General features: G+C 31.3%; 205 protein-coding genes, 16 tRNA genes, 2 pseudogenes, 2 riboswitches and 1 other annotated feature (1 of these 226 cut by a window edge). Of the genes and pseudogenes, 30 read left to right on the forward strand and 193 right to left on the reverse strand.

Features of this window, described 5'->3' with window-relative positions; translation table 11 throughout:
* Positions 1 to 441: 441 nt before the first annotated feature.
* From BUA82_RS09925 to BUA82_RS09935, 4 genes are all read right to left on the reverse strand, one after another.
* Positions 442 to 927: a dihydrofolate reductase gene (locus BUA82_RS09925; protein WP_073007237.1), complete on the reverse strand. Its 486-nt coding sequence runs from the start codon at positions 925 to 927 to the stop codon at positions 442 to 444.
* 1 nt (position 928) lies between these two features.
* Positions 929 to 1,723: a thymidylate synthase gene (locus tag BUA82_RS09930; protein ID WP_073007242.1), complete on the reverse strand. Its 795-nt coding sequence runs from the start codon at positions 1,721 to 1,723 to the stop codon at positions 929 to 931.
* Positions 1,724 to 1,884: 161 nt separating this feature from the next.
* Complete coding sequence (locus tag BUA82_RS21125) at positions 1,885 to 2,013, reverse strand: clostri-philic family protein (RefSeq protein WP_278321578.1); 129 nt, start codon at positions 2,011 to 2,013, stop codon at positions 1,885 to 1,887.
* Positions 2,014 to 2,070: 57 nt separating this feature from the next.
* The gene (locus BUA82_RS09935) at positions 2,071 to 2,703 is read right to left on the reverse strand and encodes a histidine phosphatase family protein (RefSeq protein WP_083599885.1); all 633 of its coding nucleotides are present in this window, start codon (positions 2,701 to 2,703) and stop codon (positions 2,071 to 2,073) included.
* A 208-nt stretch (positions 2,704 to 2,911) separates the two neighbouring features.
* On the opposite strand from BUA82_RS09935, the gene BUA82_RS09940 reads away from it, so the two are divergent.
* Entirely contained in the window at positions 2,912 to 3,466 is a 555-nt protein-coding gene (locus tag BUA82_RS09940; RefSeq protein ID WP_423230453.1) for a DUF6143 family protein, read from the forward strand.
* Between the two features lie 173 nt (positions 3,467 to 3,639).
* Here the strand turns inward: BUA82_RS09940 and BUA82_RS09945 are convergent, their stop codons facing one another.
* From BUA82_RS09945 to BUA82_RS21130, 4 genes are all read right to left on the reverse strand, one after another.
* Entirely contained in the window at positions 3,640 to 3,834 is a 195-nt protein-coding gene (locus BUA82_RS09945; RefSeq protein ID WP_073007254.1) for a hypothetical protein, read from the reverse strand.
* Positions 3,835 to 3,849: 15 nt separating this feature from the next.
* Positions 3,850 to 5,388, reverse strand: coding sequence for an Mbeg1-like protein (locus BUA82_RS09950; protein WP_073007258.1), 1,539 nt, complete (start codon positions 5,386 to 5,388; stop codon positions 3,850 to 3,852).
* Positions 5,389 to 5,396: 8 nt separating this feature from the next.
* The gene (locus BUA82_RS09955) at positions 5,397 to 6,098 is read right to left on the reverse strand and encodes a hypothetical protein (protein ID WP_143148611.1); all 702 of its coding nucleotides are present in this window, start codon (positions 6,096 to 6,098) and stop codon (positions 5,397 to 5,399) included.
* 262 nt (positions 6,099 to 6,360) lie between these two features.
* Positions 6,361 to 11,301, reverse strand: coding sequence for a S8 family serine peptidase (locus BUA82_RS21130; protein ID WP_073007266.1), 4,941 nt, complete (start codon positions 11,299 to 11,301; stop codon positions 6,361 to 6,363).
* 173 nt (positions 11,302 to 11,474) lie between these two features.
* Here BUA82_RS21130 and BUA82_RS09965 point away from each other — a divergent pair, with 173 nt between their 5' ends.
* On the forward strand, positions 11,475 to 11,879 hold the full coding sequence (locus BUA82_RS09965) for a (deoxy)nucleoside triphosphate pyrophosphohydrolase (RefSeq protein WP_073007269.1): 405 nt from the start codon (positions 11,475 to 11,477) through the stop codon (positions 11,877 to 11,879).
* A 12-nt stretch (positions 11,880 to 11,891) separates the two neighbouring features.
* On the opposite strand, the gene BUA82_RS09970 is transcribed toward BUA82_RS09965, so the two are convergent.
* On the reverse strand, positions 11,892 to 14,789 hold the full coding sequence (locus BUA82_RS09970; RefSeq protein WP_073007272.1) for a DEAD/DEAH box helicase: 2,898 nt from the start codon (positions 14,787 to 14,789) through the stop codon (positions 11,892 to 11,894).
* A 27-nt stretch (positions 14,790 to 14,816) separates the two neighbouring features.
* A complete protein-coding gene (locus BUA82_RS09975; RefSeq protein WP_073007275.1) occupies positions 14,817 to 15,101 on the reverse strand; it encodes a hypothetical protein in 285 nt (94 codons plus the stop codon).
* Positions 15,102 to 15,229: 128 nt separating this feature from the next.
* On the opposite strand from BUA82_RS09975, the gene BUA82_RS09980 reads away from it, so the two are divergent.
* The 3 genes from BUA82_RS09980 to BUA82_RS09990 all read left to right on the forward strand — a co-directional run bounded on the left by BUA82_RS09980 (position 15,230) and on the right by BUA82_RS09990 (position 17,451).
* Positions 15,230 to 15,520 (forward strand): hypothetical protein, encoded by a 291-nt coding sequence (locus BUA82_RS09980; RefSeq protein ID WP_073007279.1) that lies wholly within the window; start codon positions 15,230 to 15,232, stop codon positions 15,518 to 15,520.
* Between the two features lie 246 nt (positions 15,521 to 15,766).
* Entirely contained in the window at positions 15,767 to 16,258 is a 492-nt protein-coding gene (locus tag BUA82_RS09985) for an RNA polymerase sigma factor (protein WP_073007283.1), read from the forward strand.
* The gene (locus BUA82_RS09990; RefSeq protein ID WP_073007287.1) at positions 16,255 to 17,451 is read left to right on the forward strand and encodes an anti sigma factor C-terminal domain-containing protein; all 1,197 of its coding nucleotides are present in this window, start codon (positions 16,255 to 16,257) and stop codon (positions 17,449 to 17,451) included. The genes BUA82_RS09985 and BUA82_RS09990 overlap by 4 nt, the downstream gene beginning before the upstream one ends.
* A 46-nt stretch (positions 17,452 to 17,497) precedes the next feature.
* Here the strand turns inward: BUA82_RS09990 and htpG are convergent, their stop codons facing one another.
* From htpG to BUA82_RS10090, 20 genes are all read right to left on the reverse strand, one after another.
* The gene (gene htpG / locus BUA82_RS09995) at positions 17,498 to 19,378 is read right to left on the reverse strand and encodes a molecular chaperone HtpG (RefSeq protein ID WP_073007290.1); all 1,881 of its coding nucleotides are present in this window, start codon (positions 19,376 to 19,378) and stop codon (positions 17,498 to 17,500) included.
* Positions 19,379 to 19,653: 275 nt separating this feature from the next.
* Entirely contained in the window at positions 19,654 to 20,358 is a 705-nt protein-coding gene (locus BUA82_RS10000; protein ID WP_073007294.1) for an ABC transporter ATP-binding protein, read from the reverse strand.
* Positions 20,352 to 21,134, reverse strand: coding sequence for an ABC transporter ATP-binding protein (locus tag BUA82_RS10005; protein WP_073007297.1), 783 nt, complete (start codon positions 21,132 to 21,134; stop codon positions 20,352 to 20,354). The genes BUA82_RS10000 and BUA82_RS10005 overlap by 7 nt, the downstream gene beginning before the upstream one ends.
* Positions 21,112 to 22,062: a branched-chain amino acid ABC transporter permease gene (locus BUA82_RS10010; protein ID WP_073007300.1), complete on the reverse strand. Its 951-nt coding sequence runs from the start codon at positions 22,060 to 22,062 to the stop codon at positions 21,112 to 21,114. The genes BUA82_RS10005 and BUA82_RS10010 overlap by 23 nt, the downstream gene beginning before the upstream one ends.
* An 11-nt stretch (positions 22,063 to 22,073) precedes the next feature.
* Positions 22,074 to 22,958 (reverse strand): branched-chain amino acid ABC transporter permease, encoded by an 885-nt coding sequence (locus BUA82_RS10015; RefSeq protein ID WP_073007303.1) that lies wholly within the window; start codon positions 22,956 to 22,958, stop codon positions 22,074 to 22,076.
* Positions 22,959 to 23,107: 149 nt separating this feature from the next.
* Positions 23,108 to 24,274 carry an ABC transporter substrate-binding protein gene (locus tag BUA82_RS10020; RefSeq protein ID WP_083599886.1) on the reverse strand — a complete coding sequence of 389 codons (1,167 nt, stop codon included), beginning with the start codon at positions 24,272 to 24,274 and terminating at the stop codon, positions 23,108 to 23,110.
* A gap of 711 nt (positions 24,275 to 24,985) precedes the next feature.
* A complete protein-coding gene (locus tag BUA82_RS10025; protein ID WP_073007309.1) occupies positions 24,986 to 25,408 on the reverse strand; it encodes a GNAT family N-acetyltransferase in 423 nt (140 codons plus the stop codon).
* 2 nt (positions 25,409 to 25,410) lie between these two features.
* Positions 25,411 to 26,613, reverse strand: a complete 1,203-nt coding sequence (locus tag BUA82_RS10030; RefSeq protein WP_073007312.1) for an SDR family oxidoreductase — start codon at positions 26,611 to 26,613, stop codon at positions 25,411 to 25,413.
* Between the two features lie 172 nt (positions 26,614 to 26,785).
* Positions 26,786 to 27,052 carry a hypothetical protein gene (locus BUA82_RS10035; RefSeq protein ID WP_073007315.1) on the reverse strand — a complete coding sequence of 89 codons (267 nt, stop codon included), beginning with the start codon at positions 27,050 to 27,052 and terminating at the stop codon, positions 26,786 to 26,788.
* 25 nt (positions 27,053 to 27,077) lie between these two features.
* Entirely contained in the window at positions 27,078 to 27,371 is a 294-nt protein-coding gene (locus BUA82_RS10040) for a ribosomal protein L7/L12 (protein ID WP_073007318.1), read from the reverse strand.
* Between the two features lie 101 nt (positions 27,372 to 27,472).
* Positions 27,473 to 28,372: a GNAT family N-acetyltransferase gene (locus tag BUA82_RS10045; protein ID WP_073007321.1), complete on the reverse strand. Its 900-nt coding sequence runs from the start codon at positions 28,370 to 28,372 to the stop codon at positions 27,473 to 27,475.
* Positions 28,373 to 28,432: 60 nt separating this feature from the next.
* Entirely contained in the window at positions 28,433 to 28,645 is a 213-nt protein-coding gene (locus BUA82_RS10050; protein WP_242948956.1) for a cysteine-rich CWC family protein, read from the reverse strand.
* Positions 28,646 to 28,904: 259 nt separating this feature from the next.
* The gene (locus BUA82_RS10055) at positions 28,905 to 29,462 is read right to left on the reverse strand and encodes a helix-turn-helix domain-containing protein (protein WP_073007328.1); all 558 of its coding nucleotides are present in this window, start codon (positions 29,460 to 29,462) and stop codon (positions 28,905 to 28,907) included.
* A 121-nt stretch (positions 29,463 to 29,583) separates the two neighbouring features.
* Positions 29,584 to 30,750 carry a zinc metalloprotease gene (locus BUA82_RS10060; RefSeq protein WP_073007332.1) on the reverse strand — a complete coding sequence of 389 codons (1,167 nt, stop codon included), beginning with the start codon at positions 30,748 to 30,750 and terminating at the stop codon, positions 29,584 to 29,586.
* A gap of 24 nt (positions 30,751 to 30,774) precedes the next feature.
* Positions 30,775 to 31,302 carry a GNAT family N-acetyltransferase gene (locus BUA82_RS10065; protein WP_073007335.1) on the reverse strand — a complete coding sequence of 176 codons (528 nt, stop codon included), beginning with the start codon at positions 31,300 to 31,302 and terminating at the stop codon, positions 30,775 to 30,777.
* Positions 31,303 to 31,351: 49 nt separating this feature from the next.
* Complete coding sequence (locus BUA82_RS10070) at positions 31,352 to 31,891, reverse strand: GNAT family N-acetyltransferase (RefSeq protein ID WP_242948957.1); 540 nt, start codon at positions 31,889 to 31,891, stop codon at positions 31,352 to 31,354.
* A 70-nt stretch (positions 31,892 to 31,961) separates the two neighbouring features.
* Complete coding sequence (locus BUA82_RS10075) at positions 31,962 to 32,528, reverse strand: GNAT family N-acetyltransferase (RefSeq protein ID WP_073007341.1); 567 nt, start codon at positions 32,526 to 32,528, stop codon at positions 31,962 to 31,964.
* 57 nt (positions 32,529 to 32,585) lie between these two features.
* A complete protein-coding gene (locus tag BUA82_RS10080) occupies positions 32,586 to 33,788 on the reverse strand; it encodes a winged helix-turn-helix domain-containing protein (RefSeq protein ID WP_207650300.1) in 1,203 nt (400 codons plus the stop codon).
* A 251-nt stretch (positions 33,789 to 34,039) separates the two neighbouring features.
* On the reverse strand, positions 34,040 to 34,762 hold the full coding sequence (locus BUA82_RS10085) for an HAD family hydrolase (RefSeq protein ID WP_073007344.1): 723 nt from the start codon (positions 34,760 to 34,762) through the stop codon (positions 34,040 to 34,042).
* Between the two features lie 71 nt (positions 34,763 to 34,833).
* Positions 34,834 to 35,022: a hypothetical protein gene (locus tag BUA82_RS10090; protein ID WP_073007347.1), complete on the reverse strand. Its 189-nt coding sequence runs from the start codon at positions 35,020 to 35,022 to the stop codon at positions 34,834 to 34,836.
* A 91-nt stretch (positions 35,023 to 35,113) separates the two neighbouring features.
* On the opposite strand from BUA82_RS10090, the gene ytaF reads away from it, so the two are divergent.
* Complete coding sequence (gene ytaF, locus BUA82_RS10095; RefSeq protein WP_073007351.1) at positions 35,114 to 35,728, forward strand: sporulation membrane protein YtaF; 615 nt, start codon at positions 35,114 to 35,116, stop codon at positions 35,726 to 35,728.
* A gap of 57 nt (positions 35,729 to 35,785) precedes the next feature.
* Here the strand turns inward: ytaF and BUA82_RS10100 are convergent, their stop codons facing one another.
* The 27 genes from BUA82_RS10100 to BUA82_RS10220 form a co-directional block, all read right to left on the reverse strand.
* On the reverse strand, positions 35,786 to 36,049 hold the full coding sequence (locus BUA82_RS10100) for a late competence development ComFB family protein (protein WP_073007354.1): 264 nt from the start codon (positions 36,047 to 36,049) through the stop codon (positions 35,786 to 35,788).
* A gap of 58 nt (positions 36,050 to 36,107) precedes the next feature.
* Positions 36,108 to 36,995 (reverse strand): GNAT family N-acetyltransferase, encoded by an 888-nt coding sequence (locus BUA82_RS10105; RefSeq protein ID WP_073008188.1) that lies wholly within the window; start codon positions 36,993 to 36,995, stop codon positions 36,108 to 36,110.
* A gap of 38 nt (positions 36,996 to 37,033) precedes the next feature.
* On the reverse strand, positions 37,034 to 37,594 hold the full coding sequence (locus BUA82_RS10110; RefSeq protein WP_073007357.1) for a hypothetical protein: 561 nt from the start codon (positions 37,592 to 37,594) through the stop codon (positions 37,034 to 37,036).
* A gap of 1 nt (position 37,595) precedes the next feature.
* Entirely contained in the window at positions 37,596 to 38,423 is an 828-nt protein-coding gene (locus tag BUA82_RS10115) for a hypothetical protein (RefSeq protein ID WP_073007360.1), read from the reverse strand.
* A 163-nt stretch (positions 38,424 to 38,586) separates the two neighbouring features.
* Entirely contained in the window at positions 38,587 to 39,456 is an 870-nt protein-coding gene (locus BUA82_RS20990) for an N-acetylmuramoyl-L-alanine amidase (RefSeq protein ID WP_073007364.1), read from the reverse strand.
* Positions 39,449 to 39,604, reverse strand: a complete 156-nt coding sequence (locus BUA82_RS20680) for a hypothetical protein (protein WP_178140720.1) — start codon at positions 39,602 to 39,604, stop codon at positions 39,449 to 39,451. Before BUA82_RS20680 ends, BUA82_RS20990 begins: the two co-directional genes overlap by 8 nt.
* A gap of 134 nt (positions 39,605 to 39,738) precedes the next feature.
* The gene (locus BUA82_RS10125; protein WP_073007367.1) at positions 39,739 to 40,554 is read right to left on the reverse strand and encodes an alpha/beta fold hydrolase; all 816 of its coding nucleotides are present in this window, start codon (positions 40,552 to 40,554) and stop codon (positions 39,739 to 39,741) included.
* A gap of 170 nt (positions 40,555 to 40,724) precedes the next feature.
* Positions 40,725 to 41,321 (reverse strand): DUF3862 domain-containing protein, encoded by a 597-nt coding sequence (locus tag BUA82_RS10130; RefSeq protein WP_143148612.1) that lies wholly within the window; start codon positions 41,319 to 41,321, stop codon positions 40,725 to 40,727.
* A gap of 235 nt (positions 41,322 to 41,556) precedes the next feature.
* Positions 41,557 to 41,718 (reverse strand): hypothetical protein, encoded by a 162-nt coding sequence (locus tag BUA82_RS20685; protein ID WP_178140721.1) that lies wholly within the window; start codon positions 41,716 to 41,718, stop codon positions 41,557 to 41,559.
* 106 nt (positions 41,719 to 41,824) lie between these two features.
* The gene (locus tag BUA82_RS10135; protein ID WP_073007374.1) at positions 41,825 to 42,757 is read right to left on the reverse strand and encodes a DUF2935 domain-containing protein; all 933 of its coding nucleotides are present in this window, start codon (positions 42,755 to 42,757) and stop codon (positions 41,825 to 41,827) included.
* A gap of 62 nt (positions 42,758 to 42,819) precedes the next feature.
* On the reverse strand, positions 42,820 to 43,089 hold the full coding sequence (locus BUA82_RS10140; RefSeq protein ID WP_073007377.1) for a hypothetical protein: 270 nt from the start codon (positions 43,087 to 43,089) through the stop codon (positions 42,820 to 42,822).
* Positions 43,090 to 43,360: 271 nt separating this feature from the next.
* The gene (locus tag BUA82_RS10145; RefSeq protein ID WP_073007382.1) at positions 43,361 to 43,906 is read right to left on the reverse strand and encodes a GNAT family N-acetyltransferase; all 546 of its coding nucleotides are present in this window, start codon (positions 43,904 to 43,906) and stop codon (positions 43,361 to 43,363) included.
* A 143-nt stretch (positions 43,907 to 44,049) separates the two neighbouring features.
* A tRNA-Arg gene (locus tag BUA82_RS10150) sits at positions 44,050 to 44,126 on the reverse strand.
* A 77-nt stretch (positions 44,127 to 44,203) separates the two neighbouring features.
* Positions 44,204 to 44,277 (reverse strand) — tRNA-Gly (locus tag BUA82_RS10155).
* Positions 44,278 to 44,297: 20 nt separating this feature from the next.
* Positions 44,298 to 44,372: transfer RNA gene (locus BUA82_RS10160), tRNA-Gly, on the reverse strand.
* Positions 44,373 to 44,377: 5 nt separating this feature from the next.
* Positions 44,378 to 44,461, reverse strand: a tRNA-Leu gene (locus BUA82_RS10165).
* Positions 44,462 to 44,498: 37 nt separating this feature from the next.
* Positions 44,499 to 44,574 (reverse strand) — tRNA-Lys (locus BUA82_RS10170).
* A gap of 2 nt (positions 44,575 to 44,576) precedes the next feature.
* Positions 44,577 to 44,651, reverse strand: a tRNA-Gln gene (locus BUA82_RS10175).
* Positions 44,652 to 44,654: 3 nt separating this feature from the next.
* A tRNA-His gene (locus tag BUA82_RS10180) sits at positions 44,655 to 44,730 on the reverse strand.
* A gap of 4 nt (positions 44,731 to 44,734) precedes the next feature.
* A tRNA-Lys gene (locus BUA82_RS10185) sits at positions 44,735 to 44,810 on the reverse strand.
* 7 nt (positions 44,811 to 44,817) lie between these two features.
* Positions 44,818 to 44,894, reverse strand: a tRNA-Arg gene (locus BUA82_RS10190).
* 3 nt (positions 44,895 to 44,897) lie between these two features.
* Positions 44,898 to 44,971: transfer RNA gene (locus BUA82_RS10195), tRNA-Gly, on the reverse strand.
* Positions 44,972 to 44,976: 5 nt separating this feature from the next.
* A tRNA-Pro gene (locus tag BUA82_RS10200) sits at positions 44,977 to 45,052 on the reverse strand.
* A gap of 118 nt (positions 45,053 to 45,170) precedes the next feature.
* Positions 45,171 to 45,644, reverse strand: a complete 474-nt coding sequence (locus BUA82_RS10205) for a metallophosphoesterase (RefSeq protein WP_073007387.1) — start codon at positions 45,642 to 45,644, stop codon at positions 45,171 to 45,173.
* A 28-nt stretch (positions 45,645 to 45,672) separates the two neighbouring features.
* Positions 45,673 to 46,281: an XTP/dITP diphosphatase gene (locus BUA82_RS10210; protein ID WP_073007391.1), complete on the reverse strand. Its 609-nt coding sequence runs from the start codon at positions 46,279 to 46,281 to the stop codon at positions 45,673 to 45,675.
* A 1-nt stretch (position 46,282) separates the two neighbouring features.
* Complete coding sequence (rph, locus tag BUA82_RS10215; RefSeq protein ID WP_073007394.1) at positions 46,283 to 47,032, reverse strand: ribonuclease PH; 750 nt, start codon at positions 47,030 to 47,032, stop codon at positions 46,283 to 46,285.
* A 31-nt stretch (positions 47,033 to 47,063) separates the two neighbouring features.
* Positions 47,064 to 48,038, reverse strand: coding sequence for an AIR synthase family protein (locus BUA82_RS10220; protein WP_073007398.1), 975 nt, complete (start codon positions 48,036 to 48,038; stop codon positions 47,064 to 47,066).
* Between the two features lie 91 nt (positions 48,039 to 48,129).
* Here BUA82_RS10220 and BUA82_RS10225 point away from each other — a divergent pair, with 91 nt between their 5' ends.
* Complete coding sequence (locus BUA82_RS10225) at positions 48,130 to 49,524, forward strand: hypothetical protein (RefSeq protein ID WP_073007401.1); 1,395 nt, start codon at positions 48,130 to 48,132, stop codon at positions 49,522 to 49,524.
* 23 nt (positions 49,525 to 49,547) lie between these two features.
* Here BUA82_RS10225 and BUA82_RS10230 read toward each other — a convergent pair whose 3' ends face one another.
* Positions 49,548 to 51,218, reverse strand: a complete 1,671-nt coding sequence (locus BUA82_RS10230; protein ID WP_073007405.1) for an ABC transporter substrate-binding protein — start codon at positions 51,216 to 51,218, stop codon at positions 49,548 to 49,550.
* A gap of 72 nt (positions 51,219 to 51,290) precedes the next feature.
* On the reverse strand, positions 51,291 to 51,773 hold the full coding sequence (locus tag BUA82_RS10235) for a hypothetical protein (protein ID WP_073007409.1): 483 nt from the start codon (positions 51,771 to 51,773) through the stop codon (positions 51,291 to 51,293).
* A gap of 145 nt (positions 51,774 to 51,918) precedes the next feature.
* Here BUA82_RS10235 and BUA82_RS10240 point away from each other — a divergent pair, with 145 nt between their 5' ends.
* On the forward strand, positions 51,919 to 52,152 hold the full coding sequence (locus BUA82_RS10240) for a hypothetical protein (protein WP_083599889.1): 234 nt from the start codon (positions 51,919 to 51,921) through the stop codon (positions 52,150 to 52,152).
* A 180-nt stretch (positions 52,153 to 52,332) separates the two neighbouring features.
* Here the strand turns inward: BUA82_RS10240 and gatB are convergent, their stop codons facing one another.
* The 10 genes from gatB to BUA82_RS10295 all read right to left on the reverse strand — a co-directional run bounded on the left by gatB (position 52,333) and on the right by BUA82_RS10295 (position 65,254).
* Complete coding sequence (gene gatB / locus BUA82_RS10245; protein ID WP_073007416.1) at positions 52,333 to 53,769, reverse strand: Asp-tRNA(Asn)/Glu-tRNA(Gln) amidotransferase subunit GatB; 1,437 nt, start codon at positions 53,767 to 53,769, stop codon at positions 52,333 to 52,335.
* Positions 53,759 to 55,189 carry an Asp-tRNA(Asn)/Glu-tRNA(Gln) amidotransferase subunit GatA gene (gene gatA, locus BUA82_RS10250; protein WP_073007419.1) on the reverse strand — a complete coding sequence of 477 codons (1,431 nt, stop codon included), beginning with the start codon at positions 55,187 to 55,189 and terminating at the stop codon, positions 53,759 to 53,761. The genes gatB and gatA overlap by 11 nt, the downstream gene beginning before the upstream one ends.
* Positions 55,176 to 55,484, reverse strand: coding sequence for an Asp-tRNA(Asn)/Glu-tRNA(Gln) amidotransferase subunit GatC (locus BUA82_RS10255; protein WP_073007422.1), 309 nt, complete (start codon positions 55,482 to 55,484; stop codon positions 55,176 to 55,178). The genes gatA and BUA82_RS10255 overlap by 14 nt, the downstream gene beginning before the upstream one ends.
* A 319-nt stretch (positions 55,485 to 55,803) precedes the next feature.
* Positions 55,804 to 57,810, reverse strand: a complete 2,007-nt coding sequence (ligA, locus tag BUA82_RS10265) for an NAD-dependent DNA ligase LigA (RefSeq protein WP_073007428.1) — start codon at positions 57,808 to 57,810, stop codon at positions 55,804 to 55,806.
* Between the two features lie 30 nt (positions 57,811 to 57,840).
* Positions 57,841 to 60,102 carry a DNA helicase PcrA gene (gene pcrA, locus BUA82_RS10270; RefSeq protein ID WP_073007431.1) on the reverse strand — a complete coding sequence of 754 codons (2,262 nt, stop codon included), beginning with the start codon at positions 60,100 to 60,102 and terminating at the stop codon, positions 57,841 to 57,843.
* Positions 60,103 to 60,247: 145 nt separating this feature from the next.
* On the reverse strand, positions 60,248 to 60,559 hold the full coding sequence (locus BUA82_RS10275; protein WP_073007435.1) for a YerC/YecD family TrpR-related protein: 312 nt from the start codon (positions 60,557 to 60,559) through the stop codon (positions 60,248 to 60,250).
* 363 nt (positions 60,560 to 60,922) lie between these two features.
* Positions 60,923 to 61,639: a pseudouridine synthase gene (locus BUA82_RS10280; RefSeq protein WP_073007439.1), complete on the reverse strand. Its 717-nt coding sequence runs from the start codon at positions 61,637 to 61,639 to the stop codon at positions 60,923 to 60,925.
* 38 nt (positions 61,640 to 61,677) lie between these two features.
* Positions 61,678 to 62,379, reverse strand: coding sequence for a purine-nucleoside phosphorylase (deoD, locus tag BUA82_RS10285; protein WP_073007442.1), 702 nt, complete (start codon positions 62,377 to 62,379; stop codon positions 61,678 to 61,680).
* 131 nt (positions 62,380 to 62,510) lie between these two features.
* Complete coding sequence (locus BUA82_RS10290) at positions 62,511 to 63,203, reverse strand: lytic transglycosylase domain-containing protein (protein WP_073007445.1); 693 nt, start codon at positions 63,201 to 63,203, stop codon at positions 62,511 to 62,513.
* 50 nt (positions 63,204 to 63,253) lie between these two features.
* Entirely contained in the window at positions 63,254 to 65,254 is a 2,001-nt protein-coding gene (locus BUA82_RS10295) for a triple tyrosine motif-containing protein (RefSeq protein WP_073007450.1), read from the reverse strand.
* A gap of 150 nt (positions 65,255 to 65,404) precedes the next feature.
* Here BUA82_RS10295 and BUA82_RS10300 point away from each other — a divergent pair, with 150 nt between their 5' ends.
* Positions 65,405 to 65,596: a hypothetical protein gene (locus BUA82_RS10300; RefSeq protein WP_073007452.1), complete on the forward strand. Its 192-nt coding sequence runs from the start codon at positions 65,405 to 65,407 to the stop codon at positions 65,594 to 65,596.
* Positions 65,597 to 65,695: 99 nt separating this feature from the next.
* Here BUA82_RS10300 and BUA82_RS10305 read toward each other — a convergent pair whose 3' ends face one another.
* The 22 genes from BUA82_RS10305 to groES form a co-directional block, all read right to left on the reverse strand.
* Positions 65,696 to 66,136, reverse strand: a complete 441-nt coding sequence (locus BUA82_RS10305) for a YaiI/YqxD family protein (RefSeq protein WP_073007455.1) — start codon at positions 66,134 to 66,136, stop codon at positions 65,696 to 65,698.
* 1 nt (position 66,137) lies between these two features.
* Entirely contained in the window at positions 66,138 to 67,487 is a 1,350-nt protein-coding gene (locus tag BUA82_RS10310; protein WP_073007458.1) for a glucose-6-phosphate isomerase, read from the reverse strand.
* 145 nt (positions 67,488 to 67,632) lie between these two features.
* Positions 67,633 to 67,833: a hypothetical protein gene (locus BUA82_RS10315; RefSeq protein ID WP_073007460.1), complete on the reverse strand. Its 201-nt coding sequence runs from the start codon at positions 67,831 to 67,833 to the stop codon at positions 67,633 to 67,635.
* 125 nt (positions 67,834 to 67,958) lie between these two features.
* The gene (locus BUA82_RS10320; RefSeq protein ID WP_073007462.1) at positions 67,959 to 68,933 is read right to left on the reverse strand and encodes an ABC transporter ATP-binding protein; all 975 of its coding nucleotides are present in this window, start codon (positions 68,931 to 68,933) and stop codon (positions 67,959 to 67,961) included.
* 3 nt (positions 68,934 to 68,936) lie between these two features.
* On the reverse strand, positions 68,937 to 69,917 hold the full coding sequence (locus BUA82_RS10325; RefSeq protein WP_073007464.1) for an ABC transporter ATP-binding protein: 981 nt from the start codon (positions 69,915 to 69,917) through the stop codon (positions 68,937 to 68,939).
* A 12-nt stretch (positions 69,918 to 69,929) separates the two neighbouring features.
* Complete coding sequence (gene opp4C / locus BUA82_RS10330) at positions 69,930 to 70,841, reverse strand: oligopeptide ABC transporter permease (protein WP_073007467.1); 912 nt, start codon at positions 70,839 to 70,841, stop codon at positions 69,930 to 69,932.
* A gap of 11 nt (positions 70,842 to 70,852) precedes the next feature.
* Complete coding sequence (locus BUA82_RS10335) at positions 70,853 to 71,815, reverse strand: ABC transporter permease (protein ID WP_073007469.1); 963 nt, start codon at positions 71,813 to 71,815, stop codon at positions 70,853 to 70,855.
* 752 nt (positions 71,816 to 72,567) lie between these two features.
* Positions 72,568 to 74,100, reverse strand: a complete 1,533-nt coding sequence (guaA, locus tag BUA82_RS10340) for a glutamine-hydrolyzing GMP synthase (RefSeq protein WP_073007472.1) — start codon at positions 74,098 to 74,100, stop codon at positions 72,568 to 72,570.
* A gap of 42 nt (positions 74,101 to 74,142) precedes the next feature.
* The gene (gene guaB, locus BUA82_RS10345; RefSeq protein WP_073007474.1) at positions 74,143 to 75,600 is read right to left on the reverse strand and encodes an IMP dehydrogenase; all 1,458 of its coding nucleotides are present in this window, start codon (positions 75,598 to 75,600) and stop codon (positions 74,143 to 74,145) included.
* 143 nt (positions 75,601 to 75,743) lie between these two features.
* Positions 75,744 to 75,841: riboswitch (purine riboswitch) on the reverse strand.
* A gap of 97 nt (positions 75,842 to 75,938) precedes the next feature.
* Positions 75,939 to 78,878, reverse strand: coding sequence for a vWA domain-containing protein (locus BUA82_RS10350; RefSeq protein WP_073007477.1), 2,940 nt, complete (start codon positions 78,876 to 78,878; stop codon positions 75,939 to 75,941).
* An 18-nt stretch (positions 78,879 to 78,896) separates the two neighbouring features.
* Positions 78,897 to 79,427, reverse strand: coding sequence for a type II secretion system protein (locus BUA82_RS10355; protein ID WP_178140722.1), 531 nt, complete (start codon positions 79,425 to 79,427; stop codon positions 78,897 to 78,899).
* Between the two features lie 11 nt (positions 79,428 to 79,438).
* Positions 79,439 to 81,436, reverse strand: a complete 1,998-nt coding sequence (locus tag BUA82_RS10360) for a hypothetical protein (protein ID WP_073007483.1) — start codon at positions 81,434 to 81,436, stop codon at positions 79,439 to 79,441.
* An 11-nt stretch (positions 81,437 to 81,447) separates the two neighbouring features.
* Complete coding sequence (locus tag BUA82_RS10365; RefSeq protein ID WP_178140723.1) at positions 81,448 to 82,284, reverse strand: type IV pilus modification PilV family protein; 837 nt, start codon at positions 82,282 to 82,284, stop codon at positions 81,448 to 81,450.
* A 13-nt stretch (positions 82,285 to 82,297) separates the two neighbouring features.
* Positions 82,298 to 83,524, reverse strand: coding sequence for a GspMb/PilO family protein (locus BUA82_RS10370; protein WP_073007489.1), 1,227 nt, complete (start codon positions 83,522 to 83,524; stop codon positions 82,298 to 82,300).
* Positions 83,511 to 84,089 (reverse strand): PilN domain-containing protein, encoded by a 579-nt coding sequence (locus BUA82_RS10375; protein WP_073007492.1) that lies wholly within the window; start codon positions 84,087 to 84,089, stop codon positions 83,511 to 83,513. The genes BUA82_RS10370 and BUA82_RS10375 overlap by 14 nt, the downstream gene beginning before the upstream one ends.
* A 12-nt stretch (positions 84,090 to 84,101) precedes the next feature.
* Positions 84,102 to 85,268: a type IV pilus assembly protein PilM gene (gene pilM, locus BUA82_RS10380; RefSeq protein WP_073007495.1), complete on the reverse strand. Its 1,167-nt coding sequence runs from the start codon at positions 85,266 to 85,268 to the stop codon at positions 84,102 to 84,104.
* Between the two features lie 88 nt (positions 85,269 to 85,356).
* Positions 85,357 to 85,815, reverse strand: a complete 459-nt coding sequence (locus BUA82_RS10385; RefSeq protein ID WP_073007498.1) for a type II secretion system protein — start codon at positions 85,813 to 85,815, stop codon at positions 85,357 to 85,359.
* 51 nt (positions 85,816 to 85,866) lie between these two features.
* A complete protein-coding gene (locus BUA82_RS10390) occupies positions 85,867 to 87,069 on the reverse strand; it encodes a type II secretion system F family protein (protein ID WP_073007501.1) in 1,203 nt (400 codons plus the stop codon).
* 20 nt (positions 87,070 to 87,089) lie between these two features.
* Positions 87,090 to 88,775 (reverse strand): GspE/PulE family protein, encoded by a 1,686-nt coding sequence (locus BUA82_RS10395; protein ID WP_073007504.1) that lies wholly within the window; start codon positions 88,773 to 88,775, stop codon positions 87,090 to 87,092.
* A gap of 186 nt (positions 88,776 to 88,961) precedes the next feature.
* Complete coding sequence (locus tag BUA82_RS10400; protein WP_073007507.1) at positions 88,962 to 89,708, reverse strand: prepilin peptidase; 747 nt, start codon at positions 89,706 to 89,708, stop codon at positions 88,962 to 88,964.
* A gap of 287 nt (positions 89,709 to 89,995) precedes the next feature.
* On the reverse strand, positions 89,996 to 91,624 hold the full coding sequence (gene groL, locus BUA82_RS10405) for a chaperonin GroEL (protein ID WP_073007509.1): 1,629 nt from the start codon (positions 91,622 to 91,624) through the stop codon (positions 89,996 to 89,998).
* A 36-nt stretch (positions 91,625 to 91,660) separates the two neighbouring features.
* Positions 91,661 to 91,945 (reverse strand): co-chaperone GroES, encoded by a 285-nt coding sequence (groES, locus tag BUA82_RS10410; RefSeq protein ID WP_073007512.1) that lies wholly within the window; start codon positions 91,943 to 91,945, stop codon positions 91,661 to 91,663.
* A 321-nt stretch (positions 91,946 to 92,266) separates the two neighbouring features.
* Here groES and BUA82_RS10415 point away from each other — a divergent pair, with 321 nt between their 5' ends.
* The gene (locus BUA82_RS10415; RefSeq protein ID WP_073007516.1) at positions 92,267 to 92,917 is read left to right on the forward strand and encodes a TIGR01906 family membrane protein; all 651 of its coding nucleotides are present in this window, start codon (positions 92,267 to 92,269) and stop codon (positions 92,915 to 92,917) included.
* A 225-nt stretch (positions 92,918 to 93,142) separates the two neighbouring features.
* Here BUA82_RS10415 and BUA82_RS10420 read toward each other — a convergent pair whose 3' ends face one another.
* From BUA82_RS10420 to BUA82_RS10535, 25 genes and pseudogenes are all read right to left on the reverse strand, one after another.
* Positions 93,143 to 93,856 (reverse strand): TVP38/TMEM64 family protein, encoded by a 714-nt coding sequence (locus BUA82_RS10420; protein WP_073007519.1) that lies wholly within the window; start codon positions 93,854 to 93,856, stop codon positions 93,143 to 93,145.
* Positions 93,857 to 93,978: 122 nt separating this feature from the next.
* On the reverse strand, positions 93,979 to 95,469 hold the full coding sequence (locus tag BUA82_RS10425; RefSeq protein ID WP_073007523.1) for a 4Fe-4S dicluster domain-containing protein: 1,491 nt from the start codon (positions 95,467 to 95,469) through the stop codon (positions 93,979 to 93,981).
* Between the two features lie 229 nt (positions 95,470 to 95,698).
* Complete coding sequence (locus BUA82_RS10430) at positions 95,699 to 96,670, reverse strand: DNA-3-methyladenine glycosylase family protein (RefSeq protein ID WP_073007527.1); 972 nt, start codon at positions 96,668 to 96,670, stop codon at positions 95,699 to 95,701.
* A 9-nt stretch (positions 96,671 to 96,679) separates the two neighbouring features.
* Complete coding sequence (locus BUA82_RS10435; RefSeq protein ID WP_073007531.1) at positions 96,680 to 97,087, reverse strand: C-GCAxxG-C-C family (seleno)protein; 408 nt, start codon at positions 97,085 to 97,087, stop codon at positions 96,680 to 96,682.
* Between the two features lie 379 nt (positions 97,088 to 97,466).
* Entirely contained in the window at positions 97,467 to 98,861 is a 1,395-nt protein-coding gene (gene gltA, locus BUA82_RS10440) for an NADPH-dependent glutamate synthase (RefSeq protein ID WP_143148613.1), read from the reverse strand.
* A complete protein-coding gene (locus tag BUA82_RS10445) occupies positions 98,861 to 99,751 on the reverse strand; it encodes a sulfide/dihydroorotate dehydrogenase-like FAD/NAD-binding protein (RefSeq protein WP_073007534.1) in 891 nt (296 codons plus the stop codon). Before BUA82_RS10445 ends, gltA begins: the two co-directional genes overlap by 1 nt.
* Before the next feature lie 244 nt (positions 99,752 to 99,995).
* Complete coding sequence (locus BUA82_RS10450; RefSeq protein WP_073007537.1) at positions 99,996 to 101,162, reverse strand: iron-containing alcohol dehydrogenase; 1,167 nt, start codon at positions 101,160 to 101,162, stop codon at positions 99,996 to 99,998.
* A 280-nt stretch (positions 101,163 to 101,442) separates the two neighbouring features.
* On the reverse strand, positions 101,443 to 101,901 hold the full coding sequence (locus tag BUA82_RS10455) for a hypothetical protein (RefSeq protein ID WP_073007540.1): 459 nt from the start codon (positions 101,899 to 101,901) through the stop codon (positions 101,443 to 101,445).
* A gap of 18 nt (positions 101,902 to 101,919) precedes the next feature.
* The gene (locus BUA82_RS10460) at positions 101,920 to 103,806 is read right to left on the reverse strand and encodes a sigma-54-dependent Fis family transcriptional regulator (RefSeq protein WP_073008193.1); all 1,887 of its coding nucleotides are present in this window, start codon (positions 103,804 to 103,806) and stop codon (positions 101,920 to 101,922) included.
* A gap of 373 nt (positions 103,807 to 104,179) precedes the next feature.
* Positions 104,180 to 104,674, reverse strand: a complete 495-nt coding sequence (locus tag BUA82_RS10465) for a GNAT family N-acetyltransferase (protein WP_073007543.1) — start codon at positions 104,672 to 104,674, stop codon at positions 104,180 to 104,182.
* A 268-nt stretch (positions 104,675 to 104,942) separates the two neighbouring features.
* Positions 104,943 to 105,791, reverse strand: coding sequence for a 3-hydroxybutyryl-CoA dehydrogenase (locus tag BUA82_RS10470; protein ID WP_073007545.1), 849 nt, complete (start codon positions 105,789 to 105,791; stop codon positions 104,943 to 104,945).
* A gap of 59 nt (positions 105,792 to 105,850) precedes the next feature.
* Positions 105,851 to 106,861: an electron transfer flavoprotein subunit alpha/FixB family protein gene (locus tag BUA82_RS10475; RefSeq protein ID WP_073007548.1), complete on the reverse strand. Its 1,011-nt coding sequence runs from the start codon at positions 106,859 to 106,861 to the stop codon at positions 105,851 to 105,853.
* A gap of 19 nt (positions 106,862 to 106,880) precedes the next feature.
* The gene (locus BUA82_RS10480) at positions 106,881 to 107,663 is read right to left on the reverse strand and encodes an electron transfer flavoprotein subunit beta/FixA family protein (protein WP_073007551.1); all 783 of its coding nucleotides are present in this window, start codon (positions 107,661 to 107,663) and stop codon (positions 106,881 to 106,883) included.
* A gap of 12 nt (positions 107,664 to 107,675) precedes the next feature.
* A complete protein-coding gene (locus BUA82_RS10485; protein WP_073007554.1) occupies positions 107,676 to 108,815 on the reverse strand; it encodes an acyl-CoA dehydrogenase in 1,140 nt (379 codons plus the stop codon).
* Between the two features lie 21 nt (positions 108,816 to 108,836).
* Entirely contained in the window at positions 108,837 to 109,622 is a 786-nt protein-coding gene (locus BUA82_RS10490) for a short-chain-enoyl-CoA hydratase (RefSeq protein WP_073007557.1), read from the reverse strand.
* A gap of 237 nt (positions 109,623 to 109,859) precedes the next feature.
* Positions 109,860 to 110,492 carry a redox-sensing transcriptional repressor Rex gene (locus tag BUA82_RS10495; protein ID WP_073007561.1) on the reverse strand — a complete coding sequence of 211 codons (633 nt, stop codon included), beginning with the start codon at positions 110,490 to 110,492 and terminating at the stop codon, positions 109,860 to 109,862.
* Between the two features lie 437 nt (positions 110,493 to 110,929).
* On the reverse strand, positions 110,930 to 111,520 hold the full coding sequence (locus BUA82_RS10500) for a manganese efflux pump MntP (protein WP_073007564.1): 591 nt from the start codon (positions 111,518 to 111,520) through the stop codon (positions 110,930 to 110,932).
* Positions 111,521 to 111,867: 347 nt separating this feature from the next.
* Positions 111,868 to 112,713: pseudogene (locus BUA82_RS10505) on the reverse strand (mannose-1-phosphate guanylyltransferase); the annotation flags it as partial.
* 178 nt (positions 112,714 to 112,891) lie between these two features.
* Entirely contained in the window at positions 112,892 to 113,248 is a 357-nt protein-coding gene (locus BUA82_RS10510) for a four helix bundle protein (protein WP_073007570.1), read from the reverse strand.
* A 186-nt stretch (positions 113,249 to 113,434) separates the two neighbouring features.
* Positions 113,435 to 114,985, reverse strand: a complete 1,551-nt coding sequence (locus BUA82_RS10515; RefSeq protein ID WP_073007573.1) for a recombinase family protein — start codon at positions 114,983 to 114,985, stop codon at positions 113,435 to 113,437.
* Complete coding sequence (locus tag BUA82_RS10520) at positions 114,982 to 115,173, reverse strand: hypothetical protein (RefSeq protein ID WP_073007577.1); 192 nt, start codon at positions 115,171 to 115,173, stop codon at positions 114,982 to 114,984. The genes BUA82_RS10515 and BUA82_RS10520 overlap by 4 nt, the downstream gene beginning before the upstream one ends.
* Positions 115,174 to 115,327: 154 nt before the next feature.
* On the reverse strand, positions 115,328 to 116,905 hold the full coding sequence (locus BUA82_RS10525; protein WP_073007581.1) for a recombinase family protein: 1,578 nt from the start codon (positions 116,903 to 116,905) through the stop codon (positions 115,328 to 115,330).
* A gap of 12 nt (positions 116,906 to 116,917) precedes the next feature.
* Positions 116,918 to 117,058 carry a hypothetical protein gene (locus BUA82_RS20690; protein WP_178140724.1) on the reverse strand — a complete coding sequence of 47 codons (141 nt, stop codon included), beginning with the start codon at positions 117,056 to 117,058 and terminating at the stop codon, positions 116,918 to 116,920.
* A gap of 191 nt (positions 117,059 to 117,249) precedes the next feature.
* On the reverse strand, positions 117,250 to 118,773 hold the full coding sequence (locus BUA82_RS10530; RefSeq protein WP_073007583.1) for a UvrD-helicase domain-containing protein: 1,524 nt from the start codon (positions 118,771 to 118,773) through the stop codon (positions 117,250 to 117,252).
* A 5-nt stretch (positions 118,774 to 118,778) separates the two neighbouring features.
* The gene (locus BUA82_RS10535; RefSeq protein ID WP_073007586.1) at positions 118,779 to 120,653 is read right to left on the reverse strand and encodes an ATP-dependent nuclease; all 1,875 of its coding nucleotides are present in this window, start codon (positions 120,651 to 120,653) and stop codon (positions 118,779 to 118,781) included.
* Positions 120,654 to 120,927: 274 nt separating this feature from the next.
* Here BUA82_RS10535 and BUA82_RS10540 point away from each other — a divergent pair, with 274 nt between their 5' ends.
* Positions 120,928 to 121,815 (forward strand): tyrosine-type recombinase/integrase, encoded by an 888-nt coding sequence (locus BUA82_RS10540; protein WP_073007590.1) that lies wholly within the window; start codon positions 120,928 to 120,930, stop codon positions 121,813 to 121,815.
* Between the two features lie 60 nt (positions 121,816 to 121,875).
* Here BUA82_RS10540 and BUA82_RS10545 read toward each other — a convergent pair whose 3' ends face one another.
* Positions 121,876 to 122,667, reverse strand: coding sequence for a hypothetical protein (locus BUA82_RS10545; protein ID WP_073007593.1), 792 nt, complete (start codon positions 122,665 to 122,667; stop codon positions 121,876 to 121,878).
* Positions 122,668 to 122,829: 162 nt separating this feature from the next.
* Between BUA82_RS10545 and BUA82_RS10550 the strand changes: the two genes are divergently transcribed.
* Together BUA82_RS10550 and BUA82_RS10555 are read left to right on the forward strand one after the other, a co-directional pair.
* Positions 122,830 to 125,409 (forward strand): DEAD/DEAH box helicase, encoded by a 2,580-nt coding sequence (locus BUA82_RS10550; RefSeq protein ID WP_073007596.1) that lies wholly within the window; start codon positions 122,830 to 122,832, stop codon positions 125,407 to 125,409.
* Between the two features lie 376 nt (positions 125,410 to 125,785).
* The gene (locus BUA82_RS10555) at positions 125,786 to 126,514 is read left to right on the forward strand and encodes a hypothetical protein (RefSeq protein WP_073007598.1); all 729 of its coding nucleotides are present in this window, start codon (positions 125,786 to 125,788) and stop codon (positions 126,512 to 126,514) included.
* 47 nt (positions 126,515 to 126,561) lie between these two features.
* Here BUA82_RS10555 and BUA82_RS10560 read toward each other — a convergent pair whose 3' ends face one another.
* The 4 genes from BUA82_RS10560 to BUA82_RS10575 form a co-directional block, all read right to left on the reverse strand.
* Positions 126,562 to 127,041, reverse strand: coding sequence for a hypothetical protein (locus BUA82_RS10560; RefSeq protein WP_073007603.1), 480 nt, complete (start codon positions 127,039 to 127,041; stop codon positions 126,562 to 126,564).
* 119 nt (positions 127,042 to 127,160) lie between these two features.
* Positions 127,161 to 127,706: a hypothetical protein gene (locus BUA82_RS10565; protein ID WP_073007606.1), complete on the reverse strand. Its 546-nt coding sequence runs from the start codon at positions 127,704 to 127,706 to the stop codon at positions 127,161 to 127,163.
* A gap of 135 nt (positions 127,707 to 127,841) precedes the next feature.
* Entirely contained in the window at positions 127,842 to 128,552 is a 711-nt protein-coding gene (locus BUA82_RS10570; RefSeq protein ID WP_073007608.1) for a M48 family metallopeptidase, read from the reverse strand.
* Between the two features lie 9 nt (positions 128,553 to 128,561).
* Positions 128,562 to 131,708 carry a type I restriction endonuclease subunit R gene (locus BUA82_RS10575; RefSeq protein ID WP_073007611.1) on the reverse strand — a complete coding sequence of 1,049 codons (3,147 nt, stop codon included), beginning with the start codon at positions 131,706 to 131,708 and terminating at the stop codon, positions 128,562 to 128,564.
* 168 nt (positions 131,709 to 131,876) lie between these two features.
* On the opposite strand from BUA82_RS10575, the gene BUA82_RS10580 reads away from it, so the two are divergent.
* Entirely contained in the window at positions 131,877 to 132,152 is a 276-nt protein-coding gene (locus BUA82_RS10580; protein WP_073007615.1) for a DUF3892 domain-containing protein, read from the forward strand.
* Between the two features lie 71 nt (positions 132,153 to 132,223).
* On the opposite strand, the gene BUA82_RS10585 is transcribed toward BUA82_RS10580, so the two are convergent.
* The 4 genes from BUA82_RS10585 to BUA82_RS10600 all read right to left on the reverse strand — a co-directional run bounded on the left by BUA82_RS10585 (position 132,224) and on the right by BUA82_RS10600 (position 137,502).
* Positions 132,224 to 133,288 carry a YecA family protein gene (locus BUA82_RS10585; protein WP_073007618.1) on the reverse strand — a complete coding sequence of 355 codons (1,065 nt, stop codon included), beginning with the start codon at positions 133,286 to 133,288 and terminating at the stop codon, positions 132,224 to 132,226.
* Positions 133,289 to 133,324: 36 nt separating this feature from the next.
* Entirely contained in the window at positions 133,325 to 134,557 is a 1,233-nt protein-coding gene (locus BUA82_RS10590; RefSeq protein ID WP_073007621.1) for a hypothetical protein, read from the reverse strand.
* A 15-nt stretch (positions 134,558 to 134,572) separates the two neighbouring features.
* The gene (locus tag BUA82_RS10595; RefSeq protein WP_073007624.1) at positions 134,573 to 135,841 is read right to left on the reverse strand and encodes a restriction endonuclease subunit S; all 1,269 of its coding nucleotides are present in this window, start codon (positions 135,839 to 135,841) and stop codon (positions 134,573 to 134,575) included.
* 134 nt (positions 135,842 to 135,975) lie between these two features.
* Entirely contained in the window at positions 135,976 to 137,502 is a 1,527-nt protein-coding gene (locus tag BUA82_RS10600; RefSeq protein WP_242948959.1) for a type I restriction-modification system subunit M, read from the reverse strand.
* A 478-nt stretch (positions 137,503 to 137,980) separates the two neighbouring features.
* Here BUA82_RS10600 and BUA82_RS10605 point away from each other — a divergent pair, with 478 nt between their 5' ends.
* Positions 137,981 to 139,828 (forward strand): hypothetical protein, encoded by a 1,848-nt coding sequence (locus BUA82_RS10605; protein ID WP_073007630.1) that lies wholly within the window; start codon positions 137,981 to 137,983, stop codon positions 139,826 to 139,828.
* A 287-nt stretch (positions 139,829 to 140,115) separates the two neighbouring features.
* Positions 140,116 to 140,583, forward strand: coding sequence for a hypothetical protein (locus BUA82_RS10610; protein ID WP_073007633.1), 468 nt, complete (start codon positions 140,116 to 140,118; stop codon positions 140,581 to 140,583).
* Between the two features lie 326 nt (positions 140,584 to 140,909).
* Here the strand turns inward: BUA82_RS10610 and BUA82_RS10615 are convergent, their stop codons facing one another.
* From BUA82_RS10615 to BUA82_RS10755, 28 genes and pseudogenes are all read right to left on the reverse strand, one after another.
* Positions 140,910 to 142,610 carry a hypothetical protein gene (locus tag BUA82_RS10615; protein WP_073007636.1) on the reverse strand — a complete coding sequence of 567 codons (1,701 nt, stop codon included), beginning with the start codon at positions 142,608 to 142,610 and terminating at the stop codon, positions 140,910 to 140,912.
* 35 nt (positions 142,611 to 142,645) lie between these two features.
* Entirely contained in the window at positions 142,646 to 143,566 is a 921-nt protein-coding gene (locus BUA82_RS10620; protein WP_073007639.1) for a DUF7014 domain-containing protein, read from the reverse strand.
* A 343-nt stretch (positions 143,567 to 143,909) separates the two neighbouring features.
* Positions 143,910 to 144,167, reverse strand: a pseudogene (locus tag BUA82_RS10625) (sugar phosphate nucleotidyltransferase); the annotation flags it as partial.
* Positions 144,168 to 144,371: 204 nt separating this feature from the next.
* Positions 144,372 to 144,488 (reverse strand): hypothetical protein, encoded by a 117-nt coding sequence (locus tag BUA82_RS21235; protein ID WP_479723164.1) that lies wholly within the window; start codon positions 144,486 to 144,488, stop codon positions 144,372 to 144,374.
* A gap of 98 nt (positions 144,489 to 144,586) precedes the next feature.
* Positions 144,587 to 144,973: a DUF6773 family protein gene (locus BUA82_RS21180; protein WP_341430356.1), complete on the reverse strand. Its 387-nt coding sequence runs from the start codon at positions 144,971 to 144,973 to the stop codon at positions 144,587 to 144,589.
* A 266-nt stretch (positions 144,974 to 145,239) separates the two neighbouring features.
* On the reverse strand, positions 145,240 to 146,052 hold the full coding sequence (locus BUA82_RS10635; RefSeq protein WP_073007647.1) for a hypothetical protein: 813 nt from the start codon (positions 146,050 to 146,052) through the stop codon (positions 145,240 to 145,242).
* 786 nt (positions 146,053 to 146,838) lie between these two features.
* Positions 146,839 to 147,843 carry a phosphotransferase enzyme family protein gene (locus BUA82_RS10645; protein WP_073007655.1) on the reverse strand — a complete coding sequence of 335 codons (1,005 nt, stop codon included), beginning with the start codon at positions 147,841 to 147,843 and terminating at the stop codon, positions 146,839 to 146,841.
* 76 nt (positions 147,844 to 147,919) lie between these two features.
* The gene (locus BUA82_RS10650; protein ID WP_073007659.1) at positions 147,920 to 148,561 is read right to left on the reverse strand and encodes an HAD family hydrolase; all 642 of its coding nucleotides are present in this window, start codon (positions 148,559 to 148,561) and stop codon (positions 147,920 to 147,922) included.
* 469 nt (positions 148,562 to 149,030) lie between these two features.
* Positions 149,031 to 152,417 carry a fibronectin type III domain-containing protein gene (locus tag BUA82_RS10655; RefSeq protein ID WP_073007668.1) on the reverse strand — a complete coding sequence of 1,129 codons (3,387 nt, stop codon included), beginning with the start codon at positions 152,415 to 152,417 and terminating at the stop codon, positions 149,031 to 149,033.
* Positions 152,418 to 152,517: 100 nt separating this feature from the next.
* Positions 152,518 to 153,825 (reverse strand): ABC transporter substrate-binding protein, encoded by a 1,308-nt coding sequence (locus BUA82_RS10660; RefSeq protein WP_073007671.1) that lies wholly within the window; start codon positions 153,823 to 153,825, stop codon positions 152,518 to 152,520.
* Positions 153,826 to 154,125: 300 nt separating this feature from the next.
* Positions 154,126 to 155,952 (reverse strand): sensor histidine kinase, encoded by a 1,827-nt coding sequence (locus tag BUA82_RS10665; protein WP_073007674.1) that lies wholly within the window; start codon positions 155,950 to 155,952, stop codon positions 154,126 to 154,128.
* A 45-nt stretch (positions 155,953 to 155,997) separates the two neighbouring features.
* Positions 155,998 to 157,578 carry a response regulator transcription factor gene (locus tag BUA82_RS10670; protein WP_073007680.1) on the reverse strand — a complete coding sequence of 527 codons (1,581 nt, stop codon included), beginning with the start codon at positions 157,576 to 157,578 and terminating at the stop codon, positions 155,998 to 156,000.
* Between the two features lie 176 nt (positions 157,579 to 157,754).
* Positions 157,755 to 159,980: a glycoside hydrolase family 65 protein gene (locus BUA82_RS10675; protein ID WP_073007683.1), complete on the reverse strand. Its 2,226-nt coding sequence runs from the start codon at positions 159,978 to 159,980 to the stop codon at positions 157,755 to 157,757.
* Between the two features lie 17 nt (positions 159,981 to 159,997).
* Positions 159,998 to 160,819: a carbohydrate ABC transporter permease gene (locus BUA82_RS10680; protein WP_083599894.1), complete on the reverse strand. Its 822-nt coding sequence runs from the start codon at positions 160,817 to 160,819 to the stop codon at positions 159,998 to 160,000.
* Between the two features lie 16 nt (positions 160,820 to 160,835).
* Complete coding sequence (locus BUA82_RS10685) at positions 160,836 to 161,702, reverse strand: carbohydrate ABC transporter permease (RefSeq protein WP_073007686.1); 867 nt, start codon at positions 161,700 to 161,702, stop codon at positions 160,836 to 160,838.
* 385 nt (positions 161,703 to 162,087) lie between these two features.
* Positions 162,088 to 163,734 carry a SulP family inorganic anion transporter gene (locus tag BUA82_RS10690; RefSeq protein WP_073007693.1) on the reverse strand — a complete coding sequence of 549 codons (1,647 nt, stop codon included), beginning with the start codon at positions 163,732 to 163,734 and terminating at the stop codon, positions 162,088 to 162,090.
* Between the two features lie 296 nt (positions 163,735 to 164,030).
* Positions 164,031 to 164,705 carry a CPBP family intramembrane glutamic endopeptidase gene (locus BUA82_RS10695; protein ID WP_073007695.1) on the reverse strand — a complete coding sequence of 225 codons (675 nt, stop codon included), beginning with the start codon at positions 164,703 to 164,705 and terminating at the stop codon, positions 164,031 to 164,033.
* Between the two features lie 86 nt (positions 164,706 to 164,791).
* On the reverse strand, positions 164,792 to 165,106 hold the full coding sequence (locus BUA82_RS10700) for a nucleotide pyrophosphohydrolase (RefSeq protein WP_073007697.1): 315 nt from the start codon (positions 165,104 to 165,106) through the stop codon (positions 164,792 to 164,794).
* Between the two features lie 108 nt (positions 165,107 to 165,214).
* Entirely contained in the window at positions 165,215 to 167,206 is a 1,992-nt protein-coding gene (locus tag BUA82_RS10705; protein WP_073007699.1) for a methionine--tRNA ligase, read from the reverse strand.
* Between the two features lie 299 nt (positions 167,207 to 167,505).
* Positions 167,506 to 167,751 (reverse strand) — a binding site (T-box leader).
* 411 nt (positions 167,752 to 168,162) lie between these two features.
* A complete protein-coding gene (locus BUA82_RS10710) occupies positions 168,163 to 170,829 on the reverse strand; it encodes a translation factor GTPase family protein (RefSeq protein ID WP_073007701.1) in 2,667 nt (888 codons plus the stop codon).
* A gap of 187 nt (positions 170,830 to 171,016) precedes the next feature.
* Positions 171,017 to 171,202: a MerR family transcriptional regulator gene (locus BUA82_RS21135; protein WP_073007703.1), complete on the reverse strand. Its 186-nt coding sequence runs from the start codon at positions 171,200 to 171,202 to the stop codon at positions 171,017 to 171,019.
* Between the two features lie 159 nt (positions 171,203 to 171,361).
* Positions 171,362 to 171,838 (reverse strand): pyridoxamine 5'-phosphate oxidase family protein, encoded by a 477-nt coding sequence (locus BUA82_RS10720; protein ID WP_073007705.1) that lies wholly within the window; start codon positions 171,836 to 171,838, stop codon positions 171,362 to 171,364.
* A gap of 76 nt (positions 171,839 to 171,914) precedes the next feature.
* On the reverse strand, positions 171,915 to 172,532 hold the full coding sequence (locus BUA82_RS10725; protein ID WP_073007708.1) for a DUF6273 domain-containing protein: 618 nt from the start codon (positions 172,530 to 172,532) through the stop codon (positions 171,915 to 171,917).
* A gap of 335 nt (positions 172,533 to 172,867) precedes the next feature.
* Positions 172,868 to 173,311, reverse strand: a complete 444-nt coding sequence (locus BUA82_RS10730; RefSeq protein ID WP_073007711.1) for a GNAT family N-acetyltransferase — start codon at positions 173,309 to 173,311, stop codon at positions 172,868 to 172,870.
* Positions 173,312 to 173,571: 260 nt separating this feature from the next.
* Entirely contained in the window at positions 173,572 to 174,162 is a 591-nt protein-coding gene (locus BUA82_RS10735) for a GNAT family N-acetyltransferase (RefSeq protein WP_073007713.1), read from the reverse strand.
* A 298-nt stretch (positions 174,163 to 174,460) separates the two neighbouring features.
* A complete protein-coding gene (locus BUA82_RS10745; RefSeq protein WP_073007715.1) occupies positions 174,461 to 174,970 on the reverse strand; it encodes a GNAT family N-acetyltransferase in 510 nt (169 codons plus the stop codon).
* Positions 174,971 to 175,365: 395 nt separating this feature from the next.
* On the reverse strand, positions 175,366 to 176,223 hold the full coding sequence (locus BUA82_RS10750) for an EFR1 family ferrodoxin (RefSeq protein ID WP_073007716.1): 858 nt from the start codon (positions 176,221 to 176,223) through the stop codon (positions 175,366 to 175,368).
* Between the two features lie 133 nt (positions 176,224 to 176,356).
* Positions 176,357 to 176,734 carry a PH domain-containing protein gene (locus BUA82_RS10755; RefSeq protein WP_073007717.1) on the reverse strand — a complete coding sequence of 126 codons (378 nt, stop codon included), beginning with the start codon at positions 176,732 to 176,734 and terminating at the stop codon, positions 176,357 to 176,359.
* Positions 176,735 to 176,879: 145 nt separating this feature from the next.
* Between BUA82_RS10755 and BUA82_RS10760 the strand changes: the two genes are divergently transcribed.
* Positions 176,880 to 177,395 carry a DUF2628 domain-containing protein gene (locus tag BUA82_RS10760; protein WP_073007719.1) on the forward strand — a complete coding sequence of 172 codons (516 nt, stop codon included), beginning with the start codon at positions 176,880 to 176,882 and terminating at the stop codon, positions 177,393 to 177,395.
* Between the two features lie 319 nt (positions 177,396 to 177,714).
* Here the strand turns inward: BUA82_RS10760 and BUA82_RS10765 are convergent, their stop codons facing one another.
* From BUA82_RS10765 to BUA82_RS10780, 4 genes are all read right to left on the reverse strand, one after another.
* Complete coding sequence (locus BUA82_RS10765; RefSeq protein ID WP_073007721.1) at positions 177,715 to 178,971, reverse strand: ABC transporter permease subunit; 1,257 nt, start codon at positions 178,969 to 178,971, stop codon at positions 177,715 to 177,717.
* Positions 178,968 to 180,011, reverse strand: a complete 1,044-nt coding sequence (locus BUA82_RS10770) for an ABC transporter permease subunit (protein ID WP_073007725.1) — start codon at positions 180,009 to 180,011, stop codon at positions 178,968 to 178,970. The genes BUA82_RS10765 and BUA82_RS10770 overlap by 4 nt, the downstream gene beginning before the upstream one ends.
* Positions 180,008 to 181,744: a sugar ABC transporter ATP-binding protein gene (locus BUA82_RS10775; RefSeq protein WP_073007729.1), complete on the reverse strand. Its 1,737-nt coding sequence runs from the start codon at positions 181,742 to 181,744 to the stop codon at positions 180,008 to 180,010. The genes BUA82_RS10770 and BUA82_RS10775 overlap by 4 nt, the downstream gene beginning before the upstream one ends.
* 90 nt (positions 181,745 to 181,834) lie before the next feature.
* Positions 181,835 to 182,974 carry a DUF3798 domain-containing protein gene (locus BUA82_RS10780; protein WP_073007732.1) on the reverse strand — a complete coding sequence of 380 codons (1,140 nt, stop codon included), beginning with the start codon at positions 182,972 to 182,974 and terminating at the stop codon, positions 181,835 to 181,837.
* A 306-nt stretch (positions 182,975 to 183,280) separates the two neighbouring features.
* Here BUA82_RS10780 and BUA82_RS10785 point away from each other — a divergent pair, with 306 nt between their 5' ends.
* A complete protein-coding gene (locus tag BUA82_RS10785) occupies positions 183,281 to 184,213 on the forward strand; it encodes a transposase (protein ID WP_083599896.1) in 933 nt (310 codons plus the stop codon).
* 273 nt (positions 184,214 to 184,486) lie between these two features.
* On the opposite strand, the gene BUA82_RS10790 is transcribed toward BUA82_RS10785, so the two are convergent.
* Complete coding sequence (locus tag BUA82_RS10790; RefSeq protein WP_073007738.1) at positions 184,487 to 186,616, reverse strand: methyl-accepting chemotaxis protein; 2,130 nt, start codon at positions 186,614 to 186,616, stop codon at positions 184,487 to 184,489.
* Between the two features lie 163 nt (positions 186,617 to 186,779).
* On the opposite strand from BUA82_RS10790, the gene BUA82_RS20330 reads away from it, so the two are divergent.
* A complete protein-coding gene (locus BUA82_RS20330) occupies positions 186,780 to 189,731 on the forward strand; it encodes an ATP-binding protein (RefSeq protein ID WP_083599897.1) in 2,952 nt (983 codons plus the stop codon).
* 187 nt (positions 189,732 to 189,918) lie between these two features.
* Here the strand turns inward: BUA82_RS20330 and BUA82_RS10815 are convergent, their stop codons facing one another.
* Positions 189,919 to 191,292, reverse strand: a complete 1,374-nt coding sequence (locus BUA82_RS10815; protein ID WP_073007741.1) for an aldehyde dehydrogenase — start codon at positions 191,290 to 191,292, stop codon at positions 189,919 to 189,921.
* Between the two features lie 278 nt (positions 191,293 to 191,570).
* A complete protein-coding gene (locus BUA82_RS10820; RefSeq protein ID WP_073007744.1) occupies positions 191,571 to 192,302 on the reverse strand; it encodes a DUF3298 and DUF4163 domain-containing protein in 732 nt (243 codons plus the stop codon).
* Between the two features lie 123 nt (positions 192,303 to 192,425).
* On the opposite strand from BUA82_RS10820, the gene BUA82_RS10825 reads away from it, so the two are divergent.
* Together BUA82_RS10825 and rluF are read left to right on the forward strand one after the other, a co-directional pair.
* Positions 192,426 to 193,430, forward strand: coding sequence for an anti-sigma factor domain-containing protein (locus BUA82_RS10825; RefSeq protein WP_073007747.1), 1,005 nt, complete (start codon positions 192,426 to 192,428; stop codon positions 193,428 to 193,430).
* A gap of 30 nt (positions 193,431 to 193,460) precedes the next feature.
* On the forward strand, positions 193,461 to 194,225 hold the full coding sequence (rluF, locus tag BUA82_RS10830) for a 23S rRNA pseudouridine(2604) synthase RluF (protein WP_073007750.1): 765 nt from the start codon (positions 193,461 to 193,463) through the stop codon (positions 194,223 to 194,225).
* A 6-nt stretch (positions 194,226 to 194,231) separates the two neighbouring features.
* On the opposite strand, the gene BUA82_RS10835 is transcribed toward rluF, so the two are convergent.
* A complete protein-coding gene (locus BUA82_RS10835; RefSeq protein WP_073007753.1) occupies positions 194,232 to 195,125 on the reverse strand; it encodes a polysaccharide deacetylase family protein in 894 nt (297 codons plus the stop codon).
* A 447-nt stretch (positions 195,126 to 195,572) separates the two neighbouring features.
* Here BUA82_RS10835 and ispF point away from each other — a divergent pair, with 447 nt between their 5' ends.
* Entirely contained in the window at positions 195,573 to 196,040 is a 468-nt protein-coding gene (gene ispF / locus BUA82_RS10840; RefSeq protein WP_073007756.1) for a 2-C-methyl-D-erythritol 2,4-cyclodiphosphate synthase, read from the forward strand.
* 57 nt (positions 196,041 to 196,097) lie between these two features.
* Here ispF and BUA82_RS10845 read toward each other — a convergent pair whose 3' ends face one another.
* The 13 genes from BUA82_RS10845 to yhfZ form a co-directional block, all read right to left on the reverse strand.
* Positions 196,098 to 196,472: a response regulator gene (locus tag BUA82_RS10845; protein ID WP_073007759.1), complete on the reverse strand. Its 375-nt coding sequence runs from the start codon at positions 196,470 to 196,472 to the stop codon at positions 196,098 to 196,100.
* A gap of 4 nt (positions 196,473 to 196,476) precedes the next feature.
* Complete coding sequence (locus BUA82_RS10850) at positions 196,477 to 197,409, reverse strand: sensor histidine kinase (protein ID WP_073007762.1); 933 nt, start codon at positions 197,407 to 197,409, stop codon at positions 196,477 to 196,479.
* 144 nt (positions 197,410 to 197,553) lie between these two features.
* Positions 197,554 to 198,819 (reverse strand): CapA family protein, encoded by a 1,266-nt coding sequence (locus BUA82_RS10855; RefSeq protein ID WP_073007765.1) that lies wholly within the window; start codon positions 198,817 to 198,819, stop codon positions 197,554 to 197,556.
* A gap of 28 nt (positions 198,820 to 198,847) precedes the next feature.
* Positions 198,848 to 200,155, reverse strand: coding sequence for a Na+/H+ antiporter NhaC family protein (locus tag BUA82_RS10860; protein ID WP_073007768.1), 1,308 nt, complete (start codon positions 200,153 to 200,155; stop codon positions 198,848 to 198,850).
* A gap of 68 nt (positions 200,156 to 200,223) precedes the next feature.
* Positions 200,224 to 200,324, reverse strand: a riboswitch (SAM riboswitch).
* 348 nt (positions 200,325 to 200,672) lie between these two features.
* Entirely contained in the window at positions 200,673 to 201,836 is a 1,164-nt protein-coding gene (locus tag BUA82_RS10865) for an iron-containing alcohol dehydrogenase (protein ID WP_073007771.1), read from the reverse strand.
* Positions 201,837 to 201,954: 118 nt separating this feature from the next.
* Complete coding sequence (locus tag BUA82_RS10870) at positions 201,955 to 203,166, reverse strand: phosphopentomutase (RefSeq protein ID WP_073007774.1); 1,212 nt, start codon at positions 203,164 to 203,166, stop codon at positions 201,955 to 201,957.
* Positions 203,167 to 203,248: 82 nt separating this feature from the next.
* Positions 203,249 to 204,409 (reverse strand): YhfX family PLP-dependent enzyme, encoded by a 1,161-nt coding sequence (locus BUA82_RS10875; protein ID WP_073007777.1) that lies wholly within the window; start codon positions 204,407 to 204,409, stop codon positions 203,249 to 203,251.
* A 16-nt stretch (positions 204,410 to 204,425) separates the two neighbouring features.
* Positions 204,426 to 205,532, reverse strand: a complete 1,107-nt coding sequence (locus tag BUA82_RS10880) for an aminotransferase class V-fold PLP-dependent enzyme (RefSeq protein ID WP_083599899.1) — start codon at positions 205,530 to 205,532, stop codon at positions 204,426 to 204,428.
* 37 nt (positions 205,533 to 205,569) lie between these two features.
* The gene (locus tag BUA82_RS10885) at positions 205,570 to 206,445 is read right to left on the reverse strand and encodes a phosphotriesterase family protein (protein ID WP_073007780.1); all 876 of its coding nucleotides are present in this window, start codon (positions 206,443 to 206,445) and stop codon (positions 205,570 to 205,572) included.
* A gap of 59 nt (positions 206,446 to 206,504) precedes the next feature.
* Positions 206,505 to 207,800, reverse strand: a complete 1,296-nt coding sequence (locus tag BUA82_RS10890) for a YhfT family protein (protein ID WP_073007782.1) — start codon at positions 207,798 to 207,800, stop codon at positions 206,505 to 206,507.
* A 37-nt stretch (positions 207,801 to 207,837) separates the two neighbouring features.
* On the reverse strand, positions 207,838 to 208,200 hold the full coding sequence (locus BUA82_RS10895) for a DUF2620 domain-containing protein (protein WP_073007785.1): 363 nt from the start codon (positions 208,198 to 208,200) through the stop codon (positions 207,838 to 207,840).
* Between the two features lie 20 nt (positions 208,201 to 208,220).
* Positions 208,221 to 208,574, reverse strand: coding sequence for a PRD domain-containing protein (locus BUA82_RS10900; RefSeq protein ID WP_073007788.1), 354 nt, complete (start codon positions 208,572 to 208,574; stop codon positions 208,221 to 208,223).
* Between the two features lie 52 nt (positions 208,575 to 208,626).
* Entirely contained in the window at positions 208,627 to 209,553 is a 927-nt protein-coding gene (yhfZ, locus tag BUA82_RS10905) for a GntR family transcriptional regulator YhfZ (RefSeq protein ID WP_073007791.1), read from the reverse strand.
* Between the two features lie 335 nt (positions 209,554 to 209,888).
* Between yhfZ and BUA82_RS10910 the strand changes: the two genes are divergently transcribed.
* Positions 209,889 to 210,545: an HAD family hydrolase gene (locus BUA82_RS10910; protein WP_073007794.1), complete on the forward strand. Its 657-nt coding sequence runs from the start codon at positions 209,889 to 209,891 to the stop codon at positions 210,543 to 210,545.
* Positions 210,546 to 210,666: 121 nt separating this feature from the next.
* Here the strand turns inward: BUA82_RS10910 and BUA82_RS10915 are convergent, their stop codons facing one another.
* From BUA82_RS10915 to BUA82_RS10940, 6 genes are all read right to left on the reverse strand, one after another.
* On the reverse strand, positions 210,667 to 211,848 hold the full coding sequence (locus BUA82_RS10915) for an ABC transporter permease (RefSeq protein WP_073007797.1): 1,182 nt from the start codon (positions 211,846 to 211,848) through the stop codon (positions 210,667 to 210,669).
* The gene (locus BUA82_RS10920; protein WP_073007800.1) at positions 211,841 to 212,569 is read right to left on the reverse strand and encodes an ABC transporter ATP-binding protein; all 729 of its coding nucleotides are present in this window, start codon (positions 212,567 to 212,569) and stop codon (positions 211,841 to 211,843) included. Before BUA82_RS10920 ends, BUA82_RS10915 begins: the two co-directional genes overlap by 8 nt.
* A gap of 98 nt (positions 212,570 to 212,667) precedes the next feature.
* Positions 212,668 to 212,743, reverse strand: a tRNA-Lys gene (locus BUA82_RS10925).
* A 9-nt stretch (positions 212,744 to 212,752) separates the two neighbouring features.
* Positions 212,753 to 212,826, reverse strand: a tRNA-Gly gene (locus BUA82_RS10930).
* A gap of 288 nt (positions 212,827 to 213,114) precedes the next feature.
* A tRNA-Gln gene (locus BUA82_RS10935) sits at positions 213,115 to 213,189 on the reverse strand.
* Positions 213,190 to 213,256: 67 nt separating this feature from the next.
* Positions 213,257 to 213,934, reverse strand: coding sequence for a hypothetical protein (locus BUA82_RS10940; protein WP_083599900.1), 678 nt, complete (start codon positions 213,932 to 213,934; stop codon positions 213,257 to 213,259).
* Between the two features lie 272 nt (positions 213,935 to 214,206).
* Here BUA82_RS10940 and BUA82_RS10945 point away from each other — a divergent pair, with 272 nt between their 5' ends.
* Entirely contained in the window at positions 214,207 to 214,608 is a 402-nt protein-coding gene (locus BUA82_RS10945; protein WP_073007803.1) for an HNH endonuclease, read from the forward strand.
* 209 nt (positions 214,609 to 214,817) lie between these two features.
* On the opposite strand, the gene BUA82_RS10950 is transcribed toward BUA82_RS10945, so the two are convergent.
* From BUA82_RS10950 to BUA82_RS10960, 3 genes are all read right to left on the reverse strand, one after another.
* A tRNA-Gly gene (locus BUA82_RS10950) sits at positions 214,818 to 214,892 on the reverse strand.
* A gap of 5 nt (positions 214,893 to 214,897) precedes the next feature.
* Positions 214,898 to 214,981, reverse strand: a tRNA-Leu gene (locus tag BUA82_RS10955).
* 121 nt (positions 214,982 to 215,102) lie between these two features.
* Positions 215,103 to 215,912: a ZIP family metal transporter gene (locus BUA82_RS10960; RefSeq protein ID WP_073007806.1), complete on the reverse strand. Its 810-nt coding sequence runs from the start codon at positions 215,910 to 215,912 to the stop codon at positions 215,103 to 215,105.
* A 328-nt stretch (positions 215,913 to 216,240) separates the two neighbouring features.
* Between BUA82_RS10960 and sufC the strand changes: the two genes are divergently transcribed.
* The 6 genes from sufC to BUA82_RS10990 are packed head-to-tail and all read left to right on the forward strand — an operon-like array spanning position 216,241 to position 221,357.
* The gene (sufC, locus tag BUA82_RS10965; protein ID WP_073007809.1) at positions 216,241 to 216,993 is read left to right on the forward strand and encodes a Fe-S cluster assembly ATPase SufC; all 753 of its coding nucleotides are present in this window, start codon (positions 216,241 to 216,243) and stop codon (positions 216,991 to 216,993) included.
* Between the two features lie 15 nt (positions 216,994 to 217,008).
* Complete coding sequence (sufB, locus tag BUA82_RS10970) at positions 217,009 to 218,418, forward strand: Fe-S cluster assembly protein SufB (protein WP_073007812.1); 1,410 nt, start codon at positions 217,009 to 217,011, stop codon at positions 218,416 to 218,418.
* A 12-nt stretch (positions 218,419 to 218,430) separates the two neighbouring features.
* Complete coding sequence (gene sufD, locus BUA82_RS10975) at positions 218,431 to 219,537, forward strand: Fe-S cluster assembly protein SufD (RefSeq protein ID WP_073007815.1); 1,107 nt, start codon at positions 218,431 to 218,433, stop codon at positions 219,535 to 219,537.
* The gene (locus BUA82_RS10980) at positions 219,530 to 220,771 is read left to right on the forward strand and encodes a cysteine desulfurase (RefSeq protein ID WP_073007819.1); all 1,242 of its coding nucleotides are present in this window, start codon (positions 219,530 to 219,532) and stop codon (positions 220,769 to 220,771) included. Before sufD ends, BUA82_RS10980 begins: the two co-directional genes overlap by 8 nt.
* Positions 220,761 to 221,186, forward strand: coding sequence for a Fe-S cluster assembly sulfur transfer protein SufU (gene sufU / locus BUA82_RS10985; RefSeq protein ID WP_073007822.1), 426 nt, complete (start codon positions 220,761 to 220,763; stop codon positions 221,184 to 221,186). Before BUA82_RS10980 ends, sufU begins: the two co-directional genes overlap by 11 nt.
* A 12-nt stretch (positions 221,187 to 221,198) precedes the next feature.
* Positions 221,199 to 221,357 (forward strand): rubredoxin, encoded by a 159-nt coding sequence (locus tag BUA82_RS10990; protein ID WP_073007826.1) that lies wholly within the window; start codon positions 221,199 to 221,201, stop codon positions 221,355 to 221,357.
* 191 nt (positions 221,358 to 221,548) lie between these two features.
* Here the strand turns inward: BUA82_RS10990 and BUA82_RS10995 are convergent, their stop codons facing one another.
* The 10 genes from BUA82_RS10995 to BUA82_RS11040 form a co-directional block, all read right to left on the reverse strand.
* Complete coding sequence (locus BUA82_RS10995) at positions 221,549 to 221,812, reverse strand: hypothetical protein (protein ID WP_073007829.1); 264 nt, start codon at positions 221,810 to 221,812, stop codon at positions 221,549 to 221,551.
* A gap of 122 nt (positions 221,813 to 221,934) precedes the next feature.
* Positions 221,935 to 222,246: a hypothetical protein gene (locus tag BUA82_RS11000; RefSeq protein ID WP_073007831.1), complete on the reverse strand. Its 312-nt coding sequence runs from the start codon at positions 222,244 to 222,246 to the stop codon at positions 221,935 to 221,937.
* Between the two features lie 78 nt (positions 222,247 to 222,324).
* Positions 222,325 to 223,227: an N-acetylglucosamine kinase gene (locus tag BUA82_RS11005; protein ID WP_073007833.1), complete on the reverse strand. Its 903-nt coding sequence runs from the start codon at positions 223,225 to 223,227 to the stop codon at positions 222,325 to 222,327.
* 128 nt (positions 223,228 to 223,355) lie between these two features.
* Positions 223,356 to 224,444 carry a DUF871 domain-containing protein gene (locus BUA82_RS11010; RefSeq protein WP_073007835.1) on the reverse strand — a complete coding sequence of 363 codons (1,089 nt, stop codon included), beginning with the start codon at positions 224,442 to 224,444 and terminating at the stop codon, positions 223,356 to 223,358.
* Between the two features lie 13 nt (positions 224,445 to 224,457).
* Complete coding sequence (locus tag BUA82_RS11015) at positions 224,458 to 227,124, reverse strand: sigma-54-dependent transcriptional regulator (RefSeq protein WP_083599901.1); 2,667 nt, start codon at positions 227,122 to 227,124, stop codon at positions 224,458 to 224,460.
* Positions 227,125 to 227,137: 13 nt separating this feature from the next.
* A complete protein-coding gene (locus BUA82_RS11020) occupies positions 227,138 to 227,434 on the reverse strand; it encodes a hypothetical protein (RefSeq protein WP_073007838.1) in 297 nt (98 codons plus the stop codon).
* A gap of 6 nt (positions 227,435 to 227,440) precedes the next feature.
* Positions 227,441 to 227,749 carry a PTS sugar transporter subunit IIA gene (locus tag BUA82_RS11025; protein WP_073007840.1) on the reverse strand — a complete coding sequence of 103 codons (309 nt, stop codon included), beginning with the start codon at positions 227,747 to 227,749 and terminating at the stop codon, positions 227,441 to 227,443.
* Positions 227,750 to 227,775: 26 nt separating this feature from the next.
* The gene (locus BUA82_RS11030) at positions 227,776 to 229,086 is read right to left on the reverse strand and encodes a 6-phospho-beta-glucosidase (protein ID WP_073007842.1); all 1,311 of its coding nucleotides are present in this window, start codon (positions 229,084 to 229,086) and stop codon (positions 227,776 to 227,778) included.
* A gap of 98 nt (positions 229,087 to 229,184) precedes the next feature.
* Positions 229,185 to 230,507 (reverse strand): PTS sugar transporter subunit IIC, encoded by a 1,323-nt coding sequence (locus BUA82_RS11035; protein WP_073007844.1) that lies wholly within the window; start codon positions 230,505 to 230,507, stop codon positions 229,185 to 229,187.
* 111 nt (positions 230,508 to 230,618) lie between these two features.
* A protein-coding gene (locus BUA82_RS11040) for a PTS sugar transporter subunit IIB (protein ID WP_073007846.1) crosses the window boundary here: on the reverse strand, positions 230,619 to 230,686 show its final stretch. It continues 241 nt past the right edge of the window; the window shows 68 of its 309 coding nt (coding positions 242-309); its start codon lies beyond the right edge, outside the window — the gene reads right to left on this strand; it ends in the stop codon at positions 230,619 to 230,621.

The raw sequence follows: 230,686 nt of genomic DNA on the forward strand, positions 1-230,686 counted from the left end.
CCTGAGCCAGGATCAAACTCTCAATTTAAAAAGTTTGTCTGTTACTCATTACTTTAATTCAAAAGAATTGCTGGTTACATAATTATTTAAACTTTATTTCTGTTCAATTTTCAAAGACCAATTTATAAATCGACATGTATGTTGTCGCTTTATTATAATATCATTAACCTTGACCGTTGTCAACAAATTTCTTGTTGCAGTCACCGCTGATGACAAGAGATATCGTACCATGTATGTACCATTATATTATTTTAACTTATTGCTATTTTTTTATATTAAATTATAATATCCTAATTATATCGTTTATATTCTGCTTATTTCATATAATGATACACGTGGTAAGGTATACACTGTATTACTGGCTAAAATATGATTTTTAAGTATCTATATAATAAAAATATTAAAATAAGGAGGCTATTTTACCTCCTTATAAGTTATCATTTATTTTCTTGTCAAAACTTGAAAAGTAAATCCTATATTAGCTTCTTCGTCAAAAATCTCTTCTTCTTCTTTTACTTCCCATTCTTTATCACTGATATGAGGGAAAAATGTATCTCCTTCATATTCCTTATGAATTCTAGAAATATATAACTTTTGAGCATAAGGGAGTAGTAATCTAAATATTTCTCCTCCACCTATAACAAAATATTCATCAGTATCTTCTATATATACTTTTAAGTCTTTTATACTGGTTAATACCACTACATCATTATTTTCTATCTTAAAGTTAGGATCTCTTGTTAAAATAATATGTTTTCTTCCTTTAAGAACTCCCGGCAAGGAACCAAAAGTTTTTCTTCCCATAATTATGGTTCCACCATAAGTTATTTTTTTAAACTTCTCCATGTCTTTTGGTATTTTCCATATTAACTTGTTGTCCTTACCTATCACTCTGTTTTCAGCTACTGCTGCAACAAAACTAATCATTTTATACTGCCACCTCCATTTTAATTCCAGGATGATGCTTATAGTCTACTATCTTTATGTCTTCAATAGTAAAATCATAGAAATCCTTTATTTCCGGATTTATATATAACTTTGGTGCTTCATAGGCTTCATCTTTTCTTGATAGTTGAATTTTCATACCTTCCACTTGGTTTTCATATATATGGGCATTATTTATTACATGGGTGAATAATCCAGGTTTTAGATCAGTTACTTGAGCTATTAAATGAACTAGTACTGCATACTGTGTCATATTAAAAGGAACACCTAAGGGTATATCTCCGCTTCTCTGCACTAGCATACAGTTAAGTTTATCTCCTGTTACATCCCACATAGTCATAAAAGCACAAGGATAAAGCGAACCACCTTCTAAGTACGGTATTTGCCATAAGCTCATTATATGTCTTCTGTTTTGTGGATCTTCTTTTAACCCTTGAATTAAATTATCTATTTGATTATACTTTTTAACAATATAACCGTAGGAAGTACCTATAGTGCCATCTTCCTTCATCCACTCATCCCATATATGTACACCTTGGGCTTGAAGCTTTTTAACATCATTACTTTGTTCTTTATAAATCCATAAAAGTTCCTTGACAGCTGTCTTAAACCCCACCTGCTTAGTGGTTAATATAGGAAATTCTTTTCCAAGGTTAAATCTAAAAATCTGATGAGGTAATTTATAAGTAGGAATTCCTGTTCTGTTTTCTTTTTCATAATATCCGTTTTTTAAAATATCTTCTACTACATTTAAATACTGAAGGTCTGCATTGTTCATTAAAATTCCTCCATCAATCTATATTGTTTTTATATTAATTATACCAAAAAAAAGTTTTTTACCAATAGTTTGTGTATTGCTAATTTATTAATTTTATTTTCTAGATAAATATTTATATAAAAATAAAGCCCTTATCCATCCCATGGACTCAGGCTTTAACTCTATTTTACTGGATCACCCTCTAGGTTTTCAAATTTAGGAGGTATTTCTTTATTTCCTTTATTCTTTGCAAGATTTTTAACACCTATTCTTTTTCTGCCTTTATTATTACCGTTGTTAGTCTTATCCATGCAAATCTCTCCTTTCCTAGAATTATTGTACCCATTATTTCATTTTATATAAACATTCTAAATTATAACTTCTTCTATCTTTTTAAGGCGAATATATTCTGGGCTTTTATGGTGTGTATATTCTAGGCTTTTATGGTGCGTATATTCTAGGCTTTTATGGTGCACATCTTCAAATTCCATACATACAACAAAGGGCATGAATCCCTTTATTCTTTGAAACTCATCATATTTAAAACTTTCACAATAAAAATTTATGATAGTACTTAGGGCAGTGCCATGTGTACCTATCACTAAGTTTTTATCTTTATTTTCCTTTAATATTTCCTGTAAAGCAGCTATATTTCTTTCCTGAACTTCCCTTAAGCACTCCCCATTAGATAGCTTGTACTCAAAATCTTCCCATTGTTGTCTCGCAAAGGAATTAAAATCTTCTATCCAAACATCATCAATTTTTCTTTCTCTAAGATTGTGAACAGTATGAATTTCTAAATTAGATTTTTCAGCAAAATCCTTTACAGTATCCATAGCTCTTTTATAAGGACTTGAAAATACTTTATGAATATCTTTGTCCATTAAAAAATCCGTCACCTTTTTAACATCCGAAAGTCCCTTATCACTCAGAGGACGTGTTAAATCGTCCTGAACAGAAAAATCCGGATGAGCATGTCTTATAAAATATACTTTTGTCATTATAATTCTCCTTCCAAATATATTAGTCTTTCAAAATCATGTACGGCTTCTATAAATAAAAGCATTAACTATAGTATAATCATTAATTGCTAATTAGTATTTAATATTATTTTTCTTTGCTTATTAATCCTTTTGTAGCATGTTGTATGTATAAATAATATTATATATTGTAAGGAAAAATATTTCTTACAATTTTTATATGTAGGTGATGGTTGTGTCGTATTATAACAAAAGAAGCTTAGTGGAAGTATCCATGGAATACCCATTATATCAATCTAGAAAAGGTAATTATTTTATTGGTCAAACGCCCACTTTAACTGGTGAAAATGAACATGCTTTAGTAGCATTACTAAATCCAATTAAATCAAATAGAAATATATATATAAATGCCATGACTATAACAAATATTTCCGCTCTTAATGTATCAGCGGAGTTTTATCTAAGATCCAGCTTTAACAATGGGATTATCAGCGACTTAGTTAGCTGTGTTAATACAGCTGTTTTCCCTGAACCAACTCCCAAAGGTCAAATTAGATATTTAACTACAACTCCCAAACCACCAAGTGATGGTGTCCCTATATTTAGCAGAATAGTTTCTCCATATTCTACTTTAGTAGTTGATGGCGGCCAAATTATTCTTGGCCCAGGACAATCTATTATTATTTTTCTAGGTGGATTTTTACCCGTTGCCTTTGACAGCGCAAAGGTTGCTATGGGATGGTGGGAGGAAGAAATATATCATTCTCCAAATTATTCTTGTTAGTGTATAGTAAGTGGATTACTGATTGAATTATAGGGTGCACAAGCACCCTATTATAATTTTCAAAGCAGTATTATATATATTTGCTTTTATTTTTGTTAAATTTGAATTCTTGGTTTTCGCTCTTGTAATATATATTTATCAACGCCTTAAAGGCTTTGAAGCTTTTGTTTAGTTCATTTAATTTCATATAACTGATTTTTCACTTTGGTATATTTACCTGATAAGGTTTTTATTCCTTTAGAACACTCTAATGTTCCAATTCCTTTAAACTCTCTTGCCATGCCTTCTGATAGATCATCAAGTTCTTTGGTTATAGCATTTAGCTCATAGATTATTTCATCTAACTCTTGCTTTGTTCTTGGATTCACCTTATATTCACCTCACTAAATTGAAGTAGCTTGTCTTAACAAACGACGTTCTGTGTTTTCCAGAAGTTCTGCTGTTTTATTTAAATATTTAATATGCTGCTGAAGTTTATAGTTATATTTCATTAATAAATCAGTTCTAACCAAGGAATAGCTTCTTTCTAATTCACCTTTAAGGTATAATATTTCAAGTCTTCTACTTATATCTGATGTTCTTCTTGCTATATATGATAGTCTTTGTGAGTAATAATAAAGTCTTGGAATATTTACATATATATTAGGCTCATTATCTATGGATTTCCCTCTATTTACAAACTCACTAGTTCTACTTTTAAGATCCTGAAAGAATGACTCCACACTCTGAAAAACAGTGGCTCTAACTTCGAAAACATCCTGTCCTAACTCCTTTAATTTATCCATAAGAACCTGCGCCATATAAAGCAACACTCTTTTTATGTTTCTTAATAAATCATTGGCTTTCTGCAACACTTCATTTCCCAGATAATAACCTCCTAAAAGGAACAATTCCACCAATGCATGAGTAGCAAAAAAAGGCAGTCCACTTAATGCAATATAAATACCTCCTAATTCGTAAAGTGCATATTTTCCATCTAAAATATTGAATACTGCATCTATTAAATAAAGGCCTGTATTATCTGGAAATAACGTAGAAACCCTTATGGTATAACTTTTTATGGCCATACATATGATATCTTTTTTTGTTTCTCCATAAAAATTACCTTGAGCATCTAGGAAGATATTAGGTTTATGATGGCTTAAAAAATCTCTTTGATCTTCTGTATCAATAATTATAATCTTTCCTGCAATGCCAAATAAAAGAGAGGACACAAAATCCATTTTCCCTTCATAGGATATAATTTTATCTCTAGCTTTAAGAATTTTTATAGAATTATTTCTAATAAAATTATCAGAAAATCCAGGTCCATCAAAGGAAACACATTTTTTCACATCATCAGACATTACAGCAACGTACTGGGCACTATTTCCCCCTTTTGAATGTCCTATAGTTATAAAATCCCTGTAATTGTACTTTTTCTTCATCTCATTAAGAAACTTAAGAGCTGCTTCCTGCTGTACAGTTTTATCAGTAAATCCCGTTTTAAAATTATCTTTCCACTCTTCCCTTCCAAGACCTTCTCTTGTTTCACTACACCTATATGCAATTATCGCTTCTTTCTCTGGTGTTTCAAAACAAAATGCACCTAGTCCAGTTTTTATACTTTTTCCTTGGGTATTGTAGTCCATTCCTTTTTCAAAATTCTCGTTAATATATCCTTTAATTTTCAAATTACATAATCCAGGATTGTTGGAGATTTTCATAAAGGTTTTTCTCCATTCCTCAGTATCCATGGCACATCTATTCCCTTGTGCTTTTAGTGAATCCTCATTATTAAGATAAAACCGCACCATATCTCCAATGGTATAATTTGTTTTATCTAGCTTTTTTAAAATATCTTCTGAGCCATGAAAATCAATATATGCTAGCTGACTTAGTAAATTATATTCATTATCATTAATATTAAGCAGTTTAATCACCTACTATCTTAATTCTGAAATTTATAAATAATATCCTTTTCTGAATCATTAATTGTCATATCCTTATTAACCTCTGAGAATGTAGAGTTTTTAACATTCAATTTAGTCTCCACTTCCTCTAATTTCATAAGCGCTAATTTTTCATATTCAAGCTTATTAAATACATCAGATTCAAAGTATAAGAATGTCATAAATCCCCAATACTTATTTTCTTTTATCTTATTCATAAATAAGTAAATTTTTTTAGCCTCTTTATTTTTATCAATTATATCTCTAGAATTTATATAGACTCTAGCGGAAATCATAACCCTTGTTTCCTTATTTAACATTTCATTAAGATTTAAATTTTTATCATAGGAATACTTTGTAAATTCTGGAGCTGTAGTTGTAATGTAAGTAGTTAACATATATTCTTGAAAAAAATCTTTAGCTATTTTATCTATTTCTTTTAAGAACTCTCTTTCTGCAATGCGAAAAGCATATCCATCTGTAAAATAATACCCTTTTCCCTCTTCGTTTTTGCGTCTTTGCACAGTAAACTTTGTTAATTTATCATCTTCTAACCTAACAAAGCCTTGTTCATATGTAGGTCTATTAAATCCATTACCTAAAGGTGTAAAATATTCCATAACAAACTTTTCATTATATTTTTTCTCTAAATAATCTATCATCTCTTTTTTACCTTCATCTTCGTATTTTTTTATAGACATGCATCCACTCACCCCCATAAACAAAATTATAATAGATAAAATTAAAGCATTTTGCTTTAACTTCAAGTTTAATTTCCCTTAATACTCTTCTATTTTTTTACATTAATTCCAATTATATAATCATTATAATATAACATTTAAACTATTTAAAGTTCAAATACCATTTATTTGTAAATAAATTATGGCACCTTAAGGTGCCAGTCACATGACAAGCGAAAAACTTAAATAAACCCCTCAAAATTATGAGGGGTTTATCTTAATATTAGTTTTCTTTTCTTGTTTTTTTTCTGATAGCTAGGAACACGCCTACAACTAGAAGGGTTGCTCCACCAAATACTAACAAGTTCTTGTTAATAGAGGAACCTGTTTTAGCAAGCTTATCATTATTTGTTGTTCCAGTAGAAGGTTTTCCAGTGTTATTGTTATTTGTATTGCTGCCGCCTGTGTTGCCACCACTGTTATTATTGCCACCGTTATTTGAAGCAGCTTTTATTTCAAATTCTACTACTAAATTTGAAGTATTACCTGCTAAGTCTGTAGCGGTTATTTCAATCTTGTGCTTTCCTATTTTAGATATAGGAGATTTTCCATCATATTCTTGTCCATCTAACATGAACTTAACTGCTGCATCTTTTTCATTTACAGATATTATTGGAGTAACTTCTTTATCATAAACCTTTCCAGCTTCTATACCCTTAACTTGTATAATTGGAGCTGTTTTGTCTATAACAAATTTTACTAATACTTCTGTTTTATTATTAGCCTTATCCACTGCGGTTACCACTAATTCATACTTTCCTTCTTCAGATATTTCTTTTCCATCATAAGGTTTTCCATTTAAAGTAGTGGTCACTGTAGCTTCTTTATCATTTACCTTTATTACTGGATTTATGGAAGTATTATAAGCTTTTTCATCTTCTACTCCTGTTAATTCAACCTTTGGAGCTGTCTTATCTATGGAGAATTTCACTAATACTTCTGTTTTATTTCCAGCCTTATCCACTGCACCTATAGCTAATTCATAGTTTCCTTCTTCAGTTATTTCTTTCCCGTCATATTCTTTTCCATTTAAAGTAGTGGTTATTGTAGCTTCTTCATCCACTTTTATAATTGGAGCTATGGAAGTATTATAGGCTTTTCCGTTTTCTGCTCCTGTTACAGTGATCTTTGGCGCTGTCTTATCTATGGAGAATTTAACCACTGCTTCTGCCTTATTTCCTGCCTTATCTACTGCTGTAATAACTAATTCGTATTTACCTTCTTCAGTTATTTCTTTTCCATCATATTCTTTTCCATTTAACACGGCTGTCACTTCAGCTTCAACATCATCTACCTTAATCACTGGTGCTACTGAAGTATTATAAACTTTTTCATTTTCCACCCCTGTTACTGCTACTACTGGAGTCTCTTTGTCCACTATAACTTTTACGGTTTTAACAGTTTTATGTCCAAATAAGTCTATGGCCTTTAGTTCTAGGATATCTCCATTTTTAACACTTATAGTTTTTTCAAAGTTATAAGCTGTGGCTTCATGTCCATAATTAGCTTCAACTTCTACTCTCTTTACTACTTCACCATTAATATAGAAGGTATAGCCCATACCGCTGTCAGAAACAACACCTTTTAAGGTTACTTCATCTTTATTAACAGAAGCTTGTCCACTTTTATTCAATAATGGTGCTGTTAAGTTAATTATAGGAGCTTCAGAGTCATAATATAGCTTTACAGAGTAATTAGCTGGAGATTTTTCACCCTCTACTAAAACATTAGCTACACTGCCATCAGAGTTTTCTGCATATACAGGAATATAGTTTAATCCTTGTTTAAATTCTTTTCCATCTAGTTCTATACTAAAGGTTAGATCTTTATTTATTTTTACATCTTTCTTTGCTATGGTGAACACCTTAGGCTGACTAGTGAGTTTTCCTGTGATAATATATTTTCCTGCTGGGGTTAATCCCTTTTCTGTTAACTCCATACTTGCTGAAGCAAAATCATTATTATCAAAGGTTATAACGCATGGAACTATCTTTCCTGCTTGAACAGTTATTTGTGAATAGCCAAAGTTATTGGCATTGTCTAGTGCAACTACCATAACATCATTAGCTACGCCATCTTTTAAAATTACATCTGCACTATAAATTTTTGTATCCTTGTTATAATTGATCTTGGCATCTCTTATAAAATTACCATTTACAAATATACCTCTTACATCCACTCCTGATAAGTTGTCACTTTCTTTCCACTGAACATTATAAGTTGTTGTTTCACTATTTTTAGGAGAAAGGATCTCTATATTCGGAGCAGTTACGTCAACTTTTACAGGAATTACAAAATCTTGTGATTTAGCTCCTGGTAAGTCCACATAAGATTTTATATTTAATTTATATTCACCTTCTGGTACAACTTCATATTCTCCTTTAGAGCTATTATAAATTTTCCCATTCCATTTTAAGTTTTCTCTTAAAATTGGGGACTTTCCACTGCCATTGGAAGCATTGTAAATTTGCTTTCTTACATTGTTATCTTCACCGGCATTAACCACAACATTTCCATTTTTATCTAAAACCTCTGTTATTATTTTCTTAGAGTTTCTTAACATATATAAATATGGTATTACTTCATCATAATCTCCATCATCATTAGGAGAAATTGCTATGACATCAGGATCTGCTATGGCATATCCATCTCCATTAGCAAGGAATAAAGCTGCTTTAGACACTAAGGCTGGTGCACCTTCAAACTGTCCATTCTTGTCTATATCTGCCATTAAGGTATCAGCATTTTCCCAAGCTGTATAGTTTACTATTTTTTCTTTGCTCCAGTCACCATAATAGCCCATAAAAGGTACTACTAAGGATGGATTTTCTTCGCTATTTGCAGAATTAAATTTAATATAACCTTCTAGGAACTTTTCTGTCTCTAAATCATTTCCTATATTTAGAGTAACATTAACCTTAGCACTACCATTAGCTTTCACGGTTACTGATTCGGCATCAAAACTCATGCTAGCATCCTTTGAATCTAAAATTGTATCACTAGCCATTTCATTAGTCTTACCCATCTGTATAGAAGTTAATACTCCTTTAATAGTTTCCAAAGTATAGGTAACATCTTTATCACCATAGTTATTTAAATCTATGGTAAAGCTTACTTTCTTCTCCTTAATCTCTTTTAATGACACAGCAGCATTACCTTTATAGGTAGCTGTAACTTTATTTTTTATAGCATTTGATATCTGAATTACTCCAGATCCTTGTCTTCTAGGGGAGTATGGAACTCCTTTGCTGTCCATTTTTACACTTGAAGTATTCATAGCTATATTTTTAGCATAGTCTACAAGTCCTCTTCCATTTAAAGTATTATTATAAGCTTTTATGGATTGTAATATTAGTGCCATTCCGCCTGAAACATGAGGTGCTGCCATAGAGGTTCCACTCATATTTTCATATCTGTTATCATTTACTGTGGAGAATATATTTCCTCCTGGACCTGCTATTTGAGGTTTAAACTCTAAATTAGGAGCTGCTCCCCAAGAGGTACTATCGTCATAATCATTAGCTTCTGGATTATCTTGACTCATAGTAGCTCCAGTAAATATAAATTTAACAAGTTCATTTTTATCTAATTTTTCAGCTATACTTTTCCCAACGGTATTACCTATGAATATTGCTGGTATGTTTATAGCCGGATCTGTTGCCATATTTAATAAAGCATCTCCATTAGCACCATTGTTATATATGATGACTCCTATGGCATTTGCCTTTTGAGCATTTAATATTTTTTCTGTAAAGGCAATTTCTCCCCTAATTATAAGGGCAACTTTACCATTTAAATCTTTTCCAGTAAAATTCTCTGGTTTACCAACACCACAATTAACCATTTCGTACTTTTTATTATTTTCAAAGCTAAAAGTATGATTAGTGTAAGGTGTCTTAGATAGTTCTATTTCTGATTCATTTAAAAAGCTTACAGCATATGAAGTCACTTTTGGGTTCTGGTAATTTGCCACCATTAAAGCATCTTTTGAAAGAGCTGGAGCTCCTACTGTGGAAATATCTTTCATAGTTGAATCTCTATATGGTGCTGTAGAGTAACTAGAGTTTCCTGCTGAAACTACTACTGTAACACCTTTATTTGTGGCATTGAATATTGCTTTTTGTTCAATATCATCCTCATCTTGGAATCCTGCTGGAGAACCTAAACTCATATTTATTATATCTGCTCCTAAGGTTACTGAATCTTCTATAGCTGCAACTATATCATCAGTATAAGCAGATTTGCCTCTAGGACCATTGGAAAATACTTTCATAGCAAGTAATTGAGCTTCTGGAGCTACTCCTTGAACTGCTTGTCCATTTTTAACTTCATTTTCGTCTCCATCTGCTCCAACTATACCTGATACGTGCATACCATGTCCGGCATCTGGTCTTTTATCTATAACTTCATTATTTTTGTCTGCATAATTATATCCATAAGGAATCTTATCTGTAAAATAAGTTTCAGTGTCTTTACCAGCTTTCAAAACTCCAGACTTTTTTAACTCATCTATATTAGCCTTAGTTAGCTTAAGTTTTGATGAATCTTTTGGTGCTTTCATATCTTTATGTCTGTAATCTACACCTGTGTCTACTATGGATACAAGCATACCTTCGCCCTTTAAATTGTACTTTTCCCAAGCTTCATAGGCTTGAGTTAAATTTTTAGCTGAAGTCATATCCAATTCATACCTATTTACTTCTTTTACGCTTTTTACCCCAGCCATTTTTTTAAGCTTGTCTATTTCTTTTCTTTTAACATCCATACTAAAACCATTTACTAAGTTGCCATAGCTATGTCTAATGCTTGCTCCTTGTAAAGTTTTAGCTTTATCTTTAACTATTTTCTGTGTTTCCTTAACTGAATTTATTTCCTGCGGTGATGCCTTTAATGACTTACTAAATTTTTCAGCAGCAGGTTTTTCAGTCATTTCAACAATGACTCTTACAAGTTCTTCAGGATTCTGCTTTCCTGCTTCAATCTTGCTAACCTTTTCCCTTGGTAACTTAGAAAGCTCCTCCTTCATCCTTTGTATTTTAGCTTTGTCAAGCTTTTCAGGAGTATTTTCCACTGCACTTACCCTTGTAAATCCCCCAAGTCCTAAGAGTAAGGCTAAAACCAGGCTAAAAAGCTTTAACGTGGTCTTTCTGAAATTTTTGATCATTTAATGACCCCCTTTTTATTAGTACATTAAATTTAAAAATAATAATTACTAAATTATTATTTTTAAATTTCAACACCTTCATTTTACCATCATTGTATATAATTTACAACTATGGTAATCTTTTTTATTGATAAATTGATATTCTGTGATACACTAAAAAAGAGGTGTTTTGGATGAAGAAAGTTATAAAGGTTGTAGGGGCAATTATTGAAAATGATCAAAAGGAAATACTGTGCGCCCTTCGTTCTACAGAAATGAACTTGCCAAATTTCTGGGAATTTCCTGGTGGAAAAATTGAAAAAGATGAGTCCGTTAGTACTGCTATTATAAGAGAAATTAAAGAAGAGCTTAAATGTGATATTGAATTTATTAATGAATTTAATAACAATACCCATGAGTACGAAAACTTTATAGTAAACCTAATTACCGTAAAATGTAAAATTAAAAGTGGTACACCCATTGCCAATGAGCATGATAAGCTAATATGGATGCATAGAAAAAACTTACCATCTTTAAATTGGGCTCCAGCAGATATACCTGCTGTAAAATTATTAGTAAATGAAGAGAAAAAGGTATAGCATATTTAAACGCTATACCTTTTTATTAAACTCTAAATATATACTATTTGGCACTTCATTCTCTAATTCCATTGTAACTGTTATAGGTTTTTCTCCATGATATTTAATAGTGTTTCCTTCTCCTATATAAATATATGGCTGTACTTTTCCATCAATTTGCTTATACTTTCTAATGAATATATGCAAGTTAATCTTTCTCTCTTGGTTAAATATTATATTTTTCCCTCTATGTGATTCTTGGGATATATTATTTGGTGTTTGCCACTGAAAGGCTTTACTGTTTATAAATTTATCTTCATAATTTATACTTTGCTTTATATCCTCTTCTTTATGTAAGTCTATAAATAAGAAAAAATCATTTTCATTAGTTAATAATCCGCTGCCCCTAAAGGAACTGTGTATTTTAGTATAGTTGGATAAAAGAGCTATATCTACCATTTGATACTGCTCATAAAGTTTTAGGAAAGGCACACCATAGTATTGGTTTTCAAATTCCTTTTCATATCTAATTAAACCATAGTTTATAATATCTTCTATGTATATCTTTAAGTTTTCATCCCTAATTACTTTTAAATATTTTGTTGTAGTCTTTAATATTCCATCATTATAATCAAAGGATTTTAGATTGCTTTTAACTTGTCCTGAATCATAGTAATCTTGATTTAAGCACTTAAAGGCATGTTTTACACTATCATCATCCACAAATTCTATGTATTTTAATATCTCTTTCTTTCCTTGCTGTAAGTTTATTTCATCATGTTCCATTAAATATTTAATAATTGCAAATTCATAAACTCTTTTTATTGGAAGCATACCAGATAGTTCTTTACTAATTGTAAAGAAATCATCCTTTGTCAATAAGCTTTTAAGCTCATCATCATTTTCCACTTTGGCTACAAAATTTAAATATATTTTTTCTTTGGATATGAATTTGATAGGATTTGGAGCACCATCATAATTTATATAATCCATTAGCAAATAGGGGGTCTTACCATTTCTTAACTTTTTAAATTCTTGATATTCTTCCTTTAAATATTTCATAGAATTAAAATTTTCTTTGTCTATCTGATTAAGTATTCTCTCTTTAGAAATTCTATCCATCTGAATATTAGTGCAGCCTGGTAAATTTGCAAATTCAGTTGCCACAGCTACTTTCAAACTATCTTTATCATAATATCTAGCTCCATTTAAAGCTATGGCTATTAAAAATGCTTTATTGTAATTGCCTATAAAATCTAATACTGTTAAGAAACTTTTATCCTTATACTTTCTTAAACCCCTGCCTAATTGTTGTATAAATACTATAGGTGAATTTGTGGGCCTAAGCATCAGTACTAGGTTAATAGATGGTATATCTATCCCCTCATTAAAGATATCTACAGTAAAAATCACTTTAAGCTCATCTTCATCACATTCTAACCTTTTTATATATTCTTCTCTTTCACTAGGAGAATTTTTTCCTGTTAAACTTATGCTATTAATACCTCTTCTATTAAATTCTGCTGCCATATACTCTGCATGATCTATACTGGCACAAAAGCCTACACATTTTAATTTATCTCCATCATGTCCGTAAAAGTTCATTTTTTCTATTATAAAATCAACTCTTTCATTGACTTTTAGCCTTTTTGCTATCTCATTGCCATTATTTAAATTAACATCACTTAAATCTATCCCCTCTATATCCGTTATACCAAAATAGTGAAAAGGTATCACTAAATCTAACGCTAAAGCCTCACGAAGCCTCAGCTCTAATGCAACATTATTATCAAATATATTAAATATGTTTCCATCATCACTTCTCTCAGGGGTGGCAGTCATGCCTAATAAAAATTCAGGTTTAAAATAGTCTATAACCCTTTTGTAGGAAGGACTTGAACTGTGATGGGCTTCATCTATTACAATATATTGAAATTCATCTTTATTAAAGTCATATAAATTATTATTCATAGATTGTATGGTGGAAAATAAATAATCTGCATTAATATCTTTTCTCATACCTGTTAGAAGGCCAGTAGTTTTTGTCTTGTTCTTAACTAATTTTTTAAAGGTTTTTTCTGCACTTTTTAAAATTTCTTCTCTGTGCACTATAAATAACATTTTTTTAGCCTTAAACTCAATAACATCAAAGGCTGACATATAGGTTTTTCCTGTTCCAGTAGCCGCTATAACTAGCGCTTTGTCTTCCCCAACGGTTCTTAATCTTTGTAAATTTCTTACGGCCTTCTTTTGCATTTCATTTGGTTTAATTTGCTTATAATTCTCAAATTCCATGCTTTTATATGAATTTACTTTTCTAATTTCTTTAATAAAACTTTCATAGGTATTAAGAAATTTTTCATCTACAATATCTGTACAATCCCAAAGCTTATTATACTCTTTAAATACATCTTTAATAAAGCTGTTTTCCCTCTTAGAAATTACTTGGACATTCCACTCTACATTGCTCTTTAGTGCCCTTTGGGTAATATTTGAAGATCCTATGATAATTTTATATTCATCTCTATTTTCGAATATATATGCTTTGGTATGAAAGCCATTGTCATTATCTGCTACAAAAACCTTTAAATCTATATTACTAAAGGTTTTTATTTTTTCTAATGCCTTGGGTTCAGTAAAATTCAAATAGGTAGAAGTTATTATCTTACCTTTAACGCCTTTTAATTCTAGCTCTTTAAATGTATCTAGTAAAAGTTGCAAACCGCTGAAATTTATAAAAGCTACACTGAAGTAAAACCTTTCACACTCATTTAAGCATCTTTTTAATTCATTTAATAAATTACCTTTTTCTGAGTTAACTATTAACTTGTTATTTATCAAATAAGTAGTATCTTCAATACCCTTAGGATTAATTATCCCTTCATATTCAAGAACTTTATTATCTATTACATTTAAACCTGAATTATTCATTTTATATTTACCTCATTCGTATAATCACTATATTATATGTGCATATCTTTTCTCCAAGTTTCTCCATGAAATATACCCTAAGCATAATCCATAAAGAATTGAAACTACGACAAAAGCACTTACTCTTTCTTTAAAGCTTTCATTTTTTATAAAATCCGAAGTAAAATTACTATTTATAAATGGCACTAAAAATACCCATATTAGAAAAAAATATAAGCCATGGTAAAATAGCCCCATTTTTATAAGGTAAGATATTAATCCTTTGCTTTTAATTTTTTCCCATTTGGCTAAACGTCTTTCTTCTTTATTCATAGCCGTCCTCCTAGATCTTATTATTTATAATATAATAATTTATTTAAAATCTTATTTTTTCTTTTTCTTGTAATTCTATGATAATGATATATAATTATGTTAACATTTACAATAAAAGAGGTGTTTAAATGGACGAAAAAAGAAAATTTAATTTTTACCCTCGCTTTGAAATGTTAGAGGGCAAAAAAGGCATTACCGTTGAAAACAGCCATAAGCTGCTAAACCCAATTGTGAAAGAGCAAGATTTCAGTCTAGGAAATATGCAAATTGGAAACAGAAGTTACCATGTTTTTTACTTTAAAAACCGTAACTTTTCTGTTTACTATCATGGTGGTGGAACTGATTCATTATACTCTTCTGAATCTCTAGATGAGGTTTTAGACTACCTATATAGCCTAGATCCAAAGGATTTCACCTAAAATGTAATACTATTGCCCGCTTTTAGTTCCAGTGATTGTAATGTGCAAAGCACCTTACAAAACTGGAACTATTTTATTTACAACTATATTTTACCATAAATCTGTAAAGCTTTATAATATTGAATTGCAATATATTATTTATTATAAATATTTTGGTTTCCTAGGATAAATTTGCTATATTTTTCTTAATTAAGTGTAACATAATTTAAGTACTATCGTTTATTAAGTGAAAGGGGTGATTGACTTGTGAAAAATGATGAGCTGGAAGCTTTATACAAAAGATACTTTAATGAATTATTCATTTATGCCCTTTCTTTATGCAAGGATCATCACTTAGCCCAAGACCTAGTAAGTGAAACATTTTTTAAAGCATTATTGTCCATTGAATATAATGAACAGTATATTAAATATTGGCTATTTAGGGTATGCAAAAATTTATATCTAGATCACTTAAGAAAAAATAAGTATTTACAAGATTTAGAGTCACATCTAGACAAGCTGTTTGTAGAAGATGACTCATTAAATAAAATTATAATAAGTGAAGAGAAAAAAAGAATTTATTATGAAATTTTAAAATTGCAATCATCCTACAAAGAGGTAATTATCCTATATTACTATTGCGCTTTTCCCCTAAAAGAAATAGCCTCAATAACTGGAATTTCTCAAGGGGCAGCTAGAACCTTATTATTTAGAGCAAGGAAAAAATTAAAGGATTCATTAAAGGAGGATTATTCATGAATTTTAAAGATTTACTGGATAAATATAAAGCTGGTTCGGCTTCTTCTGAGGAAGCTAAGCTAGTGGAAGAAGAGCTGAATAAACATGAGGCCATACAGGATTATTTATCTGAAAACTATAATCTGGACTTTGAAAAAGACATCTTAGAAGAAAGTACTACTAAGGAAACCACCTTTGTTAAAAAAAGTGTAAATAAAAAATTACGTAAAGTAATATTGGCATCTGTGTCCATTGTATTTTTAATCATATTCATTATTTTTTGTGTAATTTCTCCTATAATAAATAATCTTTACTATGATCCCTCTAAGAAAACCGTTGGTAAAGAGCAGCAGGATTTGTATTTCGACTTAAAAGTTATTACTGAGTTAAATTATCCAGGATATCTATTAACAGGGCCTACAACCACAGAAAATCTTGGTTTTGGTACACACAATATATATTTTCAACGTAGAAATTTATTTACTAACGAAATAAAAGAAATCAGTACTAAGATAAAAAGAAATAATAAGATAGGACTATCTCAAGATTTCTTCCCGGGGGATTACTCAGGCTTTACTACTCTTAAATTCTCAAGTCAATCTAAAGGTCAATCTGCTGAGAGAGTAAGAGACAGGCTATTGAATAATATTAAAGAATTAAACCCTATTTCATATATTTCTGCTTATATAATTTTTGAAAAGGATTTATCTATGAATGAATTTTATGAGTTATCAAGAAAATATGAGGATAAAATAGCTTTTAAATGGGTAGCCGTACGTACAGGAAGCGAAACAGTCCGAGGTGGATACAAAGGGCAGCCCGCTCCTTCCATGTCCGGTTTTAATCCTAATGAAATTGGTGGTTCCTTTAGTGACGATAGGGCAGATGAAAATAAATATCCCTACTTACAAATGTCAGATTGGATGACAGATGGAAAAACTATTAAATCTGATTTTGCAGAATATTATACTAAACATTTTACTTCATTATTAAAATATATGGCTGATAGAGAAAAAGCAGTTACTGCATTAGATCACAATGATTCTAAATTCCAATACTATAAAGATTCCTTAAAGTATATAGAGGAAAATGGAGTAAAAACCTATGGTGTACTGGTTTATGCTGAAGCAAAGGATTTATTAGAATTTATAAATAATGAAAATTTAAAGTTTATACAAATTGATAACGTCATTCCTTTTAAAAAAACACCTTAATTAAAAATAAAAAATAAAATGGCTCCCCAACTAGGGAGCCATAATACTATTTCATTATTTTACATATATCGTTGGTAAATTCTACAGGGTCACTAACTGGTAGTCCTTCAATTAATAACGCTTGACTATATAATAAATTAGTGTACAAGTCTAATTTTTCTTTGTCATTTTCGTAAGCATTCTTTAAGGAGTTAAACACCTCATGATTAATGTTTATTTCTAGTATCTTATCTGCCTTTATGTTTTGGCTGTTTGGCATGGCATTTAATATTTTCTCCATTTCTATGGATATTTCACCATCATTGGAGAAGCATACTGGATGATGTTTTAATCTCTTAGAGGCTCTTACATCTTTAACTTTGTCCGCTAAGACCTTTTTCATATATTCAAAGATTTCTTTATTATCTTTTTCTTGTGCCTCTTCTTTGTCATTTTCTTTGGTGTCTTCTATACCTAGATCATTACTAGATACAGACCTAAATTCTTTTTCTTTATAATTCATTAGCATCTTAATGGTAAATTCGTCTATATCTTCAGTAAAGTATAATATCTCATATCCCTTTTCTGAAACTAATTCAGTTTGTGGAAGCTTTTCAATTCTTTCATTAGACTCTCCCACAGCATAATAAATATACTTTTGATCTTCAGGCATTCTAGAAATATATTCATCTAAAGTTACTAGCTTTTTCTCCTTAGATGAATAGAACATTAATAAATCCTGTAACATTTCTTTGTCAGTTCCGAAGTCATTATAAACACCATACTTTAGTTGTCTGCCAAAGGATTTATAGAACCCTTCATATTTATCTCTTTCATTCTTTAATAAGTTTAATAATTCACTTTTTATTTTGTTCTTAATATTTTTTGCAATAAGCTTAAGCTGCCTATCATGCTGAAGCATTTCTCTAGATATATTTAAAGATAAATCTTCAGAATCCACCATACCTTTTACAAAGCTAAAATAGTCTGGCAATAAGTCTGAACACTTATTCATAATAAGCACTCCATTAGAGTAAAGCTCTAACCCCTTTTCATATTCTCTTGTGTAATAATCAAAAGGTATATTTTCTGGTATAAATAGTATGGAATTATATCTTACAGCACCATCTGCAATAATATGAATATGTTTCACAGGTTTGTCATATCCATAATGTTTTTCAGAATAAAACTTCTCATAATCTTCTGCAGTTAGTTCGCTTTTATTTTTTCTCCATATTGGAACCATACTGTTTATGGTTTGTTCCTCAATGTAGCTTTCATATTCATCTTCTGTGCCTTCTTTTAACTTACTGTTAGTTATATTCATTTTAATAGGATATCTTATAAAATCGGAATATTTTTTAATAATTTCTCTTAATTTATATTCTTCTAAATATTCTTCATATTTTTCATCCTGTGTATTTTCTTTAATCTCTAGTATTATTTCAGTACCTACAGAATCTTTTTCCCAAGGTTCTATGGTATAACCCTCTGCTCCTTTAGATTCCCATTTATAAGCTTCATTACTGCCTAAAGCCTTGCTGATAACTGTAACCCTATCTGCTACCATGAAAGCAGCATAAAAACCAACACCAAATTGACCTATAATATCATAACCATCCTTAGCATCATTTTCTTTTTTAAAAGCTAAAGATCCACTTTTTGCAATAACTCCTAGGTTATTTTCTAACTCTTCTTTTGTCATACCAATACCGGTGTCAATAACCTTTAATACCTTATTCTCCTTATCTGAAACTATCTTTATGTAATAACTATCTTTATCAAAAGTAAGGTTCTCATCCGTTAAAGCTTTGTAGTAAATCTTATCAATGGCATCACTGGCATTGGATATAAGCTCTCTTAAAAATATTTCTCTGTGAGTGTAGATTGAATTAATCATTAGGTCCAGCAGTCTTTTAGATTCTGCCTTAAATTCTTTTGTTTCCATGTAATTCGCTCCCTTCATAATAAAAACCACGCATACATAACATAGGCGCAGTGGAAAATATTATAGTGTAGAATAAGCATTTACTAAGTTTAACACCTTAATAAGGTTATTCTCTTATTAGCACTCTATCCGATTGAGTGCTAACCACTAACTTTTATATATCATATTTTAAAAATAATGTCAATATTATTGGAAATTAATTAAATAAAAAATGGAGGATTGGTTACTGTTATCCAATCTTCCATTCCTCTTCTAATTAAACTCAATTATTACCTTTAAGCACCTAAATAAGCGTCTTTTATATTTTCGTCATTTAAAAGTTCTAGGGCATTTCCTTCTATTTCTACCACACCATTTTTTATTACATAAGCCCTATGGGCAATTTTAAGAGCCATAGAGGCATTTTGTTCCACTAATAATACAGTAGTTCCTTTTTCATTTATATCTTTGATTATGGAAAAAATCTGTTTTACTATTAAAGGTGCAAGTCCCATGGAAGGCTCATCTAAAAGAAGTAGCTTAGGTCTTGCCATCAAAGCCCTTCCTATCGCTAACATCTGCTGTTCTCCTCCAGATAAGGTTCCTGCCATTTGCTCCTTACGCTCCAATAACCTTGGAAAGATTTCAAATATTTTCTCATAATCTCTTTTAATCTCCAGTTTATCCTTTCGGGAATATGCACCTATTTCAAGATTCTCCATAACAGACATATTCTTAAAAATCCTTCTTCCTTCTGGAACATGAGCTACCCCTAAGCTTACTATTCTGTGGGTTTTTGCCTTTCCTAAGTCCTCCCCTTGAAACAGCACTTTTCCCTTTTTAGCCTTTAAGGTTCCTGATATGGTTTTTAAAGTAGTGGTCTTACCTGCTCCATTAGCTCCTATCAATGTAACAATTTCACCTTCACATACCTTTATATTTATTCCTTTCAGTGCATGTATACCTCCATAATATACATTTAAATCAACTACTTCTAGCATAGTTCTCCTTCACCCCCTAGATAAGCATTAATAACCTTTGGATTTTTCTTTATTTCTTCTGGTGTTCCTTCTGCAATAACCTCACCATAATCAAGCACAAAAATTTTACTGCATAAAGACATTACAAGTGACATATCATGTTCTATTAAAATAATAGTAATATCAAATTTATCCCTTATCCATTTTATTAAATGCATAAGCTCATTAGTTTCCTTAGGATTCATTCCTGCTGCAGGCTCATCAAGTAATAATATCTTAGGCTCTGAAGCTAGAGCTCGTGCTATTTCTAGTCTTCTTTGATCTCCATAAGGCAGATTTTTAGCCAATTCATCCTTCTTTTCTAGTAAATTAAATATATCTAAAAGCTCCAAAACCTTTTTTTCAAGTATTTCTTCTCCCTTATAATATCTATTAGTTCTAAAAAAAGAAGCTAAAAGTCCATACTTTATTTTATTATGATAACCTGCCTTTACATTTTCTGTTAAGGTCATATTGCCAAAAAGCCTTATATTTTGAAAGGTTCTAGCAACCCCTAGGTTCCCTATCTTATATGGCTTTAATTCTTTTGTGCTTTTTGCTCTTTGAAAGTTATATATTATATCTCCTTCGGTAGGTTTATATATCCCTGTAAGTAAATTGAAAAGGGTAGTTTTTCCTGCGCCATTGGGCCCAATAAGTCCTAAGATTTCTCCTGGAGCAATATCCATATTTACACCAGATACCGCCTTTATGCCTCCGAAAAATCTAGACACATTATTTAGTTGAAGCACTGACATTTTTACTTCCCCCTTTCTTAAATAACTTTAATTTGGTATTACCCAAAAGCCCTTGAGGCCTGTATACCATTATTACAAAAAGTATTAATGAGTAAATAACCATTCTAAGCTCTGGTATATCTTGAAGCAATAAAGATATTAATGATAATGCTATGGCTCCGGCAATAGACCCTAATATACTTCCCATACCTCCAAATACTACTATAACCAATATATCTATAGACTTCATAAAACCAAAAGCGTCTGGTCTTATAAAATAAAAGTAACCGGAATATAATGCCCCAGCTATACCGGCAAAAAAAGCTCCTACTCCAAAAGCTAAAACCTTATAAAAGGTAACATTAATTCCCATGGATTCCGCAGCTATTTCATCTTCTCTAATGGAAATACAAGCTCTTCCACTTTTAGAGTTAATAAAGTTGTTGATAAGTAAAATAGTTATGAAGGTCATGAAATAAAGCCATGTCCAATTTGTTTTTTGCGGTATATCATTAAAGCCGCTGGCACCACCTAAATATTCATTATTTAGCAATAAGATTCTTACTATTTCTCCAAAACCTAAAGTGGCTATGGCTAAATAATCTCCCTTAAGCCTTAAGGTAGGTATGCCTATAACTATTCCTGCTAAGGCCGCCAATACTGCTCCTAATAATATGGCCACTCCAAAAGGCAAATCAAATTTTGCTGTAGCCACCGCTGAAGTATATGCACCAATAGCCATAAAGGCAGCATGTCCCAAAGTAAATTGTCCTGTAAAACCAGTAACTAAATTTAGGCTCACCGCTAGTATTATGTTAATTCCTATAATTACTATATTAAGGACAATATAAGAATCCAGTACACCTGCTTCTATAAGTACCTGTCCTAATGCATATACTATAAGTACTAGGAAGGCTGTTATTATATTTTTTTTATTAAAGATTTTCATAGAATACCTCCCTATACCTTTTCCTTTGTATTTTTTCCTAATAAACCATTAGGTTTCACTAAGAGTATTAAAATTAAGATTGCAAAGGATACTCCGTCCTTATACAAAGAACCACCATATGCACTTACCATAGTTTCAGTCATCCCGAGAAAATATCCACCAAACATGGCTCCAGGTATAACCCCTATTCCTCCTATTACCGCTGCAATAAAAGCCTTAAGTCCAGGTAGTATTCCCATTAAAGGGTTAATGGAATTATAATATACACCTACCAATACTCCAGCAGCTCCTGCTAAAGCAGATCCTATGGCAAAAGTAAAAGATACGGTTTTATTAACGCTTATTCCCATATATTCCGCAGCATCTCTATCCATTGCTACCGCCCTCATAGCCTTACCTACTTTAGTTTTATAAATTATATATTGAAGCAGTAACATAAGAACTATGGTTATTAAAATTATATAAATATCAATTGAATTTAATATTAAAGAACCGCTAAATAGCTTTATACTTTTATTTTCTAGCACTTTTGGAAAAGTTCTTGTTTCTGCTTTTACAAAGTACATAGTGCCATACTCTAAAAATAATGAAACGCTTATAGCCGTAATTAAAGCAGCGATTCTTGTTGAATTTCTTATAGGCTTATAGGCTATTTTCTCCACAATAATTCCAATAATTGCGCATAGAAGCATGGTCATTATCAAAGAAGGCAAAAATCCCAAGTGTAAGTAAGTAGTCACTGCAAAGCCTATATATGCTCCAAGCATATATATATCTCCATGGGCAAAATTTATTAAGTTTATAATTCCATAAACCATAGTATATCCCAAGGCAATTAATGCATATATACTTCCTAAAGAAAGTCCATTAATAAGCTGTTGTAAAAATTGCTCCACTGTTTTCACTTCCTTTCAAATATTTTGTACAATGTACAATTTACATTTAGGTTCTGAAAAAACCATCTGTTTTTTCAAAAACTTTACGCTGATAATATAAATTGTACACTGTATTAAATAAAGTTATTAAAAATCTCAATTACAATATTTTACTGTGGAGACAACTTCTTTAGGAAAACTTGTTCTCCTTCTTTCATTTGAAGTATAGTAATAGCTTTTACCGGGTTGTGCTTTTCATCTATGGAAAGCTTACCTGTAATAGCTTTAAAATCTTTTGTAGCTTCTAAGGCTTTTTTAATTTTTTCAGGGTTTACCTCTCCGCTTCTCTTTATAGCATCGGCTAAGAAATAAGCTAGATCATAACCTAAGGCGTTGAAAGCATCAGGATCTTTTCCATATTTTTTGTTAAATGCTTCTTTAAATTTAACCACCTCCGGAGAATTATCTTTGGAGGAATAATGGTTAGTGTAGTAAACATCATTTAAAGCAGATTTTCCTGCCAGCTCGACAAGCTTTGGAGAATCGTATCCATCTCCTCCAAGTATAGGTACATTTAAGCCTAATTCTTTAGCTTGTTTTATAATTAATCCTACTTCTTCATAATATCCTGGTAAGAACAGTACTTCTGGATTTGTTCCTTTTATCTTAGTAAGAACAGCTTTAAAATCTGTTTCCTTTGCTTGATATGCCTGTTCTGTTACTATTGCTCCTCCTAATTTTGAGTAAGTTTCTTTAAAGTTTTTTGAAAGCCCTTTGCTGTAGTCACTAGTGCTGTCTACTAACACTGCTGCTTTTTTCTTTCCTAAATCTCCATAGGCAAAGTTAGCCATTATTACTCCTTGGAAAGAATCACTAAAACAAGTTTTAAACACATATTCTCTCACTTTGCCATTACTGTCTACAGTAACGTCATCTGCAGTGGCTGAAGCTGATATTAAAGGCACTTTGTTTTGCACCGCAATAGGCGCTGCAGCTTTGGTATTCCCTGAAGTAGCTGGACCTAATATAGCCACTACCTTATCTCTTGTGGTAAGCTTAGTAGCCACATTGGCAGACTCTGCATTATCGGATTTATTATCTGCTTTAACCACCTCTATTTTCTTGCCTAAAACTCCACCATTATTATTTATCTCTTCAAAGGCCAACTCAATTCCACTTACCAAACTTTGCCCATAAGTGGCTACTTGTCCAGATAATTCATAGTTAAGCCCTACTTTAATAGTATCGCCGCTACCAGATTTTGATTTTTGAGCACAGGCAGTTAATGAACCCACAGCAAACATTGCAGCTAAAAGCATGGATATTTTTTTCTTCATCTTCTTTCTCTCCTTAATAACAAATTAAAATTACACTTTACTAAAAAACTATTTTTTATAATACCTTCTTCCTCCGCTTGCGATATAATACCCAAGCCTATCGCCCCCTTTTCTTTTGTAAGAAAGCCCATTTTAGCCCCATTTTCAAAACAACTCTTCTTACAATTCACATGTTTGATTATAAAAACGCCTCTATAGGATTTTTACCCTATAGAGGCGTTTATAACGCTATACCACTCTACTTTACTAGAATATATAATTCCAGCCTTATTACAGGTTCTAACAAACCCTAGCCTTTAACGCAGAATTACGGTGCAAATTACTTAATTGGTTTGCACAACTCTGAAGTGATCATTGCTATCAAGTTAATAGGGTTCTCAGCTTTCCCCTTCTCTGTAATTAACTTTAAAATAGTTTTGTCTTCGTCATAATTGTTAACTTTTTTTAGTTTTAAACCCAAAATAGTTATTTTCCTGTTTATTAGTATATATTGAAAATAATTAATGATTTATTAAGAATAATAACAAGTTTATAATTATATGTCAACTATTTTTGAAAATATATATTAAATTAAAAACTATGTTTTTAAAAAATTATTATTTACTTAGAAATGTGTAGGTTTTAAAATAAAAAAAACTATGAGCTTACCTAAACTCATAGTTTAATCGTTATCTTGATATTATTTTGTATGCTATGGGATCAATACAAGCATCACTCAGTTATACCTTTATCACGCACTTTCTCTGCATTTATAAATAATCCCATGGCTGTTTTCATTTTCTTAAAATTCAATTTTTCATAAAAGGCTTCTTTACCTGGGGAGGCATATAATATAAAGTTGCATGTTGGAATACACTTAATTATATTATTCACTATTTCTTTCCCTATACCTTTACCGTGATATTCAGGCAATACTGCTACATCATAAATTACAGCTTGGTAAACTCCATCTGAAATAGCACGGCCAAAGCCAATTAGCTTATCCTCATGAAAAACAAATACCACAGTATGACTATTCTCAAAGGCTTTCTTATGAACTTCACCTGAAAAGTATGCCATCTCCCCTTTTTTCAATATTTCCGATACCAAATCCCAATTAATATTATTACAATTATATTGAATTTTTAAATCCATATTTATCTCCTTAAGATATCAATTATTATTTGTAGCTCTTCAATCCAGCTTAGAATCACTTGAGAATTATCTTTTAATTTTTTTACATCCTTCTCATAGCCTTGTAACAGTTTATACTGATGTTCATAGTATTTTTTTAGACAGATAAATAGATTTTTCTTTTTTCTTAAGGAATCAAATTCTCCTTGCTCCATGAGATTTTGTATAATTTCAATTTCACGTTTAAACTGATCTGCTGATAATTTTACTTCTTTCTTAAAATCTCTTAGAACCCATTGTCTTTCAAATATATTTCTTTCAAGCCACCCTTGATACTGTTCATTGTATATTTTAATCACATTTGTAATATGCAATTTTAAGGTTTCCTTACTATAATTTGAAGTATTATTGATTACTTCTTCTTTCTCCTGCCTTATGATCCCTGCATCCGTCAAGGCCTGTATTGAGCCTACTTCTTGTCCATTATACTTTTCTGCAAAAGCAATAGAAACTGCAAAACCTACGCCTGCATGTTCAGCATCTAACATATGTGATTCATTCATAAGATAAAATTCCTCGGTGGAAATATTCATTAAGGCAGCTACTTTTTCAATTCCTTGATGCGCTGTTTCTGTTTTTACAAGTCCTGGCGCTATGCAATAAGTATATATGTTTGTATTTTCAAGTTCACCAGCAAGAATATTACATAACTCAACTTGTGATGTTTTAAAGATTTCATATGCTCCCATATAGGGAGCTGCTCCAGAAGAAGATACAAATACAATTGTTCCTTCATTTTTATATTTCATATCAGGTAAAAACTTTTGAACCAATAATATGGGACCTCTTAAATTAACACCATAGCTTTTATCCCAGTCACTTATTTTAACCTTATGAACAGCGCCTAAAGATGTTATTGTAGCATTGTTGAAAATTACATCTAAAAACCCATATTTATTTTTTATAAAAGAATAGAGTTTATTAATTTGTTTCTCATCTTCAATGTTGATTTCATAGAACAATGCCCTATTCGTATTTAATTCTTCATTTATTGCTTTCTCAGCCTTAAACCCTTTATCCTTGTTAATTTCAGCAATGATTACATTTGCCCCAAGCCATACCAGAGCCCGAGCAGCCTCAAAACCAATTCCACCACCGGCACCAGTTAATAATACGGTTTTTCCTTTTAAACAATTTTTCCCGATCTTAGCTTTCTCTATTAGCATACTTATTACCTCTCACTATATAAATTTTGCTTAACTCACACTTTTCAACCATCGCATAATAAACAATAACTATACTTTAGTCTATTATTAGTGTAGTACTAGTTTTTTACAAATTTATTCTTATGCAAAATTTCATCTTAATTATTAAGTTTAGTGAAGATTAAAAGTAAGCTTAAAATAAACTCAATAGGCCTTTAACCATGGATACTTCTAAAATAATAGTTATAATGCATAAAAATATGAACATACCTAATTTAAATTCTGCTAATCTATCTTTAATGTATTCGCCTCTAAAGAGTGAGAATAGATCAGGAATAAACGAGTATTTGACAGACTCACTAAAATCATCTGCATCCTCAAAAAAGAAGTTGAAATAAATCTTGAATAAACGCAAATCAAGCCATACTAATAAAGGTATTATAACTATTAAAAGCCACATAATAATTCCCCCCATAAATATATTATTACTTTAGTTCCCCTTCACTTAGTAAATCAATATATTCCTTAGCTTCCTTTAATCCAATTCCAGTAACCATTCTGTATTTTTTTATTGCTTTAACTTTTTTCCCTTGGGAAATAAGATCTTTTAATTCACCATCTATATTTTGTATCGCAGTGTCAGTTACTCCAACTTGTTTAGCAATTTTATCTAAGGTTATATTTATTCGAGCCACATCGTTTCTTAACTGGCTAATAACGCTTGATAAACTTAATATTGCTCCCATTCCAAAAATAAGCCAAATAATTTTATAATCCATGTTAAAAATTCTCCTCTAACTGTTAATTTTGAAATCATTAGTTTTCTTTAAAATCACTCTCTAATAGTATATGATATATAAAGTTACTTCAATTAATGCCCCTATGCATGAGACAACATAGGAAATATTAATTTATTATTTTGAAATAAGTCCTCTTTATCCTTCATAACAAATAAAGTTGTACCCTCTTCTTTCAATAAATTCACACAATAACTGCCTGAGTCATTAGGTGTAAATCCTAAAACTACTTTTTTTACTTCCTTATTGGTGAGTGATTTAATAATATCGTCTATGTTAGCTTCTGATGAAGAAAATATATCCTGTAAATATAATGTATCACCATCAAGCTCAGCAATTACAATTACATCTTTTTCTCTCAAATAGTAAACATTATCCATCATAAAAGAAGTACAATAAAACATTATAAGCTCCGGATTTTTAAGCATGCTTAGCTTTGCAATTGGCACTGAGCTATTAATTTTTTCCACAACTAATTCTCTATTGCTCACTAAAGACATATCTAATTTTTCTGCTGCTATGTTTTCATTATCATTGGTAATTCTTTTAAAATACTGATATTCCTCCACAGCTGTAAATCCGAATTGAGGATAAAAATTTAATACGCTATCATTGGCAAATAAATATAGCATATGACATTTAACCTTCCATTCTTCTATGACCTTTTCTATAAGATATCGAGATAATCCCTGATTTCTATATGAAGAATCTGTCATTACTGTTCCTAATTGTACATACCCTTTACTTTCTCCTAAAACCAAAAAATCAATAATACTAATGGAAACATTGGCAACAATATTTTCTCCATCCAAAAGTGAATAGGGCACATACCAATCTCCCCAATACCCATCCTGATACCACTGTTCAAAATCAAATCCATAAGTTTTTTTAGTTAATTCATTATAGCTTTTTCTAAACATAGTATTTTCTTTATAGTTTTTAATGAAGGAATACTCCTTACCGTTAATTAATACTTTTTCCATTAAGTGATCCTCTCAAAATATGATTTGCTACATAACTATTGCAGTTTTCAATACTGCTTATTATTTCTGATACTTTTCTAAACAAGACTTACATATACAAGCTTTTCCCTTTTTATCACTAGGCACTAAGTCTAAAATATACTTAGGAAATTTAACTGTATCGCACCAACATCCACCTTGACCATGTTGACAGTTATTATCTTTTCCACAAAGGGGACATATTCTCTTATCTATTTCATCCTTTTTTAATTCTTTATATCTAATAGTTTCCAATGTACATACCCCCATTTGAAAAAATTCTCCACCGTGCAACAATCACTATGGAGAAGAAATAGTTTATAATATTATTAATATATAACCATCATCAAATTTATTTGTCTATATAAAGATTGTATAGTAATTTTAAGGGAATTACCATATACATTAATATATTTATCTATTTCTATAATAACTTCCTTTATAAGCACTCCACATAAAGAATTACTTTAACAACTTCATTAATCTATTGTACTCTTGCAAAGATAATGCTCTCCTATCTTTCTTTCACTTTTTCACCATGCTTCATAATCCTAATTAGAAACAATGCTATCCCCAAAGCAAATAAAATCAAGAACATCCAAAAAAACACCTGAAGCTTATACTGGGAAATAAAAGGCCAAAAGCTATAATCTAAAACATCACTACCACCATAGTACATTTTTGTTCCATCTGGCATAATTCTAGATTTTACTACAGGAACTTTTTTAGTCCTAGATAGCACCAACAAAAAAAGATTTCCAAACACACCGATACCACTAAGCACGATTCCACTCACTAATAGTCTCTTATCACGATTATTCATCTTAATGAGAGTGGAATTTTCTTTCACAGTGGGAATGCTAGTATCACTTTTAATATCATCCTTAAGTAAATAATCAATGGAAACTTCAAAAAAATTACTTAATTGAATAACATTATCCGTATCTGGCATAGATTCGCCTAATTCCCATTTTGAAATTGCCTGTCTTGAAACTGTAATCTGTGACGCAAGATGTTCTTGAGACATACCTTTTGATTTCCTAAGAAATTGCAATTTCTCTCCAAAATTCATTAAGGTCACCCCCTGTTTTTTTGCATATAGTTTAACATTTTTTCTAGTTGCACTCTACCAAAGTTCCGTTGAATTTCCGCAACTAACTATTGCAATGATTATTTTTTGCCATTTATATGTTTTAGATAATTTCATTTTCCAGTAAAGGAGTGTACTTTTGCTTTATAATTTCTATTATTTCTAGTTCGCTCTCAACCTCTGCTTTAGCTGGATATGTTTTTTTAACCACATCAACTTCCTTCAATATCTTATCTGCTTTTTCTGAATTTTTTTCAATTACAAGAGCATAAGCATACATCAACCTTTTTCTTGTTATGTAACAATTGGTTATTTTTATATACTTTTTTAATTCTTTAGTGTATAAATTGTCAATTGTTTCTTTTCTAGCTTCACCTATTATCTCATAGAAAAGCAGCTCGCATTTGATTTCATTTTCATATACCTTAATTAGTTTTGGCACCTCATTTAATAGAGTTTCATAACATTCCTTCGCCTTATGAAATTCTTTTCTATCGTGGTAATAGGTAGCTTCTAGAAGTTTTATACTGCTAATTAACGGATTATTTAAATCAGCTTCATCATGAATCTCAAACCATTGAAGTGGCATGTCCTTTATTCGAATTCCTTGATAAATAAGGCCATTTGCTCTAAGCTGTATATATAATCCATATCTTGCAACTTTATCTTTTCCTAAGGAAAGCATATTATATCCGTCATTGGCTATACCACCTATTTTCATAGGTATACCATTCATAATTAAATCGTAAAATCCTGAAACAGCAGTAAACAATAAAAATGCTGCAAGCATTTTTGGAATAGGAATTAATAAATACACTGCTACACATAAACATGATACTAATGTATTCATTAATATACCGCCTAAATTATAAAGAAAATATGGACAATCATAACCGTTCCCTTCTGGTGGCATCATAAGGCACTGACCACCTGTTCCCATAACTTTAAATTTTTTACGAACTATTTTTCCATTTTCTTTGATAAATGTTAATGATCCAACTCTAAAAGATACAAATTCGTATCCTGACCAAAGTCCAAAAATCAAATGTCCTAATTCATGGAGAATCAATTGAAGTAAAAATGAAAATATAAAAATAACAAAACAAATTACGATTGTAAAAATATCTCCTTCAAATATCCTTGAATTACTAAAAGCAATTATCACACCAATGCCCAAGCCAATTATAGCCCCTACCACAATACTTAATATAAAAGAGCCTGTTTTCTTTACTGACTCTTTAAAATTTCTTCCCTCTACTTCTTTACCCATTTGTGTCTCCTTCTTATATTTATCTCATAGTAATTTTTCATATAGCTTAAACCAATCCAACCCGTAGTTCCCAAGTCCCAAGTCAACTGTATCAATATATTTAAATCCACATTTTTCATACAGCTTGATGGCTGGTATATTTTTTTCGTAAACATCCAACCGAATTGACTTAGCCTGTGACTTAATACCATGTTCAATAGAAAAGTCCATTAATACTTTGCCCACACCACATTTCAAAAAATCTGGGTGAACTACAAATGTATATATAACAAAAACATCTGAATAGTCAGACTCAAATTCCCATTTAGCTTTATAATATGCAGGTTCAGGTTTCTGACTTAAAATAAGGGAACCAACTATTTTTCCATTATGTTTTGCTACATAGAGATTACCATTCTCCACTCCATCAATGGCATTTTCCCTAACAGGATATATCCCCTTTATCCATCCAGGGTAGTTTACTCCTTTTGCTAAATGGTCATTCAAATGGTTATAAAGTTGTTCTAATTCATCAATATCCTTTACTTTTCCTAATTCAATAATAATATCCATATGTATATCCTTCCAATCAACATAAAATTATAGCAAATCATTTTGTTCATTAAAGTAGCCTATACTCCAATTGACAATCACAGGGTTCTTCATCAACTAGTTTAGCATTATATTCCATAGCTTCTACACAACCCATGGCTTTATAAAAGGCCTGTGATTCTTCAGATGAATGAGTAGATATATACAACTTTTTAGCTCCCATATCTTTTGCTTTTTTGCAGGCAAGAGAAAATAAGTTTTTACCTATTCCCATGCCTCGGCTCTCGTAAGAGGAATGAATGCATGAAAGCTGCAGATATTCCTTTTTTGAGCCAAAAAACTGATTTTCCACTGAGGTAAATCCAACAAGCACATTATTATGAAAGGCCCCAATTACTGTGCCACCTGTTTTTATAGTGTTTTTCAGACATTTAACTAGGTATTCATATTCAGCTGGCCCCCACTGTTCCGTAAATGCAATATCTTTTAATACCCATTGTTCATTTTCTTTACGCCAACATTTCTTTACTTCTTGATAGCGATTAAATCTTGCAAATAATGCTACATTTATTTCAGTCATTTTTAATTCTTTATAAATAATAGTTTCCAATATAGTTACCTCCATCTTTTACATAAAATCTTACAACTGTGACACCAAATAAGAATATATTAGAAAAAACTTATTTTGTAATGTCCGACTTTAATAAAGAATATAATATCAAATCAACAACACCTTTACCTTTCCAAACAGTACCTTGACGAATTATTCCTTCTTTAATAAAACCATTTCTTTGTAGTACATTCTGGGATTTAATATTTTCTGGCATCACAAAGGCTTGTATACGGTTAATGCCAATATCATTAAATAGGTAATCTGTCATTGCCTTAACAGCTTTTGTAGCTATTCCTTTACCCCAAGATCTGTCATTCAGTCTATAACCTATTGTTATCATATTTACATCATGAGAGTAGTCAAACATTTCAGCCACACCAACAATATCGTTTGGTTCGCTATTTAAGCAGATTCCAAGAAATATCTCTTTTCTTTTATGAAAATCTCTTTCAAAATGTCCTATCATATTGGCAACGGTATCTTTATTCTTTTTAAGCATTACAGGAGAATATTGAAAGAGCTTTTCATTGCTATATATTTCAAAAAGGTTGTCAAGGTCAGAAGCTACAATTTTTCTTAATGTTATTTCATCTGCCACAATATGTGGAAATTCTTCATATGGACTTTTACTCAAAATTATCATCCCTCTCTAGTAATAAAGTAAATAGTCTTACTTCTCATAGGTTTACGGTTATAAAGTAACTTTATCCTTTTTATACTCTAATTTAATGCTTTCGCAATTATTAAAATTAGAAAATCTCTTAATACAACTATAAATCTCCTCATTGAATTGGAAGTGATTAGTAACAGAATTTTCAAACCAGAAGTTCTTTACTATAAGCTGCTTTAGCTTCCTATCATTCACTATTTCAATTCTACCAATGAAACTGTCTCCACAGAGAACAGGTAAAACATAATATCCGTATTTTCGTTCAGCAGTAGGGGTGTATATCTCCCATTTATATTCAAAATCAAAAATCTTTTTCACTAGCTTTCTATCCCAAAGCATATTGTCCAGGGGAGCAATGAACTCAGTTCTCCTTGGAAATACAGGGTTACTTAATACTATGTCAATTAAATTTATATCTTCTGATAAGCAGTATAAGGAATCAGGTATACCTTCAATTACAATTTCAACAATCCTGCCTTCTTCCACTAACTTATGAAATATGCTCTTCCTATTAGCTGCCTTTAATCCATTAATTCCAAGCCAAGCATCCGATGGTTTGTTCCAAAGTATTCCTACTGCTCCAATGCGCCTTAGAACCCTCCACTGTAAATGCTCTTCCTCTGTGAAATTAGGATCACTGGCATTTAGAATTTCATCAGCTATATGATCAGTAGAAAGGGCATAATGCTTGATGGTTCCCTTTTTATGATAAATAATAAGCTCTCCTCTGAAATACATGGTTTCCAGAGCTGCACGAGACAATGTAGTAGGACTCCAAGTCCAATCAACCTGCTCCTTGAGATTAATATCCTTTGATGAAGCGAAACCTCTTTCTTTAATAATTGACTTTATCTCCTCTGAAACTGCATTAACTTTATCCTTGCTTCTGCCATTTTCACAGTGAGTTGCCCTCTGACGTGAAAAGTATTTCCAATCATCCAAGCTTAATATAGACATGTTCTTATCAAAATAATCCATAAGCTTTCTGTCACTATACAAGAGCTTATCTAACATTTCTTTAGAGAAGCCTTCTACTCTGGATTGCAGTACTAACTCAGCATTCTTGCCACAAACATCAATGGGATCAAACTGAATGCATCCCGCTTGTTTTATATATTTACAAACACCCTTCTCTCCAATGAATTTATAATCACCTAATAGACCTTGCTTTAACAATATGAATTGACGAGCTTGCTTTTTTGTAAGTTTAACTGGACTCATCATTCTGTTTCCCCTCACTATTTATTAATTATGTATCCCTTTACTTAATATTATCTATTTTTATACCTATCATAACTTCCTTTATATATCTCACTCTCAATATTTGTTCTTCTCATTAAAAATAAATTTACTGGTTCATAAAAATTAACCTTTGCACTATTAACTCCATAGTATGAAACTTTGCTATTACTTTTTCTGCATTGTGATCTACAACAACTTTATAAGAATATCTTTCATTTACTTAAACCATATATCTATATGTATTTAAGCAATTCCGAAACACATGATATTTCAATATCCGGTACAATTTCACTATTTATTCTGTTATTTTTATGATTAAGCCAAATTGTTTTCATTCCCAAATCTAATGCCGGTTTAATATCACTTTCTAAATTATCCCCCACCATTACAGCTTCTACTGGTGTAATTTTCATTGTTTCAAAAGCAGTTTTAAAAATTTCTTTATTGGGCTTACCAATCCTTAATGAGTAACTAAATGTAAAACTGTCAATTAAATCATAGATACTTGCTTTTTTAAAACATTCTTTCATAACCTCATCATAATAACAAGTATTTGATATAACTCCTATTTTAAAGCCCTTATCTTTTATTGTTTTTAAAGTATCATATATATCCTTTTCAAAATATACTTGTTCCCTATAATCTGTATAGAATAAATTAATCGCTTCTATGCATTGCTCTAATTTAAGACTAAATTCATATTTGTGAAGAAAATTATTTAGAAAATCTTCTATTGGGTACTCTGTAAGTGTTACTCTTCTCTCTTTTATCCCTTCCATCCAATTTTCATAAAATCCTTGCTTTACTTCATCAAGTTTAATCTTTGTATTAAACTTATTTAGATATTCAGTTAAATATATTAAACCTTGCATATCTTTTTCATCATCTGATTTTCCATAATGAAAATGTAATAAAGTATTACCCATATCAAAAAATATTACCTTAACCACATCCATAATTTCACCTCAATTTATATTAATTTACTTCCATATAATTTACTATTAAAGCTCAATATAAATATTAAGAATTAACAATTTAATTCCTCTTCCAACCCATTATTCCTAATACTTAAATTATATTTTTCTCCTTCCATGGTATTTATATATTCCATAGAATAAAGATTTGTAAAGTCCTGACCTAAATCCATGTGCGCAAGTAAATGATATAAAATATCTATATGGAGTGTAGTTTCAAAATGAAAAGTCTCATTGGACAATATATTCTCCTCCTTATGAATATAACATTCAATCACCATATAAATTACATGCCATATATTAGAAAGTAGGTGATAGGAAAGGAGAACCTATATGGCATTAATTTTGTCTGCTCTGTTGTTTAGCTTGTCCTCTAATTTAGATAATATAGTAGTAGGTATGGCTTATGGCATTAAAAAAATAAAAATAAGTATAATTTCAAATATTATAATAGCTATCATATCTTCTACAGGGACATTTTTATCTATGAATTTAGGGATTTATATATCAGAAATTTTGCCTTACTCCGTAACTAATAGGTTAGGTGCTTCCGCTATTATTATCTTGGGAATATATTTTATAACCCAAAGTATAATAAAGCTTATAAATAATAAAAGTTCCAAGGAGCTTGCTTTAAAAGATATCACAGATATGGTGGAATACGCAGAAAAATCAGATTTAGATCATTCTGGAGATATTAGCATGAAGGAATCTATATTTGTAGCCTTTGGTTTAACTTTTAATAACCTAGGAAACGGAATAGTAGCCAGTATAACTGGAGTTAATATTAAAATCACTGTGATTTCTACATTTATATTAAGTATTGTTACTATTATCTTTGGAGAAGCTGTAGGTAATCATGTATTAGGTAAATTTTTAGGCAAATATTCACCATTATTTTCAGGTATATTACTGATAATACTTGGTATTATTGAGTTTCTTAATTAATATACAGAGGAATGTTTCTATAAACCCATTCCTCTGTATTTTCTTTTCAGTAGAATATTATGCATGTCTTGGATTTTCAGATACAATATTTATTGCTATAACTATCTCTTTTACTATATCCATTTTGAATTGAGTAATAAGCTCATTGGTTTTAATATATAATAATCCTTTTTCACTAACGGAATATTTAGGTGGAATCCTGTTTAATGCTATTGCTTTTATATCTTCCACACACATAGGGCATTTACAAATATCTGTATACTCATTTAAGATTTCTGGTACTAGTCTTTCCACCACATCTTCAATATAGTTTTTAATCATTTATTCCACCTCTTCTAAAAATTGTAGATCTTTATTTAAGTTAATTATCCGTATAGTATTATTTACTTAATTCATAGTAATTCATGGTGCTTGTTTCCTGGAAGCCACAGGATTTATATAGATTCAAAGCCCTTTTATTTGTCACTACTACCTGGAGCATTATGTCTTTTAAATTCTGTTCTTTTAACTTTTCTATAGCGCTAATTAATAAATCTCTTCCATAGCCCTTTCCTCTATATTCTGGTAAAATACCTAGCCCGTATATGCCTCCTACCTGCCCATTTATTCCTAGATGAACTTTTCCTATAATCTTACCCTTTACTTCAGCTATATAAATGGTGGTTCCTAGCTTTTCTTCTTCTTCAGGAATAATAGTAACCTCTTCCTTAAATTCAATATTAAAATATATAGAATTTTGCCATGCGATTTCTTTAGCATCAGCATTGGTGGCTTTTCTTAAGATTAATCTAGGGGTAGAAGTATTTTCTTTTGTATTACTCTTCAAAAACATCTCATATTCTGAATTGCCATAAATGGCACCAGTAGAGTTAATAAACTCCATCCCTGATGTAGAATTATTATCACTTAGTAGCAGCATCTTTTGTGTTTTTCTTTTTTCCCATTCATCTTTTACTAAAGAGAATAGTTTTTTAAATACACCCATCCTTCTATATTTAGGATGCACCATGCCATTTACTTCTAAGGCCTCGCCTCCAAAGTCGCATATACCTATATAACCAATGAGCTTATCTTCCTCATAATACATAAATTCATTAATAGCATCTAATTTATGCTTATCCTCGCCTTTTTTAAGCTTATAATCCAATTCTAATTTTAAAGCAATTTTATACTCTTCTAAACAAAGCTTTTCAAGTGCATTTATATCTTTATAATCCTTTTTATCTATTCTGTCTTTTAATTTTATATAGCAGCTTTTTCTTTCCATAATACCCCTCATCAATCCCCTATCACTCTATTTTTTATTTAAGTATTTAAGTACATCTTCCCTTTTCTAAAAGCCCCAGCAATAAATAACACTGCAAAAAGTCTTATAATCAAAACTACTATCATGAACATGCTGAAGTCTGAAGGAAGATTTATGGAAAAAGGAATATAGAATATTGTTATTAAGGAAACTATAAAATAAAATTTAAAGCGAGACTCTATTGATTTTTCATACTCCCGTAAACCTCTTTCCTTACATAGTTCATATATGCCCTTACTTATTATATATATCAAGTATAAATTAATTACAGAAGCTGCTGCTTCTATAATCATGGGTATCAATCTTATATCATGAATTTCTCCTAATAGAATGTTATTATTAGGATAATGTATTATACTCTTTATAGTTAGCAACACAAGTATAAGGGCCGGCATTTTTCCTTTTTCAAAAAACTTATTTTGAGGTGTTAAAATGCTCAAGCCAGCATAAATAAACATATATCCAATAAAATCTGGAAGTATATTTATAAAGCCTAGATTTAAGTCAAAGATAATAAATAACATGCCAATAAATATTTTATTGTAGCCTGACTCGTACATTTTACTCCCCTCCTTTTGAATTCTTCAATGTTTTAATATCATAATTATGAGGAGAGTAACTATTATATCCTAAATAGCAAGTAGTTACCCCTTTATTGCCCTGGAAATCTTCCGTTAAAATATCCAAGGTAAATAAATAAGCATTGTTTTTTCTTATATCATTTTTATTAAATTTAAATGCATAACTTATATCAAAGGGTTCTCCTTTTTTTAGATTAATAGGAAAAGTAATATCAGAAAGATTCTTTCCTTCAATACTTACTCGAAGTACATCTTTTATCTCTTCATAAATTTTACCCTTTATTCCTATAACCTTAATATCTCTATCAGCATTAAATAATTGACTTCCTGTGTAATCACTGCTGCCTGTAGTACCAAATGTTTTTAAATGGTTCTCTTTAGTTTCATCGCTATGGATATATATTTTTCCTAAATCCACATTAATATTTTTTCCATTAGATAGCATAACCTCTGCTTTTGTAATAAGCTTATTTTGAAATTCCTTTGGAAGGACATTCATATTTTCATTCGGAAAATCAATTTTTATAGTTTTTAATGCATAATATCTTCTGTCGGTATTTTGAGATAATTCACTACAATAGAATTGCCGTCCTATTTCAGGAAACATTATAGATATAACCCTATCCTTTGAATTTATATTATCAATATAAGATAACCTAAACTCCCCCCTACTATTATCAATGTCATAATAATGTTTCATAAACAAAGGTTCTTTTAGAATTTGATTTTTGTAATAGATTATATTCCCTGTCCAAGTTAGTATAAATAATATAAGCCCACAAGTAACAAGCTTTTTATTAAACTTCATTATGTCCCTCCATATTATCGTTATAATCTTAACAAGTTTTAATAATAGATTATAAAGTTACTCATAATCTACCATATTATATTTTCTATATATTTTCTTAAATTCCTCTATTTACAATAAAAGTTGTTAAAATAATAAAGGGTAGCTATTAGCTACCCTAATCTTATAAGCCTAGCAGTTTTCTCCAAGTATTTTTACCTACTATGCCGTCTGCTATTAAATTATTATCCTTTTGAAATTGCATTACAGCTTGTTTAGTTTCTTGTCCAAAAATTCCGTCCGCTCCATAATTTAATGAATAGCCTAAGGATATGAGCTTTTTCTGAATCCATTTAGTTATATTTCCTTTAGCACCTTGTCTTACTGTGGGAGCTGCTGCCAAGGTTTTAGGTCCGGCAATATTGTCTACTACTAGATTTCCAAAGCCCTGCTTGTTTATCTCCTCTTGAAGCTCACTTATGGTAACTTCTACTACTGGTGGAGGCTCAGGTGTTACTATCCCACCATTGCCTATTCCTAAATGATCTACCACAGCCAGGGTAATCTGTTTTATTATACTATCCTTATGCTTATCTAAGAACTCCATATCTGAAGCATTGTCTATAAACCCTAGCTCTACAAGAGACGCTATAGCCACAGTATATTTTAGCACATAAAATCCTGCGGACTTTATGCCTCTATCACTAGTAGCCAATCCATTAGTTACAAGAGAATTTTGAATGGCAGAAGCAAAAGACTTTCCCTTTTCACTATTGTAATAATAGTAGGTCTCTAAGCCTGTTCCCCCTCCACTGTTTATATGAATAGCTAGGAAATAATCACAGTTATTGTTATTGCTTATATTTGCTCTTTCCTCTAGTGATACATCAACATCGCTGGTTCTTGTATATATAACTTCTACCCCATTATAAGCTTGTAAATTAGCCCCTACTCCTAAAGCAAAAGCAAGGGTATAATCCTTTTCTAGTCTACCACTGCCTACAGCTCCTGAATCATTTCCACCATGCCCGGCATCAACACAAATTTTAACCATAGTGGTCAACCTCCTTATATTGGTTTACTTTATTCTTATCTTTAGTAGTATCAAGATATTTTCTTTCAATACCTCTTCCTTTTATAATATTATTTCTAGTCACTTCTAGTGCAATATTTAATGCATATATATTAATTTTACCTCCCATTAATATATATGCATTAAATAACTATTTTCAGTAATAAATAAAAACACCATAAAATCCAATTCTGAATAATACGGTATTTTAAGAATTTACTGCATCTCACTATTTACATTAAGAAATTTTAATTTGCAAAAACTTTATTTCTCAATAAAATTTATCAATTCTTTATTGAATTTATCTCGTTCATCATAAAACAATCCATGACCGCTATATATAAATTGTACAAGCTTTGAATTTTTAATGCATTGATTTTGCACTTGAGCTAGTGGGAATAAAACAATTTTGTCATGAATTCCATGAAGAATTAATGTTGGAACATTTATTTTTTCTAAGTCAGAAAACAGTCTTTCTTCACCTAACCATGTATTTGCAATGGCTGCAGTAGACCAACCTGCTGCCTGTAGTCCTAATTGAAAAAACCAATCTGAGAATGGCTCGCTTATACTCTGAAAGAAAAATGTATCTCCGAAATTGCGTAGCATTTTGGGACGATCACTATATGTCCCTCTAATAATGTCATTTACAGCATCTTTTTCTAAACCATATGGGAAATTATCGCGTTTAATGAGGCTAGGGGCTGCAGCTGCAAAAAGCGCCAGCTTAGATACTCCATACCCATGATGCCTTGCCATGTAGCGAATTGCAATAGCTCCCCCGGTGGAATGGCCAGCAATGGTGAAGTCCTGTAAATTAAATGCCTCAACTACACACCTAACATCATCTGACAATGTATCGTAATCGTAACCTTCCCAAGGCTTATCTGATTTTCCAAATCCTCTAGTGTCTAATCCTATGCATCTAATCCCTCTCCTTGGAAGCTGATCAAACTGATACTCAAAGAGCTTATGACTTCCAGGCCAACCATGCAAAAACAATATAGTATTCTTTCCTTGGGGGTTAATATCCTCCACATAAACTTTAACATTTGATTCTACCTTTATATAATATCCCATGTAGCGCCTCCATTAAAAATATCTATATATAAGTTTATTCCTTTTACATCTAAATAATTAGCAATCTAAACTATTTGTACATTCCTTATTATTTAGTTATAAGAAATATAATTAGAGGTACAATACTTATATATAAACAAGAAAGCCCTGGATTGCATCCAGAGCTATTTTTATTTTAAATTGAATTGGGATTTAAGAGATAACTTTCCACCTGTGAAAGTAGCATTCATGTTTGAACCACCTTTATTGGTCCATGAATACATTATGGATTCAATCTTTCCTATTTTACTATGAGATATAAGTTCTCCTTCTCCTAAAATAGCTTTCACTTGGTCATATGACATACCTTCTTTAACTTGGTTATATTTATCCATATTTACGTCTGCATTACCTTCTTTTAAACCAAGCTGGGTTTTGTTTGTTACGACTTTATTTTGTATTGTAACATTCATGGTAGATAAACCTTTACCTTTCCATGCATACATTGCTGTTTTTGTTCCGCCAATTTCTGATGAGGTTTCTTCTTTACCCTCACCAAGAAGTTTATTTACGTTTTCAAGCGAATCACCCATTTTTATATTTAAGAAGTTCTCATAGGTAATTTTGGTATCTTCTTTTTTTTCTTCCTTTTTAGTGCTTTCTTTTTTAGTAGAATTAGCTGCTAAATCTTTCTCGTCTTTCTTACCACCATTTGTACTTAAGGCAACAATTCCTATAATAACAATAATAGCCCATAACCACCACTTTTTATATATTGGTTTTTTCATAATATTACCTCCTCTGTATGTATGCTTACAGTTATAATTGTAAACCATTTGTTAATTATTTCAAGAGTTTCGATAAAACAATACATAATATTACATATATAAATCTGATAAATATATAAATAATTATAATACCTCTTATATTTAATTTTTATATGATGATTAGTAGGGATTTATGTAGGTTTAAACTTACGGTTTTTTAACTATATTTTGAGAGCTAATGTAAAAGCACTTGAATCTAATCAAGTGCTTTTGAAATCCTATTTTCACATATTTTTTTCTTTAAGATTTCTGAAAACGATCTATCTTTATCATAAGCCTTTTCCTTTTTTATTGTGGGTTCAACTCTTCCTCTTTGATAATAGTATTTATCCACTTCTATCACTTTATTAACTCTCATATTAAAATCCCTCCATATATTCATACGTAAGTCTTTTAATATTTAATGGGGTAACTAAGCTTTAATATCGCTTGTAATTTGGAAAAGTTTTTGTATATTAAATATATTATTCCATATTATATTGTTTAAATCTCTTTAGCATTCTTATATAATGGTTTGCTTCTCTAACTACGTGATCTCCAAGGAGCGGAAAAGCAATGGATTTAATATTGCATTGTATAATCCCTTCAGTGCCCTGCTTTTTAAAATCTCTAATACCAACAGTATTCTTAAGGCTACTATCTGTTACTGATGGTAATAACCCGATATCTTGGGATAATTTTCTAGCCTCTTCTGTAAGCTCATCAAACTTTGCTCCAAAATTATTTGCAGTATCAAATAGTTTAACTTCAGTTGGATCCAATAACCCTCGGATAAACTTTGCATGTTCAGCCATAATTCTGTTCCAGAAGCTTTCTTGGAAAGCAACTTCTCTAGCTATATCAAATTCTTCTCTACTCTGAAGCTTTCTAAGCATTCTTAAATAAAATTTAGCTTCTCTTAAAATATGATCTATGAGTAACGGGTAATTGGTTGTAAACATTCTGCATGATAATACATTTTTAAGCACATTGCTTTTAAACATAGCTATTTGTTCCGCAGCTCTTATGGCTCTATTATTTAAATTTTCTACCATCCTTACGGTACCCATATTAATCTGGCTAGGAGGTTTTATAGCTAGCGCTGCTTCCATCTTTGTTATGTTCCTATCAATCTTAATATTGGTATAAAATTCTGTTTCTCTTTCGGCATCTAATGTTAACTCCGTTACTAATTCTCCTGAACTTAATGTTTCTTGGCTTATTAGCCCCTCAGACATTTGTATAGTTTCTACCAGCAAGCTGCTAAAAATATTCTTAAGCATTTCTGCTTGCTCTATAAATGGATAGTCTCTGGTAGTAAAACCTGCTTCTAAAAATATCGAGTGCTCTTTAGCTATTCTCATAAAGAACAAGTTTAGTTCCAACGATTGTGTTACAAAATCTTTGTTTGAAAGCACTTTAGACTCCTTGAAATTAATTACTATATATAGTATGTCCTATCTCTTTCACTTGCTACTGATTATACTTTTTTCGCTGTTAAAATAAAAAGCCTTGTATAAAAAACTGTGCTAAATATGCTTCGTATAAGGCTTTGTTTATATGGCTTTATCTTAAATTCACGTATGTCTTTTTCATAATTAGATAATATAGATTTAATGCTATTATTCACCTCATCCTTAATATTCATAACTTCAACTTCATTTTTAGATCTTAAGTAAGCTTTAATATGACCTTCAATATTAATATCTACTATTTCATATGAATATACCATGCAGTTTAAAGCTATCATTTTACTTACTGGTAGTCCCCTATAATTTCTGTAAGCTTCATCCAAAGCAGAATCAAGATAATGTTCTTCATATTCTGCTTCTTTTCCCTCCCAAAGTCCAATTGCAATGTAATTAATTCTATATTTTCACAGGATTTCTTCTAATGTAGAAATAGTTACTAATCACAATACTATATTAAGTTATAAAGAGTATGGAGAACTATACTATAGCTTAATGATTTGCTTCTCATATAAGCCATACCTAATTGGTAAACTATTGTAGTATTTCCAGTTAAGAACCGATCCTCCATAGTTTAGGCTTCATGGTACCATTACTATATTTTTTAAAGAACAAGGAAAACTCATTTTCATCAAATTCTCCGTTTTTTATTAGGATTTCCTGTTTTTTCTTTGAAATTTCTACTAAGTATCCAGTCTCTATATATCCGTTATTAACATAAAATTTCTTACGTCTTAATCTTTGCTTAATGTCTTTTGCATCTTTATCGCATCTTTCAATAGATATTATAATTTTACTATAGGGATGTATTGATTGAATTTTGTCTAAAATACGACTGCCATATCCCTTCGAACGAATGTTTTCATTAACTGCCAAGAACATTACAAACGTCAGGTCTTGAACTGTAGCCATATAAGCAAAGCCACATAGGGTATCCTTATCATGAAAAGATATAAATTCAGTGTTCTTCATCTTTGCCATTATAAGCATCAACCAAAAAGGTATACGATCTTCTTTAAGAAAAGAGGATGTATAAATTTCCTTTATTTTTTCTTTCTCTTTACTTCTTCCTGTGACGCATTCAACTCTTAAATCCATTTTTCACCATCCTATTATAGGCTTCGTTAGCCTCATCGCTTTATTGCGAATATTCGAATATATAAACAATCTTTGTTTTAGTATAACATAAAAAGTTAGGACAAAGCAGATGTTTGATTACATCTATTTTGTCCTAACTTTCGTGGTGCACCCAGAGGGAGTCGAACCCCCGACCTTCGGATTCGAAGTCCGCAACTCTATCCAGCTGAGCTATGGGTGCAGGTTACAGGATCACTTATCCAGGAGCGCTAGGCTATAGGATAAAACAAAAGACAACTAAATTAGTTGTCTTTTGTATGGAGCGGGTGATGGGAATCGAACCCACGTAGCCAGCTTGGAAGGCTGGAACTCTACCATTGAGTTACACCCGCAGGTTATGTTTTAAATAAAATGGAGCGGAAGACGGGATTCGAACCCGCAACTTTCACCTTGGCAAGGTGACACTCTACCGTTGAGTCACTTCCGCAAACTTGGTGCAGGTGAAGGGAGTCGAACCCCCACGCCGTAGGCGCTAGATCCTAAGTCTAGTGCGTCTGCCAATTCCGCCACACCTGCATAGTTTTTCTTTTGTTTGGTTTATCTTTTGTATAAATGGTGGCTCACCGGGGAATCGAACCCCGGACACCATGATTAAAAGTCATGTGCTCTACCGACTGAGCTAGTGAACCATTGGCTGGGATGGCAGGATTTGAACCTACGCATGACGGAGTCAAAGTCCGTTGCCTTACCGCTTGGCGACATCCCAATATGGGGTGAACGATGGGACTCGAACCCACGACAACCAGTGCCACAAACTGGCGCTCTACCAACTGAACTACGTTCACCATGTGGTGCTCCGTCAGGGACTCGAACCCTGGGCACCCTGATTAAGAGTCAGGTGCTCTACCAACTGAGCTAACGGAACCTATAAGTGGTGCGTCTTAAGGGATTCGAACCCCTGGCCCACGGCTTAGAAGGCCGTTGCTCTATCCAACTGAGCTAAAGACGCTTATGGAGCGGGTGATGGGAATCGAACCCACGTAGCCAGCTTGGAAGGCTGGAACTCTACCATTGAGTTACACCCGCTTATGTGGTCGGGGTGACAGGGATTGAACCTGCGACCTCATGCTCCCAAAGCACGCGCGCTCCCATCTGCGCCACACCCCGAACTTGTCTGAGAGCTTATTCATCTCTCGGCGACAATGATTATTCTACACGATATACTTTAATACGTCAATAGTTTTTTTATAATTTATTTAACTTCTTTAATAACTTCCAATATCAACTATAATGTGTAAATATATGGGTATATGTTTTTATTCTCCTCTATTTCCATAAACGCTATGCTTTTCTTACTCAATCTAGGCAATGCTGGGCTGCCTGGATTGATTATCCATATGCCCTCCACCTCTTCTATATGAGGCATATGAGTATGTCCATATAAGGCTATATGAGCCCCTAATTCCTCTGCTCTAAATTTTAGCATCAGCGGTCCCATTTTAACCCCATACCTATCCCCATGAGCTGCAAATATCTTCTTACCATTAAACTCCAACATACTTTCAGAAGGCGCTGAATTATAAGGATCACAATTTCCCCTTACATAATAGGTCTCACCTTTAAAATGCTTTTTAATATATTCAGCATCCTCCACATTATCCCCTAAATGAATAAGTACTTCTGCTTTTTCTGTACATTTCAAAATTTTATTTAATGATTCTTTATCGTGATGTGTATCGCTAACTATTGCTATTAACACTTTTTTCCTCCTGATTATAGCTATCTAATTATAGTGAATTTAATTCCTTCTTAAGTTTATTTAGAGCTTTTCCTCTATGGCTAATGGCGTTTTTATCCTCAGAGCTCATTTCAGCAAAAGTCTTTTTAAATTCAGGCACGTAAAATATAGGGTCATATCCAAAACCACCAACTCCTGTAGCATTGTCTATAATATATCCCTCTGCTTCTCCTTGTACTTTTATGATTTTATTTTCACCATCAATTAATACCATGGCACATATGAATCTAGCCTTTCTATCTTCATATGCCACTCCCTTAAGATTATCTAAAAGCTTTTGATTATTTTTCTCTGAATTACCGTGATCACCTGCATATCTTGCAGAATATACCCCTGGTTCACCCTTTAAAATGTCTACGGATAGTCCTGAATCGTCAGACATAACCATATAATCCCCCAGTTTATTTTCCACTATATAATCGTATATCTCTTTAGCTTTTTTATAAGCATTTTCCATAAAGGTATCCCCATCTTCTACTACATCTATATCTATACCTAGATCCTTTAATGAAAACACCTGTATATTATCCTCTTTTAATATCTCTCTTATTTCACCTATCTTGTGTGCGTTATTACTAGCTACTACTAACTTTTTCATATTATTCACTCTCTCCTGTTCCAATCCAAAGACAATCCATTTTTAATGCATCCTTCTGTGCTTGAACTAAGCTCTTAGCACCTTTTTCTCCTAATTGAAGCAATTCATTTAATTCACTTCTGGAAAATGGGTTTTCTTCCCCTGTTCCCTGAATTTCAACAAACTCTAAAGTATCCGTCATCACTATATTCATATCTACCTTTGCCTTAGAATCCTCTTCATAACACAAATCCAATAATTTAACTCCATCTACTATACCTACGCTTACAGCAGCTACAAAGTTTCTTATAGGATATACATTAAAAGGCTGACGCTTATGAATTTTATTTACCGCATCCACCAAAGCAACAAAAGCTCCTGTTATAGAGGCTGTCCTAGTACCCCCATCTGCTTGTATAACATCACAATCAATCCATATAGTCCTCTCGCCAATAACCTTAAGGTCAACCACAGACCTAAGGGCTCTACCTATAAGCCTCTGTATTTCCATAGTTCTTCCATCTATCTTTAACTTTGCTATATCTCTTGGCTTTCTGCTAGCTGTAGATCTAGGAAGCATATTATATTCTGCAGTAATCCACCCTTCTCCAGTGCCTTTTAAAAATGGCGGTACCTTTTCCTCTATACTAGCGTTACATATAACCTTTGTTTCACCCATTTCAATAAGCACAGAGCCCTCTGCGTATTTTGTATAATTCCTAGTTATCTTTACAGGTCTTAAAGCATCAACTTTTCTCCCGTCAAATCTCACAATCATTACCTCCATTACTAATTATTTATTATTAAACTTTAAATAATTCATCCCTTTCCGGTGGATTAACCAAAGTCTTTTTACCATTGTATATAAGATAGCCTTCGGTTTCTGTAATTTTCCCAATTATCTTAGCATTAATTCCTTTTATTTTTAATTCTTCAATAAGTTTTTCTCCATTTTCTGTTGTAATAAACATGCTACCTGAGGATATTAATTTTAAAGGATCTATGCTAAAATATGTGCATACTTTATTAGTTACCTCGCTTATGGGCAACAAATCCCCATATATTAAAAATCCTTTTGAAGATGCTGTAGCCACCTCCCAAGCGGCTCCTAATAATCCTCCTTCGGTGATATCGTGCATAGAATTCACTTGCAACTTTGCTGCTATAGTACCTTCTTCTAACACGCTAATTTCTTCTATATATTTTAGAGCCTCTTCCATCTCTTCTTTAGTAAGAATATGTTTTAACTCTTCCTTATGTTCATTAACTAATATAAAAGTTCCTTCTAAAGCTAGGCTTTTGGTAATTATTATATCATCTCCAACCTTAGCTCCAGAGGTGGATATATGTTTACCTTTTGAAGTTTTTCCTATGACGGTACAAGAAACCACCATTCTATTTACCGCAGAGGTAACCTCGGTATGGCCTCCTATAATCTCTAAATTAAGTTTTTCTGACTCTTCATGAATTTCCTTCATAATAGATTTAATTTCATTAATTTCAGTATCTTCAGGTGCTAATATAGTAACCATTATGCCTAAGGGTTCAGCCCCTGTAGAAGCCATATCATTGCAATTAATATTAACAGCTAGTCTTCCTATGTTTCCTTCAGCCCCTGTAATAGGATCTGTAGAAATAACGCAATTATCCTCTCCAAAGTCTATCACAGCACAATCTTCTCCAATGCCATTTCTCACTTTAACCTCTTCTCTAATGGCACCTTTGTGATTATCAATAATATATTTTAAGTCATCCCAATTCAGTTTCCCTGACTTCATAAAAAAATCTCCTTTATTTACTAAAAGTTGCACTAATTTATCTAATTTATTCATATTATTTATATAAGGATTATTTAATGAGGTGAAAATTTTGAAATATATAGGTCCCTTTTTAAGAATGAATTCTCTTACTTTAGAAAACTTAGAAAATCAGTTATTTTTTTTCGCAAAAGAATCACTAAAGCATATAGTATTAAAGTCCCGTTGTGGCATAACTCAAATGCCAAAAAATTTCAAAAAAATAATTCCTAACAATGATATTAACATAATAAAAGATTTTTCTCCACTTTTATGTATCTATAGAAAAGCTAATCCTAAACTAATAAAAGAGAAAGATTATGCCTACTGGGATAACAGTACCTTTAAGAAGGAAATTTTGCCTACTAGCTGTGCCTTTATGACCCTTTCAATCATGGAACTTATAGATTATTATCAGCAGTTTAAAGACAAGGATAATAGTTTGTACACTTTATCAATTTTGTACAAAAGTATGGCTAAGCATCAACTAGATTTTTATACTTCCTACCTTAGAAACCCAGAAGGTGTATTTATTACCAAAAAGAATGTTTCAGAAGATATATCTGATGATTTAAGATTTGAAGATAAAGAAAATAAATACAAATTTTCAGATCAAGCTTTCATGATGGCTGCCTTTTTAAGATATTCATATATTGATGGAACAAAGGACAGTGAAGCTTATAGAAGTTTTTCAAAGGATATATTAAGGATGCTAATTCATTATAGAGATGCTATATATGATCTTTCTTTTGAAGAGATTAATAGGATTTGCTTTGCATTAAACATCGCTTACTCCTACAGCAAAGATGAAGAAATAAAATATTTTATCATGGATATCACAGATTTATTAGTACATTATTACCATGAAAATTCTAATATTAAAGAAAAAATAGATCATTCAAGTTTGTTTATTATTAACTTAAATCTATCCTATAACATATGTGATATAGAATATCTTAAAGATATGAAAGATGATATTAAAAATTATATGTTTTCACTATATGATAAGGAAAAAGGAATATTGATGAAAAATACTACTAAGAAAGAAATTAAGTACTCCTCTGAGGATTTAATTATGTTTATGGTGAGTGCTCTTATGGAAGAAGAATACGAAGAGGAATTGGGAAGTCTATTAGTAGAAGTATATAAACATCAAATTGTTAATTCAAAGCTAATTACTAATTGGCCTGAAAGTCCATCTTTAGATAATCCAGAGCGATATTTAGGCTTTACCCTGGACTCCGAGGATCTTATGGATGAACAAAACTTTAGGTTATCTACCCTAGACTCTCCTGAAAGTAATGAATATGCTCCAATTTTTTTAAAGTCCTTAGAATACAATGTTAAAAAAGACATATTTACCCCCAGCAAAACTTCTTTTGATAGCTCTAAAAATATGAATTTATTATTCATCATAATATTTATACTTAAAAATTCTGTTTATAAAAATTATAATATTACTAAATAATATAAGGGCTGTTATAACAGCCCTTATCCTATGGGTACAATATCTTTATCATGAATTTCTATTTCCTCTATGCTCTTATTAGGAGTATTATCTCCTTTAAACATTTCTTTTAATATTATATTTCCTTCTCCGTCAAAGGTAATATTTTCCACATTTTCTCCTTTGCATAAAACATCAAAATCAAAGAATAAAGGCATAAATATTTTATTATCTTCTATATGTTTTTGTGCTTCCACTAAATAACTCTTTTTAATTATTTCATTTTTTTCTAAAGCATATTTGTTTATTAAGGTATCATACTTAATATCTAAGAATTTAAATATATTTTTATCGGATTTAGAATACCAGGTGTATATAAAATCTTCATTGCTTTTTGTAGTGATGCCGGTTATAAACACACTAAAATTATTCTCTTTTATAGAGTTATTGACTTGATCCTTTTCCACATAAGTAACATTGCATTTTATAGAAAGTATATCTTTTAATGCTTTGGACACAAAAGCAGCTATAGCTTTATTTTTTTCATTATTTTCAACCACAACATTTAAATACTTCGTATCTTTAAAACTAGAATTATTTAATAGGCTTTCAGCTCTTTCTGATTCTGATGTAAATCTTTCTTTGAGTTTATTATCATCCTTTATGCCATTGGAAGAAACTCTTATATTATCATCATTAGTATTTTTATTATAAAAAGTATCTCCATAGGAATATTGTGTCCATTGTAAGCTTTTGGTATCTTCTTTAATTATGGCAGCATAAAAAGCTGCTTCTAATGCTTTTCTAAAGTTCAAATCTAATTTGTTATCTTTATTATTAAAATATAAACCTATGGTAGTGCCATTAAAACTCTTATTTATATATCCGCTACTCTCTAGCTGCTGAAGCTGACTTAAGGGGGGATTTTTAAATATATGACATTTACTTAAATTAAAATCTGCCAAAGCACTTTCTGAACTGCTCTTTTTTTCCATAATAATATCATTCTTTGATGCATTTTCTAAACTTCTATACTTAGGATTTCTTTTAAGGTAAAGGGTATCTCCATTATAGTTTTCTACTTTAAATGCACCGCTATAAAGGATAGATTTATAATTTTCTTTTAAATTCCTTAAATTATTAAAATCCTTTCTTAAATAATATTCACTTTTGCATAAAGCTTTAATAAAATTGTTATCTTTATTATTTAATCTTATTACAAGCACATGTGGATCTGCTGCCTTTATTGCCACGTCATTAAAGGTACCTTCACCCTTTTTATAATTTGATGCTCCATATATAGATTTTAGCTCTGAAGCAAATTCCTTGGGAGAGCTAGGGCTTAATAGCTCCTTAAAAAGCTCCATAAAGTCTTCTGAAGTAATTTCACTGCCATCGCTCCAATATAAGCTTTCTCTAAGTTTAAATCTATACTCTATGCCATTATCTGTTATGTCATAGCTTTCACATAATGCTGGTACAACTTTTCCTGTTTTGTCCAGCTCAACTAAGCCTTCAAATAAACCGTTAAAAATATCCTTGTTATCATATATATCATTTTTGTTATATGAAAAATCTGAAGGAAGATTATATACTCCATATCTTATATTATTTTCTATTGGTGATGATCTTATATTTTCATTTTTATAAACACATGCAGTAAGTAAATTTAAAAAGAATAACATACTTAGCATAATGGAAATTTTCTTAGTCATATATTCTTTCTCCTTAAAGAGTAATGTATTAAGAATTATTTCCAATAATGCCATAAAGTAATCACTTATAATTTAATCAGGAAGATATCTGTAAAAATCTAGCTTTTTAAATTTAAACACTGAATTATAAGGTTGTTTCAGCCATTGCTGATGAATTAAAAAATCCACATTACTTATAAGCTTTACTCTGGTAGTTCTCCACAATAAATCCTGATGATTTAGTTTTTCTATGTTTCCTTCAAAAACTCCGTTAGTTATATAGTAAGCCTTGCTATAATCAGCATCTTTTACCACACTTTCAAACCTAATATAATCTTCTTTAAAAACCATGTAGGTTTTATGGAATCTTAAATATTTAGTTTGTTTCCTCCCTATTAATATTATTTCTAACACAAAGGGGGTCTTTATCATAAGATGATATTGAATGCCATATTCCCAACAGTTCTTTTCAATTATATTAAACACCGTATCAATGTTTATTTTATTAAATTTCATTATGGCTTTTTCCATGTGTTTTCTTTTAATCCTATAAATTAATCTGCTATAAAGATGCATATTACTCTCCTAGATATTACTCTAATATAGTATATGAAGGTTATAAAAAAATGTATAACTAGAGTTATTTATATTATTTATACACCCAAGTTATGGTATAATTAATATTATTCTTGTAATATATGTTTTTGGAGGTATAAATATTATGGTTTTGGTTTTAGAAATAATAGGTTTATTGTTTATGGTAACCCTTATGTTTGTAGGAATTTGGGGTTTTATATTAGCCAATCAAGCCTACAGTCAATTAAGATACCAAAATTATCTTTTAGAAAAGCTCACTCAAAATATTTATATGCTTACCTGTAGAAAAGAAAGTGCTCCTGCAGAAAATAAAGATGAGGAAACTTTAACCCCTAACTTGGAAGATGAGGAATTATAAGCATCAAGTGATTCTTAGTTTCAGATGGAATTACTTAAAAGAAATACCTACTTCAGCTGAAGCTTAGAAGAACTTATCCAGGAGCTTAGCACCCCTTATAAACCCACTTAAAGAAGTGAGGGTATTAGGGGTGATTAGCTATCGGATAAAAACAAAGCTGCTAGTATAACAGCTTTGTTTTTATACTTCATTAAGTTTTTTAAGTATTATATCTTTAACTAACTCTGGATTGGCTCTGCCTTTAGATTCTTTCATAACCATGCCTATAAGAAAGGTTATAACCTTTCTCTTTCCATAGTTATATTCTTCCACAGCTTTAGGATAAGAATTAAACACCTTCTGTACTATTTCACCTATGGCATCCTTATCGTTATTTTGACTAAGGTTTTCTTCTTCTATTATATCTTTAGCACTTTTTCCCGTTAAAAACATTTTTTCCATAAGCACCTTTGCAGTACTGCTAGATATAACTCCTTCTTTTAAAATCAATATGAGTTCTCCCAAATCATATCCTGTTATATTAAAGCTTTGGATTTCTTTTTGCCTCTCCTTTAATATCCTAAACACTTCACCTAATATCAAATTTGCAGCTTCTTTAGGTTCTCCACTTCTAAGGGCAGCCTTTTCAAAAAAGTTAGATATATTTATATCTTGAGATAAAATATCAGCCTCATAAGAGCTTAATTCATAGTCACTAATAAACCTTTTATACTTACTCCTAGGAAGCTCTGGGATACTTTGTGATATTTTATAAATATAGCTTTCCTCTATTTTATATGCTGTAAGGTCTCCTTCTGGAAAGTATCTATAATCTTCTCCTTCTTCTTTATCCCTCATAGCAATAGTTATTCCCTTATCATTATCCCATCTTCTAGTTTCTAGCTTTATATCCTTATCCATATTCATCAATTGTATTTGCCTGTCAATTTCATAGTTTAACGCCTTTTCTAAGGATTTAAAGGAATTTATATTTTTAAGTTCCACTCTATTTCCTTGTATATTAAGTCTTTTATTTTTAATAGATATGTTGCCGTCTACCCTTAAGGAACCCTCTTCCATCCTGCAGTCAGATACACCACAGGTTGTGAGTATTGCTTTTAATGTCTTAACAAATAACACTGCTTCCTCTGCGCTGCATAAATCTGGATATGTAACTATTTCAATAAGAGGCACTCCTGCTCTATTAAAATCCACTAAGGTCTTGTCTTGAATATGAATAAGTTTTCCTGCATCTTCTTCTACGTGTATTCTTTCTATATTAATGGTTTTAATATTTCCCTTATAGTCTTCAATATCAATATATCCTTTTTCACATATAGGATAATTCTTTTGAGTTATCTGATAATTTTTAGGGTTATCAGGATAAAAATAATTTTTTCTATCCATGGTAAAGAAGGGATTTATAGTACAATTTAATGCTAAACCGGATTTAATGGCGTGCTCTATTACCTTTTTATTAAGAGATGGCAGGGTTCCTGGAAGAGCCAGACATATAGGACAAGTATTCATATTAGGCTTTGCCCCAAAGTTTGTAGAACAGCTGCAAAATGCTTTGCTTTCAGTATTTAGTTCCACATGAACTTCCAGTCCTATAACTACTTTATAATCATCTTTCATAATTAGTCACTCCTTTACTTTCTTCTATAGCCTGTGCAAATTCAAGGAGGATTTCTTCCTGGGATGTAATTATTTGAACCCCTATAGGCATATCCTTTATGTAACCTATTGGGATAGAAATAGCAGGTAAGCCTGCCAGATTAGCTGGCACCGTAAGCTGATCCATACCGTAAAAGTCCGTAACCTTCTTAGGATCATGGATATTAAAAGCAATGTCTGTAGTACAAGGGGATATAAGAGCAGTATTGTACTGTAAAATTTCTTTAAAAGCACTTTTAATATGGTTCTTAACAGCTAAAGCTTTTTCATAATAACCCTCTTTACCTTCCTTAGATAGTACATAATTACCTATTATTATTCTCCTTTTCACCTCATCACCAAAGCCTTTACTTCTAGTGAGTTTATATATACTATCTATGTCCTTTACCTCACGAAGGCTCATACCGTACTTTACCCCATCAAACCTAGCTAAATTAGAGGAGGCCTCTGCGGAAGATATAACATAATATGCAGGCAGGGAGTATTTAATTTCAGGCAAGGATATTTCTTCAATATCCATTCCTTTTTTTGATAAAGCTTTCTTGTACTTAATAAAATTTTCTTTCATATCTATGCTGCAATACTCTAACATTTCTTTAATATAAATAAGTTTTTTATTATCTTTATTAAATTCTAAATAATTATTAGCCTTAGTACTTTTCCATGAGGTTTGATCTTTATCATCTTCTGCAGCAAGACACTGATAAAACAATTTAATATCACTTAAACTTCTCGCAAAGATTCCTATAGTATCTAAGGTTGATGAAAAGGCAGTTAAACCATACCTAGATATTTTCCCATACCCAGGTTTAAAGCCTATAACACCACAAAAGGAGGCAGGCTGTCTAACAGAGCCTCCGGTATCAGAACCTAGGCTTAAAGGCACCATATTGGCAGCTACTGCCACTGCAGAACCGCCTGAAGAGCCTCCAGGAGATTTAGCTATATCTAGAGGGTTTTTTATAGTCTTAAAAGCACTATTCATTCCTGAGGAACCCATGGCAAACTCATCCATATTGGTTTTACCTATTATAATGCCATCTTCTTCTTTAATCTTTTCTATAACAGTAGCATCGTAAGGTGCTATATAGTTTTCTAGTATATGAGAAGCACAGGTCATAGGCATGCCTTTAACAGAAATATTATCCTTTACAGCTATAGGTACCCCTGCCAGCCTTCCAAGTTTTTCACCATTTTTTCTCTTTTTATCTAATGCCTTTGCAGCTTGTATAGCTTCTTCTTTTGCTATATATAGAAAAGCACCATACTTATCCTCATTAATTATTTTATTTATATGTGCTATTACTATATCCTCTGCAGAAATTAATCCCTTTACAAAGCTTTTATTTAATTCTATAGCACTATATTTAAATATGTTCATGGTTTTTCTCCTGAGTTTTTAATATTCCTGGAACTTCTACAAAATCATTATCCCCTTCAGGAGCTAAGGCTATAGCTTCTGCTTCTAGATTTCTTAGCGCCTTATCCTCTCTTAAGCTTTCAAAACTCTTGATACTAGTAAAATGTTTTGTTTCTTCCATATTAAATTCCTTAAGCACCTCAAGGAATTTCTCTATATCTGATATTTCTTTTTCTAATTTAACTATTTCCTCATCCTTCATTTGTAATTTACTTAATTCCAATAATTTTGTTATTTCAATGTGAGTAATGCTCATCTATACTCTCCCCCTTTGTTATTTTTAAAAAGAGAGAGCAACGCTCTCTCTTAATGTACTGAAGAAAATATAAAAAATATACAACCCATAATGAAAAATAAGCATAAGGATACATAAATAGTCCTCTTTCTTCCTCTTTCATAAAAGGCAAATCTCATACCTAGGAAAAGCATGGTCATTAATAAACCTATTTGTATAGAAAAATAGTTTGTAAAAAAGGGTATATATATGAACAAATAAGTAGTAAGTAAGGTAAATATAACCGCAAATATGGTGTATATTACAGTTATCCACCCGAATATATTTAGTAATAACTTCATTACTTACCACTCCCTCCAAGGAGTTTATCAAACTCTTCTTCATTTAAAATATTTATATTAAGCTCTTTTGCTTTGTCATATTTAGAACCTGGATCTTCTCCTACTATTACATAGTGAGTTTTTTTGCTTACACTTCCAGATACCTTGGCACCTAGGCCTTCAAGTTTTTCTTTTATTTCTGTTCTGCTATAGTTTTTAAGTGCCCCCGTTACCACCACAGTTTTATCCTTAAAAGGGTTTTCTACAGTTTTAACTTCCTTGTAGTGAGGTGTAACCCCTAATGCTAAAAGTTCTTCTATAATTTTCAAAACTCTTTCCTCTTTGAAAAATTCCACTATGCTTCTAGCTACTATATCCCCTATGTCAGGTATAGTTATAAGTCTTTCAAACTCTGCACTTTTAATAGCCTCAAGAGTTTTAAATTCTTTTACCAGGTCACTGGCGGTTTTTTCACCTACGTTAGGTATTCCTAGGGCATAAATAAACTTATCCAGTTCACATTGTTTACTCTTTTCAATGGCATTTAACAAATTCTGTGCCTTTTTTTCTCCAAATTTATCTAAGGTAAGAAGTTCTTCTTTCTTTAATCTATATAAATCTGATACAGACTTAATATCTAGTTTTTCAAAGAGTTGCTCTGCGGTTTTTTCACTAAAGCCCTCTATGTTCATAGCTGGCCTGCTGGCAAAGTGCACTATGGTTTTCACCAGTTGCGGCTTACAAGACAGAGTGTTTTCACAAAAATAATGTGCGCCTTGCAGTATAATATGCCCCCCACAAGCAGGACACCTATCTGGTGGTAAGATTTCTATGCTGTTTTCTAAGGATTCTTCTATTACTCCCATTATTTCTGGAATAACATCATTAGATCTCCTTACAAATACATCTGCACCAATCCTTACATTTTTTCTGTTAATGTCCTCCATGTTGTTTAAGGTAGCCCTTTTCACCGTAGCCCCAGCTAGCTCTACAGGCTCTAATAAAGCTGTAGGGCTTACTCTTCCGCTTCTACCTACGTTCCATTCTACCTCTAATAGCTTCGTAGTGGCTTCTTGAGCTTCAAATTTATATGCTATAGCCCATCTTGGAAACTTTACTGTGTTTCCTAAAAGCTCCCTGGTTCTTATATCATCTATGGCGATTACTACTCCATCAATATCATAATTTAAATCAAATCTTATGGCTTCTATGTATTTAATTTCTTCTTCTATTTCTTCTAAAGTTGTGCATAGCTTAATATAATCATCCACAGGAAAGCCTTTATCTTTTATGAAGTTCATCATATCTTCATAGCTTTTAAAGCCTTCTCCTTCATCATAGCCAATATCATAAAAAAATGCAGAAAGGTTTCTTCTGGCGGTTTCTCTTATGTTTAAATTTCTAAGAGCACCTGCAGCACCATTTCTAAGATTTTTTAATGGAATTAAAGCATCTGCATTATAACTTTCAAAGGCCTCTTTAGTCATTATAGCTTCACCATGAATTTCCATAACATGATAATTGTCTATCTTAAGGGGAATGGTATTTATAGTTTTTGCTTGAAGGGTAACATCTTCTCCCACTGTTCCAGTACCCCTGGTAGCTGCTTTAATGAGTATTCCGTTTTCATCATAAGTAAGATTAATGGTTAATCCATCAAATTTTTTTGTTAAAACATATTTAAGGGGTGGGAGTTTTTCAGAATTACTGCCATTATGGGCATTTACAAACTTCACATTTCTTTCATGCCATTCCTTAAGTTCCTGAAAACTCTGAGCTTTATCTAGGCTCCACAGCCTTGCTTTGTGAGTATACTTTGAAAATTCGGGTAGTATTGTATCTCCAACCCTTTGGGTGGGAGAATAGGGCAATATATATCCTGTTTCTTTTTCTAAGTTTGAAAGCTCATCATAAAGTTTGTCGTAATCCTTATCTGTAACGGAAGGATTGGCTAGCACATAATATTCCTTAGCATACCTATTTAGCTGCTCCACTAATTCTTCTATTTTTTTATTTTTATCCTCCATGATAACACCTCTTTTCAAATAGCTAATTCATTACAACATTTCTAGGGGTGCAATAGATAGAAGCAATGTCTTTAACCCTTGATTGTCAAAGGCAATAGTAAGCTTCACATCATCTTTTTCTTCTATAACCTTTATAATAGTACCCACTCCAAATTTGCTATGCTTTACCTTAAGTCCTATAGAGGCATCGCTAGGAGTAAGTTTTTTGCTTTCTCCTCCTTCTAGAATCTCTTCTATGGATCTTAAAGGAGATTTATTATAATTTGAGTGATTATAATTATTTCTAAGGCTATGAGGGTTATTATAATCTCTATAAGAGCTTCCATGTTCTTTTTTTGCTGGCTTTTCAAGTTTTTGTCCACTTTTATTTACATGTTCTTTTAATGTTACAGATATTTCATTTAAAAAATCAGATTGAGCATAGGCTACTGTTCTTCCAAATACCCTTCTCACTTCTGCAGAGGACATATACAGTATTTCTTTGGCCCTGGTTATACCTACATAACAAAGTCTTCTTGACTCCTCCATCTCTTTAGGGTCATTTAAAGAAGCTGTACCTGGGAATATACCATTTTCCATACCTACCATAAATACTACAGGAAACTCCAAGCCCTTGGCGCTATGTACAGTCATCAAAACTACAGAATCAGAAGTTTCATCATAATTATCCACATCAGAAACTAAAGTAACTTTCTCTAAAAATGCCGATAAAGTTTTATCTTCTGAGGACTTTTCAAACTCCACCGCCGCAGATACCAATTCTTTTAAGTTTTCAATTCTACTTTCATCTTCAGGGTTATTGGATTTTTTAAGGTCTTCCATATAACCTGTCTTTTCTAATATATATTCTATAAACATAGAAACGGATAACTGTTCCTTCATCACCATAAAATCTTCTGATATTTCCACAAAATTATTTAGTGACTTTATATTTCTTGAGGTTAACCCTGGTACAGTATTTATATCCAGCATAACATTATAAAGATTATCATCTATAGAATTAGCAAAGTCTTGTACTTTAGCCACCGTGGCATCCCCAATATTTCTTTTGGGAACATTTATTATCCTTCTAAGACTTACTTCATCTAAAGGATTGTTGATAAATTTAAGATAAGCCATTATATCCTTTATTTCTTTTCTGTCATAGAACTTTAGTCCCCCTATTATTCTATAGGGTATATCCTTTTTTATAAAAATATCTTCAAATACTCTAGACTGAGCATTGGTTCTATAAAGGATGGCAAAGTCACTATACTTTTTGTCACTACTTGCTATTAATCTATTTATCTCACAAGCTGCAAAGTCTCCTTCATCCATATCTGAAAAAGCTCTGTAGACCTTTATCTTTTCTCCTGCCACATCTTCTGTTCTTAAAACCTTACTTTTTCTTTCTAAATTGTTTTGAATCACTCCATTGGCAGCATTTAAAATATTAGCTTTAGAACGGTAATTTTGCTCTAATTTAATGACTACAGTATTAGGATAGTCTTTTTCAAAATCCAGAATGTTTCTAAGGTCTGCCCCTCTCCATCCATAAATGGATTGGTCATCGTCCCCCACCACACAGATATTTTTATACTTGTATGCAAGTAATCTTATTAACTCATACTGTGCTTTATTTGTATCTTGATATTCATCTACCATAATATATTTGAATTTCTTTTGGTAAAATTCTAATACCTCTTGTTCCTTCTTAAATAACTCTATAGTTTTGCAGATAATATCATCAAAATCTAAAGCATTATTAGCTTTAAGCTTTTTTTGATATAGTATATAAGCATCTGCTATTTTATCTTCTCTAAAATTAGTTTCATTTTGTTTTTTAAACTGTTCTGGAGTTACAAGATTATCCTTTGATCTTCCTATCTTGCTTAGTATCTCTCCTTCAGCAATATCTTTATCATTGATGTTTAACTCAGCTATAACTTGTTTTATTAAAGCTTTTTGATCATAAGTGTCATAAATAGTAAAGTCTTTTTTGTAACCTATTTTATCGATTTCTCTTCTTAGTATACGCACGCAGCTAGAATGGAAGGTAGAAATCCACATATATTCCGCTTCATCTCCCACTAAAGCACGTACTCTTTCTTTCATTTCTCCCGCTGCCTTATTAGTAAAGGTAATAGCAAGTATCTGGGAAGGATATATGTTAAGGTCTTGAATCATATGCGCCATTCTGTAAGTTAATACTCTAGTTTTTCCTGATCCTGCACCAGCTAATATAAGTAGCGGTCCATCGATGGTGGTAGCTGCTTTATACTGCTCTTCATTAAGTAAATTTTTAAGGTCCATGTAATCACTCCTAAAATTTTAAGGCAATAATATTAATATTTATAAGTCTATATTTATAAATTATAGCATAAAAAAAACTATTTAATCATTTCATTATAATTATTAAAAAAGAAAAGCTTTACATATATATGTAAAGCCTAAAAGTCTATTTCTTGTTTTCTTTCCAGTCTACTCTTTCAAAAATTAGGTTATATCCATCACTACCATAATTTAATGCTCTATTTATCCTTGAAATGGTAGCGGTACTTGCACCCGTTGTACTAGCAATATCGAGATATGTACGTCTTTGTTTAAGCATTTTTGCAACTTGAAGTCTTTGTTCTAATGCTTTTATTTCGTTAATAGTACAGATATCATCAAAAAATCTGTAACATTCCTCACGATCTTTAAGACTTAAAATGGCATCAAACAGGAAATCCATTTCTTCGCTTTCAAGCTTTGACTTATAATCCCCCATAACCTCACTCCCTGATATTTTAATATACTATTATTCTACCACTATAAACCAAATCACGCCATATGTAAAAAACATTTCATTCCAATAATTATATTGAATTAATTTATTCAATAACCATATAATTTGATTTTAGAAAAAACAAAACGCAGCCTTTGGGGCAAAGCTGCGTTTAGCATGTTAATAAATAAAAAGGGGGCTATTATCCTTTTATTTATCCTTGCATCAATATTATAGTTTACCCCTAAAAATTTTGCAAGTATTAAAAGACTAAAAGTGTAATATTTTTATCAAATATGCAATTTTTCCGTTTTTTTTAATATAAATAGATTTTTAACATTCATTTTATAGACTTTATTTAATCATCTATATAGATTTTAATATATTAACTTCTTCTTCTGTCAGCTCTCTATACTCTCCTTCTTGTAAATTTTCATCCAAGTCTAGAGAAGCAAATCTAATTCTCTTTAAGTAAGTAACCTTTTTGCCTAAGCTTTCAAACATCCTTTTAACTTGATGAAATTTACCTTCTTGAAGGGTTACTTCTACCTTAGAACCTTCACTTAAGGCTTCTAATATGCTGAGCTTTGCAGGTAAGCACTTATATTCATCATCTAATATAACCCCTTTATTAAAAGCCTCTACATCTGAAAGCTCCACCATTTTATCTATCTCTGCATAGTAAACCTTATCCACATGCCACTTGGGAGATATAAGCCTATGGTTTAACTCACCATCATTAGTTAGAAGTAAAAGCCCTACTGTGTCTTTATCCAATCTACCTACAGGAAATGGATTAAATACTGAATGGTCTGGATGAAGCAAGTCTACCACAGTTTCATCATAATTATCATAAGTGGCAGACACCACTCCATCAGGTTTATTCATCATCAAATAAATATACCTTTTATAAATTACTTCTTTGCCATTTACATGAATTTTACATTTTTCAGGATCTACCTGCATAGATGAATCTTTAATAGTTTCTCCATCTACTTCCACCATACCTTTTTTAACTATGGTTTTTATTTCTTTTCTTGATCCATATCCAAGATTAGATAATATTTTGTCTATTCTCTCCAAAGCTTTCACTCCTTTTTCTGGGTATGCTCTTTTGTACTTTACTCTGCCACCTCTAAAGCTAATTCAATCATCTTAAGGAAAGTAAGCTGTCTTTCCTCTGCTGTGGTTTCTTCTTGAGTTATTAAAGAATCACTTACAGTTAATATGGATAACGCCTTTGCTCCTTCTCTAGCTGCATTGGTGTAGAGCTCTGCAGTTTCCATCTCTATTCCCATTACTCCATATTTAGCCCAAAGCTTCCAATCTTCAGCATTGTCATTATAAAATAAGTCACTGGTTAGAACGCTTCCACCTTTTATATCTATGCCCATTTCCTGAGCTTTTGAATATGCTTTATGTATTAAATCAAAGCTTGCTGTAGGTGCATAATCCATGCCATTAAATCGCATTTTATTCACTCCAGAGTTTGTAGAAGCACTTAAAGCTAAAAGGGTGTCTCTTACCTTTATATCTTTATTTATAGAGCCACAAGTGCCTACTCTTATTAAATTCTTAACACCATAAAACTTAATAAGTTCGTTTACATATATAGAGATTGAAGGTATTCCCATACCAGTTCCCTGTACAGATACTCTCTTTCCCTTATAATAACCTGTGAAGCCCAGCATACCTCTTACTTCATTATAGCAAGTACAGTTTTCTAAATACTTCTCTGCAATAAATTTTGCCCTTAAAGGATCTCCAGGCAGCAATATACTTTCTGCAATATCCCCAGGTTTTGCTCCAATATGTGTACTCATTATTATTCCTCCTATTAACCTTTAAATGTTTAAAGTTTTCCGTATATGTATTATATCATTGAAGTAGGTATAATAATCAATGTATTTATAAAAAAACAGTTACTTCATTAGAAATAACTGTTAAATGCATATTATATCACTTTTGAATTTTTATTATAATAATTCATTACTTTTTTTACATAGTTTTGTGTTTCCTTAGGCATTTTATATATATCTTGTAAAGAAGTCACCCCTCTTCTTCTTACGGTGCCTGGACCGGCATTATAAGCCATAAGGGACATTTCTATATTCTTATACTTATCTAAAAAGCCTTTTAGCTGCTTAATGCCTCCTCTAATATTGTCTTCTATATCAAAGGGATTCTTTACTCCATCCTCTACGCAGTTTTCCGGCATAAGCTGCATTAAACCCATAGCTCCAGCACTAGATACACACAAAGGATTGTAGTCTGACTCTTGCTTTATAATAGCATGAATTAAATTACTATCCACATCAAACTCCTTAGAGTATTTTTCCACCGCACTATTTATTAAGTTCATTTTTTGTGAGGTGCTTTCTTTTATCTTATTTGTACTTTTATAAGCAGCTTCTTTTATAGCAGTGATGGTTTGTAAGCTGCTATCTTCTTGTAAGGTTAAGCTGTTCAAATTTTCACCTAGAAAGTTAGAACTTAACCCTGAAAGGTCAAAGTCAGGATTTTCTGTTGCTGCTTTCATAAGACTTTCTAAAACTATTTCAAAAGCAGGTCCATCTCCTAAAGTCTTTTTCATAAATGATGATAAAATTTGAAGTCCTAAAACATCTTCAGGCTTATTTATATTCATTTGTACACCACCTTTAGTAAAGCTAAGTTATTTATCGTATAGTTTTTTATTTAATTAACCTCTAATTTAAATATATCATAATCTTCATAAGATACTTTTTTATAAAAGCTTCTGCTTAAGGCTAGCAATCTATATGTCCCGCTTATAAAAGGTATAAAGGTATAATAATTCTTTTTACTATATCTTTGAACCAATTTCCAGTTTTCTTCTTCCATTAGATAAAATTCATAACATACATCCTTACCGCCCTCACTATTTACCACGAAAGTTACTTCTTCATTTCTCTTAGCCTTTACTAAGCTGCTTTTTATCTTGGTATTAGTTACAGGTAAAGCTTCATGGATATAAATTTTGGTTTCCTTCTTTTCATCGTAACCTTCTTTACATTGTATATTTTTAGAATAAATCTCCAAATTATACTTTCCACTTACCTTGGGAGTAAATTTGAATTTCTTAACTTTACTATACTCTGTAGATTCAACAGGATGCCCATTAATGCTAATACAATATTTTAAAAGAGTTTCTTTAGCATTTTGAGTTATCACTTCAATTTCTATGTCATCTTCCACCATATAATATTCCTTAGAGGGTATGAGTATATAGTCTATAATACCTGGTATATAGTCTCTTACATTAAAAAATATAAAGGTATGACTATCATAATCCTTGTGAGAATATTTATCCCTTACCCTTATTTCTAGTTCATACTCTCCTGACTGTTCCGGAGTGAAATTAACCCAATTGGCAATGCCAAAATTTATTTTTTCCACTTCCTCCTTATCTTTATATACTATAAAGGAGTATCTTAATTCATTGCCACCATCTGCAGAAACTGTAATATTAATAGGTTTATTCTTCACATAATTTTTATCCTTGCTAAGGGCCACATCCCTTATCTTTACCGGTTTAAACAGCTTTTCTTCCACTAGGTATTCAAGGCTTGTACACTCTTCATAATCACCTGAATAACTCTCATCCTTTACATATAATGAAAGCTTATATTCACCAGGATATTTAGTTTCCCAAAGAAAGCTGTTATTTCTTATAAAGCCGCTGTCTTCACCATGTTTTCCTTCTATCATGTATCTATATAAAAGGTTACGCCCACCTTCTACCATGGCTTTTAATAGAATCTTGGTTCCTGTGGTTTGAGGGGAGGTAAAATCCGTAGTGAAACTTTTTATCACTATAGGCTTATATGGCTTTATATCATAAACTATAATTGCTCTATCATCAAAATCTTCCGTAGAATACATATCTTTTGCCATGCATAACAATTTATAGCTGCCCGGCTCCCTTTCTGTGAAGGATATCATTCTTTTACTGGAATAATCCTGGATACATAGAGCTTTTCCTTTATTGTCTATTTTAACAAACTTATACAGCACCATTCGGCTATCTTCATGTCTTGCATCCACTTGAAATATTAGTTCCTTATCCGTTAAAAGTTCAGTAGATAAACATTTAAAATCAGTGATTTGTACTTTTTCTATCTCAGATACTATGAAACTTATAGTCCTGAAGTCATCAAAATTATTTTTTGATTCAATGGTTTTGCATTCTACTAATATCTCATGCTTACCAGGCTCATTAGCTGTGAATAGAAATTCATTTTCACTGTTATAATCTCTAATTAGCTCCCACCCATCTTTTCCACTTATCCAATACTTATACATTACTGGCTTAACGGTGGTTTCTACCATGACACTTAGTTTTTCCCCTTGTAACAATTCTCTTCTGTCTATGTTTACGCTTTGTATTATGTCTTCTTCCACGGCACCAATAATATAATCTGCTTTTGCTGCAGCATCAAAGGATTTTTTGCCATCTTTTTTCTTTCCTTGAATCATTAAAGTATATTTACCATCTATTTTTGGCTTCCATATACAAAAGTTTTCTTCACTAAAATCCTGGATAGTTGTCCAAATCCCATCTATTCCAGCATTAAATTTATATAAATAATCTGGCTGAACATCTATAACAGATATTTCTATGGGAGTGTCCTTAACCTGTGGACTCTCTTTACTAAATTTTAAAATAATCTCATTCATCCCTTTTCACCCTTTTCCATAAGTACTTTCCCAAATTAATTATACTATACTCCCATAATTTGTCACTATATATATTGATAATTGGGGAATAATTTTAATAATAATTTAAAATTATTTTTTATTAAACTAAAATGAAGGAGGAACTACATTTTGAAAAACTATGTAGAAGATACCAACAATCCAGATAATACCCCTAATAAAATCACCTTAGGCATCATGAGTAACGCTCAAGGTCCCGGTCTTCCCTTTATAGCTCCAAAAACCTTAGGAGGAAATATCTTTCTACCAGATGGGAGTATTGAAGATAATAAGACACCTAGAGGATTTAAACCTGGTGATTAGAAAAATTAAAGCATAAGGTAAAAACTCATAAGAAACTTCAATTAACCTCATAATAAGTAAAAAGCCCTCAAAGAATATTATTATCCCTTGAGGGTTTTCCTATTTATTTTCTTTTTCTATTAAAAAAATCAAATTCTTGTATAGTCTATAATCATCTTCGGTACTTCTTTTTTTAATAGAAGAGGTTCTTCCACCACCTCTTCTAACCTTTTGGGATAAATGTCTTTCAAAAAGTAACCTATCTATGTTTTCTTCATCATAGATATATCCTTTAGGACCTATAGCAAAGGCTTTCTTACCTAGTGCCATAGCTGCTACCCCAAAGTCTTGAGTTACTACAATATCTTGTTTTTCACAGATATTTATAAGGTGCATATCTACACTTTGAAAACCGCTATCCACATATACCACTTCGCTATAATCACTATGGAGAGAATGGTTTAGGTCACAAATCATAATAACCTTTATATTATTCTCCTTGGCAGCCTTTTCAATGACATCCCTACCTGGACATGCATCTGCATCCACCAGTATTTTCATATTACAATCTCTTTTCTAATTCTGTTTTCATATCTTCATAACCAGGTTTTCCCAAAAGAGCAAACATGTTCTTTTTATAAGCTTCTACTCCCGGCTGATCAAAAGGATTTATTCCAAGCAAATATCCGCTTATTCCACAAGCTTTTTCGAAGAAATATACCATTTGTCCAAAATAATAAGGTGTTAAAGCTGGTACATTGATAACTATATTAGGAACGCCTCCATCATTATGAGCTAAAACTGTTCCTTGGAAAGCTTTTTTATTAACAAAATCCATAGTTTTTCCTGCTAAGAAATTTAATCCATCTATATTTTCTGCGCTTTCTTCTATGATGATTTCTTTTTTAGATTTTTCCACATTTATTACAGTTTCAAATATGTTTCTTATACCTTCTTGGATATACTGTCCCATGGAATGAAGGTCTGTGGAGAAATCTACTGCAGCTGGGAATATACCTTTATTATCCTTGCCTTCACTTTCTCCATAAAGCTGTTTCCACCATTCTCCGAAATAATGAAGGTTCGGTTCATAATTTACTATTATTTCAGTGGTTTTGCCCTTTCTATAAAGAGCATTTCTAGCAGCAGCATATTGATAGCATTGGTTGTCTTTTAAACTGCTGGTAGAATACTCTTCTCTAGCATCTGCTGCCCCTTTCATCAGCTCACCTATGTCTATGCCTGCACAAGCTATAGGTAAAAGCCCTACTGCAGTAAGAACTGAAAATCTTCCTCCCACATCATCAGGTATTACAAAAGTTTCATATCCTTCTGCATCAGCTAAGGTTTTTAATGCTCCCTTCGCTTTGTCTGTGGTAGCAAAAATTCTTTCTTTTGCCCCTTCTTTACCATATTTCTTTTCCAAATACTCTTTAAATATTCTAAAAGCGATGGCTGGTTCTGTGGTGGTTCCAGATTTTGATATAACGTTGACGCTTATGTCTTTTCCTTCTACAGCCTCTAGCAATTCACTCATATATGTAGAGCTTATATTATTCCCTGCAAACAATATTACTGGGGCATCCTTTTTATTATTTGGAAGCAAACCATAAAAGCTATGGTTAAGCATTTCTATAGCTGCTCTTGCTCCTAGGTAAGATCCTCCAATGCCTATAACCACTAAAATTTCTGAGTTTTTTTTAATTTTTTCAGCAGCCTTTTGTATCCTTTGAAATTCAGCTTTATCATAATTTATTGGAAGGTCAATCCAACCTAAAAAATCACTGCCTGAACCTGTTTTATTGTGAAGCATATGATGAGCAGCATCTATCATTTGCTGAAGATTATGGGTTTCATGCTCATTTAAATAAGGTTTTGTTTTGCTTAGATCAAGTGTTATCTTATCTGTCATAATATCCCTCCATAATGTAAATATTTTATATAATTTTTATTTCGTACTACCTGGAATTTTATACTATTAAGCTTAATAAATCAATATTTCTACATTAACCTTGTGAAATATCATAAAAATTAAACTTAATATAAAGGTTTTAAATCTATCTTAGCCAAACCTTAGTAATGAACAGCATCACAAGTATAGCTATAATAACTGCTATAAAGGTCATAGGCAAGATAATAACATATTGAGCTATCACCAGTGCCAGTAAATCTTTAAAGCCTAGTTTTTCCTTTGGTAGGTCTTCTGGAATCTCAGGTTTATTATCCTGCAAATCAGGACGTTGTCTAAAATCAAACAATAAAATCACCTCAAGGATAGTTTAAATTATAATATTATTAATTATACCATAGCATTAATTAAATATATATTAGCACTTATAAAAACAAAACCTAAGCAGTGTAATTTCTCTGCTTAGGTTTTAAATTACTTAACTAGATGACAAGCAACAAAGTGCTCATTTCCAACATTTTTGTATAATGGAACTTCCTTCTTACATATATCCATAGCATAAGGACATCTTGTATGGAACTTACATCCTGATGGAGGATTAGCAGGGCTAGGAATATCTCCACTTAATATAATTCTATCTCTCTTTAGGGTTGGATCTGGTATTGGAACTGCGGAAAGCAGTGCCTTAGTATATGGGTGCAATGGATTATCGTAAAGCTCTTTCTTTGGTGCAAGCTCTACTAAGGATCCTAAGTACATAACTCCAACTCTATGACTTAAGTGTTTAACTACGCTTAGGTCATGGGATATAAATAGATAAGAGAATCCCATCTCTTCTTGAAGCTCACTCATAAGGTTTATAATCTGAGATTGAATAGAAACGTCCAGAGCTGAAACCGGCTCATCCGCTACTATAAAGCTAGGGTTTAATATAAGAGCTCTAGCTATACCTATTCTCTGTCTTTGTCCACCTGAGAACTCATGAGGGTATCTTCTTATATGATAAGGAGCTAGTCCACATCTTTCTAAAGTTGCTAAAACCCTATCTGAAACTTCATTTTTATTGCAAAGATGATGATCTATTAAGGACTCACCTATGATTTCTCCAACGCTCATTCTTGGGTTTAGAGAACTATATGGGTCTTGGAATATCATTTGCATATGAGGTCTCATTCTTCTAAGTTCCTCTTTTTTAAGCTTAAATATATCTTTATCTTCAAAATATACATTTCCAGCAGTTTTGTCAAATAATCTTAAAATGGTTCTTCCAGTAGTGGATTTACCGCAACCTGACTCACCAACTAAGCCTAACGTTTCTCCTCTTTTTAATTCAAAAGAAACATCATCTACAGCTTTTACATTACCAACTACCCTAGAGAACACTCCAGCTTTGATAGGAAAGTATTTTTTTAAGTTTTCAACTTTTAAAATAACATCTGACTGTGCCATAGCTTACTTTCCCTCCTCATATAGCCAACAAGCAACTTTATGTCTTTCATTAACATTTATTAAATGTGGCTGTTTTTCTTTACATACCTTCATGCATTTATCGCATCTTGAGCTAAAGTAGCAATTATCAGGCATACCTATAGGATTAGGAACTTGTCCTGGTATTGAATATAATCTATTTCCTGTTTCTTTATTTAGTACAGGTTTAGATTTTAATAATCCTACAGTGTAAGGATGAAGAGGATTCTTAAATAACTCTTCTACTGGTGCTTCTTCTATAACTTTACCAGCATACATAACTACAACATAGTCAGCCATTTCAGCAACAACACCTAGATCGTGAGTTATTAACAGTATGGATGTATTTAATTTCTTCTTTATATCTCTCATAAGATCAAGGATCTGTGCTTGTATGGTAACGTCAAGAGCTGTAGTAGGCTCATCTGCAATCAATAGTTTTGGGTTACAGGATACAGCCATAGCTATCATAACTCTTTGTCTCATGCCACCACTTAATTCATGAGGATATGCATTCATTATTTCTTCCGCTCTTGGAATACCTATAATTTTAAGTACTTCAATAGCCTTTTTCGCTGCTGCTTCTTTTGAAAGCTTTTGATGTAGTATTATAGCTTCACAAATTTGATCTCCTACCTTAAATACAGGGTTTAAAGAGGTCATGGGCTCTTGGAATATAACAGATACATCATTACCTCTTATATTTCTCATTTCTGCCTCTGTAAGCTTAAGCACATCTTTTCCTTCAAATAATATTTCTCCACCTTCTATTCTTCCAGGAGGCGTAGGGATAAGTCTCATAAGAGACATAGCTGTAACTGATTTACCGCAGCCAGATTCACCAACTACACAAACAGTTTCTCCCTCTTTTATTTTAAAGCTAACGTCGTTAACCGCTTTTACCACTCCATCACTAGTATGGAAGTAGGTTTTAAGATTCTTAAATTCTACTAAGTTCTTTGCCATCTTCTCTACCTCCTACACTTTCAACTTAGGATCCAGAGCATCTCTTAATCCGTCACCAAAAAGATTTATGGACATAACTGTTAAGAATATGCATATTCCTGGTGGCATCCATAACCATGGCATATTCTGAAGTGTATATGAATCATTAACAACTTGTATCATATTACCCCAGGTAGGTGTAGGTGGTGTAACCCCTAGACCTAAGAAGCTTAAGCTTGACTCTGTTAGTATCGCTCCACCAATACCAAGGGTTGCACTAACTATTATAGATGCAAAGGTATTTGGTAAAAGGTGACTAAACATTTTTCTTCTATCTCTTAATCCTAATGCTTCTGCAGCCTGCATAAACTCCTGCTCTCTTAAGGAAAGGATTTGTCCTCTAACCAAACGACATAGTCCTGGCCAGCTAAGTAAGCCTATAATAAACATAACTATAAATATTCTTTTTTCTGGAGTTACTTTAAGGTCTGACATAACAGCCCCAAGCATAATTAGAAGTGGAAGGAATGGGAAGCATAAGAATATATCAACAATTCTCATGATAATAGCATCTACTATTCCACCATAATAACCTGCAAGTACTCCTAATGAAGCTCCTATAATAACTTCTATGGTAACTGCTACAAAGCCAACAGCTAAGGAAATTCTGCCAGCTTGCATCAATCTAGCAAGGACGTCTCTTCCTAAGTTGTCAGTACCTAAAATATGTTGTGCAGATGGTGCTGATTCGATATTTAAGAAATCCAGGTGATTCATATCATAAGGATATATCATAGGTCCAAAAACAGACACTAAAGTTAGGATCATCAATATGATAAGACCTGTCATTGCAAGCTTATTTTTTCTAAGCCTTTTCCAGGCCACACGCCAAGGGCTTTCAATTTTTTCTTTTTTTATAGCTGCTTGTACATTAGCTTCGCTCATCTTGGCACCTCCTACTTAAGTCTTATTCTTGGGTCAACTAATGCATATGCTATGTCAGCTATTAAGTTTCCTAACAGTGTTAAGAATGCTAGCATTATATTAGTTCCCATGAGTAGATAATAGTCTCTTCCATTAACAGCATTTAACTGAACGGGACCTATTCCTGGCCAGTTAAATATAGTCTCAGTAAGTACAGCTCCTGAAAATAATCCAGGGATTGAAAAACCTAATAAGGTTATAACTGGTATTAAAGCATTTCTTAGAGCATGCTTATATATAACAACTTTTTCTTTAAGTCCTTTTGCTCTTGCAGTTCTAATGTAATCTTGTCTTATAACTTCTAACATACTGGAACGGGTATATCTCATCCATCCAGCCACACTTCCAAGAGTCAAAACAGTTAAAGGTAAAAGCATATGTTTTAATTCATCTAAGAACTTTGCAAAGCCTACAAAGTTTGATCCTGGTGTTGATATCCCAGATACCGGCAACAGGTGTAAATCTACCGCCAGCCATTTTATAAGTAAAAGTCCAAAGAAAAAGGACGGCATAGAAATACCAAATAACGCAAATACTGTAAAGAAACTGTCAAAGCCTGAATATTGTTTTGTCGCTGATACTATTCCTATAGGCACCGCTATTATAATTCCTAAAATTAAAGAAGTTATAGCAAGTTTAAATGAGTTAGGTATAAAATCCTTCATTACAGAACTAACGCTTTTCTTGTAATAAAATGATTCTCCTAAATCCCCTTTTATAGCCCCCTGTGCCCAATAATAATATTGAACATATTTAGGTTCATTTAAGTGCATTTTGTCTCTTAATTCTTTTTTTGCTTCAGCACTCATGTGTGGATTAAGGTTTCCTGAAATAGCATCTCCTGGCGCTAATGCAAAGATTAAGAAGATAACTAAAGATATCCCTACTAAAGTAGGAATCAATTGTAGCAATCTTCTAACAAGATATTGTCTCATCGTACCCCCCCTATTTTTTAAGTGTGTTTAAATATCTCTAAACACATATTTTATATATATAAGCTGTCATTGCTGCAATTCATATTTACATTAATATTTCAAAAAAATATCATTGTAAATACTTCAGGCTTTTTTAGATTTAGGAACCACAGCAATTAACTTCTTATTCAAAATAAGTTTACCTATTGTGTGCTTAAATTTGCTACTTCATAGGTAAAAAACTGTAGATAGAATGATTTTTAGATACTAAAGTATTAATTTATTGTAAACACGTATAAACAGTATAGTAATTACATCTTCCATTTATGTCAAGTCCTTTATCACTTTAGCATAATAAAAAAAGCCCGGTATTCACTTAAAAATCATCTCTTTAATTTACCACAGCATTAAGGCGTAAATCCCTGGTTATAATTCACTACATTTTATTCAATTACAGTGTTTACTTTTAATTTTTATATATTTGTATTATATATCTTAACAATTAATTTGTAAATATATTTATTTATTATCAAGTTAGCAATGTATAGCAAAAATGCTAGGGATAAAATTATGAGGTTTTTAATAAAAGTGCTTTAATTAAATGAATTTGCTAATTTTATACCTAGTGTAATTTACAGATTATTCAATTTATTATGAAAATGACAATGCAAACCTTTACTAAAAAAAGTTTTTTGATAATGTAATAAAAAAGATTTTTTTGTATTATTTTATAATAAAAACCATATCTATAAAAGATATGGTTTTTATTAACTTTATTCCCACTCTATAGTGGATGGTGGTTTGGAAGTTATATCATAAACTACTCTATTTACATTTTTAACTTCATTAACAATTCTAGAGGATATCTTTTCTAATATTTCATAAGGAATATGAGCCCAGTTTGAGGTCATACCATCTGAGCTGGTTACTGCTCTTAATGCTATGGTATGGCAATAGGTTCTTTCGTCTCCCATTACGCCTACGGAGCGTATATTAGGGAGTACCGCAAAGTACTGCCATATACTGCTTTCTAGACCAGCTTTTGCTATTTCATCTCTAAAGATGTGATCTGCTTCTCTAGTAATCTCTAATTTGTCTTCTGTGATTTCACCAAGAACCCTAATTGCTAAGCCTGGTCCTGGGAACGGCTGCCTCCACACTAGATTGTGAGGGATTCCAAGTTCTTCTCCCACTGCCCTAACTTCATCTTTAAATAGTTCTCTTAATGGCTCAATAAGAGTGAATTGAAGGTCTTCTGGCAGTCCTCCTACGTTATGATGACTTTTAATCACCGCAGAGGTTCCAGTGCCGCTTTCCACTACGTCTGGATATATAGTTCCCTGTACTAAGAAAGATATCTCTCCAAGTTTATTTGCTTCTTCTTCAAACACTCTAATAAATTCTTCTCCAATGATCTTTCTCTTGGTTTCAGGGTCTTCTACTCCCTTAAGTTTGTTTAAGAATCTATCTTTTGCATTAACCCTTATTAAGTTCATATCAAATTGTTCTTTAAATATCTTTTCTACATTATCTCCTTCATCCTTACGAAGAAGGCCATGATCTACAAAAATACAAGTAAGCTGTTTTCCCACTGCTTTATGTACCATTACAGCTGCTACAGAAGAGTCTACCCCTCCAGATAAAGCACAAATAAGCTTTTTGTCTCCAACTTTTTCTTTTATTTCATTTATTTTTTCTTGTGCAAAGGATGCCATGGTCCAATCTTTATTAAGTCCACACACTTTGTATATAAAGTTTTCTAGCATCTTTTTACCGAAAGGTGTGTGCTCCACCTCTGGGTGGAACTGAACTCCATATAGATTATTTTCTTCATTGGACATAGCTGCTGCAGGGCATTCACTGGTAGAAGCTATTATCTTAAATCCTTCTGGCACCTTTTCCACAAAATCTGTATGGCTCATCCAGCATACTTCCTTTTCATTTAAACCTGTAAAAAGAGGGCTGGTGGTATCTAATTTTATTTCAGCTTTTCCATATTCTCTTATAGACGCTGAAGTTACCTTTCCGCCTAGAGAATGTGCCATTAGTTGATCTCCATAGCATATTCCCAGTACAGGAACGTTCATACTATAAATTTCTTTATCTATTTTAGGAGAATCCTCTCCGTAAACACTGTTAGGACCTCCGGTAAAAATAATACCTTTAGGGTTTCTTTCCATTATTTTTTCAGTTCCATAGGTGTAGGGTATAATTTCGCAATATACTCCCAGCTCTCTTACTCTTCTTGCGATAAGCTGATTGTATTGTCCTCCAAAATCCACAATAAGCACTAAATTTTTGTTCATTTTTTCCTCCCGCGGATATATTTTTATAACTTGTAATATAGTTTAATTCCTGTCTACACTGTAGTTAGGGGATTCTTTTGTAATATAAATGTCATGAGGATGACTTTCCTTTAAACCAGCAGAGGTTTGAACTACGAAAGTAGCATTTTCATATAGGTCTCTTAAGGTTTTCGCACCTAAGTATCCCATACCGGATCTTATTCCGCCTAAAAGCTGATAAATAGTGTCTGCTACATAACCTTTGTAAGCTACTCTTCCTTCTACACCTTCTGGCACAAGCTTCTTGTTTCCTTCTTGGAAGTATCTATCTTTGCTTCCTGCTGCCATAGCTGCTAAAGAGCCCATTCCTCTATACACTTTATAGCTTCTTCCTTGATAAATTTCCATTTCTCCAGGGGATTCTTCGCAACCTGCAAACAATGACCCCATCATTACCACTTTAGCTCCTGCTGCTAGTGCTTTTACCGCGTCTCCTGAGTATTTAACTCCACCATCAGCTATAACAGGTATGCCATACTTTTCTGCCACTTCTACGCAGTCCATTACTGCTGTAAGTTGAGGCACCCCTACTCCAGCTACCACTCTTGTTGTGCATATGGATCCTGGTCCTATTCCAACTTTTATACAATCCGCTCCAGCTTTAATTAAATCTTCTGCTGCTTTTGGTGTTGCAATATTTCCTGCAATAACTTGTAGCTCAGGATATTTTTCTTTTATTTTTTTAACTGCTTCCATAACTCCTTGGGAATGTCCATGAGCTGTATCAATGGTTATTACATCCACCTGAGCTTTCACTAAAGCATCTACTCTATCCATCATATCCATGGTCACGCCCACCGCTGCAGCCACTAGTAGTCTTCCTCTTGAATCTTTAGCTGCATTAGGGAAGGCCTTAACTTTTTCTATGTCTTTAATGGTTATTAATCCTATTAAATTGTAGTCCTTATCTACTAATGGAAGCTTTTCTATCTTATGCTTTTTTAATAATTCCTTAGCTTCTTCCATAGTAGTTCCCTCTGGTGCTGTGATTAGATTTTCACTGGTCATAACTTCAGATATCTTTTTGCTATAGTCTGTTTCAAAAACTATATCCCTGTTAGTAACTATACCTACCAGTTTACCATTTTTAGTTATTGGTACACCGGATATCCTATATTGGCTCATAAGGCTTAAAGCATCTTCCAGCTTATTATCTTCTGAAAGATAAAATGGATCTGTTATAACCCCATTTTCCTGCCTCTTAACCTTATCCACTTCTTTAGCTTGAGCTTCTATGCTCATATTCTTATGTATGGTTCCAATACCACCTTCTCTTGCCATAGCTATAGCCATTTTAGCTTCGGTAACCGTGTCCATACCTGCACTCATTAGTGGAATGTTAAGTTTAATAGTCTTTGTAAGATTTGTAGATAAAACTACATCCTTTGGTAAAACCTCGGATTTGTTTGGAACTAAAAGTACATCATCAAATGTGTATGCATTTTTCAATATGCGTGCCATACCATCACCCTTTCAACTCTTTTGAATTTTTTCTTTCATATTATAGTATAAAAAAAACCTACATTATATATAGTGTTCCCGAAAAAGGAAAAAAATAAAAGACATATGGGTTTTCTACAAGTGAAACCCATATGCCTTAAATAGCATAGTAAAGTTTCACCCATAGTCGGAAATTTACGGTTTCCGGTAGAGACTCCCTGCCATATTCAGGGGATATACGAGTGGTTAAATACCCATATTAAATTAAAAATATTATAATGCTTCAAAATAAACTTGTCAATTAAAGAGTTAACTATTGTAAATTTATCATAATGTAAAGGTTATACTCACCATATTCATTAAAATACATCCGGCAGCATTACAGATTTTAGTATAAAATCATTGCTCCTATTAACTTCTTCAATAACCGCACTACAATTAATATTTCCACCTTCAACGCCTTTATTTGTGGTAGAAAAATTATAATTTATAATAAAGTGATTATATTTTGAAGTATCTCCTGGAGGAAGGCTAACTGTTATCTCTCTATAATTGTCTAAAACTTTATCATTTGTAAAATTAAAATCCTTTATCTCTTCAAGTTCATTTTTTTCTGTTACTTTAAATAATCTTATGGAATCCATATTGATATTCTGAATATTGCTATTTTGATCCTTGTTAATGATTATTTTAACCCTTGTAGGCTGCCCAGAAGTTCTCACATAAGTACCTACCTTAGCGGTAAAATCCTCAGCAATCTCCGATACTTCATTAGAATCATTAAGAAGATAATTCTCTCCAAGGGTTCCAAAGCTAGTAGCTTTATTAGTAAATAGTCCTTGTTTTAAGATGTATTCATCTACAATAGAAAGCTGCAATGGATGAAAGGTAAGACTTCTATTAATCTTTTCAATATCCGTATAGTTAATAGCGGCATCCTCAACTAAATTATAGGTACCAATTTTATTTCCTTTAAGATCTAAAGTCGCTGTAATGCCTTTAGATTCATATTGCTTAGTGGCATTATTATAAATATAAACTAAACTTGGAAGAACTATCTCCATCTTGTTGGCTCCCTGTGAGCTGGTTATTCCTTCTGGAAGGGTTTCAATAAGCTTAGGGTTCTTAATTACAAACTGAGCTCTAACTTCATCTGCTATATCTAGCATAGAATTTTGGAAATCTAATTTATTAGTTCTTCTATGATCTATATACATACCATTAGTTTTTGAAGCTAGTTCGCTAAAAAGATTATTATCACCCTTTTCTCCTAAGGTGATAAAATAAGAGCTAATGCGGTAATTCTGATTTACTATCGCTCCAGCCATAATTCTAGCGTATTCCTCCGAAAGGATCTTATTATCCTCATTAGGAACAGTGCTAGGAGCATACTGTGCTTTAGTGCCTAAAGCTTCATTATTTAATTCAGTATATAAATTATTGGGCTGATCTTTCTCATGGGTATAGTAATCAGTTTTGTCATCTCCAATGACCACGATATGCTTATCCGCATCATTATTGTTGGCTAGAACCCATAAGGCCTTTCTAATGGCATCTCCAGTATTTGAGCCTTCACCTATAGTAAGGTTTTCTATGGCATTTTTAATTTGATCTTTATTATTACTGCTTATAAGATACTGAGATTTTCCAAAATCCTTTACTATAGCTCCAGAATTATAGCTAACTAAAGCTACTTTTACATTAGTGTTTCCATTAAATCTATCTATAACTGCCTTAGCGGTTTCCTTTAATACAGATGTTTTTTCCTCGCCATTAAAACCTTCAAGCATACTCTTTGAAGCATCCAACACAAGCACAACTTCCTTAGGCTTTGATACGAAACTATCAGATGGCTTAATAGGATTTGGAGTTATTTTATATTCCATTTGAAAATCCTTATATAAATTTATCTTATTGTTATTTTCCACTATATTTCTATTCATAATAAAAGTCATATTATACTTAGATATATCAATGTTTACCGAAGGGAATATTTTATTTATTATATTAGAATTAACGCCCTTATAGCTAATATTCCACCCTTCATTGCTTAAATCATAGACTCCACTTTTAGTAGCCTTTAAAGTAATGGAAATATCAAAAGGATCCGCTTCATACCTCTTGGCCTCCTTATTAAGCTTATACTTAATATCAGGTATTCTCTGGGCAAAACTTGTGCCATTTACATCAATATTTTTCATAGAACCAGCATACTCAATTCCTTCCGGCAAATTAAAGTTTATCTTCACATCTTCTGTAGCAAAATCCGCCTTAATCTGATCTGCAATCTGAGAATAAACCTCGTTTATAGCATTAGCATCTGTAGCCCCATAATACAATCCATTCGCGGCATTAGTAATATCCATAAGTTTCTTCTCACTAGCTCCTTCACTAAATCCTATAACAAAGTTTTTAATTCCCATATCTTTCACATTCCTAGCCATTATTTTAGCATATTTAAGAGCAAAACCTTTATCAGCCGGTTCAGAAGTACCACCATACACACCATATTTTATATCATAATCATTTTCATAAATATTATAATAATAGTTCCATCTCTTGTTTTCAGTATTATCTTTTCCCCACATATATTCCTTGGTTCTTCGTCCAGCAAAATTTGTACTCTCTACCACTTGATACCTTAAATCTCCCCACCAATCGTAATAATAATATCCTCCATCACCTGTATAAGTTAATGCTGTTGGTTCTCCATCTGACATAAATACCAAGTATTTTTTAGTTGATGGATTAGTGGAAAATAAACTACTTCCAGTTCTTAGTCCATCACCAATATTAGTTCCTCCATCTGGAGTCATCCCTTTAATTATAGCCTTAAGATTGTTCTTCTCTTTTGAACTAACCATTCCATTTTTTGAGTACTTAGTAGTTTCTATTTTAGATTGGGTAGAATAGGTAACAATACCTACTTTAACATTATCTATTTCTGAAAACTTGTCTATAAAATTATTTGCTGCCGACTTGAGGGCATTCATCCTTATAGTACTGTCATTTTTGCCTATAGGGTCTTTCATACTTCCAGAAGTATCTATAACCAACACTATTTCTTTATCGGTTTGAGGGCTAATAAGCTCCATGGGGATAGGCTGGGGTTCAAAATGGTAATTTATAGTGAATTCTTCGTTAACCCCTGCTTTTATCGAATTTTGAGATACTATAACCTTTATGTCAGGAACGTTAATATTAGAGCTTGCCCTTTGAGAGAAGGCTATGAGGCTTAGGGTGAAAATTACGACTAACATCAAAGTAAACTTTACCTTAAATGGGTGATGTTTTTTCATGTGGTCACCTCCTGTTTACTATTTAGATTTATTTCTAAAATTAATTATATTTTCTATAGAATATTCACGTTTTTCATTTTTAAATTTTATATTTAAAGTTACTCCTTGAGTTTCTTTGAAGGCTTTACCTTCGGATAAAGGTTTTATAAAGATGCTTTCTATATTTCCTCCGGTTGCTTTTCTGCTTGCGGTGGAGTTTTCGATAAATTCTAGTTTGTTGTTTACAAGTTCTAGTTTGTTCTCTTTACGCTCACCATCAAGATAGATTAAATATTTTAGATTAACTTCTAAACTACTATCTATTGCATCTAAATTATGTATGTCCTTAATTTCTTTAATTTCTTTTACTTCCATGAGTTTTTGCGATGTAAGGGAATTTACCGTCTGTGCTTCATGCTGCAGTTCAGACCTGGCACTGGTTTCATCTAAAGACTTATAATTTCCCAGGAAAAAAGGTAATATTATGGCTGAAACCAGCGCCATTATGCCAAGGGCTATAATAAGCTCCAATAATGTAAAAGCCTTTCTTTTTTGGGTGATTTTCTTCAATATGCTCACCTCTATTTAATTATCTTCCAATTTTGTGTGGTTATATAGTTATTTCTAAGGGTGCTGATTACTTTATTATCAGATTTAATATCAGATCTTATCTCCACCATTTGATAATCGCTGGGTGCTGGTTTTTTAAATAGCCCTTCAAACTTATTTAAATTTAATGCTATAAGCTTTTTTAGATATTCAGCATCATAATTAAGTTCTTTCTTACCAACGCCTGTAACTATAAGGTTACCTTCTGTAATAATGGTTCCTGAAAAGTTTATAGGACCATCTAAATAAACATCCCCTTTAGTTATAATTATACCTTTTCCTTTACCATCTTTTAAATAAACCTTCTCTCCACTAGCAGAATTGTAGCCTTCTTTTGTAAGCACTATAGCTTTGTTATCATTTTTTACATAAATAACTTCCGTTTCATCCTTTGAGCTTGTAATGACCTCTATAGGTTGATTTATTTTATTAAAATCTATCTCTTGAGTTATAGCATCAACTTCCCCCACGGCTTGTGAGTAATTATCCTTCTTAGCCTTGATATTAGAAAGTTCATCATTAGTGTAGTTTTCCCCTAGCACCACAGCTTTCCCCTTAGAATCAGTGCTTATTATGCTTCCACTTCTAATAGTTTTATCAGGAAGGGAAATTCCGTTAATCTTTAGCTTATTCTTTTCTGTTTTAGAGTATAATTCAAAATATTTACTTTTATCTTTAAAATTCAATTCAGTATTATCTTTAAACTTTGTTACTAATTGCAAGGGACTTCTATATTCTAGTACTACATTATCTTCATTTAGATTTTTATCAGGGTCAGATTGCAATGGCGCGGAGTATGCCCTATAGTTACCCTTTATGGCTACAGACTCCCCTGTTTGGTAGTTAGGGTCGGTTTTTATATAAGCTGTTCCCATAAGCATGGCCTCTCCGCCTATGGTTATGCTAGAGCCATTGCCTATGTCCCTAGCATTTACTAATATGGAGCTGGAGTTTTTCTCCTTGTTGTCGACTTCTTTTAATCCACTGACATCGTTAAATCCATAAAAACCCTTTTCTATGGTAATATTAGACTGCACGCCATTAAGAACCAAGTCATTATTAGCATACACCCTGCCTTTTATATTAATTTTAGAATCTGAAGCGGATTTTTGTATGGATAAACTTCCTGTATAGAGATTTCCGTTTATATTATTCATATTGAAAGTGTTTGATGGTGAGGATAATAAAGTATCTTTTAAAGTTACTGCATTACCACTTATATTTATAGAATTATTTCCCCCGGAAATAATAATACCTTCATCTCCACCGCTATTGGTGTTACCTCTTACAAAGATATCCCCATTCACAGTTAAGTCACCATTAGCGTTTAAATTTTTCTCCACTACTAAGGCTTTGCTCCATATACTTCTCATGGGTACAGATATCTTTTCAGTTTCCACAGCATACGGATTATTATAGTCAGGAGTTTCTATATTATAAGTGGCTTTAATTATCCTTTGCTGCTTTTTACCCTCAGGAGACTCCGTGGTAAAGCTAGACTGTAACACTAAGGTCAAAATTCCTTTATCATTAAATTTTATATCTTCTTTTAAGGTAATTATCTTAACCTCAGGAGAATTCTCATTATGATTTAAAATAATTCCTGAGTCTTCTTCCATAATCTTATCTATATTGGATTTCACGTTTTCTCTATAAGAAGGTTTAAATACAGAATTTTGTACCTTTACTATGTTGTCTTCTTTTAATACTTCATTAAGGTTAACCATATATTCGTCCACTTTTTTATTGCCTTCATCAACAGCTTCATCTACAATACTTCCTAAAACTCCATAAGCTTCTTCTAATCCTGACTCTGATTCATAAAGGTTTTTTACCCTTTTACTTTCCAAGATCCTAGATTTATAATCAGACACAGATAGGGACATAACAGCAGTTCCCACTGTTATTAATATCCCTAAAGTAACCAGCACAGATACCAAAGAAGAACCTTTTTTAACCTTGTTAATCATAGTATCCCCCCCTACTGCTGCACTGATTTATAATTTGAAACCTCATAGGCTTCTCCTTTTTTGTCAGTGGCTTTAATTAGAATTCTATAAATTCTGCTGGTATTTGTATATGAATTATTGGAGGTGTATAAGTTTTTATATGCCTTTAATATCCCTCCATTATTTTCTACATTTATATTTGCATTACTATTAACATCCTTATAACAAAATATACTTAACTCTTTTTCTAATTGATTTTTTCCCTTCACAGTAAAATCGCTTTTAGTGTTTTTATCCAAGGATATTTTTATCATATTATTAAAGTCATTTGCCTTACTAAAACTTCTTCCGTTTATTACTATTTCATTTTTATTATTTACTATATCAATAGTCTTTGTAGTTATACTTTCAATAAAGTAATTGTCTTTATACTTAACCTTAATATCATGGGATCCTTGTCTACCTACAATATCTATTTCCACATCAAATTTTATGGGTTCCTGTGGATTTTTTGCATCATTAAATAAGTATTCTTCCACAGGGGTTACTTGTCCTTCTATTAAATAACCATCTTTCTTTCCGCTAATACTAAAGCTGTCTTTCTTCCCTTCATCTTTAACTATGTTTAAATCAAGCTTTGAAGCATAGGTAACTAAATTGATAATCTCTTCTTCTGGCACAGCTTTAACCCCTTCCATAACCTTTTGAGCTGCTATCATAGCCTTCTGCTTATTTTCCGCAGCTTGGTTTATGGTAACAGTTTTTATTACCATGGTAGCTATAGGGGTAGCCACTATGGCAAAAATGGCAAGGCTAATGAGGACTTCCAAAAGTGTTATCCCTTTTTTTACTTTATACTTTTTGTTCATCCTCACACCTCCTTTAATTTCTCTTAACATCCACATTACCCGCATCACCAGTGATGGATATCCTAGGTTTATCTTTGTCATCACCTTCAATAAATACAGTGATATTCTTATCTGTTTTATTTATGATTTTAATATTTGCGGAAGCCTTGTCTTCTCCATTGTTTCTTTTAGATGAAAAAGCCTTTATTATGATTTCTGAAGTTAAAGGGGTAAAGCTTGCTCCTTCTCCTTCATAATTTAAAGGATAGCTTCCTTTGCTGGTTTTGTATTTATAGTAATAATTATTATCTTTCTTAGTAAAGACTATCTCTACCTCTTCGGTGTTAGCATTATCCCCATATACATAGGTCTTTTTCCCCTCATCCTTAGCTTTCCCCAGCATGAAGGTAGGAAGATCAGAGTTTATTCCTCTGGCAGAAAGGGCAAAGTCGAAGCTTTCAGCCTTTGGTTTTGATGCTTCTTCTATAGTGTTATTAAAAACTCCAGTGGAACCTCCTGCAAAAGGATTTACTTTCCCATAGGAGTTTTCATATCCCCATTTCATGTACTCTGCATCTTCATCGGTGATTTTTGGCACTGCAAAGACTTCTAGAGCAGCTGTACCAGATATCTCATTTACAGTGTTTTGAGATATAGAAAGGTTTGTTACTGCTATCTTTCTATTATAATTTTCAAAGCTTTCTAAAAGCTTATTAAAGTTTTCATAGGTACCTTTGAAGCTTAAGTTTATCTTTATTTGCTCCGCATTGGCAGCTGTTGTTTCCTTAGCTTTGCTTGGTGCTCCATTAGCAGCTTGTGTTTTTCCCTTAGAAGTTAAGTTATTATATTCATTAACTATAGCTGTTAAGGGGCTAGTTACAGCTTTCTTAACTTCTTCCTTTGGTTTTACTTCCACAGCTTCTAAATTTATTTCTGAGAAGCTTAAGTTTCCATCTATCTTGTTGTCATTTAGTAGCTTGTCTATTTCTATGATTATCTTTTCCTGCTCTATGGAAGGGTATAATAGCATGGTTTTGTTTTCTATCTTGGAGTTTAAAATCTTAATATCGCTTTGCTTTTTATCAATGGAAGCAATTTGAAGCTTCATATTATCTAGTTTAGATTTCATCTGAGTTTTTTCAGCACTTAATTTACTTATCTTATTTCTTTGAGGTGTAGATACAAACTTATAATAGCCCACAAATATAATTAAAGCCCCTAAGAATATTAACATTGCTTTTTCTCTCTTACTTAGATTCATTTACATCAACATCCTTTAATGTACATTTTATACTGAAGCTGTATTCCCCTTGGGCATTTCCTTCAGAGCTAGAGTTTATATTGCTTACATGGGCTTCTTTAATAAAATTTAAATTCTTTACGTTGTGCTGAAACTCTCCTATGTTTATCCTACTTTTAGAAACAGCATTTATGCTTATAGCTTGTCCATCAACCACTAAGTTCTTAAAGTATACATCTTTAGGAAGTGAATCACTTAAGCTTTTAATCATGTTGCTGTTTACTATTTCTCTTCCCTTTATGGCGGTGTATATCACATCAATTTCATTGTTGTATTTAGTTAATAGTTCATGTCTTTTAAAAAGTACTGTGGTTTTATTATAGTTTTCCTGTATTTCTGGGGTTTTAAGTTCAGAGCCTAGTTTAGCTATATCTCCTTTTAGCATGAATATGCTTATACTATTCCAAATAAGGCTTATTAAAATAAAAGAAGACATAAGTATTGCTAGTCCCCAAACATAGTGCTTTTTATTTTTAGATTCTTTTTCAATACCTAAATAAGGCTGAAAAAAGTTAAAATCTCTCATTTTCTCACCTTCCTAAAGCCTTATAATAGTTCCTAAAGTATTTAAATATAAATCTATTTCTTCGGTGTTGCAGGTTTTTGAGTAGGTTATATTTTCTAGGTAGCTTATTTTTTTAATGGGGACGGTTAATGCATTCTCCATATATTTAGCTAGTCCACTTATTCTAGAGGTACCTCCATAAATATATACCTTATTGATATTATTCCCCACATTCTTGTTTCTGTAGAATTGAAATATCCTTTGGAGTTCTTCTAATAAGTCTTGAGAAAATTGTTTTACCAAATCATTTAGTAATATATCCTCTTCCATAGGATATATATTTTCAAGGTTGGCTTTAGTTATTTTTCTTTGTTCCGCTTCTTTTAGGTCTATGTTATAAGATTTGGATATCTCTTGGTCTAAAGCATTTCCACCAAATTTAACTATTCTAGTAAAATCCGGAACATTATTTTTGTATATAGTAACATCTGTAGTATCTGCTCCCATGTCTACTACAGCTATGGTATCTTCTTTTTTATTTTTTTCTCCATTAAATAATATGTTTTTATTCATTAACTTTTTTATAGCATTGTAATTTACATCTAGGGCATTAGGTTTAAGCTTACTATTTAAAGCTAAATCATAATACTGCTTGGCCATCCTTTTGGGATAGGTAACCACCAAAACCTTAAGCTTGTCCACATTTTCACTTTGTAACTCTTCCAGCACATCATACTGAACTATGTAATCATTCATATTTATAGGTAAGTATTGCTGTATTTCATATTGGATTAAAGTACCTAATTCACTTTCCTCTGCCTTAGGAACTACTATTTCTCTGTTTATAATAAGAGTACTATTACCTGTTATGTTCACATCTTTAGCTTTAATACCTGCATTTAATAATGCATTTTGAATCATAGTAGTAAGTCTTATCTTATCAGAAATCTCTCCATCACTAACAGTGTTCCTAGGAGCCTCCAACTTAAAAAGCTTGTCCACCACTAGCCTCTCCCCATTTTCCTTACCCACAGCAAACTTAATATACCTGCTACCCAAATCCATAGCAATAAAAGTCTTAGGAAACAAGGATTTTTTCTTTGAGGTCTTTGTCTTATATGTAGTCTTCTTTCCACCTAATGTGGATAAGTTCGAAGTCAAAATCTTCTTAACCCTAGCAAGCCTTGAAGCCTGAGTCATGGAATCACCCCTTTTGAGAGAATAAATAATAGAAATATTTTTATATTAGATAATTCTCCACCCTAGAAAGATGGAGAATTTAATCAAGTTATTTTGACTTTACGTCTGGATCTGCAGATGTTACATTTACATTTCCTGAACCATCAATTGATACAATATAATTTGTAGTGGTACCTAACTGAGGTTCCTTAACATCCTTTAACGCCTTTGCAACTGCAGTTTGTTCTTTAACATCAGCCCACTCATCAGAAAAAGTTACCCCTGTAACCTTATCTGCTTCAATTACGAATTTATCCCCTGAAACAAATGTTAATTTTTTGCCATTTAATGGTTTAATTGTATCATCAGCTACTAAAGTTAAAACTGTTCTTTTAATAGTTTCACAACTTTGAATATCAGCCTTTTTCTTTGAACTATCTCTTACAGCAGCAAAGTTTGGTATAGCAATAGCAGCTATAATTGCCATTACAGCTAGAACTATGATTAGTTCGATGAGGGTAAATCCTTTCCTCTTTTTCTTTTGATTTTGTTTTTGAATGTTATTCATTTATATGGCCTCCTTCAGGCTAAGAATTTAATAATTTATTGTTAATGTACTTTACATGGTATTGTACATTCCAAACATTGGTTGGATTATGGATATTATCATGATTCCTATGATTATTCCCACTACTGCTATCATTATGGGTTCTAGGAGGGAGGTGAAGGTTTGAATTTCTGCCTCTAGCTCTTCGTCGTAGAAGTCGGCGGTTTTGTTTAGGATTTCGTCTAGGGCGCCGGATTCTTCTCCTATCTTTACCATGGAGGATAGCATGGGTGGAAATATCTTGGTTTCTTTTAGGGGTTCTGACAGGCCTTCTCCTTTTATGAGTTTGTCTTTTACATTGAGAAGACTTTCTTCTGCTACTTTGTTGCCCACTACCCCGGATACTATTTGAAGCCCCTGAACTACGGAAATACCGCTGGTGATTACTGTAGCCAGGGTTCTGGTAAATCTGGATACTATTATTTTTTCATTAAGCTTTTTAATTATGGGGAAGGATAATTTCATTTTATCTTTGGTTAGTTGTCCTTCCTCAGTTTTAAAATAGTATCTTAATCCCATAACCATTAAAATAACTATGAGTAATATAAGTAGCCAATAATTTTTAATGCCCTTGCTTAAGCCTAACATTATCCTGGTGGAAGCAGGGAGATCGACACCGCTGCTTTCAAACATGGAAACGAAGATGGGCATTACGAAAGATAGTATGAAAATTATTACAGATAAAGCCACCACGGACAGCACCGCTGGGTATATCATGGCATTTTTTATTTTGTTGTTTATCTTGCTTTCTTTTTCATAATGAATGGCCATACGGCTCATAATTATATCTAAGGTACCGCTGACTTCTCCTGTTTCTACCAGACTTATTAAAAGATCAGGAAATATCCCTTGTTGATTTCTCATAGCCTGTGACAAGGTTTCCCCTTTTCTAAGTTCTTCTTCAATGTTATTTAAAGCATCTCTCAGCTTTTTATTGGTGTGCTGCTCCGCTAATATATGTATGGAATTATTTATAGTGGATCCGGCATCTAGCATAGTATAAAACTGTCTGCAAAACACCGCTATATCTTTAGTGGTTACCTTTTTAAAACTCTTAAAGTCAAACTTTATCCCTTGCTTTACTTCCTCCACCATAAGAGGGTAGAAATTGTTGCTGCTTATCATTTCTATAACTTCATCTTTTGAATTTGCTATGTAAGTGCTTTCTAAGCGCTCACCTTTGCTGTTCATAGCCTTATATTTATAGTTAGGCATTTATACACCCCATTTCCCACCTAGTCTAGTGAAAATGCTATATTAATTAATTCATCTATAGTAGTAACTCCACTTAAAACCAGTTCTTTACAAGACGTTTCTATGGTTTTCATACCATGGTTTATGGACAAGTCTTTTAAAGCTCCACTGCTATTGCTGCTTAATATAAGCTCCTTATGTTCCCTTGTTACTTCCATTATTTCATATATGCCTGTTCTACCATAATAACCTGTATTATTACAATAAGCGCAACCCTTACCTTTATGCAGAGTTAAAGGCTTATCTTTATCCACGCCCATTATCTTTTTTTCATAACTTATTGCCTCATAAGCTTCACTGCATTTAGGGCATATCTTTTTAACTAATCTTTGTGCGATTACACCACTTATTGCTGTGGACACTAAATATGGTTCTAATCCCATATCCACCAGCCTTAAAATAGAAGAAGGGGCATCGTTGGTATGAAGAGTACTGAACACTAAGTGTCCAGTGATAGCTGCCCTAACAGCTATTTGAGCAGTTTCTCCATCTCTAATTTCTCCAATCATCACCACATCAGGATCTTGTCTTAAAATAGAACGAAGTCCAGTAGCAAAGGTTAATCCTGATTTAGTATTTACATTAACTTGATTTATTCCTTCAATCATATATTCTACAGGGTCTTCAATGGTAACTATGTTTTTGCAGCCCTTATTTATTTCATTTAATATTGTATATAGTGTAGTAGACTTTCCACTACCCGTTGGTCCAGTAATAAGTACAATGCCATGAGGACTATTAATTATCCTATCTAGCTTATTAAGCTCTATTTCGCTCATTCCTAGCTGTTTTTTGTTTATATTGTAGCTATCTCGGCTTAGGACCCTTATAACTACCTTTTCTCCAGTTACTATGGGAAGTATAGAAACCCTTAGGTCTAACTCTTTATTACCTATCTTAGTAATAATTCTTCCATCTTGGGGTAATCTTTTTTCTGCTATATTAAGATTGGCTAATATCTTTATCCTGGTTATTAAAGCTGGTAGAGTATCTATGGTTAATGTAGATACCTCTTGTAGCTGTCCATCTATTCTATACCTTATTCTTATTATTTTTTCATAAGGCTCTATATGTATATCACTGGCCCTAGATTCCACAGCATCTTTAATAAGGTAATCTACCATCTTTACCACAGGAGCATTTTTTATATCATCAAACTCACTTACTTCAATTTCTTTTACTTCCATGAGTTTTTCCTTAGAAAGCTCTTCAGCAGCTTTTAAAACCTGCTCTCCAGAATAATACCTTTCTATGAAGGTTTTAATTTCTTGTCTAATACCAATATAGGACTCCACTTCAAAGCCAGAAGCTATAGAAACATCATCGATAGCAAATATATTTAAAGGATCCCACATGGCCACCATTATTTTGTTGCCATTAAAACCGAAAGGAAAAAGTTCGTGCTTTGAACATATGCTTTCTGGTACTACCTTAAATACTTTTCTATCCACTTCTATATCATTTAAATTTATTCTTTTTATCCCTGTCTGCTTTTCTAGTACTTCTATAATATCTTCTTGACTTACAAGTCCTTCATCTATAAGTACCTCTCCTAGCTTCTTACCTAATACCTTTTGCCGTCTTAAAGCTTCTTGAAGCTGCATCATGGAGATTTTTCCTGACTCTACTAGCATATCTCCTAATCTTTTCTTAGTTATTCCTATCATGCTTATCTCCTTTAAACATTGAAAATTTGCATAATATTAGATAATAGTCTGTAAATTCCAATATGTTAACAAATAATTCAAATTTCTCCTAATATCATTATATAAATAAAGTTTTAATTTTACAATTAGAAATTCTTAAGAGAACACGCAATTTTTCGACATATTACGCATATTATTTTATAATATTTAAAATAATAAAAAATACCATAATATAATATCGTTTCCCCACATTATTGATAGAAAAGTGCCTATAGCTATATAAGGTCCGAAAGCCATATAATCTTTTTTATCTTTTATTTTAAAAACTATAAGCAAACCTCCCACTAATCCCCCTAACACAAAGCTTAAAAGTATCATAAGAATAGATAGTCTAAATCCCAAAAACAAACCACAAAGTGCAGCGATTTCAATATCCCCTTCTCCCATACCTTTAGTGGTAAACACTATTAAGGAAATAACTGCTGCAGGTATTAAGGCTCCTAACAAATTATCCATAATACTATGATTGTATAGAAGTTTTTCTATTAAGATAATTATTACACCAAATATTCCTCCTGTTACAGTAGTAGATAAATATACATCTTGAGTTTTAAAATCTATAATTCCAATAACTATAGCTAAAGATGTGAATATAAGATATTTTATAAGATTAAAACTTAATCCAAATTTTAAATACAGTAAAGCAAATAGAAACCCAGTAATAAGTTCCACAATGGGATATTCTAAAGAAATTTTATTTTTACAATATCTACATCGTCCTTTTAAAAATCCATAGCTAAAAATCGGTACCAAGTCTAAAGGTTTCAATCTTACCTTACAATTAGAACAATGAGATGGAGGATATACAATAGATTCTCCCGAAGGTATTCGTGAGATGCATACATTAAGAAAACTTCCAATAAAAAGTCCAAAGAAAAAAATCATAATTACCATTAATTACTACCTCCACAATATATATTTTCCAATTTATTCAATTCTAAACATAAATTATTAATTTTTCTTGACCTTTTTATAATACTTCAGTAAAAGATATTTTTAAAGTTTATTATAAAATTTAAGCTTATTTTAAGTCTGCATAAGTCCTTTATGTGAGACAAAAAGAATAATACCTTGTAGCGCAAAAATACCTCTAGATTAATCTAGAGGTATTTAAATATTTATATTAAACTGGTAATTTAGCCAAATGACATTTGTAACTTGTCACGTGCCTAGCACATTTTTTAGTACATACCGTCCATGCCCATTCCTGGTGCTCCAGGCATTGGTGCTGGGTTCTTTTCTGGGATGTCTACTACAGCTGCTTCTGTGGTTAAGAAGGTTGCTGCAACAGAGGCTGCATTTTGTAGTGCAGATCTTGTAACCTTAGTTGGGTCTACTATACCTGCTTTTATCATGTTAACATACTCATCACGTAAAGCATCGTATCCCATACCATTTTCGCTGTTTTTAATTTTTTCTATAACTACTGAACCTTCTACCCCAGCATTTATAGCTATTTGTCTCATTGGTTCTTCTAAAGCTTTAACTATGATGTTTATGCCCACTTGAGTATCAGAATCTTGTGATGTTAATGAAGCAACACCTTTAATAACATTTACGTAAGCTACTCCACCACCAGGTACGATTCCTTCTTCTACAGCAGCTTTTGTTGCTGCAAGAGCATCTTCTATTCTTAGCTTTCTTTCTTTAAGTTCTGTTTCAGTAGCAGCTCCAACTTTAATCACTGCAACTCCACCTGCTAGTTTTGCAAGTCTTTCTTGAAGTTTTTCTCTATCAAACTCAGAAGTTGTTTCTTCTATTTGAGATTTTATCATAGATACTCTGTTATGGATTTCGCTCTTATCACCTTTTCCATTAACAACAGTGGTATTTTCTTTGGAAACTTTAATGCTTTCAGCTTGACCTAGCATTTCTAATGTAGTTTCTTTTAAATCATGTCCAAGCTCTTCGGAGATAACTTCTCCACCTGTTAATATTGCGATATCTTGAAGCATTTCTTTTCTTCTGTCACCAAATCCTGGTGCTTTAACTGCTACGCAAGTAAAGGTTCCTCTTAACTTGTTAACAACTAATGTAGCTAATGCTTCTCCTTCAATATCTTCAGCAATTAAAAGAAGCTTTCTTCCTGATTGAACTATTTGCTCTAATACTGGAAGTATTTCTTGAATGTTGGTAATTTTCTTATCAGTGATAAGTATATATGGATTATCTAGCACAGCTTCCATTTTTTCTGTATCTGTAACCATGTAAGGAGATACATATCCTCTGTCGAATTGCATTCCTTCAACAACATCTAATTCAGTACCCATAGATTTGGATTCTTCTACGGTGATTACACCCTCGTTTCCAACCTTCTCCATAGCATCTGCTATAAGCTTACCTATTTCTTCATCTGATGCAGAAATAGCAGCTACTCTTGCTATATCTTCTTTTCCTTCTACAGGTCTTGAAATACCTTTAATTCCTTCTACAGCATTATCTACAGCCATTTTAATACCATTCCTAAGCTGCATTGGATTTGCACCAGCTGTAACGTTCTTTAAGCCTTCTCTTATAATAGCTTGAGCTAATAATGTTGCTGTGGTAGTTCCATCACCTGCTACATCATTGGTTTTAGTAGCAACTTCTTTTACTAGCTGAGCTCCCATATTTTCAAATTGATCTTCTAACTCAATTTCCCTTGCTATAGAAACACCGTCGTTTGTTATTAATGGTGATCCAAATTTCTTATCAAGTACAACATTTCTTCCTTTAGGTCCAAGTGTAACTTTAACTGTATCAGCAAGTTGGTCTACACCACTTTGCATAGCTCTTCTTGCTTCTTCACTGAATTTAATCATCTTAGCCATTTTAATTCCCTCCTGTTAGTAATTTTAAACTTAATATTATTCTACTACTGCTAATATGTCTTCTTGCTTTAAGATAACAAATTCATCGTTATCAATTTTAACTTCTGTTCCAGCATATTTGGAGAATAATACTTTATCTCCAACCTTTACTTCCATTCTTATTTCCTTACCGTCTATTACTCCGCCAGGTCCTACAGCTACAACTTCTGCTTCCTGTGGTCTTTCCTTCGCGGAACCAGTAAGTACTATACCGCTTTTTGTTTTTTCTTCTGCTTCTAATCTTTTAATTACTACTCTGTCACCAAGTGGTCTAATGTTCATTTAAACCCCTCCTTAATTTATTTGAATTATTATTATAAATCACTATACCTTTCCTTGTTAGCACTCCTTAGTAATGAGTGCTAATACAATTATTATAATAATCAATGAAATATTATATTTCAAATCATACATTTTAACTAAATAAGGAATTAACTGATATTATATCTATTTATATCAATTTATTAAGAGAATACTTACTTTTTCTTCAGTTTTCAATTTATTACATATACCTCTATATATTATAGCAAAAATCTCCTATTTAATATATAATTACATTTATAATTATCTTTCAATTATACCCTGATTATGAGGTGTTTATTTATGAAAAACAAAACAATTAATGTAGTACTAGCTATTTTGCTATCCTTCTTTGCTTTGGGCTTTACCATTAAATTCACATTAAACTTTACTCCTCTTTATGCTTTTGATGTAAGCTATTTAAACTTAGATAAAGAATTAGGCATGGATAAAGTTACCTTAGTAAAAAACTATAAAGCCGTTACAGATTACATAGAAAAATCTTCTATTAAAAAACTATCTATGCCAGATTTTAAGATGTCCAAACAGGGAGAAATTCACTTTGAAGAAGTAAAAGCCATCTTCAATAAAATAGACTTTATGTTTTACTTTAGCATTATACTATTTGCCCTAATATTTATAACTTCTAAAAAGAATAAAAAAATAGATTATAAATTTCTTAATATATCCTCAATATTGATTATTATGCTGCCTGCACTACTTTTAATTCCCTTTGCAGTAGATTTTAATAAATCCTTTGTTATCTTCCACAAAATGTTCTTCAACAACGACTACTGGCTCTTCGATCCATCTACCGACCCCATAATAAACGCACTACCAGAGGCTTACTTTTTTCATTGTGCATTGTTGATATTATCTCTATTATGTTTAGAGTTTATAATATTAAGAATAATGAAAAAGGTAGCAAGGAAGCAATTTAAAATTGAGAATTGAGAATTTAAAATGAAGGAAAAAATTCCTACGGAATTTTAATGAATATAGTATTATTTATAAAACTCCTTAAAGGCGTTTTATAAATAAAAAATAAAAGCGCGAAGCTGAAGGCTTCACGCTTTTTCTTTAGCTGAATTCAAAGAAACTCCGTCAGGAGTTTCCTCCATAATTTTAAATTCTCAATTCTAAATTCTAAATTAAATTAAGTGTCCAATTTACAATATATTAATTTTCAATTTCTTCGTCCGACATGGAATGGATAATTTTCTTTCCATAAACTACTCCAATTAAGAACAAAATGCTCATAACCACAGCTATTATTATGAGGAGTGGGATATTGTCTTTGGAGAATTTTTCTCCAAAGTATACGGACACGAACAAAGCTGGGATTCTTCCTATGAGAGAGTAGATAATAAAATCCCTAAAGCTTATTTCAGAAATTCCGCATACATATCCTAGTATATCTTTTGGTACTCCTGGGATAAGGTAAAGTAAAAACACCACCGCATTAATTTTTTTCTTTTGCTTTTTACTGCTACCTAGCTTATCTAGTTTTTCCAAAATCCAAAAATTGTTGCGGGAAAGTATTTTGTGCACAAAGGGTTTGCCGAACCTATGGGCAATCCAATAGGTAATTGTGCTTCCTATGGCTGTGCCTATAAGTGATAAAACCCCTCCCCATAGGGAACCATAAATATATCCTCCTGCAATTTGAAATATTTCACCCGGGATAAAGAATACTACTATTTGAATTATTTGTAAGAGTATATATACCAAAAATCCATAGGATCCATATTGAAGTATAAAATTTCTTATTTCTGATGGGTTTTTGAATATTCCATATTTTCTATATAGATGAATATATATAAGCAAAAAAGCTACCGCACACAGTATATAAATAATCGTTTTAATTTTTTTCTTCTTTGACCACTTTTCCATAAGAAATTCCCCTATTAAATATATATTTAATAAGTATTATACCATTATACGCCAAAATAAAAACATGCAGTCCTTAACTGCATGTTAATATTACATAAAATATCCCTTAAATTTTTCTTAAATTATCTATTTAGGTTAATATTATGAAATTTTTCTATCTTTTCGTTATCTAAAACAGATTTTCTTGAAGCTTGGGCATTATATTTTGCAAATACAGCCTTGGACTTATATGCAGGTGCTATAACAGCAGCTCCATTTATGCATCCACCTTCACACATCATACCTTCAATAAAGTTGCCATCTAATCTTCCAACTTTTGCCATAGTCATAGTTTTCTTTATCTCTGCAGATCCACTTACTCTAACAGGTTTAAATTCTAAATCTAGGCCTTTTCCTTTAACGTAATCTTGAATAGCAGCTGTAAGACCGCCGCCTGCTCCAAAACCTCTTCCATATATAGAAGCATCATCCACTTCAATATCTTCACAGTTTGCAGGGTTTACATCAAAAGCATCCATTAAAGCTATTATTTCTTCAAAGGTTAAAACATAATCTACTGCATCTTTTAAATTTTCTTTTACCGCTTCATTTTTCTTTGCAGTACATGGTCCAACAAATACAACTTTTGCATCTGGATCCATAGCTTTAATATATCTTCCTGTAGCTATCATAGGAGATACTGCTCCAGAAATTCTTTCCACTTGATCAGGGAACTTCTTCTCAATATAGCTTAGGAAACCAGGACAGCAGGAGTTAGTCATATACTTATCTCCATTTTCCATTCTTTCCACAAACTCTTGTGATTCATGCTCTGTTACAGCATCAGCACCACAAGCAGCTTCTATCATATCTTCAAATCCTACCTTTAAAAATGCATCCTTTATCTGTCCATAGGTTACTTTCATTCCAAATTGACCAGCTATGGCAGGCGCTACTACAGCATACATCTTTCTATATCTTACCAAGCCTTTAGCTACTGGCACTATTAAACTCTTGTCAGATATCGCTCCAAACGGACATGCTGCCATACATGCTCCACAATTTACGCAATCTTCTTCATTAATTAATGCTCTTCTATCCTCAGCATTTACAGTTAATGCACCTGTAGGGCATGATACCTTACAAGGTCTTATAACTTCAGATATAGCATTATAAGGACAAACTTTCTTACACATACCGCACTCTTTACAAATCTCTTGATTTATATAAGCTCGTCCATTAATTCTAGTAACAGCTTTAGCAGGACAAACTTCCATACATTTATGTGCAAGGCATCCTCTGCAAGCTTCTGTTACGGTATATTTATTAATAGGGCATCTGTCACAGGCAGCTTCAATAACATATACTATCTGCTCATCAGGTCTTATGTCGATAAATTCTTCATTAATCTTATCTCCATCAGGGAAGTAACCAGCAGCAAGTTTTACTCTCTCTTGCACTATAGCTCTTTCTTTGTATACACAACATCTATATTGTGCCTTGTCTCCTTGAATTATGTCATAAGGAATCTTTTCTAATTCCTCTTTGGTAAGTCTATCTTCTTTTGCTAAAACAGCAACATGCTTTAATACTTCGTGTTTTAATTTTTTTAATTGGGTTTCAAATTGAATCATACATTAAACACTCTCCTATTTAATATAGTACACCCATAATGTTAATTACCCATTAATTATAACACATAGCGTTAATTTTCTAACAAAGTTATAATAATAAAAATTTTCTGACTATAAACATTTACAATCATTGTAAATAGCCATTTGTCTATTTTATACAAAAAAAAATTTTTTATATTTTTTAAGCAAAAAACCCTCACTAAAATTTCAGAGGGTTTAAAGTTTCACTTTAAATATTAATTTGAGGTTTATCATCTATATTAATATGATTTCCCCTAGCATAATAAAATAAATATTGCTGAGCAAAGCCTGATAAATCTCCAAACTTTTCTCTTGCAAAAACTCTTATTTTAGGGAGAGAAACATCTGGTGCTAAATAAAAGAATTGCATAGCTCTCTTAACCCATACATCCACAGGAAATGCAGAATACTTATTCATAGAAAACAGCATAATGCAATCTGCAACCTTAGGTCCTATACCTGAAAACCCTTGAAGAGCAGTGTGGCACTCATCAGCTTCCATGGCTTTTATTCTATTTAAATCATACTTCAATATCTCATTAAGTTCTTCTTCAGATCTTGTAAATTGTCCTTTATCTTCTGCCTTTGTATTGTCTATAACCATATTAATTTTATCCACAGTATCTTTAAGGTATTTACTTCTAAAGGATCCTCCACAAGACTCATAATCCTCTACTTTTAGGTTTCTAAGTTCCTCAGGAGTGGGGAAGGCATAATAGGTTTCGCCTTTATACACTATAGCTTTTCCATATGCTTTGCTTATATTTTTAATAGTTCGCATTATTATAGGAATGCTGTTCCTTGCAGATATTATAAAAGATAGAGTTATCTCAAAAGGATCCTGTTGAAGCAGCCTAATGCCATAACCATATTCCACAGCTTCACTTAAAAGAGGGTCTTTACTCAATTTATCTTTTATACTTCCATAATCCCTGTTTAAATCAAAATAATTTACCCATAAGGAATTAAAATCTTCTATATTGGTGTTATAGATTATAATATCATCATCTTTCTTTTCAAGCTCTATAACCCTTCCATAAACTACCCCTATGTAATTTCCATTTTCTTGTCTTTCCCATCTAAAGCATTGACCGCAGTCAAAGGTATGATTAAGTTCAAAATTTTTAACACCCTTAATTATCACTCCACCATGAAAGCTTTCTATATTTTTAAAATCCATATATATCACCTATTTTCTTTCTCTATTTATTATATCCTCCAATATATCTGCTGAGGTTTCTATCATTTTACCGCATCTAACTTCATCATCTTTTTTATATTGTGCTTTTAATTCTGCACAGTTATTCATATTAAGTTCCTTTTTAAATCTTTCCATAAGCTCTTTTGTAAGTTCTTTTATCTTTGCACTTTCATGAGCTCTCTCCTCAGTAAACATAATACCTAAAACCGCTGCTGCACCTGTAATTGCTCCACAGACCTCTTCTACAGCGAGCCCACCTCCAAAAGCAGACATAGTCTTAAAAACTTCCTTAGGAAGATTTAAATTGTAAGCTTCATTAGCAGCATACATAATGGTTTCCGCACAATTTAAATCATAATTCTTATCATAGTATTTTAACGCATATTCCTTAAGCATAAAAATCCCCCTTATGAATAATTAATTTCCATTAATATAAATTATAATATATCCACAATGAAAATGTAATAATAAAATATAATAAAAACTAAAATAGAACTCTAAAATAATAAAATCTTATAATTTAATATAAAAAAATTTAAATATAAAAGTTTAATATAAAAGCCCAAGCATATAAAAATATAAAATATAAAAATATAAAAAGGTGAAGATTTGAAAATCAAATCCTTCACCTTATAGTATTAAATTATATTCTTACTTTGATCAAGTGATTCTTAGGTTCAGGTGGGGTTTGTTTTTTGACCCCATCTGAACCTTAGAAGAACTTATCTAGGCGCGTAACAGTGCTTATCCCCCACTTTGATAGAAGATGGGGGTATTAGCAATGGTAGCGATCAGATAAAAATTCATCTATAGCCTTGGCTGCTTTTTTACCTGCTCCCATGGCAAGTATTACTGTAGCCGCACCTGTTACAGCATCTCCTCCAGCATATACATTTTCTCTTGAGGTTAGTCCAGTATCTTCTTCTGCTATAATACATCTTCTCTTATTTACTTCTAATCCTTTAGTAGTAGAAGCTATAAGAGGATTTGGAGAAGTACCTAAGGACATGATTACTGTATCCACATCCATTATAAATTCAGACCCTGGAATTTCTACAGGCTTTCTTCTTCCTGAAGCATCCGGTTCTCCTAGCTGCATCTTTATGCATTTCATGCCATTTACCCAACCTCTTTCATCTTGAAGTATTTCTATAGGGTTGGTTAGAGTATCAAAAATTACTCCTTCTTCTTTTGCATGATGAACTTCTTCTAGTCTTGCAGGCAGTTCTGCTTCACTTCTTCTATAGACTATATGAGATTCAGATCCCAGCCTTAAAGCTGTTCTTGCAGCATCCATAGCTACGTTACCGCCGCCTACTACTGCAACTTTTTCCCCTAATCTTATAGGAGTGGAATATCCTTCTTTAAAGGCTTTCATCAGGTTATTTCTAGTTAAAAATTCATTAGCTGAGAATACGCCGTTAGCATTTTCTCCTGGTATCCCCATAAAGTTTGGAAGACCTGCTCCTGAACCTATAAACACCGCTTCAAAGCCTTCTTCTTCAAATAACTGATCTATCGTTACAGTTCTTCCTACTATAACGTTAGTTTCTATGTTCACACCTAATTTTTTAACATTTTCCACTTCATGCTTAACTACGGTATCTTTAGGTAGTCTAAACTCAGGAATTCCATATACTAAAACTCCACCTGGTTCATGAAGAGCTTCAAATATAGTAACATTATAGCCCATTTTTGCTAAGTCTCCTGCACAAGTAAGACCTGCAGGGCCGCTACCGATAACTGCCACCTTTACGCCTTTGCTAGGTGCCACTTCAGATAAATCTATGTTATTTTCTCTAGACCAATCTGCTACAAATCTTTCAAGCTTTCCTATAGCTACTGCCTCACCTTTTATACCAAGGATACATTTACCTTCACATTGCACTTCTTGAGGGCATACCCTTCCGCATACCGCTGGTAAAGCACTAGACTTTGCTATGGTTTTTGCTGCTGCTTCAAACTCACCATTTTTTACATGCTGTATAAATTCAGGGATGCCTATGGTTACTGGACACTCCGTTACACACATAGGTTTTTTACAATTTAAGCATCTTGAAGCTTCGGCCATAGCCTCTTCAGGTGTATAACCTAAACACACTTCTTCAAAGTTTGAAGCTCTCACTTTAGGCTCTTGTTCGCTTATGGGTATCCTTTTCATTCTGTCCACTATTTGTCACCTCCGCATCCGCATCCACCATGATGGTGAGTGTCTCCTTCTTCTTTTTTTAGTATTTTTCTGCCCTCTTGAGATTTATACATAGTCTGTCTTCTCATAGCTTCATCAAAGTTAACTAAGTGTCCATCAAATTCCGGACCATCCACGCAGGCAAATTTAACTTCGCCGCCTACAGTTACTCTACAAGCTCCACACATGCCAGTACCATCTACCATTATTGGGTTTAAGCTAACCACTGTATTAATGCCTAATTCTTTTGTAAGTATAGTTACAAACTTCATCATTATCATGGGTCCTATAGCCACCACTAAATCATAATGTTTTCCTTGATTTTCCACTAAGTCTCTTAGCAAATCAGTTACCAAACCCTTAAAGCCATAAGATCCATCATCTGTAGCTACGTAAACATTTCCTGCTACGCTTTTCATTTCTTCTTCTAATATTAAAAGTTCTTTGGATTTAGAGCCAACTATTACGTCTGCTTTTATCCCTCTTTCATGAAGCCATTTTACTTGAGGGTAAACCGGTGCTGTACCCACCCCCCCAGCAATAAACATTATTTTCTTATTTTTTAATTCTTCTATATCTTCATGTACCATCTCTGAAGGTCTGCCTAAAGGACCTACAAAATCTGCAAAATATTGTCCCTCTTCATATCTTGCCATTTCCTTTGTTGATTCTCCTAAGGTTTGAAACACTATGGTGACACTGCCCTTTTCTTTGTCATAATCACATATAGTAAGCGGTATTCTTTCGCCTTTTTCATCCATCTTTAATATGACGAATTGACCTGGCTCGCAAGATCTAGCTACTCTTGGAGCTTCAATATCCATTAGATAGATGTTGTTAGCTAGTAGCCTCTTACCTAAAATTTTGTACATTATTCATTCCCCCATACAGTTATATTTACTGTGCTTAAAGTCCATATATATTGTAGCATATTTTTTTAAAAATTATAAAGGAAATTATTAAATTTTCAAAGTTTTCAACCTATTAATGTTTTCATTAATTACAATATCCTTGAAAATTTTAAAATAGAGCTTGAACATCTCAAGCTCTATTTTATTATAATTAATACCTATTATTTTACATTACGGTTTCACTGAATTCTAAAAGAATTTTTCATTAGAATGTGCATTTGTCCCCATAATATACACAAGTATATAATTTTTTCATCTCTTCTACGGTAATTTCTCTTGGATTTGACCCTGTACAAGCATCTGCCACAGCGTTAGTAGCTATTTTGTCTAAGTTAGCCTTAAAATCTTCTTCTGATATTCCGTATTCTTTTAAGCTTTGTGGTATGTTCATCTTTTTGTTCATATCTTTTATCATATCAGTTAATGCATCTACCAGCTCATTATCACTGTTTCCTTTTAATCCTAACTTCTTAGCTATTAATGCATATCTATCACCGCTAGCCTTTTTATTAAAGTCTATTACATAGGGTAAGTATACAGCATTAGCGCATCCATGAGGTATATGGAATACAGCGCCGGTTTTATGAGCCATACTATGAGTTATCCCCAGTAAAGCATTGGTAAATGCCATTCCTGCTAAACATTGAGCTATGTGCATCTGTTCTCTTGCCTTCATATCTCCATTATAAGAATCGAATAAATATTCATTGATCATCTCTATAGCCTGCATAGCAAGAGGGTCTGAGAAAGGTGATCTTAACCCTGCTACATAAGCTTCAATAGCATGAGTTAATGCATCCATTCCTGTGTAAGCTGTAAGTTTAGCTGGCATAGTTTCAGCTAAATCTGAATCTACAATAGCTACGTCAGGGGTTAAATTAAAATCTGCTAAGGGATATTTTATACCTAGGCTATAGTCAGTGATAACTGAAAAGGCAGTTACTTCTGTAGCTGTTCCACTAGTAGATGGAATAGCTGCAAATTTAGCCTTGTTTCTTAATTCAGGTACTGTAAATGGATCTTTAACATCATCAAAAGTCACTTCTGGGTGCTCATAGAATATCCACATTGCTTTTGCTGCATCTATAGGAGAGCCTCCGCCAATAGCTACTATCCAGTCTGGACCAAATTCTCTCATGGTTTCTGCGCCCTTCATAACGGTTTCTACAGATGGGTCTGGTTCAACGCCTTCAATTAACTTTACATCCATACCAGCTTCTTTAAGGTAGGCTTTCACCTTATCTAGAAATCCAAATTTCTGCATGGAACTTCCACCAGTTACTATAACGGCCTTTTTGCCCTTTAAATTCTTTAAAACTTCCATACTGCCTTTTCCGAAATAAATGTCTCTTGGTAAAGTAAATCTGTTCATTTTTGTACCTCCTAATTAATATGTTTAGATTTATATATATATTTAAATAGCAAGTGCCATGCCAACTTAGATATTTATTTAACAATATAGTCAATATTTTTATACTCTTAAATAAATTCGAAGGTTATCACCTATTAAATTAAAAGCTTTTTATTTAATTTTTTCCATATATAAATTAAAAATAAATAAAAACGCTCTATAATCGAACACATAATCAAAATTTTTATGTTCTATTATAGAGCACTGTATTTTTTTCGAACAAGTTAAATTATTAACTTTATTATATTATAAACAACACTATCAGAACCAAAATAATACCGGAAAACATACTTTTTTTCTTATAATCTTCCCAATTAGTACTAGTTTTCATAGCATAAATATCTACAAAATAATTAATTACTATAAATGCAAATACCATAATAGCATAATTCTTATTGTTTATAGCATTATACTGTCTAAAACTCATATATAAAAACAATCCAGCTACTATAATATCTGCTATGGGGTCTGATTTAATAAACTTCTTAAATTCTTTGTCCTTTTGTATGTAAATATTGTATTTATCTATATTTATCAGTTTTTGATACTTATCAAAAGCCTCTTTGCTTTTTATTTGTATCAATGCTTTTATAAAATATACTAAAGCGAAGATTATAAAAGCATATTTTACATTGTAAAGGGCTAATAAAGCAGCTAGGGTTCCAAATATTAGTGAGGTTAAAACTCCTCTTAAAGACATTGCTATTCCTCCATATCATTAATTAATGTTGTACTTTCTAATCTTATTATACAATGTATTTCTACCTATACATAGCATTTCTGAAGCTTTAGATATATTACCTTCATACTTGTCAAGGGCATGTATTATAGCGTTTTTTTCTACTTCCCATAAAGGCTTTACACTTTCTTCTTCCTTAAGAGACATATCATGGTGATTAATAACTGTAATAAGTTCACTCTGCTCTTCTTTAATAGAAAATTCAAAATCTATGCTTCCTTCCAGGTTTAACACTTTTTCTATAAAATTCTCCAATTCTCTCACATTGCCTTCCCAAGGACTATTTATCATTTTAAAATAATTTTCTTGAGATATTACAGGTATATCCTTGTTTAGCTTTTGAGATTTAACCTTTAAAAAGTGCTGTATAAGCAATTTTATGTCTTCTTTACGTTCCCTTAAAGGCGGTATGATAATGGGTATGACACTTAATCTATAATAAAGATCCTGCCTAAAAGTGCCTCTTGCCACTTCTTTTCTTAGATCCTTATTGGTAGCGGCTATTATCCTTACATTCACAGGTATGTATTTATTACCGCCTACTCTGGTAACTACCCCCTCCTGCAATACCCTAAGGAGATTCACCTGCATTTCTAATGGCATTTCCCCTATTTCATCTAAAAATAAGGTACCTCCATTAGCTAGCTCAAATTTCCCAGGCTGCCCGCCTTTTTTTGCTCCGGTAAAAGCCCCTTCTTCATAACCAAAAAGTTCACTTTCTATTAGATTTTTAGATATAGCACCACAATTTATAGCTACAAATCCAAAGTTTTTTCTATGGCTATAATTATGTATAGACTGAGCTAAAACTTCCTTACCTGTGCCGCTTTCCCCTTCTATAAGTATAGTGGAGGGGCTGTTAGCTACATTTTTAGCATACTCTTTAATCCTTTTAATCTCATAACTTTCTCCAATAAAATCCTCAAAGGTATATCTAGCGTTCATACCGCTGTATTTATTAACCAGTTTTATAACATTTTCAATATCTTTTAATAATATTACCGCTCCCACCATATTCCCTTCCTCTGATAATATGGGATAAGCATTCATATTATATCGCTTTCTAACACCTTTTATTGCAAAGTATATTTCTTCATCTTGTATCTCTATACCTTCTTCCAGATTTTCAAAAAGTTCTTTCCAACGCTTTATTATACTTTCAATAGAACTGTTTAAAATAGCTTCCTTACTTACATTAAGAGTTTTACAAGCTTCGTCATTTATGCTGTTTATAATTCCTTCTCTATCTATAGCTATTATTAGAGAGGATATGGAGTCCATTATGGTATTCATATAATTATAAGCTTCATTAAGCTTCTTTTGAGCAGCATTTACCTTAAACTGATTTTCAATAAATTTAACCGCCGCTACCACCATGCCTAAAGTGTGAGGATGTACCAAATGGCTTCCCCCGGTTAAATTTAATGTACCTATTATATTACCCTCAGTGTCATGAATAGGTGCTGCAGAGCAGGTCCACCTATGATAAGCAGTTATAAAATGCTCTTTGGCTGAGATTTGTATAGGAGAGTCTTCTTTTATTGCAGTTCCCATGGCGTTGGTACCTATGCTTCCTTCATCCATATAAGCTCCAATAATCATATTTAAAGCCTTAGCAGCCTCTACTATACTATTATCACCTATGATATTTAAAATGCATCCATCTTTATCTGTAAGAAGTAATATAAACCCTGAATCCTGCAATAGGTTATATAACATTTGCATAAAGGGAGCAGCTATATCCATAAGCTTTTTGCTTTTCCTTAATGCTGTGGATACTTCACTGCCTTCTAATATCTTTTTAGGAGTTACCCTTTCTTTTTCTATGCCATAACCCCTGCTTCTTTCATGAGAATTCTTAATCATCTCTTCTCGGTTCTTTTTACTATACAATTTACCACCCCAACTTAAGATCTCAGTATATGCAATTAATTTCCTCTAACCCATTTTATCACAAAGAATCCCCCTAATGCAGAAAATTCAATTTAAAATTGAGAATTTAAAACGAAGGATGTTTTTCTGAAAAAAGAACCAGAAAAACTTTCAATATATTTAAAAAAAGAAACAAACCATTTGATATCTAAAACAGAAAAGAAACAGGTCACATAAAATGTACTATGCCTCTTTGTTTATATATAAACATCGTTAATTTTTATAATTGATAAATTGATTAATCACCTATTACTATTTTATAAATGATTAGCCAAATGAGAAGATTATGCAATAAATAATACAAAGTTTATATATACTTTCTCATATGTAATACTAAAGTTCCATCGTCTTGTAATTCTGGTTTAGAGATAACTTCATAACCAAGACTAACCCAAAAGCTGATTCCTTTAGTATTATTTTCTTGAACAGAAATAAAAACATTTGTAATTCTATATTCCTTATTCAACCATTCCTCAATAATCTTTATAACTGTTTTACCGATATTCTTGTTTCTATATTCCTCTTTTATCATTATTAGGTTTATATAAGCATCACCTCGTTGCTTTTCATACATATCAGGTATAAAATCAATAATTCCTATTACACCGTTATCACAACATATAGTACAGTAACAGCCTCCATTCCTTTTTGAATATTCTATATCACTTAAAACCATTTCTCTTGAGGCATACGGTTCCGGGCCTAAAGATAAGAAATCTTCACTCCTTTTATATACACTATAAACTTTATCAAAACCATGTACATTAAAATCTTCAATTTTAATATTCTCCTTAATAATCATCTCTTTACCATCCCCATGCTATTAATGTTATCTTACATTGATTTTACGACTCATTTTTCTACAATTGTTTATTAATATAATTATACAGAATCTCAATATACAACGGGGTTCCCTTTCTTTACTTTTTTAAACTCCAAAGTAGTTTAATATTATATTCTCCAAAATTCCACCAGGAATTTTCCCCTTCATTCTCAATTAAAAAAGAAGTGCCGCACCCCGTGCAACACTTCTTATCGTAGGTTAATTGCTATTTTATTTAAACTAAATATTATCTAGTATAATCGTGGAATCCTTTTTTAGTCTTTCTTCCAAGCCATCCAGCTCTTACATATTTTCTAAGTAAGCTGTGTGCTCTGTATTTGCTGTCTCCAGTTTCACTATATAGAACATCCATAATAGCAAGACAAACGTCTAATCCTACTAAGTCACCTAAAGCTAAAGGTCCCATAGGATGGTTTGCACCAATCATCATAGCCTTATCTATATCTTCTGCACTAGCAATACCTTCTGCAAGTATTCCCACTGCTTCATTAATCATAGGGATTAATATTCTGTTTACTACAAATCCTGGAGCTTCTGCTACTTCTACAGGATCTTTACCTATAGCCAAGGATAATTCCTTAACTTTATCGAAAGTTTCTTGAGATGTAGCCATTCCTTTAATTATTTCAACAAGCTTCATTACTGGAGCTGGGTTAAAGAAATGCATTCCTATAACCTTATCTGGTCTTTTAGTTGCTGAAGCCACTTCAGTTATGGATAATGAAGAAGTATTAGAAGCTAAAATAGTTTCTGGTTTGCATATGCTATCTAACTCAGCAAATATTCTCTTCTTTATTTCCATGTTTTCTACTGCTGCTTCAATTATAAGATCACAATCTTCAGCTAAGTTCATATCCACAGTTCCGCTAATTCTTGAAAGTATTTCATCTTTAGCTTCTGCAGTGATCTTGCCTTTTTCCACTAATCTGCTTATATTCTTGTTGATACCTGCTAATCCTTTATCAACAAATTCATCTTTTATATCTCTTAGTATTACTTCGTAACCTTTTTGAGCAAAGGCTTGAGCAATACCTGAACCCATGGTGCCCGCACCAAGAACAAATATCTTTTCCATTACTAAACCTCCTATGTTAAGATCATTTTTTAGTAAGCATTACCATATAATTATAACTCTTATGCTTCTTCTTTCATAGCCTTAACTTGAGCTATCATTTCTGGTATTACTTTATTTAAGTCTCCTACTATACCTAGGTCAGCTACCTTCATTATAGGAGCAGTTTCATCTTTATTAATAGCTATGATATAATCTGATTCTTGCATACCAGCTAAGTGCTGTATAGCTCCTGAAATACCACAAGCTATATATATGGTAGGTCTTACAGTCTTACCTGTTTGTCCAACTTGGTAATCTCTATCTAACCATCCATTTTCTACAGCAGCTCTAGAAGCAGCTACAGTTCCTCCCATAACCTCTGCCAAGTCTTGTAAAAGTTTGAAGGTGTCTTTATCACCTACTCCTCTACCTCCGGAAATGATTATGTTAGCTTCTCCGATATCTACTATATCTTTTTTCTGTTTTATAACTTCTACTATTTTAGTTCTTATGTCACTTTCTTCTAGTGAAACAGCAACTTTTTCTATAATAGCATTATTTGCTTCATTTTTGTGCATTTTTTCAAACACACCTGGTCTAACTGTAGCCATTTGTGGTCTATGATCAGCACAAGCTATAGTTGCCATTAGGTTTCCACCAAAAGCTGGTCTTGTAGCAAGAAGATATTTACCTTCTTCATCTATGTCCAAAGAAGTACAGTCTGCAGTTAATCCTGTGGATAATCTTGCAGCTACTCTAGGTCCTAAATCTCTTCCTATAAATGTTGCACCTATGAATAATATTTCTGGCTTTCTTTCATTAACTAAGTCACAGATAACCTTAGTGTATCCATCTGTAGTGAAATGTGATAGTAAAGGATTTTCAGCTACCAATACTTCATCAGCACCATGACTAGCTAAATCTTTTGCTAATTCATCTACTTTGTCTCCTAATAAAAGAGCAGTAAGCTTAACTCCAAGCTTATCAGCCATTTTTCTTCCTTCACCTAAAAGTTCCAATGAAACCTTTTGAAGTTCGCCGTCCCTCTGCTCAGCAAAAACCCAAACGCCTTTGTAATCAGCTATATTCATTATTTTTACCTCCTATAACTTAGATGTAGTGTTTTTCCTTCATTTTTTTAAGTACATAGCTTACCGCTTCTGATACAGGCTTATTAACTACCTCTCCCTGTCCTTTGGCTTCTTTGGTCATGGACTTTTTAACTTTAGTTGGTGATCCTGAAAGTCCTAGTTCTGCCTTATCTACATCTATGTCATCTGCTGTCATGATTTTGATTTCTTTGTTAGCAGATTCAAATATATATCTTGCATGCATATATCTTGGAGCATTTAATTCTTTTATTGCTGTAAGAAGCACTGGTGCTTTAACATTGATTATTTCATATCCATCTTCTAAGGCTCTGTTAATATAAAGGTCTTCACCTTCTATTTTAACTTCTTGAACATAAGTTACTTGAGGAATATCAAGGTGTTCAGCAATTTCTGGTCCAACTTGAGCTGTATCACCATCTATAGCTTGTCTACCACCAAATATTATGTCATATTCACCTATTTTTCTTATAGCTCCAGCTAAAGCTTTAGAAGTTGCTAGTGTATCTGCTCCTGCAAAAGCTCTATCTGTAATAAGAATAGCTTCATCAGCTCCCATAGCAAGAGCTTCTCTTAAAGCATCTTTAGCTTGTGGAGGTCCCATGCTTATAACTGTTACTGTAGCACCATAATTATCTTTTAATACTAGTGCTTCTTCTAAAGCATGTTTATCTTCAGGGTTTATAATTGATGGAACTCCTTCTCTAATAAGTGTTCCAGTTTTAGGATCTATTCTAACTGCAGTAGTATCAGGTACTTGTTTTAAACAAACTATTATCTTCATTAAACTGCCTCCTTATTTTAAAACACTACCAGCGATAACCATTTTTTGAACCTGTGAAGTTCCTTCATAGATTTCAGTTATCTTAGCATCTCTCATCATTCTTTCTACTGGATATTCTTTAGTGTAACCATATCCACCAAAGATTTGAACAGCTTTAGTAGTAACTTCCATAGCTACCTCTGATGCAAATAGTTTTGCCCTAGCTGCATCTAAGGAATATGGCATTTTGTTATCCTTCAGCCAAGCTGCTCTGTAAACTAAATATCTAGCAGCTTCAATCTTAACATCCATATCCGCCATCATCCATTGAAGTCCTTGGAAAGCTGAAAGTGGTCTTCCAAACTGTTTTCTTTCTTTCATATAGTTAGCTGCTTCTTCAAGAGCACCTTCTGCAATTCCTAGTGCCTGTGCTGCTATTCCTATTCTTCCACCATCCAGGGTTTTCATAGCTACACCAAAACCTCTGCCTTCTTGGCCAATAAGGTTTTCCTTTGGTACTATACAATTGTCCATAATAAGTTCAGTAGTGGAGGAAGCTCTTATACCTAACTTATTTTCAACCTTTCCAATGGAGAAACCTGGGAAGTCTTTTTCTACTATAAATGCAGAGATTCCCTTGGTCCCTTTTGATCTATCTGTCATAGCAAATATTATGAACACATCAGCATATCCACCGTTGGTTATAAATATCTTTGAACCATTTAATATATAATTGTCTCCATCAAGACGAGCCACTGTCTGTTGTCCAGCAGCATCAGTACCAGCACCTGGTTCAGTTAATCCAAAGGCACCAAGCTTTTCACCTTTAGCTAGTGGAATAAGATATTTTTGTTTTTGTGCTTCATTACCGAAACTTTCAATTAAAGATGCACATAAGGAAACGTGAGCAGATAATATAACTCCAGTAGTACCGCAAGCTTTAGAAAGCTCTTCTACTGCAAGTATATAAGATAGTGTGTCTCCACCTGCTCCACCATATTCTTTTGAAAAAGGAAGACCCATCATACCATATTGAGCCATCTTTTTAACATTTTCTATAGGAAATCTTTCTGTTTCATCTATTTCAGCTGCAATGGGCTTTACTTCATTAATGGTAAATTCTTTTACCATTTGTTTTACTAATTCTTGTTCTTTAGATAAAGCAAAATTCATCTATTTTACCTCCTTGAGATGCTATTTATTTTGGAAGTTCTTTTCTGATCTTTTTTCAACGAATGCTGTCATGCCTTCTTTTTGGTCATGGGTGGAGAAACATTCCCCAAATACTTCTGCCTCATAGCTTAATGCAGTGTCAATATCCACTTGCATTCCTCTATTTATAGCTATTTTACTAAGTGTTACCGCTACAGGAGCTTGATTTGCTATAGTGTTTGCCATAGCTTTAGCTTCATTCATAAGTTCTTCTAAAGGAACTACCTTATTAACAAGCCCTATTCTATAAGCTTCATCAGCTTTAATGATAGCACCGGTATAGATAAGCTCTTTAGCTTTTCCTAAACCTACTATTCTTGCTAGTCTTTGGGTTCCTCCAAAACCTGGTGTTATTCCAAGTCCGGTTTCAGGTTGTCCAAATTTAGCTTTTTCAGAAGCTATTCTAATATCGCAAGCCATTGAAAGCTCACATCCACCACCAAGAGCGAATCCTGAAATAGCTGCTATTACAGGTTTTTCTAAGTTTTCTAATCTTCTGAAAACTTTGTTTCCAAGTATAGAGAATTTTCTTCCTTGGATGGCATTTAAGTCTTTCATCTCTGTGATGTCTGCACCAGCTACAAAAGCTTTTTCTCCTGCGCCAGTTAGAATAACTGCATAAATGCTGTCATCTTCTTCTAGATTTGCAATAACCAAATCAAGTTCTTTTAAAGTCTCGCTATTGAGAGCATTAAGAGCCTTTGGTCTATTGATTGTTACCATGGCAATATTTCCTTCTTTTTCAAGAAGAACATTGTTTAATTCCATAGCGGCATCCTCCTTAAATTCTATTTTAAAAGAAATAATAATTTAATTGCTGCTTCAAGCAATTGCTTTGAAGGGGAGAAATCACTTGAAACTTACACATTTATATGTGTTTTGAATACCTTTTAGATGCATCTTTGCATCAAAACAAAAAAATAATTGAAGTGAAACACTTCAATTATCATTATATTACTTTGTTAAATTTTTTGCAATAAATTATTCAAATTAATATGAAAAATTTTACTTTCCTTCATTCAATAGATATACTAGAGTAAGTAAACTCTCGCTTAAATGTACATTTTCTATTATTACATCTTCTGGAGCTGTGAGATCAATAGGGGCAAAGTTCCATATACCTTTAACTCCGCCATTTACAAGAATATCACATACCTTTTGAGCACTGGTTTGAGGAACGCATAACATTCCTATATCCACAGGATTGCTCTTAAGGAAATTCTCCATTTCATCAATATCAGCTATCTCTATGTCCCTTATCCTTATGCCCACAAGCTTAGGATTAGCATCAAATATGCCCTTCAAATTAAATCCTAGCTTATCGAATCTAGTATAATTCGCAAGCGCTTGACCTAGGTTACCAGCTCCGATTATCACATAGTTATAATCCTTTTGCAGCCCTAGTATAGCACTGATTTGGTTGTAAAGCTCTTTTACATTGTATCCATAGCCTTGTTGACCAAAGTCTCCAAAGCAGTTTAAATCCTGTCTTATCTGAGAAGCAGTAAATCCAATCTTCTCACTTAATTCCTTAGAAGATATTCTATCTACATCATTTTTTAATAGTTCCATTAAGTATCTATGATACTTAGGCAGCCTTTTAATAACTGCCATAGAAATGTTTTTCTTTCTATCCATCTCCAGAGCACCTCTTTATGTATAATTATTAATCTAAATATATCATTTTTACTGTATATATTATTTATAAAATATATATTACCACAGTTTATAATATTATATCTATATTTACCTATTAATTATACTTAATTGATAAATAATAAGCAATTATTTTTAATATTTTATCCAAAACATTGTTAATAATATAACTATTTTCCTGTAATCTCAGTATAATTTATAGCATTTTTTGTATATTTTTCCTTACACTTTTTGCTGGTAACCGGTTACACATTGTAACCATTATAATGCTTTGCAATGATTATTTATTAATAATTTTCTGTATAAATATAGTCAATAATTTTCTATTTATATCAAATTTTCTAATTTTTTCATCTTTTATTGTAGATAAAAAAACAACTTAATAAATATTTCATTAATATATGTACAATATATTTTCATTATTTAAAAAAGCTTAATAATACTTCCGAAACTCCAAGATGTTCAATTAGTATTTTCACTCCTATAAATATTAATAATAAACCACCTAAAACAGTAGCCTTATTCTTTACTAAGCTTCCTACCTTTTCTCCTGTTATTACCCCTATGAAGCTTAGCACAAAAGTTATACTTGCTATAAAAGTTACAGCGGTTAATATATTTACATTTAAAAATGCAAGGCTTATACCTACGGCTAAAGCATCTATACTTGTAGCAATAGCTAAAGTCAAGTAAAGCTTTGTGCTATAATCCATAATACAAGCTTCCTCTTCTTCTTCCTTAAATGCATCTATTAGCATTTTTCCTCCAATAATGGAAAGAAGTGCAAATGCAATCCAATGGTCTATTGAAGTTATGTACTCAGTGAAATTTTTTCCTAACATCCATCCAATCAATGGCATAAGACCTTGAAAGCCTCCAAAATACAATCCTGCTTTTATGCCTGTGGTAACTTTATTCTCCTTACAAGCCCTTATTCCTAAAGTTAAAGATACTACCGTGGCGTCCATAGCCAAACCTAAAGCAATTAAAAAAATTGATACTACACTCATGATATACCCCCAAGATATATTATTTTTGTATACTTTCAGCTCTTTTAATAGAAGTATTACAAATAGTCAATAACTCATAACTCATGTGGCTGCAACTTTACTTGTTACAATAAAAAAGAGGCTTATGTATAACGCAACCCCTCGTTATACATAAGTCTCACTTTTTAATACAAAGCCAGATGATTATCATCAGTATGTTGACTCTGTAACAGGACACAAACCGTCCTGCATGCTACTCCCTTATGCCTGAAAGTAATCTTAACTTCTCCATTATAGTTAAGTTAAATACTACTGTCAATATAGATTTTTTAACAGTAAACTTTTTCTAACTTCCTTACCTTTTTTATTTAAATATATTTTTTATATTCAGCATATTCGCTTAATTCATTTATTAGATGCTTTATTTCTTGATCTTTAGTTTTGTCCATTATTAGTATGACATCTTTAGCGTTTACAATTACCAGATCCTTTATTCCGAAACCTATAACCAAGTTATCCTTATTACCAAATACAGAACAATTTTCACTTTGATCTAGGAAAACATTATCCCAAACGAAATTTCCACCATATTGTGTTAAAAATCTACTTAAAGCAGAAAAACTGCCTATATCATCCCATATAAAATCACATTTTATCACAAAAGCTTTTCTTGTTTTCTGCATAATTCCAAAATCGATGGATATACCATCAATAACATTGTACTGCTGCTCAATAACCTCATTTTCTTCAGGATTATCCAGTGACTTATAGATTTCCATTAAGCTTTTATACATTTTAGGAAGATACTTATCAAACTCCCTAATGATAACATCTGCTCTAAATATAAACATCCCACTATTCCAAAGATATGACCCTTTTAATAAAAAGTCTTTTGCTACCTCAATATTAGGTTTCTCAGTAAATCTCGCAACTTTATAAGTTGCAATATTACCCTGTGATCTCTCTCCCATTTCAATATATCCATAACCTGTTTCAGGTCTTGTAGGGGCTACACCGATAGTTACTAAGCCTCTCTTCCTATCAGCAATTTCCACCGCCTGTTTCAAAGTTTCTTGAAATGCCTTTTCTCCTTCTATATAATGATCAGAAGGAAGCACCATCATTATGGCATCCTTATCCTTTTTCAGGAGCTTAACCGCAGAAAGACCTATACAGGTAGCAGTCCCCACATTTACGATATTGGACTTTTTTATGATTTTAGACTTGAAAATTCATGTTTATCTTATGAAGATGGTTTATTTAATTTAAAATTTAAAATGCCAAATTTAAAATGAAGGTTGAAATTCCTGCGGAATTTCTTAAATTATATTCTATATTTCAAAAACTCCTTTGGAGTTTTATCCTTAATTCTAAATTCTAAATTTTTAATTTTTAATTCTCAATTGTATTGCACTTCTTTATTATGCTACTTAATATTCTACATATCTCATTGCATTCTTTTAAAGTTACATATGCTTCTTTTTCTGTTAAAATATCTGTTGCTATCATTAATTCCAACCAGTATTCAGTTTCCTTTGCTTCTTTAAGTGCTATGCCTAATTTATTTTTAAAGTCTGCTCTACTAACTCCATTTACACCTTCTCTAGTATTTGCACCTATACTAGTTCCTGATCTTAGTAATTGCTTTGATAGGATATATTCTTTTTTCTCATTGACTAATTTTTTATATAAATTAACTATTTTTATAGCAAAAGAAAATGATTTGTCTAGTATTATATTGGTTGCCATAGTAATCTCCTTTAATTCGTATACTATGAGTATTGACAATATTTATTTAATTTAGAATGTAAAATTTAAAATGCCAAATGAATGTTGAAATTCCTGCGGAATTTCTTCAATTTTATTTTTCTAAACTAGGCTCTGCCTAGTTTATTCCTCCATTTTCAATTTTAAATTTCCAATTTTAAATTGATGTTATTTCTTAAACTTAAAATAAATATCCACACTCTTCTCTTTCGTTTCTTTATCCTCATTGACAATAATTTTATCCACAAGTGCTTCTACAAAATTTCTATCTATTTCATTTAATGATAATAATTTATCTATTTCACATCTATAAATTTTAGTAATATCAATATCACTGCTATTGTTCTGAACTATTTCTTCTAATTCTTTTTTCCTTTTAATGAGACTTTCCTGCTTAGTTTGTATAGTTGTACTCATATTGCTAAAATTACGCTCTGATATTACTTCATTTAATTTATCCTCATAAAGTTTTTGAAACTTTCCATCCAATGTTGATAACTCTTGCTCAACTTTGTATAATTCTTTTTCAAATTCATTTTCTATTACTATTCCATCTACCTTTTTATGATATTTATCTTTATCTATACATTTATCAATAACATTCTTTATATATATGCTTATTTCTTCAACAAGATAATCCTCCTTAATAGAATGTGGGGTACATCTACCTCCTCCCATTTGAGAGTTTGTACATTTATATCCTTTATATTTCTTTCTATAGGACATGCTTCCCCCACACCCACTACACTTTAACACAGTGGTAAATGGATATATTCTATCCTGTTTATATCTATATCCGTGTTTTCTTTGCTCCATATTTTTTTGTACTTTATTGAAGGTCTTCTTATCTATAATCCCATCAAATTCACCGCTCCATATCCATTCCTCTTCTGGTGTCGCTTTTACCTTTTTAATTTTATAACTTACTTTCCTCCATCTTTGTTGAACCATGTATCCACCATATTTAGGATTCTTTAAAATACTCTGAATTGTATTATTAGTCCACATTCCAAATTTTTTACGCTTAAAATTCTTAAGTCTTGCTGATGGTGGGAGAATCCCTTTTTTATTTAGATAAGTAGCAATCCTTCCAAATCCCCACCCCTTCTGATATAAATCAAAGATTTCTTTAACTACTTCCGTAGTTTCCCCACCTTCAGGAACTAATATGATAGTTTTCTGATTCCCTTCATAAAGTTCTTCAAATTTATATCCATAAGGTGGCTTGGACGCTATTGAACTACCTCGTTGCATTCTATCTCCAAGAGCACTTCTAACTCTTTTACTACAGTCTTTTATATACATTTCATTTAGAATATTTTTAAATGGAATTATATCATTAAATTCTGTTTCTGTATCAACATTATCTAATACAGATATAAATCGAACATTATTTACTTTAAAATAATCTTCTAAATAATATCCTGCCATTATATAATCTCTAGAAAAACGAGATAAATCACGAGTTAAAACCATATTTATCTTCTTATCTTCAATATCCTGTTTCATTCTTAAAAAAGCATCTCTATCAAAGTTAGAGCCAGATTGCCCTTGATCCTCATAGATATTTACTAAATTATATACCGCCTCCTTATCTTGAGTTGACTTCTCTATTAACCACTTCTTAAGATTTCCTACCTGCGCAGGAATAGATTCTGATTGTGAATCTTTATCTGTACTTACTCTAGCATATATTGCTACATTCCATATTTTTCTCACTTTTTAACCACCTCTTGCTCCTTTTTGCAATTAGTGGATAGATTTTTGTTTACCTTATTATTATACCGCGCTATTTCTCCCTTTTTTATATCTTGAGTAATTTGAATAATCTTTTTATTGATAATTTCATCAAAAATCCCTTCAATATCTTTTGCTCCGTAGTAAATATTTGATCTTATCTCTTTCATTACACTCTTTCCATTTATATTGCTATAGTACAATCTATTCTGAAATTAACGCTTATATGTAAAAAAGGATTAAGCACAGCATCTTTAAAGCCATACTTAATCCAACTACTAACTATTTAACAAATTTAAATTTCTTAATTATGCATTAATAATATTAAAATCTCCACATAACCTCTATTTTATTATCTTCATATACTTTAATTTCATCAATAAATAATGCTAATAATGAATTTTTACATGTTATATATTTATCTAAATCTAATATAATATTCTCTCCCTTTTCTAATATTGAAAGTTGATAATTTATGATTTCATCTTTTAACTTAATTTGTTCTCTAAGAGAGTGTCTTTCTTGCTTCAACTCTAAAATCTCTTCATTTAACACCTCTACCTCATACTCGTCGACTTTCAAATCAAGTTGTCTTTCTCTACTAAGAATTTCTTTAGTTATATCCTTTACTTCTAATTCTAATCTTGTTTTTTCACTGTTGTGAAATGACTTTTTATTGTTAGCACCTATAATTTTTTCTAAGATCTTATCTATATTTAAGTTATTACATAAATTAATTTTATTTAACAATAGATTTTTAATTAATGTAAATAACTCATCCTCTTTAATTAAATGTGTAGTACATCCTGAACTTCCTTTACTATTACTTAATGCACAAACATATCCTTTAGATTTATTCTTATATACTAATGCTTGTCCACAATCACCACATCTTAATAATCCAGCAAAAGCATGCTTATCACTTGATTTCGTCCTATTATTACCATTAGTTTTTATTAATAGATCTTGCACTAAGTCATAAGTTTTTTCATCAATAATACTTTCAAATTCTGCTGTTGTCATCCAATCGTCCTTTTCTTTTTTAGTTATCCCACTGAATTCTCCACTATTTATAAAACTATTTTTTTCAGTTCTAAACTGACTTAACTTGCCACAATATAGAGGATTCTTTAATATCGCTGAAACAGTTTGTTTACTCCACTTCATCTTTCCCGTTGGTGATACTATTCCTAATTTAGTAATCTTTTCAGCAATATCATTTAATGAAAGCCCCGATATATAATCTTCAAATATTTGTTTAACTATATCCGATCTAATTGATTTTTCTACTCTTAATTCAACGATTCCCCTTGAATTCCTATACTTTTCTAATCCAAATGGTGCTTTAGATCCAATATAACTTCCTTTTCTCGCCATTCCATTTAATCCTCTTTTAGTTTTTACAGAACTTGCTTTTACATAATCTTGAGCAACATTACTTACAGCCTCAATTTCATCATAAGCCCTCATAGAATTTATTATCATGTTATCCATATCAATGTATAGTAAGTTAGCCTCTCCATTATTATATAGCAAGTTCATATTATCATTAGTCAACCTACCTAATCTATCAATATGAGTTGTTATTATGCAATTAATTTCTTTTGATTTCAAAGCCCTTAACATTTCACAATATCCCTCTCTCTTATCACTTGCTGTTCCTGAAACTCCATTATCATAATATTCACTTATTGCTTCTTCAGGTAATTCTAAATCTTCTGTAAAAAATCTAAGATTATCTAATTGTTTAGTAATAGCATTATTATCTTTTTTAGACACCCTCGCATAAATTCCAACTTTAACTTCATTCTCTTTATTGTCCTTATAGAATTTCCAACTTCTATAATTTCCAATCTTAACACCTAATTTTTCTAACCTGTTAACTAATTCTTTTAATTTCATATCTAATTCCCCCTATGCTGTTTTTCTTATATTTTCTTCATCAGTATTTTCTTTAATAACATTTACTATAAATTTTTCTATTAAATTCTCTATATTGAATTTACCTAAGTTTACCTCTTTAACTTCACAGTTTTCTATTTTTATTCTAGCCATAATTTTATCCTCCTCTGTTACTCAACTTTTTTACTTTCCGGAAAGTCTTGCAAACAAAGGCTTTATTACCTTTGTATTTATACTTAACACAGGTAAAATAAAATCCGCCAAAATTTTAGAAACTTTTTTAAATTTTTTTACACAAAAAAAATACTATGAAATTAATCACAGTATTTATATTTATTAATTTATTATGTACACACTATTACGCCTAAATTATTTAATATTTGCTTTGTATCTTCTCCGATAGCATTTTCACACGCAATACATAGAAATTCTTTTGCTCTACTAAATGCTACATATCCTAAATGACATGAATCACTTACTTCATCAATCCTCTTATTCCTATCACATTCCAGCCACTTTCTAAGTTCATCTTCATTTCTTGCTAATACTAAAACTGCATCGGCCTCTAATCCTTTTGCCTTATGAATTGTTAAACAATACTCTCTACACTTGTCTATATTCTCTTTAGTCGAAATAAATATCCCGCTAACTACATTATAATATTTATTAATTATTTCATTATTATCTATAGAACATTCCTTAATTGATTTTTGATAATTATTAAAATCTCCAAATTTAACTTCTACTTCTTTTCCCCAATACTCAATATTATTTATATTTTTTCTAAAATAATCTATTAGTTCTATACATTTCTTTCTAAACTCAATTATAGTTATGTTAAATTCATCCATAATTTCACTTTTACTTTTATTATATAAACTCTTTATTAAATCCATTGTAATACATAAGCACTTAGAATAATCCTCATTCTTTCTAATGTTAGATACACTTCCCTTAAACTTATTATTTTGATACGATAAAAAGAATTTAGTTTTAGGACTACTTGCTAAAAATTTCTTTTCTAAGCATAGCAAATTAAATTTTTCTACTATCTCATCAATATCACTCAAATCTATAAACGTAACCTCATTCATTGATGTAATTTTTTCACATCTATATACCTGTTTTATATTACAATGAAAATTGTTTAAAAAATTCACAATAGTCTTACTAGACCTATAATTATTTTCTAATTTAACCACCTTATAACTTTTTTTCTCCTGTAATGATATGATAGGATGTTGCTTTAGATCGCCCTTCCTATTTCTCTTTTTTTCTTTACTAGCGAAACTCATTATCTTTTGTTCTGGATCTCCTACTAATATAACATTAGTTTTTTTCCCTTTTCTTAAAGTTTCTAAAATGTCAAATTGTTGTTTAGTTGCATCTTGAAATTCATCTACTAATACATAAGATATTCTATTACAAAATCTTTCTTTTACGATAGGATCACTTAGTAATTTATTAGAAACCGTTGCTATTTGATCGTATGTCAATATTCCCTTCTTGGAAAGTGAACTAAGGACTCTATTTTTCATTATATAATAATCTTTTCCTTTAGCATTCAAATTTAAGTTTATATCATTTACTATAATATCATCTTCAATAAGTCCTTTAGATTTCGCGAAAGGCTTAATTAAATAACTTAGCAAAAAACTATGTATAGTACCGATAAAGACATTACTTGGAATACTAACAACTTCTTCTAATCGTTTAATTAATTCTTCAGTAGCAGAATTTGTATATGTTATTACTGCTATTACCCTCGTAGAATTAACACTTTCTATTGCATGCAATACATTTCTTACTAATTCTGTAGTTTTTCCTGATCCTGCCGCAGCAATTATTAATTCTTTTCTTAACTCCATACAACCTACTCCTTAATAAAATTAAAAATATTTAATATATATTGAGGCACTTTAAAATCATAATACTCTTTACCTTCTTCTTTTAACCTTAATTGCTCCTGTATTTTTTCTTCAAGTAAAAAAGCAAACTCTGATTTTTCATCTTTAATTTTCTCAAAATATACACCTGTATCTATTTCTTTATTCCATTTATCTTCATATGTTTTACACAATCTTGGTTTCATTGATTTGAAAATGTCTAATAGTATATTTTTTTCGTCATACTTCTTGTTATTGTAAATAATTTCTTTTTCAAGAGTAAATTGATTATCTTCTATAAGTATTACATTAGAATTATATTCTTCTTTTAAATTGGTAGATCTATTTTCTACCGCTGTACCCTCGTCTTTATCCGTTATTACTCCACACTTAATAAAATACCCATTCTTAACAATCTCTAAAAAATTTTTAAAAGCGACACCATTAACATTTACCACATTACATCCAATGCTCTCCAATGTGATTCCATAAGTATATCTGAAAAATTGTGGCACTAAAATTTGTTCTGCAATTCCTTCAACCAATATTAATTTCCTTGCAAAAAACATCTTAGAATTTGTTGCATCTAAATATTTTCTTAAATATTTTTTATACTTTTCTTTCTCCCCAACTAACCCTTGTCCAATATAATAATTTTTAACTAATCCATTTTCATTGTATAAAACAACTATATTATCTAAATTAGTAGATGATGAAATATGAGTAGAATGTGTTGTTATAATCACTTGTGTATCTTTAATACCCTTTTCTATTTTATCATTTAGATCATTAAATATATTTCTAACTAAATGTGTTTGAATATGTGGATGTAAATGTGCTTCTGGCTCTTCAATACCTATAACCCTAAATACTGTTGGAATATTATTATTCTCATTGTTTAAATGTGACATTAACAGCGATATAAATAATAAGTTATTTTTACCTAATCCATTTCGCTCAATTGAAATTGGATCATCTCCGTACATCAAACTTAATTTCTTTATAATATCCTTTATCTCTGGGGATGAAAATGAAAAATTAATTTTATCATTTTCGTTATATAACGATATCTTCTTTAAGTAATTATTTATTTCATCTTTTAACTCTTTAATTCTTATATTCTCTTTAATTCCCTCATCTAAACTATCTAATATTTTTTTAACCTCTAAATAGTCCTTATTTTCACCATTATCTAAAATTTTAAACAGCAATTTAGAATCTCCATTGGCTATTAATTCCCTTTTAGCATCCCTTAAAGCATCTAAAATTTCAACTTTTAACATTTTCAAATAATAATTATCACATTTATTTGAAGTTAAATCTCCACCAAAAACTATATATTCATATTCACTAATTGGAAAATCTATGTACTTAAATAAATCAATATCACTCCCACTAGATTCTTTTATTTGTTGTAACTTTTCAAGTTGATTTTTTATCCATTCTTTCTTATTAAATCCACTCCTAGGTTTAAAAGTATATGTTAATTTTACTTTTGATAATGTTTCTTCAAAATGCCAATCTCCTACAACCGCCAATTGTTCATCATTCATATCATCTATAATTAAACTTATGTTTACTAAAGGAAATATATCTAAATCTTCATCTTCTATATTTTTATCAATCATACCTAATACTTTTTCTTTAAATTCCATTCTTGTTCTATAATTTATATCTTCTGTCTCTAAAACCCTTTTCTTAAACATAGTTATATCTTGACTAAGAACTAAAGCAATTGAATCTAAAAGATTTGATTTCCCAATATTATTTTCTCCTAACACTAAAGTAAATGGTTTCAACTCTAAGGAAAACACTCCATAAAAACTTCTATAGTTCTCTATCCTTATATTTGAAATATACATAACTCTCTCCCCCTATTCACTAAACCCTAATTAGATACCTTTCTACAATATTATAAATATTGTTTCCAGTTTAGTTATTATAAGTATAATTTTAACATTATAATCATTAAATAAGAATATAAAAATTGGATACAATACTTTTTACACTAAAAAAATACTTGATTGAGTGTTTCATATACAACCTCTTTCTACAATTCATACTAAAATAATTTTGATTTAATAAATAGTTATTATATATAATTCCTGTAAATAAATTAAAAGGAGTTAATATATAATGAAGGATAATATAACTAATACAAATTTATGTGAATTTAATTCCTATTTATTAAATAGGGATTTATCTGAATCTACCATCTCTCTATATATTAGTAACGTTAATCAATTCATTAATTATTTTGAGGAAACTGAAGATATTGAATTTAACTTTTCTAAAGTTACAATTATTGATTTAAGAGATTACCGCTCTTATCTAGTTAATATAAAGAAACTTAATATTAATACTATAAATACTAAGATAATGTGTTTAAAATCTTATTTTAACTTTTTATATAATAGTAGCCTTATCAACACAAATCCATGCAAAGATTTTAAGAAGATAAAAATAGCCACTAATTATAGCGTGAAAAGTTTTAATGAACAAGTTTATAGAAAATTGAGAAGGGAAATTTATAGATCAGCAAATACACTTCATATTGCCATATTTGAAACTTTTACTAAGACCGGCTGTAGGGTTTCAGAACTTTGCAATTTAAAATTGTCATCATTAAATTTAACTGATAGGACTGCTAGTATAAAGTTTTTAGGTAAAGGAAATAAACTTAGGGAACTTAAATTACATTTGGATGCTAAAAAAGCAATTTTAAATTACATTAAAATTAGAAATTCAACTCCAAGCAAATCAGATTATCTATTCTTAAGTGAACGTAATGATAAATTTACTAGAAGTGGTATATGGAAGATATTTAAAAAGTATTCTACTAGAATTAATGAAGATATTACCTTACATTCATTTAGGCACTATGTTCTTAGAAAACTACTTAAAGAAGGGGTAGACCTTAGCACTGTTGCAGCAATCGCTGGCCATTCTAATCCACTTGTAACTGCTAAAATATATACTACAGCATCTAAAGAAGATCAAGATACTGCATTAGACTTACTATAGTTTTATATTAATTATTAAGATATGCTCAATATTTTTAACATACATATTGAGCATATTTTTTTATTTAACACCTATATCCTTACTCTTAATTCTTATTTCTTTTAACCCTCTTTTTAATATTCTTATTCGTTTTGCATAAAATTTACTTTTCTCTATTTCTGTTAATTTATTAATTAAATCTGCATCTATCATTAATACAATATAATCTTTCACGTCATTAACTAACCTACTACACCTTAAGTAATATTGTGAATTATTATATTCCTTTTTATTGAATAGAACTAGATTAGTAAATATATTGACATAATAAAATAGAGTAAAACATACTATCAGTTGAGTTAATATTGTTGTTGTTTTTCCAACAATAAAATCACCTCTATCATCTGTTATTGATATTAAGGCTAATATATTATTATGGGCTATTAGATTTAATGCTGCATAAACTTGATAGTTAAATCCTGTATCCTTCTTTTCAGTAATCTTGCTTCTTATAGACTTAGTCTTATATATCCTTCCTCCTAATGTATATTTATTATTCCTTCTAGTACATTCTTCTTTATAAACATTAATAATGCCTAAGCATGTCTGGTTTAATAAATCTATACTTTTCAAATTTGTATCTCCATAAGCCTCAACTAAATTTTTAAGTATTAATGCTGCTTCTAATTCCAACTTACTATTTATGAGTGTTTTAATTGCTTTTATATCCCCAAGTGCCCTGCTTAACAAATAATTATTTACAACCTCAATAACTTGTGACCCGCTTTTAATAATTATATTTTCTGGTTTTAAATAATACTCTGTTAAACTAATTAATCTATTAAATAATTTATTTGTATATTTTATATCCATACAGCGTCCTCTCTTTTTTCTTTTACTATACCGCGCTATATAAATTAATACAGGACTTAAAATTTAAAACTCCCTATAGAAATTCTATAAGGAGTAACTTGTTAGAAATATTTTAAGAAATATTGGTAAAAGACGATATTTATATATAGAGAGGTGAAACAAATGACAAATACACATCACTTAATAGAATATATAAAACTGAACCTTAAAGATAAACCACAATGTAAAATGATGGTGAAAACAATAGTATCAAAATGCTACTGCAAAAAAAGAAGCACTAATTTAATTAATGATTTAAATGAAGCCTTAGATGAAAATAATATAATTGTTAGTCCAAGTTTAACATCTAATTCACCAGCACTTAACTCATGGGTATATTTCTCTTATGGAGATAATAATAAATTACTTGTAACTCCAAAAGTATCCTTTAATCCGTATCCACATCAAACTTTGGCATGGAATTCTATGACTTCACACTATTCTAAGCACAAGCGTGGAATGATAATAGTTCCAACTGGAGGGGGTAAAACTACAATAGCGGCTAAATGGTTAACAGATAACTATTTATCTAATGGATATAATGTTCTTTGGTTAGCACATAGAATAGAATTACTTGAGCAAGCCCAAGAGACTTTTATAAAATTTGGAGTTTCTAAATCATCAACTTTAATTACATCTTCACAACATAATTCTTGGACGGATATCTCAAACTTCCACAAAATAGTTCTAAGTACAGATAGAAGTTGCTTAAGTAAACTGGACTATGTAAAAAGATTAATTAATCAAGGTGAACGAGGTCTTTATATAGTAGTAGATGAATGTCATCATTCTGTATCTAACAGTTACCTAAATCTTATAAAAAATATATTAGAATTAGATGATACCAAAGATATAAATCTTTTAGGATTAACTGCAACCCCTATAAGAATGAATTATGATGAAACTCAAACTTTATGGAAAATGTATGACGATAAATATAATCTAGATAGGTTACATAATTATTATGTGAATGATGAATCTTTCAATAGTAAAATATTTGAAGTCAGTTTTTCCGAACTAATTAGTCGTGGTATACTAGCAAAACCAATACCATTATCAGTAGTAACTAATGTAACTATAGAAGATAAATTAAGTGAAGAAGAACTAAAATTAATAAATACATTTGGTGATATATCAGAGGCTGCTATTAATAAGTTAGCCAATGATAGTAGCAGAAATAAATTAATAGTTAATCATTATATACAAAATAAAGAAAAATACGGTAAAACTTTAGTATTTGCATTAAATATTGAACACTGTAAAACCCTTAAAAATGAATTTCTTCATAATGGTATTTCTTGTGAATATGTTGCTTATGGTGAAACTAATAATAAAAATATTATAGAAAACTTTAAAACAACAGATACGCCTCAAGTGTTAATAACAGTTATAAAATTGACTGAAGGTTTTGATGCTCCTTGTATCCAATCAGTTTTTTTAACTAGACCAACTAATTCTGAAACTTTATTTAGACAAATGATTGGTAGAGCCTTAAGAGGACCTGCTGCTGGTGGAACTCAAGAAGGCTATTTAGTAGATTTTAAAGATATCTGGAACACATTTACTCCTGTTAATTCAGATTATGCATTAACCCCTGAACTTTCAAATATAAATACAGATGGCTCAAATTCAGGTAATACATCAAAAAAATATATTAATGATAAAATGTTGGATATTGCATACTCCATTCTTCGTGAAAAGTTCAAAGGCGAGATAAGCAATATAATAGAATCCTTACCTGTTGCTTGGTATCAATGGACCGAAATTACAGATGGCGAGGAAACAGAACGAATTATAATTGTGTTTTCTAATTATAGCAATCAATTCACTGATTTAATTAAATATATTGAGACTAACTTTACAAGTAAGGAAATAACTACCCAAGATGCTATTAGTTTACACGAAATGTTCTTTAGAGAATGTCCCGATCCAAGACCAGATATTAATGAAATATATAATGTTATAACTGCCGTGAAGAATAATATTGAAATTAATAAATTTGAATTCGAAGAGTCTGAAAAATTTAATCCAATAACTCTTGCTAAAGAGTTCAAAGATTATAATAGACGTGATTTAAGAACACATTTATCAGTAATATTTAATATGTCTCATTACTGTCAAAAAATTTATAAATATCAATTTGAAAATTTTTATAGTGTAATTAGTAGAGAAATAGATATTCTTCTTTCTAAGGAAGATATGGAAATGGCTATTAAAAATTCGCATAGTCCTTTAGCAATTCCATCTAATATAACTCTTTGTAACCCAGAATTCAATCTATATCAAATTAAAGATGAATTATTAAATATAATTGATGCTGATACTAATAAATCACTATTCCCAGAAAAAGAAATACCTAATTTAAAATTTATATATACTAACGAAATAGTTAAAAATTATTTTTCTAAATATAGACCTAGTGATAATACAATAATAATAAATAGAATTTTTAACTGCACTGCAATACCTGGAATAATAAGAGAATATATAATATATAGCCAAATTTGCTTTAGTCTTATGCCTCATAATACAATTGATCGTAATTATAGAGAACGATTATTTAAATTTATCCCTACTCAAAATTCTATACTAGAAGTAAGTGAATTAGGACTAGATATTAAAGATACTCCAAACTTTTGGTATAACGAGTGTGATAAATACTTATTTAAGTTATCCAAAATTTATAGCATAAATTATTGTTAATAAGAACATCTCCTAAAGTTAGATTTTAGGAGATGCTTTTATTTAAACTCAATATATAACACACCTTTTTGTAAAATCACCATAGTTTTTTAACACTTATATTTTATTTTTCATTCGTATTATTTGTATCATATTTTTTAATGCTAATTTTTAATATTTTAAAAAAACCATAGTTATTCTATTTGTTATTTAATTTAAATACCCTTTAATTTTTACTATTTTATTAATTTATAAGCAACTGTAAAATATAACTGATAATTTTTTTGCTATTTTTCATTAAATCAATGCTATATATAATATTTTTATAAACTTTTCTTGAAAAGTCTCTCTAAGATTTATTATATTTTATTATCAAATCTTAAGGAGGAATTTATTCATGAATAAACAAGAACTTATTAGGATATATAATCTTTATATCCTACAAGAAAATAATAAAAAGGAATTTAATACAAATTATCTAGAACAAGAGTTACCAAAGGAAGATCTTACTGAAATATTAGTTAATAATTTCGATGAACTTCAATACCTAATACTAAGTAATCCTAATTACCCTATTTTTCAGTTGTGTGCTGAAAAATACCCTATGATTTATTCTGGGTACTTTAGTCTAAATTTTAATAAAAGTAACCTTCAATATATTCTTAGCAATTTTTTAGGAACTTTATTCTGTAGGTATAAAACTACAAATTTTAATGAAATCATTGATTATTATATATATGATTCTGATAAAAATCCTTTGAATACTGATATGATGAAATTGAATACTTTAATATCAATGAGACATTTTGACTTGAATTTTCTAAATCAAATTATTGCTATGTCAATTAATATATTTAAAACATATGAAGCAGAAATTGCCCTCTTTGAAGATCTCCAACTTAAGAATAGTCTAGATTTATTTATGGAAGTAACTACCAAACAATGTAAAATTGATATACTTAATACTTTAAGAAATTCATTTAAACTAATAAATTCTGAAAATGATAAGAAACTTATGACTAAGTTATTGGAAGATTTCAAAATTTATTCTGATACAAATGACCCTAAGTTTAAAGATGATATCGATTCATTGATTATTGAATTTAATTACTTATTTAAAAATTAAGGGCAAAAAGAACAAGGATAAATTTCCTTGTTCTTTTTGTATCTATCTTAACCAGTAATATACTTTTTAAATAAATAGTTTGTATCATTCTTCTTTTCTTTAAAAAGATACTCATTTTTTATACTATTATATTCATCTGCCATTAATATTAATGTTAAACATTCAATTTCATCTAATTTTTCAACTTTATCAATTATTCCTACTTCCCCTTCAATAAAATCATCAAGCATCATACTAACCCCTAAAGTTCTTAACATATCTTCCTTTTTTATACTTCTCCACCATTCTGGCATCTTACCAAAATGATAATTAATTATTGTGAAATCATGATCAGTAAAATTTATCCTTTTAATTTTTAATCTAGCCTGTTTCATCATATTAGCCATTTCCATCAACATATATCTAAGAAATAACTTTTCATTACCTTCAATATCATCCTCTTCAACTTGATATAAATCTTCTCCCATATAATTAATTAATAATTCTCCTCTTAAAAATTTTGGAAATTGTTCTCTTACAAAACTCATTCTAATCCTCTCCTTTTTTCTTTAAAATTATTTAGTTAAACAACTATATTTATATCTAACACCGTTCATTAATAATCCGCCAAATTTTTTAAAATTTTTTAATAAATATATCTCTAATATTAAAGATCATATGGCTTCTCGCTTGTTATTGTATCTTCTTCTATTTTATCTAATTCAAATACTAAAGCGTTATTACTCCAAAATTTATTAACTCTATTAAATTCATCAATAGATTTTATATTTTTGTCACCAACTTCTTTTATGTTAACATCTCCTGGAAACATAGTTATGAGATGATATTCATTTTCATTATAATAACTTTGCTTTAATGCAACTACAACCTTATTAGTTAATCTTTTTTCTCTATTTAATTCAAATTTGCTATATAACTCTCTTCCTTTTCTCTTAGCATAAACTATGTTATCAGGATTCTCTATCCTATTAATATTTGAATATCCAACATCTGTATAATGTTGATAACAAAATTCAATAAATTTTTCCCCTCTATGATATTCATTAATTATTGATCTTATATCTCCAATAAAACTCCAATATGGAATAATAAAATCTTTATGGTGTTGCTCCATATGTTTTATAAATCTTTTAGTTTGCTTTACTCTTATCCTTTCTTTCTCAAACTTTTCCATCATCTCTGTTGTTTTCATATTAACATCTCCTCTACTTTCTTTTTAATTCTTATCTTAGTAATTTTTTTAATATATTTATATCTAACATACAAAATTAAAAATCATCCATTTTCACAAAAAAAAATTAGAACATTTTTTTATGTTCTAATTTTTTTATATATCTAGTTTTATTCCATTATTTCTTAACCACTCTTTTCTCACTTCATAATCAGGCATTACTGCTGCCATCCTATCCCAAAACTCCTGTGAGTGGTCTTTATATATCATATGGGTCATTTCATGCAAAACAATATAATCTAATATATTGGCTGGTGCCATAGAACACCTCCAATTAAATAAGAGTTCATTATTAGATGTACAACTAGCCCACCTTTTCTTTTGCTCTTTAACCTTAATGTCCTTAGGTCTAATATTAAAGTATTGTTTATAGTAATTTACTCTTTCATTAACTCTTAATAATGTTTTTTCTCTATACCAATTTTCTAAAGCAAGTTTTATTTTATCTTGATTTCTTGTATATGTAGATATTATAAACTTACCTCTAAATAGTTTGACATTAATATCCTTTGTATTTATATATTCAATTTCTAATGAATAGTTACGACCTAAATATAAATAAGACTCCCCACTTACTACTTCTCTATTAATTTTATTAATATTAATAGATTGTACTTCATATTGCTTTTGAACTATCCAATTTGCTTTTGATTTAACTTTATCTAATATTATATCTTCAGTAACTCCAAGTGGAGAACTAACATTTACTTCTCCACTTGGCTCTACTTCTATACTCATTGTTTTTCTTTCTTTAAATACTACATTAAAATCTATATATTTTGTTCCATATTGAAATCCTAATTTCATTTTATCCCTCTAATCTATGTTAGCATAATGTATTTTAGCGAGTTTAGTTATACTCTCTTTTAACTCTTTTACTTTATTTATCCCATCCTGCCCATAAATTTCTCTTATCTTTTGTGAATTACTTAGTAAGAACATAAATATCTTTTGTTCAATAGCAGATACCTTAGTTGGATTCTCTGCCCAACCTACCATATACCATTCATTAATCATTTTTTCATTAAATGCCTTTGTAATATCTTTAATGATATCAATAGATGTATCTGAAATATATACGGCAGAATCTTCCTTAACTATATCCTCTGTATCCTTTTCACCTTCAAATGTTTTTCTTAATGTAACAAATATAGGAAATTCTCTCTTAGTTAAACCTAATTCTTGTGCTTCATTTTGTTCACCTTTATTCACATCTCTATTGATAAATTCACTAAGTCTTGCTTTCTTTTCAACCCAGTCATTTTTAGTTTCTTCTAATATCTGCTGTAGTTTTTCAAATAAACTTGTATAATAAATTGGGTTCTCATCCATCTTTACATTAATAACATTCTTAATAGCGTGCTCCATAGATGATGCTATTGCTTCATCAGACATATTACTTTCTAACTTCATCTGAAAATCATCTTCAAATAATGTGATTGGCTCTATCCATTGGATAACCCCTGATGATGAAAGATGTTCTGATATTATTTGCTTAACCTTTTCTCCACAATCTCTAATATCTAATTTTTGCTCTGGATTAAATCTCATTTTTGCGGCTGCTCTAATATAAGATAGCCACTTAACATCATTTAATATATCTGTCCCAACATGACCAGGCATTAAAGATTCAACTGTACCTAAAAACTTCTTATATGCTACTTCAAATTCAGCCCTTTTATCCTCTGGCTCTAACACTTTTACTAAATCATCTATACTATCTTTATTTATCCCTGTAAACATCCTCATTACATTTTCCCTATAGGATAACATTTCATTATATAATCCATCCATAGATTCCATTGGAGATCCCAACTCTTCTCTATCGAATATGGCTAATGCTTCTTCCAAGAAGTCTAACACTCCATAATAATCTACTACATAACCACACTTCTTAGTATCACCACTTGTTCTATTAACCCTTGCTATAGCCTGCAGTAGAGTATGCTCTTTAAGTGGTCTATCTAAATACATTACTTGTTCAATTGGGGCATCAAAGCCAGTTAATAGCATATCTTTAACTATAATAAAACATAACTTGCTTTCTGATGTTTTCTTTTTGAAATTAGTAAGTATTGTTTTTTGCTCCTCTTTAGATGTATGATGTTCCCTTAAATAAGGCTCATCATTATTAGATCCAGAGAATATCACCTTACATTCTAATTCTTCTCCCATTATATCCTTCATATACTTATTTAAAGCATTATAGTATTTTACACAAGCATCACGTGATACACATACAATCTGCGCCTTAAAGCCATTAGGATAAATATATTCTTTATAATGGGTAAGAATATCCTTTGCTATTTCTTCAATTCTTTCTTCTGATTCTACAACTGTTCTTTTATTAGCATACTTTTGTTTTATTGCTTCCTTTTCCTCATCAGTTCTATCATCAAAGGCTTGATCAAATAATTCTTCTAAGTTATCTCCACTAATATGAAGTTCAGGCTTTCTTCCTTCATAAACAATCTTTACTGTTGCTCCATCTACAACTGCATCCTTTATAGAATATTGATCTATATAAGATCCAAAGGTCCTTGGTGTAGACTTGTCCTCTTTATCTATTGGAGTACCTGTAAATCCTATAAAAGCAGCATTAGGTAAAGCCGTTCTAAGATTTGCTGCAGTACCCTTATATTGACTTCTATGTGCTTCATCTGTCATTACTATAATATTATTTTTAGTAGATAAAATTTCATATTCCTTCTCTAAGAATAATCCTTCAATATTACTCTCTTCCTTATCACTTTGGAACTTTTGAATAGTTGTAGTAATAATTTGAGCACTAGAATTTCTAAGTAAAGTTTTCATATCCTCAATACTCTCTGCTCTAACAGGTACCGTATTACTTAAAGTATTCTGGAAAGTTTCAAATATTTGCTCATCTAAATCTGTTCTATCAGTAACCACTACAATAGTAGCATCACTTAATTTCTTTAAACTTCTTATTTTCCTTGCTAAGAAAACCATAGTTAATGACTTACCAGACCCTTGAGTATGCCAAACAACTCCACCTTTCGCTAGTGGTGTTTTACCTTCCTCTAATCTTTTAAGGCATTTTTGTACTGCTCTAAATTGCTGATATCTACAAACTTTTTTAACCTTTCTAGAGTTCTCTTTATCTAAATCATAAACTATAAAGTTTTGCATTATATCTAAAAGATTATCCCTTTTAAATACACCTTGCAAAAAAATATTTTGAGGTGTTTCTTTATAATCTTTAACCTCTATATTATTAAGCGGATAAGCATCCTTCCATTCAACATAATGCTTGTACCCACTAGAGATAGTACCAATAAATGCAGTGTATTTATTTAATATACCTGTAATAAAATTAGTATAAAATAACCTTTCAGAACCTTCTATTATGTTACCTTCTCTTCCATTCATATATCTTCTTAACTGTTGGAATCCATCATACTTCCCTACATTTTCATTAGAATCCCCCTCCTTAAAAGGAGATTTACATTCTAACACTACAATAGGCATACCATTAATAAATATAACTATATCTGGTCTAATAGTTTCCTGAGGTCCCTTAACAACAAACTGTCTAGCAACTAAAAATTCATTATTATCTATTTTATCTTTATCAAATTCAATTAATTTAACAGTTTTAGTCTCTTTCCTACCATCAATAACCTGATCCACAGTAAGTTGTAAATTAACTATATAATCATATATCTTTTCATTAATCTCTAATAAGCCTGTCCCCAAAGACTCTGCTCTTGCAATTTTTCTAATAACTTTATTAACATTATCATCTGATATCCAAGGATTAAGTTTCTTTAACGAAGCCTTCATTCTCTTACTTAAAATAACTTCACTTAAAGTATCCCTTTCACCGTAAGCAGGAGTTAACTTGTCCCCTTCAATGAAATTGTAACCATGAATTGTAGTTAGATACTCTATGGCTGGTAGTTCTACTAAGGTTTCTTCATTACCTAAATAATTACCCATTTGATTAAACTCACTTCCTTACTTTATATATTGTTAAAATTTTATTTCTTATATGAATTACAATATCTTTTTAACATTAAATTATTCATTATTTTCCGTTAAACAATTTCCTATTTCTTAAATTATTGTTATAATATGTTTAATAGCAATTTTTAGGAGGTATTTTGTATGAAAGCAACAAAAATTAAAATGAAACCTGGATGTGGAACATCTAACAATCTATTAGAAATTGATTCTATTTACCTTACTGGCTGTACTGAAGATGGATTTTATAAAAAATCTAGTGTACACGATTACGTTAAAGCCAATCCAAAATCAATTCAAGTAAACATATCTCCATATCCTTACTTAATTGATGCGATAAGCACTAATGGTGAAAAATATGTGAAATCCAGCAGCAATAATACAACAAATGACAATCTTTTAAACCTCCCAAGGGAATAAATGTAAATCTAAAAATCAACTAAAGATTTTAGTAAATATATTAATTCTTTAGTTGATTTACTTTTGTTATCTTATAATTCAAATAAATCGTATGATACTGGTTCAAGCATATTATAATATTCATCACTAAATGATGAGTATAAATCAGCCATACCATAAATAAGCATTCCAAACTCTTCTTTTTTATATTTTTCAAGTTTATCCCACGCTTCAGGATTAACCGTAATATTTTCTGTTATTACTGGTAATAAATTATTTATATATATCTTTCTCCCATGAATATCTAACTCGTTAAGTTGTTTCTTATAACCTTCAAATAATGTGTCATTGCTTTTTAACCATGAAATTATACAATAGGATTTTTCCCCCTCTGGAAATATAGTTACAAATATATGTTTCATTCTTGTATCAATATCAGTTAAATCTTGAATTTTATTGCCTTCTAAATCCTCTGCTAAAGCCGTGAATCCAGATGCTGCAAACTTTATAGGCTTATCAAATTCCCATACTACACTGGAGAGAATATCGTATTTTTCATTTAACAATGCATTATCAAATTCTATCCTGCATACTTCTAAATCATCTTTTGCTAATTCAAAGCCACTAAAATTCTCTTGAATACCTTTAATCCTAGATGGTAACTTATCAGTTAATATTAATTCCATATTAATAACTTCCATCTTTTTATGATATTCAATTGCAAAGCATCTATAAATATATAAAAATATATGTAATTCACTTTTATCAAACTCTTCATTTTCGATAGGTTTAAAAACTTCATTGTCATGATATCCACAAAACCCAGTAAAAACAGTTGCTTGTTTTCTCCCCCACTTAGGCATAAACTCAAATGGATTATCATTTTTAGGACAAGGCATATAAACTTCACCTTTAGTTGATATTCTCTTTAAAATCTTATTATTTTGAATAGAATGTGCACCTATTATCCTTTCACTACAACTAGAATTATCAGGATATAAACATTGCTTTATTCTTGAATCTTTTTTAATATTTTTATAATTTTCTAAGAACTTATCCGGTTGTAAAAATTCTTTATCATCAACTTTTTCCAAGCAACACTTCTTATACTTTCTGCCACTTCCACAAGGACATTTCTCATTTCTTCCCAACTTCACCTACTATCCCCTACCCTTTACCTAATAAAATTTATTCTACTCGCCTAAATTCCTTGCTGGTATATTACATAACAACTCCTCTAACCTATAAAAATCCATTCCATTATATTGAACTACATGGCCTTTCATTATCTCAATAAATGCCTTTCCTCTTAACCCTTCTTTATTTATATCAGTTGCCTCCATTTTCATATGATACTTTTGTAAACTTAATCCACTTATACCCAATCCATTTAGTGACATACACATATCTGCATTGGCTGGTGGAGTTAGTTTAAACTTTCCACATAATTTCTTGCTATACTCATTTTTTAATCCATCAATATACTTTTCCTTATTATCCGATATAAAAACATAATTTATATATACAGGATTTGGTTTTACATTTGCACCATACTTACACTTAACAGAAAAATATTTTATTCCATCAAAATGTATCTTATCTGATTCATCCGTAACATTTCTTATTACTTGTAATAATAATTGAGGTAGTACATATTCTGATTTAAATAACCTATTTTTTTCATCTATAATAAATGAACATGCACATATAATAGGCCACGTATATATATACTTTTGTATTATCTCGCTAATCTCTATACCTTCTCCATTACTATATCTTTTTAAATACTCATTTCCGTCCCCTAAATTACCATTTATAATTTCTCTAGGTAATAGTGATAAATCCAATACCTTAAGTTTTTCTTTCACCTCATATCTACTTACATAAAAATTATTAATATTAGGTTTATTTAATTCTAACCAAGAACCATAAATAGAACCACTTAAATATAAACAAGGATATCCCGGAATACTGTATCTCTCTGTTGCAACATATTGCCTTTTATTAAATGGAACATGGAATATTTCCGATAACTCAAATATATCTTCACCTATACGTCCTCTATATAATTGCTTAGTAAAATGATTACTTTCTTCCTTTTCTAGAATGCATGAAAATAAATCATCACCAATATCTTTTTCCTTAAACAACTTTTCAACTGTATTAATTGCTTCTATTGAATTTCCATTAAGTTGACACTTTATAGATTCAATAATTATTTCACAAATTCTTTTAACTCTATTTTTATTAATAATAACATCAATAATACTAAAATCTACTTTATCTAATTCTTCTTGATATTCTTTAAAAATATCTTCTAATACCTTAAGATAATCACTATCTGAAAAAATCTTCTTAGGTAAAATGTTTATACATTTATAAAATTTATCAAACTCACTACTCTCTATAAACTCCCAATACTCCATTCTTATTCCCCCATATTAAATAACTCTAACTTTCCCAGTTAATAATTGCTGCATCAATCCCTTTTTAAGTTCTTCTAACTTTATCTTTTTATCTTCATATTCTTCTATTTGATTATCTATTGATGATAAAATAGAACTTATCCTATTTTGCTCATCCAAAATTGGTAGTTGTATTTTTAACTCTCCATACTCATTGCTATTTATTCCTGGTTGACCACTTCTAGTAGACATAACCTTAATCCAATCCCAATATCTTTTAGTTTGCAATACATACTTTATATAATTCTCATTTACTAACTCCTTATTAATTCTAAATCTAATTAAGAAGCCTGCATAAACTAACTCACCATCATTAGTATTATATACATATGATTTACCCGTTGTATTTCCTGTTCTTGCAAAAACAATATCTCCTTCTTTTAATATAAAACTTTCATAATCGCTTTCTTTAAATCCTCTGACTTCATTATTAAGTAACCTACTGTCTTCTCCTATATCTGTTATCCTTAAATATCTTGGTTTACCTAAAACATATTCTGTGGCAGAAGCACCTATACCATATTCTCCTTTTGTTAAACTTAAACTAAGCAAATTTCTAACTTCCCACTCAACAGGAATCTCCCCAACTTCTGTTTTCTTGAACTCTGTATGTCCAATCCCCTTAGTTAAAAGCCTTTGCATTAATCCTTTTTTCAATTCCTTAGTCTTTTCAATAAGTTTATCAGTATCATCAATTTGAGAATCAACTGTAGAAAGAATATCTGCTATTTTTTCTTGTTCTTTTAATGTAGGATATGCAAATTCTAGTCCTTCGACTATTTTATTATTTAAACTTTGTTGTTTTGTACCTTGTGTGTATCTTAAACCTATAAAATCCCCATATAGCAGATACCAATAATACAGATACTCTGTATTAACTTCTTTAACTTTTCTAAATGCAAGACATGATTGATTAGTTGCTGAATCAATAGCATTTATACCACAACTTCCTCTTGTTCCTTCTGCCTCTAATCCCGTTATTGCAATAAAAAATGTACCTTTAGGATAAATTCTTAAATTTGCACTTTCTAAGCCTTCCTTAGATATTTTTTCATATGTATTATATATAAATTTACTTTTCAATTCTCCACTTGTTATCCAAGGAATATCACCATTAAAATATTCTGGATTACTTCTACTTGGCGTAGCACCTGCCTTTAAGTCTTTATATATTTCTCCTATTCTTTTAACATTCCATTCATTCGGAATATATCCAAATTCATATCTTTTATATCCTTCTTTCACTCATCTTACCTCACTTCTGCACACAATTTAAAATTCCTAATTAAAAATGGAGTTTGAAATTCTTTCAGAATTTCTTTAAATATAATTTTTCAAAACTCCAAAGGAATTTTATCCTTCATTGCACATTTTAAATTCTAAATTGTATCAAATCCTAACTCTTCCAAATACCCATTCAACTTCTCTTCACCATCTACTATCTTCATCTTCAACTCTCTTATATCTTGTAATACTGATTCTATATCAACTTCTTCTTCCTCTTCTGTTGTATCAACATACCTACTTATATTTAAATTAAAATCATTTTCTTCTATAGTCTTTAAATCAACTACTTCTGCATATTTTTCTACTGTTTCAAACTTATCAAAAGTTTCAATTATTTTATTTATATCCTCATCTCTTAACTTATTCTTATTTCCATCCTTAATAAATCTATTAGATGCATCTATAAATAGTATTTTTCCTTTTCTCTCTTCACTCTTATCTTTATTTATAATAAATAACGCTGCTGGTATACCCGTTCCATAGAATATGTTCTGTGGTAATCCTATAACTGCTTCTATTAAATCATCCTTTAACATTCCTTGCCTTATCTTTCCTTCTGATGAACCTCTAAATAAAACACCATGTGGTACTACTGTTCCCATTCTTCCTTTTGAATTTAAAGACGCTATCATATGCTCAACAAATGCTAAATCTCCATAAGACTTTGGTGGTAATCCATATACAAATCTATTGTACCCATCAGTTTTTGCTTCATCTAATCCCCAATTCTTTAATGAGAAGGGAGGATTTGCTAGAACTACATCGAAAGTTTGTAACACTCCACCATTAGTATGTTTAGGCTCTCTTATAGTATCGCCCTTTTTAATAACTGCCCCTGTAGCATCATGGAATAACATATTCATCTTACATATTGCCCATGTTGAAAGGTTTATTTCTTGCCCATTTAAAGATACATTTTTAGGATTTCCACCATGTTCTTCTATATAATGAGTTGAATGAATTAACATACCTCCTGAACCTGTTGTAGGATCATATATTGACTCACCTTCCTTAGGCTTTACTATTCCAACTAATGTTTTAACTACTTGCTCTGGAGTATAGAATTCCCCTCCTTTAGTACCACCTTGGTCAGCAAATTGTTTTATTAAATATTCATATGCATTTCCTAATATATCTTTATTTTCTAAGTTTTCATTTGCAAGTGATATTCCACTAAATAATATTAATAATTGTGCCAACTTCTTATCTGGTACTCTTTCCTTGTCATTATAATTGGCAGTAGTAAGTACCCCTATTAATTCACTATTCTTTGGCTCATCTTCTATTGCTTTAAAAGCCTTATCTAATTCTGGCCCTATATTTAAAGTTAAATCCTTTAATCTACTCCATCTTGCTCTTTCAGGCACAAAGAAATTCTCATAAATACTTGAGTCTTCTATAAGTGTATTTATTTCATTATCACCTAACCCCATTGATTTAAATTCTTCCCTCTTTTGCTGTTGCTCTATTTCAAATTGATCATTCATTCTCTTCAAAAATAATAATCCAAATATATAATCCATATATTGTGCAGCATTTAATTCACCTCTTAAAATATCTGCTGCATCCCATAAAGTTTTCTCTAGTTTTTGCAATGTTAACTTTTCCAATATCTTCACCTCTTATATTATTTTATCCATACTACTATTGTAACAAATATCCCCTTGTTTATATAACATATATTGAAATTATGTAACATTATTATTTATATTTATATAAAACAAAAAGTTATACCTATTCCCATAAGTATAACCTTCTATTAAATATCTATTTTATTATCTTTACTAATATATTATTTTTTTGCATTTGCTCTCCATACTTCATCTACTTCATAACTTCCAAGATTCACTTTAGTTATATTGCCTAATTCAAATACTTTTTTATTGTACGGAAGTTCATCTTGGAAGTATAATAATCACTTTTTTACTCCTTGTCAAATTATTAGAGCATTTTTTTTAATTTTCTGCACTATTTTTTAATTTATGTGTTATCTATTGATATAAAACATATCTAGATTAATAAAAAATATTTTAAGTGCTATATTTTTAAAATCTCATGTTATATAAAAATACAAATTAATCTTAGGAGGATGATACTATGAATAAAAAACTAGAAAATTTAATTGATAACTTAATGAGAGGAAAATGTGGATTATTATATCAGTATTTGAATGAAATTGAGGATTTAATATATGATAACCTAACTCCACAAAAAATAATGCTACATTACAACATTCAAGAAATTCACAAAAATCGTTGTAAATGCATAATTCATAATGGAGATAATAATACATCTTTACAATTTACAAATAAAGGTTTCAAATGCCACTCCTGTAATACCACAGGCACATTATTAGAATTTATTCGTTTGGCTAGTAACTTAAAAACCTTAAATGACGCTAAAATATATGCTGCTAATAATTTTACTAATATAAACTTACCATTTTATGATGTAGAAGATTATAAGTCTAAAACTAAATTAGCCATTATAAATAAGTTTGAAATTACTGGCTCTTATATTACAAAAGATTACTATGATATTTCATTACTACCTAATGGATATTGTAACTTTAAAGATAATAAAATTGAAAAGTCTACTGAAAATATTATTATCAAATCTAATGCCAATAGCAAAGTATCATTAGATCAAGAACTTACTAAAATAGAACAAGAAGAAATAAAAAAATATGGTATGCCTAAATACATTAAATCACTCAATAATGCTTCTAGTAGTAAATTAATATCATTTTGTAAAAATTCATCAAAGTTCATTAACAAAGAACTTCTTTGTAACTTTATGAGTTATCAATATAACTTATCAGAAGTTGATTATGTTGATAATGATTTATTTTTAATAACTAAACCAGATGATCTTCCTAGCAAATCATTTTCTGGAATATTAAACAGAATCTTATTTCCAATAAAAGATCACTTTAGTAATACTGTAGTAGGATACTTATGTAGATCAATAGATAAAAATCATAATACTAAGTGGTTGCTTGTTACTGATTTTAATGATGATGGTACAATAGTAGAATTTAATAAAGGTAACTTCTTATATAACCTTAATAAAGTTAAAGACAAGCAGCCTAAAGAATTATGGATTACAGAATCTATAGTGGATGCTATTAAGTTAGAATCCCTTGGATACTCTGCTATATCTTCTATGGGGGTTAATCTTTCAATTACTCAAATTGGATTAATTAACAAATTTTTTGGAAAAGATATTGCTCTAAATATCTTCTTTGATAATGACTCTAACAATAACTCCAACACTGGAAAAGAAATGTCTTACAAACTATGTCATCAGTTATATGACTATGGATTTAAAAACTTAAATATAATAGAAATAGATTCACTCTATGGTAAAGACTTAACTGAATGGGCAATTAACATAAGAAATAATATACTACTTAAAAATTTAGTAGAAACTTGGTATAAAAATAGATATACATTTAATATAAATGATTTTTCAGAAATTAATATTATTAAAGATAAAACTAAAGCAACTACCAACTCATTGCAGTGTTCATCTCCACTTCAATTAAATAATATTTATAAACTAATAACTATGTTGGAAAATTATCTTGAAAAAGAAGACTTGAAAAATTTAGAACTATCTAAACTAATGAATATTGATATAGAACAATTTAATCTTTTTTCAGAATTACTAAAAAATAATATTATAACTAGGACTAAATGCTTCTCTGAACTTAATATTATAAATTTAACAGAAGGACAATATAATTTATTAGTTAACTATTACAAAACTGAAGAAATACTATCAATTGATAGTCACTGCAACAAAAGACAGATTAGTTCAATAATATTCAATACAAAAAAATATAAAAAATCAATTGATTTGAGTAAATATATTCCTAGTATTTATAACAATATTGAAGACTCACTTTACGAAGTTGTTGTAGATAACAATATTCCTTTTTAATCTTAATGGAAGTTATAATAATTGAAAATTGAAAATTGAAAATTAGAAATGTAAAATGATTGATGAAACTCCTACTGGAGTTTCTAAAGTAATATATTCCTTATTTTTTAAATTTTATATTCTAAATTAATGTGTCTGTATTAAAACTATAAATTGTTTTTATACAGACACTTCTATTTTGTAATAATATTATTTTGTTATTTTAGAAAAAAGTAATAATTAAAATTTGATATTAATACCAATCTTACTTATAATGCTTTCAATAAAACAACAAAGGAGTGATTGTTATGAAAACAATAAATAATTATATACATTTTAATAAAAGTGATTTTACAATTAATATAAATGACGTAGAATTTGAAAAACCAAAATACTTTAATAGGGCCATCAAATGTTTCAGATACAATATTGAAACTCATCTTATAGAAAGGTATTGTAGCAAGTGCAAAAATTGGTATCCTTGCTTAGAGCCAAATCTAGATACCTTATCATTTAATATAATTTCATCTTACTTCCATTTTCATGGTTTAGGCTCTGGATTTAAATCTACCTGTAATAACTGCTTAAATAGTTCTAATTTATTAAAAGAAAATGCCCATAAAACTTGTACCAATTATTCAAATATTAACATTAAAATAAGCCAAGATTTAAAAGACTACTGTTTCATTAAAAGTAGGTTAGAACGAAAAAATCTTACCGAATTTGTTACATGCATTTTGGAAGATTATAAAAATACTAACCCTATCTCATTATAGTAAGAGAAGACTTATGAACCGAAATAATCCTTCAATTCATAAGTCTTCTTTATTATATAATTCTTCAAATAAATTTACTATATAACATTTATACTCTATTTTATTCGTTAAACTTAACTAAATCCATTTAAGTGGTTTCTCCCCCTTCCATGCTGGTTCTATAGCCTATAAAATTGATTCAAGGATATAATCAGGTATTTGTCATATATGCACTGGTAAGTATTACTTCTATAAGGAAATGGCTTCTAAAATCGACTTTTAGTTTAATTAATAATACTATAGTAGTATCGATATATTATATATATCACTAGTAATCTTAAAGTTAACTAATTAGATATATATTCTTGGTGCCAATTAATAACCTCAAACTTACTTTCCTTTAAATTAAAATAAATTTTTTCTATATTTTTATCATTAGATCTTTCTCTATATGCCTTTATAATAAACTTTCTTACTATATCCATTTTCCCTTGAATAAATGCCATATTAGCAACCTCTAGCATATAACATATCTCTAATTTATTAGGTATTCTAATTTTGTTTTGTTTAAATCTATCTCTATCATATTTATCATATATATTATTAAGAATATCTAAGTTCCAAGGAAACCTTAAACCTAAAACTATAAATATCATTGCATTTTCAATATAAGGTTCTTCTACAATATCACCATAATTCCCCTCGAATTTTTCTAAATTTTCACATCTATATTCTTCCCTTAATAAAAAATTATACAATAAATAAAAATCTACTAACGCTATTTTTTTATCATTATTATTTAATCCTTTTATCAATTGTTCAATTTTTTTACAGACATTTTTTAAATCAATGAAACCTGATTCTTTATACTCCCCTTTAGATATATACTCTAATAAACCTTGATAGTATTTAAATGCAGTTTCTATTGAATATCCTTTTTCATTATGAATCCAATATTCTGATGCTACTCTTGCCTGTATCATTCCTGGTAATCTATTCATATAATCTATATCTTCTTTTTCCATTTTTTCTTCTGTATAAATAAACTCCTTTATAACAAATTTTGTAAGTCTAGTTATTCCGTTAAATGTAAAAAATATATTTCCCTTAATATCAGTATACACCTCTGAATCACTACCATATTTAATTAAATCGGGCATACTTTGTAAAGCATGTACATAAGATGATCTTATTTGATAAGAATTCTTAATTGCTTTTTCCAATAAAGACTCCTTACATTTCGGTATATCATCCCATACAATTTCTTCATAATACTTATCTGATATATATTTTAATATAAACATTCTATATCTCATCCCTAATTTAGCATGAGTGTCATCAATAATAATAGTCCTAATATCACTCGCACTATTTTCATCTACATTCTTTAATATATTATCAATATCTTTCCTTCTATTTTTTTGTGATAGGCAATCTTCCCATTTTGTTTTATACGAATCAAATTCTGTGGCTAATGATTCTATCGCTGCTACAAACATAGTATATGATAACTCTAAATTATAATTTATTGTTATAATAGCATCCTTCACTTGTTTTATTGATGCTATTACTTTTATATACTTTTTATTAGGTAAACCTAATAAGTTATTCACGAACTTACTAAACTCTTCTGTTTTATCTTCACCTATATAAATATTCCTCTTAAAAATTTCTGGCAATAATTTTTTAGGGATACTTTTATCAGAAATATTTTTTTGTTCCTCTCGTAATAAATTCTCAATATAATTCCTATCAGTTTCAAATATACCATTAAAATAAAAAGAAAGACATGCTAATAAATCTTCTACAATCTCTCCTTGCCCTACTGCAACTAATTGAAACCTAGGATCTTTTTGATACTCCAAAACATTCTCAAATGTCAATAAATATGACGTTATTCCATCAAATGTTTCAATAGGTTCTAATGTTGCTATATTAGTTTCTAATTTATAAAATAAATTAACATTGGAGTAAATAATAGTTTTTTCTAATGTACTATGATAATTATCGCTTTTAAAAAACTTTTTTGATATTACTTGTAACATCATATAATAACTCCCCCTTATATTTCTATTATATAGATTTAAATAATATATTCTTCTATAAGAAATATAAGTTGTGATGCAACTAAATTTATTTGTAACTGTGCTTGTACCTTAGTCGGAATAATTTCATTAGTTCCTTTCCCATGTGGTCCTAATTTATTTCTTAAAGTTAAAGTCGGGCTTATAATTCCTTCATACCAATTTGGTGATTGACTTTTTTCTATAATATTTTTTATTAATGGTAACCCTGTTGCATTATCACTATACTGCCACTTATTAATTGAACTTATTATTTTCATTACACTTTCCAATGCACAACAGCAACTTGCAATAGATTCTTTATATCTTTTATGTTTATAATGCTCCAGCCCTTCTAAAAATTCATTATTTGCATTTTTAAATCTATCATCCATTAATAATTCTATAGCAGGCTCTATTAACTCTGAATTAATAAAAATATCCTCTTTACATATTATTTTAGGATATGTAGTTGATTCTAATACTTTCCCTCGGCCCTCTTCTCTCCAATACTCCTTATATTTTGTTAATTCAAATTTAATTCCTTCAATAGAAAATATATAATTAATATTTTCTATAAATTCATTCTTTTTATCAATCCAAACCTTTCTGAATTCATTACTTTTAAAGGAATCTTCTATAAAATCTAGAAACATTTCTCCTTCACAATTTAATAAAAATGTTCCGACCCCATTCACAATCCCATCATTTCTATCAATCAAATCAAATTTACCTAATCTCATCATAAATACTCTTAATATTTCATCAAAAAAAACTTCTACATTGAAATTATTTCTACCCCATCCATATTCTCTATCATTATTTGATAAATCAATTAATAGCATAATTACTCTATTTCTAACTTCTACACTTATCTCTATTGGTTTTTCAATTTTATTTCTCTTAGAAAATACCTTAAATACTTCTTTTATCTTTAACACTACTATCAATCTCCCCTTAAACTATTTTAAAATATACCTTAAATATTATTATATAGAAAAAACTACCTATTAACTAGGTAGTCCTTATGTAAAGTTATTATTTAATTTGCAAACTAATCTATCCACCAACTGTTCAATTTAAAATGCCGAGTTTAGAATGTAAAATGAAGGTTGAAATTCTTTCAGAACTTCTTAAATTATATTTTTCTAAACTAGGCTCGCCCTAGTTTATTCCTCAATTTTTAATTTTAAATTTTCAATTCTAAATTCAACTCCTCTCCATTTAAATCTATAATTTCATCTATAATTTTAATACTCCTATAACCAATAACGTCTAATACGGGGTCTCTTTATTAGCAGGCTCTATAAATATATTTTCATGAGGAATATCAGGAAGCTCTTCTTTTATTTTGTCCACATAATCTCTGTTTGTAACCACATAAATATTTGATGTCTCAACTAATGGTTTAATTCTTTCTACTGTATTTACAAGAAAACTCTTATTATTCACTACTTTAAGAAATTGCTTAGGGGTATCGCTTCTTGAAAGGGGATAAAGTCTGGTTCCTTTTCCTCCTGCTAATATAAGCGCATATAGCAAAGGTCTTCACTCCATAAAATAACTATGATTTATAATATGTGTATCCTATAATAGTTGTGATTGAAGTTTTTTGAGAATAACTTTTACAGAAAAAGCTGTTATTATCAATTGGATTTTACCATCCATAAATATCAAAATGTACACCAGATATATAGTTTTCTATCGCTCTTTTTATATATGGTATAGTATTACAAGGAAGATTATCTATCTCAAACCATGATAGGTCATCACACTTTTCTGATTGAGTAGTTTCTTTCTTTTGTTTTGTAACTGCTTGATTTCTTCTTCTGTATTTATGATTTGTTCTTCTATGTTTTTCATTTTTTCTTTTCCTTTCTTCTTGTTTTTGAGCAACAAAAAACAGTAAACCGTTTTTGATTTACTGTTTCAATTACTATGCTTTATCCCTTATTTAACTATTATTCTTCATTTTGGATATTGTTTTTCTTTACTTCTCGTTTTCCAATAAAATAAAAACTTCCCAAACAAATAATAAACATCTGTACAAATATTATTAGAATAGCAATCCAGAAATGAAAATCTAATATTCCTGTATACTTGTTGCCATATAATGTATAGTTATTAATTGCAAATATTACCGTTAATGCGATACTACTCACTATTGTCGACAATAGAATAACTTTTTTATCGATCTTATCAGATATTACAATTAAATTTCCCAACCATAAATTTCTTAAAAAGATTTGTATTATTAACACTGATAAACATATAAGCTCTATATAAAAAGGTGAATTGCAAAGCGAAATTTCCGTTTGTATTACGAGAATCCAGTTTTGAAAATGAATTTATTATTTTGTAAACAAAAATCTCGATTTATAAATGAAAATCACATTTTGTAAGCAAAATTCTCAGTTGCATTTACTTTTTATCTTAATCCTCTCTTATCAAAAAAGCCTGTACATATCATGCACAGACTTTATTTAATCTCAATATTAATAATGAAATAATGTGTATCCCCCACCATCATTGAAGCATAACTAAATATTTTACTTCTCATGCTATTCTCATACTATTGAATAGTAAAATTGCATTGACTTATATAATTCAGATATCATTTTATATTAAAATACTTTATATATTCTTTTTCCAACTCATCTAATTCCTTTCCAAAGGCTCCTTTAAAGTCTAGTTTTTCAGATGAATAGTACAATTTTTTTATCTTTTCTCTCCCATAAACCTTATCTAGAAAAATAAAGAAAGTTCCTGCTTGTATATAAGCATTCTTCCTCTTAATCTTCTTCTCTGCAGTAAGATTTTTATCTAGGCCCTCGTAAAACTCTCCATCATTATCTATTAACTGCTGTAAAGACGTATAGTTAACTTTTATAAGGTCTATGGAATCTTCCACTGAAACTCTTGCAAATTCTTTAGTAGAGCCATCTATAAAGGGTTCAACCGCTTTATCACCATATTTTTCTTGCATCAAAACAGCTATTCCTTCTGTAAAAAATTTACTTCCTGCACTCATGGATGTATTACTATTACATAGTACATGGGTCAACTCGTGAACTATGAGCGCATGATTACTCTCAAGCATCCACTTGTTTAACATTGTAATGTTTCCACTAGAATACCCAATACCGTTTTCTCGAACATGTACGCTATAGTCATCAATTGTATCAAAATCAAAATATTTAACAACATCTAATACCGCTTGTTGAGCTTTTTTTCTAGTTTCGTTAATTAAGTTTTCTGAAAGTTCTACATTAACAGCTGTTATATCAATTTTTATATCTTCACTCTTAAGGGAATTGATTTTTGCATTTTTTTCTTTTGATTCCTTAACTGTTTGTCCACCACTACATCCAAATAAAAATACACAGGTTAACATCGGAGCTATTATTCTTTTAATAATTTTCTCCATAATATTCCTCCTATAACACTTTATTAAAAATAGTAGACCTTAATTCAATTAAATTTTTCCTGCTATAACGCATGACATCATCATGACTGCTGCCACTATCAAAGAATTAATCAATATTGAAAATAAATCCCAAATTTCATTAAACCTGTTATTATTACTTTTGTTAATTCCTCCTTCAGTAAATGAAGTTACAGTTCTTTCACGATAACTATTGACTCTTTTATTAGATGAAAAAACACTGGCAACTCCCATCAGTCCAGTAATGGATCCCACTATAAACAATATATTCCTAAGTGTTGTTGAGTTCCTGACTCCCACTATCCAAGAAATTAAAATTATTAAACAAGATAACATTAATCCTAAGATAAGTAAGTTTATACAAATTTTTAATTGTAAAAACAGGGCTCTTTTTCTTTATTATTGTTTCTAACAATTAAGTAAAGCTCAATTATACTATTCTTTATGTTGAAATCAATTTATTATTAATTTACAATAATAGTAATATATAATAATTTAACATTTATTACTTTATTTAGCAATACAAAAAGTAATCTTAAATGAAAAAACAATACTGTACTTATAATTTCTTATGATATAAACTTTGAAAATCAGTAAAATTGCCAATTTACTTTAATAGGAGGAATATGGAAATGATAAATATTACACATAATAAAAAAATACATAGGAAAATAATTGAGTATATCTTTGTCTCAATCCTATGTATTTTAAATATTATATATTTTATGGAATATGGTAATTATAATATCATCAGTCCATCTCAGATACCTAAACAAATGCTTTAAACTTATTAAAGTCAATATCAATGTACGGCACTCGATGTTGGATATCATATCTCATATTTTCTAAATAGTCTTTCTGATAATCATTAAGCTCACTTTTTTTCCATAATTTTAAAATAAAGCTATATGAACAAATCCTTCTATATTCTAAAAGTAATGGTATTTTAACTATCCATTTTTCTTCAATTTTATTTTCTTCTAAATATCCTTTTAAAAAGCTTTCAATAAATTCAACTCCAAATAAGCTACGCTCTTGTACATTATCTCTAGGAATTGTTTGTAAAGAATGATAAATAGCAATGGCAATATCACAAGCATACCAGTGATATAAGCAATCATTAAAATCAAAAACTGTTATTTCATCATCATAAATAAAAAAATTGTATTGATGAAAATCATTATGTATCAAACCATAAGAGTTCTTATCTTTTGGGAAAGTATTCATTTCGTTTATTATTTTATTCCATATATTGTAAATAACACAATCTCTCTCAGCAAATGAATATTCTTCTTTAAAGTAAATATCTTCATTCCATTGTATCCGTTTAGACATTCGTTCTTTTGGCCTATAATCCTTTGTTATACTATGGATTTTCCCCATTGCCTTTCCCCATTTATAAAATAACACTTCATTCCATTCATTAATGTTATGTACTCTTGGTAGATGACCCTTAGCTTTTTCAAATAATGAAACAAAATAACATTCATTATTATCATATACAACTTCTACAAGCTTATTATTTATAGATGGAATAATTTTAGATACATTTGTTTGCATATGAAATAGGTAGTTTACATAATCCATTTCAGCTTCATATTGTGGCAAATTACAAAAAGATTGTTTTGAGATTCTTAGAATATATTCATGGTTTCCATCTTGTAACTCATAGATTAAATTAGTTGAATTACCAATCTCATTAATATTAAATTGCAATATCTTTAATTGAAAAAGTTTAAAAATATCGTTTAAAATTAAATTATTATTATTCATTTTTCCTCCTAATTTGCAGAAAATAGAAAAATTATTCAGACAAAATAAGAAAATCGCCAAGTATACATACTTTGGATTATCTACAGAATATGTATTTAAGAATATCTGTTAAATCATCTGTATCAACTGCATATATTGCACTTTTTTTAACTTCCGCAGAACTGTTTATAGCTATAGACTTTTCGCAATATTCAAAAAGTGGAATATCCGTTGAACCATCGCCTACAGCAATGCATTCTTCAGGTTTTATACTGTTATTTTCACAAAAATGTTGTAAACATGAAATTTTTTGCTCAGCTCCAATGTAATTAAGAATTTTTCCAGTAAACTCCCCTTCAATAACTTCGTAATCGCTGCCATAATAATCATCAAATCCCCAAATATTACATACAACTTTTGCTACTTGCTTTGGACCCACAGTAATAACAATGCATTTAATATTTTCTTCATGTAACGCTTCAACTACATCCTTGATATTTTTTAAAGGTTTTGCAACCTCAAGAAAATATTGAGCAATTTTGCGTTCTTCAAGACCTAAAAGTAATTCTGCTCGAAGATAATCTGCTGATATGTAGTTAATCATACCTTTTTCTTCCTGTTCTTGAATGAAAGAGTGCTCTTTTTCTTTTCCATTTAAAATGCATGGTACCATAACTGAATGAATTTCTCTAATAAGAGTATCATCCAAATCAAAACAAACGAGTTTCAAACTTTCCATTCTTAAATGTACCTCCACTAAATAAAAAGTATGTTAATTTTCCAGTATATTGCTATTACATAACTTACAACAAGCGTATTTATAATTCAAATATTCAATATGCTTCTATAAATTTCCTACACAAGATGTATTCTACAATTTCACTTATATTCCTTTATTTTCAACTAAACTTAATTATATCTTACAATAAAATGCATATGCTTCCTCTAAAATTAGTAGGTTTAAAACCAATCCTATAGCTTACATTTACTTCAAATAACCTACGTCATGCATAAAGTTGCTTCTTTATTATCAGGCTCCTTGAAAATATTTTCATGAACGATAGCTTTAGTAGAGATAATGTATAAAGTTACTAGGCATGAATAGTGTCTTTCGTAGATATTAACTGTAAAGTATATGATATTAAGAAGCTTTAAGTAGTATTAAGAGCCTCAATAGGTTTGTAAAACCTATTGAGGCTCTTGTATTTTTATTTTAGCTTTTTCTTTCTTTTTGTAGAGCTTAACATCACCGCTCCAGTTAATACTGTCAATATAGCTACTATTAATAAAGCGTTATAAGAACTACTTCCTGTTTTAGGTAAGTTTTCAACTTTATTATTATCTTTGTTGCCGTTATTTTCAGTTTGGTTTCCACCATTGTTTGATGGATTTTCTGGTTTATTTTCTTCAACATTGCCAGGGTTTTCTGGATTGGTTGGTTTTTCTTCTTCAGGAATTATTACAGGGGCTTCTCCTTGAAGGGTAGCTGCTAGCAGTGTATGGTTTCCACTAGTTGCATACTTTTCATCCACATGGCTTTTTACATATAAAGTTTGTCCATCATTTTTAGCCTTGTATCTTATTTCAAAAACCTTATATTGTGATGTAGTTTTATTCTCAATGGCATCTACTTTTATATCTGCGCTGTTATCGCTTAAATATGCCATTATAGATGCTTTACTCTTATAAACGCTGGTATAAATTCTTAATACTCTTTCTTTAGTATCTGCTGGAGCGGTTATAAGCCATCCGTCACCTAATCCATTTAAAGTCTTGTCTTCTCCATTAAATACTAAACCATAGATTGAATTAGAAGATTCCACTTCTTCTGTTCCATCCTGCCATATGAAATTAACTTTTGAATCTTTAAGTACAGCTATAGCATTTTTTTGAAGTACATCGAAGTTTATATAATTTTTAGTATTAGCTTTTCTCTCTACCTTAGTACTTTGAGTTTTACCATATCTTACCCAATCTAAGGTTCCTTCTTTAGTTAAATCCACTATAGCTTCTGGATCATTTATTTTCATGTCTATGCTGCCACCTTCTACCAATTTAGGCAAGGTAACCTTAAAGTTAATAGCATTAGATCTTTTGCTTTCAACATTACCTGAGTAAGCATAAACCTTAAACTCATAATTTACTTCTGGATATAGTTTATCTAAGCTTATAGAAGAGTTTGTAGCATCTTTTACATCTACTTTATTAATTTTGTAATTATCTGTTTTATACTCTACCACATAACCTTCAGCATTTTTAACCCCGCTCCAGGAAACATTCACGCTCTTTTCCTTTTGTTCCACTTTATTTAATACTGGAACTTGTATGGTTTGTGAAGGTTGCTCTTTTGCCGCTTCATTCTTTAATGTAATGGTTACTTCCTTAGTATCCTTAGATATTTCTACTATTCCCTTTTCATTATTTATAGTACCGCTGGTAACTGAAGCTATATTATTCTTTAAAAATGGCATTTCTATGCTTATGGTGTTTTCAGGAGTATCTTGCAGCATGGAAACCTTTATGTTCTTACCTTCAGATACCATGCTAAAGCCTGTGTGTTTATTATTACCTATGCCATAGTTAGATACCTTTATTTCTTCCCCTTTAGCCAGCCACTCTGTAGGAATTCCTCTTCCTAATATGATCTTACCATCTATTTTTTCAGCTATTAGAGAATCAAATAAAACTTTTGTATTTACTGATTGTCCCCACATATGCTGGTTGGAACCACCCCCGCCTGGTGCATGAGGTATATTCCATAATGAGCTCTCTTTAGGATAATTTATTCCTTCCCACCATCCAAAAGGACCGCTCATACTCTTGTTTATCATGAACTCATAAGCTTTTATTCCTGCATCTCTGTATTTTTCTCCTACTAATGCAGCACTTCCATAACCAGCGTTATAAGCACTGCTATATATACCGTGAGGATATCCTCCAAAATTGTATGGCTCTAAAAGATCTTTTAATCTATTAAATCCATAAGCATAAGTGTCATCTATCTTTTCAAAGGATACACCTTCCTGACTTCCATTAAATAGATATCCATCCCAAGCCCATCTTCCAAAAAGGAACATGGAAGCCCAGTTAGCATCTCTTGGATCTTCACAACGGTTAAAGTCATTTGGCTCTACCATAGAAACAGGGATATAGTTTAATGAATATTTCTTCATAGTATCTGATAAAGTGTTATTGACTACCTTTAATAAATCATCATACTGTGCTTTAGCCCATTGAAGTTCTTCTTTTTCCCCTAGCTGCTCACAAATATATCTATAGGATAATAGCCCAAAAAGAGCAGACCAGTTATCTATAGTCCAATGACCAGTAGAGTCTATGGCATAGGTTTGTTTAATTATACCTTTACCATTATCTATTCTATCTTCTTCTATTTTGTGGGTATTAGTTTTTATCACATCAAACTTCTCTTTAATATATTCTATATCTCCTGTTTTACGAAGATATATTGCAAAAGGCCAGCTGTATTTCCACTTAGCATCATCAAATTGAAGCTTTGCAGGAAGCGTTCCTAATAAGTCCTTAGCCTCTGAAAAATCCCCTAAAGTAAATAGGGTAGCAACAATACCTATGGTATCATGGTCATAAATCTTGTCGTAGCCATTTTCTCCAACGTTTACATTTTTACCGTCTTTTACGATATGAGTGTAAATATATCCTGCTTTATATGCATTTATTAAACTTTTATTAGGAAGTTTTTCTATCTGTGCAATGGAACTTAATTTTGTATCCCAATAATTTCTCATGTTAGTAAAATGAGTGTCATAGGATCCAGCAGCAGCTATTTCTGCATCGCTTGGCCAAGCATAGTCTTTACCAAATCTATCTGCAGCTATAGCATAATCTCTTACCACAGTTTCACCAGGGTTTATTACAAATTTATCTGACGCTGCTTCATTTAAAGGAATGAGCTCAGGAGACACCACTGGTAATAGCTTTGCTATATTAGATTTATTGGTAACAGTATATCTTGAGTAAGCAACTTCAAAGTCATTGCCATTTAAGTTTACCTTATCAGCAAAACTTTCAAGTTTAATATCTAATTGATCCTTATTATATTCGTTTACAAAGCATGGAAGATATTCAGAGTGGTTGTACCATTTTATTTTAGTTTCTACATTTGTAACTCCAAATCTTACAATTAAATTACTCCTATCCCTTAGTTTATAACTTCCGTCTATATAAGCTATAGGAGCATGCTTATCTCCGTCCCATCCAAAGCTGGAAACTAACCCTGGAGAGTTTTTATCGCTATAATCACCAGTGATAACTAAGCTCCTAACAGAAGTTTTTAAGGTTTCATAAGCTTTAACTATAGTATCCTCTGATGGGGATGATGCTTTTTGAACTTCCTTAGCATCTGCTAAAGCTTTTTTAAAGTTAGCAATACTTTCTTCAGTATAGCCTTCTACCTTAACAGCTTCTAAATCCTTAATAGTATTAGCTAATACTTCAGAATTAATTACCTTTACACCTGCTTGCGGTTCTACTGCAAAAGCAAGTACAGGAGGCACTTGGGTTAAAGCTATTATAAAACTTATAATTAATGATAATAGTGCTTTCATTTTTCTTTTCATGAAACTACTCCTTTAGAATTAAATGTTTTAATTTCTTCGAGTTATAAATAAATCCCCATTATTCTAATATAAATGGGGATTTATTTTTTAATTTTATTTTTTACTTACTTTTAGCTGCAGCTTCTGTCATCTTTTCTGCCATTTTTTCTGGTGTTATATTACCAAAAGCAAGTTCTGGGTATAGTTTTGCAAACACATCCATAACAGTAGGATTTGAGGTATTATCAAGATTTGAGTATTTGTATTTAGCATCTGCGCTAAGTTTAATTAAATCCACTATAAGAGGATTATTCTTTTTATATTCATCGCTCATTTCAACGTTAGCTGTAAGTGGTAATGCGCCACCTTTTTCCAACATAATCTTTTGAGTAAATGCTCCAGTTTTGAATTTTAAGAATTTCATTGCAGCATCCATCTTAGCTTTATCAGTAGTACATACCATATAACCTATTTCATATTGTGAAACCAATCCATTTTCTGGATATAGAGCCACTCCTACTCTTTCTGCTAATCCTGGCTTAGATTTCTCTTTATCTGCGAAATCTGGAGTCATCCAAGGTCCATTTGCTATAATTGCAGCTTTTTCTTGGTTGAAATTATTTGCTGCATTAGAATACATAGCTCCTATAGCATCCTTTGTAGTGTAATCCTTAAGCATCTTTTGCATCATGGTAAGACCTTTAATTACAGATGGATTATTATAATCAGCAGGTTTCATAGTATTCATGAATTTATTCCCTGCTTCTCCATCAGTACCAATTATTGAAGCCAATAAAAGATTTGATGTCCATGCATTTTCTCCAGTCATCAATGCTAGAGGTGTAAATCCTTTACCCTTAAGCTTTTCATTGTTGCTCATGAATTCATCCCAAGTCTTTGCTGGTGTAATTCCTGCCTTTTGGAACATATCCTTATTGTAGAAATATCCTATAAGCTGACGAGCATTTGCTATGGAGTAAAGCTTTCCATCTCTCATGTTAGCTTTAATAGCTTCTTCGCCTATTTCAGCTTTATACTTTGCATCTTCATTAACCATGGAAAGCAAATCCACAGCTTGGCCATTTTTAATAGCTAAGTCTATTATTCCATTTTTACCTTCTACTATGTCTGGTAATTGTTTTGATGCAGCTAAAACTTTCATTTTTTCCACATAAGCTTGGTCACTTGGTAGCTCTTCCACTACTAGTTCAATTTCATCACCATATTGCTTCTTAAAAGCTTCTATGATTTCTTTTTCAGCAGCAGCTGAAGCATGAGAACCAACTCTATAGGTTGGATATGTTATTTTTACCTTTTCTTTTTTTCCTGAAGCTTGATCTGCAGGTTTTGAACATCCTACTGCTAAACCAGACATTATAACTCCGGTAAGCACTAAAGATAATAACTTTTTATATGATTTTCCTTTCATACTGTACTCCCCCTAATGTTTTTTTGTTTGTTGCAAGTTCATTGTAAACCTTTTAATAACTACCTTGAATACAAAATACTTACCTGTTATTGTATAAATTTTGCTTATTTTCGTAACACAATGAATAGCATAGAACTATAATTGCTATTTCTTTTAATATTTTTTCTTTTCTTGTATTTTTTCTACTTCAAATTGGAATTCTATAAACAAAATCAAGTTCTTCTTAGCTTTAAATGAAGTTTTCTTAAAGGAAATACTTCTCCATGAAAAACTTAGAAGAACTTATACTTTGATGTTTTTCTACTCGTCAATATCTTCAGGTATTATTACCTTAATATTTGTTCCTTTATTAATACAGCTGTTTATAATCAATCCATATTTTTCCCCATAGATTAATTTTAATCTTTGATCAGTATTTTTTAATCCTATCTTGTCTCGCTCTATATTACGTTTAGTAACGTCATCGTGGGTTTCATTTATAACCTTGTTCACATCAAAACCTATGCCATTATCAATTATCTCAATACAAAGATCCCCTTTTACCCTATATACATTAACCTCTAAAGTAAGGTTGTCCACACTATTCTCCACCCCATGTATGATAGCATTTTCTACTATAGGTTCAACCGTAAGCTTTGGAATATATAAATTAAGGATATCCTCCTCTTCAATGTGTATCTTATATTCTAACCTTTCTTCAAATCTTACCTTTTGCAGGTATAAATAAAATTCCACATATTCTAGTTCCTGCTTTAATGAAATTTTTGCCGTGGAATTTGTATATATTCCTGCTCTCAATAAAGTAGTAAGTGCATTTACCATCTTATAGATATCTTCGTCCTGGCACATTTTTGCTTTCATTTGAATGGTAAGCAATACATTAAAAAGGAAATGAGGATTCATTTGATATTGTAAGAACTTAATATTCATCTCCTTTATTAAGAGCTGCTTTTCATAGGTTTCTTTAATAAGATAATTTAACTCCTCCGTCATAGAGTTAACTGCTATGCTAATTTCATCTAAAGATGCATCATTGTATATAGGCATTTTTGTATCATACTTTTTATTTTTAATATTGTTAATGGAAACTAATAAATCTTTAATGAATTTTGTTGAGCTCATCATAAGCATAACCACTACACTGGTTAATACTATTATCAAAAATATTGAAAATACAATGAAATAAGTCATACTTTGAAAAATTTGATTTACTATGTTCTTTCTAGGTATGGTCATAACTAGGGTTAATCCATTGCTTTCAATTTCTTTAAACCCTGCTATGTAGGCTTTACCATCTATTTTAATCTCATTGATTTTTTTCAAGTCTATCTTTTCAATTATTTCACTATTAATCTTTTTGCCTAACATATCTTTATTATTGCTAGATAAAATTACCCCCTCTTTATCATAAAGATATATGTTAGCATTGTTATATCTAACAAGCTCTTGAAATTTATCTGCTATAAGCTTTTCTTTTGTAGCCACAAGAAAGGTAATAGTTTCATTATTATCGTAAGGGTTAATTAACCTTCTCACATGATATATGTTATCGTCATATATTGTAGGTGGCACATCAAACACATAACTTGTTGCCCAATCTTTAGTATTATTAAATACCCTATCAGAATTAACTTTAAATTTTTCTATAGGCATTTCCTTGGTAAATATGTAACTTATACCTTTGTCATTTACATAGGTAGAAACTGTAGATATAAGCTTTAGATTCCATGCGTTATTAAATAAAAGGCTTCTCCTAAGTTCATCGTCAAAGATAGTTATTTTACCATAAGTATCTTCATTATACTCATTAAGATAATTTGCATCAGCAATCCATTCTTTCACCGTGTTGCTAGAAGTTAATCCCAAGGTGGTATACTTAATTATACTAAAGGAATCCTCTAGACTTTTCGAAGTATTACTAATCATCAGGGATATATTAGAATAAGTACTTTCTAACATGGAATTATACATTCTGGCATACATAAAGCTTCCAAAGATTGATAATGATATAATGGTACTAGCAAATATATATATTAGTATTTTATTTCTTACTGACATATCCCTTAAATAGGGTATTTTATTAATGAACTTTCTAATCCTGTATTTAGATTTAGAGTATTTCTTCAAAGGTATCACATCCAAGATTATATTTTATTTTCATTATTAATGTTCTTATTTAGATTTATATTCTTTTGGGCTGCATCCACAATACTTTGTAAAGACATGGGTAAAATAAGCTGGGTCCTCTATACCAACTTCTATACCTACCTCAAATATCTTTGAAGAGGGCCTTTTTAGCAGTTTTTTTGCTATTTCAATCCTATATCTATTTAAAGCTTCCACCAGGGTATCTCCTGTTTCTTTTTTATAGAGTCTACTTAAATAACTATTGTTAACATGCAAATAACCCGCTATGGTATTTAAACTAATATTCTTATTATAATTTTCTCTTATATACTTATTTGCTTCTCTAACTATCAAGCTTTTGCTACTTTCGTTATTTTTTGATATATCTAAAATATGTTCAGCTATAAATAAGCTTACCTCAAAAATACTTTGCAAGGATTTGCTTTCATTAATTTTCTGGTAAATTATTGTTTCTTGTTCTTTTAAATTATGCTGAACTATATTGTAATTTTCAAAAGCAGCCAAAGAAGCTGAAAATAACAGTATCATTTTTGTTTTTACCTGCTCTAGGGATAAACTACTATTACTAAAACTTTTAAATATATTTACTAAGGATTTTTCTATCTCCTCTAAACTTCCATAGTTCATAAGGCTTTTAAGGTCTTCCACGCTCTCAGAGTTATTTGTAAAAATATCATCCTGTTTTTTATAGGTATTCAGATAAAACTTTGCATTACTGGAATAAACCTTTGAAAGAGCCAATAATGCTTCTTTATAAGCTTTTGAAAGATTTTCAACACCTTCATGTTTATCACTTATGGAAAACTTAATACTATAGTTAGTAAATTGATTAACCATATTATTAACATCTTTTAATAACATCTCAACCTTAGATACCTGAAGATTAGTATCATTCCAATATAGAATTATCATCCCTAGGTTTCTGTGCATTTTCACAATATTATATTCATAGTCCTTGAAAACCATATTTATAAAATTATTAATAACCTTTATATCTCTATATTCATGGTTATATTCGCTACTAAAAAAACTGGTAAGAAGAGTGGTTTCATAATTTATTACACAGTAGCTCTTATTATGAAGTTTATATTCCTGCAACTTTTCTTTTATCTCTTCTTTATCTGTTAACATATCTTCTGCTAATTCCGTAAAAAACTTATACTTTAAGTCTTGTTGTTTTTCGTTAAGAATCATTCTTAGGACTTCTACGTTATTCTCCTTTTCTCTTTGCTCAATAATAACTTTTTTTACTTTTTCTATAGCCGAAGGCAATTCATCTATGAACTCCGTCTTCACCACATATTCAGATACATTATGTTTAATTGCCAGTTGTGCATTATTAAAATCAGAGTAGGCAGTAAGCAAAATAACTTTAGTTTTAGGCATGTTTAACTTCACATATTCTGCCACCTCTAGTCCATTCATCCCTGGCATTTTTATATCGCAAATTACTATGTCTACCTCATTATTTTTTAAATATTCTACAGCCTCTAACCCATTGGCACAGTCCTTTATCACTTCACATTCCATAGAGTTCCAATCAATAATAGATATTATGCCATTTCTTATATGCCTCTCATCATCGACAATTAATATCTTAAACATTTCCATGCCTCCCTTAAAAATTACTACAACGTTTACTATATAGATTATTAAACCTGCATTCACTACATAAACTTACGGCACAAATATTATTATGGTTTATAGCAAAACCTCCTACAGTAAAACATTATACTATAGGAGATTATATTTTTTATATCTATATTTTATTAAAATATGTTTTAAATTTCATTTATCCTTGTATAATTTTCCATAGCTTCAATCTTATAGGTTTTCCCCTGCCATATAAGCTTAAATTCTACTTTTTTCCATCCTTTAGGTAAAGAGGTTTTTGTTGATATAAGAGAGGTTTCATTCATGGCAGTATCTATGCCAGCTACACCGGTCATTATAAGCTGCCATAAACATCCACAATTTGCAATGTGTATACCTTCTTCTGCTCCACCAAGCCTTTCATTAAAATCCAAAGCCAAAGCATAATCCGTAAATTTATCTAAATGCTCTGTATTGTCCACCCAAGATGCTACTATGGCATGATTTACTGGTGATAGTGATGAATCATGGGTAGTTATTGGCTCATAATAATTATAAGTATTGGTAATTTGTTCAAGGGTAAACTCTTTTTTAAATAGCATGGTAAGAGCCAAAGCATCTGCTTGCTTTAAGCATTTTGAACGATATAACTTTTCTTGGGTAGCAAAGAATCCAAAAGGTTTGGATTTATCCTTCCAAATCCCTTGAATATTTATATCCGCATAATCTTCAAAATCTTCACTTTGTAATATATAATTATTTTCTTTATCCATAGGAACAGGTAACTTTTCAGCTATTTCTTTAAAAAGTTCTAGTTCTTCTTTTGATATAGAAAGCTTATTCCAAAGCTTTTTATAAGCCTCTTCATCTTTACCTTTTATAATTTCTAGACTTTCCATAGCTTTATTTAAATTAAACTTTACCATTCTATTGGTAAAAGCATTATTTCTTGTCATGGCAGAATATTCATCCGGTCCCATGATGTTTATTAAGTCATAACCGCCTTCTTTATTCTTGTCCACTCTATCACGCCAAAATCTTGAAGTTTCTATAAGGATTTCTGCGCCATAGTTAATTAAAAAGTCATAGTCCTTTGTGGCAGAAAAATAATGCCATATCCCATAAGCTATATCTGCTGTTATATGAACTTCATTATCTGCATATTCCCATAAAGAGCACTGCTCATCCCCTCTTAAAGATGACTGCCATGGGTACCTAGCTCCATTACAATTATAACTTCTAGCATTTTCCTTAGCCCCTTCTAAAGTATTATATCTATACATTAGTAAGTTTCTGGCAGCTTTAGGATTGGTATAAATATAGAAAGGCAATAAGAATATCTCAGTATCCCAGAAGTATCTACCGTAGTAAGCCTCTCCTGCAAAACCTTTGGCACAAACAGCCATACGAGGATCATCTTCATTATTGCTCCTTAAAAGATGATATATAGAAAACCTCATGGAAAGCTGATGTTTATCATTACCTTCTATCTTAACGTCACTAATACCCCACTTCTTTTCTAGAACCTTTCTATGCTCTTCATAAAGTTCTTCATAGGATATATTAGCAGCATTAATTAAGTTTAATCCTCTTTCCTTTAAATCTCCATCTTCAAGATCCCTATCTGTTAATATAACTGATCGCTTTTCAAACACATAATTTTCTCCAGCACTAACAGCTTTATCTCCTTTATAGAGAATTTTTTTCTCATCTTTTATTATATTGAAATTTATGTCTTTGGATTGAAGATTGCATAGCTCCATAACTCTATTACCTATGTCAGTTTTACAATCTAAGGTTATAATATCTGATATTACATTAGTATTCATTTCAGTAAAATGGTTATAACCATTGGTAGTTACATTACCATCTATTCCTGATTCTAAGGATAACAAAGCTTTTCCCTCTAATACTTCAGCTTCAATTCGCTGAACAAATAAGTGTTTTTTCTCCATGCTAGCAAATCTTATATATTTTAATTTTATTTTACAGCTATTATCCTTGGGTATCCAAATAAATTCTCTTATAAGAGTTCCCTCTTTTAAGTTAAGCTCCCTCTTATAATCCACTATGGTAGATTGGTGCATATCTAGTTTTTCATCTTGTATACTAAAGGAAAAATCCATAAAGTAAGGTAAGTTTATAATTACTTCATTCAAAGCAGGATGGCTTCCCATTATGGTAGGCACGTAAGTCCCCCACTTTGATATAGGATTCCTTTGTATTTCTGTAGTCACACTCTTAAAGCTTCTTTCATAGATGTCTCCCTGACCTGCTCCTTGAAGCCCTTCCTCAAAGCTTGCTCTAACAGAAAAGTAGCCATTTCCTTGGCAAAATGCACCTTCATAATGTTTGTTTTTATTAATATCAAAATTTTGTTCCTTTATAATCCAATTATTTAAGTCACTATTCATGGCTTATCCTCCTATGCTTATCCCTTTACTGAACCTGCTGCTAATCCGGAAACTACCTGCTCTTGAAGAGCAATATATACTAGTATGCTTGGTATGGTTACAAGAACTACTGCCGCAAACATAGCACCGTAGTCGCTGGCAAAGGCGCTCTTAAAGTAATATAGAGCCAGTGGAAGTGTCCTTTTGTTATTACCTGTAGTTAAGGTGAGGGCAAACTGGAACTCATTCCAAGATAATAAAAATTGTAATACTCCAGCAGTAGCAAAAGCTGGTTTAGCTATAGGAAGAATGATGGTAGAAAAGGTTCTAAAAAATCCTGCTCCATCTAAATATGCCGACTCTTCCAGCTCCTTTGGTATGGTAAGAAAATAGCTCATCATAATAAATAAGGTGGTAGGAAGTCCAAAGCCTGCATATACAATTATGAGACCAATCAAACTATCATATAATCCTGCCTTATTTACAGTGATATAAAGAGGTTGAAGAAGAGCTGCACTTGGTATTAATAAAGCTAGAGAAAACATCAATTTAAAGAATTTCTTACCTTTAAAATTGTGTCTTGCTATAACATATGCTGCCATGCTAATAGCAACAAGGTTTAATGCTGTACTACCTATGGCTACTATAATACTATTAACATAGAACCTAGCAAGGGGTGCTATCTTAAAAGCGTTAGAATAGTTAGCTAACTTAAGACCATTTCCAAATCCTTTAGTGGAAGATAATATGTCCGCATTTCCCTTAAAGGAAGATATTAACACCCATATAAAAGGTCCAATAGAAAATGCTATAATAACTGTTAAAAATGTTCCTATAAGTATTTTATTTATATACTTCATCGATTTCACCACCCTTTTAATATGACTCTCCTGTTTTGTATATTTTGCTTATAAGTCCTACTGAAATAAGTCCTAATATAATTAAGTACACCCCACCAGTATTGGCAAGACTAAAGTTGTTTTCTGTTAAAGCTGTTTGATAAATAAACATAGGCATGTTTAAGGTTTTATTACCTGGACCACCTGCTGTAGTCATCATTATAATATCCAATTTTTGTAACATACTTGTAGCGGAAAGTATAGTTGCAGTTCCAATAATATTCCTTAATAATGGTAATGTTATTAAAGTCATAGTCTGAAACTCTGTAGCTCCATCCACCTTAGCAGCTTCATAAACATCCTCTGAAATAGATGCCATTTCTGCCATTATAAGTATTGCCACCACTGCTGCAAAAGGCAGCCAAGTTATGGTTACTGTAAAGAATGAGGTTTTAGGGTCCATAAACCAGTTTTGTGAAAACTCCGTAAAACCTAAAGCTCTAATGGTATTATTCACCATACCAAATTGAGGATTAAATATAGACAAGAAAAGTAATCCTAATGCTGCACTAGAAATAATATTAGGTATCATAAATGCAGTTCTTGCAAACTTAAAATACCACTTTTTCCTTGAAAGTATTAAGGCAAATATAACTCCTATAGCTACGTGAACTGTAGATTGTAGCAATATCCATATTATTGTGTTTATTAAGCTCTTAATAAAATCTGCATTCTTAAAAAGCTCTATATAGTTCTTTAACCCCACAAAGCTAAGCTTTGATCCTATGCTCCAGTCAGTAAAGGAGGTTACAACCAATACTCCAATGGAAAAAGCATATACAAATGCAAAGATAAGCGTTGCTGGAACCAAAAATGCTATTATCCATTTCTTATTATTATTCATAAAGCCACTCCCTCTATAAAGATTTCACAGTTATTGTAAACCTTTTAACAGATGCTTTGAATCCAAAATACTTACCTGTTATTGTATTAATTTTGCTTATTTACTTCTCAATGATTTTCCCCTAGTTAATCCACAGAATCTTCTTATAATATTTTTACTTTTCTTGTAATATTTTTGCCTAAAACGCTAACTTTGGATTTTATCCGCTCTCTAGCCACTCCATTATGTGTAAAATAAAAAAGCCTTTAGAATATTATTTTAAATTTTATGAGATTATTTCTAATAAAAAGAGTATCTATGTGAACATATATTCCAAAGTATAAAATCCGCCATCTTAAAACAATAAGATGGCGGATTTTATAACTGTTCACTTTTATTCAATTAACTATATAATTGCATCTTCTAAATTCATAAATATATTATTTTCACCAATTAAATTTATAATATCTGATTTTTCTAAAGCTAATTTAGGCTGCTCTTTAATGCCTGAAATAATGATTTTAATATTTTTGTCTTTGCACATGTCTATCATCCTCTGGAAGGCATGTAAAGCTGTTGCATCCATGGCAGGAACATTCTTCATGTCAACAATTAGAGTCTCCACTTCATTTCCTACCTCATTCATAGCCTCCATAAATTTATCTGCAGCCCCAAAGAAAAGTGGACCATTTATTTCATAAATCTGCACATTATTATTTGATATAAGCTTTGAGTTTATTCCTCTTAGGTTATCCCCATCTTCTTCATCCTCTTCTTCGGCAGAATCTAATAAGAAGGTTTTAACATTAGAAACTTCAGCCATACGTTTCATAAACAAAAATGCAGATAATACCATACCTATTTCAATAGCTTTCACCAAATCAACTAACACAGTAATAAAAAATGTAACTACTAATACCAGAGCATCGCTCTTTGGAGATTTTAGCAAGGATTTAAATTCACGCCATTCGCTCATATTATAGGCAACCACTATTAGAATTGCTGCTAGGGATGCCAAAGGAATCATCTTTGCAAAAGGCATAAACACCACCATGATAAGTAAAAGTGTGAGGGCATGTACCATTCCTGCCACTGGAGTTCTTCCACCATTTTTTATATTAGCCACGGTTCTTGCAATGGCTCCAGTAGCTGGTATTCCCCCAAATAAACCTGACCCTATATTAGCAATTCCTTGAGCTACTAACTCCATATTTGATCTATGTTTTCCTCCAATCATACCGTCCGATACTACCGCAGATAGTAATGACTCAATAGAACCTAATATGGCAATGGTAAATGCCGGTATTATCAGAAGTTTAAATTTGTGCATATCTATATTAGGTATATTAATGCTTGGAAGCTTAGATGATAACTCTCCATACTTGCTTCCAATGGTTGCTACCTCCAACCCTAAGGTTTTTACTATTATTGATGTAATAACCAAAGCAATTAAAGCACCAGGTATTTTTTTATTAACCTTAGGCCATAAAACAATAATTAAAAGAGCTAAAACGCCAATTAGTGTGGTTTGCACATTTATTGTATTAAATGCTTTAAAGTAGCTTCCCCATTTCCCCAAGAACTCCACAGGAACCTCTCCCATTTGAAGCCCAAAGAAATCTTTAATTTGAGAAGAAAATATAACCACTGCAATACCGCTGGTAAATCCAGTGGTTATAGGATAAGGTATAAATTTAATTAAACTTCCTAGTTTCAACAGTCCCATAACAATCATTATAATACCAGCCATAATGGTGGCAATTACTAGACCATCAACACCAAATTCAGATACTATACCGTAAACAATAACCATAAAAGCACCGGTTGGTCCTCCTATCTGCACCCTGCTACCACCTAGCATTGAAATTAAAAACCCAGCAATAATGGCAGTATACAATCCTTTTTCAGGTGTTACCCCAGAAGCTATAGCCAGAGCAATAGACAAAGGCAACGCAATTATGGCAACTATAATTCCAGCAGTTACATCTTTTAAAAACTGTTCTTTAGAATAGTCTCTCAATGTTGTAAAAAGTTTTGGTTTTAATGTAGACATTTCTTCACTTCTTCCTTTAATAAATCTATCAGAACAGCAAATAATTTAACTTAAAATAGCATATAAAAAGCTTCTCAATATGTATTTCATAAATAATACCTATTACAATATGTATTAATATAGCTGCTCTGAATGTAAAAAAACAACTCTTGTATTTTACTCCTGTTATTATCATTTATCAACATCAAAAGTGAAGGATTAAACAAATAGCTTGCAGTTATGCTATGATTCTTTAAAGAATATTAGAAATTTTAAACTTTCCTATTCTAATTTGTTTTGACTAACTAATATTATCTTTAAAACATATGAAATATTCTAAATCCAATAAGGATAATTGCACTATCTGCCATTATATGAAGTATCCAAGAGTTTATGAAATTTTCTGACTTAGTATCCAGCCAGTTAAACACAAACCCTACCACAATAAGTCCTAACAGAACCAATATGGTTATCCATAAGCTAAACCAAGTTTTAAAAATAGCAATATGGTAAAGTCCAAAAAGTAAAGAGGAATAAATATAAGCCGTTTTCTTATATTTAAGCTTATACAAATTAAGAAATATAAATCCCCTAAAAAAGAACTCTTCTAAAAAAGAATTTCCAAAAGTAACATAAGCTCCTATTAAAGCAAAATTTCCCGGAGTAATCTTAGACTTATTTTGTAATTCCTCAGTTATGCTTTGAAAGTCAATAAAATGTCCTAATAGATAATAAGCAACTAGTATAATAAAAAATGAACTTACTCCAAATATAAACCCTAATTTTAAATGCCTTTTGTCTATTTTCTTAACATTTATAGCCTTATTTAAAACCTTATCTCCTAATAGGATTATGTATAAATATGGAATTAATATAAATAATATAATTTTTGATATAGTTTTTATTCCATAGTTTACCTGAAGAAATTGTTCAATAAAATATAGTAATATACATGCTGCCAAGGAACTTATTATTATATAGATTCTCTTCATGCTTTACTCCTAACTCATAATGGATTTTTAATAATCCTAATTATATGAAAATATCACCATATTACGTCATGAACTTATTATATTAATTATAGTTCAGTATATTTTTTGCTATTACCCTTAGACTTTTCCACTGGATACTTTTTTTCATTCTTATTCATTTTATCAAGTATTATTTCTTTAATATCAACTCCCATAGCATCTGCCATATGAATACAATAAATCATTACATCCGCTAGTTCTTCTGATACCTCTTGCTTATGATAGTTACTGTCCCATTGGAAATGTTCTAGCAATTCTCCTGCCTCTATACTTATAGATTTAGCTAAATTTTCAGGAGTATGAAACTTGTTCCAATCCCTATCTTCTCTAAACTTACGTATTCTATCCAATATTTCTTCCATATATATACACCTCAAAGTAAAATAAGATTAGCTAATCTTAAATTTATAAAATTAACTAATCTTATTATATAATAAATTATTACATATTACTTTTAAAACAGTACTGCTCTAACTTAAAATTTGACTTTCATGCTTTTTAAAGAAATCCACACGGGGTTCTAAATATTTTAGTTTATGGGTAGATTTATCTTCCATAAATGTATAAATTGGTTCAAATATATAATCCCATCTCCAAAGCTTCTCATTTACATTTAGATATTCCCTTACCATTTCACAGCTATCTGGTGCAATAGGATGTATTAAAGTAATAGCAGTTCTTACCGCATGAAATGCATCTATTAAGACTTGCTTACGAAGAGTATTATCTTCACTAGCCTCAGCAGCTTTCATGTTATTTGCCCAATATTTATTCATTTTACGAATGTAATCATCCAAAACATAAGTAACACTATGAAATTCGTGGTTATACATGTGTCTTTCATAGCTTAAAATAGCATCATTGGATTCTTCTATAATATTAGCGCTAATTTCGCCTTCTGGTATGTTACCATCAAAATATTTCTGTGCGGTATAAAAGCAAGAACGAAGAAGTCTGTTAAATACATTAGTAAGCAAATTACCATCCTTTAAAACCGTATCTGGTCCTTGTTTCTCTTCTTCTTTCATATAAACCTGAGGCATGAAGCTGACACTTTTCTTAGCCAGTCCAAGACTTAGGAAATGCATACGCAATTGCTCTGCTGTGTAATATTCTAATAACTCTTTTGCCATAGGAGGTTTAATATCACTGCTGCTGCTTGCCTTTTTATCCATAAACAGTACATGGTTATTGGCGATCAACTGTGGAAGAGATATATTTTCAAAGTTTACTTTATCCTCGCTATTAATACCTAATAAAGCCATGAACAATGCCATCTCTGCAATACCATAGAAGTATATATTATCTTCCCCAATAAATTGATAAACCTTTGAATCCTTAGAATTCCAAAACTCTTTCCACTCACTAGAGTCCTTTCCAATGGATTCAAGATACGCTTTGGTAAAGGAAATAGGCGCCCAAAGAGATTCAGGCCAAACCCAAAAGGTTAGATTTTCAAGATTTTCCTTTTCAGGAACTTCTATTCCCCATTCCACATTTCCTGATAGCCTAAAAGGCACCAATGTCTTACCAGTTCTAAAGCGTATGCCAAGCTCATCTAATACCTTTCTAGCCTCATCTCTATTCTTTAGACTTTCAAATACATAAGAAATAGAAGCTTTCTTTGGATCATCTATGATGGTATGCTTAGGTAATTTATCTTCTAAATCTGTGATACCTTCTAATTGCTTACGTTTTACATATATAATTGGAGACTTCAAGAATTCTTCAATGGTATTTAATAAATATTTTCTCCAATTTGAATGGGTTTTTAAATACTCTACTTTTTCTTTCAAAATATCATTATACTCATCCAGTTTAAAATACCAGTTTGTAACATCCCTCAATTCAGGTGTTTTACCCGACAAAATGCTCTTTGGCTCAATTAATTCCATTGGCATATACTGATGTCCTAAAGCACACTCATCCGCATAAGCCTTATCTGAATTACACCCCTCTATAGGACATTTACCAATCACTTGTCTGCCGTTTAACAGTACTTTAAAATCAGGATCGTAAAACTGTGGTGATGACAGCTTAAGTAAATATCCACCTTCATATAGTTTATTAAATATTTCTTTTGATAATTCTTTATGGATTTCACCAGCTCTATCTAATGCAGAAGCCCCATATAAATTTAAACTCATTTCATATTTATCTAATACTTCTTTTTGCTTATGATGATTTCCACGAACATAATCTTCTATGGTACCTTCATACTTATGTTCATCTACAAGCTTTCTATAGCTTGCTGAAATGGGTGAACCATAGCAGTCTGTTCCAGATACAAATATAACATTTTCCCCGCCGATTCTATCCCGTAAAAACCTTGCAAAGGTATCCGCATGTACAAAAACCCCGCCTACATGTCCAAAATGCAATTCTTTATTGCCATAGGGCATACCTGCAGTTATAACAGCTTTCTTAGGAAATATAGGTCTTTCTATTTTTCTCTCTTCCATAACTTACACTCCTTAAAATATATAGTGTTCAAGGCACAGTTTCCTTGTCACATCTAATCTTATACATATAATCACTCTAAAAATATGGTTATATGTTTATAATTATAATCTCTTGTTAACCAAGTGTTTCCTAGCTTCAGATAAATTCCCCTTAAAAAGAATAACTTCTCCAAACGAAGCTTAGATAAACTTATTCAGAAGCTTAGAACTTATTATGTTGCCACTTGAAAAAGCGTCGAGATAGGTTCCATTGGTTACTAGGTAAAAAAGCGTATAAAAAAACACCTCCTACAATATTCTGTAGGGGCGAATTCTGTCGCGGTACCACCCTATTTCATCAGCATGTCACCATACTAACCTTGTCGAGTACAAAGTATACTCTAGTTCTGTAACGTGAACCAACGTCATAGTATCACTTATCCCTTAGAATAAGATCCGTATGCAGCTCCGAGCCTTGTTTCGTTAAATCTTCCACCGCTCCCTCTCACCCACAGGAACTCTCTGTAAATATCCAAAATAACTACTCTTCTCTTCATTGCCTTTATTTTTTTAAGTTTATTAAATGAATAGGATTTTGTCAAGGGGTATGAAAGTCTCCTTTGTTTATTATATTATTCACCATTATAATACTCTGGGAGTTTTTTTGATTTTATTAGCGGAAAAAATGGCTTAACTATTTCAGTATAAGCCATTTTAATTATTTTATATCATTAAAACATCTTTATCCTAAGAAAAAGCAAAATCAAGTGATTCTTAGCTTCGGAGGTCGTTTCCTTAAAAGGAATACTTACTCCAGCTGAAGCTTAGAAGAACTTATCCAGGAGCTTAGTTCCCCTTATTCCACTACTTAAAGAAATGGGCGTATTATGGGCGGTTAGCTATGGGATAAATTATAATTAATTTTTTTAATTAAATAAATATGTACTAATATTTTAATGCTTAACCTTAGGATCCAGCTACTTTTTCTGAGGTTTCACTGTGGCCTTAATTATCTCCTCCATTTGCTGCTTTGAAGCTTGAGGTATTGTATCTCCGAGATAATTCTTATTAATTTCCTGCATCTTCTGATTTTCCTGCCTTATCCTCTCATTGGTTTCTTCAATCTCAACCTTCAATTCTCTGGCGGATAATAACAAGCATCCTTGCCCCCGAACGATTATTTGCTGCAAACCATCTGAGGTTGCTACAGATATATTATATTTTTTATTATTGTCATAGGCAAACCTTTCAATGTACTGGTCTGCTGTTTGTGCCTCTCTGGTATATACCAGGTGAATATTATGATAATCCATTGTACCTTCACCATGCCCCTGAACACGATAGGCATCAAACACAAGGATAATTTTACATTTTCGAACACCTTGATAATTACTCAAGATATCCATCAATTTCATTCTGGCACCTTCCATATTTTCATCTGCAAGCTCTTTCAATTCTGGCCATGCATGGATAATGTTATAACCATCCACAAGAAGATACTCTTCTTTCATTGTTCTTTCTACGCTGGTATTCACTTGGTTAACAGGTTTATAATAGCTTTCACCTGCTGTTTTATGTGTTTTCCAGACAGATTTCTTTCCCTGATTTGTATAGAAGGTTTTATTGATAATCTCATCAATCTCTTCAGTACTAATAAAGCGTTCTTCCGTATATACTCCTTGATTTTTGGATGTTTCTTCCCATAAATCTTCTTTTTCCTGAAAATAGCTTTCTAAATGCATATATTCCTTCACTTCGTCCCATTCAACAATAAAACCTGCACCTTGTGCGCAAAATACTGAACTAGTGGGATTGTTAGTGTCTCTATCCGGATCATATCCTATGCTCTCTATGAGCTCATGATCATTATGGCAGGGTTCATAGCCTTTTAGACTACAAAACAACCTACCCTTACCTTTGGTATAGGCAACTACCTCTTTCTGATAATTCCTCATGCCGCTTACAGGGGCCTTCCCCACAAGAACTGCCATTTCACCATCAGAATGAGATATTTCGCAAGTTCCATTGATTTTGTCTATATCGGTCATAGCTCTTCCTACCATTTTCTCAGGCAATTCCAGTTGGAAAGAATAGTATGGCTCCAATAAAACGGATTGTGCCTCCATTAAGCCCTGGCGCACCGCACGCCAGGTTGCCTCTCTGAAGTCGCCACCTTCGGTATGCTTATGGTGTGCTTTACCAGAGACTAAAGTAATTCTCATATCCGTAATCTCTGAACCTGTTAAAACTCCTTTATGAGTCTTTTCCTCAAGATGATGTAAAACAAGCCTTTGCCAACTCTTACCAAGGATATCCTCACTGCATTTGCTTTCAAACACCAGACCACTTCCTGGTTCCCCTGGCTCCAATAGAAGGTGTACCTCTGCATAATGCCGCAACGGTTCGAAATGCCCTACTCCCTCAACAATATTAGCAATTGTTTCTTTATATACAATGCCTCCCGTATCTAAGGCCACCTTAATGCCAAAACGGTTTTCTATTAGACTCTGTAAAATTTCAATTTGAACTTCTCCCATTATACGAACCTGAATTTCCTGTAGCTGTTCATCCCAAACAATATGAAGCTCTGGCTCCTCTTCTTCAATCTGACGCAGCTTTGGAAGCATGGCTCTTGGATCACAGCCTTCTGGAAGTATCATCTGGTAGGAAAGTACAGGCTCAAGAATGGAAGTATATGAAGCTTTCTCTATACCCAAGCCTTCTCCAGGTCTAGCCTTGCTGATTCCTGCCACTGCACACACGGAGCCTGCTCCTATCTCATTCACTGCTTCAAACTTCTCTCCTGAATAGATGCGAATCTGATTTACCTTCCCTTCCCAGTGATCATTGGTTAAAATATCCTTTACCTTCAGCTTTCCACCTGTAACCTTCAGGTGTGTAAGGCGATTTCCCTGATCATCTCTTGTTATTTTAAATACTTTAGCTCCAAATACATCGGGATAGGAAGGTATGGTTACATAATGGGCAATACAATGCATCAACTCATCAATACCTTCCAATTTTAAGGCTGACCCAAAAATGCACGGAAATACCCTTCTCTCCTTAACAGCTTTTTTTATTTCAAGGGTTTCAATATGTCCTGTTTCCAGAAAGGTTTCCAGCATGCTTTCATGGCACATAGCCAGTTGCTCATAAAAACTCTCTGTTTTCACCTGCCCAAATTCAATACATCCATCACTGAACTGCTTTTTCAGTTCTTTCATTAAATTGTCCTTATCCGTTCCACTCTGATCCATCTTATTCACAAATATAAAAACAGGAATGTTATAAAGGTCTAAGAGTCGCCATAAGGTCTTTGTATGACCTTGCACTCCATCTGCGCCACTGATAACCAAAATGGCATAATCCAGTACCTTCAGTGTCCTCTCCATTTCAGCTGAAAAATCCACATGCCCCGGGGTATCCAACAAAGTAATCTGAATTCCACCGGTTTCAAATACAGCCTGCTTTGAGAAAATCGTAATGCCTCTTGCCTTCTCCAGCTGGTAGGTATCTAAATATGCATCCTTATTATCAACCCTTCCCAGTTTTCCAATTTTACCACTCATATAAAGCAAACCCTCTGATAAGGTCGTCTTGCCCGCATCAACATGTGCCAATATCCCAATTACTACTTTCTTCATCTTTATATCAAATCCTTTGTTTTTCTACTGCCTTGTATGCCTATGCTCTAAATAATCTAAAAGTAAAATTATAGTTCTTCAAAACTACATTGCCTATATGTATTTAGCATTATATTGTCCAAAAGTATACCTGATTTATTTATAATTCTAGTATAGCAAACATAACTATTAAATTTAAAGTTATATGCTAATATGTCTCCTCATTACATCTTTGTATTATATCTTTTATTTCTAATGTAGTGAATTTACTATCTCTTAATAAAACAATTTTTTGAAGCACTGGTATCTGTTCTTCAGAATACATTCTATATCCTCTAAATAAATCGACCTTTACAGGTTTTAATAATCCAATCTTATAATAGGCTTGTGTCAAGCAATAGACTAAACTTTTTTAAACACCTTGCAAATACGCCAAAAACCCAACAATAAACTGTTTAATGTTGGGTTTCAGAAAACTAAGTTAGAAAATATTGATAATCAAGTAGTGGTGTTTTTTGGCTCTCAAGTTAGAAAGTGCTTATTCCTTACGGATTTATTTCGCCGTTTTATTGATAAAGTCAATTTCATACTGACGTTCACCGTATTTTTTTTCGTTGTCAGTAATAATACCCTCTGTGAGGTTGATACGCAGAACGATTGAGTTCGGATTGTCTTCGTCACCAACTTCATCGAACCAGTTGAAGATTTTTTTAAATTTCGCTCTGATTTCCGCATTCTTCTCGTCCTTGACCCAACCTAGATTTTCAGCCGTGCCATGGAAAGCGTACCAATCTAACCCAGCCACGGAAACCTCGTTGTTCTTCTCAATTTCCAGCATTTTATTTTTTTGAGCGTCTGTAGAAACATAAAATACACCCTCTTCATAATAAGCGCAAACCATACGGACAGCAGGGCGGGGATTACCCTCAGTGTTTGGGGATAGTGATATTGTCGCAAGTGAAATAACTTCTTCTTTACCATTTCCACAACGTTCCTCCATAAGTTTCATGGCGTTTTCGTATTTGCTCATTTCAAATTTCTCCTTTTTTAAATTTATTTTTTCATGCTGTAACTATAACCAAACCACTTGAAACGCGGCTCAAAATTTACAATTCAAGCTTTAGCCACAAAGCGGGACGGACGCCGCCTGTACATTTGCCATCGCTGATGTTGCCTTTCAATATATTGTTGCCTTGAATACCTATATTACCGTCAGTGCCAAAGATGTACACGGCTTTTACATTAACGCGGCCGGGCGACCGAAGCCACCACCACCAAGCCCATTCTTTACCCAGAAGTTTTGCTATTCGCTTACTATTGTTTTCATCTTTTCTTTCAAACCAATATCTTTGATTTTTTCCTCGGTTTTGCAGTTTTGCACGGCTATCACCGAAATATTTGCACACTTCCTCAATGCTTAATAAAAATATACTGTCTTGCGTATCTGCTCCGCCATTTGAACCATACCACTGGTTGTCAGGATTTTTATTTAACACCGGAATTATTCTTGATTTATCAGTTTCGTTGAATTTATCATAAAATTCACCATTAAGATATTTTCTTAACGCGCAGTCAGCCCATGTTATATCTTTATAAGCATCATGGTAAGAACGTTGTTCTATAATATCTTCGGTTATAATTAAAGCCGTATTGTTTTGTATGTCAAGCACACGCCAATTATAGACACTGAATGATAATGATGAGTGGATTTTAATATCTTCCATTTAACCACTTCTTTCTTTGTAATAGGTAATCTTCCTTCTCCTTCGAACTTATTCTTAACCCTTCTCCTTAGTCGGAAACAATAAATCAAGCTGTAAATCTTCCATTTTACCGCCTTTTTGTACAAAATTATAAAAATTCAACGTTTTTTCAAACCCTTGTCCCACAACAGTTTCCGGCGATGTTCAATGTGGGGAATCCCAGTCATTATCATATTTATCGCTTGCGTTAACCCATTCTTTTAATAAACGCCAATCCTGGAAATCCCATGTCCTCAACACATGTGCTACATATAACCCGACGTCAAAAGTTTGCATTAATTCACTCCTCATTTTTGTTACTGTACTTTACTGTATACCATAGGGATATATCGTATCTCGTTTGTTTTTTCTTCGGGAGCAATGTCGACAAAACCTAATCGGTGATACACCTCAACTGCATAAGGCGACGAATTCACTGTGATTTCTTTTGCGGTGCTGTTTTCTAATACAATCTGAAAGAGCTTTTTTCCTATTCCCTGTCTATGGTGCTTGCCATCCACAAAGAATAGAGCGATATGGTTCCCCTTATTTCTCGTTGCAATTACTCCTAAAAGGGTTTCACTTTCATAAGCGCCATACATATTCAAGCTATCTAAAAAATCGTTATTATAGATTGTCGTGCGCTTGAAAGTCTCCACACCTTCCACGGAATAATCAGGCGCTTCAAACTGCATAAATACAGCCGAAACTAATTGAATGGCGGTATCTCTTTGATTTCTATCTATCTTTTTAATTTCCAATACAATACCTCCCTGCAGATGCAGATTAGATACTAGGCGCTGCTATTCATTTGTAAACAGTACAATTAACAAAGTAATACCCATAAAAATCTTCTTCGTCCGTTATGTTTATGGTTTTATTTTAGTTTGGCTTTCACTCAAACACAAGGACATTGCCCATGTTGCGTTTTTGGGGAGTAAATTGTATGATTACTCTCATTACCGCCTGCAAGAGAAATTGGAATTTTGTCAGCTTAATATATTGCTTATTTTGAAAAGTACTACTTTAACCGCTTCCTCATGACAAGCCCTTGTTCAGTCTCAAAAGACACATTAAATCCACTTTTTTTATACATCTCAAAATGGCCGCCAAAATCTGATGATTGATAATTAGATTCTTTGTATGGGTATGCCTCCACGAAGTCAAATCCATCCTGGACCGCATCCTTACACACACGCTCCAATAGCAGTGTGGCAATGCCTTTTCTTTTCATCTCCGGCGCAATCACGAAACAAAATATGGATTTCACCTTTATGCCCGTGTTAGATTCCTCTAAAGGTACATAATCCATAAATCTTCGCCAACTAGCGCATTTCAAGCAATCTGATTTCGTATTTGCGTTGCACCATCCAACGACCGTATCACCACTATAAACAAGATAACCTTGAATGTTATTGCCTTTAACATATTGTAAGGCACATTCTCTTCTTTTTTCTACTGTTGAAAGATCTTTGCCCTCATAATCATCGTTACACCAACACACACAATAACATTTATGCTCGTCCACATTGTTATCGTGTGGAGTAGTGTCAAAAAAATGCACGTAATCTTCTGCAAGCTTTGGTATTAACTTGCGTATCTCAATATCCATTCATTTACCTCCAGTAATATAAATAATTTACAATTCAAATTCCTATTTTCCACTGTGCAAACAATTTTCTATCTCTTAATGCAACACTTCCCAACCAATATTCTGCTCTTCTTCTATTTTTTCGCTTCTTATATTTTCTGCGAACCCATTTAACTAAGCAGCCATTGATATATCTAAGAACTCCATAAATCCTGCCATTAATCTATGGTCAACATAATACCAGTGTATCACTATAATTGGTTTACCTTCACCAATTATCTCATAGTTAATTGATATATCTTTTACCTTACACTCAACTCTATTTTAATAGTTCCCAATAAACTAAGCTGCAGTCTCGTTTAATTTCTTTCATTGCAACTTTTTCCAAAATCCTTATGGAAGGAGCATTATTTATAAGGCAATCTGCTTTAACGGCTCTAACCTTATCCTGGGAAAAAGCCCAGTCAATCATTGATTTTAATGCTTCAAAGCCATAGCCTTTCCCTTGTTCATCTTCAATAATCCCATAACCAATCTCTACATCCCCATTTTCATCAGGTGTACCCTTAAATCCTATGTCACCAATTATTGTCTTGTTATCTTTTAAAACCATCATCCATCCTTCAAAACCAGTAGGTTGTCCATTTCTCTCAAAATCTTTGATGATAAATGGTAATACATCCATAGTATCCTGTCTTGGCCATTTACTATTTGTCTTTAGTCCTAATTCTTCAACTTCCTTAACACTTCCACTAGCTAAAGCTTTAGCAATATTATAAGTAAAGGGGATTAATATTAGTCTTTCTGTATATATATTTTTTAATTCCATTTTTTCCTCCATAAATTACATTTATTAACGACTGTTTTAATTATTACACTCATTTGTGAAGATTACAAAGGAAAGATTAATTATAAAAATTCTTTCTTTACACTTTTTATAGAGCTTCAAACCTCTCCACGTCTTCCTCTATTATTATTAGTGAGCTTCTCCAAAAGTCTATTGAATGTAAATTTATATCCATTAACTTTCCTAAATAAAAGTTATTCATCTTTCCTGTAGCCGCTAGCATTTTGTCAAGTTATAACTAAGTTTATGATACGACTTAACCACTACTTTTTCTTTTAAACTATTCATATGAAGGGATTCGAGGAAAGTCTACGCTATTTATGCTACGGTTTAGCATCCCATATCCTAAACTCAAGTACTGGTAAAAACTAATCACATTATCTTTTCACTTCCATCTCATCTATACTTACATTAGGATTTTTATATCTCCCTTTTTTCTCTGTACCTTTTCCATATTGAATTGCCTTAACCGGGCAAAGATGTAGACACGCCAAACACTGAGTACATTCCCTTCCCCACTTAGGATTTCCTTCAACCTTTATTGTATTACTGTTACACACCCTTTCACAAATACCACAACCTATGCATCTATCATCAGCATAAAACTTTTTTGTATCGTTGGTACTTTTATTAAATAGAGGATTTATGATACCACTTAATACCTCGGGCATAAATCCCTTAACAACTTGAAAAACATCCCTTTTTCTCTCTTCTATAATTAAGTTTATATTTTTTAAAGCTTCTTCTGCCAATAAAAGTTTTTTTTCTTCGATGTCCTTTGAGTCCACATCCCCCATAATAATGTAATTATTAGGCATTACTACGGAAAACCCACTGTTCAAATTAAGATTCCTTTTTCTTAAAGAATTATCTAAAACCTTCATAGTATTTCCAATATTCTCACCACAGGTAGCTACAGAAAAAACATAATTATCCTTATAATTATCAAAACTCAATTTTTCTATAAAATTAAGCACCATACTTGGTGGTGCCCAAGCATATACAGGATAAACAAAACCTATAGTTTCCCCATCTTTTAAAGTATACCTAAACGTTGGATCTTGAGCATCTTCAACGATTTCTCCTGTCCCCCCTCCATCTTTTAACGCATACATAAACTCCGATTTCTTACTATTCATTTCCCTCGCTATAGAGATGAGCTTTTCCTCATTATACTTCCCAATACTTTTTGCCACCTGTAGAGAATTTCCTGTCCCTGAAAAATAAAATATCATACTATCTCACCTATTTCCAATTATATTATTTTACTATTCTTAATATTGATAAAAAATAGCTGTTTCAAATTTAATAATTTATTTTGAAACAGCTATGATACTGACTAATGCATACTAAGCTAAAATACTTATACTAGCCTAATACATACTCAGCTAAAACACTTTGTAATTCATATATGTTTAAGCTCTTATTAAATTGTTTCTCTATAGGCATCTGTGTTCCAGATATCCAAATTTTAAGCTCTGCATCTAAATCAAAGTTTCCTGCAGTTTCTATGCTAAAGTGGGTTATGTTTTTATAAGGAATAGAGTGATATTCTATCTTCTTTCCTGTAACACCTTGTTTATCCACAAGTATTAGTCTTTTATTTGTAAAAATAAACATATCCCTAACTAACTTGTATGCTTTTTCCACAGTCTCTGTAGATGTCAAAACATTTGCAAATGCTTTTTCAACTTCTTCAATTTTCACTTCAGAAGCATTGCCCATTAATCCATCAAATAAGCCCATAATATTCCTCCTAAAAATTAGTTTCTATTGAATATATTCTACACACAATTATATTAACCTTCTTATATGTGGAAATTATGTTATAATTTATATAACCATCCTTTACATATATTACTATTATATGAATTATTAAGGAGGCATGGGTATGGAGAATTCAAAAGATGGTTTAGAGATTAATAATTTTACTGAAGATGAAATGTGGATGTTTATAGGTGACAATGCTGAGTTTTATTTGGACAAATGGAGGACAGCAAAAAATCCTAAAGTGTATGCTGGATGGAATTGGGCTACATTTTTTGCAGGTATATTTTGGTTTGGTTATAGAAAAATGTACAAGACTCTTGCAATTATTCTAACAATTGATAATGTTTTAATGAACTTGATATTTTATTCTAATCCATATTTAAATACTTTTTTTATTAAACTTTATGGATTCCTCATGGAGTTTTTATTGGCATTTTTCGGTAACTCATTATACTATAATTATTCTAAAAAAACTCTTAGTGATATAAAGAAAAAATCTGAAGATGAATTACCCTTTCAAGGTATGCTACTCAAAAAAGGTGGAAATAACTGGGGTGGAGTAGGTATCGCAATTTTATTAAATATTTGTATTTCAGTTGTTATTACTGCTTTGTTTAAATATGTTATATTTCGTTGATTACCAAGTAAAAAGATAGCTCTAAGCTATCTTTTTATACTTCTAAATTTACTTACAAACTCCTCATCAGTTATAAAAACTTCTTTATATCCTAAGTTTTTGCATAATTGTGTAACATGGGGTGGTTCTAGAAAGGCTTTTATTACTTCTTTTTCCTTTCCATATACATATCTTGTATCCTCATGTAGGATTACTTGTCCTTGTGTAAATACGATGGTCCTTTCAAAACTTTTTTCCTTCTTACCCCATTTTCATCTAATGACCAAACTTGTGTAAATAAAATGGTTCTTTCAAAACAACTTGTTAAAGATTCTAAACTCTAAATGGCTCTTTTCCTCTCTATACTCTTTTTCCACGCATACATACCTAAGGATACCCCAATAACTCCATATACTATGAAAACTCTGAAATACTCTCCAATTTGAGGGTTGTCAAATAAATTCTTTCCTGCCATAGGAGAGATTATAAATAATGTGTGAAATAATATTATGCCTAAAAGAGCTTGTCCGTTTGTTGCTTTGGAAACTGAAGCCCCTCCTATAAGTAAAGCTGCTATAGCAAACATACCTACTTGTTCATGACTCCCATAGGTGTTTAGGGTTCCTATATTTTGGAGAAATATTAGTTGTCCCCAAGCTGCTAGTACTGTGGATATTATTATAGCTACTATTCTTGTCTTATTAACCTTTATTCCTGAAGCATTAGCTACATGCATATCTTGTCCTACAGTTCTTAAATCTTGTCCAAGCTTTGTCTTTACTATAAATGAATTAAATAAGCATACTAATCCTATTACCAAAAGAGTAATTATTGGTACATTAACAAATTTTAATGCCATGTTAAACTTTGGAATAAAAAGAGAACATGCTATTACTACTATGGCTAAGAATATATTAAAAATATATTTTACATTAATATTTATATGTTTTACTTTAGCCATAATAATTTTAATAACATTAAATAGTATTACCCCTCCTAATAAAATTAGAGCTGTAACTAATAAATCCAATTCAAAAATACCATCTAAGGCATATTTTATACCATTGTTTAAGTCCACGGTGTTTTTTATGCCTATTCCCCCGCTTAGTACAAGCACAGGATTCTTCATAGGAATAATGGTTCCTACAAAAAATAGAAATAAAAGCTGATAAAGTCCATTGGCAAATAGACCCAATATCATACTAGCTATCATCTCTTGACCTTTTGTCTTATTAAGCAACTTTCCAGTAAAATATCCAAATATTATAGCTATAGGCGTGCTTAAAAGTACACAGAGCATAAAACCTGCTAGGCCTGTTACTTTCCAATGGGTTACAGCTATAATGGCTATCTGACCCGCCATGGCACCAATAACTATACCAAAGTTTAATCCCATTCCAGCAAGTACTGGAATAATTAAGGAAAGTACTAGGAATAGATTTCTAGATATTCTGGTAACTAATTCCCCTAGTACAAAAGAAATTGGCTGCTGAGAAAGTTTTATACCTATAGCACATAATACTACAAATAATATTGTTACCATATTATTAAATAACCATGCTTTAATTTTTGAGAAAACATCTAATTTTTCTTTCATTCCTCACTACCCCCTACCTTAGTTAAAGCATATAAAATAATTCCATTGCTTATGATAATTCTTACTACCTCCGCAAGGTTTCCTTCAGTAACTATTTTATTTGCCACAGGAAGTCCTATGGTAAGAAGTCCTTGAAATAATATAGTGCCTATAATTACATGTGATATTTTAGCCTTAGTTGCTGAAGCTCCCCCTATTAAAATAGCTGCTACTGCTGCAAAACCCATCATCATAGGAGCTTGATATAACTGATAGAAGCCGTAGCTTTGTGCATAAACTATTATCCCCACAGCTCCTAATATAGTTGAAAGCATAGTTCCAAATATTCTAGCACTTTGTATATTTATACCAGAAGCCTCTGCAAACTTGGGATTGCTTCCTGCTGCAGACATGGATATCCCCTTTTTGGTCCTTAAGATAACCCACATAATAAAGCAGCATGCTAAAAACATTAATATTAAACCCGTAGGAACCACTACTCCAGCAATTTTAAAACTAAAAGCATGATCTAGCACCTTATCATATCTATCGCTAAGGGCTATGGTGGTCCTTAGTCCTTGTCCAATAGGCCACTTTATTTCTGAACTTTTAAAAGGAAGAAGTAGCCATGCTATACACATTAATGACACTGCAGAAAAACCCATATAAGTGGATACCATCATTTCAGATCCTTTAACTTTGTTTAAAAGAACTCCATAAAAATATCCCACTACCGCAGCTATTGGAATAGCTACTAGTATTGCTACAAATAGAGCTATACCCCCTGTTAAATTCATCTCTAAACTTATTAATCCTCCTAAAAGTCCGCATAATATACCTAAAGGAAGACCAAAGTTTAATCCTATACCGCAAAGTATTCCTGGCACCATAGCCAGCACAAGAACTCCATTCATGCCTGTCCTTACTAAAGTATCGGATATAAGCATATTTATTGGTAAACCTAAAATTATGGACAAAATACAAAGAATTATAAAAAAACAAATTATTATAACCCTTGGAAGGCCTATACTTTCATACCAATGTTTAAGTTTTTCTCTCATTTCTCTTCCTCCTTTTGTGATGGATTTTTACTTGTAAAAAGTGGACTGACGGAGTAACTTTTGCCCCTTTCTTCATCCTTCTGTATATGTGGCTCCATGAGAGTATCACTTGAATTTGGTTTGATCCATATTCTTTCTTCCTTCTCCTGTACTTCAATATCAATATGTCCAGCTAGTAATAATCCATATTCTGCATCACTAGCTTCTGGCTTTAATATGCCAGCAATCTTTCCTTCAGATACTATAACTACTCTTTCGCATATGGATCTAAGCTCTGCTAATTCAGAAGAAGTCATGATAATAGTCATACCCAATTTCTTATTCAATTTAACCAATAAATCTAGCACCAGTTTTTTTGCTCCTACATCTATACCTCTGGTTGGCTCCGATACGAATAGTATCTTAGGATTAAGAGTAAGTGCTCTAGCAATACACACCTTTTGCTGATTACCTCCACTAAGCCTTCTTGTAATCTGATTAGGTCCAGTACATCTAATATCCAAATCTTTTATCATTTTATTGCAATGTTCTCTAACCTTTTTTTTATCTAATTGTGTAAATAGCAAGTATTTATTTACAAATGCATCATTTATGTGCATAGAGGTTATAACAATATTATTTTCAATACTATCATCTAATAAAAGCCCAACCCCTCTTCTATCTTCAGATACAAAAGCAATTCCGTGTTTTAAAGATGCTTCAGGTTTATTAAGAGGTATTTCTGAGCCTTCCATGGTTACCTTACCAGAACTTCTGAAAAGTCCCATTATTCCGTTAGCTATACCAATTTTACCTTGTCCTGCTAACCCTCCTATACCTACTATTTCCCCCTTGTATATATCCAAGTCTATGCCTTTTACTTTTTCTCCTGGCATGTCTACATTTAAATTTCTAACCTGGAGGATGGTTTCCTTATCTTTATCTTCCTTACTGGTATCGCTTACTAACCTCTCTATTTTTCTTCCTACCATTAGCTCAGCCAGTTCCACAATATTAGTTTCTTCAGTATTTCTATGGGCTACTACTTCACCATCCCTCAATATGGTAATTCTATGTGCTGAATTTATTACCTCATCAAGTCTATGAGTTATAAAAATAATAGCTATACCTTGGTCAGCTAATCTCTTCATAGCTTCCATAAGCTTTTCAGCTTCGCTTTCTGTAAGTACAGCAGTAGGCTCATCAAAAACCAAAAGCCTTATGTTTTTCTTATCTATTTCTCTAGCTATTTCTATAAACTGCATATAGCCAACTGGGAGCCCTTCTACCTCTACATACTCTTCCACACTTAGTCCGGCAGTATTTAAAGCTCTTCTGCTTTCTTTGTTCATAACATCATAATTTAAGCTTTTTAAAGAATGTCCAAGAAATCTGCTTACGATATTATGCTTAGTTATTTCCCTGTTAAGCTTTATATTTTCTGTAATAGTAAAGCCTGGAATAAGCATAAACTCTTGATGTACCATGCCTATTCCTGCATTCATAGCATCCTTAGGGTTCTTAATATGAGAAGCTTTACCTTCATATAATACTTCTCCTTTAAATCCTCCTGTATTATGGATTACAGGCATCCCAAAGAGTATATTCATTAAGGTAGATTTCCCTGCACCATTTTCCCCTAGTAGGGCATGTATCTCACCTTTTTTTATATCCAAATTGACATTTTTAAGCACCTTATTACCAAAATACTCTTTTTCAATATTCCTCATTGAAAGCACTGTTGTTTCCTGCAAGTTTCTCCCCCTCCTTATTTTATAAGGTTAAGGAGTGAAGACAAGCTTCACTCCCCTTAACTACATATCATCAAGTGATTATTATATTAATTAGAATGTTATATAGTCTGAAAGTAGCATGTAGAAATTATCTAGCTTTTTCTTTGTTTTTTCATCATCTAAAGTAGTAATCTTAACAGGTTTTTTTGATATATCTGTGAATATTGCTTCCAATTTAGCCTTGTCATTCTTTCCATTAGTTTTGCCTTCTAAGAATTCTTTAGCATATTCTACTCCGCCTTCAACAAACATCATATTAATTGGAACAGGCCATGTAGAAAATCTTCCTTTTCCACCTTTTTCAGCAATTATTCTAGTTTCTTCTTGTACTATATAATCAATGTTACCTTTCTTATCTTCAGGTATGCTTATACCTAAAGCTCCTGGATATCCATGATAAGGTGATGGACAACATTGCTGTGGGAATATTGCTCCTTCTTGTAATACCGCTTTGATAAGTGGCTCTTGCATAGCACAGTTAGTACTAAAGAAAGCAGTATCTTTGCCCAGTTCCTTTACCTTTCTAGGTACATCTTCTAATATAAACTGTTGAGCTCCTGGAACCCCAGCATCACCAGTGGGATCTGGAGCTGTGGCATCAACAAATTCCAAGCCTAACTTTTGGCATGTTTCTTTTAGTAAATCTCTTCTCATGGCCAACATTTGATAAGACATATGTCTTGGGAATGAATAGTGAACAAATTTCTTTGCCCCTAACTTTTTAGCTTGCTCTATAATAGTGGTCCCCATTCCTAACTCATCCGCTTGAAGTACTATATCAGCTTTTGATGCTATCATATCTGGATCTTCCCCTGGAACTCCAGCTATAAATAGCATGTCTTTACGTTTTTCTCTTACCTTATCTATAGCTGCAGAGGCTCCCGGAACCGCTTGTACAAATATAATAGCCTTAACATCTGGGTCTGCTGCAAGACTTAAAGTATTAGCAATAGTTGTCTCTTGCTCCTTAGTAAAATTATCCGGATATGTTTGAAGTACAATCATATCGCCATACTTATTTTTCATTTTTTCTGCAGCCCTATACTCTTCTTCATTTTGTGATACAGTTCCTGTTATAATACCAATCTTAAACTTCTTAGCAGCATTAGAGCCTTCTGATTTTTTCACACACCCCACTAAGCCTAAAGTCAAAATTCCAGCAAGAACAAAGGAAGCCGCTTTTTTAAACATCCATATCCCCCCTAATTAAATATCATCGCATTTTGATATTTTATAATTATTAATATTAATAAAGTTCAAAAGATATTCTTAATTAATTAAGAATTTAAAATTGAAGGGGACGGTTAATGAAATTTCACTATATATTTAAACTTTATATGGGGACGGTTAATGATAGTTTCATTTAAAGTACCTTTATCAAGTAATTTAACACACAATATAAAACACATACTTAAGCATACTATTTTATTAATTTGCCTGATTAAACAATTTACTTCATGTTAATAATTGAAATAGTTTAATAAATTAAGAAATGAGGTGTTTTATTTGCCAAGATGTCAAAGAATAAAGTCTGAAGATGCAATCTATCATATTATGGTTAGGAGTATATCAGAAATTTCATTGTTTGAAGATGATAAAGACAAAGATAAATATCTATTCTGTATAAAACAGTACCAAGAAATTTACAATTTTAAAGTATATGCTTACTGTATCATGCCTAATCATGCTCATTTAATAATCGATTCCAATGGTGCAGATATTTCAAAAATAATGCATAGCATAAATCTTAAATATGCGCTCTCTTATAATTATAGTCACAATAGACATGGACACTTATTTCAAGACAGATTTAAAAGTAAGATAGTACATAATGAAAATTATCTAATCACCTTATCTGCATATATTCACAACAATCCTTTAAAAGTAAAAGGTTATGAAAATCAACCTGAGAAGTATAAGTATTCTAGCCTGAAAACATATTTAGGGTTAGAGAAAGATAGTTCTGGCCTTTTAGATGAAACTTATTTAATGAATATATTAGATCTTAATGTTGGGAGGACTAGGAAAAATTATTTAAAGTTAGTATCTTTATGTAATGAAGAAAAATGGAATAAAGAAATAGAATTCCAAGATGAAAAAACAGAATATAGAAGTGAACGAAGAGTATTAATAAGGGATTTTAATCCTGAAGATATATTAGAATTTATAGCAAAAGAAACTCAAATAGATAAACTGTTGTTTTGTATAAGATATAATAAAAAATCAAATGTTGTTAAAGCTTTAGCTGCTATAATGATGAGGAGTTTGTGTAATATTAAAATAAAAGATATATGTAATATACTTGGTAATATAACTCAATCTACAGTATCTAGACTATGCACTTTAGGTGTAAATTTAATATCAACTAACGAAGAATATAAAAACTTGTTTGATAAATTAATATGTCAACAGGTTAGCCTTGTGCCTTAAAGAAACTAATATTAAATTTTACTAATAGAAATATATAAAACTAAATACCTCTCATTTTCAAAAATCAAATAAGAGGTATTACTGATATGCAAATATTTATTTTGTACAAGCCTACAAAATATATAATTAAATTATTTAAAGTTAATAAAACCTTTTTAATTAAAAATTAAATTACTTCATATCTTTTTACGCTTCTTTACTTGAGAAGTTTAATCTGTTAATTAAATTAACCGTCCTTTTTAAGTTAAGGTTTAACTTTTAGGTTAACCGTCCCTAAAATTTGAAGGTGGAAATTACCTCCTGCAGCTCCTGTGCCTTAAGGTTAAGATTTTCTGATAGTTCATTTATCTTTTTATTTTCTTCAGCTTCATCTTGAATTACAGCATTTACTTCTTGGGTTACTGCTGTGTTTTGTTGTGATACAGCAGCTATGCTTCCTATGGCTTCTACTAGTTGATTTTTGTCTTCTGCCATTACTTCTATAGATCTTATAGCTTTTTCTACAGATGAAGATACCATTTCAATGCTATTTTTTAAGGTTACAAAGGTCTTTATGGTCTTAGCTACTTCATCTAGCTCTTTACTAAAGGTTTCTTTAGCTCCTTCAGAAATATCTAAGGATTCTTTAATTGAGTTATTTACATCGCTTATAATGGTTTTAATATCTTGAGCAGCTTCTTGTGATTGTTCTGCTAATTTTCTTATTTCATTGGCTACCACTGAAAATCCTTTTCCAGCTTCTCCAGCTCTAGCTGCTTCTATGGATGCATTTAAAGCTAATAAATTAGTTTGATTGGTTATATCATTTATTTTACTTATTATTTCAAGAATATTATTAGTCTTCTCACTTAATCTTTCTACTGTAGAGGAAACCTTCTCCATAGAGTGGGAATTTTGATAAGAAGCTTCACTTAATCCATTGATAACCTTGTCACTATCATTAAGGGCTGATAAAGCTTCTTCCTTAGAATCATCTACTTCTCTAAGCCTGCTTATGGTATTATTTATTTCATTATTAAGTTTGTTAGACACTTCTGCACAGTTCATGGTGTCTTCAGCTTGTCTAGTAGACCCTTCCGATATTTCTTCCACAGATTTAACTATATCAGAGGACTTTTCAAACATACTTTGGGATAGTGCTAATAAGTTATCTGATGAACTATAGGTTTCTTGGGCTAGACTCCTAGTTTTAGATAAAGCATCCTTTAATTTATCCACCATATTATTAAAGTTTTCACTTAATAGATTCATCTCAGCTATGGAGTATTTTTCTGTCTTAACATCAAAGTCTCCTGAGGAAAGTTTTTTAGTAATAAAGATGATATCGTATATAGGTTTTGTTATCTGTCCCGTAGTAAATATAGATACAAAAATAGAAATTATTATACAAACTACCATCACTATAAGTGAAATTATTGTTATGTTCTTTGCTGATGAATATACTTCGTTGCTAGGAACCTCTGCAATAAATTTCCATCCTGTTTCTTCCATAGTAGTATAAACCACATAAACATTTTTTCCATTTTCTACATAGGTATTTGATCCAGAAGGCTTTCCTTCAATGTCACTTAAATAATTAGCTGAAAATTTTTCTCCAGATTTTTCTTCATTTTTACTTGCTATTATATATCCATCCTTGTCAACTATGTACACTTCACCATTTTTTCCTATATTGGTATCTTTCACAGATTTTGATAATAGCGTTGGATCAACGTTTATCTCTATCATAGCTAAGGGCTTTAATGAAACCGAACTCTTTAAGAGCCTTACATAACTAACACTTTTTTCTCCCGCATTAATTAAAGATTCATGTTTTGGAACCCATAATCCTCTTCCTTCAGCTTCCATAGCCTTTTTAAACCAATCTGACTCATTAATCTTTTTCCAGGTATCATTCTGATCATGCATAAAAGAATTATTATCAGAAGATGAACTAAATCCTGAAAAAGTATGTAAATATATATTTTTAATTATTTTAGTGTTATTAATACCCATAAGATTAACTAGCATCTTGTTAGTATCTAAAGCAAGAAATGCTGTAGAATAATCTTCTTTATTAACTGTTGATATTTTTTCACCAAGCTCATTGTTTGCCACTATTTGCATAGAAGTCTGCTCTATAGTTTCATTAATTACACTGGCATAATTTTTATTTTGATTTAGAATTTGATTGGTAAGATTTTTAAAATCTTCTGTTACCGTATTTTTCGTTATTATGAAATTTCCTACAGTTAAAACTGTTAAGGACAATAAAATAACTAATGAAAAAGTAACCACAAGTTTTCTTAATAAGCCATTTCTTGTAAAAAGTTGCTTTTTGATACTTATTTTATTAATTTCTTGAAGTTTAATGCTGCCTTTATCCCTTTGCCTTTTTAAAGTATTCTTTTTTTTAGCTCTCATACCCTATCCTCCAAATAAATTAATATTGCACTATATTATCGTATATATACTTCAATATCTTAAGTTAATTTGTAAAAATAAGAAATATTTACATTAATATATATACATTATTTGGTATTTTATGATAAAATTATCTTTGTAAGAGTATAATGAGGTGGATATTATGAAGAATCATGTGCATATAAGTAAAATAGTAGTAATTATCTTATTAAGCTTTATAACTTTTTCATTTATACCTATTTCAAGTAATCTAGATTCAGACAATTATCAAGGTCAAAAAAAGCTTAAATTTTCTTATGAAATCCTTTTCTCTGAAAATGATAATGCTAAGTTTAAAGCAAATGCAGGTAATATGGCAAAGCTTATTTTACAAGATATGAAAGTTTCTAAAGAGAATGGATTTTATCATGAAGGATTTTATATGTTCTTAATTGGAATTTGTATTGTTATGAGTATTTATAATTTTACTCTTTACAATAAGCGAGATAATGAGAAATCCCCTCTTTTACTAGGGATATTTTGTTTGCTCTTAATAATAAGGCTGCTAGTAACTGATAACGTTCTCATACTAAGATTTATTCCCTTTATCTCTTGGAAGATGCATACATTTTTATATTCCTGCTCATTTTTCACTTATATTCCCACATATATAATATACCTAGGTTTTTTATATCCTAAATTAATTAATGAAAAAATTCTACTTATTACAAAACATTCCTTAATTTTTTATGTTTTATATTTAGCAATTACTCCTGTTAAATATCATTTTATAGTTTTTGTATTATATCAATCTATCACTTTATTATTAATGATCCATGTTGTGACAAAACTTTTCAAAAAATGCTTTTATGATTTGAACTCATACTTATTAATTTTTTTATCTGCACTTACATTGCTTATAACAAACTCATACGAACTCTTAAGAAAATACGTTTTAAATAATAATTTTTTCATGGTAAATGTAGGATTTCTAATATTTTTATTGCTTCAAAGCTATCTTATTGCAAATAAATATGTGGACAGTTTCAATAATATAGAGAATTTATCAGAAAAGCTAAAACGCCATAATAAGTTAAAAGATGAATTTTTACTGTACATTTCAAAAGAATTGAAGTCTCCTATGAATAGTATTATAGGTCTTACAGAATCCATAGTTTCCGATGAGAATAAATTAAGTTCAAATCAACTTCTAGATACTAAGCTTATAAATTACAGTGCTGTTCAACTTTCTAAGCTAGTAGATGATATTTTAGATTATTCTAAACTTAACAATACAGATATTGTTCTAGATAAGCATCCTGTAAATATAAAACAACTAGCAGACATGATATTTTTAATTGCTAAGGGATCATTAACTAATAAAAATCTCATACTTAAAAATGATATCTCTAATGATCTTCCTTTAGTTTATGCTGACATAAACAGATTACAGCAAATTATAAATAACTTATTAGAAAATGCAATAAAATACACCTCTGAAGGAATAATAACACTAAATGCTGTAGTTATAAATAATTTTGTAAAAATATCTGTGGAAGACACTGGAATAGGTATACCTATTTGGAAGGTTAATTCACTTTTTGATGCCTATACTATTAAAAATAGTCAGGATGTATCTTCTACTACGGGCTTAACCCTCCACCTTACAAAAAAACTAATAGAGCTCCATGGAGGTAGTATTAACGTATCCTCTCACGTGGGAAAAGGTTCTAAATTTAGTTTTACTATGCCTTTATATGAAGAAAATACTGAAGTAATGAATAGAGATAATCATTTTGAATTCGAAAATATTATAGAAAATTATTCAGTGGCTAAATCATCTATGCCAGTTAACCCTCAAGAAAAACAAAAAAATTATAGAATATTAATTGTAGATAATGAACTACCTAGCAGAAAGGTAGTGGAAAATCATCTTCTAGCAGATGGCTACTCCTTAACCTCAGTGTCCTCTGGAAAAGAGGCTATGGAAATTATATCTAATGAAGATGCTTTAGATCTTGTTATACTAAATTTATTTATACCAGATATGATTGGCTATGAGCTTTGCAGTAACATAAGAAATAAAAAATCCCTTTATGATCTGCCAATTTTAATGCTTACTTCCAGTACAAAAACTGATAGTCTACTTTTATCTTTTGAGTCTGGTGCTAACGACTATCTTATTAAACCTGTAGATAAGGTTGAACTTTTATCTAGGGTAAAGACTCTAATTAAGCTAAAACACTATGTTAAAGAATCCCTTGAGCTTCATAACCAAATAAGTTATACCACAAAAAAAGTAGCAGATCTTACTGACGATATAAATAAGGTAAGGGAATTAGATAAATTAAAAACAGAATTCTTTTCCAATATATCTCATGAATTAAAAACGCCTTTAAATGTAATATGGACAAGCGTCCAGCTATTGAAATCATTTGATTATGAAGGTTACCAGAACAGCGTCAGTATTCCTAGATATTTAAATATAATGAACCAAAATTGTTTAAGACTTATTAGGCTTATTAATAACATAATAGATATAACCAAGATTGATGGAAATTACCTACAGGTGGAGATGTCCAATAATGATATAATATTCACCATTGAAGAAATATCTCTTTCAGTTGTTAACTATGCAGAATCCTTGGGCTTAAATTTAATATTTGATACTGAAATAGAAGAAAAATATATGGCCTTTGACCAAGATAAAATTGAAAGGATAATATTAAATCTACTTTCTAATGCTATTAAATTCACACCTAAAGGTGGCACTATTGAGGTACTTGTAAAAGAAATTGAAGATAATATAAGAATTATAGTTAAAGATAGTGGTATAGGTATACCTGAAGACAAGCTAAAAGTTATCTTTGATAGGTTTATGCAGGTAGATAAATCTCTTTCAAGAAAAACAGAAGGAAGCGGCATAGGTTTATCTCTAGTAAAATCCTTAGTGGAGCTCCACGGGGGCACTGTAAAAGCAGAAAGCACTTATGGCAGTGGAAGTTCCTTTATAATAGACCTTCCTGTAAGGGTATTAGAAGATAATACTATCCCTGTTATGAAGGATAAACTCATACCTCCTTCAAATAAAATTGATAGAATCAATATAGAATTTTCTGATATCTATACCTATTAATTTTATGTATATTTTAGCCTGTTAACCTCTTCTTTTTTCTAAAACCTTAATTCTAAAATACTAAATGGAAGATTTGAAATTGTTGTCTAAGTCCATGTTATCTAAAAACTTAATTACTTAATAAAAATCAGACATATCATTAACAAAAAACCAGGCATTTCGTAAAGTGCCTGGTTTTTTAATGGGATTATTTAAAAATCTTTTTTAACAATTTCATATTATTTTTATATGGAGGGTATCTAAAATTAAAATCTAACACATTACCTCTTTTAATAAAACTCTTTGAATGGGAAAATGTTTCAAAGGTCTTCTTACCATGGTAACTACCCATACCACTATCTCCCACTCCTCCAAATGGAAGTGATGTAGATGCTACATGCATTATGGTGTCATTTATACATCCTCCTCCAGAAGATGTGGTTTTAATTATATTTTCTCCCTTTTCCTTATCTTTAGTAAAATAATAAAGTGCCAATGGCTTTGGTCTGCAATTTATGAACTTAACAGCTTCCTTTAAATCCTTATATTCTAAAATAGGAAGCAAAGGTCCAAATATTTCATCTGTCATAAGAGGTGAATCTTCTGATATATCTATTAGTGCTGTAGGTGCTATATATAGCTTTTCGTTATTATAACTGCCTCCCATAACTAGCTTTCCTTGAGATAAGTATCCAACTAACCTTTGAAACTGCTTGTTGTCTATGATTTTAGGATAGTCCTTACTAAGCATGGCTTCTTTGCCATAAAACTTTTCTGTCCAAAACTTTAACTTTTTAATAAACTCATCTTTAATACTATCATGTACTAACACATAATCCGGTGCTACACAAGTTTGTCCTGCATTAATAAATTTTCCCCAGGCTATACGCTTCGCAGCTAAGGATACATCACAATCTTCATCTAAAAGTGCTGGACTCTTGCCTCCCAACTCTAAGGTAACGGGAGTAAGATGTTTAGAAGCGGCCTCCATTACAATCTTTCCTACTGCCACACTACCAGTAAAGAAAATATAATCATACTTTTCTTTAAGTATAGCTGAAACCTCTTCTCTTCCTCCAAAGGGTTCTATAACTGCTGCATATTCCTTTGGGAAACACTCTTCTATAATTTTCATTATTACTAATGTGGTTTCTTTAGAATATTGAGATGGCTTAATAAGGGCGCAATTTCCAGCAGCCATGGCTCCCACTAAAGGTGCTATGTTAAGTTGAAAAGGATAGTTGAAAGGTCCAATAATTAAAACTACTCCATAGGGTTCTTCATAGATGTAGCTTTTACTTGGCCAGTTGTATATTGGAGTCCTAACCCTTTTAACCTTTGCCCATTTTTTTAAATTTTTTAGTATATAATCAATTTCATCATATACTATTCCTACTTCTGTGGCTAAGCTTTCAAAGGGTGACTTGTTAAGGTCAACTCTAAGTGCTTCATATATTTCTTCCTCATGATTTTTAATACTATTTCTAAGTCTTTTAAGCATCTCTATTCTAAAGTCTATATCCTTTGTTTTATCAGTTTCAAAAAACTCTCTTTGCTTTTCAATTATCATATTAAAATCCATATGACATCCCCCTTTTGTTCCAATAGCATAACTATATCATTTAAATGATTTCTTTACTCTCAAAGCATATAATCTAATGATTTTCATATGGTAGCTATATCACTTAAATGACTATTTTTACTCTTAAAGCATATCATCTATTAGTTCCCATATCATAGCTATATCAATCAGATGATTCTCTTTATTCTTTAAGTATATCATCTATTTGTTCATATAACATAACTATATCACTTAAATAAATTATTAAAAAGGAGATACATATATTGTAATGTTTCATTTTAATTAAATTTCACCTTTAAGCCTTGGTTTATTTTACTGTAAGGTATTAAAAACTCTGGATTTCCTGCAGCAAAAGGAGCTATTTCATAAACTTGAAAGTATACTACAATACCATCCTTGGTAAAATAAAAATCTTGATTTTCCTTTATGGTTTTAAAAGCATCTTTAAAATAATTGTCAGGGTGCTTTGATATTTCAGATAATATTTCTTGATTTATTATGGACTTATAGTCATAGCCTTCCTTAAAAATATCTTTGATTTGCAACCTCTCACCGGTTTTAAGATTATAGTTATAGGGTACCACCTTGTATATTCCATGAGCTCCCCCTCTATACTCGTAATAAGTTACTATAAGACTTAAATAATCATTTAAATAATGCAAATTATACTTGGTTATCACCTGGAAAGGGGTTACGTCTAACCCTGCTTTTAATAAGCTACTATAGTTTTCTAAGGCTGAGGCTTCAATGGAACTTTTGAAATTCATAGCATCATCGTATAATGTTTTATTAATAGATTTTTCTATATTACTGTCTAAAATCCCTGAAATCACTGGAATGTTGAGTTCAGTGGTTAAATAAGGTTTTGAATCTTTAACTATCTTAGGTGTTACTTTAATCTTACCTTCCTTTAATATAAATTCCGCACCTTGTACATTAACACTTATAATGTTTATAATAACTATTGCAAAAATCATAAATGAATAAAAAATATTCTTTGTATTTTTCAAAGATATCACCCCCTAATTATTACCTTAATATTATTACCTTAATATTTTTTTTTATTTATCCTATAAATAATTTGCTATTAAGCTTATAATAGATTTGAATAATATTGTATATGAGGTGTAATAATGAATTATAATTTTATACTTCAAAAAAATAAATACAGTTTTTCCTATAGTCCACCCATAGCATTGGTGGATGAGAAGTTAGCTAATGAAAGAGCAAAGGAAATATCATTTTTTATAAGGGAATTACAACTATACGGCGTAACCTTAAAAGACCTCTATAAGAGTACACCTAGCTTTACAGAAAAGAATCAGCTACTAAATGTAACATTAGCTATATCTAAGGAAGAAAGTTTTATTAGGGAGTTTAAAGCTGTAAGAAAATTAAATATTAAAAGATTAAATAAGTATACGGAAATCCCAAAGAGGCATCTAGAAAAATGGAGCAGTTACTTAATAGCCTATATACTTTTGTTTTCTAATACTGCCTATGATAAAATAACAAAATATATAACCATACAATTAAATGACGATCCCTCTAATTCCTTAGCTTTATATTCTCCTAATTCTATAGAGATAAATACGGGTATCGTACTGGAAACCTCTAATAATAATGCCGTTATACTTACATACCATGGAGAATTTTTAAATATTAAGACTACTGATAACCCTGATTTAGGTACCGTATCTTCTGGTGATCTTAAAAAGAGTTTAGTAGATTTTAAAGTCCCCATAGCTTTAATTGTATTTGCTTGTGTAGTGTTTTTGCTATTTGGTTTTACTTATTATAATATTTCAAAAAGCACTGTAATAGTTCATCATAAGAGTGATTATATTATTACGGTAAATAATTTAAATAGAGTAATTAAAGTTACCTCTTCCACTAACAAAGGGAGGGATATTTTAAAAAGTAGTAAAATGAAGCACAAGAATATAGATAATGCTATTTTGTCTTTGCTTCAAGATATGGAAAAAAACAATATTTTAATAACAAATGACACTATTACCTTTATAGTTTCAGGCAGTGCTTTAGACTACAATAGTTTAACTAAAAGTGAAACTTACTTAACAGATAAAAAAATCAATGTAGAAATAAACAATTCAGGAAGAAATCACACAATTAAATAATTATATTTTAGAAAGGATTACTAGTCTCTTATGAAGCCAAAAAATATAATAAAGCATGAAGAAAGGTCAGAAGAAATAAGAATAAACAAATATATTAGTGAAAGTGGCTTTTGTTCTAGGCGCCAAGCTGACAGATATTTAGAAGCTGGTGAAGTTACCATAGATGGTAAAATAGCAAACCTAGGTGATAAGGTAAAACCTGGAGAGAAGGTATGTATCAAAGGGAAACCCCTTTATAAAGAAGAAGAATTGGTATACATAGCCTTAAACAAGCCAGTGGGTATAACTTGTACTACAGATAGAAAAACGCCAGGAAATATAGTTGATTTTATGAACTATCACAAAAGAATTTTTCACATAGGAAGATTAGATAAAGATTCTCAAGGCCTTATATTACTCACTAATGATGGAGATATAGTAAATAAAATATTAAGAGAAGGCAATAACCACGATAAAGAATACATAGTAACGGTGGATAAATCTATTACAAATGATTTTATACTTAATATGTCGCAAGGTGTTAAAATTTTAGATACTGTAACTAAAGAATGCTATATTAAAAAAGAGGGCAGCAAAGTATTTAGAATAATATTAACTCAAGGTCTTAATCGCCAAATAAGAAGAATGTGCCAAGCTTTAGGTTACAATGTAACAAAATTAGAGAGAATACGTATAATGAACATTAAGCTCGGTTCACTTCCCTTAGGCAAATGGCGCTACCTAACTTTGGATGAGCTTAAAGAATTAAATACACTGATTTCTAACTCTATAAAAACAGAAGAGGCTTCAAAATAAGCCTCTTCACTTTATTTTTAATTTCTTTATATAACTTTCTAAGGTATCTTTATTTTCTATGTTGATTCTCTTTATTTCAAAAACATTATCTTTTTTATTTGCTAATCCTTGTAAAGTGGTAAATCCAAGATTAAAGCCAAAAGATTTTACTGCATTTATAGTATCAGCATTATACTTTTTATCATCATAAGAAATAAAACTAACAGGTTTCTTTGTTACCTTTTCTAATTTTTGTTTTCCATCGCTGATTATCCTTTTCTGCTGCTCCATAGTCATTTCTGCAATATTATTAGAAGATACATAGTACATACCTATTTCCATACCGTAATCTTGCATCTCATTAATCTGAGAAGAAGTCAAATAACCAGTAACATTATTAACTTTGCTTCCATCAATAAAACAAATTGCTTTAAATCCATACTTTTTTAGTATAGGGAGTACCAGAGTATATTTGTCATTGTAGCCACTATCAAAGGTAATTAAAACAGGTTTTTCAGGTAAGGATTTATTATTTATTAGATATTCACTAAGCTGCATTGAAGTTATACTATTATATCCATTTTCTTTTAAGTGCTTCATCTGTATTTCAAAATTATTCTTTGAAACCGTTCCTTCAATACCCTCTTTTTCCTTAACGGAGTTATAAGTCAATATAGGAATACCTGAACTTTCAGTAGTTTTTTCAGAATTTATGTTTCTCCCCTCATCTTTTGTATTCTTTGTAGAGGATACAGTGCTATCTTTTTCTTTCCCCTGGTTTTTTGAGGTTTTATCTGAAGTTTGTATAATTGATTTCTTTGCATTTTTAAGTTTCATTTCACCAACTGCAGCAGTTAAAACCAATGCAGCGGCTAGTCCCATTGCTATAGTTATGAGAAATCTTTTATTACTAATTTTCAAGCATATCATCCTTTCCTAGCTGTTTGTAATGTTTATATTTAAGCATGCCTTTGATAATAAGCCCTTACTCTTTAACCTTTTGTATACATGTATGGACCTCCATTTTACTACTATTCATAATTATACCATAAATAATATATATTCATTATACATAAATATAAAAACTTCTATGCTTTTTATTAACTTATTTCCATTATGATGGTATAATATAATAAAAGAGTAAATGGTGATGTAAATGAAAGATAACATTATTTATGTAGATTTTAATTTAAAAACCAAAAAAAAATTCTCTTTTAAAGCTTTTCTAAAATTTATAAAAAGAAAATTTCTAAGCATATTTAGAAAAAATAAAAATTCTAATAAAACCATAAGTAATTTCAAGAAAAATTTACTGTAATTTATCCAATAATACATTAAGAAACTTATTTACCAGGCAGGAGTGAAGTTATGAGAATTGGCATGGGTTATGATGTACACAGATTAGTAACAGATAGAAAACTTATTATAGGAGGGGTTTGTATACCTTTTCACAAGGGCCTTTTAGGACATTCCGATGCTGATGTATTACTTCATGCAATTATGGATGCACTTTTAGGAGCAGCTGCTTTAGGCGATATCGGAAAACACTTTCCTGATACAGATGGTAAATTTAAAGATATTTCTAGTTTATTTTTGCTTTCAGAGGTAAAAAAATTATTAGATTCCAAGGGATATAAAATAGAAAATTTAGATGCTACCATAATAGCTGAAAAACCAAAAATGGCTCCTTATATCCCAAACATCATTGAAAATATAAGCAAAGCACTTAGTATAGACCCTAGTAAGATAAATGTAAAGGCCACCACTGAAGAAGGACTAGGTTTTACTGGACAAGGAGAAGGCATAGCTAGCCAATGCATATGCTTACTTATATAAATTAAATCCTATAAAACTATACAGTTTATATAAAAAAGACTTCCTAGGAAGTCTTTTTTATATATTAAACAATGTGGAGGTTTTTTGAATGATATACTCTGGATCGAAGGGCATGTAAATACAAAAATCAACTATACTTTGCCACAATTCTCTTTCCTTACTGTAATTGAACTTTTCTGTGAAAAGTATCTTATAACAATGCTCTAAAGTTTCATCCTTTTCTAATAACTCCATAAGCTCTATATGTAAATTGGAATTAAGTCTTACATCAATAAAAACAATATCAGGTACTTCTCTTTTAATAATGTATTGAAATTCTTCTTGATTTTCAGGCATTATTAATTCCATATTATTATTCTTTGAATAATTTAAAGTTTGGGATAAAAGAATCTTAAACTTTTCTTCCTGGGATGCAATAAATATCTTTTTCATAAAATCACCTACTACAAATTGGCAATGACAAAAACACAGTATCGCCCCTTCCTTCTATATTTTTAATCCATAGTTTACCTTTATGATTTTCAACAATAGATTTACAAAGCCTTAAATCTATGTCCATGTTATTTTCTCCACATATCTTCCAGTCCCCTAAAGATATGATAATATCTTTTTCTTCCTGTTTAACAGTGCAATAAAGGTTACCTGATTGAGTATTTTCAATAACTTTATAAAGTAAGATTTCTATGACCTTACTTATTTTTTCTTCATCCACTTCTATTTCTTTTATATCATCACCTATATCATCTACAATTTCTAACTCCTTTTCTTCTAAAAGACCATAGCTTGACAATATTACTCTATTTATAATTTCTTTTATATCTGATTTCTTCATATTAAATTTTTCTAACTGTATTTCAATATTAGTAAGTTCTACTATATTCTCTATAATATTATTCAGACTATTAACTTCCTCAACAACAATATCAAAATTTTTATTCATTACCTCGAATTCTTCTTTAATCATAGAAACATCCTGAAGATTATTCAATTTTTCTATTAGCTTACTGGTTGTCATCTTGTTTATTTTAGTAAATCCCATAATATAAGTAATACAAGATAAAAACTCATGGTAAGAAGAAAATACCAAATGGTTATTAGTTTTACTTTCATTTTTTAAATTATCTATCAATTCGTTATATTCATTTTCTTTTAATGCTGTTACTTTATGTGTATAATTTTTAATTGCCATTATATTTATAATATAAAAAATTATAGAAGATATAATAGTGGCAAAAATTACTGCCATTAGTATAATATTAATTTCCTTACCTTTAGTATTATATAAAATAATGCTATAAGTTAATGATAAAATTGTGAATATTATAGTATTTAAAATTAATGTAATATAAAGCTTTTTATGTTTTTTCATATTCAAAAGTACCCCCATATTATCATCGTAATTATTTGTATGAAATTTATAGATATTGATTAAATAGGTACTTAATAATTATGTATAAGCAAAAAAGAGCTATCTTTATATAGAAATAACTCTCTATTTTAAGATAAACTCTTTTTATTTTAATGATGGAGCTAATACAGGCTTTGCATTATAGGATTCAAATAAATTTATAGTTTCTTTATAGGAATCTTCAGCTTTTTTTATGTTTTCTTCATCTATAGGTATATTATTATCTTCCTTTACCTCGTTAAGAGGTATAATTTTATAGGTAAATTTAGTATTATCTATAGGTTTTCTGTAGACCCAAGTAGGTACATAGCTTACATTATCCAGCTGAACCTTATTGCTATCTTTATCTTTAACAAAGTCAATATTCACTATAATTCCATCTTCAGGATATTTATTGTTTATTATTTCTCTTCTCTGATTGGATAAAAAGTTACCTAAAGAATATAAAACCAAAGTATTTTTCTTAGAAACATTGGAACTTATATATTCCATAGGTTGAATTACGTGGGGGTGACCGCCTATGATAACATCCACACCTAGATCTGCTAATTTTTTAGATATCTTTTTTTGATATTCATTAGGTTTTCTTTCGTATTCATTGCCCCAATGCATAGAAAAAACTATCACTTCTGCCCCTTTTGACTTCATCTCATTTATTCTTTTTTCCATTTCCTTATAATTTGCTTCCAATTCAGAATAGTTGAATCTATCAAAAAGCTCTAAAGCATTATTAGAGATTTTTATGGAATTTAATGTTCTTGAACTACCCTTTTTATCCGTTTCAAAAACATAGTTAGAAAATCCAAATTTTATTCCCTTTACCTCTTTTATTACATAGGTGGGAACCTTAGTGTTTTCCCTAATTCCCATAAGATCAAATCCCTTAGATTTAACTACTTCAGCAGTTCTTATAAGCCCTTGAGTGCCTTTGTCCATAATATGATTATTAGCTGCAGAAAGCACATCAAAACCGCTAAACCTTAAAGCATCTAATATTTCATCTGGAGAATTAAATACAGGGAAACCTGAGTATTTTTCTTTACTCCCAGCTAAGGTTGTTTCTAAATTGGCTATAGCTAGGTCAGCTTCTTCAATATATGGCTTTACATATTCAAAGTTATCCTTAAAATCGTAACTCTTAGTGGAAGCATCGTAATGTGATATAAGTTGAGTTTCATGAAGAATAATATCTCCTACCGCAGTGACCCTAATCTTGTTAGGATCTTTCTTAATACTATATTTTTCTTTAGAATTATCCTTAGATTGATTTTTCTTTGGTGTTTCATTATTTTTATCTTTTGAAAGGTTTATATACTTACATCCACTAAAAATGAACATAAAAACAAATATTAAGCTTAATGCTTTTTTCATTGAACTAGCATACCTCCATAAAAATTATTTACCTTGTAATGGTATATCTTTCTTTTATACTAGGAATCATGACTATTGCTATCAAAGCACATATTCCCATTAAATAAGGATAGTATAGGTATTTCATTATGCTGAAAGGTGATAACTTAGATAAAGTAGCTGCAGACAGCATCTGTGCCCCATAGGGTATTATACCTTGAAATACACAGGAAAACATATCTAGAATGCCTGCCACCCTCTTAGGCTCTAAATTAAACTCATCAGATATATCCTTGGCTATAGGTCCTACTGTTACAATAGCTATAGTGTTGTTGGCAGTGCAGATATCCACCAAACTCACTAATAAAGCTATACCTAGCTCTGCACCTTTTTTAGACTTTACTTTGGATGTTATGACGTTAAGTATAAAATCTATGCCACCATTATTTTTAATAAGCTCTACCATACCGCCTATTAATAAGGATATTATTATGAGCTCAAACATGCCTTGCATTCCTTTTGCAGAAGCCTGCATAAATCCTACTAGACTAAAGGCTCCCTGCCATATACCTATCACAGCTGAAAGCAATATTCCTCCAGTTAAAACTAAAATAACATTTACTCCCATTAATGCTCCTAATAGCACCCCTAAGTAGGGTATAACCTTTATTACGTTATAAGTGTAGCTTTCGGTTACATGAAAATTATTTCCTCTAGAAATAAACATAAATATTAATGCGGTTAATATAGCTGCAGGCAAGACAATTATAAAATTCATTCTAAATTTGTCCTTCATCTCACAACCTTGAGTTTTTGTTGCAGCTATAGTGGTGTCAGAAATCATGGATAAGTTATCTCCAAACATAGCACCACCTACCACCGCTCCTACCACTAGTGCCACTGGTATCCCAGTATGAGAACCTATGCCCATGGCTATAGGCACCATAGCCACTATAGTTCCCATGGAAGTTCCTATAGAAATAGCTATAAAGCAAGATATAACAAAGACTCCAGCCACTAAAATATTACTTGGCAAAAGAGAAAGTCCTAAATTAACCGTGGATTCCACAGCTCCCATGGCCTTTGCAGACTCTGCAAAAGCCCCAGCCAGAAGAAATATTAGACACATTAGAATAATATTGCCCTCTCCTGCCCCCTTACAAAATATGTCTAACTTTTCATTAAAATTAACCTTACTATTCATAAATAAAGCTGTCAGCGCCGCTATTAAAAAAGGTACTATTACCGGCATAGCATAAAAATCCTTTAAAACCACAGAAACTCCTATAAAAATTACCACAAATACCAACAATGGCAAAAGAGCTAAAAAACTCCCCTTCTTTTGTTTATTATACATTCTGTCCACCCCATCATTATTTAATCAAGATTAAATAAAAAACCTCTGCCCAAAAGCAGAGGTTTTTTCTCTTATCTCTCAGGTATACCTGCAGGATTTAGCACCTTAAAGCTATGCTTTTGGTTGCTGGATTTCATAGGGCCTGTCCCTCAATCACTCTTAATAAGATATTTATAAATTTCTTAATAAGAATATCAATATTATTCACTATTGTCAATAATAATATATTTCCAATGCTAAAATGATGGCGGTAATAATTAAAAATTTAGAATTGAGAATTTAAAATGAAGGTTAGCTTTTCTGGAAAAGCACCAGAAAAACTTTAAAGTTAGTTAAAAAATAAATCTTCTTAAAAATTTATTTAGATTCATCCTACTAACAGAATTCCTAAAGGAATTTTGTTAGTAGTTTTTTATACATTATTGTTTTTTCTGATGTTCTTTCAGAAAAAACCTCCTTCATTTTAAATTCTAAATTCTCAATTCTCAATTAAAAAGAAAGCCTAACGGCTTTCTTTTTACTCAAAGGCTATTTCTAAAATTTTTGTTATATCTTCTTTATATAGTGGCATTAGTGTTCCTAGAGGTTCTAGCATAGCTGCGTTATTGGCTATGAAATCTATTTCCTCTTTTTTTACTCCTGATTCTTTTAGAGTTATAGGAGCACCTAGACTCTTATAGAATTCTCTTAGTTTTTCTATGGCTTGTAGACCTATTTCTTCTTTAGAGCCTTCTGTGATGTTGAATACTTTTTCACCAAAACGTGCAAATTTATCCACTGCTTTATTTTGTACATACTTCATCCAAGCTGGCATTACTATGGCAAGACCAGAACCGTGAGCTATATCGTTAAGCACTGACACTGAGTGTTCTATGGAGTGACTAGCCCAATCTCCCACTCTTCCTGTACCATTGATGCCATTTAATGCAAGTGTTGCACACCAAGCTAGCTCACTTCTTGAATCATAATTTTCTGGGTCTTTTAATAAAATTGGAGTATGCTTAATTATAGTCCTAATGATACCCTCAGATAATTCATCCATCATATCGGTTTTATCAGTGCCGCCAAAATAAAGCTCAAATACATGACTTAAAGCATCTATAGCTCCATTAGCAGTTTGTATTGGAGGTAATGATGATTGAATGGAAGGATCTAATATTGATACTACAGGATATAATAACGGAGAGCCAAAACTCCATTTTTTCTTTTCTTCTTCATTGGTTATTACACCGCCGGAGTTCATTTCTGAGCCTGTAGCAGATATAGTTAGTATGGTGAATATAGGTAGAGCTCTTTTTACTTCTTCTCTTTTGCCAAAGAAGTCCCATACATCCCCGTTATAGTAGAAACCTGCGGAGGCTGCTTTTGCTGAGTCTATTACACTGCCTCCACCTATGGCTATAATAGCTTCAGTATCATTTTCTCTCATTATATTGATGGCTTCTCTTACTTTTGATACCACCGGGTTTGCTTTAACTCCTGTTACTTCTACATATTGTATGTTATTATCTTTTAGTGAACTTATTACTGTATCATATACACCATTTTTAAATATTGAACCTTTTCCGTATAGCAAAAGAACCTTTGTTATGCCATAACTTGATACATGCTGTCCTATGGAACTTATAGTATCTTTACCAAATACCATTTTAGTAGGATTGTAAAATTTAAAATTACGCATGAAAATCCTCCTTAAGTTATTTATATATTATTTTCATTTTATTTACATAATATTCTATATAAAGCATATCACAAAATAATATTTCTAACATTAAGAATTTGTAAATAAATTATGATAATTATTTTCTAATTTCTTTAAGAAAGGATATTCCATTTTCCGGGGAAATAATATTAAAATACTCTGCCACAGTGGCTCCTACATCAGATAAAGTTTCTCTTGTTCCTAACTCTACTTTGTTAACATTTTTTCCATATACAAGAATTGGCACCATTTCTCTGGTATGATGACTGTGTCCTATAGTTGGATCATTTCCATGGTCCGCCATTACTAAAAGTATATCTTCGTCTTTTAGCATTTCCATTATTTCTCCTATATATTTATCCGCTATCTCCAGCTTATTGGCATAAGCTTCCACATTTTCGCTATGTCCACTGAGGTCTGTCTCTTGAACATTGGTACATATGAATCCTTCTTCCATTTTATTTAGTTCATCTATGGTAACTTTTAGTACCTCTTCAGTATCCACACCAGTTATACTTTTTCCATAATCATTAATTACTATATCAGCCACTTTTCCTATAAGGGTTACTTTCATTCCTGCCTTTCCCATTATAGTAGGCACTTGAACTTCTGGATCTATGCCATAACCTAAGTGGATTACGTTATACCCTTCATTATAAACACCAGATTTGGGAGCATTTATTCCTATATATCCATTTTCCTTTTCTTCTTCAGCACTTAATATGTCTTCTATAGTAACATTTTTACCGCCAAAAGTTATTACCCTAGATACATATACTTTACTTCTTACTATTTTACCTATTTTTAATACTTCTTCAAAAGGAATTACATCTAGAGCTGAAGTTATATTATAAGCTTGCCCTGGATCTGCTTCTATATTGTCCGCTACAGTAAGGGCATTATTTACCTTTAGATATTTTCCTCGCTTTCCATAAACATACTCTACTTTATATCCTTCTTTTACTAAGGCTTCATATACTCTCTCTGCTGCCTTATAGAAAGGTTCCTTAATGGGCATTTTAGGGTTTGTTCCCATAATCTCCTGATGACCGTAAAAGGTATCAGCTCCGAAATGCATAAGCTCAGCTCTTCCAAAAGTAGCATTGGAAGAAAACTTCATAGAACTAACTTCCTCTCCTAAGGCATTCATAAGTCCTAACCTTTCAAGATTAGGAAGTTTAAGTTTTTCTTTTTTTTCTAAAATATGCTTACAAGTATTTGAACCTACATCTTGTGGTCTTACTTTTTCAGCGTCCTTCATATGTCCTATACCAAATCCATCTAATACTATAACTAAAAATCTTTTCATAATTTCTTCCTTTCATAAATAATATTTTTTCAATATGAAATAAGGCTGTGTACATATGTCACAAACCTCATTAAGTAAATTCTTATTTGATTTTTCTCCCTTGAGAATCATAAATTCCTATTACCTCAGGAGTATTTTTGCTAATACCTTTAACTATAGCTACATGACTTCTTGTAACAAATATTTGAGTTCTAAATGCCATAACTACAGTATCTCCTACATTAGTATTAGACTTTAATGTAAAATGATAATCAATACTTTCTAAACTTGGTTCTTCTACTTTTACTTTAATAGCCTCATGAAAGTTTTTTCCTACCAATGCGTTTTCCATGTGAGATCTTCTATAATACCCTCCACCAAAGCAGTAACTTTCACCCTTTAAATTATGAGACACCTCGCTTACATAAACCATACAAGGTATTTCTTCAGCATCATTATATGCATGATATGGAGTAGTTCCTGTTAAAGCATGTCCAGGTTCTCCGTGAGTTCCTCCCTGAAGGGCTATTCCCTTCATATTTACTACAGAGGTAGCTGAAGGCATATTTATTTCAGTTAACTTTATATTAAAATTTTCTTCAATTAACTTTTTAGCCTTATTCAGTGTAACTACATTATGGGTTGGAATTATATTATTTTCTTCTTCATCATACAAAAAACAGGGGAAGGATGTTATCCCTGTAATATTTATATTAGGAAGAGATATTATTTCACTTACCTTCTGAAGCAGCTCATTTATGTAGAAGCCCCCATATTGAGCAGGATAAAGCATATCTTCTTCATCTAGAACTCTTAGCATAATGTTTTGGGTTAATTCTAATCTTTGTGCTGCTTGTGATATCTGTTTAGCTTTTTCCACAGAATATACGGTGATTATTTTAGGTTTTGCTTTAAGTATATCCTCAATGATATTTGCAGGTATTTGAACTAAATGTCCAACATGACCTATGTTTATATGGTTATCTATGAGTCCCATGGCTTCCTTAAAATCTACCACTACAGCACCCTCATAGCCTAACTTATCTAATTCCTTAGCTACCATTGGGTTTCTTCCTATTTGTTTAGTCATATAATAAAGCTTTATTCCATATCTATCCGCTTCATTTTTAATATTTTTAGCATTTTCCAGCAGGGTATCTATATCTAAAACGTAGGTATCAGGGTCAATAAGCCCTTTCTGGTGTAGTTCAAATGCTGCTTTAACTATATTTTCATTTCTTCTTACAGTCTTATCCAGAAACATATTCATACCTCATTTCTTAAATCTGCTGTTTAGCTTTTTCAATACTTTCCTTTAAAATTCTTAAAATAGTGTCTGCACCGCTTCTCATAGGATTTATTCTTATCATTCTCTTTTCTAGGGACTTATCTGCTGCTCTAAAAGTACCTGAAACCCTATAAAACATAGGTACAAACTCGTACTTTGATTCTGCCCCTACAGGGTTAGGAGCTGCTCCTAACTTTTCAGCTTGGTTTAGTACCTCATTGGCAATTTCTTCTTCTAATTCTACTAAGAGAACTTTAGATTGGGCATTGGCCAAAAAAGCATTTTTAACTCCAGGTATTTCCTTTAAATTCAATCTAGTTACCAGCTCTTCATTAACTTCCGCCTGCAAAGCTAAAGATACTGGCGCATATATTAAACCTCGCAACATTTCCATAGCCTCAAAGCCTTGAACCTGGCTTCCTCCAGAATAGTTAAGACTAATAACTTTATCAATTAAATCTTTCTTTCCTACAAGAACTCCTACCCCTTCAGGTCCTAGTAACTTGAAGGAAGAAAAGGCTGATAAATCTGCTCCGCATTCAGTTCCAATCTTTCTAACTTTCATAACTGCATAGTTATCATCAGTGATTATTTTTATATCCTTATGGCTATTCTTTATCACTTCTATAACTTCTTGCATATCATAGCTGTCATCTATCTTTTGTCTGGTATATTGTATCAAAGCTCCTTTTAAATCCTCATGGTTTTTTAACACTTCATTTAATGCATCCTTGTCATTAAAATTAGCTTTTACCACCTGAATACCCATAGTATTAATGGTAACCTCCGTGGTAGGATAGATAGGTGCATCATGCACTAGTATTTTATCACCGGTTTTAAGAAAACTAATTATCCCCCATCTTATAGCCCCTGTACCAGCTCCTCTTACTAATACTGATTTTTCTGCACCAAAAAATTCAGCTATTACCTCTTCAGCTTTTTTTGTATAGGTTGGCTTATTAAGTCCTTTTACAACACCTAAATCTCCCAAGGCTAAAATCTCAGAGCCTTGGAATTTTCTTGTGATTATATCTATTAATTTAAACTGTAACTTTTTTGCTTCTTTAATGTTTATTGATTCCAGTGGAAATGTCCTCATGTATATTACGTTCCTTTCCATGTAAGTTAAAGTATTCTTACCCTAAGATTCTTGCAATATTGCTTCTTGTCATTTTATCTATATCCTTTTGCTTTATCCCTTTTTCTATCATTAAAGGAATAAAAGTATCTATTAAATATGCATATCCAATGCCACCTCTAGTTCTAAAATTAGATTTTCTAGTTATATCCATAGAAAGTAAAACTCTATCACTAAGTCCTCTACTGCAAATTTCCTTTAAAAAATCTATTCTAAGGCCATCTGGCTGATAATTTTCTTTACCAATAGTATCAAAGGCTACATTTACGCCTCTATCAATCATTCTCAATATATAATCTAAATTACCACTTAAATCCACGTGGCTTATTATAACCTTATTTAAATCTACTTTAAATTCATTAAATAAATCTATTTGTTCTAGTCCCAAGGTCCCTAAAGTTGTATGGGTTATTATTGGTGTACCTGTTTCAACGTGAGCTAGAGCACCAGCAACAAATACTTTATGTTCCATTTCAGTTATCTTATCTTTACTAGTACCAATTTCTCCAATAATAGAAGCTTTATACTTACTACCTTCAATACCATTAATAATTTCTGACACCATAAGCTTTGAAAGATGCTTTTCATCTAAATCATAAGCTTCTTTAGGCAAAAAAGGTTCTTTATAATAGCCTGTAGAAAATAGTATATTCATATCTGTTTCTCTAGACACATTTACCATATATTCAATATTTCTACCCATTCCTCTATTAGTTACATCAATTATATTATTTACACCTTTGCTCTTTAATTCTTTAAATTCTGTTAAAGTTTCTTCATAACAGTTTAAATTACAATCATCATCCTTTTTAATTCCAGATAAGTCTATAGTCACATGCTCATGGGTATAGGTGATTCCTTCTACTAATTTCATGTAATCACTCCTTTTATAGTCATGGGAGGTGAACCCACCTCCCAAAACATTTCTATTCTTTATTTAGGTGGCAGATAAAGACCTATTAGATATAGTATATTTATTAGCACGCCTACAAATATTGCACCTACTGGACCAACAGCCATGTCCACAATAGGTTTTTTGGAAGTTTTGTTTAATACGTATATACCTACTACTACAAATAATCCTAAACCAGGTGCCATAGCGTTTGCCGCCATCATACCTCCCACTAAAAGAGCTACTTCTAGCACTTTACCCATGGCAGTTCTAATGTTGTCTCCACACTTTCTGATACCTGGGAATTTGTCCATGCCTTTAGCAAGTATATCTAAAAGAAGTATTTCTAATGCCATTACTACGGCACCAGCTAAGAAAGCTAGAAGTGGATTCTTTATAAGAAGTCCAACTACAAATACGAAGGTCATTCCCGCAGGAGCATATACCCCTGTAGTTATTGCTGTAGTTGCTACTAGAGGAATAAATCCTATGCCTCTTGCAAAAGCAGTCATAGCGGCTTCTACATTTTTTCCTTCTTTTAGTAAATTTAAAGAGATTGGGTCACCAGCTAATATAGCCATACTGGTAGCTGCTGAAATTAATCCACCCATAACCACTAATATAGGTAAGTTTTTCTTTATTTTTGCAACTCTTTCGCTAAATATAGCTGTAAGATCTACCTTTGGTGCATTAGGATCTGGTTTTTCTCTCATAGCAAATATAAGCATAATTATCATACCTGCAAGAAGAGCCATTCCTTCTGGGTTTAACGCAACTGTTGCTCCACCCAGCTTAAATTTACCCCAGTACTGGATAAATTGTCTAACTAAGAATGAAACTACTAGTGTTATAATTCCATTCTTTACTCCAAATTGATAAGCCACCACTAATGCTGGGAATACAGCAAAAGCTGCTACAATAGGAGTACCTACTTGACCAAGATGTGGTAGGAAATTAACAGGTAATTTAGCAAATAAGTCCACTATAAATTTAAGTCCTGCAACTATACCAATACCGTATGCTGCACCTATTACTGCAGAAAGAATAATTCCTGTCTTTCCTTTTGGACACCAAGTTCCTATAATATCTGTTCCCAGTAATATACTGTGAATCAATATTATAGTTGCTGCCACTGATACGGGAATTCCAAAGCCTATAACTAGTCCAAAGCTTAATGCAAAGGAAGTCGCAGCCAATGCCTTCTTATCCATTCTACCTTCAAGATATTCTGGCATTATTGGTCTTAAGCCGTCGTTAAAAACAGCTACTCCAAGATTTGCAAGCACTGCTGCCAGTGCTCCCAATAGAGCTATTACCACATAATTTAGATAACTCATGATTATCCCCCTTTTGTATTTTTTATGTTAATTAATATTAACCGTTAATAATGGTATTTATTATAACTGGTATTACAGTTTCTGCATGCTGAGGAGTAAATCCAAAGGCTTTCTTACCAGATTTAACTTCTTGTATTATTTCCTCATTACTTCTTATCTTTCCTGGCATGGATACTGTAGAGCATTGACCCATTCCTAATAATGCTATAGCCATAGCTAGTGCTCCACCGCCTCCAGTATTACAAGCTCCAAGATAATAATCTGCTTGTCCTGTCTTAACTGCCATAGCAGCTTCTATATCTCCTTTGACCTCAACTACAGCTTTTTCTCCAGCAGCTTTTCTAGCAATAGATGCCACTAGTTCCTTATCAATTTGACCACCAACCACTATTTTTATCATTTTTAAAACCTCCTAATTTTTTATAAAGAAAGTAAAGTGCATAAATGCATTACTATGAAGCTCTTTTCTTCCTCTGGTATTGATATACTAATTTCTTGTACAAAAGTATTCACCATTTCCTCTGATTTTTCAAAATCTTTTTCTTTTTTTAAGCCTTCATATAAAAAGTCTTCCATAGGTTCTACTATATTATTTTCTTTTATTCTTTTTAACGCTATAGACATATGAGTAATAAACATTGCTCCATTTTCTTCTGTAAGTTCTATGCCCCATTTTTCCTTAACTATGTCAATTATCTTCAGAAGATTACCGTGTATCTCATCATCAATTTGCCCCGCATCTCTTAGTATATTTAGTCTTAAAGTTAAATCCACCTGTTTCCCTCCATTTACAATGTACTGAATTTTGTATATTGATTTTAAAAAATTAATAGTTTGGTGTTATCTCACCATTAATAACTTTTTTCTGAATATCTAACACCTTTTCTTTGTTAATAAATTTTTTCAAAAGCGTATTAAAGGATGAATTTTCGGTATTTGCAACAATAACTGCATTGGTATCTTTATAAGAGAATATGGAATTATTTATGGGTTTAAACGGAATTTTTATATCTCTATCTTGAAGGTCATCCTTATTCCATATGGCAGCATGAATCTCTCCGCGCAAAATACTATTTAAAATTTGTGAATAAATAAGTGGAACAAACTCCACATTTTTACCTTGGCAATGATATTTTGTTAGTATAACCTGATCTAAGGATGAATAGTCAATTCCTATCTTCATACCATCTTCTATAGTATTTTTAGATCCCTTTGAAAACATTAATATATGCTCATTAACATAGGTGAAGTCTCCAAATTCATCTATTATTTCTATGTCATGTCCTTCACTTATATAATGCTGTGCTGCCAGCTTTGAGATTACTGCAAAATCATATCTTTGTTCTCTCAATGCCTCAACTCTGGTATTAGCCCCTCTCATATAAGCAAGTCCTACAGAAATATTAGAAGTTACCAAAGTATTGTAAAGACCAGTAGCTAATCCTTCATAAACTTTAGAATAAGGCAGAGGCATAACTCCTAATATGGTTTTAATATCTGCTACATCCAATAACTTTATATAATTTATTGAAGTAATAAATGTGCCTAAATGCCCTCTAGCCTCAAGAGAAATGGCCTCATAGTCTTGGAGAAACTTAAGTGCAGATTGAATGGTTCCTCTAGCAGTGCTATATTTTTCTGCTAACTGAGCTACTGTGAGTATCCTGTCTCCAACTTCATTGGAAAGGAATTCTCTAGCTAAAGTTACAGCTATTATTCCGTTTTTTTGCATAAGTTTATCTTTTAAATCCATAAGAACTCCTAACAATATACGAAATTTTGTACTTTCATCACATACATATTATCATATGGAGAAAACATTTTCAAGTGATTTTAGTAAAATATTATATAGTCCAATGATGGAGTATTATTATATAATAATTTTTAAGGAAGTAGTTTATCATTTACCCTTTACACACAAAGGCTAACTTTGAAAGCTAACTGGAATAGTATCCAACACATATTACAAAATAACAGATGCCCATTTATATTCTATTAAGAATAATGCATCTAGAAAATAAATAGGTTTCATAATTTTAAAGTAGAATCATAAATTTTGCAAAAGACTATTTTGGAGGAGAATTTTAAATGAAATACAAATGTTTGATTTTAGACCATGATGATACTGTAGTTAAAAGCACACCAGACATTCACTACCCTTCTTTCGTAGACTCATTAAAGACATTAAGGCCAAAAATGGAGCTTCTAAGTCTTGAAAAATTTGTTTCATATTGTTTTAATCCAGGATTTTCGGAACTGTGTAAAGATGTTATGAAATTCACCAAAGAGGAACAAGAATTTCAATACAGAGTATGGAAGAGTTATACAAAAGAGAAATCCCCTGACTTTTATCCAGGTTTTCCTGAATTTATAAAAGAGTATAAAAAATTAGGTGGAATAATATGTGTTGTATCTCATTCAGAAAGTGAACAAATTATAAGAGACTATATCTTGCATTGTGATATGACTCCTGATTTAATATTCGGCTGGGAGTTAGAAGAGCATCTTAGAAAACCAAATGCTTATCCAATTTTAGAAATTATGAAAAGATTCCATTTATCTAATAATGAAATGTTAGTATTAGATGATTTAAAGCCAGGGCTGGATATGGCACGAAGTTGTAATGTAGCATTTGCAGCAGCGGGATGGTCTCATGTAATACCTGAAATAGAAAATTACATGAGAAAAAATTCAGATTATTATTTCTCCACTGTTGAAGCCTTCAAAAAATTTATATTTACATAGAAATTCACAAATTGGCAAATATGCAAATTGTGCAATACATTTAACTATCACTTCCTAAATGGACTATAGGAAGTAAAATAAAAGCTCACTACAGAAGCTTCCGTAATGAGCCTATAATTAACTAAGTTCTAAAAATAACTTCTTCTCTGCTAAACATATATCTAGCAAATAATATTGAAGCGATTATATATATAATAATCCAACCAAAGGTCAAAAGCATATGCACAGGATTATATATTCCTACTAGGAATTCTTTTATAAGACTTATAGCGTTAACAATAGGTATGTTAAAGCTCATAGTAGAAATATTCTTAGCATCTGTCATGTAAGTAGAATATGCTGGTATAAATGCAATTACCATCAGAGGAGTTAGGTAGGTTTGAGCTTCTTTAAAGGATCTTGCATATATGCTTATAGCTAACTCTAAAGCTCCAAACACCATAGTTACTAGTATAGATACTAGTGCTATTAATAAAATTGTTCCTATAGGCAAATTCACTCCTGAGGTATTGCCAAATAAACCTTCATTTTGTGTCATGGCTATAATTACACCCGCCAATGAAGCAACTGTGGTTATAATCCCCATTACAGTGATGGCTAAGAATTTACCCCAAAGTATGGATAATCTTCCTGCTTGAGTGGAAAGTAAAGGTTCTAAAGTCCCTCTTTCCTTTTCCCCTGCTCCTAAGTCAGTAGCAGGCGCCATAGGTCCAGTTACACTATATATTACTAAAAATAAAGGAAGAAGTAGAGATATCATAAATATTCCTTGTCCTTCTTTATCCTTTACTGCGGTTATTACTTCTGGAACTATAGGATTTAAAAGTTCTGTATTTATTTGCCTTTTATCTAATCTTTGTTGTACTACACTTTTAGAATATTCCTCTATATATGAGTTAACTATACTAAAAGCAGTTAAGGATGATTGTGTTGAATTATCGTAGGTTATCTTTAGTTTAGATATCTTTTCATCATTAATATTTTTTTCAAAATCCTCAGGTATTTCAAGAGATAATGCAATTTTTCCATTTTTAACGTCTTCTTCAGGTTTTTGTGATTCCACAACCTTTATATTCTCTTTTTTGCTTATAAATTTAGCGAAATTGCTATTGCCTTTATCCTGAAGTACTATTTTTATATTTTCTTGTGCACTTTTCATAGATTTGTTTACGCTTTTTCCCATTACACCAAATAGTATAGGCATCATTAACAGAGGTATTAGAATACCCACAAAAAGGGTTTTCTTATCTCTAAACATATCTTTAAGTTCTTTTTTTAGTACTACAAAGGTTATTTTATTCATTATGTCCACCCACCAATCTCATAAAAATTTGCTCAAGATCTGGATTATCATATTTATGCTTTAATGAATCTTTAGTTCCTTCTTCTACTATTTTACCTTTATTAATTATCACTATCCTATCGCATAGCTTTTCCACTTCGTTCATACTATGACTAGAAAATATAATAGCTTTATTATCCTGTTTACATTTTAAAATAAAGTCTTGAACAATTTTTGATGAAGTTACATCAAGACCTATGGTAGGTTCATCAAAAAGCATCACAGAAGGGCTATGAACTATGGATCTAGCAATAGCTACCTTTTGTTTCATCCCTCTAGAAAATTTCCCAACTCTTCTATTTATATATTCCTTCATATCTAACATTTCAGTGAGATAATCTATGCTTTTTGCCGCTTCAGTTTTATTCATTCCATTAAGTTCAGCAAAGTACATAATATTTTCATAAGCAGTTAATCTATCGTAAAGCCCCACTTCTCCGCCAAACAATATGCCTACTTCTTTTCTTACCTGTGAAGACTCCTTTATTAAATCATGGCCATTGATACTAGCTGTACCTTCTGTAGGTTTAAGCATAGTAGCTAACATCCTCAATGTAGTGGTCTTCCCTGCCCCATTTTCCCCTAAAAGCCCTAAAACTTCGCCCTTTTCTACCTTAAAGTTTAACCCATTAACGGCTTGTACTTTCTTAAAGCTTTTGCTAAGAGATTTTATCTCTATCATCTAAACACCTGCTTTCCATTAATTATGAAGTATATATAACATATTACACCAATTTCTATAAGTTGTAAAAAAAATGTGATCATAAAAGATCACATTTTTGGTGCTCCGTCAGGGACTCGAACCCTGGGCACCCTGATTAAGAGTCAGGTGCTCTACCAACTGAGCTAACGGAACTTATTAAATTGGAGCGGGTGATGGGAATCGAACCCACGTAGCCAGCTTGGAAGGCTGGAACTCTACCATTGAGTTACACCCGCATGTCCTTGCAACAAGTTTAATTATAATTAATACTGTAAATTAATGCAACCCACTTCATAGCTATTTTCTGCCATTACAGCTAATTTAATTTAATTATAATGAAATTCCTTAACCATACTTATCAAATGATTCTTAGCTTCAGGTGGAGTTTGTTTAAAAGGAATGCTTACTCCATCTGAAGCTTAGAATAACTTATCCAGGAGCGGTTAGCTATGGAATAAAATTCATTTAAACTTCTGAAATAATTTTATTATTCTATAAAAAAACATCTCCCAAGGAGATGTTTATGGCTAGGATAGCAGGATTTGAACCTGCGAATACTGGAGTCAGAATCCAGTGCCTTACCGCTTGGCTATATCCCATTATATCAACTTTTAAAATTTAGCTCACGAAAATTATTATAATAACTAACTAAAAAAATGTCAATAACTAAACCACGTGATTTAATACATTATAAAGTATATTCAAAAACTTTTCTTGGGACCCTTTGTCATTATTAATAGCCTTACATAAATTTATCCACTCATCTTCCTTTAATCCAGTAGATTCTTGAAAGCTTTTTTCAGAGGAAGTCTGTTTATTGGTATTAACTACAAATTTGCCCATTTCTTCGGCATTTTCAAATACCTGCAAATACATAAAGCCATTACTGTTTCCAAACCATGTATTATTAAAACTCATAGAAAAGTTTTTTAATTCTTTTAAAGCACTATATTTAGGCATACCCCATAACCCTTTAATAAAACCCAATTGGGATTTCATTAAATAAGCTTCATCTTTAGATAACTTACCTGCTTTCTCACCATTTAGGATGATTTTATCCGCAGTTAATATAGGATATTTAGTAATCTTTTTATCTGCTCCTTCTATCCAAAAATAAAAGGCTTGTGGTAAAAAAGCATATTGAATATATCCTATTAGAGCTTTAATATCATTACAAGGACTCCAAAGTATTTCCATACCATTGTTCCTTGTAAAAATAACCGTATGAAAAAAAGGTGTCTTTTCATTAATATTTACTTCTTTAAAAATCTTTTCTTTCATTGTTAAATTTTCACGTAGAAGTGTATCCCAATAGCCTAAGGAATTATATATAGAATTTATCATCCCTTCACTTCCTTTAAATTATTATAACTTTAAATTAATTTTATACCACCCTAAGAATACTATCAATTATGATTTTACCCATGATTTAAGTGCAATAAAAGGCATATTATAATTATTTGCATTATTTCAGTTGATTATGGCTATACACCATGTATTTTTCATATTTCATCCAATATAGGACATTTTATTAGTTTGAAATATAAAAATAAATATTTTATAATTTAAGTAAGATAATAATTTAATTATATTCTTTAAGGTTAGGAGGAATTTTATTGAATTTATGTGACGTTTGTGGTAACAAAGCAGATAAACATCATATTATCTATAAAAGTCAAGGTGGATTAGATTACCCCTTAAACTATAAGTATCTGTGCGCAAACCATCACAGAGGACGAGAAGGACCTCATAAAAATAACAAAGTGGACTTGCAGTATAAATTAGAGCTTCAAAATAAATTGCAAACTATATTATGTAATTCTTACTATACTTTTGATGAACTAATTAATTTGCTTAATATAAGTAAAAACCTCTTGAAAAGGCTGTCAAAAAACTTAAAGCTTCATAAGGAAGGATATAAAAGTAGTGAAATAATATATTTACTCATGGGGAGAAAAGTATATAAAGAAGAGATGTTAGAAGACTTAGAAATAGAGTTGCTTTTAGCTAACTATTAGCAATATTAATAAGTAAGAGTATAAGAAATTCATCTTCCTGTAACAAGTTAGGAGTATTATGAATTTTGCCAGAAGACAAATTAGGAGGTTAAATTTTTAGCCTCCTTTTTATATATGTTTATATTTATTTATAAAAAAAACCGTAAGCTACGGTTTTACACAATCATACTAATTAGCTATAAATATTAGTTGTAAAATTTAAAGTAGTCTGGAGCGGAAGACGGGATTCGAACCCGCAACTTTCACCTTGGCAAGGTGACACTCTACCATTGAGTCACTTCCGCAAACTTGGTGCAGGTGAAGGGAGTCGAACCCCCACGCCGTAGGCGCTAGATCCTAAGTCTAGTGCGTCTGCCAATTCCGCCACACCTGCATTTTTGCTACATTTATTATTATACACATATTTTAAATAATTACAAGAGTTTTTTAATGGCACCCACATGAGTTATGGGTTATTGAAAAAATAACCCATAACTCATGTGGGTGCCATTGGCTTATCCTAAAGCTACATCTAATATCATCATTATAGTAAATCCTATCATGCAAGCCATAGTGGTTATATCTGTTTCTCCTTCATGCTGCGCTTCTGGAATAAGTTCTTCCACTACTACGAAAATCATAGCTCCTGCAGCGAAAGCTAGAGCAAAAGGAAGTATATGCTGCATCTTTAAAACTGCCACTGCGCCTATGACTCCTGCTATAGGCTCCACTATTCCTGATGCTTGGCCATATAAAAAGCTTTTTAAAGGAGAAAACCCTTCTCTTCTTAAAGGTAATGATACCGCTGCCCCTTCCGGGAAATTTTGTATACCTATTCCTATAGCTAGAGCAATGGCTCCCGCTAAGCTTGCAGATGGAATCTCTGCTACCACAGCACCAAAGGCAACTCCTACTGCTAATCCTTCTGGAATATTATGAAGGGTTATGGCTAATACTAACAACACACTTCTTTGCCAGCTTGTTTTAATTCCCTCTGACTCATCAGAAGAAAATCCAATGTGTAAGTGAGGAAGAAATTTATCCACTAACAGCAAAAATATTCCTCCGGACATAAATCCTATGGAAACCATAACCCAAGGATTTTTCCCTTGAGATTCAGCCATTTCTAAAGCTGGGCTAAGCAACGACCAAAAACTTGCTGCAATCATAACTCCTGCTGCGAAAGCCAGCATGGAATTTAACACCTTTTTGCTTACATTCTTAAAAAAGAATACCAACGCTGCTCCCAAAGCAGTAACTCCCCATGTAAAAAGAGTTGCAATGAGAGCCTGTACTACTGGGTTCAAATTACTAAACCAATTCATTTTATCACCTCTTTTCTTTTTCCTATTTAATATCATATTCTTTTATTTTCTTTCATTGAAATAAGTGCTATTAATATAGTGTAGCTTTTTGGACTACGAAGAAGTAAGCGACCATGCCAAATCAAAGATTTGGAATGTCTGCTTATGAAGTATTTCAGTTATTATTATATTCATCATAGACTATATTGTAAACCTTAGATTGCACTTTTCCTAATTTACTAACAAATAATAATTATCAATAATAATTGACTAATTAATATAGCTTTGCTAAAATGTAAATGTAAAGTAGAGTTATTTACTCGGAATTAAAAAGCAAGGAGTGACACTTATGTCAGATTTATTATTAGAAATTAAAAACCTGCATACAGCAGTTGATGAAAAGGAAATTTTAAAAGGATTAGATTTAGACGTTAATAAAGGTGAAATACATGTTATTATGGGACCTAACGGCGGTGGAAAGTCCACATTAGCTAATATTATAATGGGCCATCCTAAATATGCTATAACTGAAGGTTCTATTAATTTTGAAGGTGAAAATATTAACGAGTTAAAAGCCAATGAAAGAGCCCAAAAAGGAATATTTTTATCCTTCCAATACCCTGAAGAAGTAGAAGGTATAACTGTAGAAAATTTTCTAAGAAGTTCGAAAAGTGCTCTAACTGGTGAAAATATTGGCTTTATGAGCTTTAAAAAGCTTCTTAGAGAAAAAATGCAAATGCTTCACATCAAAGAGGAATATGCTTCTAGATATTTAAATGTAGGCTTCTCCGGTGGTGAAAAGAAAAAAAATGAAATTCTTCAAATGGCAGTGCTTAATCCTAAACTATCTATATTAGATGAAACAGATTCAGGATTAGATGTAGATGCTGTTAAAATTGTAGCTGAAGGAGTTAAAGTATTTAAAAATAGTGAAAATGCACTTATTATTATCACACACAATAATAAGATACTAGAATACTTAGAACCGGATTTTGTCCATGTTTTAATAAACGGAAAAATAGTTAAAACTGGTAAGAGCGAGCTTGCTAAAGAAATTAACGAAAATGGTTATGAAGAGTTCAAAGCTGAACTTATATCCTAAGGCGGTGGTTAAATAATGGAATCAAGAGAAAAAACACATATAGAGGACCTGGATAGAGGTATATATGATGTAATAAATGAAGACATATATACTTTTAAAGCAGATAAAGGCCTTACTAAAGAGGTTATTTTAGAAATATCAAAAGAAAAAAATGAGCCTGAATGGATGACAGATTTTAGGTTAAAATCTTTAGAAATATACAATAATTTAAGTCTTCCTACCTGGGGACCTGATCTTTCTGAATTAGATATGAATAATATAGTTACCTATGTTAAGCCTAATACAGATATGAAGTCTTCTTGGGAAGATATTCCTGAAGATATTAAAAACACCTTTGAACTTCTTGGTATACCTCAAGCAGAAAGAGACTCTCTAGCGGGAGTTGGAGCTCAATATGACTCTGAAGTGGTATATCACAGTATTCGTGAAGATTTGGTTAAACAAGGTGTAATCTACACTGATATGGAAACTGCTGTTAGAGAATACGAAGACATAGTAAAAAAATACTTTATGAAGGTGGTTCCTCCTAGCGATCATAAGTTTGCAGCCCTTCACGGTGCGGTATGGTCTGGTGGTTCCTTTGTATACGTACCTGAAGGTGTTACTGTGGATATCCCCCTTCAATCTTATTTTAGATTAAACTCCCCAGGTGCTGGTCAATTTGAGCATACCTTAATAATAGTAGAAAAAGGAGCAAAACTTCACTTTATAGAAGGTTGTTCCGCTCCTAAATATAGTGTAACAAATCTTCATGCGGGTTGCGTAGAGTTAAATGTTAAAGAAGATGCTACATTAAGATATTCTACCATTGAGAACTGGTCAAAGAATATGCTTAATTTAAATACAAAAAGAGCAACTATAGATAAAAATGGAACTATTGAGTGGGTTTCTGGTTCCTTTGGTTCTAAAATTTCTATGCTATACCCTATGAGTATACTTAAAGGAGAAGGGGCAAAATCAGAATTTACAGGTATTACTTTTGCTGGCAAGGGGCAAGTTTTAGATACTGGCTCTAAGGTTATACATGCAGCTCCATATACTTCTTCCACCGTTCATTCTAAATCCATATGTAAAGACGGTGGTGTAGCAAACTATAGAGGTGTAGTAAAGGTAACAGCTAATGCTCATCATTCTAAGTCCACTGTGGCTTGTGAGTCCTTGATGTTAGATAATCTTTCTAAATCAGATACTATCCCAGTTATTAATTTAAATAACGATGAAGTAGATATCGGACATGAAGCTAAAATTGGGAGAATTAGCGACGAAGCTATATTTTATCTTATGAGCAGAGGAATTAGTGAAGAAGAGGCAAAAGCCATGATTGTAAGAGGCTTTGTAGAACCAATTTCTAAAGAGCTTCCTCTAGAATATGCTGTGGAAATGAATAATCTTATAAAAATCGAATTAAAAGGTACTATAGGATAGGAGGTGGAAGATATGCAGCAATCAATGTTTAATAATATAAATAAAATTCCTGTAAGAACTTATAGATGGCTACAAGTTAATGATATAACCCTAAAGGATGTAGATGTTCCAGAAATAAAACCATATAATAAAGATTATCTACCTTCTTCCCCTACTTCAGATATTACCATACAATCATTAGTTAATAATGTAAAGTTTATTAATACTAATAAGGAATATCAATATGGTGTGGGAGAATCTCTTAGCTCCATGGCAGAGACCGACAATAACTGTGGTATGGTAATACAAAGTTCTAAAGGAGTTCAAATATCAGAGCCTATAGTAGCAGAGTTTAAAGCTGATGAAGATAATAAAGCTATAATAGATAGGAATATTATTATTGCAGAAGAAAACAGTTCTTTTACAGTAATACTCCAATATAAATCAGAAAATGACATATCTGCTTTTCATAACGGAGTTACTAAGATTTATGCAAAACCAGGTTCAAAAGTTAATGTTATTAAAATTCAAACATTAAATGATAATTCAAATCATTTTGATGCTTCCCTGGCTGTGGTTGAAGGAAATGCAGAAGTAAATGTCGTTTCTATAGAACTAGGTGGGAAAAATAGCATTACTAGCAGTCACTCTTATTTAGTGGGTGATAACTCCTTGGCTCACGCTGATACCATGTACTTTGGCAGTGGTAAAAGATATATTGATATGAATTACGTTATGAGCCATATAGGAAGAAGAGCTAAAGGCAATATATTGGCAAAAGGTGTACTTTTAGATGAATGCGAAAAAATATTTAGAGGCACCATAGACTTTAAAAAAGGTTCTGTTCGTTCTAAAGGTAGGGAAGAAGAATATGCTATGCTTCTAAGTCCAAAAGCTAAAAGCGATGCTGTTCCCCTACTTCTATGTGATGAAGATGATGTAGAGGGTGAACACGCCGCTAGTGCAGGAAGAATAGACGAGTCAAAGTTATTTTATCTTATGAGCAGAGGTTTTAGTGAAAAAGAAGCAAAGAGAATATTTATAGAAGCTTCCTTTGCACCTATATTAGATAAAATTCCTGTAGAGGATTTAAGGGAAACTATTAAGCTAGACATAAAGAGGCGCCTTGAAAATGAATAAGGATTTTGATGTTTTAAAATATATTAAAGATTTCCCAGTATTAAATAAAGAAGTCAATGGAAAGAGGCTTGTATATTTAGATAGTGCTGCCACAGCACAAAAGCCTCTTTCTGTAATTAATGCTATTAAAAATTACTATGAAAACATCAATGCTAACCCTCACAGAGGGGCATATTTTTTAAGCACTGCTAGTACGGAAGCTCATGATAATGCTAGAAAAACCATAAAAGAGTTTTTAAATGCTAAATACTCAGAAGAAATAATATTCACTAAAGGTGCTACAGAAAGTTTTAATATTATAGCTCAGAGCTATGGTATGAATTTCATAAATGCTAATGATGAAATAGTTATTTCTATTTCAGAACATCATAGTAATTTGATTCCTTGGCAACAAGTTGCTAAAGCTAAGGGAGCAGTTCTAAAATATCTTTATTTAGATGAAAATGGTGAAATACCTATAAGTGAAATAGAAGAAAAGATAACCTCTAAAACAAAACTCGTATCTATTACTCAAATGTCTAATGCTTTAGGTACTATATTACCAGTTAAAGAAATAATTAAAAGGGCTCATGAAGTTGGTGCAGTTGCCTGCGTAGATGCGGCTCAAAGCATAGCTCACATGGCTGTAGACGTACAAGACTTAGATGCAGACTTTTTAGTGTTTTCAGGACACAAGATAATGTCACCTATGGGTATAGGAGTTTTATATGGTAAAAAACATCTCCTTAATAAAATGACTCCCTTTCTTTTTGGTGGAGATATGGTAGAATATGTTTATGAGCAAGATACCACTTACGCAGAACTTCCATACAAATTTGAAGGTGGAACACAAAATGTTGAAGCTGCCATTGGCTTGCAGGAGGCCATTAAATATATTAATCATGTGGGTATAGATAATATAGAAAATCATGTGCAGCAGCTATTAGAATATGCTCATGAAAAGCTTAGCCAGCTAGAGGTGGTTACCATTTATGGCCCTAAAGAACTTCATAAAAAAGGAGGAGTAATATCTTTTAACATTAAAGATGTTCATCCTCATGATGTATCTACTATTTTAGATTCTTATGGTGTAGCTATACGTTCTGGAAATCATTGTGCTCAGCCTTTAATGAGATACATGAATATCAATTCCACCTGTAGAGCTAGTTTTTATCTATATAATACTAAAGAAGATGTAGATATATTTATTGATAGTATTAAAAATGTTAGGAGGTGGCTAGGATATGGATCTTAATTCTATCTATACCGAGCTCATTATGGAACATAACTCTTCAGAAAGAAATAGAAGGCACTTGTGTCATGCAGATGTTATAGAGAAAGGTCATAATCCAAGCTGTGGGGACGAAATTGCTTTAGAAGTGGAATTTGACGGAGAGGTAATTAAAGATGCAGCCTTTACAGGTATTGGTTGTGCTATTTCACAAGCCTCCACCTCCATGATGATAGACCTTATTAAAGGGAAAACAAAATCAGAAGCCTTAGTGTTAGTAGAAACTTTCTTAGGTATGATTAAACGAGAATTAACAAATGAAGAAGAATTAGAAAAATTAGGAGATGCTATAGTTTTAAAAAACATTTCTAATATGCCTGCAAGAGTAAAATGCGCGGTATTAGCATGGCATACCCTTAAAGAAAGTATAAATAATTAAAGGTGAAAATTCATGAAAAAATATGTTTGTGTTGAATGTGGATATATATATGACCCATCTATAGGTGACCCCACTTTTGGTATCCCCTCTGGAACTTCCTTTGAGGATTTGCCTGAGGATTGGTACTGCCCTATCTGCGGAGAAACAAAAGAATGCTTTGAGATAATTTAAAATTGAGAATTGAGAATGAAGGATATTTTTCTGAAAAAACATCAGAAAAATTACGAATATATTTTCAAAACAAAAAACTCCTTAGGGAGTTTTTTGTTTTGTATTAGTTTAAGGAAACTCCGGCAGGAGTTTCATCCTTAATTTTAAATTTTGAATTTTAAATTTTAAATTCTCAATTAATTAGTTCTTTTTCACTTAATTTTAACCGCTCTGTAAACGTTATATGCTGCAGAACAAATAAATATAAAGCTTAACACGAAAAAAACGGCCTTATATATGTATATAGTATTTGAAGGAACCGATTTTGCAATTTCTATGTTTAATATTTTTATCCTCGTCCCATTACCGTCTATAACAGTAATACCATTTAGGTCAGAGAAGGATTTAAACATTATATATGAAAGTACAAAAAAAACTATAGATAATAATATATTAGGTATTGATTTTACTTTCATGTTCTCTCCTTCCATCAAGAAAATTATGACTAATTTATAAATTTATTCTATCACATTGTAAATAATATTTAAATAGTAAGTATTATAATATAAATAAAAGTAGTATGGATAAACCCATACTACTAATTTTGCTTATAAGTAAGAGGTACATATACATACTGAAGAAATAAACTTATTATAATTCCTAGATAGTATATTGGTATAAATATAAATAAGTTTTTTGTCAAATATGAAGCTACCATGGATATAACTAGTGATATTAATATGGGTATATCCATTAAATATGATTTCTTTTCCACGGGATAAATTTCTTTTCCACATTCTTTACAAACTAATGGATTATGCTTGCTCATCCATTGCCTTCTCCATAAAGAAATAGTGTTTTTTCTACAGTATGGGCATGTTGATTTATAGCCTATTTTTTCTCTTTCCATAGAGAATCCCCCTAAATAAACTTGTTATATAAATATACTATAGAAACATTATATACCTTATTAAAAAAACTTCAATATTTATTTTTGTGCTTTTTTCTTATGATATATATAGTATGCCCCCATAGCAGGTGAGGTATCTTCCCTTACTATATTAAAGCTTTGTAACCTCTGAGATAACTCCTCTTCAAAAGCTTCACTAACTATATTACACTTCTTTAAAACACTTCCTACTATCCCTATATTAACCCCTTCATCTAGCTCTAGCTTTTTACAAACCTCCCAAGTGGTAATGGCTAAATCTCTCCCTGCCTTCTTTAATATGTCAATAGCTATGTTATCTCCTGCCTCTGCACAATTTACCACCACAGTGGCTAAGGATGCTATATCCGCTTTGGATTTAGAATATACAAAGCCCTTAATATCTTGAGCTGTGCTTAATGAAAGCTGAGATAATATGCTTTTAGAAATAAAGTCTAAAGAAAAGCCTTCATCATCTCTCCTGGACATATGCTTAATAGCTGCCATGGATATGTAGTATCCCGAGCCTTCATCCCCTATGAGATGACCCCATCCACCTGCTCTAGCTTTATTATTATTACTTATTCCATAACAAATGGAGCCTGTACCTGCAATAGTTAATATACCATCTTCTCCTTTTAATAAAGCAGCTAATGCTATATCTGCGTCATTCATTGCTTCAACTTCTACATTAAAACATTCTTTTAGTTTTTCCGTTACTATTTCCTTATTTTTGCCGCTTTCAATTCCTGCTAATCCTAAAGCTATAAACAAGCATTCATCTTCCTTTAATTTAGCCACACATTCCCCTATGGTAGTTACTATATTATTTAAAGCTTCCTGAATATTTACTGATAAATTCCCATAACCACCTTGGGTCCTATATAATTCCTTTCCTGAAAGATCATAAGCTACTACTTCTGTTTTAGTCCCCCCACCATCTACTCCAATTATATACTCCATAATTTCCCTCCTAAAATTATTTTTCCATGACTAATAAATATAATAATTAAATACAATTCTGTAAAACGCATATTTTATATAAAGCCAGCATTTAAATGCTGGCTTTATATTAGTTACTGTTAGCTCTATTATTTATTATTTTTAAAAGCAAACTTTTCCCAAGGCTCTAGATAATCTAATAGCATAATTTCTTCTTCTCTAATTCTTCCTACCACATTGGTCTTTCCTGAATTCTCCATATCCTTTATGGCAATTTGTAATTCACCTGCATATTGCATGTATAAGTTATTTTCTATTAGTATGTCTCCTCTTTTAATATCCCTGGTGTTAAAAGGCTGAAAATCATATCCCTTATACTTAACTCTACTTTGGGTACTTCTAATAAGGTAATCGGAAACATCCCCTCTATAAAAATGCTTCTCATCAAAGATAATAGTTTTTTGTAGTTCCTCTACCCCTTCATATAACTCCACATTAAAAGTCATAAGATTAGCATTTACTTCTGATAAGGCTTTTAATTCCTCTTCTGAAGCATAACAGTTTGAAATTATAACATCATCAATTAATCCTGTAGCAAAAAGATGTTTTGCTTGAACATCTATAGGAAGATTTCTATGCATTTCCAATGTAGGCAAACCTTCCATAATAGGCCAAGGACCAAACTCCGCATTATTTGAAGAAACGAAAGCTGCAGTTCTTAACCCATGAGCTTTGAATTGCTCACTGCTTTTAATAAAGTGTTCATAGGATAATCCTGCATATCTATGAGGATAGAAATTGTGACAACCTATTAAATTTTCTTTATTAGGTTTGTAAGTCATTATGTTATCTAAATACTTTGTTACATTGCTCATGTTTACTTCTATTTTAAGATTATAAGGATTAAAAGTCATAGTTGACTCTTCACTTCCTGTAAAGCCCATATCTAGCCTTATGCCATGAGCTCCTAAATTGTGAAAAAAGGATAAGTCATTATAGCTTATACCTAACTCATTAAATATTCTGGGGCTAACGTCAGCTATAACCTCCATCCCCTTAGAGCTTGCATGTTGTATAGCATCCTTAAAGGATTGTAATATTTTATCTTTGTCTCCATCCACAGAAAGCAAACAAGTAAACACTCTTTTAAAACCGTATTTAGAAGCTAAATCAATGTACTCTTTATCTTTTTCTGGGGAAGAGTGCATAGGATAAAGTGAAATCCCTAATTTATTCATATTGTCACCTCTATTATTCATTTAGTAGTATTTCTATTAAATTACATATATCATGGTCATTGTATTTTATAATTAATTTTTTTTCTATAGTTTTAAGCTCAAGGCTTAAGCTTTCATAAATTTCAAAGTTTCGTGAAAGAACAGTATTTATATTTTCACATTTTGGAGTTTCTTCTTTACTTATAATTTTTTCTGTTAAACATCCTAAATGCATTAATATACCATTAGTCTTCTCCACATCAAAATGAAGCCCAAACTTATAACTTATTTTTTCAAGAATAGTGAAAAAATCATTTAATATCTCCTTACCTCTTGGAAGTTCCAAATGTTCTTTATACACTATTTCCATATTTTTAAATAGCTCTTGGTTTTCTTTTTCCGTAGGAGCATAATCCTTCAAAAACTCATCCAATGGATAGTATTTTATCCCAGGTATATCCACCTTAAATGCACTAATAACACATAATACATTAGACTTCTTTTTAATACCTTTTATAGTATCCATAAATTTTTTTCTATCTTTAATGGATAAGTTAATAACCTTGTACTCATCTTCTGGATATTTTTTATAAATCAATTCCTTTAACTTTTCCGCTGTACCATGTCCAGTGGAACAAGCCGTTATTATCACATTATCTTTTTTTATATTCAATTCATCATTACACTTACCTAGATATCTACTTTCCAAATCTACAGATTCCGATATTTCCTCTAGGCTTTGATTTATAAGAGCCTTTCTTGTAGCTTCAATTACCATGGGAGTGCTTACCATATCAATGGCTATAGTCCTTATTCCCGTATCTTCTTCAATTACTTGACCAAAGAACTTTAAGGATCCCATGTCTACAAGAATTAACGCACCTTTACCTTCATCATATTTTCTTACCAATTCCTTAATTTTATCTAAGCCTTCTTCCGGCTTCATGGAGAGAGGAAGATCAAAAGCCTTGGCATGCTTGGTATTTAATAGCTGATTTGCTACATCTGCCATAGAAGTAGCTGTACTATTTCCATGCATAGCTACTATAACTGCAACTCTGCCTTCCTTATCCTGTATATCCGCTGCAAAGAACATAGTTATAAAGCCTATTTCATCCATAGGTATATCTATGTTATATTTTTCTTCCACTTTTTCAGCTAGTAGCATGGCAACCTTAAATTCCTTTGAATATTGCTTTCTTATAGTGGTTAGCTTAGGGTTTTCTATAAGCTTCCCTTCTTTTGCTCTAATCAAAAAAGTATCTAAATGTATCAATAGCCCAAGAAAAGTATTTTTAGAAAGCTTTCTTTCTAGCTTAAATTCAGCTAAATGCATAAAGGCTTTTAAAAAATCATAAAGATCATTATTAATAATAAGCTTTATTTCGTCTTCCTGTTCCCTAGGTTCTAAATTATTTAGGTATCTACTTATATAGGTTTCTATTTCTTCAGAGATTTTAAGTGTTATAGATTTACTGTCTATCCCTGTTTCTTGGAGGTATTTAGTTCTATCTTCTATGAAATCATAGATATTATTGGACAAATCGTATTTGTCCCCTTCACCGTTATCGTAACCAGTAGTTAAATTGGAATCTATATTAAAACTATAATCTTCAGCCTTTACTTTCTTTGAAATAAGTAATCCTTTTTTAACCTCTTCATTAAAATCCTCTGTACGAATGTAAACATCTTCTCCATCCACCATGCTTCTTAAAAAAGCCTTAGCACAAGCTATTTGGATGTCACTTTTTAATTGTCCTATATTATTTAGGCATTCATAATTTAAAAGAGCTGTTAAAGCTTGACTCTCTATTTCAATACCCTTATGAATTCTATTGGATTCCTCCTCAAGAAAGTTTTTAATAAGATGAAGTCTTTCATCAGTGCTTCTTTCTCTAAGTGGAGGCAATGAAATAGTAACAGGAATTCTTCTTTTGAAAGTTCGTAATAATGTGGAATCGGTATTTTCAGTAGTGGCACATATTATCATAACGGAGATAGTAACTTCCTTTGTGCTACCCAAGGGAACATAATAGCCATTGTCTATAAGTGTAAATAGCATTTCTTGACCCTCTGGAGGCAGCCTATGGATTTCATCTAAAAATAATATTCCATCTCTACTCTTCTCAATAATACCTTCTCTATCTTCATGAGCACCGGTGTAAGCACCTTTTTTTACCCCAAAAAGATGAGATATTAGAAGTTGTGGGTTATTAGCATAGTCTGCGCAATTAAATACCGCAAACCTGCTTTCGTCTTTTACCCTATTTATGTCTAGAGCATATTTAAACATACACTTTGCAAAAAAAGATTTTCCCACACCTGTTTCTCCTACAATAAGGGTATGAAGCCCTTTAGGTGGATAGACAATAGCAGCCTTAGCTAAGGATATAGGATGTTTTAAACTACTATCTTTCCCAGTAAGGCTGTTAAAAAAGTCATTATCTGTCTCTACTATCCTTGCGAAATCCTCATTATCTTCCTGCTTTGGTTTATCAAGAGTAAAATAAAGCACTGGTCTTCCTTGTTTTTTGCTCACCCTTCCCATATTAACAAGCTTAGTTAATTCCCTAACCACATTAGGTCTTTTCATATCTAATAACTTTGCGAGCTCTCCAGCACTAATTCCAATGCTTTCATTTTTAACACTTTGTTTTTCACATATCTTAAGTAAAGTTTTGTACACATGCTCATGTTTCAAAACTATATCACCATCACTTATTTTTCTTTTTAGTATCGAACTTAGCAACCCCTTTTATCTCGTTGTTCTCCACCATTTGCCTGGTTATTTCAAAAAACATTATACACATAAAAGAGAATATAATCAAAAGTATAGTCCATGCCCAAATAGGTAATTCTTTAAATATTAATAAGGGTATGAGGATTACAAAAGGTGAAGAAAATCCAATGATCCATCTATTCACCTTATATCTTTTAGTTATTTCCTTGGTTAAATACACTGAGCCTAAAAGAAATAGTATGGTTATTACGATGTACAACATTTTATACATAATGCATTACTCCCTTTTAAATTCCTTACACATACCTACCATTTGCTCTATAAGTGATTTTTCAGCTATAGCTGTCATAAGCTGGTCCTGAGCATGTACCATTAACAAGCTCATCTTTAAATCCTCTCCATTTATTTCAGCTTGGATCAACTTAGTTTGAGTATTATGTGCTATATCTAATTCTTCTTGAGCTTTTTCTAATAATTCATCTGCTTTTTCAAAGTCACCTTCTCTAGCAGCCTTTAATGATTCATAAGCATATCCTCTAGCATCTCCACCATGGGATATAATTTCAAAAATTTCTGCTTCTAACATTACAAGTCCCTCCGTATATACCTTAATTATTTAAATTGTGGTAGGTAAGATTTATTTATTTCTATTAACTCATTTACAATTTCTACAGCTGTTGCTGCTGAAGGCACTAAAGGATGGGATGCTAAAGCTAATATAGCTTTACTTTTATCTCCCTTTACCGCAGCTTCTACCGCATTAACTTCATAGGATTTTACACTTTGTAAAAGTCCTAAAACCTCTGCTGGCAATTTATCTATATTTAAAGGTGTTGCTCCTCTTCTATCTATTAAACAGTTTGTTTCAATAACACTATTATTAGGTAACTCTTTAATAGTTCCATTATTAACTGTATTTACGGTGTGTATTTCTTTTTTATCATTGTAAATAGCACTTATTAAGGAAACCGCAGCATCGGAATAATAAGCACCGCCTCTTTTTTCTAATTCCTTGGGTTTATCTTTTAGATTTACATCTTTATATAATTCAAAAAGTTTTTCTTCTACACCCTTAACCACTTCTGCTCTAGTACCCTGTCCACCTTCTCTTGCTGCTTCTTTTTCTTCTTCTAACAGTTTATCTGTCATATAGAAGTATCTGTGATAAGGACATGGTATCATATTTAAGGCCCTTAAAAATTCAGCATTCCATTTTAAATCAGTAATATTTTTCATGCTTAAACTTGCACCATCTAAAAGCTTATCTATAACTTGAGATGTAACATCTTCGCCCTTTAAATAAACTTTTCTACCCCAAACTAAATGGTTAAGCCCTGTGAATTCCACAAATATATCCTGGCTGTCAGCATCTAACATAGAAGCTATATCCATCTTCATATGAATGGGTACATTACAAAGTCCCAAGCACTTAATATCAGTATACTTTCTAACCGCCTCAGTTACTAGCCCTGATGGGTTAGTAAAGTTTATAAGCCAAGCATCTTTACATAGTTCTTCCATATCTTTGCATATATCAAGCATAACAGGTATAGTTCTTAAGCCTTTAGCAAAGCCTCCTGGACCAGTGGTCTCTTGACCTAGGACATTATATTTAAGAGGAAATCTTTCATCTTTAGCCCTGGCATCTAAACCTCCCACTCTAAACTGTGTAACTACAAAATCTGCATCCTTCAATGCTTCTCTTCTATCTAAAGTAAGATTTATATTTATATCTAACCCAGCCTTTTCTACCATTCTTTTTGCTAGGCTTCCAACTATATTAAGTTTTTCCTGACCTTCTTTAATGTCTACTAGATGTATTTCTTTCACTGGAAGCTCATCTTTTCTAACTATAAATCCTTCGATAATCTCAGGGGTATAGGAACTTCCTCCTCCAATTATTGCTATTTTAAGTCCTGCCATTATTATGTCCTCCTTCCATAATTAGTTGGTTTTGTCTTCTAAAACTAAGTGGCACTATTCAGTGCCACTTATAATTTGTTATTTATTGTTAATTAAACTTAAATGCTTTCTGAAGTAGCAAGTTCAGCATTAGCTCTTTCTTCTGCTATCATCTTCTTTTCATAAACCTTGAAGAATGGATAGTATATTAAAGTGGTTATGGCGATATTAATAAGAACTAATATTACTACTCTCCAATCTCCACCCGTAGCCATAAATGCTCCTATAGGTGCTGGAAGAGTCCATGGAGCTAATATATAGAACTTCCCAACTAAGTTAAGTTGAACTGCAAAGTAAGATATAATACTAGTAACAGTTGGTCCAATTACAAATGGTATTGCTAGTATTGGGTTCATTACCAGTGGAACACCAAATATCATGGGTTCATTAATGTTAAATATACCTGGAACTAAGGAGAACCTACCAACTCTCTTAAGATATTCAGATTTAGAGAATACCATAAGTAGACAAAGTCCTATAGTAGCACCAGATCCACCAATCCATATTAACCATTGGAAGAAAGGTTCTGGAGCTATGTTTGGCATTGCTTGCCCTGCTGCCACAGCTTTCATGTTTTCATCAAGAAGAACCAGCCATATAGGTCTTATAACAGAACCTATAACTGAAACCCCGTGAATACCAGCAGACCATAGTAATGTTATAAGAAGTACTGGAACCACAACACCAGCAAGGTTATTACCCATAACGTTTTTAACTGGTGAGAATAATGATAATAATCTAGCATTTATGTCAAACTTAAGTAGTACTCTGATTACCCAAACTACAGTTATAATTACCGCTGCAGGTATTAAAGCTTCAAAGGATCTTGCAACAGAATCCGGCACCTGCTCTGGCATTTTAAAAGTAACATTATATTTTTTAAGAAGTCTTAGTGTCTCTACCGCAAATATCATAGCAAGTATTGCTGTGAACATACCAGCACCGCCTAGGTTACCCATAGGTAGTACCCATCCCATAGGAGCTGCTCCCTTTACGCCAGCTTTAACAGCTTCGTTCATTACAGCATCTACGTTTAATGGAACAGTCGCCATTAAGAAGGCAACTAGTGAAAGAACCCCTCCACTTACTCCGTCTAGTTTATAGGATTTAGCTAAGCTATATCCCATACCGTAGGCTGCGTATAATGCCATAAGACCTGTAGTGAGTCTAAATGGTATCATTATATCCCCCACATATGGTTTTACTGCATCAGCCAGTGGTTTGTATGGTGGCTGGGCAATAATTAAGAAAAATGAACCTACAATAATTAATGATAATGTAGATATAACTCCGTCTCTTATAGCTCTTAAGTGTCTTTGCTCAGAAAGACGAGCCATTGGTGGCATGAATTTTTCTTCAAGCCAAAGTAAAAATGCGTTCATGAGTATCCCCCTTTAAAATAATATTATGTTATTAAAAATAATAATAACCAAACTAAAAAATAATAAATATTAAAAATAAAATATTAATTAATAAAGCTACAAATTAAGAAGCTATTTTGCATGCTTTTTAATTTGATCTAACACTTTAGGTGCACCTATTGGTGTATATCCCATAGGAA

The organism is Clostridium amylolyticum (genome assembly GCF_900142075.1).
Lineage (GTDB): Bacteria > Bacillota > Clostridia > Clostridiales > Clostridiaceae > Clostridium_AA > Clostridium_AA amylolyticum.

Excerpts from the sequence above, each read along its gene's own strand:
- BUA82_RS09925 (WP_073007237.1), bottom strand. The coding sequence starts at position 927 with ATGATTAGTTTTGTTGCAGCAGTAGCTGAAAACAGAGTGATAGGTAAG.
- BUA82_RS09930 (WP_073007242.1), bottom strand. The coding sequence starts at position 1,723 with ATGAACAATGCAGACCTTCAGTATTTAAATGTAGTAGAAGATATTTTA.
- BUA82_RS21125 (WP_278321578.1), bottom strand. The coding sequence starts at position 2,013 with ATGGATAAGACTAACAACGGTAATAATAAAGGCAGAAAAAGAATAGGT.
- BUA82_RS09935 (WP_083599885.1), bottom strand. The coding sequence starts at position 2,703 with ATGACAAAAGTATATTTTATAAGACATGCTCATCCGGATTTTTCTGTT.
- BUA82_RS09940 (WP_423230453.1), top strand. The coding sequence starts at position 2,912 with ATGGTTGTGTCGTATTATAACAAAAGAAGCTTAGTGGAAGTATCCATG.
- BUA82_RS09955 (WP_143148611.1), bottom strand. The coding sequence starts at position 6,098 with ATGTCTATAAAAAAATACGAAGATGAAGGTAAAAAAGAGATGATAGAT.
- BUA82_RS21130 (WP_073007266.1), bottom strand. The coding sequence starts at position 11,301 with ATGATCAAAAATTTCAGAAAGACCACGTTAAAGCTTTTTAGCCTGGTT.
- BUA82_RS09965 (WP_073007269.1), top strand. The coding sequence starts at position 11,475 with ATGAAGAAAGTTATAAAGGTTGTAGGGGCAATTATTGAAAATGATCAA.
- BUA82_RS09970 (WP_073007272.1), bottom strand. The coding sequence starts at position 14,789 with ATGAATAATTCAGGTTTAAATGTAATAGATAATAAAGTTCTTGAATAT.
- BUA82_RS09975 (WP_073007275.1), bottom strand. The coding sequence starts at position 15,101 with ATGAATAAAGAAGAAAGACGTTTAGCCAAATGGGAAAAAATTAAAAGC.
- BUA82_RS09980 (WP_073007279.1), top strand. The coding sequence starts at position 15,230 with ATGGACGAAAAAAGAAAATTTAATTTTTACCCTCGCTTTGAAATGTTA.
- BUA82_RS09990 (WP_073007287.1), top strand. The coding sequence starts at position 16,255 with ATGAATTTTAAAGATTTACTGGATAAATATAAAGCTGGTTCGGCTTCT.
- htpG (WP_073007290.1), bottom strand. The coding sequence starts at position 19,378 with ATGGAAACAAAAGAATTTAAGGCAGAATCTAAAAGACTGCTGGACCTA.
- BUA82_RS10000 (WP_073007294.1), bottom strand. The coding sequence starts at position 20,358 with ATGCTAGAAGTAGTTGATTTAAATGTATATTATGGAGGTATACATGCA.
- BUA82_RS10005 (WP_073007297.1), bottom strand. The coding sequence starts at position 21,134 with ATGTCAGTGCTTCAACTAAATAATGTGTCTAGATTTTTCGGAGGCATA.
- BUA82_RS10010 (WP_073007300.1), bottom strand. The coding sequence starts at position 22,062 with ATGAAAATCTTTAATAAAAAAAATATAATAACAGCCTTCCTAGTACTT.
- BUA82_RS10020 (WP_083599886.1), bottom strand. The coding sequence starts at position 24,274 with ATGAAGAAAAAAATATCCATGCTTTTAGCTGCAATGTTTGCTGTGGGT.
- BUA82_RS10025 (WP_073007309.1), bottom strand. The coding sequence starts at position 25,408 with ATGGATTTAAAAATTCAATATAATTGTAATAATATTAATTGGGATTTG.
- BUA82_RS10030 (WP_073007312.1), bottom strand. The coding sequence starts at position 26,613 with ATGCTAATAGAGAAAGCTAAGATCGGGAAAAATTGTTTAAAAGGAAAA.
- BUA82_RS10035 (WP_073007315.1), bottom strand. The coding sequence starts at position 27,052 with ATGTGGCTTTTAATAGTTATAATACCTTTATTAGTATGGCTTGATTTG.
- BUA82_RS10040 (WP_073007318.1), bottom strand. The coding sequence starts at position 27,371 with ATGGATTATAAAATTATTTGGCTTATTTTTGGAATGGGAGCAATATTA.
- BUA82_RS10045 (WP_073007321.1), bottom strand. The coding sequence starts at position 28,372 with ATGGAAAAAGTATTAATTAACGGTAAGGAGTATTCCTTCATTAAAAAC.
- BUA82_RS10055 (WP_073007328.1), bottom strand. The coding sequence starts at position 29,462 with ATGAATTTTGGAGAGAAATTGCAATTTCTTAGGAAATCAAAAGGTATG.
- BUA82_RS10060 (WP_073007332.1), bottom strand. The coding sequence starts at position 30,750 with ATGGGTAAAGAAGTAGAGGGAAGAAATTTTAAAGAGTCAGTAAAGAAA.
- BUA82_RS10065 (WP_073007335.1), bottom strand. The coding sequence starts at position 31,302 with ATGGATATTATTATTGAATTAGGAAAAGTAAAGGATATTGATGAATTA.
- BUA82_RS10080 (WP_207650300.1), bottom strand. The coding sequence starts at position 33,788 with ATGATGAGTCCAGTTAAACTTACAAAAAAGCAAGCTCGTCAATTCATA.
- BUA82_RS10085 (WP_073007344.1), bottom strand. The coding sequence starts at position 34,762 with ATGGATGTGGTTAAGGTAATATTTTTTGATATGGGTAATACTTTATTA.
- ytaF (WP_073007351.1), top strand. The coding sequence starts at position 35,114 with ATGGCATTAATTTTGTCTGCTCTGTTGTTTAGCTTGTCCTCTAATTTA.
- BUA82_RS10100 (WP_073007354.1), bottom strand. The coding sequence starts at position 36,049 with ATGATTAAAAACTATATTGAAGATGTGGTGGAAAGACTAGTACCAGAA.
- BUA82_RS10105 (WP_073008188.1), bottom strand. The coding sequence starts at position 36,995 with ATGGAAAGAAAAAGCTGCTATATAAAATTAAAAGACAGAATAGATAAA.
- BUA82_RS10110 (WP_073007357.1), bottom strand. The coding sequence starts at position 37,594 with ATGTACGAGTCAGGCTACAATAAAATATTTATTGGCATGTTATTTATT.
- BUA82_RS10115 (WP_073007360.1), bottom strand. The coding sequence starts at position 38,423 with ATGAAGTTTAATAAAAAGCTTGTTACTTGTGGGCTTATATTATTTATA.
- BUA82_RS20990 (WP_073007364.1), bottom strand. The coding sequence starts at position 39,456 with ATGGTTAAAATTTGTGTTGATGCCGGGCATGGTGGAAATGATTCAGGA.
- BUA82_RS20680 (WP_178140720.1), bottom strand. The coding sequence starts at position 39,604 with ATGGGAGGTAAAATTAATATATATGCATTAAATATTGCACTAGAAGTG.
- BUA82_RS10125 (WP_073007367.1), bottom strand. The coding sequence starts at position 40,554 with ATGGGATATTATATAAAGGTAGAATCAAATGTTAAAGTTTATGTGGAG.
- BUA82_RS10130 (WP_143148612.1), bottom strand. The coding sequence starts at position 41,321 with ATGAAAAAACCAATATATAAAAAGTGGTGGTTATGGGCTATTATTGTT.
- BUA82_RS20685 (WP_178140721.1), bottom strand. The coding sequence starts at position 41,718 with ATGAGAGTTAATAAAGTGATAGAAGTGGATAAATACTATTATCAAAGA.
- BUA82_RS10140 (WP_073007377.1), bottom strand. The coding sequence starts at position 43,089 with ATGATAGCTTTAAACTGCATGGTATATTCATATGAAATAGTAGATATT.
- BUA82_RS10145 (WP_073007382.1), bottom strand. The coding sequence starts at position 43,906 with ATGGATTTAAGAGTTGAATGCGTCACAGGAAGAAGTAAAGAGAAAGAA.
- BUA82_RS10210 (WP_073007391.1), bottom strand. The coding sequence starts at position 46,281 with ATGAAAAAGTTAGTAGTAGCTAGTAATAACGCACACAAGATAGGTGAA.
- BUA82_RS10220 (WP_073007398.1), bottom strand. The coding sequence starts at position 48,038 with ATGAAGTCAGGGAAACTGAATTGGGATGACTTAAAATATATTATTGAT.
- BUA82_RS10230 (WP_073007405.1), bottom strand. The coding sequence starts at position 51,218 with ATGACTAAGAAAATTTCCATTATGCTAAGTATGTTATTCTTTTTAAAT.
- BUA82_RS10235 (WP_073007409.1), bottom strand. The coding sequence starts at position 51,773 with ATGCATCTTTATAGCAGATTAATTTATAGGATTAAAAGAAAACACATG.
- BUA82_RS10240 (WP_083599889.1), top strand. The coding sequence starts at position 51,919 with ATGGTTTTGGTTTTAGAAATAATAGGTTTATTGTTTATGGTAACCCTT.
- gatB (WP_073007416.1), bottom strand. The coding sequence starts at position 53,769 with ATGAAAGATGATTATAAAGTAGTTATAGGACTGGAAGTTCATGTGGAA.
- gatA (WP_073007419.1), bottom strand. The coding sequence starts at position 55,189 with ATGAACATATTTAAATATAGTGCTATAGAATTAAATAAAAGCTTTGTA.
- BUA82_RS10255 (WP_073007422.1), bottom strand. The coding sequence starts at position 55,484 with ATGAGCATTACTCACATTGAAATAACAAAATTATTGGAATTAAGTAAA.
- ligA (WP_073007428.1), bottom strand. The coding sequence starts at position 57,810 with ATGGAGGATAAAAATAAAAAAATAGAAGAATTAGTGGAGCAGCTAAAT.
- pcrA (WP_073007431.1), bottom strand. The coding sequence starts at position 60,102 with ATGGACCTTAAAAATTTACTTAATGAAGAGCAGTATAAAGCAGCTACC.
- BUA82_RS10275 (WP_073007435.1), bottom strand. The coding sequence starts at position 60,559 with ATGGGGGATTATAAGTCAAAGCTTGAAAGCGAAGAAATGGATTTCCTG.
- deoD (WP_073007442.1), bottom strand. The coding sequence starts at position 62,379 with ATGAGTACACATATTGGAGCAAAACCTGGGGATATTGCAGAAAGTATA.
- BUA82_RS10290 (WP_073007445.1), bottom strand. The coding sequence starts at position 63,203 with ATGAATATAAATAAGCCTGAAGATGTTTTAGGACTTCAAATTTTATCA.
- BUA82_RS10295 (WP_073007450.1), bottom strand. The coding sequence starts at position 65,254 with ATGAATGAGATTATTTTAAAATTTAGTAAAGAGAGTCCACAGGTTAAG.
- BUA82_RS10305 (WP_073007455.1), bottom strand. The coding sequence starts at position 66,136 with ATGAAAATACTGGTGGATGCAGATGCATGTCCAGGTAGGGATGTCATT.
- BUA82_RS10310 (WP_073007458.1), bottom strand. The coding sequence starts at position 67,487 with ATGACAGATAAGATAACACTTGATCTAAGCAAAACAAAACCTTATTTA.
- BUA82_RS10320 (WP_073007462.1), bottom strand. The coding sequence starts at position 68,933 with ATGGCACAGTCAGATGTTATTTTAAAAGTTGAAAACTTAAAAAAATAC.
- BUA82_RS10325 (WP_073007464.1), bottom strand. The coding sequence starts at position 69,917 with ATGGCAAAGAACTTAGTAGAATTTAAGAATCTTAAAACCTACTTCCAT.
- opp4C (WP_073007467.1), bottom strand. The coding sequence starts at position 70,841 with ATGAGCGAAGCTAATGTACAAGCAGCTATAAAAAAAGAAAAAATTGAA.
- BUA82_RS10335 (WP_073007469.1), bottom strand. The coding sequence starts at position 71,815 with ATGAGACAATATCTTGTTAGAAGATTGCTACAATTGATTCCTACTTTA.
- guaA (WP_073007472.1), bottom strand. The coding sequence starts at position 74,100 with ATGAACAAAAATTTAGTGCTTATTGTGGATTTTGGAGGACAATACAAT.
- guaB (WP_073007474.1), bottom strand. The coding sequence starts at position 75,600 with ATGGCACGCATATTGAAAAATGCATACACATTTGATGATGTACTTTTA.
- BUA82_RS10350 (WP_073007477.1), bottom strand. The coding sequence starts at position 78,878 with ATGAAAAAACATCACCCATTTAAGGTAAAGTTTACTTTGATGTTAGTC.
- BUA82_RS10360 (WP_073007483.1), bottom strand. The coding sequence starts at position 81,436 with ATGATTAACAAGGTTAAAAAAGGTTCTTCTTTGGTATCTGTGCTGGTT.
- BUA82_RS10365 (WP_178140723.1), bottom strand. The coding sequence starts at position 82,284 with ATGAACAAAAAGTATAAAGTAAAAAAAGGGATAACACTTTTGGAAGTC.
- BUA82_RS10370 (WP_073007489.1), bottom strand. The coding sequence starts at position 83,524 with ATGAATCTAAGTAAGAGAGAAAAAGCAATGTTAATATTCTTAGGGGCT.
- BUA82_RS10375 (WP_073007492.1), bottom strand. The coding sequence starts at position 84,089 with ATGAGAGATTTTAACTTTTTTCAGCCTTATTTAGGTATTGAAAAAGAA.
- pilM (WP_073007495.1), bottom strand. The coding sequence starts at position 85,268 with ATGACTCAGGCTTCAAGGCTTGCTAGGGTTAAGAAGATTTTGACTTCG.
- BUA82_RS10385 (WP_073007498.1), bottom strand. The coding sequence starts at position 85,815 with ATGAATAACATTCAAAAACAAAATCAAAAGAAAAAGAGGAAAGGATTT.
- BUA82_RS10390 (WP_073007501.1), bottom strand. The coding sequence starts at position 87,069 with ATGCCTAACTATAAATATAAGGCTATGAACAGCAAAGGTGAGCGCTTA.
- BUA82_RS10395 (WP_073007504.1), bottom strand. The coding sequence starts at position 88,775 with ATGATAGGAATAACTAAGAAAAGATTAGGAGATATGCTAGTAGAGTCA.
- BUA82_RS10400 (WP_073007507.1), bottom strand. The coding sequence starts at position 89,708 with ATGGTAATTATGATTTTTTTCTTTGGACTTTTTATTGGAAGTTTTCTT.
- groL (WP_073007509.1), bottom strand. The coding sequence starts at position 91,624 with ATGGCTAAGATGATTAAATTCAGTGAAGAAGCAAGAAGAGCTATGCAA.
- groES (WP_073007512.1), bottom strand. The coding sequence starts at position 91,945 with ATGAACATTAGACCACTTGGTGACAGAGTAGTAATTAAAAGATTAGAA.
- BUA82_RS10415 (WP_073007516.1), top strand. The coding sequence starts at position 92,267 with ATGAAAAACAAAACAATTAATGTAGTACTAGCTATTTTGCTATCCTTC.
- BUA82_RS10420 (WP_073007519.1), bottom strand. The coding sequence starts at position 93,856 with ATGGAAAAGTGGTCAAAGAAGAAAAAAATTAAAACGATTATTTATATA.
- BUA82_RS10425 (WP_073007523.1), bottom strand. The coding sequence starts at position 95,469 with ATGATTCAATTTGAAACCCAATTAAAAAAATTAAAACACGAAGTATTA.
- BUA82_RS10430 (WP_073007527.1), bottom strand. The coding sequence starts at position 96,670 with ATGGATTTTAAAAATATAGAAAGCTTTCATGGTGGAGTGATAATTAAG.
- BUA82_RS10435 (WP_073007531.1), bottom strand. The coding sequence starts at position 97,087 with ATGCTTAAGGAATATGCGTTAAAATACTATGATAAGAATTATGATTTA.
- BUA82_RS10445 (WP_073007534.1), bottom strand. The coding sequence starts at position 99,751 with ATGTACAAAATTTTAGGTAAGAGGCTACTAGCTAACAACATCTATCTA.
- BUA82_RS10450 (WP_073007537.1), bottom strand. The coding sequence starts at position 101,162 with ATGAACAGATTTACTTTACCAAGAGACATTTATTTCGGAAAAGGCAGT.
- BUA82_RS10455 (WP_073007540.1), bottom strand. The coding sequence starts at position 101,901 with ATGTCTTTAAGAGGAGTTTTAACCTCACTAATATTTGGAACCCTAGCT.
- BUA82_RS10460 (WP_073008193.1), bottom strand. The coding sequence starts at position 103,806 with ATGATTAAGAATTCTCATGAAAGAAGCAGGGGTTATGGCATAGAAAAA.
- BUA82_RS10465 (WP_073007543.1), bottom strand. The coding sequence starts at position 104,674 with ATGATTATTAAGGAGAATATTAAAATTGAAGATTTTAATGTACATGGT.
- BUA82_RS10470 (WP_073007545.1), bottom strand. The coding sequence starts at position 105,791 with ATGGAAAAGATATTTGTTCTTGGTGCGGGCACCATGGGTTCAGGTATT.
- BUA82_RS10475 (WP_073007548.1), bottom strand. The coding sequence starts at position 106,861 with ATGAATATAGCTGATTACAAAGGCGTTTGGGTTTTTGCTGAGCAGAGG.
- BUA82_RS10480 (WP_073007551.1), bottom strand. The coding sequence starts at position 107,663 with ATGAAGATAATAGTTTGTTTAAAACAAGTACCTGATACTACTGCAGTT.
- BUA82_RS10485 (WP_073007554.1), bottom strand. The coding sequence starts at position 108,815 with ATGAATTTTGCTTTATCTAAAGAACAAGAATTAGTAAAACAAATGGTA.
- BUA82_RS10490 (WP_073007557.1), bottom strand. The coding sequence starts at position 109,622 with ATGGAATTAAACAATGTTCTTCTTGAAAAAGAAGGAAATATTGCCATG.
- BUA82_RS10495 (WP_073007561.1), bottom strand. The coding sequence starts at position 110,492 with ATGGATAGAAAGAAAAACATTTCTATGGCAGTTATTAAAAGGCTGCCT.
- BUA82_RS10500 (WP_073007564.1), bottom strand. The coding sequence starts at position 111,520 with ATGAGTGTAGTATCAATTTTTTTAATTGCTTTAGGTTTGGCTATGGAC.
- BUA82_RS10510 (WP_073007570.1), bottom strand. The coding sequence starts at position 113,248 with ATGGCAACCAATATAATACTAGACAAATCATTTTCTTTTGCTATAAAA.
- BUA82_RS10520 (WP_073007577.1), bottom strand. The coding sequence starts at position 115,173 with ATGAAAGAGATAAGATCAAATATTTACTACGGAGCAAAAGATATTGAA.
- BUA82_RS10525 (WP_073007581.1), bottom strand. The coding sequence starts at position 116,905 with ATGAAATTAAAAGAATTAGTTAACAGGTTAGAAAAATTAGGTGTTAAG.
- BUA82_RS20690 (WP_178140724.1), bottom strand. The coding sequence starts at position 117,058 with ATGGCTAGAATAAAAATAGAAAACTGTGAAGTTAAAGAGGTAAACTTA.
- BUA82_RS10530 (WP_073007583.1), bottom strand. The coding sequence starts at position 118,773 with ATGGAGTTAAGAAAAGAATTAATAATTGCTGCGGCAGGATCAGGAAAA.
- BUA82_RS10535 (WP_073007586.1), bottom strand. The coding sequence starts at position 120,653 with ATGTATATTTCAAATATAAGGATAGAGAACTATAGAAGTTTTTATGGA.
- BUA82_RS10540 (WP_073007590.1), top strand. The coding sequence starts at position 120,928 with ATGAAGGATAATATAACTAATACAAATTTATGTGAATTTAATTCCTAT.
- BUA82_RS10545 (WP_073007593.1), bottom strand. The coding sequence starts at position 122,667 with ATGGATATAAAATATACAAATAAATTATTTAATAGATTAATTAGTTTA.
- BUA82_RS10550 (WP_073007596.1), top strand. The coding sequence starts at position 122,830 with ATGACAAATACACATCACTTAATAGAATATATAAAACTGAACCTTAAA.
- BUA82_RS10555 (WP_073007598.1), top strand. The coding sequence starts at position 125,786 with ATGAATAAACAAGAACTTATTAGGATATATAATCTTTATATCCTACAA.
- BUA82_RS10560 (WP_073007603.1), bottom strand. The coding sequence starts at position 127,041 with ATGAGTTTTGTAAGAGAACAATTTCCAAAATTTTTAAGAGGAGAATTA.
- BUA82_RS10565 (WP_073007606.1), bottom strand. The coding sequence starts at position 127,706 with ATGAAAACAACAGAGATGATGGAAAAGTTTGAGAAAGAAAGGATAAGA.
- BUA82_RS10570 (WP_073007608.1), bottom strand. The coding sequence starts at position 128,552 with ATGAAATTAGGATTTCAATATGGAACAAAATATATAGATTTTAATGTA.
- BUA82_RS10575 (WP_073007611.1), bottom strand. The coding sequence starts at position 131,708 with ATGGGTAATTATTTAGGTAATGAAGAAACCTTAGTAGAACTACCAGCC.
- BUA82_RS10580 (WP_073007615.1), top strand. The coding sequence starts at position 131,877 with ATGAAAGCAACAAAAATTAAAATGAAACCTGGATGTGGAACATCTAAC.
- BUA82_RS10590 (WP_073007621.1), bottom strand. The coding sequence starts at position 134,557 with ATGGAGTATTGGGAGTTTATAGAGAGTAGTGAGTTTGATAAATTTTAT.
- BUA82_RS10605 (WP_073007630.1), top strand. The coding sequence starts at position 137,981 with ATGAATAAAAAACTAGAAAATTTAATTGATAACTTAATGAGAGGAAAA.
- BUA82_RS10610 (WP_073007633.1), top strand. The coding sequence starts at position 140,116 with ATGAAAACAATAAATAATTATATACATTTTAATAAAAGTGATTTTACA.
- BUA82_RS10615 (WP_073007636.1), bottom strand. The coding sequence starts at position 142,610 with ATGATGTTACAAGTAATATCAAAAAAGTTTTTTAAAAGCGATAATTAT.
- BUA82_RS21235 (WP_479723164.1), bottom strand. The coding sequence starts at position 144,488 with ATGAAAAACATAGAAGAACAAATCATAAATACAGAAGAAGAAATCAAG.
- BUA82_RS10635 (WP_073007647.1), bottom strand. The coding sequence starts at position 146,052 with ATGGAGAAAATTATTAAAAGAATAATAGCTCCGATGTTAACCTGTGTA.
- BUA82_RS10645 (WP_073007655.1), bottom strand. The coding sequence starts at position 147,843 with ATGAATAATAATAATTTAATTTTAAACGATATTTTTAAACTTTTTCAA.
- BUA82_RS10650 (WP_073007659.1), bottom strand. The coding sequence starts at position 148,561 with ATGGAAAGTTTGAAACTCGTTTGTTTTGATTTGGATGATACTCTTATT.
- BUA82_RS10655 (WP_073007668.1), bottom strand. The coding sequence starts at position 152,417 with ATGAAAAGAAAAATGAAAGCACTATTATCATTAATTATAAGTTTTATA.
- BUA82_RS10660 (WP_073007671.1), bottom strand. The coding sequence starts at position 153,825 with ATGAAAGGAAAATCATATAAAAAGTTATTATCTTTAGTGCTTACCGGA.
- BUA82_RS10670 (WP_073007680.1), bottom strand. The coding sequence starts at position 157,578 with ATGTTTAAGATATTAATTGTCGATGATGAGAGGCATATAAGAAATGGC.
- BUA82_RS10675 (WP_073007683.1), bottom strand. The coding sequence starts at position 159,980 with ATGAATAGTGACTTAAATAATTGGATTATAAAGGAACAAAATTTTGAT.
- BUA82_RS10680 (WP_083599894.1), bottom strand. The coding sequence starts at position 160,819 with ATGAAGTATATAAATAAAATACTTATAGGAACATTTTTAACAGTTATT.
- BUA82_RS10685 (WP_073007686.1), bottom strand. The coding sequence starts at position 161,702 with ATGAATAATAATAAGAAATGGATAATAGCATTTTTGGTTCCAGCAACG.
- BUA82_RS10690 (WP_073007693.1), bottom strand. The coding sequence starts at position 163,734 with ATGTCTACATTAAAACCAAAACTTTTTACAACATTGAGAGACTATTCT.
- BUA82_RS10695 (WP_073007695.1), bottom strand. The coding sequence starts at position 164,705 with ATGAAGAGAATCTATATAATAATAAGTTCCTTGGCAGCATGTATATTA.
- BUA82_RS10700 (WP_073007697.1), bottom strand. The coding sequence starts at position 165,106 with ATGGAAGAAATATTGGATAGAATACGTAAGTTTAGAGAAGATAGGGAT.
- BUA82_RS10705 (WP_073007699.1), bottom strand. The coding sequence starts at position 167,206 with ATGGAAGAGAGAAAAATAGAAAGACCTATATTTCCTAAGAAAGCTGTT.
- BUA82_RS10710 (WP_073007701.1), bottom strand. The coding sequence starts at position 170,829 with ATGAAGAAAGTAGTAATTGGGATATTGGCACATGTTGATGCGGGCAAG.
- BUA82_RS10720 (WP_073007705.1), bottom strand. The coding sequence starts at position 171,838 with ATGAGCAAATACGAAAACGCCATGAAACTTATGGAGGAACGTTGTGGA.
- BUA82_RS10725 (WP_073007708.1), bottom strand. The coding sequence starts at position 172,532 with ATGGAAGATATTAAAATCCACTCATCATTATCATTCAGTGTCTATAAT.
- BUA82_RS10735 (WP_073007713.1), bottom strand. The coding sequence starts at position 174,162 with ATGGATATTGAGATACGCAAGTTAATACCAAAGCTTGCAGAAGATTAC.
- BUA82_RS10745 (WP_073007715.1), bottom strand. The coding sequence starts at position 174,970 with ATGGAATTAAAAAATATATATACAGAAAGACTAATATTAATCCCCTTT.
- BUA82_RS10750 (WP_073007716.1), bottom strand. The coding sequence starts at position 176,223 with ATGATATTTTATTTTTCAGGGACAGGAAATTCTCTACAGGTGGCAAAA.
- BUA82_RS10755 (WP_073007717.1), bottom strand. The coding sequence starts at position 176,734 with ATGGGCTTATTTGATGGATTAATGGGCAATGCTTCTGAAGTGAAAATT.
- BUA82_RS10760 (WP_073007719.1), top strand. The coding sequence starts at position 176,880 with ATGGAGAATTCAAAAGATGGTTTAGAGATTAATAATTTTACTGAAGAT.
- BUA82_RS10765 (WP_073007721.1), bottom strand. The coding sequence starts at position 178,971 with ATGAAAGAAAAATTAGATGTTTTCTCAAAAATTAAAGCATGGTTATTT.
- BUA82_RS10770 (WP_073007725.1), bottom strand. The coding sequence starts at position 180,011 with ATGAGAGAAAAACTTAAACATTGGTATGAAAGTATAGGCCTTCCAAGG.
- BUA82_RS10780 (WP_073007732.1), bottom strand. The coding sequence starts at position 182,974 with ATGTTTAAAAAAGCGGCTTCCTTTGTTCTTGCTGGAATTTTGACTTTA.
- BUA82_RS10790 (WP_073007738.1), bottom strand. The coding sequence starts at position 186,616 with ATGAGAGCTAAAAAAAAGAATACTTTAAAAAGGCAAAGGGATAAAGGC.
- BUA82_RS20330 (WP_083599897.1), top strand. The coding sequence starts at position 186,780 with ATGAAGAATCATGTGCATATAAGTAAAATAGTAGTAATTATCTTATTA.
- BUA82_RS10815 (WP_073007741.1), bottom strand. The coding sequence starts at position 191,292 with ATGGATTTTAATATGATAATTGAAAAGCAAAGAGAGTTTTTTGAAACT.
- BUA82_RS10825 (WP_073007747.1), top strand. The coding sequence starts at position 192,426 with ATGAATTATAATTTTATACTTCAAAAAAATAAATACAGTTTTTCCTAT.
- rluF (WP_073007750.1), top strand. The coding sequence starts at position 193,461 with ATGAAGCCAAAAAATATAATAAAGCATGAAGAAAGGTCAGAAGAAATA.
- ispF (WP_073007756.1), top strand. The coding sequence starts at position 195,573 with ATGAGAATTGGCATGGGTTATGATGTACACAGATTAGTAACAGATAGA.
- BUA82_RS10845 (WP_073007759.1), bottom strand. The coding sequence starts at position 196,472 with ATGAAAAAGATATTTATTGCATCCCAGGAAGAAAAGTTTAAGATTCTT.
- BUA82_RS10850 (WP_073007762.1), bottom strand. The coding sequence starts at position 197,409 with ATGAAAAAACATAAAAAGCTTTATATTACATTAATTTTAAATACTATA.
- BUA82_RS10855 (WP_073007765.1), bottom strand. The coding sequence starts at position 198,819 with ATGAAAAAAGCATTAAGCTTAATATTTGTTTTTATGTTCATTTTTAGT.
- BUA82_RS10860 (WP_073007768.1), bottom strand. The coding sequence starts at position 200,155 with ATGTATAATAAACAAAAGAAGGGGAGTTTTTTAGCTCTTTTGCCATTG.
- BUA82_RS10865 (WP_073007771.1), bottom strand. The coding sequence starts at position 201,836 with ATGCGTAATTTTAAATTTTACAATCCTACTAAAATGGTATTTGGTAAA.
- BUA82_RS10870 (WP_073007774.1), bottom strand. The coding sequence starts at position 203,166 with ATGAAAAGATTTTTAGTTATAGTATTAGATGGATTTGGTATAGGACAT.
- BUA82_RS10875 (WP_073007777.1), bottom strand. The coding sequence starts at position 204,409 with ATGTTTCTGGATAAGACTGTAAGAAGAAATGAAAATATAGTTAAAGCA.
- BUA82_RS10880 (WP_083599899.1), bottom strand. The coding sequence starts at position 205,532 with ATGAGGACATTTCCACTGGAATCAATAAACATTAAAGAAGCAAAAAAG.
- BUA82_RS10885 (WP_073007780.1), bottom strand. The coding sequence starts at position 206,445 with ATGAAATTAGTAGAAGGAATCACCTATACCCATGAGCATGTGACTATA.
- BUA82_RS10890 (WP_073007782.1), bottom strand. The coding sequence starts at position 207,800 with ATGAGTTATCTAAATTATGTGGTAATAGCTCTATTGGGAGCACTGGCA.
- BUA82_RS10895 (WP_073007785.1), bottom strand. The coding sequence starts at position 208,200 with ATGATAAAAATAGTGGTTGGTGGTCAAATTGATAAGGAACTAGTGGCA.
- yhfZ (WP_073007791.1), bottom strand. The coding sequence starts at position 209,553 with ATGGATTTAAAAGATAAACTTATGCAAAAAAACGGAATAATAGCTGTA.
- BUA82_RS10910 (WP_073007794.1), top strand. The coding sequence starts at position 209,889 with ATGAAATACAAATGTTTGATTTTAGACCATGATGATACTGTAGTTAAA.
- BUA82_RS10915 (WP_073007797.1), bottom strand. The coding sequence starts at position 211,848 with ATGAATAAAATAACCTTTGTAGTACTAAAAAAAGAACTTAAAGATATG.
- BUA82_RS10920 (WP_073007800.1), bottom strand. The coding sequence starts at position 212,569 with ATGATAGAGATAAAATCTCTTAGCAAAAGCTTTAAGAAAGTACAAGCC.
- BUA82_RS10940 (WP_083599900.1), bottom strand. The coding sequence starts at position 213,934 with ATGATAAATTCTATATATAATTCCTTAGGCTATTGGGATACACTTCTA.
- BUA82_RS10960 (WP_073007806.1), bottom strand. The coding sequence starts at position 215,912 with ATGAATTGGTTTAGTAATTTGAACCCAGTAGTACAGGCTCTCATTGCA.
- sufC (WP_073007809.1), top strand. The coding sequence starts at position 216,241 with ATGTCAGATTTATTATTAGAAATTAAAAACCTGCATACAGCAGTTGAT.
- sufB (WP_073007812.1), top strand. The coding sequence starts at position 217,009 with ATGGAATCAAGAGAAAAAACACATATAGAGGACCTGGATAGAGGTATA.
- sufD (WP_073007815.1), top strand. The coding sequence starts at position 218,431 with ATGCAGCAATCAATGTTTAATAATATAAATAAAATTCCTGTAAGAACT.
- BUA82_RS10980 (WP_073007819.1), top strand. The coding sequence starts at position 219,530 with ATGAATAAGGATTTTGATGTTTTAAAATATATTAAAGATTTCCCAGTA.
- sufU (WP_073007822.1), top strand. The coding sequence starts at position 220,761 with ATGGATCTTAATTCTATCTATACCGAGCTCATTATGGAACATAACTCT.
- BUA82_RS10990 (WP_073007826.1), top strand. The coding sequence starts at position 221,199 with ATGAAAAAATATGTTTGTGTTGAATGTGGATATATATATGACCCATCT.
- BUA82_RS10995 (WP_073007829.1), bottom strand. The coding sequence starts at position 221,812 with ATGAAAGTAAAATCAATACCTAATATATTATTATCTATAGTTTTTTTT.
- BUA82_RS11000 (WP_073007831.1), bottom strand. The coding sequence starts at position 222,246 with ATGGAAAGAGAAAAAATAGGCTATAAATCAACATGCCCATACTGTAGA.
- BUA82_RS11005 (WP_073007833.1), bottom strand. The coding sequence starts at position 223,227 with ATGGAGTATATAATTGGAGTAGATGGTGGGGGGACTAAAACAGAAGTA.
- BUA82_RS11010 (WP_073007835.1), bottom strand. The coding sequence starts at position 224,444 with ATGAATAAATTAGGGATTTCACTTTATCCTATGCACTCTTCCCCAGAA.
- BUA82_RS11020 (WP_073007838.1), bottom strand. The coding sequence starts at position 227,434 with ATGTATAAAATGTTGTACATCGTAATAACCATACTATTTCTTTTAGGC.
- BUA82_RS11025 (WP_073007840.1), bottom strand. The coding sequence starts at position 227,749 with ATGTTAGAAGCAGAAATTTTTGAAATTATATCCCATGGTGGAGATGCT.
- BUA82_RS11030 (WP_073007842.1), bottom strand. The coding sequence starts at position 229,086 with ATGGCAGGACTTAAAATAGCAATAATTGGAGGAGGAAGTTCCTATACC.
- BUA82_RS11035 (WP_073007844.1), bottom strand. The coding sequence starts at position 230,507 with ATGAACGCATTTTTACTTTGGCTTGAAGAAAAATTCATGCCACCAATG.